We start from the raw sequence: 230,686 nt of genomic DNA, 5'->3' as shown, positions 1-230,686 counted from the left end.
CAAATCCGTGATGGCAATGGCAACGTGAGCGTGTTTGAAGACAATGATGGCGGTGAACAGACCTATGCTGGCCCGCTAGCAGTCCTGATTAACCTGGCCTCGGCTTCTGCCAGCGAGATTTATTCAGCCGCGATTCAGGATTATGAGCGCGGTATTGTGATTGGTAGCACAACCACCGGTAAAGGGACAGCACAGGTACAATTGGACACTCTGGCCTATGGTCAGGCCACGCTTACCCAGCGTAAGTTCTACCGGATTACCGGCGGCAGTACCCAGAACAAAGGGGTGATTCCGGACATTAAACTGGTAGATATCTACAATGAAGAATTTGGTGAGCGTAAGGCCAAGAATGCGCTGAAGTGGGACACCATTGCCACCGCACCATTTAAACGTGAGGGTGTGGTGCAGTCTTATGTGCCGCAACTGGCCAAATCTTCGCAGACCCGGGTCAGTATTGATCCGCAGTTCAAGTATCTGACTGAGCGTAAAAATATTGCCAAACAGGCCGAAGAGCGCAAAACGGCGGTACTGGATTTAGATCAGCGCCGTGCCGAGCTGATTGAGCTGGAGCGTAAAACCTTAGCCGCTGAAAACGTACGTCGTCAGGCGACCGGTTTGGCGCCGTATCCAAACTGGGAAAGCTATCAGGCCTCACTGGAAGCGCAAGCCGAGTCACGGGCCAAAATGAAAGCCAACCAGCGTCCACCACTGCCGGAAGAAGAAGTCTTTGTGAGCGAAGCGGCCAATGTGTTACTGGATTATAGTCAGTTACAATCAGGCACAGCCAAATAAGACCTTGGATGTGAGAAAAAGGCCGGTAGATGTACTGGCCTTTTTTGATGCTTTTGAGTTGAATAACTCAAGATCCAGATGAGCCGGCAAATCAACATGAAAAATGACGGTTTTCAGGGCGGAAAAACCGCATTTAGGCTTGACCTCAATGCGATAGTATAAGATTCTAGTTTGAGTTTTAATTCCTTGTTTTATTGTTATCTTTTAAAGCGGCAAATTCATGAGTATTTAGCGTTGAGTATAGTAACAACAAAAAAATAACCTATACGGAAGCTTTTTATGGTTCATATTCACTATGACTTTAGCCTGGTGGTAGGTTCAATTGCGGTTGCAATTCTGGCCAGTTATCTGGCTATTTCAACCCAGCAGTTCCTGCTCGGGGGAATCCGCCAGAAATCTGAAAAAGCCATGCTCTTGCTCAGTGGCCTATGCCTTGGCGTTGCTATTTGGGGCATGCATTTTGTCGGGATGCTGGCTTGCCAGTTACCAGCCAATTACGCGTTTAATCTGCCGCTAACCATTTTTTCTGGTGTTATTGCCTTTATTGCTTCCACCTTTGCCATCTGGCTGACCACCAAACCCACCCTGCCTTTTGCCCGTCTGATGATTGGGGCGGTGTTAATGGGACTCGGCATTTCCGGCATGCACTATACCGGTATGCTGGGCATGGTCGTAGAGAATCATCGGACCTATTATGATCCGCTACTGGTGGTGTTTTCGGTGCTCATTGCCATTAGTGGTTCCGGCCTGACCTTCTGGCTGGCGTTTCGTTTTAAAAATACCTTGCTTTACCATCGTCACTATAAGGTGATGATTGCCATTATGATGTCGCTGGCCATTGTCGGGATGCATTATACCGGCATGGCCTCGGTGTCTTACTATCCGATTGATACAGAACGTCTGGATGCGATCTATAAAACCGGTAATGGCATCTTGCTGTTTACCGTGATTTTTGTGACCAGTCTGGTGATGGTTGCCGCCTTTAGTGTGGCTGTGCTGGAGCAGCGTCTGGAAGAACGTAACCGCCAGCTGTCGCTGGTTAACCGTGAGCTGGCCAATCAGGCGGTGCAGGACAATCTGACCAAATTACCCAATCGTTTATATCTGGCTGAATATGCGCATTTGCTGTTTAGTGCCCAGCGCATCAATCAGCAGAATGTCGCGTTTTTATATATTGATCTGGACCGTTTTAAGGCGGTGAATGATGTATTTGGCCATCATGTTGGTGATCAGTTGCTGATTCAGCTGACCACGCGACTGCATCAGCAGCTGAAAGCACAGGAAAAATTATTAAGAATCGGCGGTGATGAATTCTTGCTGGTGCTGGAGCAGGCCACGGTTGAGGATGCGATTCAGGCGGCAGAAAATGTGCTGCACAGTGTACAGGACAGTTTCCTGATTGCCGGCAAGAGTATTAATATTTCGGCCAGTATTGGTATTGCTATGTACCCGGAGCACGGCAACAACCTGCAAGATGTACTGATGAATGCCGATGCCGCCATGCTGACTTCAAAATATCAGGGCCGTAACACCTATTCGGTGTTTAATTACAGCATTGACCAGCAGGAAACCAAAAGCCAGACCAAGCTGTTAAATGATTTATATAAAGCTGTCGATGAACAGCAGTTTATTCTGTTTTACCAGCCCAAATTTACCACCAGCACCCAGCAGATTTGTGGCGTTGAAGCATTAATTCGCTGGATGCATCCGGTGCATGGTCTGCTGACCCCGAATATGTTTATTAAAGGTGCGGAGAAGTCCGGCCTGATTATCCAGATGGGCTATTGGGCCCTCGAGCAGGCCTGCAAACAGATTCAGCAATGGGAACAGCAGGGACTGAACCTGTTTCCATTGGCAGTCAATCTGTCGGCGGTGCAGTTCGAGCATAAACATTTGTTTAGTACCTTGGAAACCTTATTCTGCCGTTATGCGATTGACCCGAGTCATCTCATGATTGAAATTACCGAAACCACTGCCATGCATCATGTGGAATCGAGTATTCGCAGTTTTAGGCGCTTAAGAGAAATGGGCGTGAAACTGGCGATTGATGATTTTGGCACGGGCCATTCCAGTTTCCTGTATTTAAAAGACCTGCCGGTGGATGAGCTGAAAATTGACCGCGCATTTATTAAAGACCTGTATCGCGATTCCAAAGAAGAAATGATTCTGGAAAGTATTATCCAGCTGGCGACCAAACTGGGATTGACGGTTACCGCAGAAGGGGTAGAAACGCCATTACAGGCCGAAATTCTGGCGCGTTTAGGTTGTCAGCAATTACAAGGCTATTTGCTGTCGATGCCGGTTGAGGTTGAGCGTTTGGAAGACTTGCCGCAAGTACAAAATGAAATTATCGGGTCTGATTAAGGTACTGTTTTTAGATAGCCAGATGTTTCAAAAATCACGGTCGATGGTGCAAGAAAAAATGGTTTGAAAATGGATGCCAGATGACATCCATTTACCCCACATATTAAAAACGATAACGAAGCGCGAGCTGTGCATTCAGTGGGTCGCCCATCATATTGGAATCGTTCCCCTCACCATGTCCTGAGACAAAATAATCACGGTCAAACAGGTTGTTCAGATTTAGTGTTACATCATACTGCGCGGTCTGATAACCCAGCGCGGCATTGAAAACCGCATAGACTGGCAAGACATTTTTATTGTCCGGCGCACTAAAGCGGGAGGACTCTGCCCGACCACCCACGGCAGCAAACCAGTGTTCATCCAGTTGATACTTTAACCAGAGATTGGCGCTGTTTTTGGGCGTTAATGCGGCCTGTTTGCCGGCCAGACCGATGGTCGATTTTTCAATTTTTCCATCCATATAGGCATAACCCGCCAACAGGGATAATTGATCGCTGAGCTGACCGGTCAAGGACACTTCAACGCCTTGCGTGCTTTGTTCCCCAGCCAGCATCGCCAGCGGCGGATTACTGTCCGGAATTTTATTTTGGATATTGCTCTGCGTCATTTCAAATACGGCCAGGGTCATATTCAGCCGATCATTGATGTCCCATTTGGTCCCGACTTCCAGGTTTCTGGTTTTGGTTAGTTTCAGGTCGGCACTGTTGCTATAAAACACGAATGAATCTGCAAGTGGCTGAAACGACTGATTATAGGCGGCATATAAGGATAAATTTTTGGTCGGTTGATAGACCACGCCCAGGCGAGGGGAGAGGGTCTGGTCATCGCGCTGGATGCTGCTGTTATTTTTCTGATCATGCCTGTATTGGGAAAGATGATCATAACGTACCCCGGCCAAAACCTTGAGCTGTTCATTCAGGCTGATCAGGTCTTGTACATAGACGGCATAATTTTCAAATTCGCTGGCGGTATTGACTCTTGGAGTGGCGGAGGTATCGACCGGTGCCCAGTGCGGCAAGACCGGATCATACAAATCGGTCGTGGCTTTTGACCCTAACCAGAATATTTCATCTTTGTGCTGCTGGCTGTATTCCGTGCCGATTAAGGTGTCGTGTTTGATTTGACCAGTATGAAAGACGCCAGATAATTCATTCTGCAAGAAGATGCCATCTTCATCGCGCATGCGTTTAATCTGGCTAAGCGTGATCTGATCTGCTGCTGGACTGGCGTTGCTGTATTCCCGGTCCAAGGCATAATTATAATGCCGGGCGACACCGCGATATTTCAGCTGATCATTGAACTGATGTTCTAGCGTAACCGTCTGGCTGGACACTTCAGTATCGACATTGCCTACATCTTTTGCGTTGGATGCGCCATAGAATGTTTTTGGGTTGGTACGTACCGGTTTACCGGTCAGCGGGTCCATGGGAAAGCCCTGATCGGCCAAACGGTCATCGTGCAAATAATCGGCTTGCAAGAGCAGAGTGGTTCGATCTGAAATATCCCATTGCACAGACGGTGCTACAGTTTCCCGGTTCACGAAACTCTGATTGCGATAGCCATCTGAGTGTTCAAGCGCACCGGTCAGACGGACTTTGAGCTGGTCATTGAGAGCATCGGCAAAATCAAGTTCGGCACGTTTTTGCCCCAGGCTGCTGCCGATCAGGCTGATTTCATGCAGTGCTTCATCCAGGGGTTTCTTATTGATCCGGTTGATCAGCAGGCCGCCTGCTGAACCCTGGCCATATAACACCGACCCGGGCCCTTTTAGCACTTCCACCCGTTCTACATTCGACAGATCACGATAATACAGCGCATCATCGCGTACCCCATCGACATACTGATCGGAAATAGCCGAAAAGCCGCGAATCATGACCTGATCACGCTGGCCATCTCCGACACTAAAACTTAAACCGGTCACATTCTGCAATGCGCCTTGCAGGGAGGTCGCATTCTGTTCTTTTAAGACTTGTTGCGGAACCACATTCACAATTTGAGGAATATCTTTCAGTTGTGCCATACCTTTGCTGGCGGTGGAGGCTTGTTCAACCTGGGTTTTTAGGCTAAGGCTTGCGCTGTCATCAAGCTGAGTGAAGACAGCAAAAAAAGAGAAGATTTCATAACATGCTCTGGATGGACCCCGAAAAAAGTGCATGCAGTGTGGGGAATAAACAGTCTGCTGTAAATGATATTGAATATCACTCTCTATTGATAATAATTATTATTTAATTGGCTTTAATGAGATATTTAAATCAAAAATATCCGCAGAGAGGATGCTGATTTTCCCTGATTTTTCCAAATGATAAAGAAATATGGGGAGTTCTGTTCTGCGGTGAAAAGCCTAAGTCTTTTAAAACTAAATAGATGGTGATTTTGAAAACTTTTATCGCAAAGTCGCGATCTCCAGATACTTTTATTTTCCACTTAAAATTTAAACCGATTCCGGCCCAAGTGCTCTAATGATTGTTGGCTGAAATCTGCTACAATTGCGCCAATTTTAAGTTATCCCTTCACGGCTTGGATTCACATGAAAATGTGTGTCGCAAACTGTGTATATATTGAAGATTTCCCTTATGTTTAAAGATCAACTCGCGAAAGAAGTCGCGGCGCGCAGGACCTTTGCGATTATTTCCCACCCCGATGCCGGTAAAACCACCATGACAGAAAAACTGCTGTTATGGGGGCAGGCGATTCAGGTGGCGGGAATGGTGAAAAGTCGTAAATCGGATCGGGCGGCGACCTCGGACTGGATGGAAATGGAAAAAGAGCGTGGGATTTCGATTACCACCTCGGTCATGCAGTTCCCGTATAAAGACAAGATGATCAACCTGCTCGATACCCCGGGGCACGAAGACTTCTCGGAAGATACCTACCGGACCTTAACCGCAGTAGACTCGGCACTTATGGTGATTGACGGGGCCAAAGGTGTCGAAGACCGGACCATCAAACTGATGGAGGTGTGTCGTATGCGTGACACGCCAATTATCTCTTTTGTCAACAAAATGGACCGTGAAATCCGTGAGCCTTTAGAGCTGCTGGATGAAATTGAAAACGTCCTGAAAATTAAATGTGTACCGATTACCTGGCCGCTGGGTACCGGGCGTGATTTTGCTGGCGTGTTTAACCTGCTGGAAGAAAAATTTTACGTCTATAAAGCCGGTTTTGGTTCGACTATTCCTGAAATTGAAGTGCGTGATGGCTATGACCATGCTGACCTGCGTGAAAAAGTCGGTGAACTGGCCTGGGCGGCATTTGAAGAATCTTTAGAACTGGTGCAAATGGCCAATGAACCGTTAGATCGTGCAGAGTTCCTGGCGGGTCGTCAAACCCCGGTACTGTTCGGAACCGCACTGGGTAACTTCGGGGTTGACCATGTCCTGAATGCTTTTAGCGACTATGCACCACCACCAAAAGCGCATCCGACTCAGGACCGTGTGGTCGAAGCGACTGAAGAAGGTTTCACGGGCTTTGTCTTTAAAATCCAAGCCAATATGGACCCGAAACACCGTGACCGGATTGCCTTTATGCGGATCTGCTCAGGCAAATATGAAAAAGGCCTGAAGATGAAGCATGTGCGTATTGGTAAAGACGTGCGTATTTCAGATGCTTTAACCTTCCTGGCCGGTGACCGTCAGCATCTGGAAGAAGCATGGCCGGGCGATATTATTGGTCTGCACAACCACGGTACCATCCAGATTGGTGATACCTTCACCTCAGGTGAAAACCTGCAGTTTACCGGTATTCCGCACTTCGCACCGGAAATGTTCCGCCGTGTACGTTTAAAAGATCCGCTAAAATCGAAGCAGCTGCAAAAAGGCTTAAAAGAGCTGTCGGAAGAAGGTGCGACCCAGGTATTTATGCCGCAAAACAGCAATGACCTGATCGTGGGTGCGGTCGGTGTGCTGCAGTTTGAAGTGGTAGCCTATCGTCTGAAAGAAGAATACAAGGTCGATTGTATTTACGAGCCGGTCAGCATTAACACGGTACGTTGGGTCTCTTGTGAAGATGAGAAGAAATTCAACGAGTTCAAGAAAAAAGCCCATGACCAGTTATCGGTTGATGGTGGCGGTCATCTGACCTATCTGGCGCCAAGCCGCGTCAACTTGCAGTTGATGCAGGAGCGTTATCCGGACATCGAGTTCCGTAACACCCGCGAACACTAAAGGGTTATCGCCGTTAAAACAGCTTCTTCGTGAAGCTGTTTTTCTAGGATGAGGAAAATTTCAGGAAGAGAGATCAACAATGCAAACAAAAATCAGTTTTATTGCTTGTGCCGTGCTGGCACTGTCTTTGGGTGGCTGCGACTCATCTTCCCAGAAAAACGAATCGGCTGAAGATGCACGTCCTGAAAAAAATATCTTCCAGCAGGAAAAGGCTGAGGTGCTGCCATTCCTGCAGATTAAGCAGCAGCCGGCAGAGATTGCTTTGCCATTTTGTGAAAAGAAAAACTGTATTGATCTGGATATTCAAACCATTCAGACACAGGATCCATGGCTGAACCAGTGGATTGCCAAAAGTCAGGCCAAGGTGATTCAGGACCAGATCGGGCTGAAACAGGACATGAGCCTGCAGCAGGCGGTGAATGCCTATGTGAAAAAATCTGATGCCTGGCAGGCCGAGTTTGCCAAAAATCCGGCCTATGAACTGGCGCTGTATACCCGGCTAGCCTATCAGCGCAACCAGTATGTGTTATTGCAGATTGGGGTGGATAGCCATCAGGAAACAGTAAAAGTCAAAGAGCGTTATTATTTTTTCGTGGCTGATCGTCAACAGCAGCAGGCTTTAACCGCACTGGATATTATTCAGCCCGAGCAGCAAACTGCGATGCATGCAATCGTGCAGCAGGCCTATCAGCAATGGCTGAAAGAACAAAGTGCAGAGGTGCAAAACACGGCACCGAAAACCTTATATTGGGGACAGGCCGACTGGTTCTTTGATCATGAAGGCATGGGGCTGCATTATCGCACTCATGAAATTGTGAAAGATGGAACGCAGCTTGATATTTACTTAACGAAAGCACAAACTCAACAAGTTGTAAAAGCTGAAATTTATTCGCGCATGTTTTAATAATCAGAACATCCGCTTTGAATCTGGGATGCACAAAAGGCAATAAAGGTTATTCAATGTTAAAGCAAAAAACAGCATGGGTGATGAGTGTCTTGGCCGTGTCCATGGCATTGACCGCATGTCAGCCCAAAAATAATGAACCGAAACAGGAACAGCAGGCGCAGGCTGCAGAAGTTGAACAGCAGGCGCTAAAACTGATTGGCGAGCCGGAAAAGCTGCAGCTGAACTTGCCGGAATGTGAAGGCAAGAACTGCCCCGAGCTTTCTGTTGAGCGCTTGCAGAGTAACCAGCCTTTTGTCGATGAGCAGATTGATCAGTACATTCTTAAAGAACTGAACCAGACCCTAGAAATTGCTCCGGCAGATAAACCTCTGAATGTTGAAGCACCAGCCTCTGCGGCAGAGCCAGCTTCCTCGGCACAGGCACTAACGCAAATTCCAACGCCAAAACAGAAACTGGAACAGCAGGTGCAGCCCTTTATTGCGGCCTTCTTAAGTCTGGATCAGGAAATCAAGGCGTTGAGTGCCAATCATCAGATTAGCCTGATGATTAAACCAAAAATTTTAAACTCGGAAGGGCCGCTGGCCACCGTGGTGGTAAATAGCAGCAGCTATCTGGGCGGCGCACATGGCGCTACCGCACAAACCTATTTTAATTTTGACCTGGAGCAGAAAAAGCAGGTCAAACTGGCTGACATCTTGCAGCCGCAGCAACGAGCTGCATTGGAAGCTGCCGCCTATGATGCCTTTAAACAATGGGTGGTAGACAGCAAATTGGCCAATAATGTTGCCGAGTACGAGCAGGCCTGGAAATTCAAGCTGTCGGATAATTTCTATCTGGGGCAGCAGGGCCTGATTCTGCAATATGCCGAATATGAAATTGGTCCGTATGTGGTCGGTTTGCCACGGCTGATGATTCCTTATGCAGAGCTGCAGCAGGTGCTGAAAAAACCATATTTACCGGTACCTGAAGCGCCAGCCAGCGAAGCCACTACAGCAGCTGCGTCCAGCGCTGACGCGAAAACCATCTAATGACACTGGCACTGTTTGATACCCATACCCACTTTGATGTGGCGGATTTTGATGCCGATCGGGAGCAACTGGCCTATCAGGCGAAGCAGGCGGGTGTCGAACAGCTGATTTTAATTGGCTTTGTGCAGTCGCGTTTTCAGCAGTTACTGAATACCCATCAATGGCTGAACCGTTTAAGCCAGGCGCCGCGAAGCCATCTGGCACCGGGATTACATCCGTTTTATATCGAGCAGCATCAGCCGCAACATCTGCTGGATGTAGAACAGTTATTGCGTAAACAGGACTGTGTTGCGGTTGGTGAAATTGGCCTGGATACCTTTTTAAAGCAGCATAAACAGCCCGAGCTGTATCAGAAACAGCAAAAGTATTTTACCGCCCAGCTGGAGCTGGCACACCAGTTTCAGCGTCCGGTATTGCTACATATTCGTAAATCCCATGCCGATGTGCTGGCGCTGCTAAAACAGCAGAATTTTAGCTATGGCGGAATTGCCCATGCCTTTAGTGGCGGTGTTGAAGAAGCCAAAGCCTTTATCAAACTGGGTTTTAAAATTGGCGTGACCGGACAAATTACCAATCCGAATGCCAAGAAATTGCATCGGGTGGTGCAGGAATTAGGCCCAGAACATCTGGTGCTTGAAACCGATTGTCCGGATATGACACCGCTGTGCTGCCAGTCCTCGACCGAGCAGCGCACCCGCAATACGCCGGCCAATTTGCCTTATGTACTTGAAGGACTGGCGCAAAGCCTGCAGATGGAGCAGACAGCACTGGCTGAGATGATCTGGCAGAATTCGTTACAGGCTTTACATCTGGCCTAAAATTTAAATCTCTCGCTGATGTTGCGCCGTGCAAAAATCCTCCAATCTCACACGCCATGTGAAAAAACCGTTAAAATAAGCCCTCCTGTATAAGATTTGATTGTGCAATGACTGAACTGCTCCAAGATGATGAATATGACCGCCGTTTTGCCGGTGTTGCCAAAATTTATGGTGAGGACAGCTTTCAGTATTATGCCAACAGTCATGTCATGGTGATTGGTATCGGCGGGGTCGGTTCCTGGGCGGTTGAAGCCTTGGCACGAACTGGTATTGGTGAGCTGACCCTGGTGGATATGGATGTGGTGGCCGCTTCCAACATCAACCGGCAATTACCGGCCATGAGCAGCACTTTGGGCCATGAAAAAATTGAAATTATGGCCGAGCGTTGCCGTGCTATTAATCCACGCATCAAGATCAACCTGATTGATGATTACCTGACCCCGGACAATGTCAAAGACCTGCTGGCGCATACGCCCGATGTGGTGCTGGACTGTATTGATGATGTCAAAGCCAAGCTGGCGCTGATGCTGTATTGCCGCTTTAATAAAGTGCCGCTGATTGTGTCCGGCGGTGCCGGCGGTAAACTCGATCCGCTGAAAATTCGTGTGGCTGATTTATCTAAAACCGAACAGGACCCGATGCTGGCCAAACTGCGTGCCCAGTTGCGTAGCAAAGGCATCTGTAAAAAGCCGAAAGAGAAGTTCGGGATTACCTGCATCTATTCAATTGATAATCCGTTTTCCAGTGCTGATGTCTGTGCCAGTGCCGGGCTGCGCTGTGGTGGCTATGGTTCGGCGGTAGTGGTTACTTCCAGTTTTGCGATGGTGGCCGTGGCCGAAGTTCTGAAAAAACTCGATCAGCTAAAAGCCAAACAGGCATAATCCGGTTACGATCTGATTCTAAAAAAAGCCCTCAATTGAGTAATGCCAGTCAGTTAAGAGATTGACTGGCTTTTTCTTGGGTATTTTTGAGGTTTTCCTTTTACAACCCTTGGATAACTCCTCACTCTTCTCTCAGGTATAACATACCGATTAGATTTCTCCATTAAACTTTCCAGATGTTTGGGTAGATTACCTGCAGAAGCCAAAGAGTCGAATCTGAGTAAATTAAGAAGGGCAATAGATGCAATATGAAAACTGATCCTCAACGGGCTTACTTTGGCACGTTGAGCCATATATTTCATTTGTCTTCTTAGAACATTATAAGCAATCAAGACACCCCATAATTCTTGATAAATTAAGTCTGGCTGTTTGCTCCTTAAGTGCTTACCTTCCTGTAAATTGCTTTTAATTTCTCGGTAACACATTTCAATTTCCCAACGCTGAGCATATAACTTTGCCAAGGCTATAAGTGGGTATGTCTTTGAATCTAATAATGAAGTAATGTAACGTCTGATTTTTCCTGCCTGCTCAACTTCAATTAAACGTGCTTCCCAGTAATCTCCTAATGCTGGATTAAGTTTTTTGGCTCTTGCTGATATTGGCATCCTGATATGAAAATCATGTGGGGAATTCCGTTTAATTATGTCATAACGTAAATTATCTTTAGCTCGCATAAGCCAATGGCTTGATTCTCCACGTGTTTGCCAGCCTATTAAAAAATCAGCAGAGAAATAAGCTCGATCAAACAAAGTAATACTTTGTGCTGGAGGAGATAATTGATTTGCTAATGTGAGTTCACCTTGATCCATACTGCCTATTTGGGCATCTATGATTTCATGAGTATTGGTATTCACTAGACACGTGGCTCTAACTTGTGGGTAAGGTGCTACAGCAGTTTTACTTTTAGATGAGCCAAAATGATTAAAATTCTCCTTGGTCAGTGGCATAGACCAAACCACCCCGTCAACAGCACATACACTAAGACCTTGAAAGGTTGAATATTGTTGTTGTGATTCATCAAACCATGCTTGGCTGATTAAGGAGAATAAGGCAGCTAAGGGTTCTCGACCTAAACGTTGTCGAGCTTGGACAGCTGCACTAGGAACACAATAATCTGTTGTACCAAACACGAGTTTTAATTGTTCTACCACATAGCTGATGGGTTGATTGCGAAACAAGGCAAGCCCAAGAACAAGCCAAACCACGTGCTCAGCAGGTAATTTTCTCCTTCTGATCGATGCCTTACCTGTTTGATGCAGGCTTGTTTCAATCCAATTTAAATCAATAAGTTCACAAAAATGGTTGAGTGATGGGAGAGCATGTTCAAGAGTGGATTCTAAATGTTCAGATAAAGACATAAAAAAATGAGCGTATTTACATACACTCATTTTTACTACATTTTACTAAAATTTGCTTAACTGACTGGCATTACTCAATTGAGGGCTTTTTGTTGATCTTTTAAGGCTGAACAGCGTGTTCCTGCAGATAGTTTTCAGTACGCTGCATCGCGGCCTGAATATTCTGAATGGCCACTTCCACATCTTTTAAGGTTTTGGCATTACCACCACTTAGCGCCTGACGCCATTTGCGTGCGCCCGGTAAGTTCTGGAACAGGCCCAGAATATGACGGGTGATAATCGACAGCGGTGCACCTTCAGCCACGCGCTGTGCGATATATGGCATCATCTGCTGCATAATCTCGAAACGGTCCGGGAGGGGCAGATTCCAGAAATGTCCCAGTTCGGCCAGTAAATACGGATTGTGATAGGCTTCGCGGCCAATCATCACCCCATCGACATGCTGTAAATGTGCCTGTGTTTCTGCCAGGGTTTTAATGCCGCCGTTAATTTCAATGATCAGCTCCGGGCGATCCTGCTTTAAACGGTAAACATCTTCATAGCGTAAAGGCGGCACTTCACGGTTTTCTTTGGGTGATAGGCCTTGTAACAGTGCAATCCGGGCATGCACGATAAAATTATTGCAGCCGGTTTTGGCAACGGTATCGACAAAATGCAGCATTTCTTCATACGAATGCATGTCATCAATCCCGATCCGGTGTTTAACCGTCACTGGAATATCCACCGCATGGCGCATTGCTGCGATACATTCTGCCACCAGATCAGGCTCGGCCATCAGGCAGGCGCCAATTTTATTGTTCTGCACGCGGTCGCTTGGGCAGCCGACATTCAGGTTAACTTCATCATAGCCCCAGTCTTGCGCCATTTTGCTACAGGTGGCCAGATCTTGAGGATTGGAGCCGCCGAGTTGCAGCACAATTGGATGTTCTTCCTGATTAAACTCCAGATGGCGTTTGGCATCGCCATGAATAATGGCGCCGGTGGTGACCATTTCTGTGTATAAAATCACGTTTGGATTAAACAGGCGCGCAAAGAAACGATAATCCCGGGTGGTCCAGTCCATCATCGGTGCGACACTGATTCGTGGAGATTTAGTGTTTTCAATGTTTTTGGTAATAGTCATTAAAAATCATACCTTTAATCTATATTTCGCAACCTGCGCGAATCTGTGTAAACCTATTTTTAGGTGGGTGAATCCGTTTGAATTTACACCAAATTTTACACCATAATCAAAAAAAACAGTTTATGGTGTAAATTATGGGGTCAATTACAGCAAGGAAAGGTGCAGATGGGGAGCTTAGCTATCGTGCTGCAATTCGAGTTAATCGAAAGGGCTTTCCTACTTTTTCTGAGAGCAAAACATTTCATTCAAAAAAGATGGCTGAAAATTGGCTTAAGAAAAGAGAAGTCGAAATTCAAGAAAATCCTGATATTTTGCTTGGCAAAGAAAAGCTGATTGATCTGACCTTATCAGATGCCATAGATAAATATTTGGGTGAAGTCGGGAGCGAGTACGGAAGGACAAAGCGCTATTCTCTTCTCTTAATCAAGAAGCTGCCAATTGCGAGAAATATTATCACAAAAATAAAATCAGTACATTTGGCTGAGCATGTAGCTTTAAGAAAAGCGGGTATACCTAGTCTTGGGCTAGAGCCAATAGCTACCAGTACACAACAACATGAATTATTGCATATCCGAGGAGTCCTTGCTCATGCTGCGGTGATGTGGGAAATGGACATTGATTTAAATAGCTTTGATAAGGCTACTGCTCAGTTAAGAAAAACACGTCAAATATCCTCCAGTCAAAAAAGAGACCGACTGCCTTCAAGAGATGAATTGATTGCATTGACGAAGTATTTTGCAGAACGATGGAAGTTAAATCGTTATGGCTCTAAATACCCAATGCATTTGATTATGTGGTTTGCAATTTTCTCATGCAGACGTGAAGCTGAATTAACACGATTGTATCTTCGAGATTATGACCCACATCATTCAACGTGGAAAGTGCATGATCTAAAGAATCCGAATGGCTCTAAAGGCAATCACAAATCATTTGATGTTCTTGATTCTTCTAAGGAAATAATTAAGAGATTAAAGCATTCAGAAGTCCGTGACCGGATGCTGAAGCTTGGACATAATGAAAATTTGTTATTGCCTTTGAATCCCAAAAGTTTGGGTAAAGAGTTTAGAGAAGCTTGTAAAATTTTGGGGATTGAAGATTTACGATTTCATGACTTGAGACATGAAGGCTGTACTCGATTAGCTGAACAGAGTTTTACTATTCCTGAAATTCAGAAAGTAAGTTTGCACGATTCTTGGGGGAGTTTACAGCGTTATGTATCAGTGAAAGCGAGAAGAAATATATTACAGTTGGAGGAGGTGCTACGCCTCATCGATGAAACGTAGCAAAATCTTTGGATGCCTCTGAATATTGCTTATCAAAGACAGCGAGGGTGTAAATAATTCTGTGTAAATACAGTTTTAAAAATACTTGGTTACACGCTCTTCAAACATGATACTAAAGCGATTCATGGCAGCTTTCCAATTCTGAATAGGCATCGTCCATTTTTTGCTTGCTGCCATAATTGCTAAATATACCACCTTTTTCACGGAATCATCAGTTGGGAAGATTTTTCTTTTCTTGGTTGCATGGCGGATAACGCTGTTCAATGATTCAATCACCTCTGTTTTGTATAAGCCATTCACCGTTTCAGCCAGAGCATTATCGTATGAATCACCAGTTGTACCGACTGATGCTCGTAAATTTGCAGCTTCTAAACGATTGGTATAGCGAATAGAAAGATATTGAACACCTCTATCGGAATGATGAATCACATTCTTTGGCATACCTCGATCGTGCAATGCTTGCTCAAGTGCATCGAGTATCATATCTGTATTCATCCGTGTAGATACTTTCCATCCAACAATTGCTCGTGAGAACACATCAATAATAAAGGCGGTATAGACCCAGCCTGAATTTGTTTGAATATAGGTAAAGTCAGCAACCCACAAGTGATTAGGCTGATCAGCTCTAAAATTCCGTTTCACCAAGTCAGGTGCTCGTTTTTGGTCATCTCGGCTACGGGTGGTTTGTTTATTCTTACCTCGCCAGACACCTTGTATACCTAGCTTTTTCATTAATCGAGCAACAGTACAGCGTGCAATAATATAGCCTTCACGTTTCAGTTTTTGCCAGACTTTACGTACACCATACCGACCTGAACTTTCCTTCCAAATTCGTTTAATCTCCTCAGCATGATGCTCATCATGTAGATCTCGTTTCGCTCTCGATGTTCTGGATTTTCCTCGAGGTCTAAAGTCCGGTAATAGGTTGAAGGTGCGATCGGTAAAATTCTACAAATCGCCTCAACACCATATAACGCCTTATTGTTATGGATAAAATCCATCATTATTTGTGTGGGCGGTCGAGCTCCGCCTGGGCGAAAAAAGCGGCTGCTTTACGTAGAATTTCGTTAGCACGTTGCAGTTCTTTATTTTCGCGTTCGAGTTGTTTAATACGTTCTTGATCTGAAAGTTGCTGTACTTTAATTGGGTTTTGTTTATCTAAATATTTTTGATACCAAATACGTAGAGTTTCAGGCGTACAACCAATCTTAGGCGCAATAGCCGTGATCGCAGCCCAATTCGATGGATAATCTTTTTCGGATTCAATCAATAATTGAACCGCTCTATCTCTGATTTCAGGGGTATATTTTACTTTTTTCATCGGGACATTCTCTCAGAAAGTTTGGTCTCCGACAAACCCGGTACGGTTCAGTTCGTCAGGATGGAGCATCCATTAGGTTCCGATTATCTTTCGATTGGTTTACCCATTAAATTGTCTGAAATACCAGTCCAATATGTTAAAGCACCTCCTTTATTGGGGTGAGGATAAAGATAAAATTTTAAACCGTTTTGTTTCTGAAGATGAGTTGAAAGCTTTAAAGTGTAAAAATATCCTCCCGCAAGGCTAAAATAAAAGGCACCTTATGTGCCTTTTAACTTTTGGTTTTAATCATAGAAAACAGCAAACTCTTCGGCAGGAACACGTGGTGTATGCAATTGATTCACAACGTGAGTTTGGTCTGCGTAACCCAGGGCAACGGCGCAAACGAGTTCTTCATTTTCAGGAATGCCAAGCACCTTGACAACAATTTGATGAAATGGATTCCATGCAGCTTGTGGACAGCTATCAATTCCACGTGCTTTGGCTGCGATCATGACATTTTGAATCATCATCGCAATGTCCATTTTTGAGCCAGTTTCTAAAGTCGTGCTTAAAGTAAAAAATAGGCCTACGGGAGCATCAAATAGCTGATAATTACGTAAATGTTGCTGCTGCATTTTCTGCTGTTCACCTTTTTTAATATCTAGCAAACCGTAAAGTCCCCATCCGTTTTCACGGCGGCGCTCAATAAATGGCGACGTCCATTGCTCAGGATAATACTTAAACGTTTCTTGATAAAGGCTCGCAATTTCAGGCTGTTCAAAAATCTGGCTTTGTGCTGCACAGACCTGCTGAATCAGCTCATTGCGTTTTTGGCCAGTCACGACATACACTTTCCAAGGTTGAATATTGTTGCCTGAGGGTGCACGGCAGGCGATATTTAAAATATCTTTGATGGTCTGTGTATCAAGTGGGGTATTTTTAAAAGCACGTACAGAATGCCTTGAGGTAATGGCTTGATCCACCAAGGTATGTTGCTGCATTTGAAACTCCTTTTAATCTTCATATTTTGATTTTATGCGACTTTATAACTTTTATCAGTCCAAAACCTTGTGCATTGCTAGAAATAAAAATTGTACTAATTCGTGTTAGCATCAGGTTGTGTAAGGTGGATCTGTTTGAGGCCCGTATTCAACTTGTTGAGTAAGTGGATTGAACTGGCTAAATCATCTAATGAAAAGCCAGACATTGCTTGACGGTAGAACTGAAAAAATTGTTCCTGTAAGTCGAGCCAGCTTTGTTGTCCAGATTGCGTGAGCGCTACATTTTTAGCCCGTTTGTCTTGATGAGAGATGACACGCTGTACACTGCCTTCACGCTCTAATCGTTTTAAAACATTGTCTAAACTTTGCCGGCTAATCCCTAAATATTCGGTTAAATCAGAAAATGACATGCCTGCATCATTGAGGTGCGGGCGCGAAAGTGCACCCATCACTGCCCAATGCACGGGTGAAATACCGAGTTCATTTAAACATTGGCGATCGAGACTATTACCTACCTGAAATAATCGAAAAAACAGCCGATTATGAATCGTATATAAAGATGGATCGTAAATTCCAAGTTTTGAATCAGACATGGTGATTAAGCACATTTTCTATTGATATTTGCAGCTAGTATATCGGCTCAGAACATAAGTACAGCTATTTTTGAGCAAAATTCGCTGCCCGTTTTTCTAAAAACGCCTGTATGCCTTCAGCAGCATCAGCGCTTTGGCTGCATTCTACAAAGAGTTCAGCTTCCAATTCGAGCCCCTGATGGATATTTAAATCGGATGCGGATTGAACCGCTTGCATAATTTGCTGAATCGCTGCTGGAAATTGCATTGCCAATGAATCTAAATACGTTTTTCCGCTTTCAATCGGATCTTGCATGTCCACAATCTGATTTACTAAGCCGATGTTATAGGCTTCTTCTGCAGACACAATTTTGCCGCTGGCAACCATTTCAAGCGCTTTTGATACGCCAATTAAACGCGGTAAGCGCTGTGTTCCGCCATAGCCAGGAATTAAACCGAGTTTTATTTCAGGAAGCCCAAGACCGGCAGCAGGGCTGCAAATCCTAAATGTACAGGCCAAAGCCAGTTCAAGTCCGCCGCCCAAAGCCATGCCATGAATACTGGCCAGTGTTGGAAATTTTAATTCGTGTATTTGCTGGAATAAGGCCTGACCCGTTTGTATTTTATGCAGATGTTCTGCGGGACTTTTATTCAGTAATTCTGTGATGTCTGCACCTGCGCAAAAGGCTTTGCCTTCACCCGTGAAAATGGCTGCACGCAGATTCAGTGCTGAAATTTCGGATACGATTTCCTGTAATTTTTCAATCATATCTGCATTCAATGCATTTCTTGCTTCAGGGCGGTGCAATCGAATAACCGCAATATTGTTTTCATAGTGAAGTTCAGCAGGCATGTTCCATTTCCTTGGAAAATCAGATTTATAAAAAGCATAGGCTGAATCGCTTTTATGTCAATATCTAAATATAAATAAATTTAAAATAAGCCATTTATAAGGGTTTTATATTTATATATATGTAATAGCATTGACATAAAAAAAATCATTCACTAATCTAAGTTGGCTGTTTATTCAACAAGTTCGGGTTTTGATTTCTGTCAGAAATATCCAGAATGCAATTGGATGTGTATGGCTGACAGAGTGCTAAAAACAGTAATGAACTAAAACAACAATAACAATCAAGGAGTTGATTGATGAGTCAAGTCGATATGCAGAGTTTAGCGAGTGAAGCTAAATTCAACGGTTTTCATGCCAAAGTTTTAATGTGGTGTATGCTGATTATTATTATCGATGGATATGATATTTCTGTTGCAGGTGCAGCTTTACCTTCGATTATGGAACAAATGAATGTAAGTGCTTCAACGGCTGGATTTATGGCGAGTTCAGCGCTATTTGGAATGATGGTTGGCGCTATTTTTTTTGGTGGTCTTGCCGATAAAATTGGCCGCCGCCTCACCATTGCCATTTGTGTATTTTTATTCAGTGCTTTTACTGCGATTGCAGGTTTAACCAATGATCCCGTGACATTCAGTATTGTGCGTTTTATTGCGGGATTAGGCATTGGTGGCGTAATGCCGAATGTGGTTGCGCAAATGACGGAATATTCACCGAAAAAAGTGCGTAATGTCATGACCTCATTGATGTTTTCGGGTTATGCCGTAGGCGGAATTTTAGCGGCGGTTTTAGGCAAGCAGTTTATTGTGCAATATGGCTGGCAGGTGGTGTTCTATGCGGCAGGTCTACCAGTCGTTTTGCTGCCTTTTATCTTAAAATCTATGCCGGAATCTGTAGTTTATTTGGTGAAGCACAATAAACAGGCCGAACTGCGTAAGATTGCAGAGCAAATTGCACCGCAAGCACAATTCCCTGCGGATGCGGTTTTTGTCAATGGTTCATCAAATAGTAATTTAAAACCAACGGTGGGGCTGTTATTTAGTGACGGACGTGCTTTCAGTACTCTGATGTTTTGGGTGGCATTTTTTACCTGCCTGTTTATGGTTTATGCGTTAAGCACTTGGCTCACAAAGTTAATGGCAATGTCTGGCTATTCATTAGGTTCAGCACTTACTTTTGTAATCGCTCTGAATATTGGCGCAATTGTTGGTGCAGTCGGTGGTGGCTGGTTAGCAGATCGCTTTCACATTAAATGGGTGCTTGTCATTATGTATGCTTTGGGCAGTGTCTTTCTGTATTTAATGACCTTACCTATGCCGATTACCATGCTGTATTTCATTATTGCTGTTGTAGGCGCTTGTTCAACAGGTGCGCAAATCGTTGCATATTCATACTGCGGTCAATTTTATCCAAGCGTGATCCGTTCAACAGGAATTGGTATGGCATCAGGTGTTGGGCGTTTAGGAGCAATTGGCGCACCGCTATTAATTGGTTTTATTGTGACTTTAAATTTACCAATTCAGCAAAACTTTTTTGTGATTGCTTTAGCAGGTTTAATTGGCGCTGTTGCTTTATCTTTAATTAATCATAGACGTGCAGATATGGCGCAAGTACAGAGTAAAACCAATTTTAATTTAAAAGCTGAGGAAGCGTAAAATGAAAGCAGTGGTTGCTGTAAAACGTGTGGTTGATGCCAACGTTAAAGTTCGTGTTAAACCGGACAACAGTGGTGTTGACTTAACTAACGTTAAAATGTCAATTAATCCATTCTGTGAAATCGCAGTGGAAGAAGCGGTTCGTTTAAAAGAAAAAGGAACTGTTTCAGAAATCATTGTTGTTTCTATTGGTCCTAAAGAAGCCCAAGAACAGATCCGTTCTGCAATGGCGCTTGGTGCTGACCGCGGTATTCTGGTTGAAGCTGATGACAGCCAACTGGGTGCGCTGGAAATCGCTAAAATTCTGAAAGGCGTTGTTGACGCTGAACAACCACAATTGATCCTTCTGGGTAAGCAAGCAATTGATGATGACTCGAATCAGGTTGGTCAGATGCTTGGCGCTCTAATGGGTGCAGGTCAAGGTACATTCGCTTCTGAAGTGAAAGTTGAAGGCGATAAAGTACAAGTAACACGTGAAGTAGACGGCGGTTTACAAACTGTTGAATTGAACACTCCTGCAATTATCACAACAGATTTACGTTTGAATGAGCCACGTTATGCTGCTCTTCCAAACATTATGAAAGCGCGTAAAAAACCGCTGGACACTAAATCTCCTGCTGATTATGGCGTTTCTGCTTCAACTAAACTTAAAACAGTTAAAGTTGAGCCACCAGCAGAACGTAAAGCTGGTGTACAAGTGAAATCTGTAGATGAACTTGTTGAAAAACTTAAAAATGAAGCGAAAGTGATCTAATGCAGAAGGATAAAAAATCATGAGTATTTTAGTTATCGCTGAGCACGACAATAAAGCACTTAACGGTGCAACACTAAATGTTGTAGCTGCAGCACAAAAAATCGGTGGTGATATCACTGTATTGGTTGCTGGTTCTGGCGCTCAGGCAGTTGCTGACCAAGCGGCTAAAGTTGCAGGAGTAAGCAAAGTATTACTTGCTGACAATGCTGCATATGCAAACCAATTGGCTGAAAATGTAGCGAAGCTTGTTGCTTCAATTGGTACAGGTTATTCACACATTCTTGCGGCGTCTACAACGACGGGCAAAAACGTACTTCCACGTGCTGCAGCACTTCTTGATGTTAGTATGATCACTGACATTATCGCTGTTGAAGGTCCTAAAACTTTCAAACGTCCAATCTATGCAGGTAACGCAATTGCAACCGTAGAGTCTGGTGAGTCTGTTGTTGTTGCAACTGTTCGTGGTACAGCATTTGATGCTGTAGCAAGCGATGGTGGTGCGGCTAGCGTTGAAGCTGCTGCGTCTACTGGCGATGCGGGTCTTTCTAAATTCATTTCAGAAGAAATTGTGAAATCTGAACGTCCAGAATTAACCGCTGCACGCATCGTGGTTTCTGGTGGTCGTGGTGTGGGTTCAGGTGAAAACTATCACAAAATCCTGGATCCATTAGCGGACAAATTGGGCGCAGCACAAGGTGCTTCACGTGCTGCAGTTGATGCCGGCTTCGTTCCTAACGACATGCAAGTCGGTCAAACTGGTAAAATCGTTGCGCCTGAGCTATACATCGCTGTTGGTATTTCTGGTGCGATCCAGCATTTGGCAGGTATGAAAGAGTCTAAAGTGATCGTTGCGATCAACAAAGATGAAGAAGCGCCAATTAACGCAGTAGCTGACTACTGGTTAGTGGGTGACTTGAATACTGTAGTTCCGGAATTGGTGTCTCATATTTAAAGATATTTGATGACTTAAATTAAAAAGCCAGTCTGTATAAACAGGCTGGCTTTTTAATGGGTTACTATTAATTCAATTGAGCTAAATAAATGTATATAGACTGAGGTGAGTCAAATCTTAGTCTCGAGTGATCTCACTTACAGAATGACATCGCTAGATTAAAAAAAGCCTTTTTAAAGCGCATTTAACGCATCTTCAATATTTTGAACCATGTAAATTAGACGTGGCCCAATTTCATTTTCAAGCTTTTCTTGATTAACCAAATAGCTTGGTGCGCCGCAGTTAAAGACCAGTAAACCATGAATTGGATGTACCATAGGTACAGCAACAGAATTGACTTCTTTATGCCATTCACTCAAGGAAAGGCAATAACCATAGTTTTGATAGTCGTGAAATGCACGTTCTAGACCACGTTTCATCATTGGCCATTCATCTGGATGGCGTTTTGATAAGGCTTCCATAATGAAACTGCGTTCGTTTTCAGGCAGCGCAGCCAAACAGGCGCGACCCATTGCTGTATTGTGTAAAGGAATGGTCGAACCAATCGGGCGGCGCATGGTTAAATTTGACTCAGCCTGTACCACCTCTAAATACAGCATGTTTAAACGGTCACGCGTTGCCATCGCTACCGGCGCTTGCGCATATTTTGCCATTTCTTCCATATAGGGACGGGCATGGATGCGCGCAGAAATATTTGAAAGGGAAGCATACCCGAGTGCCAAAACACCAGTATCTAATGTGTATTTGGTTGAATTGGGTAATTGTTTTAAATAACCAAGGGAAACCAGTGTGTTGGTAATCCGTGCAATCGTAGGCTTGGGTAAGCCGGTTAATTGTGAGAGTTCTTGATTACCGAGAATTTGAGTGGTTGCGGTAAAACAGCGCAGAATTTCTAAGCCGCGTGCAAGAGAGGCAATAAATTGGGGATTATTTTCACGATGGATATGTGAAATTGGATCAAGGCGAATTTCATCTAAATTGATTTTTTTTTCTAATTGCTCAGGAGCAATCTCATCTTGATGATTCATAGTGTTGCATTCATTAGTCAAATAATATATTACGTATAATAACAATAAATTTCGCTATACAAAACTTTTTCAAGATTTGACTTGAAGATAGCTGTATAGCGAATTCTGTTATTTAGCCCAATGTCTATTTTAAAAATGCATTTAATTCAGCTGGGTATTTTCAATCACCATAGCCAAACCTTGTCCAACGCCAATACATAAGCTGATCACAGCATATTTTTTGTTGCGGCGTTTTAATTCACGCGCTGCGGTTAGGGCAAGACGCGCACCCGAGCAGCCCAATGGATGACCAATCGCAATAGCGCCACCATTCGGGTTGACCCGCGGATCATCAAACTCGACATTTAAACCTTTCAGACATGACAGAACTTGCGGAGCAAAGGCCTCATTAATTTCAATAATATCCATGTCATCTAAGCTGAGATTGGCACGTTTTAAAGCTTTATTGATGGCTTGAATAGGACCTGCACCCATGATGCGCGGCTCGATCCCTGACGATGCAGAGGCTAAAATTTTAGCCAGAGGGCGAATACCGTATTTTTCTTCGACACTTTCATTACCAATCAGCAGGGCTGCCGCACCGTCATTCACTCCGGAGGCATTTCCAGCAGTCACGACACCACCTTCAAATAAAGGCTTTAATTTTTGCAAAGCTTCAAAGTTGGATGCAGGACGCGGATGTTCATCTTCATTGACAATTTTCGGCGGCGCTTTACGGCCTTGCGGAACTTCAATCGCTAAAATTTCATCTTTAAAAAAGCCGTCCTGTTTGGCTTGTTCATATTTGGCCTGTGACGCTGCTGCAAAGCGATCGGACTCTTCACGGCTGATGCTATACGCTTCTGCAACATTGTCACCTGTTTCCGGCATGGAGTCATTGCCATATAGTTTGGTTAAGATCGGATTCGGAAAACGCGCGCCTATGGTGGTATCAAAAATTTTCGCCTCACGGCTATAGGCCGATTCAGCTTTGGCCAATACGAAAGGCGCACGGGACATGCTTTCGACACCGCCGGCAATATAAAGACTGCCTTCGCCGCAGTGTATGGCACGGGCTGCATCAACCACTGCGGCTAAACCGCTGGCGCACAAGCGATTGACCGTTTGCGCTGCAACACTGACCGGCAGCTCCGCCAGCAATAAAGCATGACGCGCTACATTTCTGCAATCTTCACCGGCTTGGTTGGTGTTGCCTAAAATCACTTCTTCGATATCTGCAGCATCTATGCCTGTTTTTTGCACTAAGGATTTAATCACCAAAGCAGCCAGATTGTCAGGACGGATGCTGGCAAGACTGCCTGCATGGCGGCCAATTGGGGTGCGTAAACCATCGTAAATATAAGCGTTCATCCTATTCTTTCCTTGAAGTTTTAATTTAAAAATTTATTGTTGATGCATCAGTGATACATTTAGTTTGCAGCGGCGCTGTAACCATGGGCTCGGGCGATAGCGCGGGTCGTGGCTAATGCTGGAGATGCGTTCCAGAATCCGTAATATTTTTTCTTTGCCAATCACATCACCCCATTCAATCGGGCCAAATGGATAACCCAGTCCAAGCTTCACCGCAGCATTAATATCTTCAACCGTGGCGATTTGCTGCTGTGCCATATCGCATGCCAAATTGACCACCATGGCAAGCACACGCTGCGAGACAAAACCAAGGCTTTCATCAATCACAAGGGTTTCGCAGTCTGGCTGGCTAAATAGATCCAGCGCAGCCTCAATCATTTGCGGTTTTGTGATGAGGCTAGGCATTAAAGTACGGCATTGTTCAAAATTGCCCAGCATATCAATGCAAACCACCTGTTCAGGATTGACCCCTAAACGCAGCGCACTGTGTGTTGCATCGTCACCATAATTGGCGATTAAAATTAAATCCTCGGCATCGGGTTGGATATTTGGATTAATCTGAATATTTTGTTGCGCTAAATATGCAGACAGCTTTTCAAAATCATCGTTAAATTCAGTGCTGAGCCAAACCGTTTTTAGGCCATGACGATTTGCTGCGTATTTTTGAATAACAGGAAGTTCTTGTTTGACTTGATCAATATATTTATAAAATCCTTCGTTTGTTTTACGCCCTAATTTTTTTCCGATCAGCATTTGCTGTGTTAATACATTTGGGCGGTAACGCGGCTCTTGATAATACTGGTTGTAAATCGATAGCATTACAGGGTGAGAAACGTCTAAGCCAGTGAGATCAAGCAGCTCAAATGGCCCCATTTTAAAACCCAGTGATTTTTTCAAAATAAGGTCAATTTCAGCAATTGAAGCGATATTTTCACTTAAAATCTTAAGCGCTTCAGTAGTATAAGCACGGCCCGCATGATTAATAATAAAGCCTGGAGTATCTTTAGTACGTACAGGGTGATGACCCATATTGCGGGAAAGTTCTGAGAGCTGTTCAATAATCTGTGTATCGGTATGTAAGCCTTGAATGATTTCAACCACTTTCATTAAAGGTACAGGGTTGAAGAAGTGATAGCCAACGACTCGTTCTGGATGCTGGCATTCTGCGGCGATTTCAGTAATGGACAGGGAGGAAGTATTTGACGCCAATATACATTGCGGACCAACAATGCTCTCAAGCTGTTTCATCAGCGTTTGCTTGATGTCTAATTTTTCAATAATTGCTTCAATAATCAAATCACACGAATGCAGATCTTGAATATTTGCAACAATATGTAAGTTGGATAAAGCTTGCTCACGTTCAGTTTGAGAAATTTTATTTTTTTCGACCAGTCGGCTGAAGGTCGCGGTTAATTTTTCATAAGCATTTTTCGCCGCATTGGGCTGTGCATCATATAAGTAAACCGGATGATTGGCTTGAATGGCAATTTGAACAATGCCAATTCCCATGATTCCTGCGCCAATTACGCCAATGTTGTTGATTCGTGCTTCCATGTTGACCTCAATCGCGTTTAATCAATGTTGCGCTGATGTTTGTTATTTACCTTGATAGTACGGTTTACGTTTTTCTAAAAAGGCTGCCATGCCTTCTTTTTGATCTTCAGTACTAAACAGCAATTGAAACGCTTTACGTTCAAGGGTCAGCCCAGCATGCAAAGGCACATCTTCACTGAGTAAAACCGTTTCTTTAATTTGCTCCAGGGCAATTGCAGGAAGCTTGGCAATTTGCTGCGCCATTTTATAAGCTGTATTTAAGGTCTCGGTATCCGCTGTGACTTGAGAAACCAGTCCCATGGCGAAGGCTTCATCTGCAGATACCAAGCAACCCGTCATAATCATGCGCATGGCTTGAAATTTGCCGACTGCACGGACTAGGCGCTGTGTGCCGCCCGCACCGGGCATAATGCCGACTTTGATTTCCGGCTGACCAAATTGTGCACTTTGACCTGCAATAATAATGTCGGCATGCATTGCCAGTTCACAACCACCGCCCAAAGCAAAACCGTTGACTGCGGCAATAATCGGTTTTGGGCAATTGGCAATGGTTTGCCAGTAGCGTTCATTCCGGCGTAAATACACGTCCATTGAACTGGCTTCAGCAAGTTCGGTTAAGTCGGCACCAGCAGCAAAAACATCATCGCCGCCCGTTAAAATAATCACGCGGATATCGTCATTTTCAACCTGCTCGGCAACAGCCTCGGCAAGCATTTTACGCACTTGTGTATTCAGTGCATTTCTTGCTTCAGGGCGGTTAATTTTTATTGTCGCTACTGCAGGAAGTGCATAATCAATCTGAACAACTTTATTTTGATTCACTTTTATAAATTCCGTATAGCAAAATTAAATTTACAAAACAATTTAAGTCAAATTTGTTCGTTGTTCAATCAAAATGGTAGTAAAAAATAAATTATCTTAAAAAAATCGAATTTTTGTAATTATTTTTATAAATATACACAAATTTAATTGTCAGAACAGGGTAATATTGATAATGTATTTCGCATAACGAAATTTAATACCTGTTTTGATAATTAAAGGAAGTCTCATCCTAAAAATGGACTAGGAGAAAAAATGATTCGTGACGAACAGATGTTAGAACAGTTGCTATCGACGCTTCGTGATTTTGTGCAAAATGTACTAAGACCGCTGGAGCATGAAGTTGATGAAACAGATGCGATCCCTGAACATATTGTGCTGCAAATGCGTGAAATGGGGCTTTTTGGTTTAACGATTCCAGAAGAGTTTGGTGGGCTTGGTATTACCATGGAAGAAGAAGTTCGTGTCGCTTTTGAGCTTGGTCATACTTCTGCTGCATTTCGCTCTTTAATCGGAACAAATAACGGTATCGGTTCAAGTGGTATTTTGATCGACGGTACGGAAGAACAGAAACGGAAATATCTGCCGCGCTATGCAAGCGGTGAAATTATCGGTTCATTCTGCTTAACGGAACCAGATTCAGGTTCAGATGCCGCAGCATTAAAAACGTCAGCTGTGAAAGACGGCGACTATTATGTATTAAATGGAACAAAACGTTTTATCACCAATGCTCCGCGTGCACAGACATTTACTGTAATGGCTCGCACCAATCCTGAAATCAAAGGCGCAGCGGGCATTTCAGCCTTTTTGGTAGAAGCTGGTACTGCAGGTTTGTCATTGGGTAAAATTGATAAAAAGATGGGTCAAAAAGGCTCTTATACCTGTGATGTAATTTTTGATAATTGCCGCGTGCATAAGGATCAGCTGATTGGTGGCGTTGAAGGCGTGGGCTTTAAAACGGCGATGAAAGTCCTTGATAAAGGACGTTTGCATATTGCTGCCTATAGCGCTGGTATGGCGGAGCGAATGCTTGATGATGCTTTGAATTATGCCATTGAACGTAAGCAATTCGGCCAGCCGATTGCAAATTTCCAGCTCATTCAAGGTATGTTGGCTGACTCTAAAACTGAAATTTATGCAGCCAAATGCATGGTATTAGATGCTGCGCGCCGCCGTGATTTAGGTGAAAACATCAGTACGGAAGCATCGTGCTCGAAAATGTTTGCAACAGAAATGTGTGGCCGTGTTGCAGACCGCTGCTTACAGATTCATGGTGGTGCAGGTTATATCAGTGAGTATTCAATCGAACGCTTTTACCGCGATGTACGTTTGTTCCGTTTATACGAAGGTACCACCCAGATTCAGCAGATTATTATTGCACGTGACATGATCAAAGCAGCGACTGCATAACATGATAAATTGAGGAAAAACAAAATGAAAAATACAAAGTTTAACTGGCAAGACCCGTTTTTAATCGAACAGCAATTGACCTCAGAAGAGCGCATGATCCGTGATGCAGCGGCGGCATACTGTCAGGACAAGCTGATGCCACGAGTACTGGAACAGTTCCGTCATGAGCAGACTGATCCTGCCATTTTCCGTGAGATGGGTGAGCTTGGTTTGCTTGGCCCGACCATACCTGAACAGTACGGCGGTGCAGGTTTGAACTATGTCAGTTATGGTCTGATTGCTCGTGAAGTTGAACGTGTCGATTCAGGTTATCGTTCAATGGCCAGTGTACAAAGTTCACTGGTGATGGTGCCGATTAATGAATTTGGTTCTGAAGAGCAAAAACAGAAGTATTTACCAAAATTAGCCACCGGTGAATACATTGGTTGTTTCGGCCTGACGGAGCCAGATCATGGTTCTGATCCAGGCAGCATGATTACCCGTGCTAAAAAAGTCGATGGTGGTTACCGCTTAACTGGCGCAAAAATGTGGATTACTAACAGTCCGATTGCTGATGTATTTGTGGTCTGGGCCAAAGAAGTCTCTGCTGAAGGCAATGTCGGTGACATTCGTGGCTTTATTTTGGAAAAAGGTTGGGAAGGGCTTTCTGCTCCAGCAATTCACGGTAAAGTGGGCTTGCGTGCCTCGATCACTGGTGAAATCGTGATGGATAACGTTTTTGTTCCTGAAGAAAATGCTTTCCCTGAAATACGTGGATTGCGTGGTCCATTTACCTGTCTAAACAGTGCCCGTTACGGTATTGCTTGGGGGGCGATGGGTGCTGCAGAATTCTGTTGGCATACGGCACATCAATACACTATGGATCGAAAGCAATTTGGTCGTCCCTTAGCTGCGAATCAGTTAATTCAAAAAAAACTGGCCGATATGCAAACTGAAATCGCTCTTGGCTTACAGGTGGCTTTACGTTTTGGTCGTATGAAAGATGAAGGCATTGCATCAGTTGAAGGTACGTCTTTAATTAAGCGTAATAACTGCGGTAAGGCACTGGATATTGCACGTTTGGCACGTGACATGATGGGTGGTAACGGGATTTCTGATGAGTTTGGTGTAGCCCGTCATCTGGTCAACCTGGAAGTCGTGAATACCTATGAAGGTACACATGATGTGCATGCATTGATTCTGGGTCGTGCGCAAACAGGTATTGCAGCATTTTGCAATTGATCCGTAACGATTACTTTTAAAAGAACACAGCAATCCATCGTTAAAAGAAACAATGGGCAGTTGAACGTTATTTTAAAAAATCTGTATTTTAAAAGGCATTACCTTCGTTGTAATGCCTTTTTTATGCCCATAGATCAGAATAAAGCCTTTTTATGATAAAAATATTAAATTCCACAATACGAAAATATCTTAATCTTTAAGTCTCATTTTAAAATTTATATGCAGAAACAAAGACGCTATTTTTTTAACTTTATGCTTTAAAAGTTAAATTACATCAAAATATGTAACAAATTATTTCAATAATAAGCCTGTATTTTGAATAATTAATATAAATAACAATAAGATATATTTTATTGAGTTAATTTAATAAAATTTCGCATAGCAAAATATTATAATAGATAATTGAAATTAATTTCCTTTTTGTCTATGTTAGATTTATCGATGAGAAGATCATAATTCCGAATAACACGAAGAAAGGATACTGGTATGAAAGGCCTAAAAGATAAAGTCATTATTGTAACAGGCGGTGCTGGCGGTATCGGCAGTGCAACATGTAAACGCTTGGCGCAGGAAGGCGCAAAAGTTGCGGTATTTGACATGAATATTGACGCTGCGCAAAAGGTGGTAACGGATATTCAAAATGCAGGCGGGAATGCACTCGCAGTGCAGTGCGACATTACCAATAAAGAAGTTGTTGATCAGGCGATTGTGCAAACAGAAGCCGAGCTTGGCCCAATCAATGGTCTTGTAAACAATGCAGGTTGGGATATCTTCAAACCATTTATTAAATCTGTTCCTGACGAGTGGGAAAAACTGATTCAAATTAATTTAGTCGGCATGCTGAACATGCACCACGCTGTACTCAAAGGCATGGTTGAGCGCAATCAAGGACGTATTGTGAATATTGCATCAGATGCAGCGCGTGTGGGCTCATCAGGCGAAGCGGTATATGCAGCGTGTAAGGGTGGATTGCTTTCTTTCTCTAAAACTTTAGCGCGTGAGCATTCGCGCAATAACATTACGGTCAATGTCATTTGTCCAGGCCCAACAGATACAGCACTTTTAGCTGGCGTAACTGAAGGTGCATCAAATCCTGAAAAACTTCGTGAAGCATTTACTCGTGCGATCCCGCTAGGCCGTTTGGGTCAGCCGGATGATCTTGCTTCATCTATCGCATTTTTCTTAAGTGATGACGCAAGCTTCATTACAGGACAAGTCCTGAGTGTTTCTGGTGGTTTAACCATGAATGGTTAAGTGGCTTGCAACGCGCCGAGTTAAGTACTGAGCGATGGACACTACTGAATGTGCAAGTCCTAAAAAAATATATGAAGTAAAAAGTTAAAAGCAGTTTTCAAGGAAAGGAAAAGATCATGAATTTTGAAGATATTTTATACGAAGTAAAAAATGGCGTGGCATGGATCACCATTAACCGCCCAGAAAAAATGAATGCTTTTCGCGGACAAACCTGTGATGAAATTATCCGTGCACTCAACAAAGCAGGCTATGACCGCGAAATTGGTGCAATTGTCCTGACTGGTGCGGGCGAAAAAGCCTTCTGTACTGGAGGAGATCAATCTGCACATGACGGCAACTATGATGGTCGAGGGACAATTGGTTTGCCGATGGAAGAGCTGCATACCGCTATTCGTGATGTACCGAAACCAGTAATTGCCCGTGTACAAGGTTATGCAATTGGCGGTGGTAATGTTTTAGCGACCATTTGTGATTTAACCATTTGTTCTGAAAATGCAATTTTCGGTCAAGTGGGTCCAAAAATGGGTTCAGTAGATCCGGGCTTTGGTACAGCGTATTTAGCCCGTGTTGTCGGTGAGAAGAAAGCACGTGAAATTTGGTATTTATGCCGCCGCTATAAAGGTCAAGAAGCTGTCGATATTGGTTTAGCCAATAAATGCGTACCTGCAGATCAATTAGATGCAGAAGTACAAGCTTGGGCAGAAGAAATTTGTGAACGTAGCCCGACGGCAATTGCCATTGCTAAACGTAGCTTCAATATGGATACAGCACATCAAGCTGGCATTGCAGGCATGGGCATGTACGCTTTGAAGCTTTATTACGATACAGAAGAGTCACGTGAAGGTGTCAATGCGCTCAAAGAAAAACGCACACCTGAATTCCGTAAATTCTTTAAGTAAGGAGAAACAAGCCATGAATAAAAATCCTTACATCTCTGAAGATTTAGAATTCTTAGCTGAAACCGTTGAAAAGTTTGCACAGAAATATATTGCTCCGGGTTTTTTGGAGCGTGATCAAAGCCGCGTCTTTGACCGTGAACTGGTCAAAAAAATGGGAGAGATGGGCTTTATTGCACCGGAACTTCCAGAACAATATGGCGGCCAAGGTATGGGGCGTCTGGCTGCGGGCGTTATTCATGAAGCGGTGGCCAAAGCAGATTTAAGTTTCTCCTATATTAATTTGTTGGCTTCTTTAAATGGTCAGATTCTGGCAGAACATGGTCAACCGGACGTGGTTGAACCGTGGCTCAGAAAACTAACGGCGGGTGAAGCCATCTTTTCAATCGCCCTGACCGAGCCACGTGGTGGTTCAGATGCAGCCAATTTACGTTTAAAAATCGAACGTGATGGCGATGAATATGTGATTAATGGCGAAAAGACTTCCATTTCTGCGGCTGATCAGGCTGATGCATCTGTGGTATTTGGTCGTACCGGTTCAATTGAAGATGGTGCACATGGTGTAACGGCTTTACTGGTACCGATGAATTTACCAGGCATTAGTACCACGCGTTTTGACTGTCATGGGCAGCGTGCGATTGGTCGCGGTTCAATTTTCTTTGATAACGTTCGGGTTCCAGTCAATCACCGTCTGGGTGATGAAAACAAGGGGTTTGTGCAAGTCATGCAAGGTTTTGACTTTTCACGTGCCCTGATTGGTTTGCAGGTTTTAGCCGTGGCACGTGTCAGTCTGGATGAAGCCTGGGAATATGCAGCACAGCGTGAAGCTTTTGGTCAGCCACTTAGCGCATTTCAGGGAGTATCTCATCCATTAGCCGAGTATGAAACCCAGGTTGAAGCAGCTCGTTTATTGTGTTTGCAAACCTTATGGCTCAAAGACAATAATTTGCCGCATACCTCTGAAGCTGGCATGTGTAAATGGTGGGGACCAAAACTGGCCTATGACGTGATTCATCAATGTTTACTGACCTTTGGTCATGCCGGTTATGACCGCGGTGTAATGGAACAGCGAATGCGCGACGTACTGGGCTTTCAGATTGGTGATGGAACAGCACAGATCATGAAAACCATTATTGCGCGTAAAAAGGCTGGACGTAAAGCTGTTCCAGCTTGATGTAAACCGATGACGTGGATGCGTGATCAATCCTGCAGATGACACAAATAGAAGTTTGAGTCATCTGCATAGCAGAGTTTGTATCTGCAATTTTCGGGCTGACGACGATTGTGCGGTCTGACCAAGAGAACAGGTAGATAATTATAAAATTGGAGTTATAGAATGGATTTCGATGCGGTTCTTTTACCCCCACGCCGGGAAAAAATGTTGCAACAAGGTTATTGGTTAAATAAGACCATTCTTCAATCATTGAATGAAGCGGTACATCAACATCCTGATAAAGTCGCCTTGGTCAGTTATAAAACTGAAGATCAGTCTGAAACAAGCTTTAGCTACCGGGAAATGCTGCATACAGCCAATCGTATTGCTTTGGGGCTAAAGCGCCTAGGTGTGCAAAAGCAAGATATCGTTTCTTGCCAATTACCAAACTGGTGGGAATTTACACTGCTGTATATTGCTTGCCGACGTATTGGTGCTGTACTTAATCCACTAATGCCGATTTTTAGAGAGCGCGAACTTTCTTTTATGTTGAAACATACAGAAAGCAAAGTTTTTATTGTGCCTAAAATCTTCCGTAAATTTGATTATGAAAAATTAGCCAATCAGCTACAAAGGAATATACCAAGCCTTGAGCACGTTGTTGTCATTGGTGGAGAAGGTGAAAACAGCTTTGAAAAACTACTGCTCAATCATGGTTTAGATAAAGATCCGCAAATTCTCAATACACTGAATGACGTCACGATTACTGCAGATGATATTGCTCAATTAGTCTTTACCTCAGGCACAACAGGTGAACCAAAAGGTGTAATGCATACGGCAAATACTTTATTTTCCAATATTGTGCCTTATGCGAAACGTCTGCATTTGGATAAAGATGATGTGATCTTAATGGGTTCGCCAATGGCTCATCAGACCGGCTTTATGTATGGCTTAATTATGCCTGTACTGCTGAAAGCAAAAGCCGTGCTCTTGGATGTTTGGGACGTCAATGTTGCGATTGACTTGATTCATAAGCACCAAGCGACATTTACTATGGCTTCTACGCCATTTCTAAATGATCTTTCTGAAGCGGTAATGGAGTCTCATCAATCACTTGATAGCTTGAAATTATTTTTATGTGCTGGAGCGCCAATTCCAAGTACTTTGGTACAAAAAGCGCGTCAAAACATGGGGGTTAAGGTTATATCTGCTTGGGGTATGACTGAGTGCGGTGCTGTGACCATGACCTGTCCAGAAGATGATGACGAACGCTCATTCAATACCGATGGTCTGCCATTGCCCGGAGTTGAAGTGAAAATTGTTGGTGATGACGGTGAAACACTTGCACCTATGCAATCTGGCACACTGATGATTCGTTGCTGTTCAAATTTTGGCGGATATTTAAAACGTCCACATCTGAATGAAACCAATGCAGAGGATTGGTTTGATACAGGTGATATTGCCTATCAAGATGAGCAAGGTTATATCCGCATTGCAGGTCGTAAAAAAGACGTCATTATCCGTGGTGGGGAGAATATCCCCGTTGCTGAAGTTGAATCTCTTATTTACCTGCATCCTGAGATTGCGACAGTCGCTTTAGTGCCATATCCAGATGAGCGTATGGGGGAAAAAGCCTGTGCAGTAGTCAAACTGAAAAATCCAGAACATGAGCTGACGCTGCCATCACTGGTGGAATTTTTGAAAACGCATCAACTAGCTAATCAATATTTACCAGAACGGCTAGAAATTTGGGATGAAATTCCAATGACCCCATCGGGGAAAATCCAAAAATTCAAAATCCGTGAATTATTAAAGAATTAACAAATACATAGACGTATTTCATTCAGCAAAATCCAAACAAGTCTATTCGATAAATATCATTTTTATATTTATCAATGGCTTTGTTTGACCTGAAAAAATTGTGTGTATCCAGAATTAAACATTTGGGGAATAAAGGGATTTCTACCATGAAAAAAAATGTACAGCTTTTTGCTAAAAGCACTTTGACTTTATCCATATTGGTTTTCACCTCATTGGCTCATGCTAACGTGAGTCTGGAGCAGCAAGTTGCACAATTGCAGCAGCAGGTTCAAGCTCTGCAGGAATTGGTGCAACAACAGCAAAAAGCCAATGATCAAAAATTCAATGAACAAAAAATGGCAGCTGCGCCTGCATTGGTTGAAAGTGCTGCACCAAAAAAATCTTCAGCACCCGTTTTACAGCATACGACAAAGGGCGGTGCTGAATTTGAGCTCTACGGCAATGTGCGCGCGGACATGAGCTATCAAATGAAAGGTCCGAATACGATGTATAACTTAATCAGTGCTGTACCGCTGGAAGGAACAGAGGCTGAACACAACAACTCGGATAAATTTCAAAGCACCTTAAATGCCACACGTTTCGGCTTTAATTTTAAAACCCCTCAACTTGGCGAGCATGCTATTGGAGGTAAAGTGGAAATGGACTTTTTTGGCGGAGCTGGGCGCGATACCTTCCGTATTCGTCATGCCTATATGACTTATGATCAATGGCTCTTGGGTCAAACATGGTCTAACTTTAACGCTGTGGAATATTTCCCTGAAACAGTAGATGCATCACTTTCTGTCGGTGGGTCATTAACCCGTGTACCGCAAATCAAATATTCAGTTCCTGTGAACCCTAATCTGAATTTGGCATTTAGTTTGGAAGATTCGAAAGCTGAAACGGTCACAGATCCCGATGCGAAATTAAAATTACCATCAGCAACTGGGCGTGTGAATTATAAATTTGATAATGGTTCAGCACTTTCTGGACGTGCTTTTGTGACCCAAAAAGCGACCAACCATGAGGGTAATGATGATTTCTTAGCATGGGGCGTGGCATTAGGCGGAAAATATCAGGTATCTGAAAATACCTTAGTTCGCTTCGACTATAACCACATTAAAGGGGATACCAAGAACTTACTTTGGTCCAATATGGCCTATGTTTTTGATGAAAATAATAAAATGCGTGCCAATCAGTTTGATGCGATTAGCGTCGGTTTAACGCAAAAAATCACGCCTAAAATCCGCTCAACATTAGGCTTTGGCTATATGAAAGCCGATGATAATAATAGCTTTGCACAGCTGGTACGTAATGATAATGATGAAACCCAAAATTCCGAGCTAAAAGAAGGCTGGATTAACTTATTCTACAATCCAGTGAAACCGGTGAATTTTGGTCTGGAGTATATGTATGGTGAACGTAAAACATTTAATGATAAAAAGGGTATAGATAATCGACTGAATTTCACGGCAATTTATGATTTTTAAAACAATTTTAAGTAGATGTTAATGTCTGCGGGTTCTATCTTTTTATATGACTATGTATAAAGTAATGGAAAATTCCCCTTTGTGGAGTGTTTTACATGCATATAAGTATTGTAATTAGCTGTTTTATTTACATAAATTAGATAGAGTCCCTTGGACTAACATAGTCTTCCTTATGTTGAAATATTATAAGCGAAAATGATATGAGTTTGGTAAGAAATCAAAAAATTATATTAAAAAAACAAAAAATTTTGCAGTCTGCAGAAAGGCTTTTAATTGATCAATGTAAGAATATTGTGATAGATGATTTAGCAAAAGAAGTAGATATGGCAAAGGGCACAATATATAAATATTTTAAGAGTAAAAATCAAATATATGTGGAAATTTTAATCCAAAACGAAAAACGGTTATTAGATATTTCAATAAACTACAATAAAGATATTAAGCAATTCTTATCAAATTTTATGTTGTATCATCTGACTAATTCAAATCGAACGATTACACTGCATACAATAGAGGAACAGGTCACCAGACAGGAACGAAAGCTGAATCCTTTATTTGATGAACTGTATGCTATACGTGAAAAGAGAATTGTCGAAATGAAAGACATTGCAGCGGAGCATTTAAAACGGGTGGGAAGTGTATTTTCTGTCCGTGATTATTTTTCTTATATTTGGAGTATTACCTATGGGGTTGCTTTGCTTATCAGTTCAAACAGCTGTAAACATGCAAGGGGGGATAAAGAGAAATTGATCAATTTTTACATCGATCAAGTAATTAATATTTAAGGTTGAAATGTAGAGATTATCTTTGAGTAAGTAGCTTGGAGTGGCTTTGTTGCACAAAGATTTCATAACTATATGATTTTAAAATTTTTGATTATTTTTTGATCCAAAATTAAATTTATTTAAATCAGAAGCTTACATATTTATGCAACAAAGCCGGTTTGTGCAACAAAGTCGTTTTAAAAAATAAATGAAATGTTACTTTTCAGAAAAAAGCACTGAAAAAGAGCTATGTTTAAATCGGAAGGAATAATTATATTCAGGATGGGTATAAATGAATAAATGCTGCCAGTTACTTGCCAAAAAGAAATTAAAAGTCACCTTTATTGAAAGTGCTTCGGCAGGGTATCTGGCCTATCGTTTTTCATTAAATAAAAATTCAGGCGATATTTTAAATGGCAGCTTGGTTTGTTATGACGCCAATTTAAAAGTCAGTATTTTAAAGATCTCAAAGAAATTCCTGGAAAAATACTCTCCAGAATCTGCTGAAGTAACGGAGCAACTGGTTTTAAAAGCCAAACAGATCATTGATTCTGATATTTTTGTTGGCTGTACCGGTTTATTAAAACGTGGTGGCTCTGAAACTAAGGAAAAACCGGTCGGAACATTTTTTTACTGTATTTCGTATCAGAATAAACTGCATCATTATCGCTGTGTATTTAATGGCACCAAAAAGAAAAAACTGGAACAGCTGTCGCGAGCAATTAGTCAGAGTATTATTGAAGTAGTCAAGCAAAAATAATAGGAATATATAAATCAAATAGAGAACACAAAATAGAAAATCTGCAGAGATAAAACCCACAGATATAAAAAAGTTATAGGTCATAATGACCTATAACTCTGAACCGTATCAGAACCAGACTGAGGGCAATCTAGTTTCTATCCCAGGCATCTTTAATCGCGTGCTTGGCCTGTTCCCATTTTAAACGAGAATCTGCTTTAAACTCTTCCCAGCGCTGTTTCAGGTCGCCTTCAGAACTTTCAAAGTCGCGATCTGTGCCATATTCACTGCGGGCACGTGTACCGAGGTCATAAGCAGAAGATAAGTCCCGATCATAATCAATATCTGGGATATTTCTTTTAAAATCATTGTAGTAAGGACGGTCTGCATGGTTGTCACGCCAGTACCCATGTGGATCATTTGCATTGTTGACCATGATCATCTCCTTCGATTATTTATAATAAAAATAAGTGAAAAACAAAAAATGGTTTTACATATCTTCATCATCTAAGAGATTGTTTTGCTGCTGCGCATTCTGGTTATGGCGTTGTTGACCATATTGCTGCGGTTGTTGCTGTTGCTGCTGGCGGTTTTGTTGCTGGCCAGGCTGTTGCTGGTTTTGTTGTTGCTGCTGGTTGCCCTGATGTTGAGGCTGTTGCTGCTGTTGATCTTGCTGGCGTTGCTGATTGCCTTGTTGCTGGTTATTTTGCTGTTGTTGAGGTTGCTGTTGCTGCAGGCGGTCTTGTTGCTGCTGCTGATTGCCTTGCTGTTGAGGCTGCTGTTGCTGTTGGTTTGAACCATTGTTTTGATTTTGCATTTGAACACCTCTTTTATAGATATCGACGCTATCGCTAGCGCGCTGAAATCATCTGAGAAAAACAGATAGCTTCTTTTTAACATGAAACATCTCATGAAAAACCCTGGCTCTGTTACATCTTATTTAGTTGTAAGCGGTGATTTTAAGCCGGTATTTTTAATTGGCTATCCTACATAGGATTTTTAAGAATGTAATCTTTTGTGTAATTACATTTTTCGTGATTTTATATATAACTTTACATTTCTTTATTTTAAGTAGCTGCTAGATAAAATGTGTTTTAAATATATTTTAAGCTTTCAGATTTTTTATTTATTTTCTCTGTACACGACAAATTTCACAGAACCCTTATCCTATCAGGATTCTGCTTTCTTAAAATTGCCAAAATTTCCTTAAACTCTTCTTTTTTCCCAAAACCAATTAAACGCTGAATCGCCATTTGAACATAGTCTAAACCATAGCGAAATAAACTCATTGAGAGTCGTCCATGCTTCTTTATTTTTATCGCTTTTTTTTGATTATGTTGCCATTCACCCGTTAAGTAACACCAACAGAAGCTTATAGCTAACACCGCAATCAATTTTTTCACTCGTCTAGGGTCTGTCAAGCGCGTATTTTCAAGATTAAACCCGCGTCCTTTGAGACAACTGAATAAGGTTTCAATTTCCCAGCGTAATGCATAATCCTGAATAACATTGGCATTAAACTGAGGAGAAACGACGAGTAAAAGCTCTCCATTTTCTAACTGTAGTGCACTTATATATAGTTTCACCCGACCAACCAAAATCCGTCGTTTACGACATTCAATTTGACCAACTTTAAGATGGCGAAATAAATCACTAATTTTATGATTCTTTCCTAAATGATTGGTGACAATGAAGTTTTTTTAACACGAATGCAGAAGTTGATGTCTTGTTCAATTAACCATGTAAACCACTGCTCACCGATAAACTCTCTGTCTGCGAACACATTCACAATACGGTCTTTACCAAAAATGGCTATAAAGCGTTGAATCAAAGCAATACGCTCTTTCGTATCTGAATTTCCACGTTTATTAAGCAATGTCCAAAGGATAGGTATCGCTATTCCACGATAAACGATTGCGAGCATCAGGATATTAATATTTCGTTTTCCCCATTTCCAATTGGTTCTATCTAAAGTCAGTTGCACTTGGTCGAATGAAAACATATTGAAAATCAACTGAGAAATTTGACGATAATCAAAATACTGACCTGCAAAGAAGCGCTGCATACGTCGATAAAATGATTGTGGTAAACACTTGATGGGCAAGGCTTTAGATGCAGAAGAAAGATTACATGTTTGCTTTAAAATAATCACAAGCATGATGAGCGCAAAGCACTTTAAATGTGACTTGTTCCATTTTAGAGATTTGTTTAAGATAAGATATAACTCATTGAGATGTGTCATAGTATTCGTCGTTAGAAAACAATTATTGTGACATTATTTCAATGAGTTATCTATTTTTGTCGTGTACAGAGATTTATTTTATTTAAATAAAAGGAAAATACTCGGATTTATTTATGCTGGAAAATAGACGGGTAATAAATAAATTGAAGGATCAAAAGGTTGAGACAAAATAAAAAAACCATTACATTGATGCAGTAAGACAAGAAAAAGGATAACAAAGATGCTGGTGGTTGAGGAAATTTACCGCAGTAAAAAGAATGAAAATTCGGTGCATTTTAATCTGAAAATACAGCGCAGCCTGAGCTGGTTTAAAAAAGCCCTGAGTCTGGATCAGGAGCTGGATTTCAAGTTTATGAGTTTATGGATTGCCTTTCAGGCCATTTACCGTGAAGATGCGGCTAGTCCATCCGCTGCGCAGTTACAGCAGTTTTTTCAGCTTCTGCACCAGCAGGATGAAACCCGAAAAATTGATTATGTGTTATGGGAAAAATACCAGCAGCAGATTCAGGCCCTGTTGGCGCACCCGTATACCCATCCGGAATTTTGGGCCTATCAGCATTTACAGCTCACGCGCGATGAATGGCAGCAGCGCGCTGCCCAAGAGCAGATTGATCTGCAACAGACCTTGCAAAATAAACAGTCGGTGGCCTTGCTAATGGCAGTGTTTAAACGTTTTGACAGTCTGCGTCACCAGTTTGCCAGCGGCGGTGCCAACTATAACAGCCTGTTAAACCGTGACATTCTGGCTGGGGCAACCAGTATATTTGCTGCCTTAATTCCATCCTTTATTCAGATTCTGCTGGAATATCCGGCCAGTATTGATTCGGCCCAGCCGCATTATCCGATGGTGCAGGTGTCTTAAACCTGCCTGCACGATTTATACAGTTTTAAGCCAGTTGCTGGCGGCGCAGATGTTGCTGATCTAACCAGGCAAAACAGGCCGAGCAGAGCACCAGGGTTAAACCAACCAGACAGCTCATGCTCCAGCCGCCATGATGCCAGGCGTAAATGCCCAGTGCAGAACCGCAGGCGCCGCCAATAAAATAGCTGGTCATATAGACTGCATTCAGGCGTGATTTGGCATCGGGGCGTAAATGGAAAATCACGTTCTGGTTACTGGTATGCACACTGGCCAGTCCCAGGTTAATTAGGCCAAAACCAATAATATAGCTCCATAAATACTGCGCGCCGAAATACAGGAAACTCCAGCTGACCGCCAATAACGAGAGTCCGGCCCAGGTGATCAGTTTGCCATGACCCCGGTCGGCAATTTTGCCAATTTTTTTGGTAGAGAGTGCGCCAAATACCCCAATTAAGGTGACTAAACCGACTGCGACATCTGGCAGGCCAAAAGAGGAGCCAAGTAACACCGCAATGGTGGAAAACAGCACGCTCATGGCGGCAAAGGCACTGGCACCAATCAGGGCGCGATAGACCAGCCGTTTTTCCTGGCGGATCAGTTGCAGCATCGAATGCAGGATTTTGCCATAGGCCATGCGCACCGTCGGAATATGTGGCAAGCGTTTTTTCAGAATAATCGCCAGTCCCATCATCAACACGCCACTGATGATATAAATCAGCTGCCAGCCATATAAATTGGACAACAGTCCGGCCAGACTGGTCGACAGTAAAATCCCGACCAGTAAACCACTCATCAGTAGTCCGACCACTTCGCCCATTTTATCCGGCTTGACCGACATGGTGGCAAACGGAATCAGAATCTGCGCGGCCACGGAAAATAGTCCGGTCATGATGGTGCCAATCCAGAGCATTGGCAGATTCACTGAAAAAGCACATAGAAACAGGCCAAACGCGGCCAGAAACATCAGCAGTGGAATGAATTTGGTTTTATTGACGGTATCGCCAACCGGCACAATAAATAACAGCCCCAGCGCATAGGACACCTGGGCAAACGTCACCGTGAGCGCGACTTGGGATTCCGGCACCTGAAAATAAGTATGAATCGAGTTAATCAGCGGCTGGCAATAATAGTTGGCCCCTGCACATAGACCACAAGCCAGCGCCATAAGCCAGAGCAGGGTTTTATCCTGACTAATATCGGGAGAGGTATTCATACAAGGTCCAGTTCAGGTTAAATGAACTACTCGGAGCTAAAGCAACCGAGTTTCCGTAGTGCAACCTAAGTTGCACACATCTCTTTTGACGCTTCATTGGTACTGCGAAAAAGGGCTTTAACACCCTTAGTCGTCTTACGAACACCTCTGCGCCCACTAGATGACAAATGATTGTCATCCAACAGCGTTCCACTGTCTAAAATTAAATTAATCGCCCTGTTCTTAATAACAACTGATGCATTGTGATCTGCATTGTCAATGTGTCCACAACTCACGCATTTAAACTTGTCTTGGCTTTTGCGATTGTCGGGGTGAGTGTGACCGCATAAAGCGCACTCTTGACTTGTATAAGAAGCATTGATGGTAAATACCGCTTTACCTAGCTTAACTGCTTTGTAAGCTAGGAATGATGCAATTCTATGCCAACCCACGTTCAGGATAGATTTGTTTAAGCCTGCTTTGGCTTTAGCCTTATTAGGAATAAATCGACCTGATTCATCGATCTTTGGTAAAGGCTTTTTAGTCATGCTCTTGGTATTTAATTTTTCAAAGATAAATACCTTAGCTAAACCATTAACTAGGCTATGACTTGTCTTATGAGCAAAGTCCTTGCGAATATTGGCTTTCTTAGAGTGATGCACCGCAATTCGATGTTTAGTCTTAGCTCTTCGGTTTGAGCCTTTTACTTGTCGAGCGAGTTTTCTTTGCAGTCGCTTAATGTAGCGATCTGCTTTTGTTAAATGATTCTTTTGTTCTTTAGAGAAATCAAATTCTTCATAGCCTGCATGAACAGGAATGGTGACACCACGATCTATACCAACCACTATTTTTTGTAGTTGTTCTTCGTCCATGCCCTGCAAATGATCTAACTGTCTTTTGGCGTATTTTTTAGCATCGAATTTCTTACCGTCAAACTCTTGAATCTCAACACCATCTTCATAGCAGAAAGAAACGAAATATTGACCACGCTCTTTGCGAATATAAAGGGATTTCGGTTCTTTAAAGTTAGCATGAGCCTTAAAACTTAATGAGCCTATATTAAATTTTTTACCACCGATATATAGCTTGCGCTTATTTCTTTCCGTGCGAAACTCGAATAAATCAGAGGTTAAATGAATCGAACCTTTATCTGTCTTCTTTTTACGTTTTGGTCGCCCACATAAACCTTTAATAGATTTTTTGAGTGTGTTGTACCAATTAACGGTTGAGTTCTTTTGTATTGTACTAGGGCAGTTTGCAAGCCATGAACTAATCTCATCTGATTTAAAGTGAGCGTATTTTTGATCTTGGGTTTCATAATAGTGATCAAAAGTTGCAAACTTACGGGCAAATCCTCGAAAGTATTTATCCTCATCGCATTTGGCATTCCAAACGAAACGAGCACAACCCATCCACTGACTTAAAATCAGCTTTTGATGTTGTGTTGGGTATGCTCTTAATTGGATGCCTGTTAGCAATTGAAAAACCTCTAGGTGTTGAGGTTATTTTAGCTTAAAATAAGGTTAAAGTAAATCTAGTATGAGGATAAGATGTACGAGTGGAGAACAGGTAGATCATGCATTTATAAAAACATTGTTCATTTAGTATTTGTTACGAAATACAGAAGAGATGTATTAACAAAAGACATGCTTTCCTCCCTAAAAGAGATTATGGAAGAAACCTGTTTGCAAATGGATTGTGAGCTTATTGAGTTTAATGGTGAAGATGATCACATCCACCTGCTTGTAAGTGTTCATCCAAAGCACTCAGTTTCCAACCTAGTTGGAAAACTGAAAGGGAAAAGTTCTTATGTTTTAAGGCGTTCATTTTGGGATGAAGTTAAGGAAAAACTATGGGGCAATCACTTTTGGTCGCCTAGTTACTGCGCTGTATCCTGTGGTGGCGCAAGTTTGGATGTAGTGAAAAAATACATTGAAGAACAAAGAACACCAACGTCAGAAAAAAATGCTAAAAAGTCCATGTCATTAAAAAAGAGCTAACTCGCCCTTAAAAGAGCGAGAATGCGCTCTTAGTTTTGTTCATTCAATCGCATCTTCGGCAATACTGAGCATGACGGCCAAAGACCACCATTTGCAACATCCTTTTTGCATGTGCAAGACACATGCACAGCAGTCCGGAACAGGCTGAGCTGACTGATCATGGATCAGGCCATCAGCTTTTTCTTGGACAGGCTAATCATCATCACCCCAATGATATTGAGGGCGCAACCCAGCCATTGCCAGGCATTTAAATATTCATCTAAAAACAGGGTGGCCAGCACAATGGTCAGAATCGGGCCGATAGAGGCGATCATGGCCGAATGAGCGGCTCCCAGGCGTTCGATACTTTGCATTAATAAAATGGTTGGCAACACCGTGACCAGAATACCCAGTCCAATGCCATAGGCATAGACGCTGCCCGGTAATTGACTCAGCCGTTGCAGTGGCTCCGGTACGGCCAGCAGATAATGCAGTAAGGTGCCGAAACAGGCCACACTTAGCGCCAGGCCGGTAAAATTCCAGCTGCCAAATTTCTGGATCAGCCGCGGCGTCACCAGTAAATAGGCGGCAAAAGCCACCGCACTGGCAAATACCAGACTGGCACCGAGCCAGAAGGAATGGCCATCTGGCATGTTTTGCTGTTCTTGTAACATCACCAGTACCGTTCCACCATAACTGAGCAGCAAGGCTAGTATCGTTTTCAGGCTTAAGCGCTGCTTGTAGATCAGGCTGCTGGCTAGAACGGTTAAGGTGGGATACAGAAACAGGATAATCCGTTCCAGTGAGGCGCTAATAAACATGAGCCCCAGAAAGTCGAGCCAGCTGGCAAAATAATAGCCGAGCAGCCCGGCAGCCACGAGCAGTATCCATTCGCGCAGCTGAATCTGGGTATTGCGATGCCGGTTAAACCAGCAGATCAGCAGGAAAAACGGCAGTGCGCTGGCCATCCGCAGGGTCATTAAGGTGGTGGCATCCACCAGAGGTGAAAGTGCGTAGGCTTGCTTGATAAAAATAGCTTTGGTGCTAAATAAAAAGGCCGCGCATAGTGCAAACAGTGAACCTAACTGCGTTCTGGTCAAGGAAATGGACATATTCAGAGCAATTTAATCAAGAGGGCAGGTGTCACCAGATTTTCATGCGTTGAGTATAAGCTGTCTGCTCGAAGAAATGAATGTGTAAAGATAGGCTTTATTCTCATTTTATGAAAATTTTAAGATGGTTTATTTCAGGCAAAGATCTATTGATGTCTTGCGGGCAATTGTTGCACAAAAATAGTGCAAAATACGCAAATTTAAGCAGTTGCGCTGCTTTATTCATCATCAGGCAAAATGATCAATAAAAAAACTTTTAATTTTTTATCGCGCTTTCACAGCCAGATGTATGGGTTAAGTCCAGATCAGCGGGCAGGAAATCATTTAGCCAATCGGTGCATTTGCCGCAGGATTTACTTTTCTGCCCGAACATTGGGCAGTTTTGACCAATTTATCCTCGATTCTTCTGTGATTAAGATGTCATTTCAGCCAATCATGAACTGGATGTTCATTTTTTGCTGCGAAAAAGCCGTTCATTATTGGTATTTATCAGCCTGTTGTAAGCCGGCACTACACGATAAGATTTGTCAAAACAATCAATTTTAAGGAAAGAAAAAACAGAACAGGACGCAATTCGCTGTAAAAAGTCAGGAGCTGTGCTGAAAATTTATACACATTATTTCCAGAGTAGTGCCATGAAGAATAGAGAGCCAAACTGATCAATTATATCTGCCACCCTTCTTTTTATGAATCATCAGTTCAAAATATGGGTATTTATTAAATAAATATTGGGTGGTAATTTAAAAAAGTTCAATTAGAATCCAAAAATTCAACAAGAACATAACCTGAGGGGAAGCATCGTTTTGGCGATGTTTACTTAAGAAAAATTAGCTTGAGGAACGCTCATGCAGATCGGAATCCCAACCGAAACTGTCGTCGGTGAAAATCGTATCGCTGCAACGCCAGAGACAGTAAAGAAGTTGATCAACGCGGGTCATAGCGTGGTTATTGAACGTGGTGCAGGCTTAAAAGCTGCCTATATCGATAGCGCCTATGAGCACGTGGGTGCCAAAATTACGGATGATGCCTATACCGGCAGTCAGATTATTTTGAAAGTTCGCGCACCGAAAGGTGAAGAAATTCAAAAACTTGCTCCTAACTCTACCGTAGTGGCAATGTTTGACCCATACCGCAATACTGAACTTGACCAATTTGCTGCACAGCAGGTGTCTGCATTTGCCCTGGAATTATTGCCACGGACCCTGTCCCGTGCGCAAAACATGGATGTGCTGTCCTCACAAGCCAACCTGGCCGGTTATAAATCGGTATTGCTGGCTGCAGCTGAATACCAGCGTATGTTCCCGATGCTGATGACCGCAGCAGGGACAGTCAAACCTGCCCGTGTCGTGATCATGGGGGTGGGTGTTGCCGGCTTGCAAGCGATTGCGACCGCAAAACGTCTGGGTGCGGTGGTAGAAGCCACTGACCTGCGTCCAACTGCCAAAGATCAGGTTGAATCTCTGGGCGGGAAATGGCTAGACGTGCCGATGTCTGAAGAAGAACAGCAAAAAGCTGCTGATGCCGCTAAAAACGGCTATGGCTGGATGCCGGGCGAACAGTACATCAAAGATCAGGCCATCATTGTCGATAAAGCTGTTTCCAATGCTGACATCGTGATTACCACAGCGCTGTTACCAGGTCGTGATGCACCGCGTTTAATCAAGGCGGAAACTGTGGCCAAGATGAAACCGGGTTCAGTCATTCTGGATATGGCGGTAGAAACGGGCGGTAACGTTGAAGGCTCTCAATGTGGTGAAACCGTTGTCACTGACAACGGCGTGAAAATTCTCGGTATTCCGAATATTCCATCAACGGTCTCTACTGAAGCATCGGCGCTGTATGCACGTAATGTGCTGAATTTTGTGGAAACCCTTTTTGATAGTGAAAAGAATTTTGCCATCAGTCAGGACGATGAAATTCAAAAAGCCCTACTGGTTACGCACGGCGGCCAAGTGCTGTTGAAACGAGGTTAAGGAGAACAGTCATGGTTGAAACAATTACAATTTTTGTCCTGGCCATTTTCGTAGGTTACTACGTGGTTTGGGGGGTTACACCTGCATTGCATACGCCACTGATGGCGGTAACCAATGCGCTGTCTTCGATCATTATCGTGGGGGCGATGATTCAAACGGTCGGCTTGCCTGTGTTAGGTGTGGATGCCAATGTGCAGTTCCAGAGCATTAACGTGGTGAGCGTACTTGGTGCGATTGCAGTATTCCTGGCCAGTATTAATATTTTCGGTGGCTTCGCAGTGACTGCGCGTATGCTGGAAATGTTTAAACCAAAACAAAAGAAAAAAGAGGGCTAATTGATGGAATTTATTCGAGACTATGCGGATTGGTTCTACCTGATTGGGGCTGTCCTCTTTATTTTAACTTTACGAGGCCTGTCTGGGCCAAAAACGGCGATTGCTGGTAACCGTTACGGCATGATCGCCATGGCGATTGCCGTATTGACTACCTTCTTTGTGGCGGATCATCCGGTTATCTGGATGATTGTGGGGGCGATGATTCTGGGTGCCATTGTCGGGATTGCCCGTGCGCGTACCGTACCGATGACGCAAATGCCAGAAACCGTAGCACTAATGCACTCACTGGTCGGTCTGGCAGCGGTGTTAATTGCAATTGCAGCGATTATTCATAACAACAAGCTGGTTGAACTGGGTCCAGAGCTGTTGGCAGCCAATGGCGTCAGCTTCCATGAAATGAGCAAAGTGCATTTGTTTGAATTGTTCGTGGGCTGTTTTGTTGGTGCGATTACCTTTACTGCATCGGTATTTGCTTACGGTAAACTGGCAGCGAAAAAATGGGCCAAGACCATTTCGGGTGGCTGGGTTAAACCGGTTCAGGCACTGATTTTCATTGCCATGCTGGGCTTTGGGATTCACTTCTTCTTAAGCGGTAGCATGACCTCGTTCTGGGCCATGACCGCACTGGCTTTAGCCTTTGGCTGGGTCTGGATTGCCCCAGTCGGTGGTGGCGACATGCCGGTGGTGGTATCACTGCTCAACTCCTTCTCGGGCTGGGCGGCAGCAGGGATTGGTTTTACCTTGGAAAACAACATGCTGATTGTGGCGGGTTCACTGGTTGGTTCATCAGGTGCAATTCTGTCGTACATCATGTGTAAAGCCATGAACCGTTCAATCATCAACGTTTTGTTTGGTGGTGCGATGGGTGGGGCGGCAGCGCCTACCGCAGGTGCGGGTGAGCAGGTACAGCGTAACTACCGTTCAGGTTCTGCAGATGATGCTGGCTTCTTAATGTCCAATGCGGACAGCGTGGTGATTGTGCCGGGTTATGGTATGGCACAAGGCCGTGCGCAAAATGCGGTGAAAGAACTGGCCAACTTGCTGAAAGAGCAGGGTGTAACGGTGCGTTTTGCGATTCACCCGGTGGCGGGTCGTATGCCAGGTCACATGAACGTCTTGCTTGCTGAAGCCGACGTGCCGTATGAAGACATTCTGGAAATGGACGAGATTAACTCGGACTTCCCGGCAACGGATGTGGTATTGGTGATAGGTGCCAACGACGTAGTCAACCCGGCAGCCAAAGACGATCCAAACTCGCCAATTTACGGTATGCCAATTCTGGAAGCACATAAAGCACGTACCATTATGGTGATCAAGCGCTCAATGGCGACTGGTTATGCAGGTCTGGACAATGACCTGTTCTATAACGACAAGACTATGATGGTCTTCGGTGATGCCAAGAAAGTGGTTGAAGACATGACCAAAGCGATTAACGGTACGGGTCACTAAGACGTCCGATACCCGCGTTCAAAATCCCCCTCGATTGAGGGGGATTTTTTAATATCTGTGACTAAATAGAATCTTTTATTACATACGATTCAATCTTTGGGTTGGGGGGAGATCGAGAAGCACTGCCGAGAGGTTTAAGTTCAGCTATTGGGAAGTGGAAAAATCAGTCGGTGTCTGGATTCAGCTGTGACCAGCTCTATTTTGACCCAATAAAAAAGCGACCTTCAGGTCGCTTTTTGGGAAATCTTAGTTTACAGATTCAGGTGCTGTACGCCATAAGCTTTCTAGGTCGTAGAACTTACGGGCAGTTGGAAGCATGACATGTACCACCACGATACCCAGATCAATCAAGATCCATTCAGCATCGCGTTCACCTTCCATACCAATCGGGCGGAAGCCTGCTTTACGTGCTTCTTCAGCAACGTTATCAGCAAGAGATTTAACATGACGGGTTGAGGTGCCGCTAGCAATCACAATAGCATCTGCAACATTGCTGATGCTGCTAACATCAAGCTCAACAATTTCTTTGGCTTTTACATCTTCAAGGGCATCGCGCACAACTTGCAGGCAAGCGTGTACGTCATTGTTTGGGGAAGTCATTGCGAGATCGTGAGAATTAGAAGCGCCGGGCGATGGTTCTAAATTCATAAAGGGTATAATTTCCTGACAATTATTCATTGTCTAATATAGCGGCTTTGAGCCTAAATTTCAAATCTATGACAGTGCCGAATTATTGATATTCGGCAAAGTATTTGTTTTTCCACGCAAAGGAATTTGCTGAATCTTTGCTCGGTCGATATTCCGCCGCCACATAGCCTGCATAGTTACTGTGTTTGAGCCAGTCAAACACTTCCGCAAAGGCAATATCGCCGGTATCCGGTTCATGACGACCCGGGCAGTCGGCAAACTGGATATGGCCAATCTGTTGGATATTCTCGATCAGTCCTTCCAGTACGTTTTCACCCATCATGGCCATGTGATAGCAGTCATACTGCATTTTTAGCGCCGGATGTTGCACCGCTTCAAGCATCTCTTGGGCCTGGGCAATGTTCTGTACTAAAAAGCGCGGCATGTCGGTGCCATTAATCATTTCCATTACCGGTTGGATCTGCTGGCTGCTAAGCATATGGCTGGCAATTTTCAGGTTCTCGGCCAGTGTTCTGAGGCAAGGCAGCAGATCGGCATCCTGGGGCTGTTTACCAGCCAGAATATTGACACTTGGCACTTTGAGTGCAACCGCGTATTCAATGGCCTGTTCAACGGCATGACGAAACTCGATTTCCTTGCCCGGCACACCGGCCAGCCCGTTGCCGCCTTGCATTAAATCTCCGGCCGGAACATTAATCAGGCACAGCGTCAGTTCATGCAAGGTTAGCTGGCTTTGAATCTGCGCAATGCTCAGTTCATACGGAAACTGGATTTCAACATGCTGGAAGCCGTGTTGTCTGGCCAGTGCAAAGCGCTCAAGTAGCGGCACTTCAGTAAAAATCATAGAAAGATTTACGGCAAGTTTCGTCATAAACAATGTCCTGCATTCCCTGTGCAAAGGGTGAAATTAAGTGGTCTGTTCCACCTGTTGAATGACCGTGGATAAATCTGCTTCCGCAAAGCCTTTGGCCTGATGCGCTTGCAGTTGTTGCAAAGCCTGCTGTGCCACCGGAATATTCAGCTGATAATGCGCGGCCAGGGTCAGGGCATTGTTCAGGTCTTTGGACAGGGTCTGGACTTTCCACTGCACCGGTTCAAAGCTATGACTGGCCATGCGCGGGGTTAGAATCTGAAACGGTTTGGAGTCAGCAAATCCACCGGCCAGTGCGGGTGCCAGTAAAGTGGTGTCTACCCCAGCTTGAGCTGCAAGCGCGACAGCTTCGGCAATCAGGGTACTGTTGGCCGCGACAATCAGCTGATTACAGATTTTGGTGGCCTGTCCGGTGCCACTGGCGCCCATACGGGTCACGCGCTGTGAGAGCACATTATAAATCAGGGTCAGTTTTTCAATGGTGGCGGCATCACCGCCGGCAAAGATAACCAGGGTGCCTTGTTCTGCGCCCGCTGTGCCGCCCGACACTGGTGAATCAATCCACTTCACCTGCTGACGGGCTGCCTGTTCAGCCAGTGTCAGGGTTTTATCCACAGACAGGCTGGAGAAATCCACAATCACTTGCTTGGCCTGTAAATGCGGCTGAATCTGCTCAAAAACGGCTTGGACTGCATTGTCATCGGCCAGGCAGCTTAAAATTACCGGATATTGACCAATCTTTTCTAGGGCCAGTGCTTCAGCACCCATGTCCAGCAGTTCCTCACAGGCAGCAGCAGTGCGGTTCCAGACCGCGACCCGAAAACCGGCATGAATCAGACGTGCTGCCATGCGTGTGCCCATTAAGCCCATACCCAGAAAGGCGATGGGCGTATTGCGATCAAAACTCATGCTTCTCTTCCCGATCTTGATGCTCTGTGCTTAGTTAAATTGACGCGGTAAAAAACTGGTGTCAGGTTGCTTGTCTTTTTTACGCGCCAGTTGACTGTTTTTGCCAAGCAGTAATTTCAGCTGCCAGATTTTTTCCAGACGTAAGGATTTTTGTGGATTATGTTCCATGGCATCTAGCACCTGTTTGGCCGCAGCCAGCGCATCCGGAGAACGCTGCGCCAGTTCCTGCGCCAGAATCTGGGCATGATCCAGTGGTGTGTCACTTAAGTGGGTGACTAAGCCAATTTCTTTGGCATATTGCGCTTCAAAAATACGGGCGGTGAGGGTCAGTTCTTTGGCCAGGTCCAGGCCAATCAGGCCTTTTAAAGAGCGGCTCAGACCCATATCCGGTACCAGCCCCCAGCGGCTTTCCATAATTGACATCTGGGTTTTAGGATGGGCAATACGAATATCTGCTGCCAGTGCCAGTTGCATCCCGGCTCCAAAACAGTAACCTTCAATCGCAGCAATCACAGGGACGGGCAATTCCTGCCAGATCAGAAAGGCTTTTTGAAACAGGCTCTGGCCGGGTTTGAGTAATTCCCAGGCGGCAAAGGCACGATTTTGCGGATTGTTTAAATCGGCCAGATCAATACCGGCACTAAACACTTCGGCTTCACCGGTCAGAATGACGCAGCGCAAGCTACGGTCTTTTTTTAGCTGCCGGGCAGTTTTGACCAGCTGTTTTAATAATGCAAAGCTCATGGCATTGCGTTTTTCCGGGCGATTCAGTCGCACAATGGCAATGCCGTTATTTTTTTCTACCTGTACTATGGTCATGGTCTAAACTCTTATTTTTCCTCTGTTGAGCATAGCATGCAGATACGCATGATACATGACAGGGCAGTCACATCCATCTTTCAAGACCCTGACTTTAGTCGAGTCAGACTACTGCGTGTGCTTGTTTAGAATCTGCTCGGCGGCATGTTCAACCTGAGCAATCACGGCTTGTAATTCATCAAAGCGTCTTAGCACTTCCTGAATAAAGGCATCATCGGCTTTACGGCGTTCTTTACGTAAGGTCGAAACAAACTGCTCAAAAGAACCGGTGGCTTCCTGCAGGCTTGGGGTGCCGACATAACGGGTGGCGCCATACAGGCGATGCAGCACATGCTCCAGTTGCGGGAAATCTTCCAGTTCAATCAGCTGCTGCATTTCATGCAGTTCGGTGGCAAAGCTGTCGAGCAGCATACGCAGCAGATCCAGTGCCAGATCTTCCTTGTTGGCGGCCAGCATCAGGCTTTGCTGCCAGTCAAGAACCAGCGGATCGAGTGCTTCAATTACCACGGCTTTTTCCACTGCCGGCACCTTGTTAAAGTTTTCAGTGGTCCAGTGGGTCAGAATCTGGATGATCTGTTCAATCTGGATTGGCTTGGTGACGTAATCATCCATGCCGACTTTCAGCAGGTTCTGTTTTTCATCGGCCAGCGCATGCGCGGTCAGGGCGATAATTGGCAGGCGTTTATGCTTGTCGAGGGTGGACTCCAGCGAGCGGATGGCGCGGGTGGTATCAATCCCGGACATCACCGGCATCTGAATATCCATAAACACCAGATCAAACGGTTTGGCATCCTGTTCAATCCGCTCTTGCAGGATATTCAGGGCTTCCTGACCGCTCAGCGCTTTGGTGGTGGTGACATTCAGTTCACCTAACAAGGCTTCTAAAACAATCAGGTTTGGCAAGTGGTCATCTACCGCCAGCACATGCAGCCCCTGTCCATCAAAGACTTCGGTGCCTGTATCTTCAAACGGATTTTCATTGTTTAGTAACTGGATTAGCGCGCCACGGCTTAAAGGCTGATACAGCGGGCGGGTGCGATATTCATTCAGCATGCTTGGATCAAGCGCCATCTGGTAGCCGTAAATGGCCAGATTGCCCTGATAGCGGCTGCGAATTTCTTTCAGTAAGGCTTCGGTGTCACCGCTATGATCGACAATTAACCAGGTGTCTTCTTCCGGTGTAGACAGGTGATTGAGTCGGCTGAATAAGTCCAGAATCGAAGTGGTTTCGGTATGCTGGACCTGATAATTTTCCAGATAGTGACGCAGCACATTGGCGGTTGCCGGATGCGCCAGATAGGACACCACATGCTTGTTGGCAAAGCGTGGGTGCACAATAATTTCATCCTCATCAATGCTGAATACGGCAGTAAACCAGAAGGTCGAGCCTTTTTCAGTCGGTGCGCGTTCCTGATTGTCTTCAAAGCCAATCTGGCCCTGCATTAAATGTACCAGCTGCTTGGAAATCGCCAGACCCAGACCGGTACCGCCAAACTGACGGGTCACAGAAGCATCGCCTTGCGAGAAGGATTCAAACAGTTTTTTCCGGTCGGTGCCGCTTAAACCAATACCGCTGTCCTGCACGCTAAAATGAATCATGCTCTGACCGATATCTTCATGTTCAATGCGCGCACGTACAATAATTTCACCATCCGGGGTGAATTTAATGGCATTGGAAATCAGGTTGGTCAGCACCTGCTTAAAGCGCAGGGCATCGCCAATCACATGCTTTGGCACGTTGTCAGCATAATAAAAGGCCATCGCAATCTGCTTCTGCGCGGCCAGCGGCGACAGCATGTCCATTACATCATAAATGGCTTCTTCCAGATCAAAAGGTGCGGTTTCCAGTTCCAGTTTGCCGGCATCAATTTTCGAGAAATCCAGTACATCGTTAATCAGCGCCAGCAGATGCGCCGAGGATTTGCGAATGGTTTGCAGATACAGGTTCTGCTCATTGCTGAGATTACCCTGGCGCAGTAATAAATGGATAAAGCCATCAATACTGTTCAGCGGAGTACGTAATTCATGGCTGATATTGGCCAGGAAGACCGATTTGGACTGGTTGGCTGAAATCGCCTGGTCACGTGCCTGACGGTAAGTAATGTTCTGGACTTCCAAGGTATCTAGGGTGCGGCGCAAGTCATCTTCGGTCTGTTCGGTATGTTCTTTTAGTTCCAGAAAGCTGAAATGTAGACGCTTGACCACATTGGCAATATCACGCTGCAATAAACGCAGCTCGCCGGTGCTGTTAATTACCATGTGTTGATCCAGCGTGTCGGCATTCAGGCGTTGCAGTTGCATACGGATTTCGTACATTGGCGCAATCCAGCGACGCGAATAGAAATTCAGGCACAGCAACAGCAGCATCAGGGTCAACAGGCCAGTGGCAATCAGCACGGTCATGACCCGATAACGGGCAATTTCCAGAGGCTGATTGTCCAGCTCGATTAGCAGCCAGGCATACTGGCTCTGGCTTTCATCAATACGTAAACCATAGACATGGCTGTCTTTATGCTGAATGGGGCCAAAGAAGGCGGCATCGCGCGGAAAACTGGGCCAGCCGGCCTGATCCTGATAGCCCATACTCAGGCGGCTACGACCTTGGGAATCAATAATGGCAGTCCGAAGTAAATGCTTTTCATTGAGCAGGTCCTGCATATAGCTGCGTGCCTGTTCATATTGCCAAGGAAAGGTGTTGAGCTGCTGTAAGGCCACTTCAGATGGCATTTCATAGCGGGTTAAAATCGCAATCGCCATCTGCTTTTGCTGGGCGCGCGCTGCATTCGAGGTTTCGGTCAGAACCAGCCCTGCACCGACCGCCGCCAGCACCATAATGGGCACAAATATCAGGGCAATCAGTTGCCCATAAGCATGATTTAAATGTAGGCGCTTAAATAACTTTTTATTGATATTTGACATGGTTAAAGCAGTTTATTCGTTCTGCCGAGCAGTTTAGCACGCTTTATTTTAAAACTGACTGTGCTTTAAGCACTTTCACGAAAAAGCTGGTGAAAAGAGTGCAGGCGGGTGGTTTTTTTCATACAATATGCGCACCTAGAGAAAGGTGCAAATAATGAGTAATACCACCCCTGATTTCCAAGCCGATGAATTTCTATTAGATCATTATGTGGGCAAAACACCATTGGTACGCTTGCAGCGTCTTGCAAGTCATACCCAAGCCACGGTGTTGGCCAAATTGGAAGGCAACAATCCGGCAGGTTCAGTCAAAGACCGCCCAGCGTATAACATGATTATGCAGGCGGAAAAGCGCGGTCAGATCAAACCGGGTGATACCTTGATTGAAGCCACCAGCGGAAATACGGGGATTGCACTGGCCATGGTGGCTGCCATGCGTGGTTATCAGATGAAGCTGATCATGCCGAATAACATGAGTCAGGAACGTAAAGATGCCATGCGTGCCTATGGCGCCGAACTGATTGAAGTGACCAAAGAACAGGGCATGGAAGGAGCACGTGACCTGGCCCTGCAAATGCAGGCCGAAGGTAAAGGTCTGGTACTGAACCAGTTTGGCAACCCGGACAATGTCGAAGCGCATTACCTGACCACCGGACCGGAAATCTGGCAGCAAACTGGCGGTAAAATTACCCACTTTGTCAGCTCGATGGGGACCACCGGCACCATTATGGGGGTATCCAAATACCTGAAAGAAATGAATCCGGATATTCAGATTGTCGGTTTACAGCCTTCAGATGGTTCCAGCATTGCCGGTATTCGCCGCTGGCCGGAAGAATACTTACCAACCATTTTTGACCGCAGTCGTGTCGACCGGATTATTGATATTCCGCAAATTGAAGCCGAGCGGACCATGCGTAAACTGGCACAAAAAGAAGGTATCAGTGCCGGGACGTCATCGGGTGGTGCGGTCTGGGCTTCGCTGAAACTGGCAGAAGAAAACCCGGGTGCGGTGATTGTCTGTATTATCTGCGACCGGGGTGACCGTTATTTATCGACCGGTTTATTTTCAGTTCAAGATCCTGAATAAACCACTGTCAAGCTGTAGAGAAAATTATGCGTCTACCGGTGTTGGTATTTGATATTGAAACATGGACTGACCTGAAGTCGGGGGCGCATCTGTATGGTCTGGATTTGCCGGAGGCAGATCTGGAGCAGGCACTGATGAAGCTGCGCCGTCAGGAATCAGGTATGGATTTTCAGCGTTTGCCGCTGCATGAAATTGTCTGTATTTCCGGCCTGTGGATTGATGAAACCGGCTTAATGACCCTGTTTTCTTTTAGCCGGGAACAGTATACCGAAGCCGAAATCCTGAAAAAATTTCTGTCGATTTTTGACAAGCGTCATCCGACTCTGGTGAGCTGGAACGGTTCGCAGTTTGATTTGCCGGTGATTTTATATCGTGCCATGTATCATGGCCTGTCTGCGCCAAGTCTGTTTGATCAGGGCGAAATTGACACGCAAAAGCGCTATAATAACTACCAGAACCGCTATCATCAGCGGCATATTGACTTGATGGATGTGATGGCCATGTTTAATGGCCGGAATTTCCAGAAACTGGATGATATGGCGCATCTGCTGGGTTTTCCGGGTAAACGCGGTGAAGCCGGTTATCATGTGCCGGAATATATCCGCGCCGGTGAATGGCTCAAACTCACCAGCTATTGTGAAGGTGATGTGCTGAATACCTGGCTGATCTATCTGCGCTGGCTCTTGCTGAAAGGGCAGTTGCAGCTGGATGATCATCGCCTGTGGGTTCAGACCACCATCCAGTATTTATCCAGCCTGCCACAGCATGGCGAGTTCCTTGCAGCCTGGCGTCAGAATGCACAAGCCACAGACTTTACTGTTGCAGATTTCCCATCTTCCACACTTTAGGTGCTCATGAAACATCGTCCATCCGCTCGTCCAGCTCAACCCCTGATCCATACCTTTCAGGTTGAGTCGCTGTCCCATGAAGGGCGCGGGATTGCACACTATGGTTCACAGCCTGAGCATCCGCAGGATAAACACGGCAAGAAGGTGTTTATTCAAGGCGCCTTGCCGGGTGAAACAGTCAAAGCACGGATTCATCATGTCACCAAACGGTTAGAAGAAGCCGACTGTATCGAACTGTTATCTGCACCTGCCGAGATGCGGGTCGAGCCGCCGTGTCCGTATTTTGGTGTCTGTGGCGGCTGCAATATGCAGCATATCCAGCTGGATGAGCAGATTCGTTTAAAACAGGATGTACTCAAGTCGCACCTGCAGCATTTTGCCGGCATTCAACCGGATGAATGGCTGACACCGTTACGTTCAACCCGGGAGGATTATCGCCGCCGTGCCCGGATCGGGGTGCGTTATTTCCCGAATAAAGACAAACTGGTGGTCGGTTTCCGGGAACGCCAGAGCAACCGGCTGACCTCAATTGACCGCTGTCTGATTCTGGACCGTGAACTCGGTTCAATCACCCGCCTGAAACAACTACTCCAAAGTCTAAAAGGCAAAGCCGACATTGGTCATGTAGAATTGGCAATGGGTGACACGGAAATTGCCCTGTTGGTCCGGCATACGGAAAAATTATCTGAGTCAGATGTCAACCAACTGCTCAAATTTGCGTTACAGAAACAATGGCAACTGTATCTGCAGCCTGCGGGACCAGACAGTGTGCAACGTGTAGATCAACCTGATCAGGCCATGCGTCTGCATTATGCACTGCCGGAATTTGAGCTGAAATTTGCTTTCCATCCGCTGGATTTTACCCAGGTAAATTCCACCGTGAATCCGCAAATGGTCAAGCTGGCATGTGATTTGCTTCAGTTGCAGGCAGGTGAGCGTGTGCTGGATCTGTTTTGTGGATTAGGCAATTTCTCTTTACCTTTGGCGCGCTGTGTCGGCGAAAACGGTACGGTGGTTGGCGTGGAAGGTTCAGATGAAATGGTGCATCGTGGTGCGGAAAATGCCCAGCTGAACGGGTTAACTCAGGTGAAATTCTTTTCACAAGATTTAACAAAAGATTTTTCGCATCATTCTTGGGCAAATCAAGGATTTGATGCATTATTGATTGACCCTCCGCGCTCCGGTGCCGAGGAAGTCATGCATTATGTGCCCAAATTTGGTGCGGCAAGAATCGTTTATGTGTCATGTAATCCGGCTACACTTGCAAGGGATGCGGGGATGCTGGTGCAACAGGGCTATCGTTTAAGCAAAGCCGGGGTGATGGATATGTTTAGCCATACCGGTCATGTAGAATCGATTGCCTTATTTGAGCAGGAAAAATCAATAAACGATTTATAGAAAATGAAGTATATAGAGGTAGGAGTAGGGTATGGTCACAGTACGTGAACAACTTCCTGGACGATTAAACGAATTGTCTGAGGAAACGACTGTAGAACATGCCGAGCAAGCACGACAGGATCTGGCAGAATGGCTGGACCGGGTTCGTGACATCTTAGATGGGGCAGCATTAGCAAAACTCGAAGAAGTTGCCACCTATACGTTACAAAAAGAGCTGGAAACGACAGTCAAGCACCGGTCCAATACCTTGTATACCGGAATTGAAATGGCCGATATTCTGGCGCATTTGCATGTCGATGAAGATACCTTGTCGGCTGCCATGCTGTACCGCAGTGTGCGTGAAGGGGTGATGACCCTGGAAGAAGTGCGTGAGCATTTCGGTGACAGCGTACATACCCTGGTCAAAGGTACCCTGTCGATGGGTAAGCTGTCCGAGCTGATTGAAAAGAATAAACGGCTGGAAGATCACTTCAATAACAACCAGCGCGAGCATCTGACCGGCATTTATAAAATGCTGATTTCAGTCACTGAAGATGTGCGTGTGGTGCTGATCAAGCTGGCCGAGCGTACCTATGCCTTACGTGAACTGACCACTGCGTCCAAAGAGCGTCAGGAACGGGTCGCGCGTGAAATTCTGACCATTTACTCGCCGCTGGCGCACCGTCTGGGCATCGCCCAGTTAAAATGGGAGCTGGAAGATCTGGCTTTCCGTTATCTGGCGCCGGACCGTTATAAAGAAATTGCGTCTTTACTGAATGAAAAACGGCTGGAACGTGAGCAATATATCCAGTTTGTAATTGATAAGCTCAAGAGTGAACTGGCGGCGCATGGCATTGAGTCGGAAATTACCGGCCGGGTTAAACACATTTATTCGATTTATCGAAAAATGAAGAGCAAAGACCTGAGCTTCGACCAGCTTTATGACATTCGTGCAGTGCGGGTACTGGTCAAAACCATTCCGGAATGTTATCACTCGCTCGGTATCGTACATCAGCTGTGGCGGCATATTCCGCATCAGTTTGATGACTACATTACCAATCCGAAAGCCAATGGTTATCGCTCGCTACATACTGCAGTGATTGCTGAAAACAAGTCGCTGGAAGTGCAAATCCGTACCATGGAAATGCATGAAGAAGCGGAACTTGGCGTGTGTTCGCACTTTAACTATAAAGAAGGCAGCAAAACCACCGATCATTCCTTCAACCATCGTTTGCATTCTTTGCGTGCGGTGCTGGAGCATTATCAGGAGCGTAATGATGCCAGTGCGCATAAGTCCGATGATGAAACTGAAAACTTCGAGCAGCTGCAAGAGTTTGAAGATTTTGAAAAGATTTATGTGTTTAGCCGCGATGGGGATATTAAAGAATTACCGCGTGGCTCGACCGTGCTGGACTTTGCCTACCATGTGCATACAGAGGTTGGTAACAAGTGTTATGCCGCGCGGGTCAATCAGCGTTATGTGCCGCTGACCTATACCTTAAAAACCGGTGAACAGGTCGAAATTCTGACCAAGAAAGACCGTGAACCAAACCGTGACTGGCTGGTGAACTCACTTGGTTATATCAAGACTGCGCGGGCGCGTGACAAGTTACGCCACTGGTTCAGACAGCAGGACCGCAGCAAGAATCTGGAAATTGGCCGTGATATTCTGAATAAGGAATTGTCGCGTCTGGCGATTCACCCGAAAAGTATCGACTTGAATGATTACTGCAATCACTTTAATGTCAAACTCGGTGAAGACATTCTGATTGGTCTGGTCAATGGTGAAATCAGCCTGCATGCGCTGATTAACCAGGTTAACCGGCATATGCATCTGGATCAGGATGAACCGGAACTGGTATTAAAACCGACCCTGAATCCGCGAGCCAGCCATACCTTGTCGGCGCATGGTATTCTGATTGATGGTCTGGATAACGTTGAGCTGCATATTGCTCAGTGCTGCCAGCCGGTACATGGTGAATCCATTGCTGGTTATATTACCCTGAATCGCGGCGTCAGCATTCATAAGGTGGCTTGTCCGGATTATGTACGCATGATCAGCCAGGAGCCAGAACGTGCGGTCGAAGCCGACTGGGAAATGCAGCCAACCCGTGGTCAAAGCGTGCAGATTGTAGTGGAAGCCTATGATCGCCGTGGTCTGCTGAAAGATCTGACTCAGGTGATTTTCTCCGATCAGATTAATATTCGTCAGGTGAATACCATTTCCGAAAATGATGGTATTGCCAATATGAAGCTGTTAATTGAAGTCAAAGGGCTGGCGCAACTGTCACGTCTGCTGGCACGTTTGGAGCAGCAGCCGGGGATTATCAGCGCACGTCGTTTGGTACAGGGCAATTAAACTTTCTTTCTTATCTTTGAAAAAACCAGTGATCTTGATCGCTGGTTTTTGTTTATGCATGGAATGCGTGCACATATGAGCGCACAGATCATTTTAGAATTGGCCCGTCTGGCACAGATTGCACCGCAGCAGCCGGCGCTGGAGCGTAAAGCGTACATCCAGCAGCAGAAGCAGGCCATTTATGCTTTTCGTAACCAGCGCCTATCGGCCTATTTAAACGCGCCAATCTGCTCGGAAGATTTTGACCGTACTGCGTATGGCAAGCCGTTTTTGCCTGCGTATCCGCAGCTGGCCCTGAATCATAGTCACAGCCGTCAGCACTATGCACTGGCCTATAGCGAGCAGCTTCAAGATGTTGGGGTTGATGTTGAAGATCTGGATCGCAAGGTGCGCTTTGAGAGTCTGGCCAGGCACATGTTTCATCCGGCTGAATGGGAATTGTGGCAGGCTTATGGCCAGGAGACAGATTACTGGTTTAAGGTCTGGACCACCAAGGAGGCTGTTCTGAAAGCGTCAGGGCTGGGTATTCGCATGAGCCTGAACCAGCTGAATAGCGGGGTTCATCCGCATCAGCAGGGTGGATTCTGCCATCATGAGGGCTTGGGTACGTTTGCCTATCAGCATCTGAAGATTGGTGGCTGTATGCTGACCGTAGCCTGGCGTTCTGAACGTTCCTGCAAGGGATTTCAGTTTCCCAAGCTGCAACTGATCCGCCATTAAAAAAGCCCATCCGGAGATGGGCTTTTGCTGGTATGGGAGGGATAAGAATTAAGGAATTTCTTCCTCTTCAAATTCCGGTTTTACCTGCACAATAAAGTCTTGACGGTTCAGACCACGCCACAGTGCAAAGGCGGTACCAATATAAATCGAAGAATAAGTCCCGACAAAGACACCGACAAACATGGCAATCGAGAACCATTTCAGGCCATCACCGCCCATCAGCATCATCGCCACCACCACCAGTAACAGTGTCATCGAAGTGTGGATGGTACGACGTAAGGTTTCGGTTAAGGCAATGTTGACCACTTCCAGCGGCGAAGCGCCCCGAATTTTACGGAAGTTTTCACGAATACGGTCCGAGACCACAATGTTATCGTTGAGCGAGAAGCCGATAATTGCCAGCAGGGCTGCCAATACGGTCAGGTCAAACGGCCATTGCATCATCGCAAAAATACCCACAGTCACGATAATATCGTGGAACAGGGACAGCACCGCACCCATCGCCAGTTTAAACTCGAAGCGGATGGTGACGTAAATCAGCATCAGGATCAGTGCCAGTGCCACGGCACCTGCAGAACGTACATACAGCTCGTTACCGACCTGACCGCCGACCACATCAACCTTGGTCACATCGGCGCTGTTGCCCGGCAATTGTGCCGCTGCGGTAATGGTCTGGGTCAGGTCTTCGACCTCAATCTCGTCCTGCACCGGCATACGCACCATCAGGTCACGTTCAGAACCCAGGGTTTGTACCACTGGATCACGGAAACCGGCCTGCGTCAGGGCAGAAGAGACATCGCTGGCTTTCACCGGATTGCTGTAGTTCAGCTCTGCGGCAATACCGCCGGTAAAGTCCAGACCCAGATTTAAGCCTTTGGTGGCAATAAAGAAGATGCTGGCCACGGTTAAAATGATCGAAAGCAATGCCGCCGGCAACGCAATCTTCATAAACGGAATGACGCGCTCATCATCCGGACGGCCGTATTTTTTCGGATTCAGTTGAGTATTCTCAGTCATCATCGATCTCCTTAAATGCTCAACTTTTTCAGGTTACGGCGTTTGCCATAAATGATCTGTACAATCGCACGGGTTACGGTAATGGCCGTAAACATCGAGCAGACAATACCAATCATTAAGGTCACGGCGAAGCCTTTAATCGGGCCGGTACCAATTGCGAACAGAATGAACGCCACCAGGAAGGTGGTTAAGTTCGAGTCGAAAATGGTGTTATAGGCCCGGTCATAACCGGCTACAATGGCCTGTTTTGGTGAGGCTCCCCATTTGATTTCTTCCCGTATTCGCTCACAGATCAGCACGTTGGCATCGACTGCCATACCAATGGTAATGACGATACCGGCAATACCTGGCAAGGTTAAAGAAGCACCAATCCATGACATCACTGTCAGGATCATCGCCAGGTTAAATACCAGCGCGAAGTTGGCAATCACACCAAACAGACGGAAGAACACCACCATCCAGATCGCAACCAGAATAAAACCGATCTGGGTCGAGGTTACGCCCTTGTCGATATTTTCCTGACCCAGACTAGGACCAATCACACGTTCTTCAACGAAGTACATTGGCGCAGCCAGGGCACCGGCACGTAGCATTAATGCCAGTTCAGCCGCTTCTTGCGGTGAATCCAGACCGGTAATCCGGAACTGTGAACCCAACACTGCCTGAATGGTCGCGGCGTTGATCACTACAGATTCTGTATATGGGGTACGCACTTCAGTCTGGACGCCGGTTTCCGGATCAGTTACATAGCTGATGCGCTGCTTGTTCTCAATGAACAGAACCGCCATACGTTTACCGACCGCATTACGGGTCGCGTCTGCCATCAGCTTACCGCCTGCAGAGTCGAGGGTAATATTTACCTCGGCACCGCCAGTATCCTGACTAAAGCCACTCGATGCATTCTGTACGCGCTCACCGGTTAAAATACGGCTACGGTTCAGCAGCAACTGACGGCCACTGTCGAGCGATTCAAAGGCAAAGGCTTCAGTGCCCGGTGGTAAGGTCTGGCTGCTGAGCTGACCGGTATACGGGTCAATATGCTGATCATTCAGATCAGAGACCAGACGGAATTCCAGGTTCGCAGTACGACCCAGAACACGCTTGGCTTCAGCGGTATCCTGTACACCCGGCAATTCCACCACAATACGGTTGCTGCCTTGGGTTTGGACCAGCGCTTCGGCCACACCTAACTCGTTAATACGGTTACGTAGCGTGGTCAAGTTCTGGTTCACGGCATAGGATTCAATTTCCTGCTTGCGCGTGTCGGTATAGGTCAGGCGCAACATGGCACCATCTGTGGTGGCCAGTGCCTGCTGGTTAAACTCGTTGCCGTTACGGCGCAAGAAGTCCATTACGGCTGAGCGGTCATCATTGTTGGCGAACTGCACGGTAATGGTGTTGTTATTCAAAGACAGGCTGTTGAATTTCAGCTTGTTGTCGCGCAGTTGGCGACGTAGGTCAGTCGCAGAGGTTTCCATGCGCTGGCTGATGGCCTTGTCCATATCCACTTCCAGCAGGAAGTGAACACCACCACGCAAGTCCAGACCCAGTTTCATTGGCTTGGCGCCAATTTTCTGTAGCCATTCAGGAGTGGTTGGCGCCAGGTTGAGGGCCACGACATAATCATCACCCAAGCCCTGACGTAATGCATCTTTGGCTTTAAGCTGTGCTTCGCTTGAGTCCAGACGCAACAGGGCTGCGTTATTGGTAAAGCTGTTGTCATGGCTGGCAATATTTTCTGATTTTAGAATTTGCTCTGCTTTTTGTACGATGCTTTGGTCAATTTGGGTACCGGCTTTGGCCCCAGAAATCTGAACCGCAGGTTCATCTGGATACAAACTTGGCAGGGCATATAATGTACTCACCACCAGAACCACAAGGATGAGTAGATATTTCCATGCTGGGTAACGCATTTAATTTTCTTCTTAAAATGAAAAAGTCGTGCGGGCGCACGACTAATTTTTGATTAAAGGTTGTTTAATGTGCCTTCAGGCAGAACTGAAATCACACTGGCACGCTGAATTTTTACTTCTACGCCGCGGTTCAGTTCAACCACTGCAAAATCACCTTCAAGTTTGGTGATTTTACCCATCAGGCCACCAGCAAACACCACTTCGCTGCCTACGCCCAGGCTGTCGATCAGGGCGCGGTGTTCTTTGGCACGTTTTGATTGCGGGCGCCAAATCAGGAAGTAGAAAATTGCAATAAATACTGCAATCATCAAAAGGTTAGCAACCATGCTTGGTTGTTGTGCAGCTTCACCTGCTGCGTGAGCAGTAGAAATAAAAAGGCTCATTTCATTTTCCTAAACTAAAAACTGGAATCAATAACATTGATAATAAATTGACTTGTTCTGCAATTTACCCTGTCTTTTTCTTCAGCGCAAATACTGAAAAGATTAATCTTGCGGACAAGGCGGCACATCCAGACCGCGACGGGCGTAAAAGTCCTGTACAAAGTCATCAAAAGTGCCATTGTCCAAGGCATTACGGATATCTTGGGTAAAGCGTTGGTAATAGCGCAGGTTATGGATGGTACCGAGCATTGAACCGAGCATCTCGCCGCATTTTTCCAGATGGAACAGGTAGGCGCGGGTAAAGTTCTTGCAGGTATAACAGTCACAGTGCGGATCGAGCGGGCTCTGGTCATGACGGTATTTGCTGTTACGAATCCGTACCAGACCATCGGTCACGAAATAATGACCATTACGGGCATTCCGGGTTGGCATTACGCAGTCAAACATATCCACCCCGCGGCGAATACCTTCCACGATATCTTCCGGTTTGCCGACACCCATCAGGTAACGTGGTTTATCTTCCGGCATTTTGTTCGGCAGATAATCCAGCACCTTGATCATTTCTTCTTTCGGTTCACCCACCGACAGACCGCCAATGGCATAGCCATCAAAACCGACTTCTAGCAGACCATTTAAAGATTCATCACGTAAATCTTCATACATCCCGCCCTGAATAATCCCGAACAGGGCATTTTTATTTTCAAGGACATTGTGATGATGTTCTTTACAGCGTTTGGCCCAGCGTAATGACAGCTGTAAGGACTTTTGTGCTTCTTCATGGGTCGCTGGATACGGCGTACATTCATCAAAAATCATGACGATGTCCGAGTTCAGGACCTTCTGGATTTCCATGGAAATTTCTGGAGAAAGGAATACTTTGGAGCCGTCAATCGGTGAACGGAAAGTCACGCCTTCTTCTTTAATCTTGCGCATGGCGCCCAGACTAAAGACCTGGAAACCGCCAGAATCGGTCAGAATCGGCTTGTCCCATTTCATGAATTCGTGCAGGCCACCATGTTCTTTAATGACATCCAGACCTGGACGCAAATACAGATGGAAGGTGTTGCCTAAAATAATTTGTGCTTGAATGTCTTCAATATCACGCGGGAGCATGCCTTTAACGGTGCCATAGGTGCCGACAGGCATAAACACAGGGGTTTCCACCACACCATGTTCAAGAGTTAAACGACCACGACGGGCGCGCCCCGACTGACCTAATTTCTCAAACTTCATATATGTTCCAAATCAAGGCGAAAAAACAGTTCGCTGATTGTTCATGCTAAAAGTGGACTATTTTCCTAGATTATGCACGGAATTACCAGTTGAGATACGTTTTCCTTGGTAAAAATTACGAGTGAATATTTTGCTCAAATTCATTGTGCTTATATGGCGTAAATTTCTGAATATGCGGGTAATTTCTTCTTTATTGGTTTACTTTATTTTGATTTTATATTGTGAGTAAGTTTTATTTATTTTTGCTCAACTACATGGTTGTGTCAAAGCTGAAGAAGAAAATGTCAATAAGACAGAACAAATTGTAGTCAAAGCTCACTTAAGTTGTTACATTGTAATTAAAATAAATTCATAGGGTGGGCTATGAGTGAAATAAACAGTGCATTAAAAGAAGACCAATTCTATAAAACGCTTTTGGAAACCACGAATGCAATTCCCTGGCAGATTAACTGGAAAACCAAAGCTTTTAGCTACATCGGTCCACAAATTGAGCCTTTACTGGGTTGGACGCAAGACAGTTGGAAAACTGCACAAGATTGGATTGATCGGATGCATCCTGAAGATCGAGATAAGACCGTAAATATGTGTGTGAGTTTGTCTGATCAAGGTACAGACCACGAAGCTGATTATCGTGCCTTAACCGCTACAGGAAATTATGTCTGGATTCGTGATGTGGTGCATGTGATTCGTGAAAATGATGAAACTGTAGCGATTATCGGGTTTATGTTTGATATTTCTGCACGTAAACAGATGGAGTTGGAACTCGAAGCATTGAGTCGTAAAAATCTGGCTTTGAGCTTACAAGACCCGCTGACCTTGGTTGCTAATCGAAAGGCGCTCAGCGAGTGTATAGAGAATGAATTTAAACGAGCTTCACGTCATCAACATGCCTTGTCTATGCTGTTTATCGACATCGACCATTTTAAGCCTTATAACGACAATTATGGGCATTTGCAGGGTGATCACTGTTTGATTAGCGTGGCGCAGTTGCTTAAACAACACTTTGCGCGTGCATCTGACTTTGTGGCTCGCTTTGGTGGTGAAGAATTCGTGGTGCTATTGCCTGAAACGCCGCTGGCAGATGCCGTGCAACTTGCTGAAAACTTTAGGCAGGCAGTATATGCACTGGAAATTCCACATACCAAGACGGGGGAAATCACCCAAGTCACTGTGAGTATTGGCGCAAATAGCTATCATCAAAATCAGCAGTATCACAATGTGGTCGATTTTCTGCATTCAGCCGATGAATTATTGTATTTGGCAAAAAATAAGGGGCGTAATCAGGTGCAGTATCTGACACAGTCAAGTGTTTAGTTGAAATCTGAAAAAAACAGCAAGCTTCGTGCTTGCTGTTTTATTGACCTATCAAAAATAACTTAAAAGTTTGGACGATAATCAAAACTTTGCGCTGCACTGTTATCACGAAAAGCGCGCACTGGTTTTTTGGCTGTGGTTGCCGTATTGATCATGTTGTTAGGAAAGACCTGAATATAATTATTAAATAGTTCGACATTGCGGTTATAAATAGTAATTGCAGCACCGACATTTTCATTTTGCTCATCAATTTCATGCATCATTTTTAAATACAGTTGATCGGCTTTTAACTCAGGATAATTTTCGACCACCACATTCAAGCTGCGCATCAATTCTTTGCTTAAGGCTTCAACACGTTGTAATTGATGAACATCAGCATTGGTGATGTTTAGGTTCATAATATTTTGACGCAGTTCAGTCACTTTTTCTAAAGTACCTTTTTCCATGCCTGCATATTGTTCGACCACTGGCGCAAGTTCTTCGAGTGTTTTTAATTTCTGTCGTTCAAAACTTGTCACATCTGCCCAAGCGCGGATAGTAGCGTTGTGGTGGCGTACGATATTGTTACGAATCATGATACCTAGAATCACCAATATGATAACAACCAAAAGAAAAATTGCGATACCCATGCTTTGCCCCAAGATGATTTTCTTAGTCTAGAAAATCGACCAGATCTGTCTGTAATTGTTCTAAATAAGGTAATTTAAAAGTGCGTAAGTGTCCACGCAATGCGGAAATATCTTGAATATTTTTTGCTCTACTGGAAATTTCAAACAGGTTGCGATTGCCTAAAAAACACAGCGTGTTACGCTCAGGGTGAAATAACAAATCACCTTGTTGATGCTGAAAAAAATCATCTAGTTTTAACACCATTGCAGGGCTGAGCGTACGCGCCAGTTGAATTGCATCACTACCAAAAAAATTGAGTTTTTGATTTAGACAAATATCACTGGTATGCCACGGCACATGATAAGGCGCACCAAAGGATTTATTGTTTGAGGTCACTGCTAAACCTTGTAGTTGCACATCAAAGACAAATACGCCCGATAAATAGCGCACGACTTCACGAACTTTGTAGTCATTGCCATTTTGATCTTTAATGCGGGTTTCGCTGACATAGCGATATTCAAACACCAAAACCTGATGCTGCTTGCCTTGTTCATCTTGCCAAACAGTACTGGCGTAACGGCGAATTTCATTAGACAGATTCCCTAAATTAAATAAGGGAAACAGACTTTTTAAATGAGCAATCAAATAAACGGGTTGTAAGGTGCGGGAAAGATGTTGCGGCGGTTGCTGCCATGCCAGTTGATAGCGTTGCGCAATGCTTTCCTGTTCTAAAAAAGTGATAACTTCTTCAATGGGGTCGTCTTGCTCATAGGTAATAAATGCCCAAAAAATACAGACTACACCAATCAGTAAACAAAATTGCAGCCAAATATTGCTCGGTTGAATCAAGAGCAATAAGCAGAACAACACCCCTATAATACCAAGCAAAATAGGCAAAACATTTTCAAACTTGAGGGTGATGTCATCTTGCCAAGGGTGCAAACCATCCAAAATTTCTTGATGGCTTTGCGCTTTTTTTCCTATATCCCATAACCGAGCGATATTGCGAAATACCCGCTGATTCTTCTTACGTCGAATATGAATGGAGTGTTTCACGGTATCGAGCGGCATGGCGATATCTTTTACAGTTTGAAAATTAAGACTGAGCTTGATCAATCAGCATGGCATCGCCATAACTAAAGAAACGATAGCGTTCAGCCACAGCATGTTGATACGCCCGCATGACATTTTCACGGCTCGAAAGCGCAGACACCAACATTAATAAGGTGGATTCAGGCAAGTGGAAATTGGTGATCAAACGATCCACCACTTTAAATTTATAGCCCGGATAAATGAAAATCTGGGTATCACCGGTCCAGGCGGCCAGTGTGCCGCCATGTGCCTGTGCTGCACTTTCGACCGCACGGGTGGCTGTGGTACCAACTGAAATGACTTTATTGCCACGTGCTTTGGCCTGCTGGATCATCTCCACAGCGGCGGCTGGTACATCACACCATTCGCTGTGCATGATATGGTTTTCAATATCAGTAGTACGTACCGGCAGGAAGGTTCCAGCACCGACGTGCAAGGTTACAAAGGTTTTTTGAATGCCTTTGGCTTCAAGCTTGGCCAGCAGTTCGGCATCAAAATGCAGGCTGGCAGTCGGGGCAGCGACACTGGCCAGTTTGGTCGGATCATTAAATACGGTTTGATAGCGTTCGGTATCAATCGCTTCTGCTTCACGGTTAAAGTACGGCGGAATGGGCAGGGCGCCGTAGCGATCCAGCACCTCTAGAATGGGCTGGGAAAACTCGACAATAAACAGGTTCTCATGCCGGCCTTGTACCGTGACTTTCACTTCATCTGGACCAATGAAGAGTTCAGCACCGGCTTTTGGTGAATTGCTGGCTTTAATATGGCAATGCGCAATAAACTGATCTTGCATGCGTTCAACCAGCACTTCCACAGCGCCGCCGGTAGCACGTTTACCTTTCAGGCGAGCTTTCATGACTTTGGTGTCATTTAAGACCAGCACATCGCCAGCTTCAAGTAAGTCGACAAGATCGGTAAATTGATGGTCTTGATACTGACCTTCGGCATTGACATGCAGCAGACGCGAGGCGCTGCGCTGTTCCAGCGGGTAACGGGCAATCAGTTCATCAGGGAGATCGAAATTAAAATCAGAAAGTTGCATGGTTAAATAAATGCGCAAAACAATAACAGGATTGGGCGTAGTATATGCGTTTTTCGGTTTTATCGCTGAAATTGCCTAATTATAAGACAAAAAAAATCGGGTTGATTTATTTTTAAACAAATATGGGAGGCGAGCGTTGACAAGCGGGTGAAACAGTTTATTATACGCATCAACACCTTCCCGAGGTGGTGAAATTGGTAGACGCGGCGGACTCAAAATCCGCTGTCAGAGATGACGTGTCGGTTCGAGTCCGACCCTCGGGACCACAGATTCTAAAGAGCCCCAAGCATATTCAGACTTGGGGTTTTTTATTGCCTGAAAAATAAGAAGAATCAGATTATTCTAAAAAATGTTCGGGTGTCGTAACGTGGAAAGGATGAATAATCAAGATACCTATCAAGATATAAGTAAATAGCTCCACCTTTTACGGCATCACTGAATGGTTAAATTCATCCCTGATCGCTTGTTAATCTAATGGTATTAAACATAAAAAACCGGCGCCTTAGCACCGGTTTTTTTATGAGCTGACTAACAAAGGTCAGTCAAATTCAATTTAAGCTTGTAATGAAGCCAGCGTTGCATTCAAGGTTTCGCTTGGACGCATCACGGCATTTACTTTCGTTTGATCTACCGCGTAGTAACCGCCGATATCTACTGATTTGCCTTGGACTTCTGCAAGTTCAGCCACGATTTTCTCTTCATTTGCAGCTAAAGCTTGTGCAAGTGGAGCAAATTTCGCTTTCAGTTCAGCATCTTCGTCTTGTGCAGCAAGTTCTTCTGCCCAGAATTTTGCCAGGTAGAAGTGGCTGCCACGGTTGTCCAGCTCGCCAGTACGACGTGATGGAGACTTGTCGTTGTCCAGCAGCTTGCCTGTTGCAGCATCTAAAGTCTTCGCTAGAAGTTTCGCTTTCGCGTTGTCTTCTTTAATGCCAAGCTCTTCTAGAGATACCGCCAGTGCCAGGAACTCTCCTAAAGAATCCCAACGTAAGTGGTTTTCTTCAACCAGCTGTTGTACGTGTTTCGGCGCAGAACCACCAGCACCTGTTTCGTACATACCGCCACCAGCCATTAACGGCACGATTGACAGCATCTTCGCAGATGTACCCAGTTCCATAATCGGGAACAGGTCAGTCAGGTAGTCACGTAAGATGTTACCGGTTACAGAAATCGTATCTAAACCACGAGCAACGCGCTCAAGCGTATAACGCATCGCACGAACTTGTGACATGATCTGAATATCTAAACCAGTCGTATCGTGATCTTTTAAGTATTTTTGAACTTTCTTGATCACTTCGTTTTCGTGTGGACGGTACGGGTCTAACCAGAAGATTGCTGGCATACCAGAGTTACGTGCACGTGTTACTGCAAGTTTAACCCAGTCGCGGATTGGGGCGTCTTTCACCTGACACATACGCCAGATATCGCCTTCTTCCACGTTTTGAGTCATCAACACTTCACCCGTGTCAATGTCGGTGATGTTTGCAACACCCGCAGCAGGAACTTCAAAAGTCTTGTCGTGTGAACCGTATTCTTCAGCTTTTTGCGCCATCAAACCTACGTTTGGCACAGTACCCATGGTACGTGGGTCGAAGTTGCCATTCCATTTGCAGAAATTGATCATTTCTTGGTAAATACGCGCGAAAGTAGACTCCGGCATTACTGCTTTACAATCATAAGGCTTACCGTCCGCACCCCACATTTTACCACCACCACGAATCATTGCAGGCATAGAAGCATCTACAATGACGTCGTTTGGAGAATGGAAGTTGGTGATGCCTTTTGCAGAATCCACCATTGCAAGTGCAGGGCGGTGTTCTTGGCATGCGTGTAAATCTTCGATGATTTCTTCACGTAAAGAAGTTGGTAAGGTTTCGATCTTTTCATAAAGACCTGCCATACCGTTGTTGACGTTAATGCCAAGTTCTTCAAACAATTTACCGTGTTTTTCAAACGCTTCTTTATAGTAAATTTTCACACAGTGACCGAATACAATCGGGTGTGAAACTTTCATCATGGTCGCTTTTACGTGTAAAGAGAACAAAATGCCTGCTTCTTTACAATCATCCAATTCTTTTTCATAGAAGTCGCAAAGCGCTTTCTTGCTCATGAACATAGAATCGATGATTTCGCCATCAAGTAACGCTACTTTTTCTTTCAATACAATGGTTTCACCAGAATGAGTGATGAGTTCCATTTTTACGTTACGTGCGCGGTCAAGCGTCATTGATTTTTCGCCATGGTAGAAGTCGCCTTCATTCATGTGTGAAACGTGAGTTTGTGACCATTGCTTCCATTCACCCATAGAGTGCGGGTGTTTTTTCGCGTAGTTCTTTACCGCAGTTGGTGCGCGACGGTCAGAGTTACCTTCACGTAATACCGGGTTTACGGCAGAGCCCAGGCATTTGCCATAACGGGTCTTGATTGCCTTTTCTTCCTCAGTGGTCGGATTTTCAGGGTAATCAGGAACCGCATAGCCTTTAGACTGAAGTTCTTTAATACATGCAGTCAACTGAGCAACAGAAGCACTGATGTTTGGAAGTTTGATGATGTTCGTATCTGGATCTTGTGTAAGACGACCTAGCTCTGCGAGGTTGTCAGTGACCTTTTGCTCGTCGGTAAGGTAGTCAGAAAATTCTGCGAGCACGCGTGCGGCCACGGAGATGTCACTTTTAACGATCTCTACGCCGGCCGGCTTAGTAAAGGTCTCAATAATCGGCAGCAGCGAATAAGTCGCCAGTAATGGCGCCTCGTCAGTCAGTGTGTAAATGATGGTTGACTTTCCACCAGCCATATATAGCCCCTTGCGTTGATTGAGTTTTGAGGGGGTGAAAGTGATGAATCAGCCCCTGCGAACCGGTTTGCTTAAGTAAAACCTTGAGAGTATCGACCCTCAAGCCTTTTCAGTCAACGTAATATCCGTGATAACGACATTTCGCTGAAAAATGATGCATTTTAATTCGTGATATTTGTGCCTGATTTAAATGCACACTTGCCTGTTTGGGGAAGAAAAACACTAAAAAAAGCCATCTTTCCCCTCAAATCCGATCATTCTATCCAGCATATCTGCGTATTAGATTTGAATGATCAACCTGTTTTTTTCAATACCAAGAAGACAGGTCGATAATGCGATGAAGATTCACTGATCAGGCGGATATATTATCGTCCAAAAACATGAACAGAATATGTAAAACTAAAGTAACGTGCTGATCCCATCATCCGGTGAAAATTAACCCGGAAATTCTCTTAAAAATCCGATGAGTTTAAAGAAATCATACCTATTACCACACTGAAAAAAAAGTGTATAAAAATGTGCCAATTTATTTTTAACCAAAATCAGTTAAAGTAGTTTGCTGTTTAAAAAGAGATAAACAAAAGTAGTGAATTTATTTAATAAATGTAATAAAAATATACCTTTTGTTAAAATTTTTTCAGGTTACAAATTAATGAGGGAGTTTAGTTTATTCTTTTGGGTTTGGTGTTATATTCTCTGTTAAAGTTTGTTAACCGGGCTGAGCAATCGGCTTTAAAAATGGCCTAAATATTCTATAAGAATGGATCTCGGATGAGGCAGATATGAAGTTGCAGTTGCTTGAAATAGGTTCAGAAACTGAACAGCTGAGTGCATGCAGGTTGTCTCTGTTATTGGGGGTATTTACTGCCACCAATCAGATTGAGCGTTTTTTATCCTCTGCCCGTAAAATTTTAGGGGTAGAGCGTTCCGCGCTGGCCTTCGAGGGCGAACCCTATTTATGGTATGCCCATCAGGACTGTTTTAAAGCCTTTATTGCACCCGATCATATCCAGATTGTCGAACTGTTTGATGGCCAAGACTGCATTCATACCGAGCATCCTCACTATATACAACTGGTTGAGCGTATTGGCTCTTTAGGCGTAGAAGCAAAACGCTTTATGGCCTTTGATCTGAAAATGTCCGATGGTCGCTCGATTGGACAGATTCTGTTTTTCGACCAGAACGAGCAGCCTTTTTCGCTACAGGCGATTGAAATTCTCAGTGATCTGGCAACTAACCTGGTGAATTATCTGGAGTTAAAAGCCGAGCATGCTGAACTAAAAGAAATGTATGAGCAGCAGGCCGCACTGAATTTCAGTAAAACCAAATTTTTCCAGATTATTGCGCATGACTTAAGAGCGCCGTTTCATGGCTTGCTCGGTTTTTCCGAAGTTCTGGCGCAAGAACGCGAAACGCTGGATGATTCCAGTGTGCAAAATATTGCCGACTATTTATATGATACTGCGCAATCGACCTATAACCTGCTGGAAAGCTTGTTGAACTGGGCCATGGCAGAAGGCGGCCGCTTTATCTATCATCCAATTAACTTCAAGCTGCAACAGTCGTCGCAAATTGTCTGCGATGTCCTGAACAGTCTGGCGGCGAAAAAGAATATTCAGCTGATTAACCAGATTGATGATGATATTAAAGTCTATGCCGACATTAATATGATTACTTCGGTTATCCAGAACCTGGTGTCGAATGCGCTAAAATTCACCCCGACAGATGGTACTGGCAAGGTGACTTTACGCGCCGAACAGGCAGACGATGGCGTGCACATCTATATTCAGGATACTGGTCTGGGCATGAGCCAGTCGCAAATGGAACAGCTGTTCCAGGCAGCGGTTACAGCCAGTAGCAAAGGTACAGCCGGTGAAAAAGGTACTGGTTTGGGCTTGGTACTGTGTAAGCGTTTTGTTGACCTGAACAAAGGTGAAATTGTAGTGGAATCTAATGAAGGCGAAGGAACCACCTTTATTGTGACCTTGCCGCAGGCCACCAGCGCGCATCAGGCTTTAATGCCGGAAGATATACAGTTCGAAAAAGTAAAAATGTAGAAAACGCAATTTTCTTTTCCCCTCTAGCCAGACTCCTGATATAACTAGAAAAAATAGTCAGCTTTGGGTGTGTGAATGAATACGGAACAATTGCGCAAAACCTTAGGTGCCAGTCAATATGCAGAACAGGTATTGGCCAAGCACCAACCCCTCTTAGAACAAGATTATGCAGTTGACCGGTTTTTAACCCCTTTAAGCACCCAGCAGATTCAGCACACCGTGCAAATAACCTTGCAGGATATTCAGGATGAAGCCGAGTGGATGCGTAGTCTGCGGATTTTACGTGCCCGGCTGATGTTTCGCTGGATCTGGCAAGATGCCAACCAGTTAACCGATGTGGTCACCCTGACCCGTGAACTGTCCGATTTTGCTGATGTCTGTGTAACAGCAGCAAAAGATTTTGCCCGGGCTCCCTTGGTGGCCAAGCATGGCGAGCCGGTAGGCTATAATGGCAAGGTGCAGGACTTGATCGTAATTGCCATGGGTAAACATGGTGCGCAGGAACTGAATTTATCCAGCGATATTGACCTGATTTTTGCCTTCGATGAGCAGGGCGAAACCAACGGCCGTAAATGTATTGATGTGCAGCAGTTCTGTATTTTATGGGGACAGAAACTGATTTATCTGCTCGACCATATCACCGCCGATGGCTTTGTGTTCCGGGTTGATATGCGTTTGCGTCCCTGGGGCGATGGTTCGGCCCTAGCGATTAGCCATGTGGCGCTGGAAAAATATTTAAGCCAGCACGGCCGTGAATGGGAACGCTATGCCTGGATCAAGGCACGCATTGTCACCGGAGGCAAAGAAGGGGATGAACTGCTGGAGATGACCCGGCCGTTCGTATTCCGCAAATATGTCGATTACACCGCCTTTGAAGCCATGCGTGAAATGAAGGCCATGATTGAGCGCGAAGTGCAGCGCCGTCATCTGGAAGATGATATTAAACTTGGTGCTGGCGGAATTCGTGAAGTCGAATTTATTGTGCAGGTGTTTCAGTTGATTTATGGCGGGTCCAAGCTGGAGCTACAAGACCGGCAATGTCTGGTCAGCCTGAATCATCTGGATGAAGCTGAATTGCTGGACAGCAAAGCTGTGGCCGAGCTGGAAGATGCCTATTTATTTCTGCGCCGGGTTGAACATGCGATTCAGGCGCTGAATGACCAGCAAACCCAGTCCTTACCGACCGATCCAGAATTGCGTCAGCGTTTGATTAGTACTTTAGGCTTTGCGAGCTGGCCGGATTTTATGGCTTTTCTGGATGAAAAGCGTGCCAAGGTTATCTACCAGTTTGAGCATTTAATTAAAGAAAAAGAACCAGACCCGCTGGTCGAAAGCTTTAGCCAGTTGGAACAGCGCCTGAATGAAGTGCTGGATGATCAGGCCAAAAATCTGGTGCATGAATTCTGGTATGGACATGCGCTGAAAAAATTACCGGCCAAAGCGGTACAGCGTCTGAAAACCTTCTGGCCGCATCTGGTCGAAGCAGTGTTGCAGTCAGATATGCCGCAAGTTGCGCTGGTACGGTTGATGCCGTTGGTGGAATCGGTAATGCGCCGTACCGTGTATCTGGTGATGCTGATTGAAAGCAAAGGCGCATTGCAACGTCTGGTAAAAATGGCCACCGTCAGTCCATGGATTTGTGAAGAGCTGACCCATTATCCGGTGCTGCTGGATGAATTTCTGTCGATGGATTTTGAATTGCCGAAACGTCAGGATCTGGAAGATTCCTTGCGTCAGCAATTGCTACGGATTGAGGTCGATCAGGTCGAAGACCAGATGCGGGTACTGCGCCTGTTTAAAAAATCCAATGTACTGGCAGTGGCAGCCAGTGATGTGCTGGCCGAAAGTCCGCTGATGAAAGTTTCCGATGCGCTCACCGATATTGCCGAAGTGTCAGTCAATGCTGCTTTGCATCTGGCTTATCAGATTACCGCGAAAAAACATGGTTTCCCGCTGGATGCTGAAGGCCAGCGCTGTACGCTGGATCATATGGCTTTTACCGTGATTGGTTATGGCAAGGTAGGCGGGATTGAGCTCGGTTATGGCTCGGATCTGGATCTGGTCTTTATTCATTATATGGATGAACAGGCCGATACCGACGGGCTTAAACCCATCAGCGGTTTTGAGTTTGCGATGCGGGTGGGGCAAAAGTTTGTGTCATTGATGACCACCCAAACTTTAGATGGCCGCGTTTATGAAGTCGATACCCGGTTACGTCCGTCTGGGGAAGCAGGATTACTGGTCACCAGCCTGAAAGCGTTTGAGCATTATCAGCTAAAAAGTGCCTGGCTGTGGGAGCATCAGGCGCTGGTGCGCGCGCGCAGTATTGCCGGTGAACGCTGCCTTCGGGACAAGTTCGAGCAACTACGCTGCCGGATTCTGACCCAGCCACGTGAACAGGCGCATGTGCGTGCTGAAGTGCTGAAAATGCGCCAGAAGATGAAAGACCATCTCGGTTCATCAAATGAGCAAAAAAAAGATGGAATTTTTCATTTAAAACAGGATGCAGGTGGTATCGTTGATATCGAATTTATGGCACAGTATGCGGTGTTAGCGTGGAGTGGGACGAATAAAGATCTCGCCCATTACTCCGACAATGTACGAATCCTTGAGGATGCCGCAAAGACAGGTTGCTTATCCAGCAACGATGCGACTGCTCTGATTCAAGCTTATCTCCGTGAACGCGCAGAGAGCCACCGCTTAGCCCTTGCAAATCAATCCATGCAAGTGTCTGCAAGCGACTGGCACGATACCCGAATGACCGTTTGCAAGTTATGGCAAAGACTGATTGATCCAGCTGCAGCATTTGCGCTGGAGAGTGAATAATTGTGAAAAATTGGAGTTTATGGCATGAATTTGGCTGATCGTGATGGTTTTATTTGGCAAGATGGACAACTGGTTGACTGGCGTGAGGCCAAAACTCACGTGTTGACCCATACCCTGCATTACAGCATGGGTGTGTTTGAAGGTGTCCGTGCCTATGAAACCCCGAATGGAACGGCTATTTTCCGTCTAAAAGAGCACACAAAGCGTTTGTTAAATTCTGCAAAAATTTATCAAATGAAAGTGCCGTTTGATCAGGCAACTTTAGAGCAAGCACAAATTGATGTGGTGCGTGAAAATAAACTGGCATCTTGCTATTTACGTCCAATCATCTTTATTGGTTCTGAAAAACTCGGTATTGCGGCAACAGACAACACTATTCATGCCGTGGTTGCAGCGTGGAGCTGGGGTGCTTACCTGGGTGAAGAGGCAATGGCGAAGGGTATTCGCGTAAAAACCTCATCATTTACCCACCATCATCCAAACGTGACCATGTGTAAAGCCAAAGCGTCTGGTAACTATACGCTGTCGATTCTGGCCCATCAGGAAGTGGCGCATTCAGGTTATGACGAAGCGATGCTGCTGGATCCACAAGGTTATGTGTGTCAAGGTTCGGGCGAAAACGTATTCCTGGTTAAAGATGGTGTGATTCATACCCCAGATATCGCTGGTGGTGCGCTGGATGGGATTACCCGTCAATCGATTATTACCATTGCTAAAGACTTGGGTTATGAGGTGGTTGAGCGCCGTATTACTCGTGATGAATTCTATATTGCCGATGAAGCCTTCTTTACGGGTACGGCTGCAGAAGTAACGCCTATCCGTGAATACGATGACCGTCAGATTGGTGAAGGTGTCCGTGGTCCAATCACCACGCAAATCCAGAAAGCCTACTTTGATGCAGTGCAGGGCAAAGATCCGAAATATGCACACTGGTTAACTTATGTAAAATAAGTGCAAACTGTAAAAAAGGACTCAGCTGAGTCCTTTTTTATTGGCTGGGAAAATGTTCTTAATCATCCATACCAAAAATATCGCGGCTATAGACTTTCTCCAGCACATCCGCCAGTTCATCGGATTGACGGTTGGCAACAATCACATCGCTATATTGTTTAAATTCATCCAGATCCTGCATAACTTTGGAGTGAAAGAATTCATCTTCCTGCAAGGTCGGCTCGTAAATCACCACTTCCACGCCGCGGCCTTTGATGCGTTTCATCACCCCCTGAATGGCCGATGCTCTGAAGTTGTCTGAACCACTTTTCATGACCAGACGGTAAATACCGACCACTTTCGGGTTGCGTTGCAGGACGGACTGGGCAATAAAATCTTTACGGGTGACATTGGCATCGACAATGGCCTGAATTAAATTGCTCGGTACATTGTGATAGTTGGCCAGCAACTGTTTGGTGTCTTTCGGCAGGCAGTAGCCGCCGTAGCCAAAGGACGGATTGTTATAATATTTGCCAATCCGCTGATCCAGACAGACGCCGTCAATAATCTGTCGGGTATCCAGCTGAAACAGCTGTGCATAGGTGTCCAGTTCATTGAAATAGGCCACGCGCATAGCCAGATAGGTGTTGGCAAACAGCTTGATGGCTTCGGCTTCGGTGGAACCGGTAAAAAGTACCGGGCAGTCTTTTTTGATGGCGCCTTCGAGTAGCATATCGGCAAACAGTCGGGCACGCTCCGACTGTTCTCCGACAATAATCCGTGATGGATACAGGTTGTCATGCAGGGCTTTGCCTTCACGCAAAAATTCCGGTGAAAAAATAATATTTCCACTACGATATTTCTGTTTGATTTTTTCGGTAAACCCGACCGGAACGGTGGATTTGATGATCATGGTGGCGCAGGGATTAATTGACAGTACATCCTGAATCACGCTTTCAACACTGTCGGTATTAAAATAATTGGTCTGCGGGTCGTAATCGGTAGGCGTGGCGATAATCACATAATCGGCATTCTGATAGGCGTCGGCCTGATGCAGGGTGGCTTTAAAATTCAGGTCTTTATTTTTCAGGAAGTCACTAATTTCAGGGTCTTGTAGGGGAGAAATGCCATAATTCAGCAGTTCGACTTTTTCAGGAATGATATCGAGCGCCACCACTTCATGCTGCTGCGCAAAAATCATGGCATTGGAAAGGCCAACATAGCCGGTACCGACAATACTAATTTTCATAATCTATTGTTGTTCTGCGATGAGTTCTAATCTGCATCTTGAATGTGCAAGTTCGATGACGCTTTTCTGACAGTTATTTTGCAGTGGCTTTTCTTTTCAGCCATTCTGCTAATTTGTAACTCTGTGATATGATGGCGCCATTGCTCAGGTGGATCATGCGGCATGGCTTTACATGAAACAGAGATGAACTCTCAATCTTCTTTAATGCAGGAACAGAATGTTGTTCTGTGCATGAAATGGGGAACCAAATACGGTTCGGAATACGTTAACCGTTTGTACAATATGGTCAAACGCCATACCACAGTCGACTTTAAAATGGTCTGCCTGACTGACCGTACTGAAGGCATTAATCCGGAAGTAGAATGTTTTCCGATCCCGCCGCTGGCTTTGCCAGAAGGGGCGCCTGAGCGTGGCTGGAACAAGCTGTCGACGTTTGAGCCAGATTTATATGGCTTGACAGGCAATGCGCTATTCCTGGATTTAGATGTGGTCATTGTCGACAATATCGACGCATTTTTTACCCATCCGGGTGATTTTCTGATTATTCATGACTGGAAACGTCCATGGCGAATTACAGGCAACAGTTCAGTCTATCGTTTTAAACTGGGTGCTTTTCCGGGATTATTGCCGTATTTCCGTGAGCATTTTGATGAGATCCGTCAGAAGTTCCGTAATGAACAGGCGTATTTGTCTTGGTATGTCGATCAGGAGAAAAAATTAAGCTACTGGCCAGAGAGCTGGTGTAAAAGCTATAAATATCATTGTCTGCAAAAGATTCCGATGGCCTATTTTAAGCCGCCGGTGAAACCGGAAGGTGCCAAAATTATTATTTTCCATGGGGAAATTAATCCACCAGATGCAATTCATGGCGGTGGAGGAAAATGGTATCGTTATGTGTTGCCATCGGATTGGATTAAAGAGGCTTGGCAGTAGTCAATTTCGGGTTGTAGATAAATGCCTGTAAGAAAGAAAAGTAAATTTGAACAATGGTTTTCATTCAGTCGCCATCAGCGCCGTTTTGGTGCAGATAAAGTATATGCACAATTCAATGATGTAGATCTGGATAAACTAAAGACGACAAGAATAGAAGGCACTGAGTTAACGTATACACATGGCTCAGCAAAAGATTTAAATGAGCATATTGAGCAATTGAAACAGGAATTTGTCGGACAGCCTCAACTGAATCACTATCATGCCAGTTTGATTGTGCTGATTCGCCGTGAAGTCGATAGCCAAAATAATTATGCAAAATTTAAGGCTTTATGGCTGGCTGAACGAGATTTCCTGTTGCGTTCCTTAAATATTCGCTGGCTGATTTCTGCCTGCGATACTTTTATTGATTTTGATGAAGATGCCTGTTTAAAGGCAACGTTAATGAATGCTGTGGTTTTAATTAACACACTCAAGTTGCAAGAAACAGAGCGCTTTTTGTGTGATCAATCCATAACGGAGAATCCAAAACATCAGCAGCATTTGCAGCATCAGCGTTATGCCTTGTTTGATGGGACCTCCGCATTTGCAGTAGGTACCGATGATACCTTGCGAAATATGCGTTGGCGTTTGGAAAAGGTCTGTGAAATTCATCCACTTGGGCAAATTGTGATTGAGATTTTTGACCGTTTACAACGTGATGAAAATAACAATGTGTATTCACGTTTTAAGCAACGACATACGCGTGAAAAAACACGCTGGTGGTAACAGATGCAAGTACTGATTATCAATTTGGCGCGTTCAACTGAACGCTTGGCCTTTCAGCAGAAACAATTTGCTCGGCTCGGACTTTCTTTTCAGCGTTTAGATGCAGTATCGGTTAATGAGATTAGTGAAGAGGTCTATCAACGATTAGGTTTTGGTTGGCAACGACCACTCCGTAAAGTTGAAGTGGCCTGTTTTTTGAGTCATCAGAAAGCATGGGAAATCGTAGTTCAAACCAATGCGCCAGCGCTGATTTTAGAAGATGATGCAGTCTTAGCTAGTCATGTACCTCAGCTACTTGAAGACATTGAACATCATAATTTTAAAGATATTGATCTGATTAATTTTGAAGTCAGAAGCCGGAAGAAAATTATTTCTAAAACGCCAGTCTATTCTTTTGCAAATAGTCAGACCAACCTGTTCGAGTTGTATCAGGATCGGACAGGTGCAGCAGGCTATATTTTGTATCCCTCCGGTGCTCAAAAATTATTAGATAAGCTTGAAACATCTGCACCCGCCATCGCAGATGGATTTATTTTTAGTCATTATGGTTTAAATAGTTTACAAGCTGAGCCAGCTGCAGTGATTCAAGAAGATCAGCTAGCGGCTTATGGTTTAGTGCCTGAGGAACAGTTTGAGTCGGTGATTGGGCGTTCTGAACATCATAAACCTGTGTATGCATCTGCTGCGGAAAAAAGAAAATTTAAGACTAGACGTCTTGCAGGGCAGTGGGCAATGGCTTGTCGTTATGTGCAAGTGATGTTTAAAGCGCAAAAGCGTTTTATTGCTTTAGATAAAAACAAATTCAAACAGGTTTAATTGCCAATGAAAAAGAAAGTAATTCTTGCAATTTTTACTCTGCAAGGGAATGGAGCTGAGCGCTTTGCATTAACCCTTGCCAAAGGCATTAATGATGCGGGGTATGAAGCTCATATTATTTATTTTAAAGATATTATTGATTTGCCGATTCCTGAAGGTGTAAAAACACACTTTTTTAATTACCAAAAATTCCGTGCTATTCCTAAATTTATGCGGGCAAATATTGCAGCTAAAGCATTTGATAAATTTATTCTAAACGAGATTGGTACTCCTGATCTGGTTCTCTCAAATTTATTCCCTGTAGATTTTGTTTTGTGCAAAAGTAAGCTGCCAAATGTACATCTAGTTATTCATAATACAACTAGTCAGGAATATGCTGGTCGTTTAGATAATAAAATGATGAAACAGCTCAAAAAGGTTTATTTAGCCAAGCCTTGTGTTGGGGTGAGTCAAGGTGTTACAGATGATTTTAAACAGCTTTTTGAAACTGAAAACATCTCAACTATTTATAATCCAATTGATGTAGCCCAGGTGCTTGCAACAGCAGATGAATATCATCCTGAGCTGCAAGGTGATTATATTGTGAACGTGGGCAAGTTTAAGCCACAAAAGCGTCAGGATATTTTGATTCGTGCTTATGCACAGGCAAATGTAAAAGAAAAATTAGTGCTTGTGGGGACAGGGGAGCTTTTGCCGAACTGTCAGCAATTAGTCAAAGAACTGCACATTGAAGATCGTGTGATATTTACCGGCTTTAAAAAGAACCCTTATCCTTATATGAAGCATGCCAAATTGATGGTGCTTTCATCCGATTTTGAAGGATTGGGGCTTGTTATTTTGGAAGCGTTGGCTTTGGGGACACCTGTGATCAGCACAGATTGTCCATCAGGGCCGAGTGAAATTTTAGCTGCAGAGGATTTAGTTGCAGTCGGTGATGTTGCTGCCTTAGCAGATAAAATGGTGACCACTTTACAACAAACAGAACAACGTCAAATCCAGCTTGATCAACGTTTTTTACCCGATACTGCCGTGCGTCAATATTTAGATTTGATTGTTTAAGCTCAATTATCGCTGATACGGTCGTCCTAAGCGTTTTTTAATGGAGCGTACCAGACGACTCATGAATTTGGATAGGTAAAAACCATACAGGCCGAAAGCTAAACAGTGATATAACATCCGGTTGTGTTCATTTTGAATCAAATCACTAGCTTGGGGTAATTGTTGGATAGCACCTGCAAATTTGCTCCAATTGTGTTTTGCGCACTGTTTATTTTTAAATTTAGTGCTTTGATATATATAAATATAAAAGAAATGCATTAATGGAATGATGAAAATTACCTGTGCTTTGGTCTTTTCAATCAAGGTTGGGATGAGTTGCTCAAGGCATTGCAGTGATCGATCAATATTGGACGCATTTTTGCAATTGGTGGCACTGCTGGCACGTATACGGTAGCCATATAAAGCGGCTTGGATTGTATAGAAAGAGCGGGCTTGCATGATGACATCTGGAATCGTGGCTGCATCTTCATAATGACTGAGTTTAGGAAATTCGATGCCTTGAAAAAGTGAGGCTTTATAGAGGTGAATGCCTGAAAACCAACGGTTTACATTAAAAATATCAATCAGTGTCTGCTGATGCTGCTGCGTTTGATCAAGGACCTGCTGAGGAATAAATGGATGTGAGATTGGCGTGAGATCTTCAGAGAGACTTTGATAGCCAAAACTGATGACATCGGCATCACTTGCAATCGCTCGCTGAATTTCTTGTGCATAAGCCGGCAACAGCACATCATCTGAATCCAAAAACGTGAGATACTTGCCTTGCGCATGTCTAATACCTAAATTTCTAGCAGCAGCCACCCCAGCATTTTGCTGCTGGAGAATTTTAATATTTTTGATGTGTGTTTGTGGCTGTTGCTTCAGGTATGTGCTGAGGACATCGATCGAATGATCCGTTGAACCATCATCAACACAAATCACTTCAATGTCATCGGTTAATTGAGCAATGACACTTTGAATACAATCAAGGATATACTGCTCAACATTATAAATAGGAATGATGATGGTTAAGTTAAACATGTGAACAGTGATCATCCTGAATCAGACTTAAAAATTTCCCGACCATATTTTCATTACTAAGCAATGTTTTATCAAAATTTAAAGCGGGGTATTGGGCGAGATTCTGATCTATTTTTTCAGCTAATGCATCTATATTTTGTGGCTGAACGAGATTATCTTTTAAATTTGCAATACTTAATTGATGATCAATTGCATCACTGACGTAATAAGCCACTACGGGTACATCCAAATACAGTGCTTCTGAAATAACAAGACCGTAGCCTTCACTTTGTGAACTGGAAATCAGCAAGCGGCTTTGTTGGATATATGCATATGGGTGATTGACCCAACCCAAAAACTCAACACGATCTTCAATCTCTAGTTGTTTGCATAACGCCTGTAAATCTGTTTTTAACTCTCCATCGCCAATAATCAGCATATTTTTTGCTGTCTTAGATTGGGCAAATGCCCGGATGGCATGATCTGGCTGTTTTTCATGACTTAAACGTCCGACAAATACACAGTCCCAATGTTTTTGTTAGCGGCAGTGTAAAAATGACCCCCTAATGGCATTTAAAAACTGACCCCCTTGGTTAATATAGCGGTCATTTTGGACTGCTCAACATGTTAACTTTGGAGCAAGCAGTGACAATCCAAATACTTCATCAACAAGGTAAATCTATTAAAGCCATTAGTCGTGAACTGGGGGTGTCCAGAAATACCGTACGTAAATATTTACGGCAAAACACCACACCTCAGTATCAACGTATACAGCCTAGAATAAGTATCCTTGACCCATATAAACCCTATTTACTCCAACGTGTAAACGCAGCTCATCCTGAATGGATTCCTGCTGTTGTGCTCTACCAGGAAATTTTAGGGTTGGGATATCCAGGAAAGATCAGGATCTTGAGGGAATATCTTGCAACATTAAAACCAGTTGCCAAACCGGAACCGATCATTCGTTTTGAAACCCAACCTGGCCAACAAATGCAGGTGGATTTCACCACAATTCGACGCAACAACACGACTTTGAAAGCCTTTGTCGCAACATTAGGGTATTCCAGAGCGACTTTCGTGAAATTTTATGATCATGAACGTACGGATGCATGGATCGATGGTCTAGAAAATGCATTTCAGTTCTTTGCAGGAGTACCTCAAGAAATCCTGTTTGATAACGCTAAAACGATCATGATTGAACGGGATGCCTATCAGGAGGGGCAGCATAAATGGAACCCCAAACTGCTCGACTGCGCCAAGAAGTACAGCTTTCGTCCTCGCGTATGTAAGCCCTACCGTGCACAGACCAAAGGCAAAGTTGAACGCTTTAATGGATACCTCAAATCAAGCTTTATTGTGCCATTGAAAGCAAGCCTGAAGACTTCGGGTTTACTGTTAGATGTTGATGTCGCCAATGCCCACATTGGCCGGTGGCTGCATGAAACCGCCAATCAGCGGATTCATGCCACCACGCAAGAAAAACCGGCTGTTCGACTACAACAGGAGCAGCAAAAATTTACGCCATTACCGCAATCAGATACAGGTTCCAGCACTGTACCTGTTGCAGCAGCACAGCATGTCATGCCCTACGAGAGTTTGCAGCATCCCTTATCTGTATATGACCAGTTGCTGGGAGTTTCCTGATGAATCTGCAATACGACCGTATAGAGCAGCTTTGCCAAAAGCTCAATCTGCCTACCATCGCATCACAATGGTCACATCATGCACAACAAACATTAGGTCAGGATGGAAGTTATGCCGACTTTGTTGAAGCTATCTTGACGCATGAATATGCTGTCAGGCAACAGCGCAGTCAGCAGGTACTGATGAAACTCTCAGGCCTGCCTCAAGTCAAAACCCTGGAAGACTATGATTTTAATTATGCCCTAGGGGCCCCTAAATCACAGGTGATTGAACTGTTCAATCTGAGCTTTATTGCTAGAGCAGAAAATGTGGTGTTTCTGGGGGCTAGCGGAGTAGGAAAAACGCATTTATCTATGGCATTAGGCTATAAGGCCATCATGAACAACATTAAGATCAAGTTCATTACTGCAGCGGATTTAATGCTGCAACTGAGTACAGCCTATCAGTAAGGTAAATTGAAAACCTATATGCAGCGTGCGGTACTGGGACCAAAGTTACTGATTATCGATGAAATTGGTTATTTACCGTTTGGACGTGAAGAAGCGAATCTGTTCTTTAACGTGATTGCCAAGCGTTATGAAAAAGGCAGTACGATATTGACGAGTAACTTACCCTTTAGCAAATGGTCTAAGTCATTTGCGGATGATGTCACGTTGACCGCTGCGATGTTAGATCGGCTATTACATCACTGTCATGTGGTACAAATATCGGGTGAGAGTTATCGTTTGAAGGATAAAAAAAGAATTGGGATTCAGCCCCAGGTTGAAACTTAATACGAGATCAAAGGGGTCAATTTTACTTTGCCATTTGTAAGGTAAAAGGGGTCAATTTTAGAATGCCGTTGACATTTTTGAGGGGCGGCTAATTTATGTTGATCAATCTGTGTGATATCAATGCCATTATAAATCGTTGTCAATTGTGCATTAGGTAACAGTCGTTGATAGTCTTTTTCCAAGTCTTGATTGACGGTGATGATCTTTTTGCCATCAAATAGCCGAATAAAATATTTTTTCTCCAAATAGTAGCGTCGATATTCTTTATACCATCGAAACAAATTTGCGGTGGGTTGTCTGTAAGGTTTAAAAATTTCACCATGTATCCATAGCCAAACATTGCCGTGAATGACATGGGAAAGACAAAATGCAAATGCATGAGAAAGAAGAATAAGATCAGGTTTTTGCGCAGCAATGATTGTTTTTATTTTTTCGACATCAGCATCCGGTAAGGTGCGCTTTCTTAATAATTTGCCTGTATAAAGGGATGCGTCAAAGTCTGGGCAAATCAGGGTCAAGGCATCAGGAATATCGATCTTTATATCGTTTGGATTTAATGGAACAATTGTGACTTGATGACCTTGTTTGGTTAAATGAATAGCTGTATCAAGAAGAATCTTTTCTGCACCACCACCTTTTAAGTGGTCAACGATACACAGAATTCGATAGGGGCGAGATGCATTTTTCATCATAATCGACCAAAGCAGAAGATGGGTGTTTTATGTTATTTGTAAAGATTAGAGGGTGTGCCTTCTAAATTGCGAAAGCGCTTATAACTCCATAAATACTGTTCTGGAGCGACATTAATCATGCGCTCCATTTCTTTATTAAGCGTATCGACTGAAAGCTGCAAATCTTTGGCATTAATCTCTGCAGACAAAGTCTGCACATGCAGCTCAAAGCCACTTAAATCTTCACGGCGTAAACAGCTTAAGCCAATCACTGAACACTGGGTCTTGGCTGCCAGTTTAGAGAGCAAGGTAGAGGAAAGTGCATTCTGACCAAAGAAAGGTGAATAAATGCCACCCGACTCTTTAGGCACATGATCTGGTAAAATTGCGGCAAATCCACCTTGTTTTAAATGCTTAAATAAGGCACGTACGCCTGTTTCATCGGTGGGTACCAGTGTGGCATTAAGACGCTGCCGTGCTTCCAGCATAAACCGGTCTACATCCGGATTTTTGCTCGGTTTATACATAATGACCGGTGCAGTATGTAAATTCACCCAGGCATTCATCAATTCCCAGGTACCAAAATGCGGCACCACTGCCAAGGTCCCATTCGGGTTTTGCAGGGCGTCTAAAAAAATATCTTCCCCATGCACGACCTTGATCTGTTCAAGGGCAAACTCCGGCGCAGAACCCCAAATCTTGACCGATTCTGCATAGGTCATACATTGGCTTTTCAGGCTGCGCCGCGTGAGTTGCTCCCGTTCTGATTCAGATAACTCCGGATAAGCAGACTTTAAATTAATTTCGGTCACGCGTCGAGCAGAGGAGTTGCTCACATACAGTAACCAGCCCACAGATCGGGCAGTGACCTGAATCAAACGCAGGGGGAGTTTGGAGAAATTTTTAAGAAGGGAATACATGAATCAAGCAAGAGTCCGCGCAATTATGGTCGATCTGCATTGCCTTTTAAGACCATATAAATCAGTCCGACAAAAATCAGCAAGGCGCCGATAATACTACTCAGGCTGAAATACACAATACGGTCATTGGTATCAAGCGCAAACAGGTTATTCGCCAAGATATAACGCATGAACAGCCATTGTACAATCGAAAAGACAATGAGCATGATGCCACGGTTACGTACTGCAGGACGCATTGCCATTGCTGAATCACCTAAGAATGAAAACTGCAGTTATTATGCCATTGCTCGGCAGTGATCTCAATGTAATAAAAAAGCCCCGCAAGTGCAGGGCTTCTTTAGAATGACAAGCTATTATTCTTGAGATTCCGCTTTTGGTTTTTCACGTAAGCGAATACCCAAATCACGCAGTTGAGTCACTTCAACTGGTGCTGGTGCTTGAGTCAATGGACATTCAGCAGTCTTGGTTTTCGGGAATGCAATCACATCACGAATAGACGCACCGCCGGTCATCAGCATCACTAAACGGTCCAGACCGAATGCTAGACCACCGTGTGGAGGCGCACCGTAACGTAAAGCATTTAGTAAGAAGCTGAATTTCTCTTCAGCTTCTTCTTCACCAATACCTAAAGCTTCAAAGATGGCTTTTTGCATTTCCAGGTTGTGAATACGCAGTGAACCACCACCGATTTCAGTGCCGTTCAATACCATATCGTAAGCGACAGACAGCGCAGCACCCGGGTTGTTCTTCACGTCTTCAACGCTTGATTTTGGCAGCGTGAATGGGTGATGCACAGAAGTCCATTTGCCATCATCAGTTTCTTCGAACATTGGGAAGTCAACTACCCAAAGCGGAGCCCATTCGCACGTCGAAAGATTCATGTCGTGACCAATCTTGACACGAAGCGCGCCCATCGCATCGTTTACAACTTTGGCTTTATCTGCACCGAAGAAGACGATGTCACCATTTTCAGCACCAACGCGTTTTAAGAGATCCAGCACGATTGGCTCGATGAATTTCACGATTGGCGATTGCAGGCCTTCGATACCTTTTTCAAGTTCGTTGACTTTGATGTAAGCCAGACCTTTGGCACCGTAGATACCCACGAATTTGGTGTATTCATCAATTGCACTACGTGGCAGTGAACCTGCACCCGGAACGCGAAGTGCCACAATACGGCCTTTCGGATCTTTGGCAGGGCCAGCGAATACCTTGAACTCAACGTCTTGCATTAAATCTGCAACATCAATCAGTTTCAACGGAATACGCAGGTCCGGTTTGTCGGATGCATAGTCACGTATCGCATCAGCATAGGTCATACGCGGGAATTTGTCGAATTCAACGTTCAGAAGTTCTTTGAACATCTTCACCGTCAAACGTTCCATCAGATCCATGATGTCATCATCGCTCATGAACGATGTTTCAACGTCGATCTGGGTAAATTCTGGCTGACGGTCCGCACGTAAGTCTTCGTCACGGAAACATTTGGCGATTTGGTAATAACGGTCAATACCACCTACCATCAATAACTGTTTGAACAGCTGTGGTGATTGTGGCAGTGCGTAGAAGCTACCGTTAGACACACGACTTGGAACCAGGTAGTCACGTGCACCTTCAGGCGTTGCACGAGTCAAAATTGGAGTTTCAACGTCTAGGAAACCGTTGTCTTCGAAGTAGTTACGAATCAAGTTGGTCAGTTTAGAACGGAAACGTAAGCGCTCTAACATTTCTGGACGACGGATGTCCAGGAAGCGGTATTTCAGACGGATTTCTTCAGAAATATTGGTGTTTTCATCATTCAGTGGGAATGGCGGCGTTTCAGATTGAGCCAGCACTTCAATTTCTTTGCCCAATACTTCAATCTGGCCACTGACCATATTGGCATTTTCAGTACCCGCATAACGGCGGCGTACACGGCCTGTAATTTTTAATACGAATTCAGAACGAGCTTTATCTGCTGTGGCAAATGCTTCTGGGGTATCCGGGTCGATAACCACTTGTACCAGACCGTCACGGTCACGCATATCCAGGAAGATCACCCCACCGTGGTCACGGCGACGATGTACCCAACCACACAAGGTTACGGTTTGGTCGATTTGAGCTTCGGTTAAAGAACCGCAGTAATGAGTTCGCATCATAGCGTAAAAAATCCAACTATATGGGTTAATGACAGCGCATACGTAAACAGCGTACCGCTTGAAGTAAATGTTGGATTATGCCTCTTTGCAGGTTTTGTCACAAGAACTAGCGTGAAAAACCCGGCAATTTCCTGTTATTTCGAGTTAACCGAACTCATGATTGCGGTCCAGAATCTGGAATAAAATACAGCCCGTGGTTAAAATGATTAAGGCACCCTGACTAAACTCATTAAAAGCCCGGCCCAGAAAATAATAACGATGGCTATACCAGAGTTCATCACTGAAATAGCGGGCATAATCCCAGACCGAATAAGCACCTAGCAAAATAGCCAGGCCAATCAGGATGGCTGCCGCTTGTTTGACCCGTCGGCTCACTGGCCAATGCTGACGATAGCGCTGATAATAACGCCAGCACATCCACAGCAAAAACGGCAGGGCCAGAAGCGAACTGCCAATCTGCAAGATAAAATGTAGTGGATAGGTCTGGGAGAACCAGGACACCGGCTGGCTTAAGACGTTATGAAAGGCAAAAGTGCGAAAGTCGAGGTGAGTTAAACCATCCCAAATTAAATGGGTGGCATTGCCCAGCAATAGCCCGAGGATTACCGCAAGTAAAAAACCAAGGGCCGACTTGAACGAATCCAGATTGAGCTCATGTTGTATGCCTAGCGCCCGATACAGCACCGGACGATAAATCAGATACCACGCCGCACAAAAAGCCAGACCCAGCCATAAATTTGGATGAACAATTGAACTCCATAAATGATTCAAGCCGCCCTGATCGGTGGTAAATAATCGGCTTAAATCGGGCAGCATACAGCCAATGGCAAGGGCTGCAACGGGAAGACGATGGCCTGTTAGCTGGGCAATGGGTGGTGCTAAAACCGCATGAGATAAGGTAAAGGGCATACAGGCGTAGACAATAAAAACAGAAAAATCCGTGAGGCCCTATAGCTTAACCAAGCAAAGATGAATTTTATGTTTTTTATTGCAAAACAGTTGAAATGTTATATTATAACATTATTCAAATTTGTTACTCTGAGCCTGAGTCATGTCCTTCCATAAGAATTTAATAACACTGTCTATTTTTGCTGTTGTGACCCCTGCAGTTTTTGCAGATGAGGCGAATCTATCCAATGCACAGCAACTTGAAACCATCCAGCTAAAGGCCCATCCTCTGGTTCAGACTGCAGCGGACTTTGCGGTAGCAGATCAGGTGGTGGAACAGAAAGTATTGGCTGAACGCCCAACAACCATTGGTGATGCACTGGCTGATGAACTGGGCGTGTATTCAAATCAGTACGGCACAGGTTCAAGCCGTCCCGTGATTCGTGGTCAAGATGGCCCGCGTGTCAAAGTCTTACAACACGCATCTGAAACTGCCGATGTATCGACTTTATCTCCAGACCATACAGTTACGGTAGATCCAATTCTGGCAAAACAGGTTGAAGTGATTCGTGGTCCATCAACTTTACTCTATGGTGCCGGTACCGTGGGTGGCTTGGTCAATGTAACCGATCAGAAAATTCCAACCCAAATCCCAGCAGATGGCTTAGAGGGCACCGTCGGCGTGCGCTATAACTCGGGTAGCGATGAGAAGCTGGCCAGTGCGGGGGTGACGGCGGCAATTGGTGACAACTTTGCCTTACGTGTAGAAGGCTCCAAACGTAAAGCGAATAACTATATTACGCCGGATTACTGGGTAGAACATCATAATGATGAAGCTGGCCATGAAGATCATGGACATGATGATGCACATGAGGGTGATGAAGAGCATGAAACACATTTTGATAAAGCCCGTCGTGTAGACAATACCTTTGCAGAAGGGCAAACCGTGAATATTGGCGGCTCATGGATTCATGACCGTGGTTTTGTCGGGGTGTCTTATAGCAACCGTCAGGACAAATACGGTTTACCAGGGCATAGTCATGAATATCATGGTTGTGGGCCAGATCATGACAATCCGAATATAATTGAATGTCCTCCTCACGATGATCATGGTGATGACCATGCGCATCATGGTGGTCCATGGGTCGATCTGGAATCACACCGTTATGACGTCCGTGCTGAGCTGGACCAGCCATTTTCCGGCTTTGACAAGTTACGTGCCCATGCCAGCTATACCGATTATGAACATGACGAGCTGGAAGAAAATGAAGTCATCAGTAACTTTAAAAATAAAGGTTATGATGCCCGTTTAGAATTGGTACATAAACCAGTCGCCGGTTGGGAAGGGGTCTTTGGTACCCAATATAGTCAACAAAATATTGATTTATCCGGTGAGATGGTTCCACATGATGATCATTTTCATGAATCAGTCTTAATGCCAGATACTAAAACGGAAAAATATAGCCTGTTTGGTTTAGAACATAAGCAGTTTGGTGATGTGCATGTGGAATTGGGTGCACGTGTAGAACATCAAAAAATTGATGTAGATTCAACTCAAAAAGACTATTCAGATACCGGTGTGTCAGGTTCAGCAGCAGCCAATTGGGAATTTGCTCCAAACTATAAGCTTTCTGTGGTTGGCTCACATCAGCAACGTTTACCACTGGCACAAGAGTTGTATGCGGACGGTATTCACTTTGCCACCAATACCTATGAGCGTGGAAATGAGGATCTGGATGTTGAGAAGTCAAATAACCTTGAGTTAGGTCTGCATTATGAAGGTGAAAAACTCGACTATCATGTGCATGTTTATCACAACTGGTTTGATAACTATATTTATGGCTCAACAACCGACAGCGAAGGAACATTCCGTCTAGTTGATTATAAACAAGACAAAGCCCGTTTCTACGGTACAGAAGCGCAGTTAGGCTATGCCATTAACGATGCTTATAAAGTCAGCCTGTTTGGTGACTATGTGCGTGGCAAAATTGATGGTGAAAACGCACCGCGTGTACCCGCAGGCCGTTTAGGTACCAAAGTAGAAGCCGATTTTGCTGATGGCTGGTCAGGTCTGGCAGAGTACTATCATGTCTTTAAACAGGACCAGATTGCCAGCTATGAACAGGAAACCCAAGGCTATAACATGGTCAATGTCGGTCTGGCGTATGCAGGTGCCATGGCGAATAACCAGGACTACCGCGTGTTCTTTAAAGCCAATAACCTGCTGGATGATCAGGTTTATTCACACACCTCATTCCTGTCCAATATTCCGCAAGTGGGCCGTAATTTTACCGTTGGTTTAGAATATAACTTCTAAGCAGAACTTAAATTTATTGCCAAAATCAAGAGGATGTCACGGAAATCCTCTTGAAAAAAGCCTGAAGAAAACCTAGCCTGAGTTGATTGGGTTAGGTTTTTTCTTATGCGTATCTTTCAACGAATTCACAATAAACTGAACTGGTCACCACGGCGTTATCTGGGCGTGATGATGGGACTGCTGGCGTTAAGCTATTTATCCTCGGCACTGTATCACACCTATAAGCCCTTACCGGATGGTTTGAATTATGCGGGAACGCTACGTCATGCCGAAGTCAAATTTCTGGCCGATCAGACCTATCTGGATGCACAGGGCCAGCAGCATTATGATCATCAGATTTTTAATGAAATGCTGCGCCTGATTGATGAAGCACAAAGCTTAATTGTGCTGGATATGTTCCTGTTTAATCCGCAAACCGGGGCATCACAGGCCCAGCATCAACCGCTCAGCCAGCAATTGACTGATGCACTGATTCAAAAACGCCGTACCCAGCCGGATATTGAAATCAGGCTGATTACCGATCCGATTAACTCGGTTTATGGCGGGCTTGCGCCAGAGCATTATCGGCAACTGCGCCAGGCCGGAATTGATGTGATCGAAACCAATTTAACCCCGCTACGCGCTTCCAATCCGATGTGGTCCGGGTTCTGGTACATCTGCTGTCAGGGCATCCGCAATAATCCGGATGCCGGCTGGCTGGCCAATCCGTTTGGCGAGGGCAAAATCACCCTGCGCAGTTATTCCGAGCTGCTGAATTTTAAGGCCAATCACCGTAAAACCATTGTGGTTGATACCCCGGACGGCTGGGAAGCTCTGGTGACCTCAATGAATCCGCATGATGCCAGTTCCCATCACTCCAATGTGGCGCTGGTGGTCAAAGGCAATACCGCGGTAGATATTCTGAAAACCGAGCAGTCGGTGGCGCTCATGTCCGGCAGCAATATTCCCGGGGTGATTGTCGGTGAGTTTCAGGCCGCTGCTACTGAACCGCAGGTGCAGGTGCTGACTGAAAAAGCCATTTATGATGTAACTTTAAACCTGATTAATAGCGCCAAAGCCAATGAACAGGTCGATCTGGTGATGTTCTATCTGTCCGAGCGCCAGATTATCAAAAGCCTGCTTGCAGCCCATGAGCGTGGGGTGAAATTGCGGGTGCTGCTGGATGCCAATAAAGATGCGTTTGGTCTGGAAAAGAATGGCGTACCGAACCGGCCAGTGGCAGCAGAATTACATCAGGCCGGCATTCCACTGCGCTGGTGTAATACCCAAGGCGAGCAATGTCATAGCAAAATGCTGATCAAGCGCAATGCCCAGCAACAGGAGATGATTTTAGGTTCGGCCAATTTCACCGCGCGGAATTTAAAAAACTATAATCTGGAAACCAATTTACGCGTGTTAGGCCTGGCTCAAGCACCGGTATTTCAAGATGCCCAGCAGTATTTTGATACCGCCTGGTCAAATTTGAATGGCCGTCAGATGAGTGTGGATTATGCCCAGTATGCCGATGAATCGACGCTGAAATATGGGTTGTATCGTTTGATGGAGTGGAGTGGCTGGTCGACGTTCTAATCTCCCTTATTCCACGCTTCTGTTTGGGAGCCGTGGCTTCTGCTTATAAGAGAGCTGGAAGAATGAGTTTTCTTCCACCTTGTAAGAAAGGGTTAAAAAGAAGCGATTTTCCCCTTCCTTGCAAGAGAGCTAGGAACAATAGCTTTTCCTTCTCCTCGTAAGAGAAGGTTAGGGAGACACGCTTTTCCTTAACCTTCTAGGAGAGAGTCAGGGAGAGGTCAGTACTAAGGTTTAACGCTTAGTTTTGCCCCGGATTCGGTGGTACCAGTTCATCCAGATCTTTATCAGACAGCTCATCCAGCTCGCTCAGGTCGGTTTTAATTTTCCACTGGCTTTCATCTTCAACCGGATTCGGCAAACGCGCTTCCAGCCAGTCGCAGACCACATCGGGCGGGAAATCGGCATGATTACACTGGATCACCCAAGACAGGAAATCTTTGGCTTCACCATTCATATAAGGTGGTGGCGATACCGGTAAAAACTGCGTTGGCAAACGTTCATTCTTGGAAATATAGTTCAGCACATGACCCAGTTCCTGTACGGTTTGCCAGGCCAGTGGGTGTGCTACATTAATCTGAAATTTAAACCACCATGCCTGAGCACCATCTGTGCCATAGGCATCGATCAAGTTTTTTTGAACACTGGGTACTTTGCAGAAATATTCATAAAGACGATCAAAACTTAAATCAGACACAAGCATGAACCTAGTATGAAAAAAAGCGAGTGTAGCATAAAAGTAGGCCATTATTTTCACTGAGAAATACGGCCGATCTACCGCCATTCATCTAAAAAACTTGTATAAAGCATGCATGTTCATTTTTTATCCTTAATCCTGTTTTATAGTAAAATCAATAGGCTGATGTTTGGGAGTCGGGTAGTGAAAAGAATACAAGCAGGTTTATGGTTAGGCATTGGATTGTCTGCCATCTCGACATTATCGCTGGCCGATACCAATCGCTGGGCCAGTTATCAGGGTGTGGAGCGAAAATCGCATGCGCAGCATTATCCACAGCATCGCCCGTCTTATCCGCAGCACAGGCCACCACAATATTATCCGCCCCGTCCGCAATGGGGCCATCAACCGGTACGTCCGGGCATCAGTATTCAATATCAGGCGCCCACCACCATTTACCAGAATTCGCAAAGTTATAGCTGGGTCAATGGTGACCCGAATGTGGCCCGGATTGAAAGCAGCACGCAGACCATCATTACTGACTGGCGCCGTTTAGGTTTGCCGGCTCCGCCAAATGGCAGCTACTGGATTTATGAAAATGGTCGTTATATTTTGGTGCCAAACCGTTAGATCATCCGGAGCGCTCCAGCGCTAAGGAAAACTATTTGAACCAAACTGATGATCCGGTGAATCTTCACTCAAAAATCAGCGCGCCGTAGTGGTATCCAGGCGCGCTTTTTGTTCTTCAGATTTGAATGATGGATGTGATTTTGGTGTTTAGGCCAGTTCATCATCTTCCGGGCGTGGGGTCTTGCCTTGTGGCAACGGTTTTTCACTGTGTTTATCCCGAATTACCGATGGATAATTCCAGGAGGCAAAACGTACCACCAGAATCGCAAAGGCTAGAATCAGAATCGAACCGGTAATAATTACTAGGTCAATATCCGCTTTATGGTCGTGCTGGATATCGGAAATCAGCAGCCGGGTCAGGGCGGTAATGGCAATATAAATCAGGAAGCGTACTGGCATGTGGTTGGTTTTAAAGTAAATACCCACCATGGCACCGAGCTCCAAATAAATGAACAGCAGTAAAATATCATCAATCGTGGCATATTGTTTGACGGTCAGAATATCGACCACAGTATGGCCGGCCGACCAGATCACCATACAGCCAATCACGAACAGGGCAATATAGTGAAAACTTTCAACGGCCAGATTACCCAGCCGGTCGAGGAGGGTTTCTATTTTTTCTACTTTGGGATGCCGTGCTGTCATATGCTCCTCCTGATTCTGCTGAATGAATAAGAAAAACTTATGCAAAAACTGTGCACAACTACAGGAAAAGTGGTGTAAAAACAGCAGGAAAACATGGATGCTATAAAAAAACGCCTGACAGTGCAGGCGTTTTTGAGAGATAAAAAGCTTAAGCCTGATGAGTGAAATAATCTTCCGAGAATTTCATGATCACATCAGAACCGGCTTTGATACGGGTAATTCGCATTTCCAGCTCTGGCAGAATGCGTTGTACAAAGTACAGACCCAGCGCCAGTTTGTTCTGATAGAACTCACCCTGTTTGGCCTGCGCTGCTTGGGCAATACGGGCAAACATATAGGCAAAGCTGAGCAGACCAACCGCGTGTAAATAATCGACCGCTGCTGCATTCGGGAATTCTGCATTTTCAGACGCCGCATTCAGAATGTATTGCGTTACCGATTCGACTTCTGTGGCTGCATCTAAGGTCGCATCTTTAATGAAGTTCAGATCGGCATCTAACTGGTTGGCAAAGTCACGGATTTCAGCAATATATTCTGTAATATAGGCGCCCTGACATTTAATGGTTTTACGGCCAATTAAATCTTGTGACTGGACGCCATTGGTACCTTCATAAATTTGCGCAATACGTAAATCACGTACACATTGCTCCATGCCCCATTCACGGATATAGCCATGACCACCGAAGCACATTTGCGCATCCAGTGTTGCCTGGAAAGCGGTATCGGTTAAATAGGCTTTGGCAATAGGCGTTAGCAGCGCCACACGGTCATTGGCTTTTTTCACCGCGTCTGCATCAGTCGAGAATTTGGTGATGTCCAGCTGTTGGCCGACATAGACTGCAAAGGCACGTGATGCTTCGTTGTTGGCGCGCACATTTAAGAGCATACGACGTACATCACCATGCACTAAAATGCTGTCAGCCGGTTTGTTTGGGGATTGTACACCGGAAGCGCTGCGGCCCTGTAAACGGTCAGTCGCATATTGCGCTGCATTTTGATAAGCAAATTCAGACGCACCTAAACCCTGAATACCCATTGACAGACGTTCATAGTTCATCATCACGAACATGGCTGCCAGGCCTTCATTTTCTTTACCGACCAGATAGCCTTTGGCACCATCAAAGTTCATGACACACGTGGCAGAGGCTTTAATCCCCATTTTGTGTTCGATAGAGCCTGGGCCAACGGGGTTACGTTCACCGAGTGAACCATCGGCATTGACCAGGAATTTCGGTACGATAAACAGCGAAATACCGCGTGAACCGGCAGGTGCATCTGGGGTTTTGGCCAGTACCAAGTGAATGATGTTTTCAGCCAGGTCATGATCACCACCGGTAATAAAGATTTTGGTCCCGGTAATGTTATAGCTGCCATCTTCGTTGCGTTCCGCTTTGGTTTTAATAATCCCCAAATCGGTACCGGCATGTGGTTCAGTCAGACACATGGTGCCAGACCATTCACCTGAATAAATTTTTGGTAAATAGGTTTCTTTCTGTTCCTGAGAAGCATAGCTGCTCAGTGCCATGCCCGCACCGACTGACAGCAGTGGATACAGCATGAATGACGGGTTGGTGGCAAAAATCATTTCATCTGACAGAACGGTCAGCATTTTTGGCATGCCTTGACCGCCCCATTCTTCATCGGCACCCAGGCCAATCCAGCCGCCTTCGGCATATTGCTTGAATGCTTCTTTAAAACCGGCCGGTGTAGTTACGCTGCCATTGTTATATTGGGCACCTTCTTCATCACCAGTGCGGTTTAAGGGCAGGGTAACGTTCTGGGTAAATTTGGCCATTTCTTCAAGAATGGCTTCTGCGGTTGCAGCATCGAGGTGGGCGAGATTTTCGTTATTTTGCCAGAATTGTTCTGCTTGGAAGACATCATTCAGGATGAATTTCATATCGGCAAGCGGTGCGTTATAAATTGGCATAGTTCATTTCACCTGTTTCTTGTTTATTCATAGTGATCAGGTCAGTCTAAACGATGAGATTTCAATTGATTAGACGACGAAAGGTTAATATAGCGTGATAAATAGAGAAAAAGGACCGCCAACAGCTGGCCGTCCTTTTTACATCCATTACAAGTTACTACACATCACGTGCATTAGAAGGCGAAGTGTTCAGCATCAAGCGCCATCAATGGATCCAGGCCAGTCGCAATCACGTCAACATGCGAGCGTACACGTGGCAGGATCTTCTTGAAGTAGAAGCGTGCAGTGGTCACTTTGGCATTATAGAAGTCGACATCGGTAGTACCCGCAGCCAAGGCTTCTTGTGCAACCAGTGCCATACGTGCCCATAGGTAAGCCAGTGTCACATAGCCAGAGAAGTAGAGGTAATCGACTGCTGCAGCACCGACTTCTTCAGGGTTTTGCATCGCACGCATACCAATTTGCATGGTCAGGTCGCCCCATTCTTTGTTCAGCGCGGCCAGCGGTTCAACAAACTCTTTCATGCCGGCATTGTCTTTGTTGGCTTCTGCGAATTTGTGAATGATCTTGGTGAAATCTTTCAGCATCGCGCCTTGTGTACCCAGAACCTTACGGCCAAGCAGGTCAAGTGCCTGAATTTCAGTGGTACCTTCGTACAGGCAAGAAATACGCGTATCACGTACAATCTGCTCCATACCGTGCTCGGAAATAAAGCCGTGACCACCGAACACCTGTACACCGTGTTTTGCAGCTTCTGAACCGGTTTCGGTCAGGAAGGCTTTGGCAATTGGTGTCAATAAAGACAGGATGTTGTCGGCAAATTTACGGTCTTCTTCCTCAGCAGCCTGCTCAACCACATCTGCATATTGAGCCAATAAGTAAACCAGCGCACGGCCACCTTCAGCAAATGCTTTTTGGGTCAACAGCATATTACGTACTGCTGGATGCACAATAATCGGATCGGCTTCTTTTTCTGGCGCTTTCGGACCAGACAGTGAACGCATGGCCAGACGGTCTTTTGCATACGCCAAAGCGCCCTGGAATGAAGATTCAGATGCAGACAGACCTTGTACTGCAGTACCGATACGCGCCGTGTTCATGAAAGTGAACATACAGTTCAGACCACGGTTTTCAGGTCCAATCAAGTAACCTTTGGCGTTGTCAAAGTTAATCACGCAAGTCGCGTTACCGTGAATCCCCATTTTGTGTTCGATCGAGCCACAACGCACAGCATTACGCTCACCGATTGAACCATCAGCATTCAGGTTGAATTTCGGTACGATGAACAGTGAAATACCTTTGGTGCCTTTCGGTGCACCTGGTAAACGTGCCAGAACGATATGGATGATGTTCTCGGCCATGTCGTGCTCACCAGCAGAGATAAAGATTTTCTCGCCAGAGATCGCATAGCTGCCATCCGCATTTGGTTCCGCTTTGGTACGGATAATGCCGAGGTCAGAACCGGCATGAGATTCGGTCAGACACATGGTTCCGGTCCAGACACCTGATACCAGATTTGGCAGATAGGTATCTTTTTGTTCTTGCGAACCGTGGTGCTCAAGGGTACGTACTGCACCATGAGACAGACCCGGATACATGCCCCAAGCCCAGTTTGCGGTACCGACCATTTCAGAAATGGTAATGCCCAGAGAGTTTGGTAAACCCTGACCGCCGTACTGTTCTTCAGCAGATAAAGACGGGAAACCCAGTTCGATATATTTTTGATACGCTTCTTTAAAGCCAGTCGGCGTGGTGACTACACCATCGTTCCAGGTACAGCCTTCGCGGTCGCCCACCTGGTTTAAAGGAGATAATTCATTTTCACAGAAGTCTGCAGCAGCTTCTAAATATTGGTCAACCAACTCACGGCTTACGTTTCCAGAGAATGCAGGGAGTTTTGCATAATGTTCTTCAGCATTTAATAATTCATGCAAAACAAATTGCATATCACGTAGTGGCGCTTTGTATTGTGGCATATCGGGTTCCTCAATACTGGTTTAACCAGCGGTTATAATCCTAAATCAGTGAGTTCACGCGCCTTCACAGGCGCATCTTGAATGTTTTAATCGTGCAACATCTTCTAATTGGGTACAAGCATTTCAATGGCTTTTCTTGGTGACTGTAAAGTCAAAGATTTTTAACTTGAAATAGCTAAGTGTATTGAGTGTAAACAGATTTATCGGTATAGGAAGTGGACAAATAGTCAAAAACGTAAACAGATATGTCCAATAAAAAAGGCGCACCATGCGCCTTTTTTATTTGCTGACTTCGCTTAAGCCACTTTGGCCGGAATGGTCACAGCGGTATTCGGTTTAAAACGCAGGCTGCATTGACCATTGACCGATTTATCCCCCAGTTTAATCTGGACAGTCTGACCGGCTGTTTTGCCGTTACAGGCATTGGCCATAGCCTGTTGACGGGCCTGACGCTGTGCCAGGCGCTGATCATACTGTTTCACCAGTTCGGCACGTTTGGCATCGGTTAAGGCACCTGTCTGAGGACTATGCTGTTTAAACTGGCGTACATCGCCACGCATTGGACGATGTTCACGGCTGTGTTTAAGCTGCTGGCGTTCCGGCGTAAATATTAGGGTACAGGTCCCATTCACGGTTTTTTCACCGGCTTTGACCTGAACCACCTGTCCGGCAGCTTTGCCTTCACAGGCCGTTTTGATCTGCTGCATCATCTGGCGGCGTTCAGTACGCAGCTGCTGCCATTGTTCACGCTGTTCCGGGCTTAGGCGTGCATGTTTGCCGTGCATGGAATGAGCCATACGGCCTTCACGTTCCGGCGTTGCTGTACTATTGGTTGACTGACAGGCTGTCAGTGTCCCGACACTGAGTAAACCCACTGAAACAAGCGCAATTTTTGTCATCGTTTTCATGATTATTGTCTCCACACAGAACCGCGATACAGTTATTTTTACCTGCGACAAGAATAAATAATAAAGATGAAGAAACAATGGAGAGTTTTTTCAAACACTGTTCGCTACAATAGTGAAATAAAAGAAAAATTGAGATGAGTGTTTTGAAAATACGCCGGATTCCAATCGCCCTGCGCCTGTTTTTGACTGTGCTATTGACCGCGCTGGTCATTTCCACGGTCAGCCTGTGGGTGCTGCACTGGAATATGCAACGCAATTTCACCAAATACGTGGCCGATGTCGAAATGCAGAAGCTGGATCATGTGATTCATAATCTGGCCGGTGTGTATGGCGTCTATCATGATTGGGGCAATGCCATTCAGGCACAAATCCTGCAAATTGAAGGGCAGGCCGGCCCGGAAGATTATGACCGCCTGTCGCGCTGGTGGTTGCGCCGTCAGTACGATATTGCCTTGCAGCAGCGTTATTTTGAAGAACATACCTTAATGAATGTGGCGCCAACGCTGGCTGAACCAGATCCGCAGAAACGCCAGGCCTCGCAGGAGGAACTAAAATGGCTGGAAATGAATCTGCCTTCCGAGTACCGTCCCTTTGAAGGCCTGAAATTTCCTTTAAGCGCGCAGCAGAATACCACCCGGGTTAATCAGGGCAGTGCCCAGAATCCGCGTCCGAATCAGCCACAATCGGATGGCAAAAAACAGTTTATTTCCATGCCGGACCGTTTGGGTCTTAGCTCGCGTCTGGCTTTATATGATGCCAAACGCCAGTTTGTGGTCGGTGAGCCGGCAGAAGGACAAATGTCGTATCGCCCGATTTTAATGAACAATCAGGTGGTCGGTTATCTGGGGTTAAAACCGGTGCTGGATCAGGATGATGCACTCAGCATCAATTTCTTCAGTGAACAAAAGCGTTATCTGCTGCTGATTTATGGTCTGTCCTTTATTGCCAGTTTACTGGTGGCCTGGTTATTGGCGACCTATTTTAAAAAGCCGATTCAGCGTCTGCTCCATGGGACCCGTGAACTGACCAAAGGCAATTATCAGTATCAGGTGAAAGTAAACCGTAATGATGAACTCGGTGATTTATCTACAGAGCTGAATCAGCTGGCAGTCATTTTAGATCAGCATGAAACCTCACGCCGGCAGTGGGTGGCTGATACCTCGCACGAATTAAAAACCCCGCTGGCAGTGTTACAGGCCCAAATTGAGGCCATGCAGGATGGTATCCGTAAAGCCACACCGGAACACTTAGATGCGATGATGCGTCAGGTCAGCAGCCTGAAAAAACTGACTCAGGACCTGGCTGATCTGGCGCAGGCCGAAGCCATGCAGCTGAAATTCTATCTGGCCTCAATCAACCCTTGGCAGGTGATTGAACAGGAAGTCGAGAATTTCCGGCCGAAGTTTGAACAGGCCGAGTTAAGCGTGCGTCTAGAAGGTGAAGCTGTGCCTTTACAATTAGATATAGACCGCTTTAAACAAATTATGGTGAACTTGATTGCGAACAGTATTCGTTATACTGAGGCCGGTGGGCAGGTTCATATTCATAGTGAGCAGACGGCAACAGAATGGAGTGTCTATGTCGATGACAGTCCATTTGGCCTGACCGATGAACAGCTAGCCCGTTTAGGCGAGCGTTTTTACCGGGTGGATGATTCGCGTACGCGGAGCACTGGCGGTACCGGTTTAGGTCTGGCGCTGTCTGCTAAAATTGCGCAGGCCATGGGTGGCCAGCTGAGTTTTGCGCATTCGCCATTGGGTGGCTTGCGCTGCAAACTGACTTTCCCGATTCCGACCAAACAATAAAAGGAAAAGATATTCATGAAACATGTCATGCTGGTTGAAGATGAAGTTGAACTCGCTCAATTGGTCCGCGACTATCTTGAAGCTGCTGGGTTTGAGGTCAGTATGTTTCATGATGGACAAGAAGCCTATAACAGCTTTTTGCAGCGTAAACCGAGCCTGATGATTCTGGATTTGATGGTGCCACGTATGGATGGGCTGACCATTTGCCGTAAAGTACGTGAGCAGTCTGATTTACCCATTATTATGGTTACGGCGCGTACCGAAGAAATTGACCGGGTATTAGGCCTGAATATGGGTGCAGATGACTATATTTGTAAGCCATTTAGTCCGAAAGAACTGGTGGCACGTGTGCAGGCAGTGCTGCGTCGCTTAGACCGCAAGGCTGAACCGGAAACCAATGATTTATTCCGGATGGATAAAGCCCAGCAACGGATCTGGTATCAGCAAAAAGCACTGAACCTGACCCCGACCGAATTTCGTTTACTGGAACTGTTTTTAGAGCATGTTGGGCAGGTTTATTCCCGTGCCCAGTTGCTGGACCATATTAACCCGGACAGTTTTGATGTTGCAGATCGAGTGATTGACAGTCATATCAAAAACCTGCGCCGCAAGATTTCCGAAGCGGCAGAAACCGGTAATCGTCATGAGTGGATTCAGGCAGTCTATGGGGTTGGCTACCGTTTTGAATATCCGGAAGATTAATTTCATGCGGAGTGAAAAAGCGAATAGATATGTGCCTATTCGCTTTTTTTATGAGAGTAGGTTGTGCAGTATTTAGGGGCAGGATGGTGATAAATCAACAGACTGATCAAGCATAAGACCAAGATAAAAGGGGGGGGGATTTCTAATATTATAATTTTTAAATGAATTTAATTTTTAACAAGAATATTTTGTAAATTTTAATAAGCCTGAAAATTGAAGTAAATAAAATTCCGGTATAATCCGCAGCCCGCTTTTGGGAATTTTTCTATGCACGTCAATACTGAGCTTGTCGCACGCTTAATTCAGCGCAATATCACCCCCGCGATACACTATTTTGAACAAACCCAGGATAGTTCCCGCCTGGAACATCAGATCAACTTCTGTGTACAGCAGATTATTGTCTGTTTAAATTCCGATACAGTGGCCACCATCAAAGCACTATTGCAGTATTTAATTGCAAAAAGCCAGCACAGCAGTGAACATTCAGGGTGGCGCAAAGCCTTTGAGTTGTTCAATGATAAATATAAAGTTTAATCGCTGATTTTACATACGAGAGACAGGATTAAACTGTGGGCACGATTTATCTCTGTGTTTTTGCCCGAGCTAAACACGCGAGCTTACAGTTTTGAGTAACGCTATACGTTGTCGATCCAGTTTCTTGAGTTTGGACACCACCAACGCATAAGAATTCAGCACTAAATCTTCGATTAAAGCTTCATCCAGCTCTTCATCTTCATACACTGAAATCCAGTGCTGTTTATTCATATGCCAGCCGCTACGAATATACGGATAAATATCACGCAGCATGGCACCATGATCTGGCGCTACTTTTAAATTAATGGCCGCTTGTCCGTGCAGATGAAACTGTAACATAAAGACTTTATCCTGCACTTTAAACACATCACAACCCTCACCAAAAGGCTGGGTCACTGTGACTTCAGGCAGGGTAGTAGCGACTTTTGCCGCAAGTGGATGCAAAGCCATACGCAATTTAGGTTGAAGGGCACTTTGTGGATAATGCTGAAATTATCCACAATTTACCAGGCTAATGTGGATACTTTAAGACGAGCAGCTGACCATCACTTCAGGCACATCGCTTGGCAGCGGCGCTAAATCTTCCGGTTTTTCCAGCGCGGTCTGCCGGGTATAGGGTTGGCTGAGCAGGCGAAATAAACGCTCGACTTCAGAAAAATCATCCCGCTCGGCCAGTTCAATCGCTTTTTGCGCCATATGGTTGCGCAGGATGTAATGCGGATTGACGGCGGTCATGGCGGCATCCAGTTCATCGGTATCCTGATGTTCACGAATACGCTCATATTGCGTCAGGAAGGCTTCAAACTGACGGCGGTCCAGGCAGTCATCTTTAATCGTTTCATAGTCTTTATGTTGCAGGCGAATAAAGCTCTGGGTGTAATCCAGCTGCTCGCTTTGCAAGATTCTTAAAAAAGCCATCGCACAGTCAAAGCTGTCTTTATGGAAGCTGGGTAAGCCCATTTTCTGGTTTAAACCATGCTTGTAGTGTTCCAGGAAGGTCGGTTCAAAATGGGCCAGACATTGAGCCAGATCCGTTTTCCATTGCTCCTGGTCATCGTCTGCGGGACAAAGCGGAATCAGGTTGTTCAGCCAGGTCCACAAGTTCCAGTGCCCAATACTCGGCTGCTGCTGATAGGTATAACGTCCCTGATAATCGGAATGGTTGTTGATCCAGTTCGGACGGAAGCGCTCCATAAAACCGTAAGGGCCAAAATCCAGGGTAGAACCGGTGATATTTAAATTATCGGTATTCATCACCCCATGGGCAAAGCCGACCAGCTGCCATTGGGCAATCATCACTGCGGTACGCTGCACCACCTGTGTGGCAAAAGCTAAAACAGGCTGCTCGGCCTTCAGACATTCCGGATAATGCCATTCGATACATTTCTGGGTAAATTCAGGCAGTAAATCTGGCTGATATTGATTGATCCATTCAAAATGCCCCAGCCGAATATGACAGTCCGAGGTACGTAACATCATTGCACCCGGTTCCAGTTTTTCACGCTGTACCCCTTGGGTGGATGAAGTAAATCCCACGGCATTACTGGAAGGTACGCCCAAGGCATTTAAGGCATGACCGGCCAGATATTCACGAATCACCGAGCGTAACACCGCGCGACCATCGCCCATCCGTGAATAGGGAGTGGCACCGGCACCTTTTAAATGCAGATCAATGGTCTGCTGATGCTGGTCAACAATCTGGGCAATCAGTAAACCACGTCCATCACCGAGCTGGCCGGCCCATTGCCCGAATTGATGCCCGGCATAAACCATGGCCAACGGCGGAAATTCAGCAAATGTTTTCTGGCCGCTACAGATTTCGACCCACTGTACTTTGTCTTCATCTGACCATTGCAGTTCATCGGCCAGTGCTGCATTGAAATGCCCGGCTTTGGCGCCTTTTAAAGGCAGCGGTTGTTGCTGGTGATACAGACGGGAAGGCAGGGTAGGATAGCGCGAGTTAAATTGCATTGCAGAACAGCCATTCAGAACAGGCCTTCACTATAACAAACTTGGCTGGAGAAAAGTGTCGTGTTTCCGAATAGAAAAAGCCTCCATCAGGATAATGCCAGTCAGTTAAGCAAATTTTAGTAAAATGTAGTAAAAATGAGTGTATGTAAATACGCTCATTTTTTTATGTCTTTATCTGAACATTTAGAATCCACTCTTGAACATGCTCTCCCATCACTCAACCATTTTTGTGAACTTATTGATTTAAATTGGATTGAAACAAGCCTGCATCAAACAGGTAAGGCATCGATCAGAAGGAGAAAATTACCTGCTGAGCACGTGGTTTGGCTTGTTCTTGGGCTTGCCTTGTTTCGCAATCAACCCATCAGCTATGTGGTAGAACAATTAAAACTCGTGTTTGGTACAACAGATTATTGTGTTCCTAGTGCAGCTGTCCAAGCTCGACAACGTTTAGGTCGAGAACCCTTAGCTGCCTTATTCTCCTTAATCAGCCAAGCATGGTTTGATGAATCACAACAACAATATTCAACCTTTCAAGGTCTTAGTGTATGTGCTGTTGACGGGGTGGTTTGGTCTATGCCACTGACCAAGGAGAATTTTAATCATTTTGGCTCATCTAAAAGTAAAACTGCTGTAGCACCTTACCCACAAGTTAGAGCCACGTGTCTAGTGAATACCAATACTCATGAAATCATAGATGCCCAAATAGGCAGTATGGATCAAGGTGAACTCACATTAGCAAATCAATTATCTCCTCCAGCACAAAGTATTACTTTGTTTGATCGAGCTTATTTCTCTGCTGATTTTTTAATAGGCTGGCAAACACGTGGAGAATCAAGCCATTGGCTTATGCGAGCTAAAGATAATTTACGTTATGACATAATTAAACGGAATTCCCCACATGATTTTCATATCAGGATGCCAATATCAGCAAGAGCCAAAAAACTTAATCCAGCATTAGGAGATTACTGGGAAGCACGTTTAATTGAAGTTGAGCAGGCAGGAAAAATCAGACGTTACATTACTTCATTATTAGATTCAAAGACATACCCACTTATAGCCTTGGCAAAGTTATATGCTCAGCGTTGGGAAATTGAAATGTGTTACCGAGAAATTAAAAGCAATTTACAGGAAGGTAAGCACTTAAGGAGCAAACAGCCAGACTTAATTTATCAAGAATTATGGGGTGTCTTGATTGCTTATAATGTTCTAAGAAGACAAATGAAATATATGGCTCAACGTGCCAAAGTAAGCCCGTTGAGGATCAGTTTTCATATTGCATCTATTGCCCTTCTTAATTTACTCAGATTCGACTCTTTGGCTTCTGCAGGTAATCTACCCAAACATCTGGAAAGTTTAATGGAGAAATCTAATCGGTATGTTATACCTGAGAGAAGAGTGAGGAGTTATCCAAGGGTTGTAAAAGGAAAACCTCAAAAATACCCAAGAAAAAGCCAGTCAATCTCTTAACTGACTGGCATTACTCCATCAGGAGGCTTTTTGCAGGGCTTTGGTATTATTGTGAAACCGGATTCTTTTTCAGGTTACGCATTAGAATGTTCAGGGTTTCCCGATGATGGGTTAGACGCTGTTCTACCAGCTGGAATTCAACTTTCAGCTTGTCATCCATTTGATGGATTTTTTCTGCCACCGCCGATTTCTTGGCCTGAATTTCCTGCTCTTTTAACTTGGCCCAGTCATTTAGGGTATGGGTAAAGGCTTCATATTCTTGTGCCAGACGCTGTTTGACGCTGCTGATGTCGTCATTGACATTGTGGCCATATACCGCCAGGTCCTGCTCGGCATATTTGAACTTCATCGCCAGTTCCGCTTTTTTAATATTAAAGCTTGGAATACGGCGCAGGTTTTTTGCCAGACCCAGTTTCGAACAGCTCCAGATTAACCATTTGGTTGGGTCATATTGCCACCATTTCACGCCATTACGGTAATCGTACTGGAAGATATGATGATAGTTATGATAACCCTCGCCCCAGGTGGCAATAGCCAGCCAGAAGTTGTCACGCGCCGTATTTTCGTCGGTATATGGACGTTTGCCCCACATATGACACAGCGAGTTAATAAAGAAGGTCACATGGTGGCTCAGAATCAGACGCATTAAGCCGCCTAAAAGTAAAACACCCCAGATGTCGCCCACAGCCCAGCCAATTGGTAGCAAGATGCCAACATGTACCAGAATCACTAACGGTACATAGTATTTATGCTGGAACATCACCAGTTTGTCATTCAGCAAATCTGGCGCATTTTTATAGTTTGGTTCGGCTGCCGGATAGTCACGCAGCATCCAGCCTAAATGGGCGTACCAGAAACCGTTATTGATCGAATACGGATCTTTATCGACATCATCGACATGACGGTGATGGGTACGGTGACCTGAGGCCCAGAACAGGATACTGTTCTGTACGGCAAAGGTGCCCATAATCATTAAAATGATTTTCAAAGGTAAAGTGGCTTCATAGGCACGGTGCGCCCATAAACGGTGATAACCTGCTGTAATACCCAAGCTGCTAACGCCAAGTAAAACAAACATGCTGATCCAAGCTGCGAGGCTAAAATCATGGTGGTAAGCATATAACGGGATGGCAATGATTGCGACAATTGGCAAGAACACCAGAGCAAAAACGGCAACCCAGTTAATTGGGGCTTTGGGTAGGGGAGCATTCATCTCCAACAGTACTCCTGAAAGCTGGGGAGGTGTAAAGAAGTGCTTAATCCATTACTTTTTGTATGGAATAAGATTTGAGCATATTAGCATGCGCGTTTCGGCGTCACTAGCATTATTGTACAGATGTATTGTACCAAACAGTAACAGAATAAGATTGAAGCTTCATTGATTTTATCGAAGGCTGCGGCATGATAAAGATAAATCCTTGATCAATGCGAAATCAATCACATGAGATACCGTAAAATTAGTTTAATTTTGCCGTATTTGATCGCGGTGGTTTTCATTACGGCCTGTCAAAGCACACCGCCGTCTTCTACAGCCTCCAAAGTCCAGTCACAGCCACGTGCGGTAAAAGCACCGGCAGCGGTTAAACGCAGTAGCGATGGTCTGCAGGATATTCGCTGGGAAATTCAAACCATTCAGGGGAAAAAGGCACGTTATTTTCATGCCAGCCCGTATTTAATGCTCAATTCCCGTTTTCAGAATCTGCAGGGCAATACCGGCTGTAATTCTCTTTTCGGCCGCTATCAGCTGCAGTTCAGTCAGGGCCGTTTAAGCCTGAACAGCCGTGCCACGCATAATAGTTGTGATCATGCGCTGGCGCAGGAAGCCGACTTGATGGATGCCTTGCAACGGGTCAAACGCTTCCAGTTACAGGGTAAAACCTTATATTTGCTGGATGAGCGCGGGCTAATGCTGATTCAGGCCAATCAACGCTAAATAGAAGTTCAATCAATATAAAATCAGCCTGTAACATGCAGGCTGATTGAGCATCTATTGTTTTAAATATGTTGCATCATCAGTTTTGGGAAATCGGTAATTAAACCGTTAATGCCTAAATCTTTCAGCTGTTTGGCACGTTCCACTTCATTGACCGTCCAGACACTCACCCCCAGTTGTGCTTGCTGGGTGGCCTGAATCATGCGCGGGGTCGCCAGTTCATTCATCCAGCCAATCTGGCAGCAGCCAAAGTGCAATGCCTGTTCAATGGCCTGTTCCTGAATATCTTCTTCAATCAGTAAACCGCGCTTAAAGGTCGATTGCTGCGCCTGTAAGGCCTGATGAATTTTCAGGTCAAAACTGGTAATCACAGCAGAATGTTCAAAGCCTTTGAGCTGCTGATGCAAGGCCAAGGTCAGCTGTTCAGCCTGCGCCTGGGTTTCCACCGCTTTAATTTCAACTTCGATATGTTCAAAGTTCTGGATTAGGGCCAGGGTCTGGTTTAAATACGGGGTGATTTCAAAATTCGACCAGTTTTTCCAGCCATAGGCCTGATTATAATGATGTAAATCTTGCGTGCTGCATTCATACAGCGGACGGTCCTGACCGGTGGTCCGGATCAAATGATCATCATGCATAATGACCAGTTGCTGGTCTTTGAGCTGACGTACGTCAAATTCGACAGCGCGTACGCCTAAATCCTGAATATACTGAAAACCGCCCAGGGTATTTTCCGGGGCTTCGCCGCGGGCACCACGATGTCCAATTATACGCATAACAGGCTCAGCGTTTGGAGAGGAAGTTTCATTGTGAGCCTTTAAGATGACCGGGATGTGACAGCGCTATTGTGCGCTGATCTTAAATTTATACAATTCAGATCAGCGCATATTTTCATCAATTTTTTCTATGAAAATGACGGCTTTATTCAATCGTTTCGTTAATATTTTTTTGCCACAGCACTTCAGCGCCGCCTTCACTGCGTTGCAGGGTGCGTGAAGCCACAAATAACCAGTCAGATAAACGGTTTAAGAGCTGCAAAGACGTGGCCTGAATATTCTGGTCACGGCTATGCACTGACATCACGCTGCGTTCTGCGCGACGGCAGACAGCACGCGCCTGATGGGCAAAGCTGCACACCAGCGTTCCGGCAGGCAGAATAAAGTCTTTTAACATCGGCAACGCTTCATTCATGCGGTCAATATCATTTTCTAAAAACTCAATTGATACCGGTTGTACCAGAGTAAAGCCCGGAATGCAGACTTCACCGCCCAGATCAAATAGCCAGTGCTGGATCAGGCTTAAAGATTTATCCCAAGCGGCTTGATCTTCAATGTTACTTGCTGAAATTTGTGCACGTAATACGCCAATCACGGCATTCAGTTCATCGACATCACCCAAAGCGGTAATACGTAAGTCATCTTTGGCAACGCGTGAACCATCACCAAGCCCTGTAGTACCCGAATCGCCTGTGCGCGTGTAGATTTTGCTTAAACGGTGGCCCATAATAGATCCTTAAATAATTAAATGCTGTAAATAAAAAGAATCATGCCATAGGCATGACATGATTCTCAAAAGTATTTATTTAAACTGTAGTGAACTTAATATTTGAAAGTAACACCAGCAGAGGCGAGTCGGCCACCGTTGATGTAATAAGTACCATTCCCGCCAAAATATTCTGTCTCATACTGAACATCACCAACATTTTCAATATTGGTAAAGACTTTGACAGATGGAGTGATATTCCAGTAAGCATTTAAATCAATAGTAGCATAACCTGGATTCTTATATCGGTTGTCCCAACTTTTGGATTTTGAACTTCCAACAACTGACGCACTCAAACCATAGATTTCATTTTGAATACCTGTTGAAAGTGTAACTTTTTGGCGTGGTCTTTTTTGCAGGTCTTCTTTGAGATCAACATCTTTTGCCTGTACATAAGCATAAGAGGTATTCAGGAATAGATCATTTGCTTTCCATTTATAAGAAAGTTCGCCACCCGTAAATTCTGATTTATTTACATTGACCAATTTCCCTGCTTTGGAGGTAATCAAATTATCTACTTCATTGCGGTATATCGATAAACTCAGGACTGAATGATCTGTAAGTTTTTGATCTAAACCTATTTCGTAAGCAAAACCTTCTTCTGGTTTTAAATCTGGATTTCCACCCCAACTCAGTGCGTACAAGTCATTCATGCTTGGTGCCCTAAATGAGCTGCCAATATTGCTATATACACTTGTAGAAGGGTTAAAATGATAGCGAACTGCAGCTTGACCCACAGTATGTGAGCCAAATCGTTCGTTATCTTCTACACGAATTCCTGCTTGAGTTTGAATTTTGTCAGTCTGATATTGGTGTTGAGCAAAGTAGCCCGTAGATTTGATTTCTTTATCGTAAAAAACATCTTCTCCAGGATAGAAAATGCCATCCCACTCATATCCCTCACCTTGATAAAAGATATCCGCCTTCATATTTTTGTGTGTAATACCAGCAAGAATATTCTGTATAGGTGAGAATTGCCATTTGCCATATAATTCTGCTTCTTGTGCAGTGTTATGGATAAAATCTGGTTTATCCAGCTGATCTAAATCATCTTTAAATTGAGAAAGACGAGCATTTAATTCAAAGTTTGATGCAAGCTGGGCTCTACCTTTAAGGTTAATAATTTCATTTTCAAAATCTTGAGAAACAAGATTTCCATTTAATTTGTACGCACCATTTCCTTCATTCTGACTGAAATCTAAAGAAGTTGAAAAACGTTCTTTTTCTAAGCCGACTTTGGCACTATAGCCTTTTTGATCATAGCTATATTTACGCTCATCATTATCTAAAATGACATCGCCATCTGATTCAAGACGTTGACCACGGATTTGTGCATAAAAGCCATCTTCCGCAAGATCAGCTCCGATAATGGACTTGTAGGTGCTGTTTTCACCCACTTCTCCAGTAAGAAATGCACCTGTCGTTTCAGGCGTTTTTGAAACCAGCTGGATAACACCGCCAATGGCATCGGTACCATACAGAACAGAAGCGGGGCCTTTTAAAATTTCAATCTGTTTTAGGTCGGTCGTATCTATAAACTGAATAGATGCTGACCCTTGAGAAGGTGTATTTAAGCGAATCCCATCACGCATGATCAGGGTATGATCAGATTCAGTACCACGTAAAAAAATTGAGGCTTGCTGTCCGTAACCACCTGTTTGCACCATATTAATCGAGGCATCATCTAATAACAGATGAGGTAATGATGCGATGGGAGATTGTTGCAATTTTACTGGTTCAATGACATTAATTCGCGCGGGTACATTTTCAATTTTTTCTTCAGATCGGGTAGCGGTCACCACAATGGTATCTAAAGCTGCTTGTGCAACTTTTTGCTCGGCAGCATAAACTGATGAGGAAAAACCCAAAGCAAACGCGATAGAACCTGCTAAGGCAGCAGGCTGAAATGGAATAGACATAAGATGTGCTCCATACATTCACCCCACGTGAATGATTGAGTTAAAGGGCACAACAAGCAGGTATCCGGACTTCAATGTGGCGCCAGGCATCTTGATGATGACCTGGACCTATATATCCACCTTCCCATATCTGAATACAGTGGTGTAAATCGCATGATTTAAACTGATATATGTTTCATTGTTACCGTTGCGGGGGCAGTGTTGGATTTTCACCAATTTCCCTAAAGCCAAGGCTTAAACTTGCTGTGAAACGGGCGCAGTATAAGTGCCGTATGCATTTTAAACAACTTGTGCAAGAATTATCAGGCTGAACTTTACTCAAGTGAAAAAATTTGCATTACAATGAGCCGGCCCCATATTTATAGATAGGCTATAAAGCGGGCATTACGAGAGCCAAACAAGTTATGCGAACCCGTGCCAAAATTTGCGGCATCACCCGGGTTGAAGATGTACATGCCGTCGTCAACAGTGGTGCAGATGCAATTGGTTTTGTATTTTATCCTCCAAGTCCGCGCAGTGTGAGCGCAGAACAGGCCAGCGTTCTGGTACAGGCCATTGCGCCTTATGTGCAGGTGGTGGGTTTATTTGTAAATAGCTCAGCCCGTGAGATTCAGGCCACTCTCAATACAGTCGCGCTGGACATCCTGCAATTTCATGGCGATGAAAGCCCGGAACAGTGCCAGTCGATTGCGCAGCAGGTTGGACGTCGCTGGTACAAGGCGATTCAGGTTAAACCGGGCCTAGATGTGGTGGCTGAAATTCAAAAATATCAGCAGGCCGGTGCCAGCGCTGTACTTTTAGATGCCTGGCATCCTGAATTAAAGGGCGGAACCGGGCACAGCTTTGACTGGAGCAGCTTTCCCCAACTGGATATTCCACTGATTTTGGCCGGTGGATTAAACCCTGACAATATTGAAGACGCCATTCACACCACAGCCGCGTTTGCTGTAGATGTGAGCGGAGGCGTAGAATCCGCAAAAGGTATTAAAGACCAACAACTCATAGAACGCTTTATGCAAGGAGTCCATCGTGGATCAGCAAACTGTTAATACAGAAAAACAGGCAATTGACTATACCCAGTTCCCTGATGCAAAAGGGCACTTCGGTATCCATGGCGGACGTTTTGTGTCAGAAACCCTGATGGCGGCTTTAGAAGACTTGGAAAAGCTCTATTTCCGCATGAAGAATGATGAACAGTTTCTGGCAGAATTCGACCGTGATCTCGCTTATTATGTCGGTCGTCCAAGTCCACTGTATTATGCTGAGCGATGGTCGAAAGAGTTGGGTGGTGCACAGATTTACTTAAAACGCGAAGACCTGAACCATACCGGCTCGCATAAAGTGAACAACACCATTGGTCAGGCGTTATTGGCCAAACTTTCAGGTAAAAAACGTATTATTGCCGAAACTGGTGCCGGTCAGCATGGTGTGGCGACAGCAACCATCGCGGCGCGTTTAGGTCTTGAATGTGTAGTGTTCATGGGTGCGGAAGATGTGAAGCGCCAGGCCATGAACGTGTATCGTATGCGTTTGCTGGGTGCCAAAGTCGTCGCGGTAGAAAGTGGCTCTAAAACTTTAAAAGATGCCATGAATGAAGCGATGCGTGACTGGGTCACCAATGTCGATTCAACCTATTATGTGATCGGAACTGTGGCGGGTCCACATCCCTATCCGCAGCTGGTGCGTGATTTCCAGTCCATTATTGGCCGTGAAGCACGCCGTCAGATTCAGGAACAAGCCGGCCGTCTGCCAGATGCACTTGTGGCTTGTGTGGGGGGGGGCTCCAATGCCATGGGCCTGTTCTATCCATTCCTGAATGATCAGGATGTGAAAATGTATGGTGTTGAAGCTGCGGGCTTAGGCATTGAAACGGGTAAACACTCTGCACCATTAAATGCCGGTCATGTCGGTGTTCTTCACGGCAACCGTACTTACCTGATGTCAGATGAACAAGGCCAGATTATTGAAACCCATTCGATTTCTGCTGGTCTGGATTATCCGGGCGTGGGTCCTGAGCATAGCTTCCTGAAAGATATGCATCGTGTGGATTATGTGCCAATTAATGACCAGGAAGCTTTGCAAGGTTTCCGTGACCTGACCAAGATTGAAGGCATCATTCCGGCATTAGAAAGTTCACATGCGATGGCGTACGTGACCAAGCTGGCGCCGACCATGTCGAAAGATCAAATTATTATTGCAACGGTTTCAGGCCGTGGTGATAAAGACTTGATGACGGTAGCGCGTATTGATGGCGTGGAAATGGTGGATATGTAAAAAATCTCCCTAACCCTCTTTAAGAAAGAGGGAATAGCCCTCCTTAGTAAAAGAGGGTTGGGAGGATTTAAATCGCATTCAAGCAATTGGGTGCGATTTTTTTATTGTTGTAATGAAAGTTCCCCACTTTTTTAAAGGAGGGACGAGGGGAGGATTATTATTCAGATCCGATTTTTGACACAAATTCAGGCAATTATAATTCATCCAGATTTTCCCTTACTTTGGAAAAGCCCAAAGTAAGCAAAGACTTTTGTTGAGCAGATCTGACGTCCCTGTCATGCTGCTCAACAGGCGACATCCCGATCGCCAACGCGTATCATATTGCTGATTTATCTTCTACCTGGTTAAAACCATCTTCTGGAGTCTCCCATGCCAAGTCTGTTTATCGTCATGTTAGGCGGTCGTCATGCCCGCGCCAATACCGAAGTGCACGATGTGGTTCTTACCGTGGGTAACACGCTGGAAGAGACTTTCCCTCAGCTAAGACAGGCCTGGTTTGGTGAGCAGCAAGGCTTACATATTGATGCCTGGGCGCAAATCAATGGGGTGGAATTTGAAGGCAAACAATATCAGCTGCAATTTAGTAATGCGGCCCCGAATCAGGCGCATGAAAAACTCTGGCTAATCAATTTAGGCGGCTACGATGCGCGTGAATTTGGCGAATTGCATCGCTATGTTCTGGTGGTTGCACAAAATACCATGGTGGCCAAACAGCGTGGCAAGGCATATTTTGCTGCACACTGGCAAACGCAGCATACCGACCGGGTACTGGATGTCGATGACTGCATCGCCATTGATCAGGTGCATGGCCGTTATGTACAACTGGTGGCCGGGGAATTTGCCGGAAACCGCTGGGAAAATACCTATTTGCCTATTGCCGAGTCCTGACTGTAGCAGACTTAAGCAATCAGCTTGACTCCAATATTGTGAAAGAAAGCAATCTATGTTTTTGTTATTGTTTAGATAAAATAATCTTATTTTTATTTTTCTGGCCAGATTTTATAGGCATAATAAAGCGGTAGCTACAGTGTCTCAAACCACATGGAATGTCGTACATGGATTTAATACAACAGAATGGACAGCCACGTTACGGACGTTTTAAGCAATTACCGACCAGTATCCAATACCATCATTATCAATATAAAAGCCCTTATGGTGATGTGCTGTCTGGGTGGCGTAAACGATTAAAATATAAAAAGTTTAAATTTTGTTGTATTCAGCATGAGCACTATACCATTGGCTTGGCTATTGTTGATATTGCCTGGGCCGGACATGGTTTTGTTTATATCTACAATCATTTGACCGGTGAAGTGCTGGAATGGGATGCGATCAGTTTTCTGGCCCGGCATACGGTGCTGGACGAGCAGCCGCTGTTTAACCATAGCCATTTTCATAAAGCCGGCTATCAGCTGGATATTCAGCATGCCAATGGGGTGCGTTATATCCGGGTGACTAAATATGGCGAACTGCGCCTGAGTGCGCGAATTTTCTGTGCCGGCACCGATCCATTAAGCATGTGTAGTCCGAATGGGATTAATGGCTGGACCTATACCCAAAAGCTGACCACGCTCGGCTGTGAAGGTTTTTTTATCAACAAGCAGGGACAAACCATCCAGTTTCATGACAAAACTTTTGTTTCTCTGGATGATACCTGTGGTTTTTTACGCCCGGAAACGGCCTGGTTCTGGCTGTCCTGTAATTTCTGGGATGCCCAGAACAAGCGGGTCGGCATTAATCTGGCTTCTGGCGTGAATGAAAGCTTTGGCAATGAAAACTGTCTGTGGGTCAATGGCCGCCTGTATCCGCTGGCAGATGTGTTATTTGAGCAGCAGTCAGATAACCAGTGGAATATTGTCTCGCTGGATCAAAGCCTGAATTTAACTGTGACCACCGGCTGGCGCCGTTATGAAAATCTGAACCTGCGCCTGGTGGGCAGCCAGTTTAGCCAGTGGCAGGCCAAAGTCAGCGGCACCATTGTGCAGGATGATCAGGAAATTGTGTTCCTGAATGAATATGCCTTGCTGGAACAGCATTATGCCAAATGGTAGATCTTCGTCGCTGCTCCTTCTCACCAAAAAGCTACAACTCATCCACTCAATAAAAAAGCTGAACCTGACATTCAGCTTTTTTAATCCATCATAACTTTTCTTTAATCTTTAGCCGCCTGCCAGAAGGCTTCACCGGCCTGAATCGGATCATTGGTCTGTTCCAAGGTGTTAATCCAGACTTCATACTGGGCAATAATCGGATGCTGGCTGGGATGAAAATCTTTTTTAAACCAGTCCTTATATAGCCGGCCCATCCGGGTCAAGGTGCCTTTTTTGCCAAAGAACCACGGCAAACCTTTGGCATTCAGTTGCAGACGCTGCCACAGACTAAAGCCATCCTGTTTTAACATGATATTGGCCCGATAAATGGTAAAACCAAACATCAGGAACGTGGTCCAGACCAGGGCAAAATGCCGCATCGCTTCAGAAACTTGGGCCACATCACGCATTACATCAAAGGCCACATCCCGATGTTCCATTTCTTCAATCGCATGCCAGGCAAACAAGGCGCGTACATACGGATGTGCTTCAGCTAACGTCGAGCGATGGGCATAAAAAGTTTCGGCCATGAGGGCGGTCAGGTGCTCGGCTGCTGCCGTGGTGGCAATATTGTATTCCGGTGAGCGTTTTTCCAGTTCAAATTTAAAAATCCGGTTGAGCTGGCGGATAAACTGATCCACCGGCATACCCTGATTTTTCATTAGCTGGTTCATTTTGTCATGCGCGATGCCATGCTGGGCTTCCTGGCGGATAAAGTCGGCCACGCGTTGCTGCAGTTCTGGCTGCTGAATCTGCTCGCGGTACAAGCGTACCGACTGAATAAAATAGCGTTCCCCATCGGGAAAGGTCAGGCTTAAGGCATCAAACATGCGGGTCAGAAAAGGATCTCCACCAAACCAGAAGCGTGGAATCTGTTCCAGCTTAAAGTCGAGATTGCTGCGCACCACTGGTTGCGCCTGATATTGGACTATGGCATTCATCTTGTTTTACTTCATCTAGTCGTTCATATCTGCAGTATGTCGGGCTTTAGCGGCTTTGTTTTGACAAGTCTTGCCAGTTTTTATACATTTTACGCCATAGTGAAAATAAGAAATGTCAGGATGACAACTTACCCGAGTGATATTCAGATTCCAAACGGCTATGTACACTTGTGGCAGTCCTACCTGCAGGCACAAGGTGTGCAGCCGCAACAGCTCGAGCTGTCAGACAGCTTGCAGCAATATGTGCAGCATGTACTGAGTTTGCCGATTGATGGCCAATCTTCCTGTCAGGCTTTTATTACGCTGCTGGAACAGACCCGGCAGCAGCTGAACACAGCCTATCTGGTGTTTGAACTGGCGCGTTTTATCCGTCCGGAACATTTTGGTGTGCTCGGCTATATGGCCTCGCGCAGTAATAGCGTGGCCGAGGCCTTGCAGTATATTGCCCAGTTTAGCCGGCTGGTGATTGATGCTAACGAAGCGGTTCCCATGCAGATTCAGCAGCAGGATGATCTGCTGATTGTCTCCTGGCCGAATCCGCAGGATCAGAGCACGCTGATTCACGAAATCACCTTTGCCTGTATGCTGCAGCTGGCCCGGCAGATGTTTGCGGCCGAACACTTTCCCTTGCGCCGGGTTCATTTTGCCCATGCTCCGCAAACGGCGCTGTATCAATATCAAAAGTTTTATGGCTGCGAAGTGTTGTTTGATCAGCCGGATTATCAGCTGGTGCTGAGCATCGACAGCCTGCAGCTGCAACCACAGCAGCCTGATCCAACTTTAATCGGGATTTTAAAAAAACAGGCTGAAGAAGCGATGGCGGCCAAACCTTTGCTGGAAGGGCTGGACCAGAAGCTGCGTCATTTGATTGCCGATTATTTAAGGCTGCAGCAACAAGCACCCAAGCTGGATGAGCTGGCTGTCGAGCTGTGTATGTCCAGTCGCACTTTGCAGCGTCAACTGAGTGAACTGGGGACCTCATTTAAACAGCTGCTGGACATGGAAAGGATCAAACGCTGTGAGTTGCTATTACCGCAAAAGCTGAGTCTGACCGAGATTGCCAGCCAGCTCGGTTATTCCGATCAGTCGGCTTTGGCGCGTGCCTATAAAGCGCATTGCGGCCAGACCTTAACCGAGCGGCGCCGGGTACTGCGTCAGCAACAGACCACCAATAAAAAGCGGCTGAATAGCCGCTTGGAAAATTAAAAAGTACAGTCTTAAGCCGTGCGCAGTTTAGGGAAACGCAAGGCAATAGCGGCAATCGCAAAAATCGCCAGCACCCAGCAATAATAGACACTGCCAATGGCGCCACTGGTGCTGGCAAAGGCACCGGCCAGCATAAACACCATAAACATCAGGATCAGGTTGGGATGGCTGGCGCCCTGCAAAAATTCTTCAATGGCCCGGTTCAGCTGACCACGATAGAGCAATAATGCCAGGATAATGGCTGGAATGGCTGCCACCGGCGCCTTGACCTGATAGAAGGCAAACTCGGTCCCAATCAGGGAATGGTAAATGCCACTGCCTAAAAAAATGGCTAAAAATACAATAAGTGGCAACAGCGCAAGCCCGCGAGCGTGCACTTTTGCCTGGGAGTCGGAAATCATAGAAATAAGAAAAAGTCTGAAAACGGCGCTAGTATAAAGCAGCTTTTGCTATTTCTGAAAACTTTAAATGTAAATGCTAACTGTCCTATTTTTATCATCTTTTTTGCTCAGCCATTGGGTTTTTCTAACTGCTTGAGATTGCTGGGAATAGCGAAATTAGGCATCTTTGATCATTGAGAAAAAAACCGAAATATCGGTAAATGTAGCTTTCGGGTTGTTCTGAAATTCGCGCTTTGCTGATGAAATCGGGCATCGACCAGCTGTGCTCTGTTCAATGAGCAAAAAATAGCGTTACAATGCGATGTCCTGTATTTCGACAATAGCAACTTATCAGTTTTGAATTATTCAAGGAAAGCACAGCCCTATGTCACGTTTAGCCACCCGATTTGCACAGTTGAAATCTCAACAACGTAAGGCCCTCGTATCTTATGTCATGGCAGGTGACCCACAGCCACAGGTAACGGTACCGCTGTTACATCAAATGGTTGAGGCGGGTGTAGATGTGATTGAGCTTGGACTGCCATTCTCTGACCCGATGGCCGATGGTCCAGTCATTGCCTTGGCTGCAGAACGTGCATTGGCAGGGGGAACCAATACCCTCGATGCACTGAATATGGTCAAGGAATTCCGCCAAAAAGACACGGAAACACCAGTGGTGCTCATGGGTTATTTAAACCCGGTTGAGGTCATTGGCTACCAGAAGTTTGTCGCCTATGCGCATGAATGTGGGGTAGATGGTGTCTTGCTGGTGGATCTGCCGCCAGAAGAAGCTGCCGATTTAGACCAGATCTTACAGCAGTATGATATGGACCAGATTTTCCTGCTGGCACCAACCTCTACCGATGAGCGTATCCAGCATGTAGTGAAACAGGCCAGCGGCTTTATTTACTACGTGTCGCTTAAAGGCGTGACCGGTGCAGCCACTTTAGATGTTTCTGAAGCGGCGCAGCGGATTGAGAAAATCAAGGCAGTCACCGATGTACCGGTTGGTGTCGGTTTCGGTATCAGTGATGCGGCATCTGCCAAAGTCATGGGTGCCGTGGCAGATGCCGTCATCGTCGGCAGTGCTTTCGTAAAACAGTTTGCCAACCTCGAACCAGAACAAGCCGTGGTTGAAACGGTTAATAAAGTCAAGGAGCTTCGAGCCGCGCTCGATGAGTTAGTATGAGTCAAGAAGTCAAGCCAGGGAAAATCTTAAGCCCAACTACGCCGTGGACAGAACGCGGCGTACCGGGAATTCATGTACCGGATGAGCAGCAAGCCTTAAAGGCGACATTCACCGAACCAACTATCGAATGTCCGGAATGTCATGCACTGGTGACTCGTACAGCCATGTCTTTCAATGCCTATGTCTGCCCGCAATGTGACGAGCATTTACGCATGAAAGCGCGTGACCGTTTAACCTGGTTCCTCGATCAGGTCGATGCCGAATTGGGTCAGGAATTCTCTGCCAAAGATCCACTGAAATTTGTGGACAGCAAGCCGTATCCGGACCGTATGGCCGAAGCGCAAAAGAAAACCGGTGAAACTGAAGCTTTACTGGTCATGCAAGGTTTATTAAAAGGCGTGCCGGTAACCACCTGTGCCTTTGAATTTGACTTTATGGGTGGTTCTATGGGCACGGTGGTCGGTGACCGTTTTGTGCTGGCAGCGGAACGTGCCATTCAGCAACGTCAGCCGTTAATTTGCTTTGCAGCATCGGGCGGTGCGCGTATGCAGGAAGGCATGCTGTCTTTAATGCAGATGGCGCGTACTTCAGCAGCCATCCAGCGTTTAAAAGAAGCGGGCTTGCCGTATATCGTGGTCTTAACTCATCCGGTATATGGTGGCGTAACGGCATCGTTGGCAATGTTGGGTGATGTTCATCTGGCAGAACCAAAAGCCATGATTGGCTTTGCCGGTAAGCGTGTAATTGAGCAAACCGTACGTGAAAAACTGGATGAACCGTTCCAGCGCGCGGAATACCTGCTTGATCATGGTGTGGTCGATCAGATTGTTCATCGTCATGCATTACGTGATACTGTATATCGCATTGTCACGAAACTGATGAATTTGTCTTGAATACAGCACCACTTGCAACCGACTCTTTAGAAACATGGCTCAATTATTGGAGCCATGTTCACGTTACAGGGATTGATTTAGGTCTGGAACGGGTGATTCCTGTGGCTGAAAAGCTGGGCGTCACTCACCCGGACGCAAAAGTGTTTACCGTCGCGGGCACCAATGGCAAAGGTTCCACCACCACCACCTTGGCCGCGATTTTAAATGCTCAGGGTTATCAGGTGGGGCTGTATCAGTCGCCGCATATTTACCGTTTTAATGAACGGGTCAAACTGGGCGGCGTCGAGGTCGATGACCAGCAACTGATTGAGGCCTTTGTACAGGTTGATCAGGCGCGTCGTGACTGTAATTTAAGTTTATCATTTTTTGAAGCCACCACGCTGGCGGCTTTTGTCATTTTTAAACAGCAGGCCTGTGATGTCTGGGTGCTGGAAGTTGGCCTAGGTGGCCGTCTGGATGTGGTTAATGTGGTACATCCCGATATGGCCGTGATTACCAATATCGGGCTGGATCATACCGACTGGCTGGGCGATACCATTGAAAAAATTGCCTTTGAAAAAGCCGGCATCATCCGCCCGAATATTCCGGTGATCTTTGGCGGCGTGCAGGAATTACCGCAAGCCATTCAGGACAAGGCAGCACAGTGTCAGGCCCCGCTGTATGTCGCCAATCGTGATTATTTTTATCGCACCGCTGCAGATGGCCAGTCCTGGTTATTTGCCAGCAGTGGCAGCACCTTGAAATTACCGCTTGGCACGCTGGCGCTGGAAAATATATCGACCGCAGTTGCCGCCGTGTTACTTAGCGGTCTGAACATCCAGCAGCAGGCGATTGCCGAAGGCATCCAACAGGCCCAGCTCCCGGGCCGTTTTGAAATTCGCCAGATTGCCGGCAAGACCGTAATCTTTGACGCCGGGCACAATCCGCACGGTGTAGAGTTTTTGTTAAAGCAATTGCGAAATTATTTAAATTACAATAAACAGTACACCGAAGTGATCAGTGTGTTTTCCATGCTGGCCGATAAAGATGTGAATTCTGTCGTTGCCTTATTGAAAGAACATGTTTTAATGTGGAAAATTGCACAATTAAATGTTCCTCGTGCGGCAGACATCACACAACTGGATGCGGCTCTCGAGGGCGAAACAGTACAGCACTTTGATAGTGTTCAATTAGCTTTTAAATCAGCGCTGGATGAAACGAACAATAATCAGCTGATTTTGGTATGTGGATCATTTCATACCTTAGAAGCGGTATGGGAGTATTTGGAAGAATGTCAATGAATAACAAACAGCGCTGGATGGGCGGCGTTGTTTTATTGGGTGGTGGTGTGTTATTGGCAGCATTACTCCTGAAAGGCCAAGAAGAAATACATCAAAATAATGTCAAAACGCCAGAACGGGTCGAACAGTTACAGCAAAATACTGTGCCTGAAGCCGAAATGATTCAGCTACAACCTTTAACGGTAGATGTAGAAACTGAAAAACGTCTGCTGGAAGAGCAGCGCCGTGCCCGTGAAAAAGCCGTGGCTGAACAGGAAGCGCGTGCAGCTGAATTCCTGGCCATGCAGCAGCAGGCAGAAGCTGAAGCCGCCCGTAAGGCTGCAGAAGAATATGCGGCCTTAAATGCACTACGTAATGGCCAGCAGCAAAGTTCCGACAATATTCCGCCAGAGCTGGTTGAAGATGAGCAGGCCAAACAAAAACGTCTGGCTGAAGAAAAACTGGCTGCCCAGAAAAAGCTGGAACAGCAAAAAACAGCTGAAGCCAAAAAAGCTGCCGAGCAGAAAGCGGCCCAGGAACGTACTGCTGCCGAGAAAAAAGCAGCAGAACAAAAAGCTGCGGAAGAAAAACGTTTAGCCGAAGAGAAGCGTCAGGCAGAAGCCAAACGCAAGGCCGAACAGGAACGCAAGGCTGCTGAACAGAAAGCTGCAGAAGAGAAGCGCAAAGCTGAAGAAAAACGTCAGGCAGAAGCCAAACGTAAAGCCGAAGAAGAAGCCAAAAAGAAAGCTGAAGCCGAGAAAGCACGTAAACTGCTGGAAGGCGAAGATGATGGCAAACAGTGGATGGTGCAGGTGGCACTGGCCGCCAATGAAGCCAATGCCGATGCACTGGCCGCGCGCTTAAAAGCCAAAGGCTATAAAGTCACCAAGAGTCCAACCTCTAAAGGGATCCGGATTATGGTGGGGCCATCTAAAGACCGTGAAAGTGCCGATGCAGCACGCAAGAAAATTGCAGCAGATGCCAGCCTGAACATGAAATCAGCCTGGGTCATTGACTGGGTGCCGTTAGATAAGCGGAACTAGTTGTCAGTATCCTTCGGTATTTTGCCCTTAGTTTTCATTCGATGGATTCGACAGTTGCTGTCGAATCCATTTTATATTTTCAGGACGAAATAAGGCATCAATATTGACCCAGATCGGATGGAAGCCAAAGCCGCCATATTTCATTTCTGCCAGCGCCTGTTCCACCGGCCAGTGTTCAAACATAATCCGGTACATGGCCACACTGGCCCCGGTCCGGTCTGCACCATGATAACAATGAATCAGCACTTTCTGCTGTTGGGCTTGGGCGCTTTGAATCTGCTGCATTACCTGCAATAAATCTTCCCGATCAATGGCCCAGGTATGAATCGGTAGATGCACCGATTGCAGTCCATGCTGCTGTAGCGGTTCAGCATCTGTCGCTTTGGGGCGTAGATTAATCACTACATCAATCTCATGCTGTTGTAACAATGCTGCCAGCTGCTGATCGGGCTGTTCGCTGCGAAACAGCATCGGGCTGACCTGATAAAAATTATGCTGTGCATCCAGCGGTTGAGCCCAGGCACTCGGGCGCTGCTGTTCAGGCAAGGCCGGTGTAGTCATACAGCCCGTGCAACAAATGCAGGTCAGGACCAGGGCAAGCAGATTTTTGGGCATAGTGTTCTAATCGGTTGTGCTGGACCATCCCAGTGTAGCACGGCTGAGGTGCTGACCTTGTACCATGAAAAATGCCCGTCCGAAGACAGGCATACAGGAAGATGAACGGACCTTGATTATTTAGTCACGATTCGGCTGCGGGGTTAAACGCAGGTATGGTTTCACTGCGGTATAGCCTTTCGGGAAACGCTGTTTTAATTCGGCTTCATCTTGCAGTGAAGGCACAATCACCACATCTTCACCCTCTTGCCAGTTGGCCGGGGTGGCCACTTTATAGTTGTCGGTCAGTTGCAGGGAATCGACCACGCGTAAAATTTCATGGAAGTTACGCCCGGTAGAGGCCGGATAGGTAATAATTAAACGCACTTTTTTATTCGGATCGATAATCACCAGGGAGCGTACCGTCAGGGTTTCGCTGGCATTGGGATGGATAAAATCATATAGCGTCGATACTTTACGGTCCTGATCGGCAATAATCGGAAAATTCACGCTGGTGTTCTGGGTTTCGTTAATGTCATTAATCCAGCCTTTGTGTGACTCGACATCATCGACCGACAGGGCAATGGCCTTGACGCCACGTTTTTCAAATTCCTGTTTGAGTTTTGCGGTATAGCCCAGTTCGGTGGTGCAGACCGGGGTGTAGTCGGCAGGATGTGAAAACAGGATGCCCCAGCTGTTGCCCAGAAATTCATAAAAGTTCAGGGTGCCTTCGCTTGATTCCTGAGTAAAGTCGGGTGCGGTATCGCCTAATCGTAAACTCATTTTAACTGCCTCATATCGTTGTTGTATTGGGGGATGGGATTGACTATGGCGCAATTCTTTTAGCATTGAAAATACTTTTTTTGTAATTCTTTATGAATATATTGAATAAGTGATTGAATGAAATGCTGAAAAAACATGCAGTCATATTGTCATGCTTTGACTATATCATCCGATTAAAATTTGCTACATTATCTTGCCTTAGCTTCGCTGTACGGATAGAAATCATCAGAATTTTTTGATGGGTTGTGTGCAAAACCCTTGTACTTCAAATTTCTAGCACCATAATAACGACTGAGAACAAATTATTCTTTTGACAAGCAAGATTTAGAGAGTCTATTCATGTTGGCAAGTCTGATCGGAGGAATCTTCGGTACCAAAAATGAGCGCGAACTCAAACGCATGCGTAAAATCGTAGACAAGATTAATGCGCTCGAGCCGACGATATCAGCCTTAAGCGATGCAGACTTATCTGCAAAAACCGAAGAATTCAAACAACGATATAACAAGGGCGAAAGTCTAGATAAGTTATTGCCAGAAGCGTTTGCAGTCTGCCGTGAAGCCGGGAAACGGGTCATGGGCATGCGCCATTATGATGTACAGCTGATTGGTGGTATTACCCTGCACGAAGGTAAAATTGCAGAAATGCGTACCGGTGAAGGTAAAACCTTAATGGGGACTTTGGCCTGTTACCTGAATGCCTTAAGTGGTGAAAGCGTACACGTGATTACCGTGAACGACTACCTAGCGCAGCGTGATGCCGAACTCAACCGTCCACTCTTTGAATTTCTGGGTTTAAGCATCGGCATTATTTATTCGATGCAGGACCCGACCGAAAAAGCGCAAGCCTATCGTGCCGATATTACTTACGGGACCAACAACGAATTTGGTTTCGACTATTTGCGTGACAACATGGTGTTCTCGCTGGCAGAGAAAAAGCAGCGTGGCCTGACCTATGCCATTATCGATGAAGTCGACTCGATCCTGATTGATGAAGCACGTACCCCGCTGATTATCTCGGGTCAGAGCGAAGACTCATCACAGCTGTATGCGGCGATTAATACCATTCCGCCTAAACTGCATCCGCAAAAAGAAGAGAAAGTGCCAGATGGCGGTCACTTCTGGATTGATGAAAAACAGCGTTCGGTTGAAATGACCGAAGTCGGTTATGAAACCGTAGAAAATGAGCTGATTCAGATGGGGCTGCTGGCAGAAGGGGAAAGCCTGTATTCTGCTTCCAACCTGAATCTGGTACATCACGTGTCTGCGGCCATTCGTGCCCATTTCCTGTATCAGCGCAATGTGCATTACATCATCCATGATGGTGAAGTGATTATTGTCGATGAAAACACCGGCCGTACCATGCCGGGTCGTCGCTGGTCTGAAGGTCTGCATCAGGCAGTTGAAGCCAAAGAAGGTCTGGAAATCCAGCCTGAAAACCAGACTCTGGCCACCACCACCTTCCAGAACTACTTCCGTCTGTACAAAAAACTGTCCGGTATGACCGGTACTGCCGATACTGAAGCGGCAGAAATGAAAGAAATTTATGGTCTGGATGTGGTAATTATTCCAACCCACCGTCCAATGATCCGTCAGGACCATAACGATTTAATCTATTTAAATCGTGAAGGCAAATACAATGCGATTATTCAGGAAATCCTGCGCGTGCAGGAATCCGGTGTCGCGCCGATCCTGATTGGTACTGCCACCATTGAAGCCTCAGAAATCCTCTCGGACAAACTGAAAGAGGCCGGTATTCATCACGAAGTTCTGAACGCCAAACAGCACGAACGTGAAGCCGATATTATTGCCCAAGCCGGTGCACCACGTGCGGTGACCATTGCCACCAACATGGCGGGTCGTGGTACCGATATTCTGCTCGGTGGTAACTGGAAAGCTCTGCTGGCCAAAATTGAAAACCCGACACCTGAAGATGAACAACGTCTGAAAGAAGAATGGGACCAGAACCACGAAGCGGTACTGGCCTCAGGCGGTTTGCATATTATTGGTTCTGAACGCCATGAATCACGCCGTATTGATAACCAGCTGCGTGGTCGTGCCGGTCGTCAGGGTGACCCGGGTGTGTCGCGTTTCTATCTGTCACTTGAAGATGACCTGATGCGTATTTTCGCCGGTGATCGTGTGGTGGCCATGATGCGTGCCATGGGCCTGAAAGAAGATGAAGCCATTGAACACAAAATGGTGTCGCGTTCGATTGAAAATGCCCAGCGCAAAGTTGAAGCACGTAACTTCGATATCCGTAAGAACCTGTTGAAATACGATGACGTCAACAATGAACAGCGTAAGATTATTTACTCACAGCGTGATGAAATTCTTGCCGCAAACTCATTGCAAGATTACATCGAAGAAATGCACCGTGAAGTGATTCAGGGCGTGATTGCCAACTATGTACCACCAGAGTCGATTCATGATCAGTGGGATATTGACGGTCTGGAGCAGGCGTTACGTGAAGATCTGGCTTTAGATCTGCCAATTAACCAATGGTTAGAAGAAGATCGCCGTCTGGATGAAGAAGGTCTGGTCGAACGTATTTCTGATGAGCTGGTGGCTCGTTATAACAGCCGCCGTCAGCAAATGGGTGATGAATCTGCAGCCATGCTGGAGCGTCACTTTATGCTCAACTCGCTGGATCGTCACTGGAAAGACCATCTGGCGGCAATGGACTACTTGCGTCAAGGCATTCATTTACGTGGTTATGCGCAAAAGAATCCGGAGCAGGAATACAAGAAAGAAGCCTTTAACCTGTTTGTGAACATGCTCGCTGTGATCAAGTCTGATGTCGTGACTGACTTGTCTCGCGTACACGTACCAACAGCTGAAGAACTGGCTGAACTTGAAGCACAGAAACAGGCACAAGCCGAGGCGATGCAGCTGAATCTGTCTCATGCCGATGTGGACAGTCTGACCGGTGAAACTTTCGAAGCCGATGCGCAGCAGACAACCCCAACCGAAACGGTGTTTACGCCACCGGCAAGCCGTAATTCACCATGTCCATGTGGTTCAGGTCTGAAATACAAACAGTGCCACGGCAAAATCTAAGCCATTCAAAACATCTCGCAAAAAGCAGAATTTCGATTCTGCTTTTTTTTATTCCGCTAAGTGTTTGAATAGTTTTGCAAGATGTGAATACAGATTGCAGTGCAGGAAATTAAATGGTATTTAGTTGCACATTGCACACCGAAAAGTGGAAAACACAATGAAAAAAGTATTACAACCTTTACTGATTGTTGCTTTAGCAACGCCTGCTTTGGCTTTTGCCAATACCCAAACCACCACGCCGGCAAAAGTTCAGGCCGCAGTCGGTGTAAGCACCACCCAAGCAGTGGTCAATAATGACCAGGTGACGGTTGCAAGCCCACGTACCGGTATCCGTTATACCTTTGCCAACCCGAATAAACGTCCGATTGTGCTCCAGACTGCAGCCATTGCTCCGGCCAATGCTGCCAATGCCGACCGCATTGTTGCTTCTAACCCGGCCCTGTCTGCAGAAAGCCAGCAAAAAGCCAAACAGGCTTTATTAAACGAAGCTGCGCAACTGGCCAAAAACTAAGGATCAAGCACACAACACTAACCAGCCTGCGGGCTGGTTTTTTATTGCACGGCAGTTGAGTCTGGCCACAATTTTGTGGATGATGGGTTCTGCTCGATTTTTTCCTGATTTTGTTCTAAGCTGTGCACACTGAATTATTAACTAGTTGGACGTTTAAAAATGGCAGTAGGTGACGTTTCTATGCCACAGATGCATGTGGTCAAAGGGGTGAGAATTGGGACAGCAGAAGCCTATGTTCGTTATAAGAACCGACGTGACCTTGTTATTTTTGAACTGGCCGAAGGCGCCAATGTCGCCGGTGTGTTTACCCAAAACGCCTTTTGTGCAGCACCTGTGCATATCTGTAAAGCGCATCTGCAGGCGGGTAATCCACGCTATTTAGTGATTAACACCGGCAATGCTAATGCCGGAACCGGTAAAACCGGTATGCAAAATGCAGCAGCAACCTGTGCCAAGCTGGCTGAACTGGCAGGTGTACAGACCGCCGAAGTATTGCCATTTTCTACCGGTGTGATTGGCGAGCAGTTACCAATTGAGCGTTTAACTGCGGGTTTACAACCGGCCCTAGACAGCTTGCGTGCTGATGCCTGGGACGACGCTGCCCGCGGTATTATGACCACAGATACCACACCGAAAGGTGCATCTGAGCAGTTTGAACTGGATGGCATCACTTATACCATGACCGGTATTTCTAAAGGTGCCGGCATGATTCGCCCGAATATGGCGACCATGCTTGGTTATGTGGCCACTGATGCTCCAATCAGCCGTGAACTGGTACAGCAACTGTTGAGTAGTACGGTTAATGTCTCGTTTAACCGCATCACTGTCGATGGCGATACCTCAACCAATGACTCCTGTATCTTCATTGCAACTGGCCAAGCCGGTGGTACAGAAATCAGCTCGACCGAAGATCCGCGTTATGCCGTAGTATTAGAGGTTTTAACCCGGGTGATGACACGTCTGGCGCAGCTGATTGTGCGTGATGGTGAAGGCGCGACCAAATTTATTACCGTTGCAGTCGAAGGTGGACAAAATACCCAGGAATGTTGCGATATTGCTTACAGTATTGCTCATTCACCGCTAGTAAAAACCGCTATTTTTGCCTCAGATCCAAACTGGGGCCGTATTCTGGCGGCCATTGGTTATGCGGGCGTGCCAAATTTAGACGTTGAAAAAATTCAGGTTTGGTTAGATGATGTACAAATCTGTAAAGATGGCGGCGCCGCAGCGGACTATACCGAAGAAGCCGGCGCACGTGTCATGGCGCAGCAGGAAATGACCATTCGTGTAGATTTAGGTCGTGGCCAGGCTCAAGATACCGTCTATACCTGCGATTTATCTTATGATTATGTCAAGATTAATGCAGACTACCGTTCTTAAGTCCCTGATGTATTTCTGAAAAAGCCTCCGTTGTGAGGCTTTTTTACAACGCTGTATTTTTAATGATTGGTCAAGCACTGACACTGACCAATTGCTGATGTAACTGCTTGTGCAAACAAGCATTTCGATAGAGAAGACGCTGTTATGAATGATGCGACCAATTTAATTGCCAATGAAGCAAAGTCGATTGTGCAGGCGCATTTAGACCGTTTGGGTGAACCGAAAGAAAATCATTTAACTGAAGAAGCCAAGCAGGCCAAATTTGCCTTAATTCAGGCCGAACTTAAAAAACGTGATGCAGTACTGGTGGCACACTATTATTGCGATCCTGAAGTGCAAGAGCTGGCAGAGCTGACGGGTGGTTGTGTATCGGATTCACTGGAAATGGCACGTTTTGGTCGTGATCATGCAGCGTCAACCTTGGTGGTGGCCGGGGTGAAATTTATGGGCGAAACCGCCAAAATCCTGTCACCTGAGAAAACAGTGCTGATGCCGACGCTGGAAGCCACCTGTTCACTCGACCTGGGCTGCCCGGTAGATGAATTTACCCAATTCTGCGATGCCCATCCTGATCATACCGTAGTGGTGTATGCCAACACCTCGGCTGCTGTGAAAGCCCGTGCCGACTGGGTGGTAACCTCAAGCTGTGCGGTTGAAATTGTCGAGCATCTCGATAGCCTGGGTGAAAAAATTATCTGGGCACCGGATCAGCATTTGGGGCGTTATATCCAGAAAAAAACGGGCGCAGATATGCTACTCTGGGATGGTGCCTGTATCGTGCATGAAGAATTCCGTGCCCGCGGGATTGCACAAATGAAAGCGCTTTATCCGGATGCAGCGGTGCTGGTGCATCCAGAATCACCAGAATCGGTGGTGGATATTGCTGATGCAGTCGGCAGTACCTCACAACTAATCAAGGCTGCCCAGACTTTGCCACATGAGCGTTTAATTGTGGCGACCGACCGCGGGATTTTCTACAAAATGCAGCAGGCGGTACCGAACAAGATTCTGGTAGAAGCGCCGACCGCCGGTGAAGGCGCGACCTGTCGCTCATGCGCGCATTGCCCGTGGATGGCCATGAACGAACTGGATGGCATTTTGCAGGTTTTACAGCAGGGGGATCAGGAAATTTTTGTTGATCCGGCGCTGGCAGAACGCGCTAAATTACCGCTTGATCGCATGTTAAACTTCAGTGCGCAGCTAAAACGCTAAAAATTGATTGAAAAATGTCTAAAATGCTTGATAAATAAGCGGTTGAAGAGATTTTTCATATTTTTTTAAAGATAGGTGTTGACGTCCACGGGCGTCGCGCCTAGAATGCACACCGTACCGCACGATGTGCGATACACGAAAAGCTGAGATGAAACGGAGCATAGCACAGCCTGGTAGTGCACCTGGTTTGGGACCAGGGGGTCGTAGGTTCGAATCCTACTGCTCCGACCAATTTCTCAAGGCAACGATGTGTTTTTGGTATCATCGGTTAAGCGCTTGTAGCTCAGTTGGATAGAGCATCCGCCTTCTAAGCGGATGGTCACAGGTTCGAATCCTGTCAGGCGCGCCATTTTGGTGGCTTGGTATTGTAGAACTAATTGATGGTGGATGTAGCTCAGTTGGTAGAGCCCTGGATTGTGATTCCAGTTGTCGCGGGTTCGAATCCCGTCATTCACCCCAACTTTTAAAGTTGAAAATCGGAGCATAGCACAGCCTGGTAGTGCACCTGGTTTGGGACCAGGGGGTCGTAGGTTCGAATCCTACTGCTCCGACCAATTTCCCTAAAGTTGAAAGATAAAAGATGCCGCGTTAAGCGGTTTTTTTATGCCTGAAATTTAAGTCTGCTGATAAAATCTCCCCATAAAAAAAGCCTCTGCAAGAGGCTAGTTCTACAAAGTGGCAAAATACTTAAGGCACAATCACCACATTTACACGACGGTTCATCGCCCGGTTTTCAGGAGAGGTGTTTGGTACCAGCGGCTGTTCTGCACCGCGAGGAATTACCTGTAAATTCACTGGTCGAAAACCTTGTTGCATAAAAATTTGTGCGACATTTTCGGCACGTTCTCCGGACAGCTTAAGGTTATAGGCCAGGTCACCGACATTGTCGCTATGTCCAATAATTTTGACTTTATCCAGTTTATATTTCAGCAACTTGCTTGAGAGTTGCTGTAAAGCTTGCTGGTTGTGTGCCTGGATCTCGGCCTGATCAAAACCGAACAGCAGTTTTTCTGGTAGGCTTAAGCTCCAGCCCTCGCTGGTCAGGCTAAAACCTTCCTGCTTGAGCATGCGGGCCTGTTTGTAATTGAGCTGCCCCAGACTCATGCAGGCACTGAGGGTAGTCAGTGCAAGCAGCAGACAAGCAGTTTTAAAAATATGTTTTAACATGAATAAACTAACCTTTGGCCATGCGCCCGTGCTCTGCAAAAATGTACCAGTGTTGTGCGAGCTGCTTGGCCTTATACATGGCCATATCTGCATTATTGATCAGCATTTCAGGAGATGATGCTGACTGCGCGAGTGCGATGCCAATACTAAAACTGAAATAAATAGGATGATGATTAAAAATTAAAGGCTGGCGACAGCAGTGGAGTAAATTTTAACTTATTCTAATTAAATCATGATGATATTCAATATTTTTTACAATAATTGCGAACTCATCACCACCGAGGCGGGACATAAAATCATGCTGGTTTAACGCTTGGCGCAAGCGTTTGACCATTTCCAGCAGCACGGCATCACCGGCGGCATGGCCGTGGCGATTATTAATTTCTTTAAAGTTATCGTTATCAATAAACAGCAGGGCAATGCTGTCTTGCGTACCTTGGGCAAAACTCTGTGCCAGCATTTGATGGAAATATTCACGATTAGGAAGTTGGGTCAGTCCATCATGACGGGCCTGATGCGACAATTGATGATTTTCATGTTGCAGGGCCCAGGTTGAGGCTTCAATTTTGTCCAGCAGTTCATTTACCACGCGATTAATTTCCTGAAACTCAGAAATTTCAGACGAGGGCAGGCGTAGCTGATAATTTTTATTGGTGCTGATGGTCTGGGTGGTCTGTACCAGTGGATTGACCGCTTTCATCAAATGTCGGTAAACCGCATTTGCCGACCAGAACAGTAAGGCCAGCAGTAAAATAAAGCTAATGGTCAGCGCCAGTAGAATGGTATAGAAAAAACTGACATGGGTGGAGGCATTGCCATAGACCACCAGTTGTCCAAAATTTTGCTGCTGATGCTGAATCTCGACTGTCACTGGCTCACGAAAATACAGCCAGTCCAGTAAATACTGAATAAACGGTAACGCATTTTGATGATGATGAATGGTCGACAGGACTTCACCATTGGTTGCGATGACTTGAATTGAGTGAATTGGATATTGCTCGGCATATTCAGCCAGAATCTTCTGAATTGTATAAGTATCATGAAAGACCACAGCGGGCTGAATCCGCTCTGCCAGAGAACCGGATAAAATACTCAAACTCTGTTTGGCATAACTTTCCAGGGTGTAATTAGACACCACACAAAAAATACCTAGGCATAAACCAAAAGTCAGAATAAAAATCACCAGCTGGTAGGAACGGAAAATACGACGCAGCGATACCGCTTTGGGCTTATTCATGCTTTAGGCCCCCGTTTTTACCCAGTAATAATACCCGAGGGTCAATATGTATCTGCGATTGCGTCAGACTTTGCATATTCACCCTAAATGAATACTGCTGATTTTTCTTCTGGTAAAGGCAAAAGACGCTGCCCAGCTCACAGGCTGAATTGGTGGTGCTAATGCTTAAGGCGGGATAACGCACTGTACTGTTCAGAATATTCTGTTCTTCACGTGGGCTTAGGTTGGAAAAGACAATGGCCTGACAACTGGTCTGTTTTAAATCGTCTAATTGTAGTGGGCTGATTTTATAAACATGCTGTGTGCTACGCTGGCTTTTAAATTGTTGTGCTAGCGCTGGATTATTCACAATACAAATATTCGGCGTGTTTTGCTCCCATTTGGCATAACTTAAAATGGCATACACCATTTGCGGTGCACCAGTGGTTGGGCTATTGGCATGGGCAGGGTGCAAAAATAAACACAGCAAAAAACACAGTGTTTTGTGTAAGGGGGGAGAAGGCATTTTTATAAAAAATTAAAAATAAAATTATGGCCGCAGTCTAACTAAAATAAAAATGAAAGAAAAGGATAGAAAATAAACTGAAAAACCTGAAATTGGTCATAAAAAATACAGTTAAGATATATTTCCCAAAATAATTAAAAATAGGGGTTGCGTCAGGTTTTATTTGCTCTATAATGCACATCCATCGGCGGTGATGTTGATAAGAACTTGTTAATAAACAAGGATTTAGCTAAAATGGTTGAGTTCTGGTTTAGGTGGTAAGTTTAGAAATAAAATCAACATTGCATGTTGACTTTCTAAAAATAGAGAGTAATATAGCCGACCTAGCTTGATGCTGACGAAGCATCGAGAAGATCATTAAGAGATTATGAAGAACAACTTGTGTGGATTTTTACTGGTTGATTGATCGAAATTATTTTCATTGATTGATTGGTTTAAATTACTCGAAGTTTATTTGAGCGAAATTTAAGTCAGAAAATTGATGAGCCAAGTTTAAGAACTTTACTTATAAAGTTCGAAATGATTTTAACTGAAGAGTTTGATCATGGCTCAGATTGAACGCTGGCGGCAGGCTTAACACATGCAAGTCGAGCGGAGCGAGGGTGCTTGCACCTTAGCTTAGCGGCGGACGGGTGAGTAATGCTTAGGAATCTGCCTATTAGTGGGGGACAACATTCCGAAAGGGATGCTAATACCGCATACGCCCTACGGGGGAAAGCAGGGGATCTTCGGACCTTGCGCTAATAGATGAGCCTAAGTCGGATTAGCTAGTTGGTGGGGTAAAGGCCTACCAAGGCGACGATCTGTAGCGGGTCTGAGAGGATGATCCGCCACACTGGGACTGAGACACGGCCCAGACTCCTACGGGAGGCAGCAGTGGGGAATATTGGACAATGGGGGGAACCCTGATCCAGCCATGCCGCGTGTGTGAAGAAGGCCTTTTGGTTGTAAAGCACTTTAAGCGAGGAGGAGGCGCTCTAGGCTAATACCCTAGATGCGTGGACGTTACTCGCAGAATAAGCACCGGCTAACTCTGTGCCAGCAGCCGCGGTAATACAGAGGGTGCGAGCGTTAATCGGATTTACTGGGCGTAAAGCGCGCGTAGGTGGCTAATTAAGTCAAATGTGAAATCCCCGAGCTTAACTTGGGAATTGCATTCGATACTGGTTAGCTAGAGTATGGGAGAGGATGGTAGAATTCCAGGTGTAGCGGTGAAATGCGTAGAGATCTGGAGGAATACCGATGGCGAAGGCAGCCATCTGGCCTAATACTGACACTGAGGTGCGAAAGCATGGGGAGCAAACAGGATTAGATACCCTGGTAGTCCATGCCGTAAACGATGTCTACTAGCCGTTGGGGCCTTTGAGGCTTTAGTGGCGCAGCTAACGCGATAAGTAGACCGCCTGGGGAGTACGGTCGCAAGACTAAAACTCAAATGAATTGACGGGGGCCCGCACAAGCGGTGGAGCATGTGGTTTAATTCGATGCAACGCGAAGAACCTTACCTGGCCTTGACATACAGAGAACTTTCCAGAGATGGATTGGTGCCTTCGGGAACTCTGATACAGGTGCTGCATGGCTGTCGTCAGCTCGTGTCGTGAGATGTTGGGTTAAGTCCCGCAACGAGCGCAACCCTTTTCCTTACTTGCCAGCATTTCGGATGGGAACTTTAAGGATACTGCCAGTGACAAACTGGAGGAAGGCGGGGACGACGTCAAGTCATCATGGCCCTTACGGCCAGGGCTACACACGTGCTACAATGGTCGGTACAAAGGGTTGCTACACAGCGATGTGATGCTAATCTCAAAAAGCCGATCGTAGTCCGGATTGGAGTCTGCAACTCGACTCCATGAAGTCGGAATCGCTAGTAATCGCGGATCAGAATGCCGCGGTGAATACGTTCCCGGGCCTTGTACACACCGCCCGTCACACCATGGGAGTTTGTTGCACCAGAAGTAGGTAGTCTAACCTTAGGGAGGACGCTTACCACGGTGTGGCCGATGACTGGGGTGAAGTCGTAACAAGGTAGCCGTAGGGGAACCTGCGGCTGGATCACCTCCTTAACGAAAGATTGACGATTAGTAAGAATCCACAACAAGTTGTTCTTCATGATGATGTATCTGAGGGTCTGTAGCTCAGTTGGTTAGAGCACACGCTTGATAAGCGTGGGGTCACAAGTTCAAGTCTTGTCAGACCCACCACTAACGACAAGCAAGCAATTGCAGAGCGAATAGAAATCAGAACATTGACTTATTGATAAGCTGGGGACTTAGCTTAGTTGGTAGAGCGCCTGCTTTGCACGCAGGAGGTCAGGAGTTCGACTCTCCTAGTCTCCACCAAATTTCAAGATCAGAAAAACAACGTTTTTCCTTGGAATTTAAGCAAAAAGCTATGCTTTGCGCAGGCTTTAATCGAACGAAGTCTTAGATTATAGAAATTAATAAGAAGTTAGCGTAATATGCGCGTCTTGTTAACTTCTGTGATTTATCACAGTTGACTGCAGTCCGACGAGGATGTAGTGAATCATTAACAGATTGGCAAAATTGAGTCTGAAATAAATTGTTCACTCAATCAATATACGTTAACGCGTTGTTATGACGGGTTGATGAACGTAGATTGAATTGAGAACTAGCAAATTAACTGAATCAAGCGTTTTGGTATATGAATTTAGATTGAAGCTGTACGGTGCTTAAGTGCACGTGACTTCGAACTGTAGATTAAATAGATAATTGATTATTTATTTAATTGTCTTAATCCTACTTGTAGGGATTAACGACTGTTTGGGGTTGTATAGTCAAGTAATTAAGTGCATGTGGTGGATGCCTTGGCAGTCAGAGGCGAAGAAAGACGTGATAGCCTGCGAAAAGCTCCGGGGAGGCGGCAAATATCCTTTGATCCGGAGATGTCTGAATGGGGAAACCCACTTACCATAAGGTAGGTATCAATACATGAATACATAGTGTATTGAGGCGAACGAGGGGAAGTGAAACATCTCAGTACCCTTAGGAAAAGAAATCAATTGAGATTCCCTCAGTAGCGGCGAGCGAAAGGGGAACAGCCCATTAAGTTATGTGTGTTTTAGTGGAATGCTCTGGGAAGTGCAACCATAGTGGGTGATAGTCCTGTACACGAAAGGGCACACATAATGATGACGAGTAGGGCGAGGCACGTGAAACCTTGTCTGAATATGGGGGGACCATCCTCCAAGGCTAAATACTCCTGACTGACCGATAGTGAACCAGTACCGTGAGGGAAAGGCGAAAAGAACCCCTGTGAGGGGAGTGAAATAGATCCTGAAACCGCATGCATACAAGCAGTGGGAGCCGACTTGTTCGGTGACTGCGTACCTTTTGTATAATGGGTCAGCGACTTACATTCAGTAGCAAGGTTAACCGCATAGGGGAGCCGTAGGGAAACCGAGTCTTAATAGGGCGTATAGTTGCTGGGTGTAGACCCGAAACCAGGCGATCTATCCATGAGCAGGTTGAAGGTTGGGTAACACTAACTGGAGGACCGAACCCACTGTCGTTGAAAAGCCAGGGGATGACTTGTGGATAGGGGTGAAAGGCTAATCAAGCCTGGTGATAGCTGGTTCTCCCCGAAAGCTATTTAGGTAGCGCCTCGGACGAATACCATTGGGGGTAGAGCACTGTTTCGGCTAGGGGGTCATCCCGACTTACCAAACCGATGCAAACTCCGAATACCGATGAGTACTATCCGGGAGACAGACTGCGGGTGCTAACGTCCGTAGTCAAGAGGAAAACAATCCAGACCGCCAGCTAAGGCCCCAAAATCATAGTTAAGTGGGAAACGATGTGGGAAGGCATAGACAGCTAGGAGGTTGGCTTAGAAGCAGCCACCCTTTAAAGAAAGCGTAATAGCTCACTAGTCGAGTCGGCCTGCGCGGAAGATGTAACGGGGCTAAAACTATGTGCCGAAGCTGCGGATGTATACATTGTATACGTGGTAGGGGAGCGTTCTGTAAGCCGATGAAGGTGGATTGAGAAGTCTGCTGGAGGTATCAGAAGTGCGAATGCTGACGTGAGTAACGACAAAACGGGTGAAAAACCCGTTCGCTGAAAGACCAAGGGTTCCAGTCCAACGTTAATCGGGGCTGGGTGAGTCGACCCCTAAGGCGAGGCCGAGAGGCGTAGTCGATGGGAAATTGGTTAATATTCCAATACTTCAGTGTAATGCGATGAGAGGACGGAGAAGGTTAAGTCAGCCTGGCGTTGGTTGTCCAGGTGGAAGGCTGTAGGCATGCATCTTAGGCAAATCCGGGGTGCTCTATGCTGAGAGCTGATAGCAAGCTAGTTTACTAGCGAAGTGGCTGATACCATGCTTCCAGGAAAAGTCTCTAAGCTTCAGTTACACTGGAATCGTACCCGAAACCGACACAGGTGGTCAGGTCGAGTAGACCAAAGCGCTTGAGAGAACTCTGCTGAAGGAACTAGGCAAAATGGTACCGTAACTTCGGGAGAAGGTACGCTGTTGACGGTGATGGGACTTGCTCCCTGAGCGGTTGACAGCCGCAGAAACCAGGCCGCTGCAACTGTTTATTAAAAACATAGCACTCTGCAAACACGAAAGTGGACGTATAGGGTGTGATGCCTGCCCGGTGCTGGAAGGTTAATTGATGGGGTTAGCGTAAGCGAAGCTCTTGATCGAAGCCCCAGTAAACGGCGGCCGTAACTATAACGGTCCTAAGGTAGCGAAATTCCTTGTCGGGTAAGTTCCGACCTGCACGAATGGCATAATGATGGCGGCGCTGTCTCCAGCAGAGGCTCAGTGAAATCGAAATCGCTGTGAAGATGCAGTGTACCCGCGGCTAGACGGAAAGACCCCGTGAACCTTTACTGCAGCTTGACATTGAACTTTGACCTTACTTGTGTAGGATAGGTGGGAGGCTTTGAAGTTGGAACGCCAGTTCCAATGGAGCCGTCCTTGAAATACCACCCTGGTAATGTTGAGGTTCTAACTCTGTCCCGTGATCCGGGACGAGGACCATGTCTGGTGGGTAGTTTGACTGGGGCGGTCTCCTCCTAAAGAGTAACGGAGGAGTACGAAGGTGCGCTCAGCGTGGTCGGAAATCACGCGTAGAGTATAAAGGCAAAAGCGCGCTTAACTGCGAGACCCACAAGTCGAGCAGGTACGAAAGTAGGTCTTAGTGATCCGGTGGTTCTGTATGGAAGGGCCATCGCTCAACGGATAAAAGGTACTCTGGGGATAACAGGCTGATACCGCCCAAGAGTTCATATCGACGGCGGTGTTTGGCACCTCGATGTCGGCTCATCTCATCCTGGGGCTGAAGCAGGTCCCAAGGGTATGGCTGTTCGCCATTTAAAGAGGTACGCGAGCTGGGTTTAGAACGTCGTGAGACAGTTCGGTCCCTATCTACCGTGGGCGCTGGAAATTTGAGAGGATCTGCTCCTAGTACGAGAGGACCAGAGTGGACGAACCTCTGGTGTACCGGTTGTGACGCCAGTCGCATCGCCGGGTAGCTATGTTCGGAAGGGATAACCGCTGAAAGCATCTAAGCGGGAAGCCTACCTCAAGATAAGATTTCCCTAGGAATTTATTCCTCTAAAGAGCCGTTCGAGACTAGGACGTTGATAGGTTGGGTGTGGAAGCATAGCGATATGTGAAGCTGACCAATACTAATTGCTCGTGAGGCTTGACTATACAACACCCAAACAGTTGTTGTATCAAGCTGGATTCTAAACTAATCCTTGATTTAGTTAATGCGACACAATAAAATTCAGACCCAATAGCCAATCCGTTAATAACTCATTTGGAACAAAGTAAGGCATTACATGCAAAAGCATCAAGCTTAAGCAAAGTAACTAAGACCCGAACAAGTCCATAACAGTTGTGCTGGCGACAATAGCAAGAGTGAACCACCTGATCCCTTCCCGAACTCAGAAGTGAAACCTCTTAGCGCTGATGGTAGTGTGGGGTTACCCATGTGAGAGTAAGTCATCGCCAGCTCATTAATTCAAAATCCCCCTAGCTTAAACAGCAGGGGGATTTTTTTATGCTTTTAATAAAGCTAAAGAATTATAAGTCCCAGAAAAGTATCTAAGCATCATGATCAAATAAATAGAAAGACAAGTATTCGGTCGCAAAAACCGGTCTTTAAATTGTCACTGAATCATCCCAACACTGTCATTTTTTCTTGTTTGAATGGTTTCCCCAATTGCTATTTTTAAACTTTATGAAAAAAAGATCTATTGGCCTTTTTATGGCCGTTGTGTTGGGCTTGAACGGATGTAATGATTCTGATGAAAAGACGCAGGTGACGCCTACACCCTTGATCAATGAGCCAACTTTGGTGGCTTTTGCAAAACTGGATGTGGCCACCTATGCAGAAGGACCAGATTCCGGTGCATATGTGACCGGTGCAAACGGAATTTTGCCGCCATTTTCTGGGCAGCCTGTGCAAGGTTTTTCGGCTGCTTTAAAAAATAATGATGGGACTTATCTGGTGATGTCTGACAATGGTTTTGGCACGCAAGATAACTCGGCTGACTATCTGCTGCGTTTGCATGTGATTCAACCGACCTTTAGAACAAAAATAGCAACTAACACTGAAGTAAAGCATTTAAGTTATGTGCAGCTGCGTGATCCGAATAAACTCATTCCCTTTTCTATTGTCCATCAAGATACTGCCGAACGTTTGTTAACCGGGGCGGATTTTGACCCGGAATCGATGCAGCGTGCACCGAATGGCGAGATCTGGATTGGGGATGAGTTTGGACCCTATTTACTGCATTTTTCTGCCGACGGTATATTGCTGAGTCCACCAATTCCATTACCGAATCCACTGAATCCGGCGCAAGAGCTGCGTTCACCTCAGAATCAGTTCAATAAAGAACAGCTGAATTTTGTTGAACCACTGGTACAGCGTAGCGGTGGTTTTGAAGGCATGGCGATCTCTCAAGATGGAAAATATCTGTATCCGCTGTTGGAAAAGCCATTACTGAACGATAGTTCTAATCGTTTAATCGTGTCTGAATTTGATTTGGCAAAAAAAGCCTATACAGGCAAATATTATTATTTTCCATTGCATACTAGCGCCACCGCGATTGGTGATTTTCAGCTGTATAGCCCGACTGAAGGAATTATTATTGAACGGGATGATAGTGAAAACGATCTGCTGGGCTATAAAAAGCTGATTAAAGTCACGCTCAGCACCGCTGGTCAGAATATGCAGAGAGAAGATCTGGTCAATTTGATGGATATTGCCAATCCGGATTTACTTTATGGCACTGCGCGAGCGGGCGATATTGCGACCGGTGAGCGTTTTGGTTTTCCGTTTCAGACCATTGAAGATATTGTCATTGAAGGTCCAGACCTGATTACTGTGCTGAATGATAATAACTTTCCAGGTTCAAGCGGGCGAAATGCCAATCTGGCCGATGATAATGAAATTATTCAGATTCGTTTGCCAAAAGCATTGTTCTAAATTTATCCGCAATTACAGAAGGTCACCTCGGGTGGCCTTTCTTTATGAAAATTTTTTTGTATATTTTTTAATAAAAGCATGCTATAAAAATTAAAACAGGCATAAAAATTGCTTATAAAACGCGGTATTAAAAAAGGTGGGTAGTATGAAGTTATCAGTGGGATTAAAAGTTGCCAACTCCCTGTCATTGACACCCCAGTTGCAACAGGCCATTCGTTTACTTCAATTATCAAGTTTAGAACTTGAGCAAGAAATTCAATTACAGCTCGATAGTAATCCATTATTAGAGAAAGTTGAAGAACAGGCCGATGTTGAGAGTCTGTCAGCGGCAGATACAGATCGTGATCAAAAAGATTTAACCAATGAATTAAATGCCGATCATCTGCCAGATGATTTACCGGTCGATACCGACTGGGATGATGTCTATACCCATCAGCCGACCAGTTTGGGTACGCCAGAATATGAAGAGCGTGAAGATAACCGTCAGGGTGTACTGGGTTTAAAAGAGCATATGCTGGAGCAGATTAACCTGCTGCATTTTTCTAAAATTGACCAGCTGATTGCTTACTGCATTATTGATTCTCTGGATGATAAGGGTTTTCTGGAAAGCGATATCAGCGAGATTACTGCTTCAGTCCAGCATCTGCTCGATTCGATGGAGTATGAAGACAGCATCGAAGACGATGAAGTGCTGGTGGTATTGAAACATATTCAACGGCTGGAGCCGGTGGGGGTTGGTTCGCGTCATCTGGCGGAATGTCTGTTGATTCAGCTGGAAAGTCTGCCGACAAATACCCCATGTCGTCAGGATGCTATGCAGCTAATGACGCATTATGAGTTATTAATCAGCAATGAAATTCCAAAACTACTCAAGCAGACTGGTTTAAATACCGATCAGCTGAGATGTGCGGTCGAGTTGCTGAAAACTTTGAAACCGCATCCGGGTATGGAGTTTGAAGATAAAGAGTCGGATTATCAGATTCCAGATGTGGTGGTGATGAAAAAAAATGACAGCTGGCAGGTACAGCTGAATCCGGATGTCATGCCAAAGCTCCGGGTTAACTCGTTTTATGCCAATATGATTCGTCGTGCCGATCAGAGTGATGACAATCAGTATTTACGCAATCAGATGCTGGAAGCCAAAAACTTTATCAAGAGTATTGATGAGCGGCATAAAACCTTACTGAAAGTGGCAACCTGTATTGTTGAGCATCAGCGTACTTTTCTGGAAATTGGCGCAGAAGGCATGAAACCTTTGGTGCTACGCGATATTGCCGAAGAGGTCGAGCTGCATGAATCTACGGTATCCCGTGTGACCACCAATAAATATATGCTGACCCCGCGTGGCCTGTTTGAGTTGAAATATTTCTTTTCAAGTCATGTTGGCACTACATCGGGCGGTGAAGCATCGTCAACTGCGATTCGTGCCAAGATAAAAAAACTGATTGCTGAAGAGAACCTGCGTAAGCCTTTGTCTGATAACGCAATTGCCAATATTTTAAAAGAAGAGGGAATTGATGTGGCGCGACGTACGGTTGCAAAATATCGCGAATCTTTACATATTCCATCTTCTTCTGAAAGAAAAGTCTTGATCTAGTTTTGAAAATCTGCCTATTCTAGAGATTCATTATGACAACATAATGAATCTTTTTTCTATGAGGATGAGTCAAAATGATTGCATGAAGGTATCACTGAGCAGCAGTTCTGGTCCTGTACGTGAATCATTTTGATGATGACTCGTCTAATCCTAACGAAGGTGAGGGATAGAATTATGCAAATAACAATTCGTGGCCATCATTTATCAATTACACCTGCAATTGAAGAAAATATAAAAGCAAAGTTCGCGCAAATGACCAAACATCTGGATCAGGTCAATAGTATGCAGGTGAAGCTCAGTAAAGATCATCAGATCGATAAGCATTCTAAAAAAGGCAGTGCCAACCACATCGCAGAAGCGATTATCCGTTTACCTGGAACGGAGCTGTTTGCCCAGGCCTGTGCTGATGATATGTATACATCGATTAAGAAAATGTCAGAAAAACTAAAACGCCAATTAGACAAGCATCGCAAAATGCAGCTGGTTTATCAGCCTGTCGCGATTTAGCTGAAACAATCGGCAAAAAGAGGTTTTTAAAAAACCTCTTTTTTTATATATATAATGTATGTGACTAATGAATTATTTTTTTCATTTATAGTAAAATGACCGGTTTTACACCGTTGGTCCTATAAGAGGTCTTGTGATGAATAATGAACAGCTCGCTGAAATTTTAAAAGCTGCTTTTCCAGAGGCAGATGTAGTCGTTAGTGGGCAGGGTGGTAAATTTGATCTTCGTATTGTCGATGATCAGTTTGAAGGCAAACGTCTTGTTGCACGCCAACAGGCAGTGTATGCGCCGATTAATGCCTTGATCGCCAGCGGTGAAGTTCATGCGGTAACAATTAAAGCAATGACCAAAGAAGAATGGCGTAAAGCAAGCTTATTCGGAGCTTAATAAATTAATGGATAAATTTTTAATTCAGGGCGGTATTAAGCTCGAAGGTGAAGTGCGCATTTCTGGTGCAAAGAATGCAGCATTGCCATTACTGGCTGCCATGATTCTGGCCGACTCACCTATTACCCTGACCAATGTGCCTAATCTGAAAGATGTAAACACACTGGTTAAACTCATTGCGGGCCTCGGTATCACCATGTCTTATGAAGGCGATACTGTGGTGGCCGATACCTCGACCCTGAACAACCAGTTTGCACCGTATGAGCTCGTTAAAACCATGCGTGCGTCTATTTTGGTGCTTGGACCGCTATTGGCGCGCTATGGCAGTGCACAAGTATCACTCCCGGGCGGCTGTGCGATTGGTTCGCGTCCGGTCGATCAGCATTTAAAAGCTTTAGAAGCTTTAGGTGCAGAAATCCAGGTCGAAAATGGCTATGTACATGCCAAAGTCGATGGCCGCTTAAAAGGCGGCGAAGTGGTTTTTGATATGGTAACCGTAGGCGGCACTGAAAATATCTTGATGGCTGCCGTGCTGGCGGATGGTGTCACCACCATCCGGAATGCTGCGCGTGAACCGGAAATCACCGATCTGGCACAAATGCTGATTAAGATGGGTGCCAAAATCGAAGGCTTGGATACCGATACTTTAGTGGTGACCGGTGTTGAAAGCCTGCACGGCTGTGAATATGCGGTAGTGGCAGACCGGATTGAAACCGGTTCCTATCTGGCGGCGGCAGCCATTACTGGTGGCAAGATTAAAACCACGCATACCGATCCGGCCCTGCTGGAATCAGTATTAGACAAATTTGAAGAGATGGGCGCAGAAGTCACCCGTGGGGATGACTGGATTGAACTGGATATGATGGGTAAACGTCCGAAAGCAGTCAGCTTCCGTACCTCGCCACATCCCGACTTCCCGACCGATATGCAGGCCCAGTTGATGGCGGTGAATGCCGTTGGTCGTGGTTTTGCCACCATCTCTGAAACGATTTTTGAAAACCGTTTTATGCATGTTCCTGAATTGGCACGTATGGGCGCCAATATTCAGGTTGAAGGCAATGATGCTGTGGTAACCGGTGTAGAAAAATTATCTGCAGCACCTGTCATGGCTACAGATTTACGTGCTTCGTTCTCTTTAGTGTTAGCAGCTCTGGCGGCTGAAGGGGAAACACTGATTGACCGTATTTATCATATTGATCGCGGTTATGAAAATGTCGAAGCGAAGTTACAAGGTTTAGGTGCCCAAATTAAGCGAGTAAGTTAATGAGCGATATGAGAAACGATGATCCAAACTTTGACGTAATGGGCAATTTTGATCATGGTTTAACTTTAGCATTAAGTAAGGGACGTATTTTAAAAGAGACACTGCCGCTGCTGGAAACAGCGGGCATTAACTTGCTGGAAGATCCTGAAAAATCCCGTAAGTTAATTTTTCCAACCACCCATAAACAGGTGCGTATTCTGATTTTACGTGCTTCTGATGTGCCGACCTATGTGGAAAATGGCGCAGCAGATTTAGGTGTGGCAGGTAAAGATGTCTTGATGGAACATGGCGCACAAAATGTCTATGAACCATTAGATTTAAAAATTGCCAACTGTAAACTGATGACAGCGGGTAAAGTCGGTATGGTTCGTCCAAAAGGCCGCTTAAAAATTGCGACCAAATATGTGAACCTGACCCGTCAATACTATGCCAGCCTGGGTGAACAGGTTGATGTGATCAAGCTTTACGGTTCGATGGAACTGGCACCGCTGGTCGGCCTGGGTGATTACATTGTCGATGTGGTCGATACCGGAAATACGTTACGTGCCAATGGTTTAGAACCACTGGAAGAAATCTGTAAAGTATCTTCCCGTTTAATCGTCAACAAAGCCAGTTTTAAACGTAAACAGGCGTTGTTAAATCCGATTATTGCCCAGCTAGAACAGGCTGTGGCTGATCGTGAACAGGCCAAACAGGCGTAAGTTGTTCAAATAAAAGACCGCTCTTGAGAGCGGTTTTTTATGGCGGTCTATGAGAACAGTCCTGTTAATACTTTTCTTCAATTTGAGCAAAAGTAATTTTCCATAAAAGTCCGTGGCCCAATACGCGATTGATACCCACAAAAGCCTTGAAAACAGGTAAACTAATCTTTTCCATATCAACCTTGTGGGTAAATTGATGCGACGTTTATCGACTCAAGATCAGAACTTCAAGCAGGTGTTTGCTGACTTGTTGGCTTTTGAAACAGTGAGTGATCCAGAACTGTTAAAAACCGTAGACCAAATCATTGCTGATGTCCGTCAGCATGGTGATGCTCATGTTCTTAAATTAACTCAGCAGTTCGATCGACATCCCGCGCATCAATTTTCAGATCTAGAACTGACCCAGGAACAGCTTAAAGCCGCTTTTGATGGATTGAATCGTGAGGTGCGTGAGGCACTGGAGCTGGCTGCAGCACGTATCCGTGAATTCCACCAGGCGCAAAAGCAGGATGGCTGGACCTATGTTGATGCCTTGGGCAATACCTTGGGTCAGAAAGTCACGCCACTGGACCGCGTGGGCATTTACGTGCCGGGTGGTCTGGCGTCTTATCCATCTTCAGTACTCATGAATGCTGTTCCTGCGCATGTCGCGGGTGTGCCTGAAATTATCATGGTGGTTCCGGCGCCGAATGGTGAGTTGAATCCACTGGTTCTGGCGGCGGCCTATTTAGCGGGCGTGACACGTCTGTTTACCATTGGTGGTGCACAAGCGGTCGCGGCGCTGGCCTATGGTACAGAAACCATTCCATCGGTCGACAAAATTACCGGTCCAGGTAACCGTTTTGTCGCAGCAGCAAAACGTGCGGTATTTGGTCAAGTCGGTATTGATATGATCGCCGGCCCATCAGAAATTCTGGTCTATGCCGAAGGTGAGAATAATGCAGAGTGGCTGGCGATGGATTTATTGTCACAAGCCGAGCACGATACCGTCGCACAAGCAGTATTCATTACACCAGATGAAGAATTATTGAATGCTGTTGGTGGCTGGATTGAAAAGCACCTAGAAGCATTGCCAAAAGCTGAGATCGCCCGTACCTCGATTGAAAACCGTGGTGCATTGGTATTGGTGAAGGATCGTCAGGAAGCGATTGAGTTGATTAATCAGGTGGCACCTGAACACCTGGAATTATGCATGGATGATCCGCAAGTGATGGCAGAAGATATTCGTCATGCCGGGGCAATCTTTATGGGGCGTTATACCCCTGAAGCGATTGGGGATTACTGCGCTGGTCCAAACCACGTGCTGCCAACCTCAGGTACTGCGCGTTTCTCCTCACCGCTGGGTGTGTATGATTTCCAGAAACGTTCTAGCCTGATCATGTGTTCGCAAGAAGGGGTGAAAACTCTGGCCAAAACTGCGGATGTATTGGCGCAGCAAGAGAACCTGGATGCACATGCGAGATCAGCACGTTATCGTTATCAGTAATTAAAGAAATAGAAAACCTCTCCCTAGCCCTCACTTGCGCTTCATTTTAAAGCTGTGCTTTAAAACTTGCTCAGGAGAGGGAACTTTGAGAATTTAAAAATGAATATCACCACCGAACAAATGCGCTTCTGGAGTCCGGCAGTACGTGAATTAGAACCGTACGTACCGGGCGAACAACCGAAAATCCAGAATTTACTCAAATTGAATACCAATGAAAACCCGTATCCGCCATCGCCAAAAGTGGTGGAAGCGGTGCAGAAGGTACTGGCAAACTCGGCGGATGCGTTACGTTTGTATCCAGATCCGGATGCCTCCGAGTTAAAACAGGCCATTGCCAAACAGCAGCAGGTACCGGTTGAGCAGGTTTTTGTCGGCAATGGTTCTGATGAAGTGCTGGCACATATCTTTAAAGCCTTCTTTGTTCAGGATCTGCCGCTGTTGTATCCGGATATTACCTATAGTTTCTACCCGGTCTATAGCCAGTTTTTTGGGGTTAATACCCAGGTCATCCCTCTAAATGACAATTTTGAAATTGTGGTGGATGATTATAAGCAGCCAAATGGCGGCATTATTATTACCAATCCGAATGCACCAACCAGTATTGATATGGGCCTGGCTGCCATTGAGGAAGTGCTTCAAGCCAATCCAAACTCAGTTGTGGTGATTGATGAGGCCTATGTAGACTTTGGTGCCGAATCTGCGGTCAGCCTGGTGGAAAAATACGAGAATTTAGTGGTATGTCAAACCACATCTAAATCGCGTTCTTTGGCTGGTTTACGGGTCGGTTTTGCGATTGCCCAGCCACATTTAATTGCTGCGCTGGAAGCGGTGAAAAACAGCTTTAACTCTTATCCAATGGATCGTTTCGCGATTGCAGCAGCTGTCGCATCGTTTGAAGATCAGGAATACTTTGAAGCGCAGAACCAGAAAGTGATTGCGAGTCGCGAAACACTGGTAGCTCAGCTGGCTGAGCTGGGTTTTAAGGTATTGCCATCGAGTGCCAACTTTATTTTTGCTTCACTGCCAAGTAAAGACGCGGGTGAATTGGCAGCTGAATTGCGTGAACGTGGCATCATTGTGCGTTATTTTAACAAGCCACGGATTAACCAATTCCTTCGGATCACCATCGGTACCGATGAACAAAACCAGCGTTTAGTGGATACTTTGAAAAACGAGATTTTGGCTTAAGTGAATCCACCCTAACCCTCCTTTGATAAAGGAGGGAACTCTTCCCTCTAGAAAAGGTGAGAAACAATGGTTCTCAAGGGGAGGGATTCATAAAAAAGCGACTCAATTGAGTCGCTTTTTTATTTATTCAGGTGTGTACCAGGTATTGAGTAAATCCAGCATCGCCGAAACCTTATCAAAACATTCCTGATATTCTGCATCACAATCAGAGGCAATGGTAATACCACCACCGGCCCATAACGAAACTTCGTGTTGATATTTTTGAATTGAGCGAATCAGAATATTCCAGGAACCGGTACCATCAAAATTAAAATAACCCATTGATCCGCAATAGGCCCCGCGTGGTGTGCCTTCCAGCTCTTCAATAATCTGCATGGCGCGAATTTTAGGGGCGCCAGTAATCGAGCCGCCCGGAAGTGCAGACAGCAATACATCCAGTGGATTGATTTCTGCTTTTAACGTCGCGGTGATTTCACTCACCATATGATGTACTTGTTTAAATGATTCAATATTGAATAACTTCGGCGTTTTTACTGAACCGGTTTCGGCATAGACACTCAGATCATTACGCAGTAAATCGACGATCATCACATTTTCAGCTTGATCTTTTTCAGAATTTTTTAAGGTCTGTTTAGATTGTTCATCTAATCGTGGATCTGTATAGCGTGGCATGGTGCCTTTAATCGGTTTGGTGAGGAGTTGCCGATGAGGCAGAAAATCAATAAATAATTCAGGTGAACAGCTAAGTAATTCAAAGTCATTTATTTTTAAATAACCAGCATAAGGAGCATGGGTTAGCGCCCAAAAATCTGCAGCGGTATTTAATAATAATCCTTCCGCAGAACCTTTAAATTCCTGGGTTAAATTAATCTGATAACAATCACCTGCAACAATATAATCCTGGACTTGATTAAAGGCCTGTTGATATTCAGTTTTATTCCAGCGTGCGGTACAGGCCTGAGTTAATTTAAATGAATTCTCCTGTTTTTGAGCCAACAAATTTTGAATATAAGTTAATAAAAATTCGGCTTGCTGCTCATCGCTGGTGAAATACCATTGCCCATTTTCCAGGGTTAGAAAACTGTGAAATTGTCCTAGAAATAAACACGGTTGAGCTTTGCTTTGAGTATGAATGTGCTGTTGGGCGGCATAATCGTAGCTGATAAAACCGATCAGTCCACCTTTAAAATAACTGTCGCCAATACAAACAGTTGCCTGCAAAAATTCATCTAAAGAAGGTGCTGCTGTTTCTTCAAGATAATCATTAAAACTGTGCTGCTTAAAATACTGCCATTTATTTTGTTGAATAAGGTAGTAATGTTTTGCCGATAAGCCAATAATCGGTTGGCCATTATTTTCTAAATAAACAAGATGTGAGAGTGAACCCAGCGCCTTTAAAATTTCTGCTGGGGTATAGGAGGATTCACAAAGTACTTGTTTGTAGAAAGATGAGGTGGCCATAAATTTGGAGAAAATCAATAATAAATATCTATTTTACCTGATTCTGCGCCAAGAAAATGCTTATGACCGTTTATCGGCAAGCTGAAAAATATGATCAATAGCAGTTGAACAAAAATTGACAGGGGGATAACTTTGTTAGTGCTATCCAGCCGCTCAAGGAAATACGTAGCAGGTTGCTAAAAACAAATAATCAACCCGCTGCACAAGAGTGGTAACAATCAAAAAAATAATACTCTTGGGAGAGTAAATATGAAAACATTTACTAAACTAGCTTTAGTATCTTCAATGGCATTAAGTGCAAATGCATTTGCAATGCAGGCAATGGATGATTCAGCACTTAGCGCAACCACAGGTCAAGATGGTTTATCGATTGGTATCGGTATTTCAAAAATTGAAATTGAAAAGCTCTTTATCCATGATAATGATGGTTTAGATGTTAATGGTACTGCAGGTGCTGCTGGTGCGATTGTTATTCAAGGGAATGGCATTGCTGGTGATGCGAATGAAAACTTTGGTATCGTCGTTGGTGCTAACTATGATGATGGAGGTGATTATCTACTTGACTCTCGTAACTTGGCAGATTTAAAAATTGACTCTGATGCCGGTGCAGGTAGTGGTAACACAGCCTTTATTAACATCGCAGCTGATGTGTCTGGTCTGGATATTAAAATTGGTGAAATTGGTGTAACTGCTTCGGGTGTACAAGGTAGCAGCACAACCTCGACACTTCGCCGTGGTGGTGTAGATTCGAATTATAATGCCATTATTTCAGGCTTATCGCTTAAGACAGGCCCAATGTCAGCCAATATCCAGTTAGGTGCTGCACCACAAGGGGCGATGATTAAACTGAATACTACGATGATTGGTGGTCTTGAAATTAATAATTTGGGTATTCTTGATAACTCAACGGCAAGTGCTGAGCGTGCAGCAGGTGAGATCTTTATTGAAAGTATTAAAATTGCCGATGCAGATGCTAATAACTTAACCATTACACAAGATGTGCGTGTTATGGGGGCAAGTGTCAGCAACCCGAATGACAAAGGTTATATCCAGATGATTAGCCATGGTGGTGCTAAAGATCACTATGTACAAGGTGTTCATTTAGGTAGCCGAGATGCTGCATCTATCGGTGATGTTGAAATTCAAGGTATGCAAACCTATTTCAGCCCAGAGGCTGGTAAATATAGTCCGGGGGCGGTTATCACTATTCGTGGTCACTAAGTCTTCTATTGAAAAAGCGCGTGTTTTCACGCGCTTTTTTTTACACAAAAACTGTAAAAGTTGGCAAAAAGATAAAAAAATACTGTTTTTTTTCTAAAAAAAAGGTATCTTGCTAAATACATGGAAGTAGAGTTCTTACTCTAAAAATAAAAAATGAACTGGCAGAGCTGCCTGGAACTTGAAAAGTAAAAAATTATGTTAGAGATCGCATTAGGCTCGGCATTGATGTATTACGCTGCCACACAAGCCTTCGACTTAAAGGAACAACATCCGGAAACCGTACGCTATACGGAAACACTGGATTCCCGCAATTCTTCTTTTACCCGTATGCATCGTGAGCCTGTACGTATTCAACCTGCTTTACAAGATCAATTCCGGGGCATTGTACGTCAGGCTTATGACTATAGCTGTGGATCGGCCGCTTTAACCACGCTGTTAAATGGTTATGTCGGAACCCGATTGACAGAGCAGCAGACCATGAGTGGTTTGCTACGTTATGGGGAGTACGAGCGCATTATTGAACGGCGTAGTTTCTCTTTGCTGGATATGAAACGTTTTGTTGCTGCATTGGGCATGGAAAGTGGCGGCTATCGTGGGGAATTTTCAGATCTGGTCAAGCAGGGCCAGCCCGCAATTGTGCCGATTTCCTATGCCGGTTTTAAGCATTTTGTGGTGTATAAGGCCTATAAGGATGGCCGGGTCTATGTGGCCGACCCGGCACTGGGGAATATCAGTTTTGATGAGCAGCGTTTTAAAGAGGTGTGGGAAAACAATACCTTGTTCCTGATTAATGTGGCGCCTGAATATCGTAAAGACTTCCTGGCTTTACAGGATAGTGATATGCGCCATGTTGAAGATGCCACTGTTAACCATCATGCCTTTGTCAATATTCAATATCCGCAATTCTATATGGACAAAATTGCCGATAAAGCCTCGACCATTCGTTTAGAACGAAACATGAATCCTGAGTCAGAGAATTTCGGCGAACATCAGTACAACTTTTTAAGACTCTATTATAAAAGTAAGTAAATATTTACTTTAAAAACGAAAAAAAATTAAAAATTGGAAGGGAAGAAGATGAAATCTAAATGGATGAATAAAACCGTATTGGCTATCAGTATCCAAATGGTCTGGGGAGCAGCTGCTTATGCTGCAGAAGAGCCACAGTTAGGACAATATGAAGCAGTAGAAGAGCAGCAGCTTGCGTCAGAAGCCACAGCTCCAGCAGAAAACTCAAGCCCTGAAGAAGTTAGCGCTGAAGCAGTTGCTGAGGCCAATATTGAAACAGCAACAGCGACTGCACCGAGTGCTGAGCAGGCTGCATCAACTGCGTTACAGCAGCAGGAAGGGGATGCCACCAAAGAAGCCAATCTGGAAGAAGTCTTTACCTCCAATGAACGCCAATATTCCTTAATCAAAAAAGGCAATATCTCATCTTATTACGATATTGATTATACCTATTATCGTGATACGCAAATTGATATGGAAATGGCGCAAGGCCAAATCTATCAGTTACGTGTTCAGGAAAATGCATCGCATGCATTGACCAATACTTTCACCGTTCAATATGGATTATTGGATAACCTGACCTTAACCGCCTCTTTACCTTTGGTGGCCAAGACCGATCAATTAAAAGATGCGAATACCGCGGGTCTGGGAGATATTTCTTTAGGCGCACGCTGGGAACCTTTCCCTTTAAAAGCCGGCCGTTTGCCACTAATTTTATTCGGAAATCTTTCGACCAAAACCGGTGATAGCCCGTATGAAATTAATAGCACTACCGAACTTGCGACCGGTAAGGGCTATTATTCTGCAGGGATTGGAGCCAGTACGCGTAAATATATCGACCCAGTGGTGTTATTCGCTTCGGTCTCCGCCAATTATGGTTTTAAAGAGTCGGGCTTAAACCAAGTTCGTGGCCCACGTATTATTGAGGAATTTGAGCCGGGCATTAGTGGTGGTTTCGCCTTTGGTTTTGCCTATTCCTTTAACTACGATGTTTCAATGACCATGTCGTATCAGCAGAGTTTTAATACTGGCGCTGAATTCCTCTATCACACCGGCGAAAGCTATTCTCCGGCCGATCAGACCAGTTCTACCCTGGCCATTTCTTTAGGGGTGCGCGTTTCTCCTGAAACGATTGTCAATGGTACTGTTGGTATTGGTTTGACAGAAGATGCACCGGATGTGTCTTTAGGTCTGTCTTTCCCACTCGATATTCTGGGCTTTGGTAAGAAACTTCGCTAAGAGGCTGGTCGTATGAAAATAATTCGACTTCGCCCGTTAGTGTCTGCGCTGATCTTATCGGGCTGTTCGAGTGCTGCTTTTGCACAATTGGGACAAAACCTGTCTGTCGATATCCGTTCCCTGACCATGGGCAACGCGGTCACGGCAGATCCACCGGGCATTAGTGCCATCCATTTTAACCCGGCAGCCTTAACTAAAATTGAAGGCTTGCAAACCGATGTACAGGGGGTGCTGGCGCACTTTGATGTACAGCGCGAGTTTTCTGCGCCAGCCGACTATAACGTATTTGGTTATTCCGATGATCCACTGGTCTGTCATGATGGACCGGAAATTCTGGCTGACTTTTGTACCGACTTTAAAGGTGAAGTATCGGGTGATGTGGAATATGCATCGCTGTATGTGCCGGTACTGAAAAAGTTTGTTGATCTGGGTGAAGGCATGCCACTGGCCGCACCAACAGCAGGGATTGCCTACAATCCGCCGGGGTCTAAAACCACCTTTGCTACTGCGATGTATGCGCCTTTAATTGCCGGTTTTGGTGCTGAAGATGGCAACCCAGGTAACTTCATGGGGCAGCAGGTGGCACTGGAACGGATTACCTATCTGTCACCGTCAATTGCCTATCAGGTCAATGATGAGCTATCAGTCGGGGCATCGGTGGGAATGTCCTACCAGGCCATTGCCATGAATACCGACTTGCGTTTCCCGAATGACCTGATCGGGATGCTGCGGATGATTGATGAAGTCGTCTGTACCCCGTTTAAAGAAAACTCCGATATTATTACCGATATTCTTTTGCTGGGGATTTGTAACGCACAGGAAGGCATGAATCCGTTTGGTCGTTTTGGACAAATGGATCTGGCCGTCGAGCAAAGTCTGAGCCCAAGCTATAACCTCGGGGTGTTATGGGAGCCACGTGAAGATTTCAGCTTTGGTATGGTCTATCAAAGCTCCGCCAAAATGCGGCTCAAAGGTAAATATCATATTGATAATGCCAAGGCGCCGAGTGAGCTGATTAAAGGCTTGATGTCTTCCCCAACCGGGCAAATTTTGGCGGCAATTTTAGGCTTCCCGAACTATATTCCGGCCAGTGAGTCAGGGCTGGTGGCGATGGATTTTGAATATCCAGCGCATTTCCAGGCCGGGATTAAATACAAGGTAATGCCAGATTTACAGGTGAACTTTGATGTCGGCTGGACCGATTATGCTGCTTGGGACAAGTTCAAGTTTGAATTTGACCGCCAGATTTCTGCCCTGAAAATTGCCAAATTATTGTCTGAACATGTCTCTGACAGCTCACTGGCCTTGCCGATGGGCTTCCAGTCACCATGGAGTTGGGGCATCGGGATTGAATATTCTGCTACCGACCGTTTAAAGCTGCGTGCCGGTTATGAACCACGAACCAGTGCGATTCCAGATGACAAGCGTAATACCATGGTACCCATTAATAATGCACGTCTGTTTGGTTTAGGTGTGGGCTATCGTTTTGATGCCGATACTGACCTGGATTTATCGATCGGCTTTCTGCAAAGCCGGGACAAAATTCCAGCCAATACCAGTAGCCTAGCCAACAAAGAAGGGGTGAATAACTTATTACTCAACCCGTATGCTGGACTGAATGTCAAAACCGCTAGCAACATTACAATTTTAGGTCTGAGCTATAGAACACGATGGTAAAAGTGACAAAGCGTTTATCTGGCTTGATTTGCCTGTCTTCACTCTGGGCGCTGTCTTTGGGCTCGGCCAGTGTAAGTTATGCCAATGAGTTTTATACCATTATTGGCCCGGATGGCCGGCCGATGGTGGTACAGCGTAAAGCCGAAACCCGGCCGGCCGCGAAAAAAGAAGCTGTGCCGGTAAACAAAACGCAGGCACAAAGTAGAGCATCCTCTGCTTTGAATCCGGCGCAGCCGCAAGCGCAAATTCCCGTTTCTGAACCTGTCAGAGCTCCTGCTGTTGCAGTCGTACCCACAGTTAGTACTGTACCGACTCAACCAGTCACTACGGTAAAACTCACAGAAAGTATCCCACAAAAAACACCAGATACAGCAGTTGTGGAACAGCCTGTCGTCACACCAGTTGTATCGGCAACCACAAAACCGGTATCAGCTTCATCATCTCCAACGATTACATCTGTCATCCCGCAAACTGAATCTCAGAAAGTATTGAAGACTGTGCAAGCTGATCAACCAGACCGTACTTCATCTTCCGGTTTTACCGAAATGGAAGGGGAGCAGTACGTCAATAATGAATACCTGGAACACAGTGAATTTAACCTGGAGGGGAAAAAGCGTTTTTATATGATGCCGGAAGGCGTAGTTGACAGTAAATTGGGCGGTGGTGCGACCCGGGTGCAGGTGGTAGAACGTGAAAAAGGAGTCGGACAATCGGTGCTGGATCGCCTGTTCAAGAAACGCCAGCCAGAAAGTGTCAAGCCAATGGTGCTGTCATCGACTTATTATCGTATTGCACAGGCCGATGCCATCAGCAGTTTAGGCCAGTCCTGTTTTAACAATAAAAAAATTAAACATGCCAAGACCCTGGCCGTACAGAAAGACGTCAATCTCTGGCCACGTGCACCATTAACAGATGAATTTGATTATGAGGTGGTGAAGCTGGAGGGAGATTTACGCCATCTTCAGGTGAATTCATACGCTTCTAAAACCCGGCAACCTACATTTTACTGGCCTTTTGCCGTTTTTCTGGATGCGCAAGGCTGTGTGATTGAAGGTGCAGGCGGCTACAAGAGCCAGGATACTCAATCCACCTTATTGCAACATGAGCAGGTGGAAGGGGTGATTCAATTGCCGGCTCAAACCCGTTATCTTCTTTTAACCCCGCTGGCATCGGCAATCGATATGGAAAACCGCCAGTTAAGTAATCAGGGCCAATTGAAAATTATTGCCTTAGATCAATAAAAAACATGAGACATCAGGATGAAGAAATCAAATATTTTAGCCTTGAGCAGTACCGCCTTGATGATGGCACTCAGTGGCTGTGGTGGCGAAAGTGCCAATGTCATTCCAGAGCCGAATATTGTGTCGGAAATTAATGGCAGTTGTGTTAGCGGGCAAAACTGTGTGGAGTTTGCCCTGGATTATCCGGTGGATGGCCTGAATTTCACCTGTAGCAGTGATCCAAGCAAAACCTATATTACCCTGATTGCGCCAACCACCAATGCCGCCACAGGTAAATGTAGTGCCGGTGATAAAGTCCATTTCTTTATTCAGGAAAAAACAGAAAAATCAATTAATCTGGGGACAGTAAGCCTAGCTGATATTGGTCTGGCCAATTCGGTCAGTGCCAGCTTGCCGCGTTTAACCCTGCTGGATATTGCCCGTGGCTTAACCGGACAGGCCGCAACCGAACTGACCCCATCGGATTCAACTGTTCAAGTGGCACAGGCAATTACACGTATTTTACAGGCTTTATCAATTGAAAGTTCCAAGAACCAAGAACGGCCGACCATTGCCGGTGATGTGCAGCCACTTTATATTTCTGCGCTAAAAAAAGAACAGCTGGATGATATTTTGGGTTCGGTGACGCTGGAGGATTACCGTTCCGGTGCCTATGTCAGCAAGTTAAGTCCTTGGGTTGACTTGAGCACCGTCAGTGATGCGCAGGCCTTTGACGCGCTGAAAACCCTGGTTTATATGACCAACTCTGCCTCTTATCAGGCCAACTATCCGGTACTGGCTGTGGAGGGTTCGACCTTACCACAAGGTTTATATGGCTGTAATCAGGATGATTGTAAACAGAACTCGAATACCTTAAGACACCTGATTGGCCAGTTCCAGTTGATGACCGATCGCTCGGGTTATACTTTCGGTTATGGCATGCAGTGGCGTGGAACCATGTCGACCAGTAATGAAAACCCGTTATTGACCATTACGGCCGATTTCTTGAAACGTGTCCGTCCGGAACTGATGACCGCAGCGGCACAAAATAACTGGATTAATCCACTGAATGAAACGATCCAGGGGCCTTATCGTTTTAGCATCAACAGTAACCGGACTGAAGATTTTACCGTGACCCAGGGGAAACTGTATAACGATTATATGATTGCCGGCACCGAAGGCATTTATAAAACCCTGACCAAGTTCCCGACAGGAAAGCCGGAAGAATATGGCCGCTGGACCCAGACTATTGGCACGGATCAGTTTAAGGGCTCACTGGATATCTATAAATATTTTCAGGTGAATTTCCTGGATAACCGGATTTTTACTTCGGCGAAAAATGTGGCCTTGGGTGAGCGTTATATTTTCCCGTTATATGCCACTCTGAATTTCAATTTTGCTAATAATGCCGCGCCAGCAATGAAACTCGGGATTGTGCTGGATGAGCAGGGCAATATCCGTACCGATATTGGCCCAAATCCGACCGCAACCGATCTGTCGGGGACCTGCGCAGTCGCTACAGATAGCAGCACACCAGAGATTGTGGATAGTAATAATGTCACGCAATATCGTATTGGTGTGCTGGGAGCAACCGATCTGAGCAATCAGGCGATTACCCTGCGGATGATTCTGGCCAATCCGGTCTTTAACCAGCTGAATGGTGCCGTAATTGGTCTGAATACCCGGGTTGACAATACCCAGGGCGAGCAGGCCATGGTGGTGGGTGGTGCGCGGCTGAATATGGGTAATCTGGTCAATCATACCTCGACCCGGATTAGCCTGAGTGACTTCTCCGGCAACAATACCGTGTCATGGAGTAACCTGTATACCTTGCAGCTCAAGACTTTTACCAATCAGGATAGCAACAATGCTACGGATGCCGATAAAGAACTGGCTAAACTCACCGGTGGAACCGTGAGCATCGAAGTGGCGGACTGTTATAACCCGGAACAGGTGCGTATCCAGTAACAGCAATATATTCATTAAAATACAAAAGCCCATCTACGGATGGGCTTTTTCTTGGCGAGGATATTTATTGTTAACCAGTATGATCCAAACGCGTACCCAAGGTTTCCAGATGAGTCGGGAAATGCTGGTTTTTGCGGTCTTCAAAATAATGTCTTAAGGTATGTTCCACGCTTGGGAAGGCTAGTTCTGCCCATGGAATTTCATCTTCGCTAAACAGACGCGATTCAATAGTTTCTTCACCCGCCCCAAATTGACCTTCAATCAGCTGCGCTTTAAACAGCACATAAATCTGGCCAATCCGTGGAATGTTGTACATGCAGTACAGCTGCTCAATCTCGATTTCCGCTTCTGCTTCTTCACGGGTTTCACGTGCCGCGCCTTGTTCCATGGTTTCAAACAGTTCCATATAACCGGCAGGTAGGGTCCAGAGTCCATAACGCGGTTCAATGGCACGGCGGCATAATAACACCTGATCTTCCCACAGCACCAAAGCACCGCAAATCACTTTCGGATTCACATAATGAATACTGCCACAATGGCTGCAAACACGGCGTAACTGATGATCGCCTAAAGGAATTTTTTCCGTTGTTTTATGTCCACACGTTCCGCAAAAGTTCATATTCAGCATCAACGATAAAGTTGCTGATCAGCATAACTGAAAAAATGAACTTTGGCATCATTTCTATCCTTTTGCCCAGAATTTCAGCTATGATGAAAGTCAGGCAATCAGGATAATAAAAGATGGTAGAGCATTCATTGACACAGGAATTGCAACAGCGCTTACGCTTCTCGCGAAGTATGCGTGAGGCGCATGCGGCCGTGTTGATTGCGATTACCGATGAAGCTCAGCCGAAAGTCCTGCTGACCCGCCGCTCGGCCTATTTAAACAGCCATGCCGGTGAGGTGTCTTTCCCGGGCGGCAAGCGCGATCCACAGGATACCAGTAATATTGTGGTGGCACTGCGCGAAGCACAGGAAGAAACCGCGCTGAATCCTTTTGATGTGGAACTGATTGGCGATTTGCCAATGCAAAAATCGCGTAATGGCATGCTGGTCAAACCCATTGTCGGCCTGATTCCACCCGAGGTGCAGCTGTCAGCGCAACCGACCGAAATTGACCGTATTTTTTTCGCCTCTTTAAAAAATCTGATTGAAGCGCCGCCGGTGCCATATGAGGTGCGCTATGCCCATCAGTCCTTATATTTTCCCAGCATGCGCGTTGAAAATGAGATTGTCTGGGGATTAACTGCACGGATGCTGGTGGCTTTATTTCAGTATGGGCTGGATTATCAAAAAGAATGGCCATTTTTACTGAATTCACCGACGTTTCGATTTAAATCATCTAAATAGGGAATTTTAATGTTGTATAAATTTCAGGGCATTGCCCCAAAAGCATTACATCAACCATGGGATGGTTGGGTCGCCGAAACCGCAACGGTCATTGGTCAGGTCGAGCTGGGCCGGCAGGTGAGTATCTGGTTTGGCGCGGTGGTGCGTGGCGATAACAGCCTGATTCGTCTTGGAGATTTTAGTAATGTCCAGGAAAATGCGGTGCTGCATACCGATGCGGGTATTGAGATGCAGATTGGTAACTATGTCACTATCGGTCATCAGGCCATGTTGCATGGCTGTACCATCGGCGATAACAGCCTGATTGGTATTAACGCGGTGGTGCTGAATCATGCTGTGATTGGGAAAAACTGTATTATTGGTGCCAATGCGCTGATTCCGGAAGGCAAAGTCATCCCGGATAATTCGGTGGTGATGGGTTCTCCCGGCAAGATTGTAAAAACCCTGGATGAAGCAGGAGCGGCCCGTCTGAAACTGAGCGCCTTACATTATGCCGAGCACTTTCAGCATTTCCAGCAGCTGGAAAAAGTCGAACTTTAAGATACCTAAAAGCCAGTTTGAAACTGGCTTTTTTCTGTGTGAAAGCCGGTGAAGTTCTCGCCTAGTGTCTAGGAGTGGAGTATGATAGCGGCCAGTTTTTAAAATTTAATTTTAAGGTTGTGCATGAAGTTACTGGCATTGGAAACTGCCAATGAGCAGTGTTCCGTTTCGATTGTAAATGACACGCAGGAACTGTTTTTTCAGTTGGATGAGCGCGCCAAGGCACAAACCCAAACCATTCTCCCGATGATTGAGCAAGGTTTTGCTCAGACCGAAACGGCCACTGCCGATTTAACCGCAGTGGCCTTTAGCCGTGGCCCGGGCTCGTTCAGTGGCGTGCGGATTAATGCCGCGGTGGCACAGGCACTGGCCTGGTCACATGATCTGCCGGTCATTCCGGTATCGACCTTGCAGGCACTGGCACAAGCGGCTTATCGGCTAGCAGGTTTAAGCGCGGTAACAGCAGTGCTGGATGCGCGGATGAATGAAGTCTATATCGCCAGTTTCCAGTTAGATGCAGAAGGCATTATGCAGCCGGTGAGCGAAGAACAGTTATTGGGCTATAGTGATGCGGCGGCCGTAGCGCAGTCCCCATTAGTAGGCTCAGGTTCAACCTTATTGCAACAAGAACAAACACAATACAAAGACTTAAGTGCAACGGCGCAAGATATTGCTACCATTGCACGCGTATTGGCCCAACGTGAAGCATGGGTCAGTGCGGAATACGCATTACCGGTGTATTTGCGGGATAATGCTTGGAAAAAAATTCCAGAACAAGGCAAATCATAACTAGGATTTTCTATGGATTTTTTACTGCTGCTGAAAGCGGCAATTATGGGAATTGTTGAAGGAATCACAGAATTCTTACCAATTTCCAGTACCGGCCATTTAATTTTGGCTTCAGAACTGATGAACTTCTGGACCAAAGAAAAAAGTGATGTTTTTGTAATTGCCATTCAAATGGGGGCAATTGCAGCAGTGATTTATGAATACTGGACCCGGCTTTGGGGCGCAGCCACCGGCATGTTCACCGGCGAAGAAACCGGACGCCGTCTGGGCTTTGGCCTGATTCTGGCCTCGCTGCCGATTATTCTGATTGGTTTGACTTTCGGGCAAACCGTGAAAGCGATGTTGTTTAATGATATCGCCGTGGCCATTGGCCTGATTATTGGTGGTCTGATCATTATCTGGATTGAGAAGCATCCACCTCAAGTACGGGCACAGGAAGTTGAAGACCTGACCTATAAAGATGCAATCTGGATTGGTCTGATTCAGGTACTGTCTTTAATTCCGGGCACTTCACGTTCGGGTGCGACCATTATTGGGGCGATGTTCCTGGGCGTATCACGTAAAGCGGCGACAGAATTCTCGTTCTTTCTGGGAATTCCGGTGATTATTGGCGCAGGCTTGCTGGATTTATATCAAAGTTATGATGTCTTCCAGACCACGCAGGACTGGACCGTACTGAGCGTCGGGATTATTGTTTCCTTTATCTCCGCATTAATCTTAATTCGCGCGCTGGTGGCGTATGTGGCCAAACGCGACTTTATGATTTTTGCCTGGTATCGTATTGTGTCAGGCCTTCTGATTTTACTCTTTGCATATACAGGCTGGACCTTATGGTAAGCGAACTTCGCTGCTATACCGAACCCGCATTTTTTGAGAAAGCACAGCACTATCAGGCTGTGCTTTCTTCACGTGGGGTTACCCTTCAAATTGATGTCATCGACAAACTGAATGCACGTTTTTTAAGACTGCATCCAGACATGGCGCTGTGCGTTGATGCCGATGGCCTGTGGCTGTGTGCGCTGGGCATGAAAATGCAGCCAGACTGGCAGGCTGAAATTCCGCGTTTAAAACGCGCGTCATTAAAGTCAGAAATGCTGGCCCGTGCCTGTAACCTGGCGGAAAAACCGCAGCTGATTGATGCAACTGCAGGTCTGGGCCATGACAGTTTGCTGATGGCGCATTTGGGGGCTGAAGTAACGCTGGTAGAACGGCATCCGATTCTGTTTAGTTTATTGGAAGACAGCTACCAGCGCGCCCTACAGGACCCGTTTTTAAGCAAGGTTGCCGCACGCATCCACTTGGTCTTTTCTGATTCGGCTGATTACTTAAAAGCGCAGGCAGAAGCAGGGCAGGCTGTTGATGTGGTGTATCTGGATCCGATGTTTCCACAGCGTGACCAGAACCAGCAGGCGGTAAAAAAACAGGCACAAGTCAAAAAGCAGATGCAGCTGCTGCATTTGTTATTGCCGGAACATGGTGAAATGGATTTGGGCGATGCCTTGTTGCCGCTGGCGCAAAAAATCGCCAAACGTGTGGTGGTTAAGCGACCACGTCTGGCGGTATATCTGGCCGGGCAAACACCGGATCATCAATGGACCGGAGATGCCTGCCGCTTCGATGCCTACTTCCAGCAGGACGCGACCAAAGTAAACGGGTAATCGCTTCAAAACTGGGCAAAGATTTGTTATATAGTTAAAAAAGAGCATTGATAATTATGACATCAGGCATAAACTAAGTCTGCACAAAGCGAGCCACTGCTAACGACAATCTTATGATCGACTTTAAACCCTCCATCAATTTTTGGCATGATTTTAAAAGCAACCAAACAGCGGGGATGTGGTTATTTTTTGGTTCGCGCCGATCTTTACAGATTGTCCGTCCTTCCATTCTGCAACTGATTTTCTGGGGCATTTTAGGCGGTCTGGCCAACACTTTATTTAGCTGGCTCAGCGCCGGTGAAACCGGTGATTTTAACCCGCAAGGTCTGGTCAGTTATGCCTTGTGGCCGTTTATTGCCTTAATTGTCGGGATTTTCCTGTCCCAGCGCGTTAATAATCCACGCCTCATGCTGGTGCCGGCTTTACTGTGGCTGGTGTTAGATACTCACATCGCCTTATTGCAAAGCCTGATTCAATATCTGGGCATGATTGATGTGCTGCCTTATGTTTTCTATGACTATCTGCCGCTGATTTTCATGGTGCTGTTTGTCTGGCAGAGTCTGGCCGTGGTCTGGGTATTTTCCCGTGAACTGAAATGGCCGTGGTGGGAACGTGCGCTGATTGTTCTGGCCACGCTGTTTACCCTGGTGGTGTGGCAGATGTCGGTCAAGAGCCAGCCAATCTGGAAGGTGGAAGAGGTCCCGCCGACCTTTAGCGAAGAAGCCTTTTATGCACAAAGCAAGATACTGAATCAGGCGCTGGAGAAGATTCAGTATGGTGAATTTGCACAATCACACTGGTATTTTCTGGGCGTGGCCGGGGCCAGTTATCAGGATGTGTTTATGTCCGAAGTCGAGCGGATTCGGGAACAGTTCGATACCCGCTTTGGCACTTTTGGCCGCTCGATGATTCTGGTCAATAACCCGATGACACGCAATGTCACCCCGATTGCCTCACGCACCAGTATGGAACTGGCACTGCGCCGTATAGGCCAGCAGATGAATCCGGAAAGCGATGTGCTGTTTTTATACATGACTTCACATGGCTTGCCGAACCAGTTTGAAATGGAAAATGCGCCGCTGGAACTGCAACAGGTTGATCCAAAATGGCTGCGCGATGCGCTGGATAAATCCGGTATCCGCTGGCGCGTAATTGTGATCTCGGCCTGTTATTCGGGCAGTTTTGTTTCGGCCCTGCAAAATGACAATACTTTGGTAATTACCGCATCGGCCGCAGATCGCGCTTCATTCGGCTGTTCTAACGAAGCCGATTATACCTATTTTGGCCGGGCTTTCTTTGATCAGGCCATGCGTGAAAATAACAGCTTTGCCGAGGCTTTTGCACAGGCCAAGCTGACCGTGGCAAAATGGGAGCAGGCACAAGGTTTTGAACCATCTGAACCGCAATGGTCGATGGGCAAGAACATGCAGCTGATGTTGCCGCAACTGGAGCAGCGTTTATTCCCGCAAGCCATGGTGGCGCAGCCAAATGAAATGCCTTTAACTTTAGACAGCCCTTAAAACAGGATAAGACGATGGAATTAATACAGAACAATCGATGCTTTGATGGCGAACAGCGAATTTACCGTTTTAATTCCAGCAGCTTAAACGGGGAAAGCCGTTTTGGTATTTTTCTGCCGGCACAAGCCTTGGCCGGTCAGGACTGTCCGGCGCTTTTTTACCTGGCGGGTTTAACCTGTACCGAAGAAACTTTTGCAATTAAAGCGCATGCCCAGCGTCTGGCGGCACAGTTGGGCTTTATTCTGATTAGCCCGGACACTTCACCTCGCGGTGAGCAGGTGGCGCAGGGCGATCACTGGGATATCGGGCAGGGGGCAGGTTTTTATATTAATGCAACCCAGGCACCCTGGGCAGCGCATTACCAGATGGAACAGTTTGTTGCAGAAGAGCTGTATAAGCTGGTGTGTGAACAGTTTGCGGTGCAAACCGACAGTATTGGTATTTTCGGCCACAGTATGGGCGGCCATGGTGCGTTAACGCTAGCTTTTAAATATCCGGAAAAATTTAAATCAGTTTCTGCCTTTGCACCAATTTGTGCACCAAGCCAGTGCCCGTGGGGCGAGAAAGCTTTTAGTGCCTATTTAGGTGAGGATCGTCAAGGCTGGCAAGCGCATGATGCCACTGCACTGGTCCAGCAAAAAGGCAAGCAATTTGCCGATATTTTAATTGATCAGGGCCTACAGGATCAGTTCTATAGCCAGTTGAATCCGGCGCTGTTCCAGGCCGCCTGTGCCCAGGCCGGACAGCCGCTGAGCTTACGTGAACATGCCGGCTATGATCATGGTTATTACTTTATTCAAAGTTTTATCGATGATCATCTGCAATTTCATGCAGTCCAATTACAATCCTAATATAATCCATCGCTCAGAACACCGCTTTTGACCTGTTGCAGGGTGAAGGCGGTCTGTGATTTTTTGTTTTTTAATTTTTAACCGTGTCTTTATTTTAAAAAATAATTATAAGGCCTGATATGCAAAACCAAGATATACATCCGACTTTTACCGCAGAGGAACAGACCCAGCTGCCGCCAGCGCTTGTCGTTGATTCACCTGAACCGCAGCTGCTTGGACAGCGCCACCCTTTTCATTTTTATGGCACTGCCATGGAATATTTCGGCATCTGGATTGTCAATATTCTGTTGATTATTGTCACGCTGGGACTGTATGCGCCGTGGGCCAAAGTACGCCGCTTGCGCTATTTTTATGGCAATACCGAATTTATCCAGCGCCGTTTTGACTTTACCGGTGTGCCGAGCAAGATTTTAATCGGGCGGCTGATTGCAATTGGTCTGTATCTGGCCATTTCGCTGTTATCCAACTACTCGGTACGCGCCACCCTGATTGGGGTACTAATCCTGTATCTGGCGGTACCCTGGCTGATTCGGGCCACCATCCGCTTTAATGCACGTAACAGTAAATTTGGTAACAGCCGCTTTTTCTTTTCCGGCACTAGCAAGAAAGCCTATATCGAATTTCTAAAAGGGATTCTGGTGTATATCTTGACCCTGGGCGTATTTTTCCCGGTGCTGATCTGGCTGTATAAGCGTTATTGCCTCGATCATCTCTATGCAGGGCAATTGCAGTTTAAATTGCAGGCCGACTGGCCGGCCTATATGCGCGCCATGTATGTGCCGCTGTTTCTGTTTATCGGCTTGCTGGGGGCGGCAGCACTAGTACTGGCCTTGCTGGCCGATTTTTCCAGTCTGAGTGCGGTGCAGTATGTCTGGATTTTTATGGGCATCTATTTGCTGGCGGCTTTATTCATCTGGCCATTAATGCTGGCGCGGATTTTTATGACCAGCTGGAACAATACCACCCTCAGTCGTAGCCAGTTTCAGACCAGTTGCAACCAGTGGCGCTATGCCTGGATTGTGCTCAGCAACTGGATGGTGAAAATTTTAACCCTCGGCCTTATGACGCCGTGGGCGGCAATCCGTTTATATCGCTATCAGGTGGAGTCTTTAAGCCTGCATTTAAACAATGATCCGGACCTGCTGATGAACCAGTTACAGGGTGATCCAAGCGCGATTGCGGAAGAAATTAGCGATATCTTTGATATTGATGTGTCTTTATAAGGAAAGCCCTGATGCAACAGATGACGGTTGAAGCCGTGTTTTATGATGGTCAGAGTGCCAAGCCTTATACTGCTCAGGTGTTGGCAGCCGATGCAGACAGTATCTGGGTTCAGTATGGTGAAAACTTTGCCTTGCAGCGCCGTTATCGTTATCAGGACATGCTGCTGATAGGCGCATTGGGCCGTATCCAGCCGGTAATTGAACTCCAGGATGATGCACGTCTGGAGTTTCAGCAGCCTTTACCGGACTGGTTTCAGCTGCAGCAAAAGAATATTTATCAGTCGATCTGGAAGCTGGAGCGTACCCCCAGCCTGATTCTGTTTAGCACCATTTTTATTGTGGCGTTGGCCTTTGCCACGGTGAAGTGGGGCATTCCGTGGGCCTCGCATGTGGTGGCCAATCAGTTACCGGAAACCACCCTGAACAGTGTCGGCAATGAAGCAGAACACTATGTGCTGGAGATGACGGGTCCAAGCCGTTTAAGTGCGGCGCGCCAGCAGGCAATTTTACAGCAGTATCAGGCATTGGTGGCAGAAGACCGGCCGGCGAAACTGCTGTTTCGAGAAGGGAATCGGTTGGGTGCCAATGCGGTGGCGATTCCCAACAATACTATTATTCTGACCGATGAACTGGTTGAGCTGGCACAGGATGACCGGGAAATTCTGGGGGTGCTGGCACATGAGCAGGGTCATCTGGTCGAGCGGCATAGTCTGCAACAGGCGCTGGCCAGTTTAGGTTTTGGGGTAATTCTGATTGCGATTACCGGTGATGGCTCCGATTTAATGACCAGCCTGCCTCTGGCTTTGGTGGGTGCCAGTTATTCGCGTAATTTTGAAGCCGAAGCCGATCATTATGCCTTAACCACCATGCAGCACAAGCAGGTGCCAACCATCCATTATGCCAACCTGTTACAACGGCTGGCAGATGAAAGCGGCGAAAGCGAGCAGGGTAAGTCGGTCTGGGATTTTCTGCAAAGCCATCCGGCCACGCAGGAGCGTATTGAAGCAGTCAAGGCCTTTGAAGCCAAGCAATCTGCCGAAGTAAAATGAGCAGATCTAAGTAGGTTTAATCGGCCTGCTGCCAGTCAGCACTTAACTGTTCCTGTCCCATGCGTTGCAGATGATCCAGCACCACCTGTTCCAGCCGGTTCAGGTCGGTGTGTTCATCTAAAGCAATAATTTCGGTATAGAGCGCATCAGATTGTGGCTGTAACACAATGGTCGCGCTTGGCATCAAAATACGCAGTTCCTGTGCTGTTTCCTGTACTTCAAATTTGTGTTTCCAGTGGTTACCCAGGCGTTTGGCCAGACGGGCCGCTTGTGTGGTGGCAATATGACTATAACGTTTCATGAAAAATCCTGTTCAGTAAGCCTTAAGCCTAAGAGAAAAGAGCGCCCAGACAAAGCCGCGTGTTGCAACACAGCGTTGTAGATTTGCAATCTTGCCGCAGGTGGCCATCTGCCGCCCCAGAGCCGGGGACAATTTGTTATAATGGCGCAGTCACTCAAATACTTAGCCAGGGTCTCCCATGTCCAAGCCATATTTAATTGCGCCTTCTATTCTTTCTGCAGACTTTGCCCGTTTAGGGGAAGAGGTAGAAAAAGTGCTTGAAGCCGGTGCTGATGTTGTCCACTTTGATGTCATGGACAATCACTATGTACCCAACCTCACCTTTGGTGCAGGCGTATGTAAGGCCCTGAAAAATTATGGGATTCAGGCGCCAATTGATGTGCATTTAATGGTCTCTCCGGTGGATCGCATGATTGGCGACTTCTTGGAAGCCGGTGCCGATATTATTACCTTCCACCCGGAAGCTTCGGACCATATTGACCGTTCGCTGCAACTGATCAAGTCGGGCGGTGCCAAGGCGGGTCTGGTTTTTAACCCGGCAACGCCGCTGCATTATCTGGATTATGTGCTGGATAAAGTCGACCAGATTTTATTGATGAGTGTGAACCCGGGCTTTGGTGGCCAGAAATTTATTCCTATGACCCTGGAAAAATTACGTCAGGCGCGTCAGATCATTGATGCCTCAGGCCGTGATATTCGCCTTGAGGTTGATGGTGGTGTTGGCCCGGCCAATATCCGTGAAATTGCCGAAGCCGGTGCCGATATGTTTGTGGCTGGTTCAGCGATTTTTGGCAAACCGGATTATAAAGCTGTGATTGATGAGATGCGTGCCGAACTGGCCAAAGTCGGTGCCGTGAATACCTAATAAAACTGGATAAGTTATCGGCACCCTGTGGATAACTTTGTGATTAACTCTATGGATATCTATGTTGATAACAGTATGGATAACCGGATTAATTTATAAACAGTTGTGCATCAATCGTTTGCCAATTAGACGTAAAATGTATAAAAAGGACTCAAATGAGTCCTTTTTATTTGAGCAAAAGCCCTAAAATTCCTGCTTTTTTATTCAGCTCTGCTTAAGAGTTATACTGCACAATAAATAACTTTATTATTTTATTGATATGCAAAACAATCTTCCCGGCAGCAGCGATTTAAAATTTAAAGCATTGTGTATAACTGTGAATTTCTCTATGCTGGTTTGCACAGGCGTTTAGCTGTTTTAAGCAGCTTCAACGCTGGGGTTTGGTCTTATGGGGTGAGGAAATCCTGTTGTATACACAGCGCAGACAACCGGTGTGGTTCAGCTATCTGATGGCATTTGTCATGGGATGGAGCAGTCTTGTGCTGGCGGTTGTACAACCAGCGCATGCGGCCATGCAACTGTCCAACTCTGCCGCGATCACCAGTGCGAAATCATCCCTTTCATCACCTACACCTTGTCATGCTGAAAAGGCAGATTCTCCTGTAGAACAACATCACCCAAGCCATCATAGCACCAGTCCATCTGCACAGTTACCCGACTGCGAGCAGGTACATCATCCAGAGCAGCATTTAAACTGTCAGGATTGTCCACCCCTACATTGCCAGCCGGGTCTGAGCTATCTCAAGATTGCGCTCCCTGTGCTGGAACAGGCAAGCCCGACCTTTGAGTCTGAGCCGCACTTTCATCTCTATCATGCCCAGCATTTACCCGGCTACTGGCAGGAAATCCTGCGTCCACCGAAAACCTTATCCTGACTTTAAAAACTTTTCTTTTTTTATTGTTTTAAGGATAAATCATGTCAATTCAATTGCGTCAGGCCATCGTGCTTGGCTTATGTCTGTGCGCATCGTCCTGGGCGATGGCCGCAGTCCGGGAATATCATCTGTATATTGATGAGCAGCCGGTCAAGCTGACCGGAAAAACTGTCAAAAAAATAAGTGTGAATGGCCAATTCACGGCCCCCTTACTTGAATTTGAGGAAGGTGATGAAGCGGTGATTCATGTGCATAACCAGCTTCAAAATCGCGATTCTTCCATTCACTGGCATGGCTTGTTATTGCCGGGTGTAATGGATGGCGTGCCGGGCTTTAACGGCTTTCAGGGCATTGCGCCGAAGGGACATTTTACTTATCGCTTTCAGCTACGGCAGCAGGGCACCTACTGGTATCACGCCCATTCCAAAGGCCAGGAACAGGATGGGCTGTATGGCCCGTTAGTCATTTACCCCAAAGGCAAACAGCCTGTGGCTGCGCATGAGCAGGCCGAGCGGGATTATGTGGTGATGCTGTCCGATTTTCACGCATCTTCCAGCGACACGATTTTAAATAATCTGAAAAAGTCGGCCGAGTATTATCAGAACCAGCGTGAAACCCTGGCCGATGTGTTGCAGCAGGTGAAACAGCAGGGCCTGAAACAGACCTGGCAGCAACGTTCCATGTGGAACCAGATGCGTATGCTTAGAACCGATTTGTCGGATGTCACCGGTTATCAGTTTTTAATCAATGGCAAAACACCGGAACAGGCCTGGACCGGGCTGTTCCGACCGAATGAAAAAGTGCGTTTACGTTTTATTAATGCCTCGGCCATGTCGTTTTTTGATGTACGCATTCCGCAGCTCAAAATGACCGTCATCAGCGCTGATGGCCAGCCGGTCCAGCCGGTGCCTGTAGATGAGTTCCGGATTGGGACGGCTGAAACCTATGATGTACTGGTGGAACCAAAAGCCGGCCATTACCAGATTGAAGCAGAATCAATTGACCGTTCAGGCTTTGCCATTGGTAGTTTATTGCAACAGGGCATGCAACCACCGCCACTGCACATGCCAACCGCACGACCACGTGCGGTATTGACCATGGAAGATATGGGACATGCTGCTCATGGTGCAGAAAGTACTGCGCCACATGCGGTACATAGTGCGTCATCCACATCTTCGACCCTGCAGTATCCATCGATGACGCATGCTGCCATTAAAGAGACTGAATCTTTAACGGTAGCCGAAGATCATCCTGCAGTGCATTCATCGCATGCAACGCAGGCGCAGTCAAAATCTTCGGCCAGTTCGGTCCCTCAAGGTTGGGCCAATGCCTCGACGCCCGCCGGACATAAAGCACTTCGCTATGCGGACTTAAAAGCCTTAAAGCCGCAGCCGGATACGCGCGCGCCGGTGCAAGAGCTGGTGATTCGTTTGGGCGGCACGATGGAACGTTATATCTGGACCATCAATGGCAAGAAATTTAGCGAGGCTGAACCGTTGCAGGTGGCCTATGGCGAACGGATTCGGCTGAAATTTATCAATGACAGCATGATGGCGCATCCGATGCATTTGCATGGCATGTTTATGCAGCTGGAAAATGGCCAGGCCGCTGCCGACCTGCCAAATAAACATACCCTGATTGTACCGCCTGGAAAAACCGTGAGCGCGTTATTGACCGCCGATGAGCTGGGGGAATGGGCAATCCATTGTCATCTGCTGTATCACATGAGTTCGGGCATGATGAATAAGTTAGTGGTGGCACAGGTGATGCCAGAGCAGACGGCTTCATTACCCGCAGCTCCATCTGCGCTGCCAGCTGCTGTTCAGTCTTCGGGAGATGCACATGCACATCACTAATTTTGCCCGTTTCAATCTGCTGGGAGCCATGCTGTTTGCGACACCGATGTTATCGGCGCAGACACAGCACCCATCTTCCCATGTTACAGAACATGAAGTTGTACCGCAGACGTCAGTAAAATCTGTCGATAAACATGCACAACACAAGCAGATGATGCAGGCTGAACATCAGCAACATCAGCAACATCAGCAACATCAGCAACATCAGCAACATCAGCAACATCAGCAACATCAGCAACATCAGCAACATCAGCTCATGAGCATGCCTCATCTGGTGGAGAAGGCTGCAACGGCAACAACGCATGATCACCGACAGGAGCATGGCGGGCAGTGGTATCAGTCCAGTATGCTGGAATCGAAATGGATGCAGCATGCGGGTGGACGCGGAGTGTGGCAGTCCGAGCTGGAAAGCCGGGTCGGAACGGATGAACACAAGCTGTTTTTCAAACTGCATACCCAGCAGGCCGAGTCGCAACAAGCTGAATATGAGGCACAGGTTTTATATAGCCGGATGATTTCTGATTTTTGGGATATCCAGGCTGGTGTGGCCTATCAGGAGGATCAGACTTCGGCACAGCAATGGCGTGGTGTGGTTGGCCTGCATGGGCTGGCGCCGTATTTCTTTGAATCTGAGGCCTATTTGTCGCTTGCCGAAGATCAGCAGGTGCTGCTGAGTCTGGACACTGAGCGAGATCTTTTGCTGACCCAGAAACTGATTCTGGCACCTTATTTGCAGGCCAAGCTGGTACTTTCAGATGAATCGGTGCAAGCGCAGAAAACTGGTTTAAACCAGCTGCAGACCGGGCTACAGATGCGTTATGAAATCAGCAAAAAAGTCATGCCGTTTGTAGATGTGGCCTATGGCTATCATAAAGGGCTGGCCCAGACAGCTGAGCGGGATGCGACGGAGTCGGAACAGGGCTGGCAATATGGCGCCGGGTTACGGTTGAAGTTTTAATCCGATCCAGCGTTTATCCATACACCGGATGGGCTTTGGTTCATCCTTTTGTTTGCTGGAGAAACGACCTATGCTCCAGCAAGCAATTTATTCACTTAAGTGAAAAAGTTTGAATCGCCTTATCTGGGTTGTGATTTTTAGTCCCTCTTGAGCTGAAGGTCATTCCCCTCCAACGGTGTTTTACTGGCAGGCGGCGGATTTTTGCTATACTGATACCGTAATTCTGGAGGAACGACCTCCCTTAAAGGTGCTGTCTTTAAGAAAAATCGTCAGGACGGCCTGACTCTATCTGAATAATGGAGGAGGGCGTGATGGCCTGGATCGTATTAATTTTTGCCGGTATTTTTGAAATTGTCTGGGCTTATTTTATGAAGCTTTCAGACGGTTTTACCAAGCTTACCCCAAGCATTCTGACCATTTTCTTTATGGTGCTCAGTTTTGGCCTGCTGGCCTATGCCATGCGTAGTTTGCCGCTGGGCACGGCCTATACCATCTGGACCGGAATTGGTGCGGTCGGTTCTTTTCTGGTGGGTATTTTTGTACTGGGCGAGCCGGCATCGGCCATGCGTATGCTGGCGGCAGTGTTAATTATTTCTGGTCTTGTGCTGATGAAACTTTCATCGGCATAATCAAGCTAGACTAAAACTGAACAGGAGAAGGAGATGAAACTTGCATTTATGTATATGCCTTCTCCGGTCGGGCGTTTAAAACTAGTGGCCACAGACAGCGCGCTGGTCGCCGTGATCTGGGACAATGAAAATCCCAAACGGGTCCAGCAGGCCGAGCTGGTAGAGCAGCTGGATCATCCGATTTTGCTCGATGCGCAACAACAGCTGAATGAATATTTTCAGGGCCAGCGTCAGACTTTTGAACTGCCTTTAGATTTTGAAGGCACAGAATTTCAGAAAAAAGTTTGGCAGGCACTGCTGAATATTCCTTTTGGCGAAACCCGCAGTTATCGGCAAATTGCTGAGCAGGTCGGCAGTCCCAAAGCGGTACGGGCTGTCGGTGCGGCCAATGGCCAAAATCCAATTTCAATTATTGCACCCTGTCATCGGGTGATTGGCAGCGGCGGTAAACTGGTTGGCTTTGCCGGCGGATTAGACAATAAAGAGATTCTGTTAAAACTGGAACAACAACAAAAATAAATATAGATATTTTATGGTGTTGCATCGCTTAGTGCAGGCCAATAAACAGCTTAAATCAGTAAGCATCCGTTGATTAAAAAAATAGATCACTATCCAGATTGAACATCTTCAGGTAGATGGGATCTTTCTGTATCCACCTGATAATGAAGATTAAACCAGCATTATCATTCCTGAATGGAACGCCGTTTTATGTTAGATTTGGGCCAAGATCATCACTATTAAAATAAAACCGAAATGCATGATGTAAATATTTTGAGTATGTTGATTTCACAGCTGTGGTGGCTGTTGCTGATTCTGCTGGGCTTGAGCCTGCTGCGGGTGTTTCTGCCGGATTTAAAAGGCAAAATTGGGGAGTGGGCTGTTCTGCGACAGGCCAAGCAACATCTGGATGAGCGTTATATTTTACTTAATGATTTGACCTTGCCCGATCAGGATGGTGGCACCACACAAATTGATCATGTGCTATTAAGTCCTTTTGGCGTCTTTGTGATAGAAAGCAAAAACTATAAGGGCTGGATTTTTGGCAGTGCGCGGCAAAAAATGTGGACCCAGAAAATTTATAAAAAGAGTTATAAATTCCAGAATCCCTTGCATCAGAATTACAAACATACTCAGGTGTTGAGTCATTTGCTGGCTGATCTGCTGGAGCCGGAACATTTACATTCAATAGTGGTATTTATGCCGGGCTGCGAATTTAAAACAGAGATGCCAAAGCAGGTATTTCAAGGGACAGGCTGGGTAAATTACGTACAGGAGAAGTCATCTCCGCCATGCGCTTAAAACGTTTGCAATTACGACTGGAAAAAGAAGTACTGGACCCGTCCTGGCAAACCCGGCGAGCGCATGTGGCGCAGCTTAAATCCAGACATCATCAAGACTGAACCCAAGTATCGTGTTGAGCTGAGTCGTCTACGCTTACCAAACTCTCCTGAACTGTTGAATAAGCACTATATTTTTCTGGCTCTCAGCTTGCTAGATTGGTGGATATTAGCCAATTTTTGCCAGATGTTCAGGCCGGAACAGGAGCGTTCACGATGTCAGAGCCGTATCTACTGTATACCCCGCAGGTTGAACAGGAACAGCCGAATGAAAGCCGCTTGATTGAAGATATTATCGAGCATATGGCCCAAGCCCGACAACAGGTGTTTGACAAGCATCGCCATGCAGTCCGCGATGCGCATGCCAAATCACATGCATTTCTGAAAGGTATTTTGACCGTGCCGGTGTTGCCGCCGCATTTGGCGCAGGGAATTTTTGCCGAGCCAGGACATTATGATGTGATGGTGCGTTTATCGGCTGCACCGGGAGATTTACGCAGTGACCAGGTGCCAGTACCGCATGGCTTTGCCTTAAAAATCCTGAATGTGCCGGGCGCACGCTTACTGGCCGATGATCCGAGTGATGGTAAAAACCAGGATATTCTGATGGTGAATATTCCGGTGCTGGCCTTTGGCACGCTGCGTAAATACCAGCAGATGCTGCCCCTGGTGACACGCGCGGAACAGGCGCCCGATCCGATGTTAAAAGGCATGCGCAGTATGGCGCGCAGTTTAAATACACTGGTGGATAAAGCCGGTTTAGAAGTACCGGTAACTTTAAAAGGCTGGGCGCGCAGTCAGAACCATATTCTCGGTGAAACCTATCACACCATGGCTGCACTGCGTTATGGCGACTATATGGCAAAACTCAGTGTGGCGCCGGAATCGACCTCGGTACGTCAGCTGACCAATATCCCGATGCAGATTAGTCATGACTCCAGCATCCGGGATCTGGTCCGCGATTTCTTTAAGCACCATAGCGCCGATTATGTATTGCGTGCGCAATTGTGTACCAGCCTGGAGCGTATGTCCATTGAAGATGCCTCGGTATTATGGCCGGAAGAAGAATCTGCGCATCAGACCATTGGCACTTTGCATTTTCCCAAACAGGACAGCTATAGTCCGGAGCGGCGGGTTTATGCCGATGATGTGTTGTCGTTTAACCCGTGGCATGGCGTGCAGGCGCATCAACCTTTGGGTTCAATTATGCGGGTACGTAAACAGGCTTATGAACGTTCCGCCTCGTTCCGGCACCGGATGAATACCCAGCCGCGAGCCGAACCGCAGCAGCTGGATGATATGCCGGATTAAAGGGCTTCAGATTCAGGTCGAAAAAATACCTGCCATGGGGCAGGTATTTTTTATAGCAGGTATTTTTTATATTAAGGATTAAAAGCGTTTTGGAATCTTCTGACCATTCGGTACCGGACTTTCTGCCTGTTTTAGTACCCCAAACAGCCAGGTTTCAGCATAATTCACAGCGGCTTGCAGTTCATCACCTAGTGCTAAACGGCCGGCAATAAAGCTGGCCAGCGAGCAGCCCGAACCGTGGTATTCGCCTTCTAAACGCGGGCAACGGGTTTCTGAAATCAGTTCACCATCTATATATAAAGCATTGCGGATGTGATCCGGGGTATCTTCATGGCCGCCTTTAACCAAAACCGCCTTGGCACCCATCGCAAACAGTTTCTGGGTGGCCAGTTCCAGATCATCTTCACCGGTCAGGGCACGCAGTTCTACCGTATTCGGGGTCAGTAAGGTTGCCAGTGGAATCAGCTCGACAAAGGCCTTGACCAAAGTCGCCTGATCACCCAGAGAGCCACCGCTGTTGGCGACCAGAACCGGGTCCAGCACATAGTAATAGTCCGGATGTTCTCTCAAGAAATCTGCCAGCGCTGCAATATTGTCGGTGGTGCCGAGCATTCCCGATTTAACACAGCGAATTGGCAGATCGTTCACCACGGCATTGGCCTGGGCCAGTAGCAATGCTTTGGAAGTGGCTTCAAAGCCAAACACCTGCTGCGAGTTTTGCACCGTGAGGGCGGTACAGGCAATGGCCGCATGTGCGCCACTTTGACCAATCGCTTCAATATCAGCCTGTAAGCCCGCGCCCCCAGAGGGATCTAAACCAGAAAAGCAAAGTACCGTTGGACGCACATCCATATCCTTCAATCATGAATTTACGTTAGTATAGGCAACTTTGAATCAAGTCTCGAGTGTATTTCACGGTCGAAGGGGGAGAAAAATTCATGATTAAACATCTGCTGATTGATTTGGATGGCACCCTGACCGATCCAAAAGTGGGTATTACCACCTCGGCGCGTTATGGACTGGCAAAAATTGGTCATCCACTACCAGAATCTGAAAATATTGACTGGATTATTGGTCCGCCACTGAAAGCTTCACTGGCAAAAATTTTACAGGTTGAACCGAATGATGTGCTGGCGGAACAGGCACTGATGGGTTATCGCGAGCGTTTTGCCGTGACCGGTTTATATGAAAATAAGGTTTATCCGACTGTGGCAGAAACCTTGCAAACCTTGAAACTCCAGGGCTATCAGCTGTTTTTAGCCACGGCCAAGCCGACCATTTATGCACGGCAGATTCTGGAGCATTTTGAGCTGGAACAGTATTTTACCGGCATTTATGGCAGCGAGCTGAATGGTGATCGGACCCATAAAGATGAATTAATTGCCTATATTCTGGAGCAGGAACAGCTGCAGGCCAGCCAATGTCTTATGGTCGGCGACCGGGAATATGATGTGCTGGGGGCGCGACATAACGGGATTGAAGCGGTCGCGGTCGAATATGGTTATGGCACGCTGCAAGAGCTGGATCATGCTGCACCAAAAGCCCGTATTCAGCAGTTTTCCCAGTTGCCGAATGTGGTGGCTGACTTAAATAGTGCATTGGCATCCTGTCAGGCTTAATATAAAAAATTCATTCGGCTGATGCTGTATTCATCAGCCGGTGGCTGGATTTTCCATGCGCCTAATCACATCGACGGATCTATCGACTCTCTGAAACATCAGCCTTCAATATTTAAATACAGACTTTCTTTAACTTCTTCCATTACCACATAACTGTGTGAAGAGGCTGAGGCCGGCAATTTTTTCAGTAAATCGCCAAGTAAACGCCGGTAGGCGCTCATTTCTTTGAGCCGTGCTTTAACCAGATAATCAAACTCGCCGGAAATCAGATGACACTCGAGCACTTCCGGAATATCCACCAGATCTCGCGCCACCTGATCAAACACATCGCCCGATTTGGCCGACAGTTTAATCTCCAGAAATACCAGCAGTTTCTTGTCCACCAGTTCAGGATTCAGGCGGGCATAATAGCCCGTAATAATGCCATCGCGTTCCAGCCGTTTAACCCGTTCCGAGCAGGGCGTGGTGGATAAATTGACCTTGGCCGCCAGCTCACTAATCGCAATCCGGCCATTGTTTTGCAGGATGTCCAAAATCATGCGATCAATCCGGTCTAATTTACGCATCTAAAAATTCCTTTATTCCAAAAAATATCCTGAAAAAATGGGCGGATTATCTGAAAATACCCACTAAAAATAGCAAAATTCACTATTGATCCGAAAATATACTAGTTAAATAAACTGGAATGTATTTGAGGTCAAGTCTATGCGTGTAATTGTGTTGGGAAGCGGTGTCATTGGGGTGACCAGCGCATATTATCTGGCGCAGCAGGGTGCAAGTGTGACGGTGCTGGATCGTCAAACCGGGCCGGCGGAAGAAACCAGCTTCGGGAATGCCGGACAGGTTTCACCGGGCTATTCAACGCCGTGGGCAGCGCCGGGGATTCCATTTAAAGCCGTGAAGTGGATGTTCCAGCATCATGCACCTTTGGCCGTGAATTTGGATGGCAGTATGTGGCAGTTACAGTGGATGGCGCAAATGCTGAAAAACTGTAATGCGCAGCACTATGCTATTAATAAAGAGCGGATGGTGCGGGTAGCCGAATATAGCCGCGATTGCCTGAGACAGTTACGCCAAGACACCGGAATCAGCTATGAAAACCGCTCTAAAGGCACGCTGCAGCTGTTCCGTAAAGATGCCCAGCTCGATGCCGTACAGCGTGACATTGAAGTATTAAAAGAAAGCGGTGTGGAATATGAGCTGTTAGACCGTGATGGTCTGGCACGGGTTGAACCGGCTTTGGCTGCGGCCAAGGACAAACTGGTTGGTGGTTTGCACTTGCCTAATGATGAAACCGGCGACTGCTATCTGTTTACCAATGCGCTGGCCAAACTGGCACAGGAGATGGGTGTCGATTTCCAGTTTAACCAGAATGTAGAAAAACTGCTGGTTGAAGGCGACGAGATTAAAGGCGTGCTGGTCAATGGCAAAGTGCTGACCGCAGACCGTTATGTATTAGCCTTTGGCAGTTATTCACGTGAATTCCTGAAACCGCTGCATCTGGACCTGCCGGTCTATCCGGTGAAAGGTTACTCGCTGACTGTGCCAATTGTCGATCCAGCCATGGCGCCACAATCAACAGTTCTGGATGAAACTTACAAGATTGCGATTACCCGTTTTGACCAGCGGATTCGTGTCGGTGGTATGGCTGAATTAAGCGGCTTTAACCTCGGTCTGAATCAGGATCGTCGTGCCACGCTGGAAATGGTCACCAAAGATTTATTCCCGGGTGGTGATTTACCGCAGGCCAGCTTCTGGACCGGTTTACGTCCAATGACGCCAGACAGCACCCCGATTATTGGCGGCACCCGCTATAAAAACCTGTTCCTGAATACCGGCCACGGGACTTTAGGCTGGACCATGGCCTGTGGCTCGGGCAAGTTAATCAGTGATCTGGTGATGCAGCAGCAACCGGAAATTAGCACTGAAGGCTTGTCGTTACAGCGTTACGCCGCTTAAGGTATTGATTCAAGGAAGAACGATGTCTAGACCAATTCAGGCAGTGGTGCATCTCGATGCACTGCGCCATAACCTGCAGATTGCTCGGCAGTATGCCGGGGATAGCCAAGTTTATGCCGTGGTCAAGGCCAATGCCTATGGTCATGGCATCGAGCGGGTCTATCCGGCTTTTCAGTCCGCCGATGGTTTTGCTTTGCTAGATCTGGCCGAGGCATTGAGATTACGCCAGCTGGGCTGGCAGGGTGATATTCTGTTGCTGGAAGGCATTTTCTGTCTGGAAGATTTATCAGTCTGTCAGCAATATCACTTAAGTTTTAGCATTCACAGTGCCCATCAAATTGACTGGTTACAGCAGTTCCAGCGCCAGCATCCGGAAGCACGTTTTCATGTCTATCTGAAAATGAACAGTGGCATGAACCGTCTGGGTTTTGCACCCGCCGCTTACCGGGGCGCCTTTGCCCAGTTACAGGCACTGGAAATTGTAAGCTCTATTACCCACATGATGCATTTCTCCGATGCCGATGGCGAACGTTTTGGTGCGCCGGGCATCGACTATCAGCAGCAGTGTTTTGAACAGACCATTGCCGGCCTGCCTGGCCAGCGTTCACTCTGTAATAGCGCGGCATTGCTGCGTCATGCGCCGGCCCTGCACAGCGATGTGATGCGTAGCGGCATCATGTTGTATGGCAGTTCGCCCGATTTTCCACAGCATACGATTCAGGACTGGAACCTGAAACCGAGCATGAGCCTGCGCAGTGAAATTATTGCTGTCCAGCAGCTGAAGGCTGGAGAAAGTATTGGCTATGGCTCCAGCTTTGTTGCTGAACAAGCCATGCGGATTGGCGTAGTGGCCTGTGGCTATGCCGATGGCTATCAGCGAATTTCTCCAAGCGGTACACCGGTACTGGTCAATTCGCAGTGCAGCCAGACGCTGGGTCGGGTCAGTATGGATATGCTGGCGGTCGATCTCAGCCATCTTCCTGACGCCGATATTGGCGCTGAAGTGGTGCTGTGGGGCTATTCCAGCAGTGGTGCCATCTTGCCGGTCGATGAGGTCAGTCAGGCAGCCGGTACCGTTGGCTATGAGCTGATGTGCGCCATCACCGCCCGGGTGCCGTTTGTGGTGCAGGCATAAAATTTTATTCAACAGGATCACAACATGAGTTCTCAAGATATTCAACGTATTCACAGCACTGAAGTGATGAGTGCGGCAACGGTATTTAATCAGGTGGTCTATCTGTCGGGTCAGATTCCGAAAACCACTGCCGGGCAGGACATCACTGCGCAAACGCAAGAAGTGCTGCAGACCATTGATACGCTGCTGGCCGAAACCAATAGCGATAAAAGCCGGATTTTATCTGCGCAACTCTTTTTAAAGAATCTGTCCGATTTCCAGACCGTGAATGCGCTCTGGATTGAATGGTTGCAGGGCCATGCCACACCGGCACGCGCCACCATTCAGGCGGAACTGGTCAACCCGGACTGGCTGATTGAAATTGCAGTGACCGCTGCACAGAAATAAGCCGTCTGGTTTTTTTCTCTCCCAGCCACTGACGCTGCGTACAGCCCAAGATAGGATTTGTTGGGATGTACAGGACCATCATTGCAGGATGACGTATGCACAGCCTGCGCTGATGGCAGGGTCAGGGCACAATAAGGATATTGAACATGACTTCCTCTCGTCACGATGACGTTCATTCGTCACCACATGAATTACAACGCAAACTCTCCAACCGGCATCTGCAGTTAATTGCCATTGGCGGCGCTATTGGCACCGGACTGTTTATGGGCTCCGGCAAAACCATTGCCTTGGCTGGCCCGTCCATCCTGTTTATTTATATGATTATTGGCCTGATGTTTTTCTTCCTGATGCGCGCATTGGGTGAAATCCTGCTGTCCAATCTGCACTATAAATCCTTTATTGATATGGCGCATGAGCTGATCGGGCCGGGTGCGGGCTACTATATTGGCTGGTCCTACTGGCTGGGTTGGATTCTGGTCGGAATTGCCGATCTGGCAGCCATCATCAATTATCTCGGTTTCTGGCTGCCACCAGATACCACGTTTACTCCCATATTGGCCTGATGTTTTTCTTCCTGATGCGCGCATTGGGTGAAATCCTGCTGTCCAATCTGCACTATAAATCCTTTATTGATATGGCGCATGAGCTGATCGGGCCGGGTGCGGGCTACTATATTGGCTGGTCCTACTGGCTGGGTTGGATTCTGGTCGGAATTGCCGATCTGGCAGCCATCATCAATTATCTCGGTTTCTGGCTGCCACCAGATACCACGTTTACTCCCATGGGGCAGGCGCTGATCAGTGTTGGTTGTGTGCTGTTTGTACTGGGACTGAATTTACTGACGGTCAAGCTGTTTGGTGAAATCGAGTTCTGGTTTGCCCTGATCAAGATTCTGGCCATCTTAGGCCTGATTGGTATTGGTGGCTATATGGTCTTTAACCAGTTTGCCGCGCCAGATGGCACCACTGCCAGTTTTCAGCATGTCTGGTCACATGGTGGTATGTTTCCACAAGGCGGTAACGGTTTTCTGGCCGGTTTCCAGATTGCGCTGTTTGCCTTTGTCGGGGTGGAGCTGCTGGGCACCATGGCGGCTGAAACCAAAGATCCGGAAAAGAATTTACCCAAAGCAGTCAATGCAATTCCGACCCGGATTATCCTGTTTTATGTGCTGTCTTTATTTGTGGTGATGTCGGTGACGCCGTGGAACCAGATTCCGGCAGACCGTAGTCCGTTTGTGTCGTTGTTTTTACATGCCGGTATTCCCACCTCTGCGATTATTATGAATCTGGTGGTGTTATCTTCGGTGATGTCTTCCATGAACAGCGGTGTGTTTTCGACCAGCCGCATGCTGTTTGGCCTAGCGCGTGGCCGGCAGGCGCCACAGGCGTTGGCGACCTTGTCAAAACGGGCAGTACCGGCCAAAGGTCTGCTGTTCTCCTGTCTGTTTATTATGGCCGGTGCAGCCTTGCAGTATTTTGTGCCGAATACCGTTGAAGCCTTTACCTTGGCCAGCTCGCTGTGCGTGATTCTGTTTATTAGCATCTGGGGCATTATTATGGTGTGTTACCTGCGCTATCGTAAACTGCAGCCGCAGTTACACGCTGCTTCACGCTTTAAAATGCCGGGCGGGGTGCTGATGAGCTATGTGGTGTTGGCCTTCCTGCTGTTTGCACTGGTGATTCTCAGTCTGGAGCCGGATACGCTGAAAGCACTGCTGGTTAGTCCGTTGTGGCTGGTGATTTTAACCGTGACTTACTATGGTCTATATAAACCGCGGCTGCGTAAATACCAGCAATATGCCCAGACCGAGCAATATGCCAAGTCAGAAACCCTTCGCTAGCCCACAAAAAAGCCTCGTATCAAACGAGGCTTTTTTTATCTGTTCTTCGATGGAGCTAGAACACAGGTTTCACCACCACCAGAATCACAATTGCAAATAACAGCACTGTCGGCATTTCATTGAAAAAGCGCCAGAACTTGTGTGACTTGTAATGGGCATTGCCAATCAGTTTCAGACGGTAATAACCGCAAACCAGATGGTAAATCACCAATAATCCGACCAGTGCCACTTTCAGGTAAAACCACAAGGCATCGTGGTAGTTCCGGGTGGCATCACCCCAATCTACCAGAAAGTGGGCGGTAATTAGGGTGGCAATCATGGAAGGCCACATAATTCCGCGGTACAACTTGCGTTCCATGACTTCAAAACGCTGATGACTGACCGCATCTTCACTCATGGCATGGTAAACATATAACCGTGGCAGATAGAACAGTGCAGCGAACCAGCACACCACGGCAATAATATGTAATGCTTTTACCCATAAAAAAGCATCAGAAGGTGCATCCATCGAAAATCCTATTTAGGGATTATGCATCCCATTTCTTGAAAATCAGACAAGCGTTTACGCCGCCAAAACCAAAACTGTTACTCATCACAGTATTCAATTTTGCGTCACGTTTTTCAAGTACGATATCAAAGCCTTTCGCGCCTTCATCCAGCTCGGTCACGTTGATGTTTGGCGCAATAAAGTCGTTTTGCATCATCAGGACAGAGTAGATCGCTTCCTGTACACCGGCAGCACCCAGGCTGTGACCGGTCATAGATTTGGTCGAGCTCAGGGCTGGTACCTGGCCTTCACCAAAGGCACGTTCCATGGCTTTCAGTTCAGTCACGTCACCTGCAGGGGTAGATGTACCGTGTGTGTTCACATAGTCAATCGATTCAACACCATGCTGTTTGGCTTCATCCAGCGCCATCAGGATACAGCGTGTTGCACCTTCACCGCTTGGCGCAACCATGTCAGCACCATCTGAGTTGGCTGCATACGCGACCACTTCTGCCAGAATGTTGGCACCACGTGCTTGTGCATGTTCCAGCGATTCCAGTACCAGGAAGCCACCGCCGCCGGCAATCACGAAACCATCACGGTCTGCTGAATATGGACGAGAAGCAGTTTCTGGGGTGTCATTGTATTTGGCACACAGCGCACCCATCGCATCAAACAGCAGGCTTTGTGACCAGTGATCTTCTTCACCACCGCCAGCCAGCATAAGATCCTGTTTACCCAGTTGAATCAGGTTGTAGGCATAACCAATCGCATCGGCAGAAGTTGCACATGCGCTGGTAATCGAGTGCGCAACGCCTTGCAGTTTAAAGGCAACGCCCAGGTTGGCCGTAATGGTGTTTGACATGTTACGTGGTACAAAGAATGGGCCAATTTTACGCGCGCCTTTTTCTTCCAGTAATTCCACCATTTCAACCACAGATGCAGTCGAGTTGCCGCCTGAACCACCGGCAATACCGTAACGCGGGTTACCAGCTAAATCTTCAACTTTCAGGCCGGCATGTTCAATGGCTGCTGCCGCTGCGTTATAGGCATACATTGCACACACGCCCATGAAGCGTTTTAAACGACGGTCGATATTGTCAAAATTCTGTTCTGCAGCTGCACTGACATGGCTCTTAAAATTCAGTTCAGCATAAGTCTGGTTAAAACGTGTGCCTGAAATACCATTTTGCAAAGAGTGGGTTACATCTTCTAATGTATTACCAATGCACGAATTAATGCCCATGCCAGTGATTACAACACGTTTCATCTACAGTTCCCTTATGGTGATATTATCGGGTCCAACCCTGGAGACTGTCGGCGCAAATGCCGGTGTCCAGTGCATTTCCCAAGTTTTTCAATTGGATTCATAATAACAGAAAGAATTTTGAATTCTTATGGCAAATCCTATGCCTCTTTGGGAATGACCAGATTTGGGGAGCAGACTACGTGAACATAACCAAAAGAAACACAATAAGGTTGAGATAAACGCAGACTATACCTAGTATTTAGCAATAAATCTTAAGAAAGAAAATGAGGAGCAAGAATGACAGATTCTAATAATAAGCAATCAGGCGGATTCCTCTCGAGTGCGTTTGGAGTGGCTAAAAAGCTCAGTCATACCGGCATTGACCTGGTTCAGCATGTGGCGCCCGGTTCGACCAGTAAAGAAGAGGCGGGTAGCAGTCAGGGGCGGGTGGTGGAAGGCAGTGCCAGCCCGGTATTCGGCCGCCATTCATCGCGTTATGACAATCCGCAGCAGGTACTGAAGGCACATTTGCCGCAGGTCTCACGTCAATTGCTAGGTCGTCATTATAATAAGGTCAATAATCTTGCCCATTTTGTGGCGCCTCAGTTTTCTGACAAGGTGTCGGATTACTTCTTTCACCAGCTAAATACCTTTACCTCCAATATCAGTTCGGTCGATGCAGTTCTAGATGAAGCCGGGGTACGTGATCTAGAAGAACTGACCCAGGATGTGAACCGTTCCAAACGCATCAGCCAGGCGCTGGCAGAGCAGAATAAATGGCTGGCCTCAATTCAGGGCGCAATTACCGGGGCTACCGGCGTGATTGGAACCGCGGTAGATGTGCCGGTTTCGATGATCATGTCGTTACGTACCATCTATCAGGTTGGACGTTCGTATGGCTTTGAGCTGAATAAAGAAGAAGGCCAGGCCATTGTGCAATATATTTTCAAACAGGTCGATCTGGGCCTGATTGCCGAAAAGCAGGCGGTCTTGCTGGGCATTAAAAGCGTGCTGAACATGCTGCAAACCCATGATGTGCATCAGCTGCAGCAGCTGGTTGGTTCCAGCAATGACATGGAAGCGCTACGCAAATATCTGGTCAATGAGCAGGGCGAAATGAAATGGCAATGGATGAACTCAATGCCGAAGTTCTCGCTGTTAAGCAAATTAACCCCGGTAGCGACAGCCTCGGTCAGTGCCGCCTACAGCTGGAAGCTGGTCGAGCATGTGCACCAGAAAGCGCAGGAAGTGTTCTCGCATGCCCGTGAATATCTCATCCAGCATAAGGGCAGTCAGCTGTCCCCGGTCGATGCCTATGAAAAAGCCGCAGCCTTACTGGCACAGGCCGCACCAAAATTACTGGAACAGCCAGCTGCGGCTACACCAGCCGTCGAGGAGCTAAAGCTGGATCAGGATATTGAGCTGCAGCAAAACAGCACCATCTCCAAGGTGAAAATCCAGAAAAAATCGGCAGAGGAAAAACCGGAGCCGGAACAGATCGATCAGGATATCCAGCAGGGCCTAGAGCAGCTGGCCGATAAAATGGTTGAGCCGAATGCTGCGGTAGAGCCGCAAAAACCGGCGATTCCACCGGAATCGATTGAGCCGGAACCTGAAGAGAATGAAGACTTTGACGACACACCACCGGTAGTGGAAGAGCCGCCAGAAACAGATGCAGAACCGCAAAAAGCAGACGCTGAGAAGCCGGTAGTGAAGAAGGTTACAAAAAAGCAAAAAGCGCAATAAGGTGCTAATACCTTAAAAAGCAGTAAAATCAGCCTTTAATGCGGGAATGGTCAATATTTGCCGGTCTGTCGAATATTGACCATTTTAGTATCTTGACTTACAATTGCATGCCCTCAAAAAGTAGTATGTTTTTGGGGCTTTTTATTAACGGGAGAATTGCCACATGGCAACAACAAATCAGTTGATCCGTAAGGGTCGTACGACTTTAGTTGAAAAATCTAAAGTTCCTGCGTTGAAGGCTTGTCCACAACGTCGTGGTGTTTGTACACGTGTTTACACAACTACACCTAAAAAACCTAACTCAGCAATGCGTAAAGTTTGCCGTGTTCGCTTAACTTCAGGTTTCGAAGTTTCTAGCTATATCGGTGGTGAAGGCCATAACCTGCAAGAGCACAGTGTTGTTCTGATCCGTGGTGGTCGTGTTAAAGACTTACCAGGTGTACGTTACCATACCGTTCGTGGTTCTTTAGACTGTGCTGGCGTGAAAGATCGTAACCAGTCACGTTCTAAATACGGTACTAAACGTCCTAAGAAATAATCTTTCGAGATTAAGCTCTTAGTTCGTTAGAACTGCAATCCTTTATCGTCTCGCTTGTCTGATTTCTGCATTTATTTTGTGAATATTCAAGCGACGTATAGTAAGGCCAGCGAATGCATACGACACTTTATGCTACTGCTGGATTAACCTGAAGTGTCATATTTATAGGTAGTTTTAAAATGCCAAGACGTCGCGTAGTCGCTGCTCGTGAAATCCTTCCGGATCCTAAGTTCAGCAGCCAAACAATCGCTAAATTCATGAACCACGTAATGCAAGATGGTAAAAAATCTATTGCTGAAAGTATCGTTTACGGTGCTTTAGACCGCGTTCAAGAAAAAAACAAAGTAGACCCAGTTGAATTTTTTGAAGCTACGCTTGAAAAAGTTCGTCCTATGGTTGAAGTAAAAGCACGCCGTGTTGGTGGTGCTACTTATCAAGTTCCTATGGAAGTACGCCCATCCCGTCGTACTGCTCTAGCGATGCGTTGGTTAGTAGATGCTGCTGCTAAGCGTTCTGAAAAAACTATGGCTTTACGTCTTGCTGGTGAGTTGCTTGATGCAGCTGAAGGTAAAGGCGCAGCGGTTAAAAAACGTGAAGATGTGCACCGTATGGCTGAAGCCAACAAAGCCTTCTCTCACTACCGTTTCTAAGCGGATAAAACAGGACCTAATCAGGAGGGTGATGAATTTAGTTGTCACTAGTTTGTCATCAAAGCGCTTTAAGTTGCTATGCAGCTTAAAGCGTCCTGTTTTAAACAACAAAATTTAGGAATGCTAGAAATCATGGCACGTCAAACCCCAATTTCTCGTTACCGTAACATTGGTATCTCTGCGCACATTGACGCAGGTAAAACAACCACTTCTGAACGTATTTTGTTCTACACAGGTGAGAGCCACAAACTAGGTGAAACTCACGAAGGTTCAGCAACAACTGACTGGATGGAACAAGAGCAGGAACGTGGTATTACCATTACTTCAGCAGCTGTAACATGCTTCTGGAAAGGTATGGCTAACCAGTTCGACCAACACCGTATTAACGTAATTGACACCCCGGGACACGTTGACTTCACAATCGAAGTTGAGCGTTCTATGCGTGTTCTTGACGGTGCGTGTATGGTTTACTGTGCTGTAGGTGGTGTACAGCCTCAGTCTGAAACTGTATGGCGTCAGGCGAACAAATATAAAGTGCCTCGTATTGCGTTCGTAAACAAAATGGACCGTACTGGTGCGAACTTCTTCCGCGTTGTTGAGCAAATGAAAACACGCCTTGGTGCGAACCCAGTGCCAATCGTTGTTCCAGTGGGCGCAGAAGACACATTCACAGGTGTTGTTGACTTAATCGAAATGAAGTCAATCATCTGGGACGAAGCTTCTCAAGGTATGAAGTTTGAATACGGCGACATTCCTGCTGATCTGCAAGATACAGCTGAAGAATGGCGTACAAACATGGTTGAAGCTGCTGCTGAAGCATCAGAAGAACTCATGGACAAATACCTGGAAGAAGGCGACCTTTCTAAAGAAGAAATCGTAGCTGGTCTTCGTCAACGTACTTTGGCTAGTGAAATCCAACCAATGATGTGTGGTTCGGCGTTCAAAAACAAAGGTGTTCAACGTATGTTGGACGCAGTGATTGAATTCCTTCCAGCGCCTACAGACGTAGAAGCGATCAAAGGTATCCTAGACGACAAAGACGAAACTGAAGGTTCTCGTGAAGCGTCTGACGATGCTCCGTTCTCTGCGCTTGCGTTCAAAATCATGAACGACAAATTCGTAGGTAACTTAACGTTCGTACGTGTTTACTCAGGTGTTCTGAAAGCAGGTAGCCCTGTTTACAACCCAGTGAAAATGAAACGTGAACGTATCGGCCGTATCGTACAGATGCACGCAAACGACCGTCAAGACATCGAAGAAATTCGTGCGGGCGACATCGCAGCGTGTGTAGGTCTTAAAGACACAACTACGGGTGATACACTGTGTGACGAAAACAACGTAATCACACTTGAGCGTATGGAATTCCCAGAGCCAGTAATTCAATTGGCTGTTGAACCTAAGACCAAAGCTGACCAAGAAAAAATGTCAGTTGCGCTTGGCCGTTTAGCGAAAGAAGATCCATCGTTCCGCGTATTCACAGACGAAGAATCTGGTCAGACTATCATCGCTGGTATGGGTGAGCTTCACCTTGACATCATCGTTGACCGTATGAAGCGTGAATTCAACGTTGAAGCGAACATTGGTAAACCAATGGTTGCTTACCGTGAAACGATCAAGAAATCAATCGAACAAGAAGGTAAATTCGTTCGTCAAACTGGTGGTAAAGGTAAATTCGGTCACGTATACGTACGTTTAGAACCGCTTGATCCTGAAACTGGTAAAGACTACGAGTTCGCTGAAGAAGTTGTTGGTGGTGTAGTACCTAAAGAATTCTTCGGTGCGGTTGACAAAGGTATCCAAGAACGTATGAAGAATGGTGTCCTTGCTGGTTATCCAGTCGTTGGCATCAAAGCGACATTGTTCGACGGTTCTTACCACGATGTCGACTCTGACGAATTATCGTTCAAAATGGCGGGTTCTTACGCATTCCGTGACGGTTTCATGAAAGCAGATCCTGTTCTTCTTGAACCAATCATGAAAGTTGAAGTAGAAACTCCAGAAGACTACATGGGCGATATCATGGGTGACTTAAACCGTCGTCGTGGTATGGTTCAAGGTATGGACGATTTACCTGGCGGTACTAAAGCAATCCGTGCTGAAGTTCCACTGGCTGAGATGTTCGGTTACGCGACTCAAATGCGTTCTATGTCTCAAGGTCGTGCGACTTACTCTATGGAATTTGCTAAATACGCTGAAACTCCACGTAACGTGGCGGAAGGCATCATCGCTAAGTTCCAAGCTGGCGGTAAAAAAGGTGACGACGAGTAATCTTTCGATTACTATATTGCCTAACTAATTTTATAGTTAAAATCTAATGCTCATGCAGTGATCCTGCATGAGTAATCTACAAAGGAAGATGAACATGGCTAAGGCTAAGTTTGAACGTAATAAGCCACACGTTAACGTGGGCACAATCGGTCACGTTGACCATGGTAAAACAACTTTAACAGCTGCAATTGCAACTGTATGTGCGAAGAAATTCGGTGGTGAAGCGAAAGATTACGCTGCAATCGACTCTGCTCCAGAAGAAAAAGCACGTGGTATTACAATTAACACTTCTCACGTAGAATACGATTCTCCAACTCGTCACTACGCTCACGTTGACTGCCCAGGTCACGCCGACTATGTTAAAAACATGATCACTGGTGCTGCTCAGATGGACGGTGCGATCCTTGTTTGTTCAGCGACTGATGGTCCAATGCCACAAACTCGTGAACACATCCTTCTTTCTCGTCAGGTAGGTGTACCTTACATCATCGTATTCTTAAACAAATGCGATATCGTAGACGACGAAGAGTTAATCGAATTAGTTGAAATGGAAGTTCGTGAACTTCTTTCTACTTACGACTTCCCAGGCGACGACACTCCAGTAATCCGTGGTTCTGCTCTTGCAGCACTTAACGGTGAATCAGGTCAATATGGCGAAGACGCTGTTGTAGCTCTTGTTGAAGCACTTGACACTTACATTCCAGAGCCAGTACGTGCAATCGACCAAGCATTCTTGATGCCAATCGAAGACGTATTCTCAATTTCTGGTCGTGGTACAGTTGTAACTGGCCGTGTTGAAACTGGTATCGTTAGAGTTGGTGAAGAAGTTGAAATCGTGGGTATCAAAGATACAGCGAAAACAACTGTTACTGGCGTTGAAATGTTCCGTAAGCTTCTTGACGAAGGTCGTGCTGGCGAGAACTGTGGTGTTCTTCTACGTGGTACTAAGCGTGAAGAAGTTCAACGTGGTCAAGTACTTGCTAAACCAGGTTCAATCAAGCCGCACACTAAATTCGACGCAGAAGTATACGTACTTTCTAAAGACGAAGGTGGCCGTCACACTCCATTCTTAAATGGTTACCGTCCACAGTTCTACTTCCGTACTACGGACGTAACTGGTGCGATCCAGCTGAAAGAAGGCGTTGAAATGGTTATGCCAGGTGACAACGTTGAAATGTCAGTAGAATTAATCCACCCAATCGCAATGGACGCTGGCTTACGCTTCGCGATCCGTGAAGGTGGTCGTACTGTAGGTGCTGGTGTAGTTTCTAAAGTAACTGCATAATCACTTCTATAGTGTGAAAAAAGCGTCCCAAAGGGACGCTTTTTTTATCTCTGCAGATTAAATTGTCTGACAATTTAACTGCAAGCTGTCCTAAACTGATATTCGCCTGACCTTAACTGCACTTATCTCCATATCAGAACCACGTAAGATAAAGCTGAAGAAAGTAAATAAAAGTTTCAGGTGAGACGCTTCACTTGAAAGGAGTTGAGGTCATGAATGCTAAAGTAAATATTACCAACCGCGCAGGTGCCAGTTTCCCGGTACGTCGTATGGCGTTTGAGTTTGATCAGGTTCCAGAATACTGGATGCAAGGTTCGGCTGGCCTGACGCATTTTATGACCGCTTTATCTGCCTTGTTTCCAGCCGGTGAAAAATTCTTTATTGATAGTGTACGTGCAGTGCGTTACCACCCGGCAATTAAAGATAATCAGGAGCTGCAAAAAGAAATTTCAGCCTTTATTGGCCAGGAAGCCATGCATACCCAGGAGCATGTTGGCTTTAATGCCTCGGCACAAAAATATGGCCATGATGTAGAACGTTTAGATCGTTATACCGATAAAGTGATTCAAGGCGCGCGTAAGGTATTTGCCGGTGTTGGTAAACCCTTTGGCATTACCCAGGAAATGGTTGATTTGACTGCAACCACCGCACTGGAACATTTTACCGCGACCATTGCCACCCAGTTGCTACGTAATTCGCATATTCAGGAACTGATGAGCGATGACACCATGAAAACCATGTGGTTGTGGCATGCGATTGAAGAAAACGAGCATGAAGCCGTGGCCTATGATGTGTTTGAGGGTGTATTCGGTCAGGGCACCAAAGCCTATTTACTGCGCACCAGCTCACTGGTTGCCGCGATGCTGACCTTATTTGTAGTGCAAAACTATTTCCTGTTCCGTCTGTTAAAAGAAGACAAACAGCTGAATCTGGAAGCATTCAAGGCCATTTATACCTATGCCTATAGTCCGTCTAAGGGCATTATTACCGGTATGGGCCGTGAGATGCTGGCATATTTCCGCCCGGGCTTTCATCCGAACGATTTAGATACCGTCAGTCTGCTGGACACATGGAAAGCCAAATTGGGCTTCTAACGGTGTTGACTCTTGGGGCAATGAAAATTGCCCTTTTTTTTGCTCGATTTTTTATCCAGAGCTCTTATAATGCGAACTTTGTTTTGACCGATGATGAACGAAGATGATTCGTTTAATGCAACACGCTGATATTCATAGTGTATTTAACATTGAGCAACAGGTACAAAGCCATCCCTGGAGCTTGAAACAGTTTGCTGAAGCGGTAGACAGTTATCAATGTACTGTAATCGAGCAGCAAGGCCAGCTGGTCGGGTTCTGTATTTTGCAACCGGTGCTGGATGAAGCTAACCTGTTGCTGATGGCGGTTGTGCCTGACCAGCAGGGGAAGGGGCTGGGTTATCAGCTGCTGGAGCATTCGATTGCGCAGTTGCCGAATCAGCCGGTACAAATTTTTCTGGAAGTGCGTGAAAGCAATACCGCGGCTATCCGTCTGTATGAAAAAGCTGGCTTTCATCAGATTGATGTGCGCAAAAATTATTATCCAAATCCGGATGGCACACGTGAACATGCGGTTATTATGGTTAAAGCCTGTAGTGATGATTTTGCCGCGCTCTTCTCATCACCTTAATTTTTAAAATTATTGGGTTTTATTTGATAATCGAATTATTCCAACCACTGGGCAGGGTGGTCATGAGAGAGTTTCCCAATTGCCGGATTTCTTCGCTGCTTAAGCTGCGGTTGAGCCGGCGCCATTGGCCATCAATCAGCAATTCCAGCGGTACATACTGCGATTTATAATTCATTTTATTGGAATGCGGCACCCAATAGCCTAAATAAACATAAGGCAGTCCGAGTTTCTGGGTGTGTTCAATCTGCTTTAAGATCGCAAATACGCCCAAGGAGCGGCGGTTTTCATCCGGATCAAAGAAGGTATACACCGCAGACAGGCCATCATCGAGCAGGTCGCAGGTCGAGACTGCAATCAGCCGGTCTTGGTGCCAGAGCTCTAAAAAGAAACTGTCGGTGCAGCTGTGTACCAGAAATTTTTCAAACTGATCCTGACTTGGCGGATACATATCGCCATCGGCATGGCGTTCATTAATATAACGCTCATACAGCGCATAATGCTGTTCATTGGCTTCTTGGGTAGAGCGGATGGTGACGTGCAGGTCCTGATTGCGTTTCCAGGCTTTTTTCTGGGTGCTGTTCATTTGAAATTCGTGTACCGGCACGCGCGAAGACAGACATTGACGGCATAAATGGCATTCCGGCCGATAGACAAAGTCACCGCTACGACGAAAGCCCATGCGTGACAGTTCAGACAGGGTCACCACATCAATCCGGTGCGCCGGATCTAAAAACACCATGCGAGCAGATTTATCATCCAGATAACTGCAGTTATGCGGCGGCGTAATATAATATTGTAATTCGTTGAGCAGGGATTTCGGTTGATATGAATTCATGGCAATCCCTCTTTATTTATTCATCCAGTGAGTCGTTTTGCGCTATTGTTTTACTTGAAAATACACCCTCCTGGTATTTTTTCCAATCTATCGCCGGCTGTTTTACAATATCTTGTAACGATTTTAAGTATGCTTGGCGAGTTATTGTACAGGCGCCCAGACTTAATAGATGGTCATTGACCAGCTGGCAGTCAATCCAGGGCAGGGCGTTGTCGCGGCCAATCAGCATTAAGGTATAAAACGCCATTTTAGAGACATCTGTGCGCTGGCTAAACATTGACTCGCCAAAGCAGCCGCGGCCAATGGTGACGCCATACAAACCACCGACCAGCGCATCCTGCTCCCAGACTTCGACACTATAGCCATAACCGGCCTCAAACAGGTCAATATAGCCCTGAATGATGTCTTCGGAAATCCAGGTGTCATTGGCATAGGCCCGTGGCAGCGAACAACAGCGAATCACCCGTTCAAAGGCCTGATTGATGCTAATCCGGTAATCACCTTTTTTCATGTTACGCAGCAGTGACTTGCTTGGATGATAATCCTGAGGGCGGATAATGCAGCGCGGCTCGGGACTCCACCAGCAAATCGGATCACCGTCGGAAAACCACGGAAACAGGCCGTGGGTATAAGCTTCAAACAGGGTCGAGGGGGACAGGTCTGCACCAATACAAATCAGTCCTTCACCCTGTGGATCAGCTTCATCAGGATGGGGGAAAATAAATTGTGAGGGTGCAAGTGCGGTCATACAGCTACTCTGAATCGAAACAGATCTCTATCATACATAAAAAAGCCGCCCGGATTGGGCGGCTCGTGCTTTAGGCAAAATTATTCACCTAGGGCATCCAGATATTTTTCAGCATCTAGGGCTGCCATACAGCCTGAACCAGCTGATGTAATCGCTTGACGATAGACGCTGTCTGCCACGTCACCGGCTGCGAATACGCCCGGTACAGAGGTTTGGGTTGCGTTACCGGCAGTACCACTTTGAACCTGAATATAACCATCACGCAGGTTTAACTGGCCTTCGAACATGCCCGTATTTGGCTTGTGACCAATCGCCACGAACATACCAGATACATCTACATTCTGGGTTGAACCATCGACAGTAGATTTCAAACGTACGGCAGTCACACCAGATTGTGCATCACCCAGGACTTCATCGACCTGGTTGTTCCAGAGAATGCTGATTTTGCCTTCTTTTTCTTTGGCAAAAATATGATCTTGCAGAATTTTCTCTGAACGCAGGCTGTCACGGCGGTGTACCAGGGTCACGTGAGAGGCGATATTGGAAAGATACAGCGCTTCTTCAACTGCGGTATTACCACCACCAACAACCATCACGTTCTGGTTTTTGTAGAAGAAACCATCACAGGTAGCACAGGCACTAACGCCTTGGCCCATGAATTTGGCTTCAGATTCCAGACCGAGGTATTGAGCCGTAGCACCGGTGGCAATAATTAAGGCATCACAGGTGAACTCTTCCATATCGCCTTTAAGGACGAATGGACGCACACTTAAATCGACTTCATTGATATGGTCATAGACAATTTCGGTCCCGAAACGTTCTGCATGGGCCTGCATACGTTCCATGAGCACTGGTCCTGTCAGACCTTCCGGATCACCCGGCCAGTTATCTACTTCTGTTGTCGTCGTAAGTTGACCACCGAGTTGTAAACCTGCAATTAAGGTCGGTTTTAAATTGGCACGTGCAGCATAAACGGCAGCACTATAACCTGCAGGTCCTGAACCTAAAATAATCAAACGTGAATGACGAGCACCCATCTGTAGCATCCTTTTATTATTGAGCAATTTATGGAATTATACGTGAAACTGTATAACAGTTGTGTGAGATTCAGTGGATATTATTGATCATAGAAATCGATTTAAGCTATATAGAAAAAGTTAACAACTGACTTCAATAATCTTGCATCTTTTTTGCTGCAACAGGTGCATAATATCTATTTTATGGCCATGCCAAACTGGCGGGTTGCACAAGAACATTTATGAAAAATTGGTTACAGGACAGTATATGACTGCGGTGTCGGGTGCCTATGCACAGCGCTTAATAATGACATTATTTTTGGTCTCATTCGGGATTTATCTGTTCCTTGCGACAGTCACCTATACCCCTTTTGATCCGGGCTGGATGCATTTGTCTAGTGATACCCAGCAGGTGTCCAATGCCAGCGGGGTCGCCGGCGCATGGATTGCCGACCTGTTGTTCGGCTTTTTAGGCTGGGCCAGTCTGCTGATTCCGCTGTACCTGTTTATTGAAGCCATTCAGGTGTGGTGGCCGCGCAGTTTCCTGAACCGTCCTTTCCGTTATGCAGCGCAGTTCTTTATTTTGCTGGCCACTGCCAGTCTATTGTATTTGTTCTGGCAAGTGCCGGCCGATACGCTAGAAAATGCTTCTGGCGGGATTATTGGTTATGAACTGGGGCAGAGCCTGTCGCAGCTGCTCACTATTTATGGCGCGGCCTTTTTCCTGCTGGTGTTCTGGGGTGTCCTGTTTACACTGGCCTTTGGGATTAAATGGAACCGGACCTGGGTGACTTTAAAAGCCACGCCAGCTTATTTACAAGACCTGTTTTACCGTGATGTGCCTAAAGCTGATCAACCGGCACCGGTCGTTAAAAAAACAGTGGTGGCCACTGCGCCAGCCGCAGCTGAAGTGGTTACACCGGCACCAGAACATCGTGAAGTCGAAGAAGCTCCGGTGGCACCAGCGGTGTCCCGTCATGAACAGGTGGCTGAGCGTCTGTTTGATGATATGGTCGAGCGTGAACAGCAGCGTTCTGCAGAGCAGGATCTGCTAGATGAAGAAGAGCAGGCCTTTGAGCAGACGGTCGAAAAAGCCCATCGCCTGACCCAGGACAGTCAGCGTGTGGTGGCAACCGGTGAAGTCTGGCGCGCCCTGAATGATGATGCTGACCAGAAGCACAGTCAGGATATTCATGAATTGTTGCGCGCCTCTCAGGACCAGATTCCGCACGCACCGAAAGATCATTTTAATGCAGTGGTCCAACCCGTGCATGATGCACCGCCTGCATCGAATACGCCGCAGTCTAATATTGACTGGGATGATGATGAAATCTTTGATGAATTGCTGGCTGCTGTACCGAATGGGAAAGCTGCTCAGGATCTGCACAGTCCGTTTAATAGTCAGTCGCAGCCTGAACCCGCGCCGCACATTCAGCCGGTGCCAGACGCACAAGCAGTTGAAATGCCATCGGCTGCCACAGCGCAGTATGCAAGCCCGAAAAACCGTCTGAGTGATGAAGAATTTGAAGGGCTGGATGATCTGCTGGTTGATGATCTGAAGCCAGAAGCACCTGCCCCAAGAACTACCAGCAGTTATGCGCAGTCTTCGGCTTTTGTACAGGCGCCTATTCAGCATCAGGCTGCGGTAAGTGCCACAGCGGCTGCACCAGTGGTCAATGACGCGGTGAAAGAAGCCCTATCGAAAGAAGAATTCATTGAGGCGTGGCATGAAACTGCCGGAAAACCGCAAGAAGAAGATGAATTTGACTTTGATGCGCCATTAACCGATGCCATGGGCCGTCCAATGTCGCGTGCCATGCAGGTCGCAGAGAAACGTCGTGATTTATCACCATTGCCGGGTCTGGAGCTACTGGATAAGGTCGATCCAAATAAAAAGGTCAACTTCACCGCAGAGCAGCTGGAGCGTTTATCTGAACTGCTGGAAATCAAGCTGCAGGAATTTAATGTCAAAGCCAAAGTGGTGGAAGCGCAGCCGGGACCGGTAGTTACACGTTTTGAGCTGGATCTGGCGCCGGGGGTAAAAGCCTCGAAAGTCACCAATATTTCCCGTGACCTGGCCCGTTCCATGTCGATGGCTTCGGTGCGTGTGGTCGAGGTGATTCCGGGCAAACCGTATATCGGTATTGAGGTGCCAAACAGTACCCGCGAAATGGTGCGTCTGATTGAGCTGGTGCAAACCCCGAAATTTGAAGATCAGGATGGCATCCTGTCGATGGCGATGGGTAAAGATATTTCTGGTAATCCGGTGATTACCGAACTGGGCAAAGCGCCGCATATGCTGGTTGCGGGGACCACCGGTTCGGGTAAATCGGTGGCGGTGAACTCGATGATTCTGTCGATGTTGCTTAAATACAAGCCGGATCAACTGCGTTTAATTCTGATTGACCCGAAACAGCTGGAACTGGCCAACTATAACGATATTCCACATTTGTTAACGCCGGTGGTAACTGACATGAAAGATGCGGTCAGCGCCCTGAACTGGTGTGTCAATGAAATGGAACGCCGTTATAAGCTGATGTCATTCCTGAAAATCCGTAAACTCAGCGACTATAATCGCAAGGTTGAAGAAGCACTGGCTAATGGCGAGGACCTGATTGATCCGACCTGGAAACCGGGCGATTCAGCAACCCAGGAACGTGCACCGCGCTTGACGCCGTTACCATCAATTGTGATTGTGGCGGATGAGTTTGCCGACATGATTATGCAGGTCGGTAAAAAAGCCGAAGAAATGATTACCCGTCTGGCGCAGAAATCACGTGCAGCTGGGATTCACTTATTGCTGGCTACCCAGCGTCCATCGGTGGATGTCATTACCGGTCTGATCAAGGCCAACATCCCGACTCGCGTGGCCTTGCGCGTGAACTCAAAAATTGACTCACGGACTATTCTGGATGCTGGCGGGGCAGAAGACCTGCTCGGTCATGGTGACATGCTGTTCCTTGGACCAGGTAAAATTGAACCGGAACGTGTGCATGGTGCCTTTATTTCCGATGATGAAGTCAACCGGATTTGTGATGCCTGGCGTGAACGGGGTTCACCGGATTATGTCGATGAAATTCTGACTCCATTTGATGAAGAACCAGCGTCACGTGGTTTTGAAGATGGTGGTGATGGCGGCTCAGACCGTGATGCGCTGTATGACCAGTGTGTGGCCTTTGTGCTGGAAACCCGTAAAGTATCGGTATCGTCTTTACAGCGTAAGTTTAGCCTCGGTTATAACCGTGCGGCGCGTATTGTCGATCAGATGCAGGAGCAGGGTATTGTCAGTGAACAGGGTCCGAACGGCAAGCGTGAAATTCTGGTTTAAGCTGTTCTCGATCTTTATAAACAAAGCCCACCAATAGGTGTAATGCCAGTCAGTTAAGAGATTGACTGGCTTTTTCTTGGGTATTTTTGAGGTTTTCCTTTTACAACCCTTGGATAACTCCTCACTCTTCTCTCAGGTATAACATACCGATTAGATTTCTCCATTAAACTTTCCAGATGTTTGGGTAGATTACCTGCAGAAGCCAAAGAGTCGAATCTGAGTAAATTAAGAAGGGCAATAGATGCAATATGAAAACTGATCCTCAACGGGCTTACTTTGGCACGTTGAGCCATATATTTCATTTGTCTTCTTAGAACATTATAAGCAATCAAGACACCCCATAATTCTTGATAAATTAAGTCTGGCTGTTTGCTCCTTAAGTGCTTACCTTCCTGTAAATTGCTTTTAATTTCTCGGTAACACATTTCAATTTCCCAACGCTGAGCATATAACTTTGCCAAGGCTATAAGTGGGTATGTCTTTGAATCTAATAATGAAGTAATGTAACGTCTGATTTTTCCTGCCTGCTCAACTTCAATTAAACGTGCTTCCCAGTAATCTCCTAATGCTGGATTAAGTTTTTTGGCTCTTGCTGATATTGGCATCCTGATATGAAAATCATGTGGGGAATTCCGTTTAATTATGTCATAACGTAAATTATCTTTAGCTCGCATAAGCCAATGGCTTGATTCTCCACGTGTTTGCCAGCCTATTAAAAAATCAGCAGAGAAATAAGCTCGATCAAACAAAGTAATACTTTGTGCTGGAGGAGATAATTGATTTGCTAATGTGAGTTCACCTTGATCCATACTGCCTATTTGGGCATCTATGATTTCATGAGTATTGGTATTCACTAGACACGTGGCTCTAACTTGTGGGTAAGGTGCTACAGCAGTTTTACTTTTAGATGAGCCAAAATGATTAAAATTCTCCTTGGTCAGTGGCATAGACCAAACCACCCCGTCAACAGCACATACACTAAGACCTTGAAAGGTTGAATATTGTTGTTGTGATTCATCAAACCATGCTTGGCTGATTAAGGAGAATAAGGCAGCTAAGGGTTCTCGACCTAAACGTTGTCGAGCTTGGACAGCTGCACTAGGAACACAATAATCTGTTGTACCAAACACGAGTTTTAATTGTTCTACCACATAGCTGATGGGTTGATTGCGAAACAAGGCAAGCCCAAGAACAAGCCAAACCACGTGCTCAGCAGGTAATTTTCTCCTTCTGATCGATGCCTTACCTGTTTGATGCAGGCTTGTTTCAATCCAATTTAAATCAATAAGTTCACAAAAATGGTTGAGTGATGGGAGAGCATGTTCAAGAGTGGATTCTAAATGTTCAGATAAAGACATAAAAAAATGAGCGTATTTACATACACTCATTTTTACTACATTTTACTAAAATTTGCTTAACTGACTGGCATTACACCAATAGGTGGGCTTTTTATCGGCAGTGCGACTTAAGCAAATTTTGCCAGTACTGCCAAGAATTCTGCGCTTTGGCGCGGGAATTCTGCAATCACGTCATGAATGCGCTGTCCTTCAGGATTGGTGGCATTTACATCACGGCCATCGGCAACAAACTGGGTCAGTAAGCGCTCATAGTCTGTTGGGCGCATATGTTTAAATGCATGGTAAAGCACATGGAAATCAGCATTCACACCATGAGGAGGAAGCTGATTCAGGTAGGCAAATACACGCTCATCTGACCATTCTTCATTGAATGTTGCTGGTTGAGACAATGCCATCGCAATCTCCTGGAATAGTTTTTCGAAATGAAAAAAAGGCAAAATATGAGTTCGCAAGAGGCAAAGTGTCTTTGTGCACTTTATCTTGAAGCACAGCTTCTCGTCTTGCGGCTGGGCAAATCCTTAAAGCAATGCTTTAAGTTTGCTATTTCCGCCTCATATTCTGCCTTGATTCAATTTGCTTGACTAATCAAAAATCAGATTATCGCTCTTCAGGCAAATTGATATTCATTTCAAGCATTTCAATGTTGGCTTCAGAACGTACCGACATTTGAATGTGCTGTTCATCGACACCGCGGACATAGCGGTTCACGACCTGCATGATTTCTTTTTTCATCTGGTCAATTTTGTCCTGGCTCAGGCGGCGGCCTAAACCATTTTCAGAAGCAACAATGACTTTTAAACGATCCTTGGCGGTTTGAGCACTTGATGCTTTTTCTTCGCTGCTAAATAATTTACTCCAGAATCCTGCCATAATTATGCTCCAAATAATCGTGCTAACCAGCCTTTAGGTTTAGCAGTAATGTGACGGTATGGACGCTCTTCACCCAAGAAACGTGCCACCAGGTCATCATACGCCTGACCCGCTTCAGTTTCGCTATACAGAATGACTGGCTTACCTTCGTTAGATGCTTGCAGAACGCTTTTACATTCTGGAATTACACCTAAAGTTGGTACACGTAAAATATCTTTTGAAATATCGTCAATGGTGAGCATTTCCTGTTTATCGGCACGTTCCGGATTGAAACGTGTGATACATAAATGCTTACGGATACGTCCTTCGTTTTGTTCTACTTTTTTGGTTTTGCTGTCGAGCATGCCAATAATACGATCCGAGTCACGTACTGAAGAAATTTCAGGGTTGGTCACAATAATCGCTTCATCGGCATGGTACATGGCTAAAATGGCGCCACGCTCAATCCCTGCTGGTGAGTCACAGATAATGTAATCAAACTCTTGAGCAAGCTCATCCATGACACGTGCCACACCTTCATCGGTCAGGGCATCTTTATCACGAGTTTGAGAAGCAGGTAAAATATAAAGGTTTTCAATATCTTTATCGCGAATTAATGCTTGTTGTAAACGCGCTTCATTATTTAAAACATTCACAAAATCATAAACAACGCGACGTTCACAACCCATGATCAAGTCCAGGTTACGCAAACCCACGTCAAAATCGATAACAACAGTTTTGTGGCCACGTAGGGCTAAACCTGTTGCAAAAGATGCACTCGTTGTAGTTTTACCTACGCCACCTTTGCCTGATGTTACGACAACAATTTTCGCCACCGAATCCACTCCTGTTATGGTTTAAATCCCCCTTTTGTGTATGGGGTTTTTTGGTGTTTATTTATACATTAAAATTCCAGAGCTTCAAATACAAGCTCTTGGTTGTCATTTAGGTAAATATGTACCGGTTTTTTCGTTACGTGCGGGGGAATATCGTCTGCCACACAGTAAGTGCCTGCAATAGATACCAATTCTGCTTCTAGGGAATGACAGAAAATTCGTGCTGAACTGTTCCCACCTGCGCCGGCAATGACTCTACCACGAACGCTACCATAAATATGTATATTTCCTGAAGCAATCACTTCCGAACCGCTGTTAATACCAGCTTTCAAGATAATATCGCCCTGGTTCTGGACCAGACATTGACCGGTACGCAGAATTTCATCGTGATAAGAGGTCACATGCGAAATTCGTGCCGCTGCAGCTTCTACCACCGCGGCTTCTGCGGCAGGCGCTTCAGGTTCTGCCGGAGTTTCAATGACCTGTTCTTGGGTGGCTTTGATCTGTTGTAACTGACGATCTTGCGGAATTACCGGGAACTGGATGGCACGCGCCTGTTCCGACAGAATGCCTTCTACCACGGCCAGTGGCTGTACATTCAGATCAATCAGCAGTTGAATCAGGGCAATTAATTCCTGATCTACCGAACTTTCAATCACCGCCGGAATTTGGGGTGGAAACCCTTTTTGTAACATTGGGCTCAATTGCTGGCGGATCGCATCATGATCATCTGTATCTAAGCTAATGCGAATCGCATTGACCATTCTGCCTTTTATCCGTATGTCAGCCATAATGATTCCTTAAGACTTCTGACCTGTTCATTGTTGTCGAAGTAAATGTTGTAAATAGAGCAAATCCTAGAACAATTCGGCCGAATACTCTAGCCGAAGGTTTAAATATTTTTATTGCTGGCTATTCTTTGTCAGTTTCCTGCTCATTCAGGATCTGTTGCCACTTTTTCACTTTCACCTGTTTGCGAATGGCTTCCAGGGTTTCAAATACCGCAGATTCTACCAACGCATCAATATGCGGATTATGTTCAATCTCGATCTGGCTGACTTTGTCAGCAATATGCGCATAGGCCACATTATCTGGCAGGGTGTCATGATGGGCAAAAGGCTGAATCAGCCCTTGGGTAATATTTTCGCCCAAACGTTGGCCAATGCTTTGAATCTGCCGTTCCATACGTCCGCCGACAATTGGCAGCAGGCGCAGTAACTGGGTCAGCTCCGGGGTATCTTCAATGGCCTGACTCACCACCTGACCGACATTTTCGGCAATGCTCTGACGCTGGCTCTGCAATTCTTTACCCAAAGATTGCTGCAAGATGTCGGCCAGTGCTGCGGCCAGCAGTTTGCGGTGCTGCTCGACCAGATCATCAATAAACTGGCGATGACCAGTGCTGCTGCTCAGTTCACGTTGCAGGTTATTGACAATGGTCAGCACAATCCGGCTCGACAGTTCTTCCATCACCAGGTTGTAATAAAAGTTGGCACGTCGGAAGATGCTGTCCGGGATGACCTTGTAGCCATGACTATATAGGTTGTAGCCAATTGCCACGGCACGTAATAAACGCAGAAAACGCAGCTGTGGCAGAATCGACAGCACTTCATACCAGTGTACGAAGGGGAAGAACCACCAGCGGGCATGATGCCGGAAAATAATCGCCAGGCCCCAACGTACCAGTAATTCGATAATCAGGAAGGTGGTAAACCAGCCTTCGGTAATAATGACCCAGGGACGCAGTTCTGTGCGATAAAATTGCAGTACCTCCGGCAACTGAATAAAGTTGAAAAGCCAGTCACCAAAATCACTCATCAAAATGGCATTGGCACTCAGGCAGAACAGGTTGATGAGGATCAACGCCATCATAAAGATGTCGTATACCAGCACTACTTTCCAGCTCCATGAGTCCTTTCTGACAAAGTGAAAGGAAGATTTGATCACCGGCTCTTCGCGTTTCTTCATAATGCTTTTGGTACTCGCTTACTGCTCAGCAAATTTCTGTTTCATTTCATGAATGAGCTGATCTTTCTCTGTCCAGAGTTGATGCACCCAGTCCTGAAAACGTTCCCGATATGCGGCATCTTCTTCATAGTCACCACCCAAGACCCAGTCTGGAATGTCAATTTTTCGCAGATTGACCGCAATACGTGGCACTTCACCCAGCCAGAATTCACCATAACCCGGTGCGCCGTCCGGATACACAATGGTCATATCTAGCAGCGCATCAATTTCATTGCCCAGAATATTCAGCGCCAGCGCCAGACCGCCAGCTTTGGGTTTCAGCAGATGCTGATACGGTGATTGTTGCTGATCATGCTTTTCCTGGGTAAAGCGCGTGCCTTCCAGATAGTTGAGCAGGGTAAATGGCTGGCTGAGCAGTTGCTCGCAAGATTTACGCGCTTCCAGCATATCGCGGTCTTTTAGCGCCGGATTTTTGGCAATCTGTTCTTTGGTGTGCCGTTTCATCATTGGAAAACCCAGAATTTTAAAGGCCTGTCCGACAAAAGGAATGAAGATCAGTTCCCATTTGGTAAAGAAACGGGTCAGCGGCATGCGGGTTAAACCGAAATACTGGTTGACGGTGGTATCGACCCAGCTCTGGTGGTTACAGGTCATTAAATAACGGCCCTGCATGCTCAGTTCCAGACCATCTTCAATACTGATGTCCCAGTGGGTATTGGGTAATACATGGTCAATCAGCCAGTTGTTGACACTCAGCCAGCTGTTGGTAATCTGGATATTGGTCTGGTCGACCTTGGCCGATTTCTTGAACAATTTGGTCAGGCCCAAAGCCAGTACCGGCGGTCCATGTAAAAAAGTGCTGCCGGTGATCACTGAGCTGACCGTAAGCCCTTTTGTGATTTTTTTTAAGAGCGGTTGCTTATTGGTTTTAGATGACATAAACAGTCCTGAATATAAAAACAACTTATACGAAGTTCTGCCCAATATAATTGTTGTTTTTAAAATAAAAAAGTGTTGAAGTGAAACTGTGTAGGAATTATGGTGAACTTATGCGTAGAACAACATGAGATTATTGCAAATTGTAAATAAAAGTTTATTTATTAACAAAAAATCAATGGTCTAAGCACTTTATTTCATCCAAACTTTCCCATATACGAAAAACACAAGTAAGGAGGCATGCGATGCGTGCACTAGCAATTTCAGCAGTAGTCGGGGCAATGGTATTAACAGGTTGTCAAACCACTGGTAATAACCTGGGCGGCGTAGAATATGACAAAACCGCATTAGGAACCATTATTGGTGCGGCAGCAGGTTATGGTGTTTCTAAAGGGAATGCCAATACCAGCGCACAAAACAACCGTGCAGCAGCAATTGGTGCGGTACTCGGTGGGGCTGCAGGTATCTACTTGGACAATAAAGAGAAAAAATTACGTCAACAAATGGCTGGTACCGGTGTAGATGTTAACCGTAACCCAGATGGTTCTGTTGGCCTGATCATGCCAGGTAACATTACTTTTGATACCAACAAGTCAAACATCAAGCCAAACTTCTATGCAACTCTAGATAAAGTGGCGCAAGTCCTGACAGAAGATAACAAGAGCGGTATCTTGGTGACAGGTTATACTGACAGCACCGGTAATGACTCTATCAACATCCCGTTATCTCAGGCGCGTGCGCAATCTGTAGCGAGCTACCTGGCATCTCGTGGTGTATCAACTGCACGTATTAATGCCCAAGGTCACGGTTCATCAAACCCGATCGCGTCTAACGCAACTGCAGAAGGCCGTGAACAAAACCGTCGTGTTGAGATCAGCATTTACGCGATCCAGTAATTCGGTCCAGAATTCAAAAAACCACCTTCGGGTGGTTTTTTTTATGACCAGAAAAGCAGCATTTTAGATTAGGCAACTGTGGTGGAGATGACTATAATCGAGCTCGAACCGAAATAGAGGAAACACTATGTCACTGGCAAGTCAACTCAATGACAAGCAACTTGAAGCCATGAAATATACTCAAGGACCCTTGTTAGTGCTTGCAGGTGCAGGTTCAGGTAAAACCTCGGTGATTACCCGGAAAATTGCCTATCTGGTGCAGCAATGCCGTATTCCGGCGCACCGGATTACCGCCATGACCTTTACCAACAAGGCTGCGCGTGAAATGAAAGAGCGGGTTGGTAAGTTGCTGTCGCGTGAAGAAGCCAAAGGTCTTTCGGTCTCGACCTTCCATACGTTCGGTTTAAATTTACTGCGTTTAGAGCTGAAACATACCCCGCTTAAAGCCAACTTTTCGATTCTGGATGCCGACGACTGCAAACGCATTCTGATGGATCTGATGCATCGCGACAATTTATCGGGTGCAGAAAGCAAAGAGCTGATTGCGCGGGCCATGAAAATGATTTCGGACTGGAAAAATGACCTGATTCCACCGGAGCAGGCACATACCACCTGTGAAACGCCAGAAGATATCCAGATGGCGCATTTATATCAGCTGTATGAGCGTAATTTACGTGCCTATAACGCAGTCGATTTTGATGACCTGATTGTGATGCCAACCCGGTTATTGCAGGAAAATGCTGAAGTCCGCGATAAATGGCAAAACCGGGTGCGTTATTTGCTCGTCGATGAGTATCAGGACACCAACACCGCGCAGTATATTCTGGTCAAACTTCTGGTCGGGGTAATGGGACAGTTCACCGCCGTAGGGGATGATGACCAGTCCATTTACGCCTGGCGCGGCGCCAAACCGGAAAATATGGCGCTCTTAAAAGAAGATTTCCCAAATTTAAAAGTGATCAAGCTGGAGCAGAACTACCGCTCCACCAGCCGGATTCTAAAAGCGGCCAATACTGTAATTGGCAATAACCCGCATATTTTTGACAAAAAACTCTGGTCGGACAAAGGCCATGGTGAAGTCATCCGGGTGATTACCTGCCGCAATGATGATGATGAAGCAGAGCGCGTGGTCAAAGACCTGATCACGCATAAACTGATGAACGGTAAAAACTGGAAAGATTATGCGATTTTGTATCGCGGTAACTTCCAGGCGCGTATTCTGGAAACTCAGCTGCGCCAGATGCAGATTCCGTACAAGCTGTCAGGAGGTCAGTCTTTCTTCGCCCGGGCAGAAATTAAAGATGTGATGAGCTATTTACGGCTGATTATTAACCCGGAAGATGACAGTGCTTTCCTGCGCATTATCAACACGCCAAAACGTGCCATCGGCCCGGTGACCTTGGAAAAACTGGGCTTATTTGCACAGGAAAACCATCTGTCCTTGCTGGCGGCAGCAGGTGATCAGCGTTTGACCATGGCCATTCCGAAAAAAGCCACGACTCAGCTGGCCGAGTTTGCCGACTTTATCCAGAACTTTACCCGTGAATTGCTGGAAGATGATGAACCGGTGCCAATCATCCGCCAGATGATGAACGAAGCTGGTTATATCGACTACGTCAAAGAAAGCGCCGCCACGCCTGCGCAGGAAAAAACCAAGCTGGACAATATTGAAGTGCTGTACAGCAGTATTCAAAGCCTGATTAACCGCGCTGAAGATGTGGACGAAAAAAATATTGAAAGCGTGATCCGTAAAATGGTGCTGCTGGATATGCTGGAGCAGCAACAGGAGGAAGAAGACACTGACAAGGTCAACTTATTAACCTTGCATGCCTCCAAAGGTCTGGAATTTCCGTATGTCTATTTAATTGGACTGGAAGAGGAAATTCTGCCGCATAAAAACTCGATTGTGGCTGAGACGGTCGAAGAAGAACGCCGTTTGATGTACGTGGGCATTACCCGTGCGCGTCAAGGCCTCACCATTACCCTGGCCGAGCAGCGTAAGGCTGGCGGGCAGATGAAACAGATGACCCCAAGCCGCTTCCTAGATGAAATGCCACAAGATGAGCTGGAATGGCTGGGTCGCAAGAAAAAGCTGGCTGGCGATATCGATCCGAAACTGCAGGCCCAGCATTATCTGGAAAATTTACGTGCGTTAATTAAACGCTAAACCATTCATTGATATAAACAGGAATTACTGATGAAAGTTCAGGTAAAAGTGCTTGATGCACGTTTGGGCCAAGAATGGCCAATGCCAACCTATGCCACCTCTGGTTCGGCAGGTTTGGATTTGCGTGCCTGCGTGCATGAGACCACTGTCATTGAGCCGGGTCAAACCGTATTGGTGAAAACCGGTCTGGCGATTTATATTGAAGATCCGCATTTTGCCGGTTTAATTCTGCCGCGTTCGGGTCTGGGCCATAAACACGGTATTGTGCTCGGCAACCTGGTTGGCCTGATTGATTCTGACTATCAGGGTGAGCTGATGGTGTCGGTATGGAACCGTGGTCAGACTGCATTTAGCCTGGAACCAGGTGAGCGTCTGGCGCAATATGTGCTGGTGCCGGTGGTACAAGCCCAGTTTGATCTGGTTGAGGAATTTGAAGCCACTGAACGTGGTGCTGGCGGTTTTGGCCATACCGGTAAAGCTTAAAATCTGCTTGAATGATAAAGCCTAAACATTAGGCTTTATCACAACACGCTAGAAAGTAACGCAACAAACACTTAAAATTACATTTTGTAGCGTGAATTCTGTTTTCGGCCGCATAGAATCAGTTCTTATATTAAAAAGCCTAAAACAATCATTCTCCCTATTCATATATAAAGTAGTTCTGCCATGGATATTCAACAGTCCAGTTTCCCTTTTCAGGTTTTCCGTGCTTACGACATTCGTGGCAAGGTGACTTTGCTGACGCCTGAACTGGTGCAAGCGGTGGCGTTGGGTTTGGCCGTACAAATTAAAAACACGGGCAGCACACGTGTGGTGATTGGTTATGATGCCCGTCTCAGCAGTCCGGCCTATGCCGATCTGATCATGCAGGTGCTCCAGCAGCAGGGCTTAAGCCCGACCTTAATGGGCTGCTGTTCCAGTCCGATGCTGTATTACATCGCCCGCCAGTTTGATGGCAATGGCATTATGGTCACGGCCAGTCACAATGCCAAATCTGACAATGGTATTAAATGGATTCTGGGTGGAGAACCCCCGACGCCAGACAAAATCCAGCAGGTGGCGGCCCATGCCAGCAACTATTTTCTGGCGCATCGCCAGCAGCCTGTGGCTGAACAGCCGCATCAGATTTATTCGGAATTTTGCCTGCAATATCAGCAGGCGCTACTCGATGATATTCAATTACAGCGCCGTTTTAAGGTGGTGCTCGATGGTCTGCATGGTTCAGCGGGTCGCTGCGCTGCGCTGGTCTTGCAAAAACTGGGCTGCGAGCTGATCACAATCCGCTGTGAGGCCAATGGGCATTTCCCCGATCATGCCCCAGATCCCTCTCAGGAAAAGCATTTAAGCAAGCTGAAACAGGCGGTACAGCAGCATCAGGCAGATTTAGGCATTGCGCTGGATGGCGATGGCGACCGTCTGGTTCTGGTCGATGAACAGGCCAAGGTGATTGGTGCAGACCGTTTGCTGGCATTGTTTGCCGAAATGTGTTTACAGCAACATCCACAGCATGAAGTGGTGTTTGATGTGAAGTGTTCGACCATGGTGCGTAACACGGTACGCGCGCTGGGTGGCCATCCGGTAATGATTCGTACCGGCAGCACCTTCCTGCGTCAGTATCTGGCGCAATCAAAGGGACACGCAGTGTTTGGTGGTGAATATGCCGGGCATTATGTCTTTAATGACGGGCGCGGCTTTGGCTATGATGATGGCCTGTATGCTGCGCTGCGGGTAATGGAATATTTAAGCCAGCGCCCGGAGCGAAGCCTGTCTGAACTGCTGGCCAAATATCCTGAACGCTGCTGTACTGAAGATACTTATATCAGCACCCACAACATTGCTTCAGCGCATGTTTTACATGAGCTTGAAACCTTAAGTCAGCCATTGGCCGCACAATTAAGTAAAATTGATGGCGTTCGACTTGATTTTGAAGATGGTTTTGGCATTATTCGAGCATCGAATACGGGCGAATATTTTACAGTACGTTTTGATGCCGATAATCCGGCACGATTAGCGGATATTCGTCATACCTTTGTTTCCATGCTGAGCAACCGTTATCCGCAGATTGCTCAAGACATTTTAGATGCTCAATAAGGAGAGGCGCATGCCACAGCAACAGACTGGCATCGACAAAGCACAGATTCTGACAGAAGCTTTGCCGTATATTCAACGTTTTATGGGTAAAACGCTGGTCGTGAAATATGGTGGCAATGCCATGACCGATCCTGAGCTGGAAAGTTCATTTGCACGTGACATTGTGCTGCTTAAAACGGTCGGTTTAAACCCGATTGTGGTGCATGGCGGTGGTCCACAGGTCGATTCCTTCCTGAAACAGCTGGGCCGCGAATCTGACCGTATTGATGGCATGCGCGTGACTGATCCGGCGACCATGGAAGTGGTAGAAATGGTGCTTGGCGGTAGCGTGAATAAATCTATCGTCAATTTAATTAACCAGCATGGCGGCCGTGCCATTGGTTTGACCGGTAAAGATGGCAACCTGATTCGGGCCAAAAAACTGCTGATGGAAAAAACCGCAGAAGATGGTTCAGTACAGAAAATTGACTTAGGCTTGGTCGGCGAAGTGGTCGGCGTGAAAACCGACGTACTGGAAATGTTTACCCAAAGCGATTTTATTCCGGTAATTGCACCGTTAGGCGTCGACGAAGACGGTAATACCTATAATATTAATGCCGATCTGGTCGCTGGTAAGGTGGCTGAAGCTTTGGGCGCAGAAAAACTGATTCTGTTGACCAACATTACGGGTGTACTGGATGCCAACAAGAATCTGCTGACCGGTTTAACCACTCAGGAAGTCGATCAGTTAATTGAAACCGGCGTAATTTATGGCGGTATGATTCCGAAAGTAGGCTGTGCGCTGGATGCCGTCAAAAATGGCGTGGTCAGTGCGCATATTGTCGATGGCCGTGTGCCACATGCTTCCTTGCTGGAAGTCTTTACTGACCATGGAGTGGGCACTTTAATTACCAACCGTGCCGCCAAACACTAAGAGTTAAAACAACTCAAGGTCTCTAAGGAGGCCTTTTTTTATGGCTGATTTTTGGTCATTGAATTGTCATCTGCATCGCCTAGTGTATAGGCAGAACATTAGGAGTGCTGATCGATGTTAGCCAAACTCAATCAATATCGACAAAATTTGAGTTTTCCTTTAAGCAAAAAAAATCATACCAAATATGATTTTAAAACCACAACAAAAACAGAATACAGCTTTGAATGGGTTGAAAATTTAAAACAGTTAAAAGAAGTACAGCAATTTCGTGCCGAGCAGTTTGCCAACCAGTTCGGTTTGCAGTTTGAGCATGGACTGGATCAGGATGTTTACGATTTTGGCTGCGAACATGCCGTATTAAGGGATAAGGCCAGTGGGGAAATTGTGGCCTATACCCGATTAAAACTGTTTCAGGGGTATGAACTGGCGCAAAGTTATAGTGCCAGCGAATTTGCCATTGAAGAGCAATTAAAGCATCTCAACAATATTGTGGAAATTGGCCGTACCTGCGTGCATCCACGGCATCGGGCCGGTAAAGCTCTATCCATTTTATGGCTGAATCTGGTGCCGAAAGTACTCTGGAGCATGAAAGCCCGTTATTTGATTGGCTGTGTCAGTGTGCGTTTAGAAGGCAATGAAGCGCGTGCCTATCATACCCATCAGTATATCCAGCAGTTAAGCGAACAGCAGCGCTGTAACATTGCCTCGAAACAGGTGTATATTCCACAGGCCTCTGAAATGACTTCGCTGAAACAGGGCCGGATTCCCAAGCTGTTTGATATTTACCTGAAAATGCAGGGCAAACTGTCCACCGAAGCCTATTATGATCAGGAGTTTAACTGTCTGGATTATTTTGTCTTTGTCGAAATGAACCAGGTGCTAAAAAAGATGGTACTCAAGAAAAATACCCGTCACATTGTGGAATAAATAAAACTTTGCAGTGATTGTGATTTGCATGGCCTGACAGAGTCATGCACAATAAATGCAGTTTTAATCAGATGTTGAAGTCCTGTATGTGCCAGTTACTCGGAATGAATTGTGCAACACCTACTGATATTACCTTTTCATTTCGTGGTTTTTCACAACGTGCTGGCATAACTTCCGACCATAGTGATGGTTTTGGCATCGCCTTTTTTGAAGACAAGGCCTGCCGCTTATTTGTCGATAACCAGTCGGCAGTGGAATCGCCCATTGCCGAGCTGGTACGCAACTATCCAATTAAATCACGCAATGTGATTGCGCATATTCGCAAAGCCACGCAAGGCAAAATTACCCTGGAAAATTCCCATCCCTTTATTCGGGAGCTGTGGGGACGCCACTGGATTTTTGCCCATAATGGCGATTTACACCATTTTGATCCAGCCTTAAGCGGTCATTTTACCCCGGTGGGCAATACCGATAGCGAGCGGGCATTCTGTTATTTGCTCGATCAGATGGTACTGAAATTCGGTTTTGTGGAACCGTCTTTAGAGCAGCTCTTTGAACTGCTGACCGAAATTTCCCCGAAAATTGCCGAGCATGGCACCTTTAACTTCTGTCTGTCTAATGGTCAGGCGCTGTTTAGCTATGCCACCACCAAACTGCACTGGCTGGTGCGTGAATACCCGTTTAAACCGGCACAATTAATTGATATTGATGTCGAGGTCGATTTTAGCCAGGTTACCACACCGGAAGATCGGGTGGCGGTGATTACCACTGAACCGTTGACTCAAAATGAAACCTGGCAGGCTTTTAGCCCCGGCGAAATGATTTTATTCCAGCAGGGACAGCCGATCAGAAAACAGCTGACTTATATTGAACGTTTGGAAAAAGAACGTCTGAATCCGGAATTAAAACGGATTACCCGCGCCGATCAATATTAATCTACTGTTGTATATTTTATTTTAAATAGTGCCGTATTTTATTTAAGTCTAAAAATACGGCAGAAAATAATAAAACGGTTAAATAATAACTGACTCTTTTGCTCAGGTTAAAATAATATAAACATTATAAAACAAGTATTTGTGTGAATTTGTTGGCAGAAACAGGAATCCCGAGTAAATCACTTCATTTTTATTTTAAATTAAATATGGCTACTATGCTCAAAGCTTATAAATCATTTGATTCAGGGGTGGTCGTATGAAAATGAAGTGGATTCCAGAATATAATACTGGCATCGATGTGATTGATGACCAACATAAACGTATTCTTGATTATATTAACGAAATTGTCGAGATTGGTGAAAATACCGATCGTGCCCGTATTAAACAGATTCTCGATAATATTATTGACTATACCCAGTCTCATTTTACCTTTGAAGAATCTTTACAAGAAGAAGCCGGTTATAAATACCGCGTACCACATAAACGCGTACATGACTTATTTATTAAAAAAATCGAGTCGTATCGTGAACGCTTTGAAATGGGGCATTCCATTGAAGGAGAACTGCACGAAGTGTTGTCAAAATGGTTAATTAACCATATTCAGCATGATGATGCAGATTATGTTGGCGCTGTAAAAGAAAATATGATGGGTATTATTCGGGAAAAAGAAAAGAAAAAAGGTAAAAACTGGTTTGCCCGTTTCTTCTCATAAACAGAATAAATTACTGCACAATGGCTTTGTTGCATAAAGATTTTAAAGATAGAGCTTTCCTAAGTTGTTTAAATTTAAGTGACAACTTGGGTATGAGCTCGGCCTAATTCTATAAATTTATTTAATACTGCCACACGTGCATGAATCTCATTCACCTGGCTTTGAAAACTCCGTGCACTGAGTTTATCTCCCAATAATTTGATGCAATGCATCTTGGTTTCTACCAAGCTTCGGCGATGATACCCAGACCACTTTTTCCAAATTGCTCTTCCTAGGCATTTAACCGTTTTCAACAATTCATTTCTTTCTAAAGATCTCAGCTTTTTGTCTTTCCAGGGCTTCGCATTTTTTCTTGGCGGAATCACCGCATGTGCCTGTCGATCTGAAATGACTTTTCTGCAGTGTTTCGTGTCATAAGCACCATCTGTATAGACAGAATCAATCTGCTCATCAAGTGGAATTTGATCAAGTAAATCTTCGAGTACTTGTGAATCACTGACATTGTTTGTCGTGAGCTGAACGGCCCGTATTTGCAGCGTTTCAGCATCTATACCAATGTGAAGTTTACGCCATTGGCGACGATATTCAGGCTGATGTTTCTTACGTTTCCATTCACCTTCACCTAAAAACTTCAAGCCAGTAGAGTCGACGAGTAGGTGGAGACCATCACGACTTTTCTGATAGCTTATCGCAATATCAATATGCTTTTGTCTTCTACAAATAGTCGAATAATCTGGCGCTGTCCAATCTAATCTACAAAGTTTAATGAGGCTCTGAACAAAGCCAGTGACCATGCGTAAAGTGAGTCTAAATAGAGATTTGATCATCAAACAGCATTGAATCGCTATGTCGGAGTAGGTTTGACTTCGACCTTGTTTGCCTTGAGGTTCTGCATACCATTGTGTTTTTGGATCGAACCAAATGGCAATATTCCCACGATTAATGAGAGCTCGGTTATATGCGGGCCAATTGGTTGTGCGGTAGATTTTGTGTGTAGGCTTCTTCATTTGGAAATTATATTGCTGAAGAAGCCGTCTATGCTAGGTTTGTGCAACAAAGTCCTGCACAATTAATAAAACCAGAGAACAACAATATTGGACTAAAAACTAGCGCAGCAAACCATTGATGGCAATGGTTTGCTTTTTCTTTTTTAGTTTTTGATTTTCCCGGGTGACAAGGGCAAAATAGCGATAGATTTTTATTAGGAAAGCATCATGCAGGACAATGCTATGTCACGATGGTTATCGCCGCTGATGGCATTTTGTTTATCATTTATTCTGATTGCCACACTGGCACCGGTCACTGGCATTCAGCTGGAACGTCAACTGGACTTCTGGCTGCTGTGGTTAGGTACCATGCTGGTGCTGGCCTTGCCATTGACCTATATGGAAATTGCGCTGGCCAAGCGCTCAAAAACTACAGCCTTGCAGGCTCTATCCAGTTTGACCCGTGATGCCGATGCCTCTGCACAGTGGCGTCTGGTGGGCTGGCTGGCCGCGGTGTTTATTCCATTTTTAGCAGGCGCGATGCTGTTTAATGTCAGCCAAATGCTGACCCAGCTGGCACTGCCAACGATTCTACCGTTGTGGATTTTTATTGGCTTGGCACTGGTTGCCCTGGCATTGTCTTTTATTTCGCGTCTGCTGCTGCTTGGCCTGACTGCGGTCGGTGTGATTGCTGCCTTTATTCTGGCGCAAGTGATGGGTGCTCCGGTTGCTGAATGGCAAATGACCGCGCTTGAGTTTGGCGAGTGGGGCAATGCCACAGTACTGGCGTTGGTGGCCAGTGGCCTAGGTCTGGGTCTGTACTGGCAAACCAGTTTGCCGGCGGTACAACAGCAACAGGTGGCGACCAAAACCGTGTTCCCGATCTGGCTGGCGCAATTACTGGCCGTGGTTGCCTTTGCTTTCTTTGCCGCGACTGCCCAGCTACCCGCTTTTGCGCTGGCTTTTGCCGTGGTGATGGCTGCTGCGCTCATCCTGCAACTGGCACGTGAACAGTTGGCACAGCGTCAGATTGCAGTGGCAATTCAATGGATCATTCTGCTGGCAGCCACGTTGATCTGGGCCATTCCAGGTCTGGCCAGTGTGTTAAATCCACTGCTGATGATCTGGGGCCTGGTGATTTGTCTGATTTATGCGATTTTCGCCGGTTGGATTATGAAAATCAGTCATTTGCGTAAATCCATGAACTTCAGCAGTGAAGCCTTTTATAACCTGTGGCGTATTGCCATCCGTATTGTCTTGCCACTGGCAATTATTGCTGCGCTGCTGGCCGTGATTGGACAAATGTTCTGATGACTGCGCAGTATGTCTGGGTGGCTTTTGCCTCAGCCGAACAGCAGTTTCATCTGGCAGTGCCGTATCAAAATGGCATGACTGCGCTGGATGCGATTCAGCAGAGCGGGATTAGCGAACAGGTCAGTTTGCCTGAACCGCTGCAACTGGGAATTTTTGGTAGCCGTTTAACCGATGCGCAGCAGCCACTGCAACCGGGTGACCGGGTCGAGATTTACCGGCCGCTGACCATTAATCCGAAAGATATCCGCCGCAAACGAGCAGCGAAAAACCCGGTGGGCCGCTATGCCAAAGGCAATCGCTTTAAGCAATTGAGTTCATAAGAAAAACCCCTCACTGAGGGGTTTCTTTTTATCTGAAAGGGGCTATAGTGGGGGCGCGGTTAAAATTGCTTCTTTTGAACCCGGTAAGCCTGGTTGCTGTTCAGGAATGGTTTCTAAACCTTCAATTTTCTGCACAATACCGGTTTGATCGAAGTAGATTTTTAAGTGTTGACCTTGTGCAGCGGGAATCTTGGCTTTTTTAGCATAGGTTCCTGGGATATAATGGTAAATATAGTCCCAACGTAAAGGATTCATTGGATCTGAAATGGTTGGGCTACCCAGCAAAAAGCGGACCTGTTGGTGGCTCATGCCGACCTGAATTTTTGCAGCTTGTGCTTGGGTTAAGGGGGTGCCTTGAGGAATATCTACTTTATAAACGCCCAAGGTCGAACAACCCATGAGCAATGAAGTGACGAATAACGTCAACATGACTTTTTGCATTTTGCTACACTATCCCAATTAATTATTGATGCATTCGATCCAAGCATAGATCATACTGCATCTTAACTTTGTTGCATATTCCAACTTTAATTTTGTTGAGAGACCTTTTTTCATGCCTATTTCAAATCAAGATCTACGCAAAGCTGGCCTTAAAGTTACACTTCCACGAATTAAAATATTGGAATTATTAGAAAATTCAAGACAACATCACTTAAGCGCGGAAGATATTTACAAGACTTTACTCGAACAGGGTGAAGATGTGGGTTTAGCAACTGTGTATCGCGTGTTAACACAGTTTGAAGCCGCGGGGATTATCGAGCGTCATAATTTTGAAAATAATCATTCGGTTTTTGAAATTATGCAGGAAGATCACCACGACCACCTGGTATGCCAGAACTGTAATAAAGTGGTGGAATTTACCAACGACGTGATTGAACACGAACAGCATGAAGTGGCGAAAAAGTTTGGTTTTGAACTGACCGGTCACTCACTGAATTTATATGGCTACTGCGATGCGCCGGAATGCCGCGAAGCGTTCCGTAAAAAATAAGCGCAAAACTGCCCATCAATAAATCAACCCATAAAAACAGGCTGAAGATCAGCCTGTTTTTTTTGCCTAAAATTATTGCCCGTCGAAGGTAATATTCGAAGTGGCATGCATTAAACGCTCGCCGCCTTCTTCCGACAGCTTGATTTGCAGACGCAAATCGTTTGGTGAGTCAGCATGTTTCAGGGCATCTTTGTAGCTGATCTGCTTGGCTTTATACAGGTCATACAGGGCCTGGTCAAAGGTTTGCATACCCAACTCACGTGAACGCTTCATCAGGTCTTTAATTTCGTGCACATCGCCTTTACGGATTAAATCGGACACCAGTGGCGAGTTAATCAGCAGTTCAATCGCGGCACGACGTGAGTTGCCATCAATAGTAGGAATCAGCTGCTGTGCCACAATGGCTTTCAGGTTCAGTGATAAATCCATAAACAGCTGGCCATGACGGTCAGCCTCAAAGAAGTGGATAATCCGGTCAATGGCTTGGTTGGCGTTGTTGGCGTGCAGGGTGGCAAATACCAGGTGACCGGTTTCGGCAAAGGCAATTGCATAATCCATGGTTTCACGTGAACGGATCTCACCAATCAGGATCACATCTGGGGCCTGACGCAAGGTGTTTTTCAGTGCCACTTCAAACGAATCGGTATCAATGCCTACTTCACGCTGGGTAATAATACAGCCGGCGTGTTCGTGCACAAATTCAATCGGGTCTTCAATGGTGATGATATGACCTTTGGAATTCTGGTTACGATAACCAATAATTGACGCCAAAGAGGTCGATTTACCGGTACCGGTTGCCCCGACAAAGATGATGATGCCACGTTTGGTCATGGCCAGATCTTTTAAAATCGGTGGCAGTTTCAGTTCTTCCATGGTCGGAATTTTGGTTTCAATCCGACGCAGCACCATGCCCGGTTCATCACGCTGCTGAAAAGCGCTGACACGGAAACGCGCGCTTTTATCACGGTTGGTGATGGCAAAGTTACATTCACGGGTGTCAGCAAATTCCTTGCGCTGCTTGTCGGTCATAATCGAGTTGAGCAGCTGGCCAACAATTTCCCCGGTCAGTTTGGATTTGGCCACCGGCACAATCTGGCCGTTAATTTTCATGGAAGGCTCAACATCGGCCGTAATAAACAGGTCCGATGCTTTTTGCTGAATCATTAAATTCAATAAATCATTAAAGTCCATAGCGCTGTCCTGGCTTCCTGCACACGATTAGAGGAACGATTCTGGCTGTTTCGCCACAGTACGCGCGGTCTGCGGACTGATCACGCCACGGCTGACCAGGGCTTTCAGACTCTGGTCCAGCGTACTCATGCCGTAGTTGGCACCGGTTTGAATGGCTGAGTACATCTGCGCAACCTTGTTTTCACGAATCAGGTTACGGATGGCCGGAATCCCGATCATGATTTCATGCGCCGCCACACGGCCACCGCCATTTTTCTTGAGCAGGGTTTGGGAAATGACCGCCTGTAACGATTCAGACAGCATGGCACGTACCATGTCTTTTTCTTCGGCCGGGAAGACGTCAATCACACGGTCAATGGTTTTTGCCGCCGAGGTGGTGTGCAGGGTACCAAAGACCAGGTGACCGGTTTCTGCCGCGGTAAGTGCCAAACGGATGGTTTCCAGGTCACGCATCTCACCGACCAGAATAATATCCGGGTCTTCACGCAGCGCCGAACGTAGTGCTTCATTAAAGCCGTGGGTATCACGATGCACTTCACGCTGGTTGACCAGACATTTTTTAGACTGATGCACAAATTCAATCGGGTCTTCCACGGTCAGGATGTGGTCATAGCGATTGTCATTGATATAGTCAATCATCGCCGCCAGGGTGGTGGATTTACCCGAACCCGTCGGCCCCGTGACCAGCACTAGACCACGTGGATAGTCACAGATATCTCTAAAGATTTGACCCATTCCCAAATCTTCAATGGTCAGCACTTTAGAGGGAATGGTACGAAACACCGCGCCTGCACCGCGGTTCTGGTTAAATGCGTTAACACGGAAACGCGCCACGCCCGGGACTTCAAACGAGAAGTCGGTTTCCAGGTTATCTTCATAATCACGGCGCTGTTTGTCGTTCATGATGTCATAGACCAGCTTGTGGACTTCTTTATGTTCCAAGGCGGGCAAATTGATGCGGCGTACTTCACCATCCACACGAATCAGTGGCGGCATGCCTGCCGACAGGTGTAAATCCGATGCCCCATTTTTTGCCGAAAAGGCCAATAGTTCTGTAATATCCATAAGTTCCCCGAGATCATATAAATCTTAATTATTTTGTTAGAATAATACGGCTTTCCCTCAGCTTAACCAACACCTAGCACGAGGGCAAAGTAAAAAAGATGAATGAAAATGAGAACCGCATCAATGAATAGCCTGCAAAAATCGCGTCAACATGTGTTAGAACAAATTCAGCATGCCTGTCAGCAGGCGCAGCGTGACCCGGCAGAGGTCCAGCTGCTGGCGGTTTCCAAAACCCATCCGAGTGCTGTGTTGCAGGAAATGTACCAGACCGGACAGCGAGCCTTTGGCGAAAACTATTTACAGGAAGCGCTGGAAAAAATTGAGGCGCTGCAGGATTTAGAGATTGAGTGGCATTTTATTGGCCATGTGCAGCGCAACAAAACCAAACATCTGGCTGAAAAATTTGCCTGGGTGCATGGGGTAGACCGGCTGATTATTGCTGAGCGCTTGTCCAATCAGCGCAGCGATCAGCAGGCGCCACTGAATATCTGCCTGCAGGTCAATATTGATGGACAGGATAGCAAAGATGGCTGTAGCCCTGGCGAAGTACCGGCGCTGGTCGAGCAGATCAGTCGGTTGCCGAATTTACGTTTACGTGGCCTGATGGTGATTCCGGCACCAAATAACACTGCCGCCTTTCAGGATGCCAAACAACTGTTTGATACGGTCAAGGCGCAACATGCACAGCCTGCAGATTGGGATACGTTAAGTATGGGCATGTCCGGTGATTTAAATGCAGCAATTGCCGCAGGTTCGACCATGGTGCGGATTGGTACGGCATTATTTGGTGCGCGCGATTATTCGAAATAATGCTGCATCACAATATTCAGCTTATTGTTTGACATCACAGTCCGCTTAGGACAAGTGTCGTTCAATCCGGCGTGGTGGCTCCAGTTTTTGCGCCACCAGCCAGGCAAAACCAATCAGCACCGCCATTGTGATAATCAGGCTGAGCAGAGCTACTCCTAAACCGTGCTGCAGCGTAAACGGAAAACAGCCCAGGATAAAAATCAGCAACGGGAAATGGGTGATATACAGGGTATAGGAAAACTGCGCGGAAGCCGGCCAGATCACCTGAATCTGCCGTTCACCACGCGCCAGTTGTAGCAGCCAGCAGGCCGCCGCAATCCCGATACACAGGTTAAACAGCCTGAAATTTTCGCCAGTATAGTACTGCGCCAGATAAATGGAGTGAAACTGGTAGGCATCAAACAGGGCAATCAGCAGCGCCAAGAGCAGAAAACCGGATTTAAAATAGTGCAGCTGAGTGGCTGGAATCTGTTTGCTCCATGCCGGACTGGCAAAAGTAAAAGCCAGCAGCCAGACCAGAAAATAAATCAGAAACTGGATATTGAGCAGGCTTAGGCCGAGCAGTAGGGTTAAAAACAGCAGGATGCTCCCAGGTCTGAATGTCACCAGACAGCCGGCCAGAACATAAAACCAGACCTCATAGCTCAGGCTCCAGAGGGCAGCATTGGCCGATACCGTCGGCGTTACAAAACCATTGACGAAAAACAGTGAACCGAGAAAATCGGCTGCACTAATGTCATAGCTTTGCCGGATCATAAAGCTTTGGCTCGCCTCAATGTTATGGGAGCCGGATGCAAAAAAGTAGGGCGCCAGTGCATACAATAACAAGGTCAGCAACATGGCAAATAAAAATGGTCCCAGAATACGCTGGCAGCGTTGCCGGCTATAGGCCAAGCCTGAAAACTGTCGATGGCGATGGATATTGTGACGGATGGAATGTCCAATCAGATAGCCGCTTAGAACAAAGAACATCATCACTGCGGCTTGTCCGAGCAGACGCACACCCGAATAGAGGGTTTGATCCAGCGGACCAATAAAGGCCTGAAAACAGTGGCTGAACAGCACCAGAATGGCACTCCATCCGCGCAAGCTTTCCAGCTGCAGGCTGAGCTGCGGCGAGAGCGGACGATAGTGCCAGAACATGGTCTAGCCTACGATCTGCAGGGTACTGGCCCCAGCACCAATTGGTTTGACCTGAATTTGGACTGGAATCCGTTCGTGAATTTCCTGAATATGGGAAATCAGCACCACTTTACGGCCCTGGCTTTGCAGCCGGTCGAGTGCGTTCATCACCATATGTAGCGAGGCCGGATCGAGCGTCCCAAAGCCTTCATCAATAAACAGCGATTCCAGTTTCATGGAGCCGGAGGCCATATTGGCAATGGCCAGTGCCAGCGCCAGTGATACCAGGAAGGTTTCACCCCCCGATAAAGACAGTACCGGCCGGATTTCGCCATTCATGTCATGATCCAGAATCGCGAGGCCCAGACTGTTGGGAATACGTTGTAGCTGATAACGCGGCGCCAGTGGCTGCAGTTGCTGGTTGGCATGTTCCACCAGAATATCCAGATGATGTTCCTGGGCAATTTTCTGGAATTTGGTGCCTTCCTTGCTGCCAATTAAATCGGCAATCCGGCCCCAGCGATATTCTTCAGCCTGAATTTTTTCAATCTGGCTCTGGAATTTGGACAGTTGTGCCTGCGCCTGTTGCTGCATGCGTAACTGGGTTTCCAGCTGGTTAAACTGCTCCTGCAAGCTGTTTTTTTCTTGTTCCAGCTGTTCCAGTTGGGTGGTCACCTCATCATAGCTGGCAGTTGGTTGCTGGGCCTGATGCTGCTGGAATTGCTCCTGCAATACATCCAGCGCACTTTGTGCACTGAGCATGGCTTGCTGCTGTTGCTGGATGGCCTGACGCATGGCCTGCCAGCTGGCCAGATCAATACCCAGACACTGCTCAATCTTCTCGGCAGTGAACTGTGGATGCTGGCTTTGCCACTGCTGAATGTTGTGCTGTAGCTGCTGTACACTTTCCAGAAGCTGCTGCTGGCGTGTATGCAGGTCTTGCTGTTTCAGCTGCGCCTGCTGGAATTGCTGTTCCAGCTGACGGCAGTGCAGGTGTTGCTGTTCTACCTGCTGCTGGAGTTGTTGCTGCTGCTCTCGTAACAGCTGCTGCCAGGCTTTGCCGGTATCCAGCACCTGTCCAGCATGTTGCTGGCTGAGATCACGTACCTGCTGGCGCAACTGGCTGCCTTGAGTTTGTGCATGGGTAAGGTCATTGCTCAGCTGTTGCTGTTGCTGCTGATAGAACTGTAGTTGCTGTTCGCCGTCTTTGATCTGGCGCTGTAATTCCTGCTGCTGTTGCAGGCATTGCTCGCGCTGTTGCAGGTATTGAGTCCGGCTGCTCAGCAGGGCAATAAGAGTCTGACACATCTCGGCCTGGTTCGCCCATTGCGCTTGCTGGGCCGGTTCCAGTGCCTGGGTAACCGGTTCAATCAGTTGTTCCAGCTGCTGGAATTGCTGACAGAGTAACTGCAGGGACTGAATCTGTTGCTGCAAATGTTGCAGCTGCTGGGTCTGGCTTTTCAGCTGTTGCTGGCGAGTTTTTAGCTGCTGTAACTGCTGTTGCTGCTGATTTAGCTTGTGTTGCAGTGTGGTCTGCAAGGCGGTCAGATCGTGTGCTGTATCATCCAGCTGTGTGCTTGGGCTGAGCTTTTGAACCTGCTGCAGTTTCTGTTGCACACTGTCTTGAAGCTGGCTAGAGCGTAGCTGTTTCTGTTCCAGCAGGGTTTGCTGTTTGGAATGTTGCAATTGTAATTGCTGGAGCTGCTGCTGGCACTGCTGTTCCTGCTGCTGGGCCTGTTGTAACTGGGTGTCCTGCACCGACTGCAGTGCAGATTCCAGCAAATCCTGATGACTGACAAATGGATGCTCAGTGCTACCGCAGACCATACACGGCTGTTCTGCTTGCAGCTGCTGACGCAACTCCTGCACACTTTGTGCCTGCAATAAACGCTGCTGGGCAAAAATCTGTTCCAGCTGTTCACGTGCCGTCTGGGCATTCTGGTAGTGCTGCTGTGCTTCAGTTTGCGCCTGTTGCAAGCTGCTTAGCTCGGCCTGAAGCTGGGTCATGTGCTGCTGTAATTGCTGCTGTTCCTGCTGCTCGTTCAGCATGTGTTGTAACAGGAACAGGGCTTGTTCCAGCTGCTGGCTGTGTTGCTGGTGCTGTACCTGCTGCTGTTCCAGTTCTGTTGCTTGCTGTTCCAGTTCAGCCATTGAGCCGGCCTGCTGGAGCGCATCGGCCTGTTGCTGTTTTACATCATCTAGCTGCTGTTGCAACTGGGCCAGTGAACTGTGCGCATGTGCCGGTGCCTGCTGCTGTTGCTGTTGCTGCAGTTTCTGAAATTGCTGCAAGCGTTGCAAAATACTGTGCGGCTCACGGTCAAATACTGCCAGAAAGGCATGCTGGACCGATTGCTGTTCCAGATGTTCTAAATGCGTATGCAATTGCTGTAAGTGCTGTTGCTGGCCGTGCTGCTGGGTGGTTAGTGGCGTAATTTTTTCATGTTGAATCTGTTTCAGCTGGGCATCGGCTTCTTTATAGCGCTGAATCAGATGCTCAATCTGGCCATCCAGCTGTAGTGCCTGTTCTAACACGGGTTGTAACTGTAGCTGTTCTTTCTGCTGTTGTTGCGCGCTGTGCTGCAATTGTTCCAGCTGCTGCTGTGCCTGCTGATGCTGCTGTTCACAGTGTTGAAATTCCGGCTGGAATTGCTCAAGTTGCTGCGCCAGCTGTTGCTGTTGCAACTGTTGCTGGCGCTGCTGCAGATACTGTTCACGGATTTCCTGAAACTGGTCCAGCTGCGCCAGCAGGTCACGCTGCGGCTGCATTTTCTGGTTGGCATCGACCTGCACCAGATAAAATTCTTTTTTGGCCTGAATTTCACTGTGCAGACGATGTTGCTGCTTGTACCAGCTTAAATCATTCAACAGCAGTTTTTCGCTTTGCAGTTTTTCATGCAGACTCAGTTTGCTCTGGGCATGCTGCTGTTGCAGGGCTTGTAGCTGCTCATCACTAAGCAACTCAATATGCCCCATCAGTTGTTGTAACTGTTCTTTTTCGCTGCGAATCTGGCGGATTTTTTCAAAGGCTTTCTGACTGACCAGACTGAAAATATGGGAATTGGTCAGATATTCCAGCAAGTCGGCGCGGTCCTGATCTTTAGCCTTTAAAAACGCACCCACTTCAGACTGGGCCAGCAAGACGGCGCGGGTAAACTGCTCAAAACTCAGCCCAATCAGCTTTTCAACAGTCGGGGTGCATTCCGAAATTTTCTGGGTCAGCACGCGCTGATCTTCCACAGCGGTAATCGCGCGTTCGACTTTTAAATTGCCATCGACCTTGTTACGGGCGCGGCGCACTTCCCAGCGTGCCAGATAACGCTTTTGATCCAGCGCAATAAATTCCAGTTCGGCAAAGCCTTGGGTACAGCCGCGGCGCAGAATATTTTTAGAATCTTTAATCGAGATGCCCTGACCGCTGGCATCTTTAAGCGCCCCGGCAGCGCCGTTTAAGCGCGGAATCTGGTCATACAGCGCCAGACACATGGCATCAAGCAGGGTCGATTTACCGGCCCCAGTTTTTCCGGTAATCGCAATCAGGCCGGCATGAGCCAGCGGTGCGCTTTCAAAGTTGATGTCTTGGGTGCCGGCAATAGAAGCCAGATTATTCAGACTTAAACGTAAAATTTTCATGTCTGATCCTTAGGGCTGTTCTTGTTCAAGGCTATGCTGCGCTTCAATCAGCAGCTGCATAAAATCTCGCTCGACCGAAGCATCCGGCTGATAGCCCATTTTGCTCCATAGCTGTTTGAATAAGCTGTCTGGTGTGGGCGGTGCCAGATCAATTTTGGACTGATCTGCGGTCTGATCTTCCTGCGGGCTATAGACCCGGCAAATGCGTAACAGGCGATAGCGCTGTTCCGGTAAGGTCTGTTCAATCTGCTGGCGTAAATCGACCGGTGGTGGTACATCGGTGCTGTATTCAATTTCCAGATAATCACGCTGGCAGATGCGTTCCACCGTACCTTGCGGGAGGGCTTTCAGTTGCTGAAACACTTCATCCAGACTGCCGCGAATACGGTGCAGCTGTACACTGCGCGGAATCAGCAGTGAGCCCAGTTGCAGGCGCTGTTCGGGCGCAGCCTGCGGGTCAATCTTGACCTCGAGCACCTGATGCTTGTACTGGATTTCACTAAAAGACAGCGGAATTGGAGAGCCGCTATAGCGGATATGTGGATGCTGGACTTTTTGCGGTTTATGCAGATGCCCCAGCGCGACATAGTCAATCACATCATCAAATAGGGCAGTGGAAAGTGCTTCTTCATGACCAATAATGATCGGCCGTTCTGAATCTGAGGTTTCGCCACCTTGCATATGCGCATGTGACATCAGGATTAGTGCCTGATCTTCCGTTTTACGGCGTTTGGCTTCGGCAATCAACTGCTGATGTAAATAGGCAATCGCATTCTGGGCGTTCTGGGTCTGCTCATTCAGTCCGGTAATTTCCGCAGTGCGCAAAAACGGCAGGGTCAGACACCAGGCAATAACTTTGTTTTCGGCATCATAAATTGGCACCAGTAAACGGTCGAGATCCAGCTGGTTGTCGGCATTGCGCTGAATCACCCCAACCGCCTTGGCCTTAAACTTGGCCAGCAACGGTTCCACCTGTTCAATGCGGTAGCCGGAGTCATGGTTGCCGGCAATCATCAGGGTCTGCATGTGCGGTGCAATGGCGTGGGCATCGGCCAGAAACTGGTACAGCTGGCGCTGCGCGCTGGAGGCCGGGTTAATCACATCAAAAATATCCCCGGCAATAAACAGGGCATTCGGCTGTTTTTCCTGGATTTGTTCTAATAACCAGTCTAAAAACTGTGCATGTTCATATTCACGATCGTGGTTATGGAAAAATTGCCCCAAATGCCAATCTGACGTATGAAAAAAATGCACTGCCATGTCATCAACCTGTTTTGCTTTAGGCAAGCATACTATAGCTGAGGGCGAAATTTAAAATTCTGTACCGGTATAAAACGCTAAGGTTTAATCTTTATTGTCCTGAAGATGAGTGCTGCTCACCAGCAAAGGCCAGACAAATAAAAGCCGACGATTCGAGTGATGATAAATCGTCGGCCAAATAAAAAGTGCGATGAACAAAGCATTTGGCTGCTATACAAAAACTTGATTCACATTCGCTTATTGCTTTAGCAAAGCTTCCCGAAAAATTTGTGGATGCCGTTACAAATTCGCCGGAGATGAAGCTTGTGCCCTATATAACGCCTGTTCGGGCACAACGGTTGACAGGATCATGCAAAAAAAATTAATTTTTTTTATACTAGTTGCTTATGGCTCAGGTAGACAGTTTAATGATTTCTCTAACACGTTATTTTCTCTGGTTTTTATTTTTCTGTCTGATCTTTACCTGTATCTGCGGGGTACTGGCTGCATTGTTACCAGCAGGTGTGGGCGGCATTTTAACCGCAGTGCCTTACTTGGTTGCCATGATCTGGGTGCTGTTTAAATTTTTAAAACAGCAGCAGCGCGCACCGTCTCAGGCCGAGCGTAAAAAGCTGACCTTGGGTTTTAGCCTGATTTTCTGGGGCTATAATCTGGCCTTTTTATTACTCGGCATCTGGATTTTTTCCCGTCAGAGCCCAACCATCTGGCAGGATTTTTTGCTGTATTTACAGCAGCCGCAATTTTTAAGCGTGGTGGTGATTATGTGGTTATTAATTGCCATTCCGCTGTATCTGCTGACGTACTGGTTTTATGGCAAACAGGCGCAGCGAATGGCGGCCAGAATGTTTGGCCCACAGCATCAGGGCTAAATTATCTGGCATATTTCCCTTCGCCTCATCTCGGGTAGGGGAATTGTTCCAATCTTAACTGGCCAGTGCAGCATGCTGTAAACGGGCCGGACTATAAGCCTCCGGAGATACATCTGGGGTCTGGCCCAATAGCAGTTGACGCAGCAAACGCGCAGAGGCTGGTGCCATACACAGACCATTACGGAAATGGCCAAAATTGGCCCACAGATTGTCAAACTCCGGCATCAAGCCAATATAGGGAATACCGCCGTCTGGTGAGCCCGGGCGTAAACCGGCCCATTGCTTGATGATGGGCAGGTCTTTTAAGGCTGGCACCATGGCATAGCTGGCCTCCAGAATATTGGCCGTGGTATCGGCATTCAAACGGGTATCAAAGCCCTGTTCTGCCATACTGGAACCACAGACAATATGGCCGTCCTGACGCGGAATCAGATACATGACTTGATTCATGCACATGGTGGGCAGCCAGTTTTCAGGAGTTTTAAACAGTACCATCTGTCCATGTACCGGACGTACCGGAATCTGTACATCAAGCTGCTCGGCCCAGCGCGCTGACCAGGCGCCGGTGGTCAAGACATAGTCATCGGCCTGATAACGCTGTCCGGCCTGATCGACAATAGCGCATACCTGCTGACCGTGCAGTTCTAGGCGTTCAATCGGGCAGTGTTCAAACAGCTGCACCCGTGGATGCTGCTTTAAATAGCACAGAATTGACTGTAATAAACGCGGATTACGCACATTGGCCAGCTGCGGGAAATAGATGGCCTGCTGGAACTGGGCGGAAATATGTGGATTCAGTTGATGCAGTTTGGTGCTGTGCAGATGCTCTGCCTGCTGCATCGGTTGCTGAAACTGCTCGGCAAAATTCAGGCCAATGTCAAAATCGCTTTCATCAAAAATCAGCATACCGGTTTCATGGATCTGAAAATCAATGCCGGTGTCAGGCTGAAGTTTGGCATTCCAGCGCAGATATTCAGTCTTGGCCGATTGCGCCAGCACATTCACCGCTGCCGGATAACGCCACGGATACATTGGAGAGAGAATACCACCACCGGCCCAGGAAGCGGCCTGACCGGATTGCTGCTGATCAAAAATACTGACCGAGCAGCCCTGTTCCAATAGCTCCAGCGCCGACATCAGTCCACTAATGCCGGCGCCAATCATGGCAATGTGCTTCATTGCAGTGGCAATATCCTTATTTCATGTCTTTGAGTTTGAGTGCGGCTTCTTCTGCAAAGTAGGTCCAGATCCCATCGGCACCGGCACGGCGGCAGCTCATCAGCGATTCAATGATCACGCTGTCGGATAACCAGCCATTTTGAATGGCAGCAGCCAGCATCGCGTATTCGCCACTGACCTGATAAACAAAGGTTGGCACAGCAAAGGTATCTTTGACTTCACGGACAATATCTAGATATGGCATACCTGGTTTGACAATGACCATGTCGGCGCCTTCCTGAATATCCAGCGCGATTTCATGCAGCGCTTCTGCACGGTTGCCAATATCCATCTGGTAATTGTATTTATTGCCGCCTTTTAAATTGCTGGCCGAGCCGACGGCGTCACGGAACGGGCCATAAAAGCTGGAAGCATATTTGGCCGAGTAAGCCATGATGTTGGTATAGATATGACCTTGTGCTTCCAGTGCCTGACGGATAGCACCAATACGGCCATCCATCATGTCACTTGGTGCCACCACATCGGCACCGGCTTCGGCATGGCTTAAGCATTGCTTGATTAAGGCTGCTACGGTTTCATCATTCAGCACATAACCGCTGTCATCAATAATGCCGTCCTGACCATGAGTGGTGTACGGATCGAGGGCGCCGTCGGTAATCAGCACCATCTCCGGGAGTTCTTTTTTCAGTAAACGGACCGTGCTTTGTACCAGGCCATCTTCGCGCCAGGCGGCTTCGGCGGTCAGGCTTTTATCTTCTTGTGGGGTGACCGGAAACAGCGCCAGTTTAGACACGCCCAGTTCCAGCAGGCGTTCGGCTTTTTTCAGCAGCAGATCGGCCGACAGGCGCTGAATGTTGGGCATGCTTGGAATATCTTGGGTCTGGTTTTGACCGGGTAAAACAAATACTGGATAAATGAGATGATCAACCGTGAGCTGGGTTTCTCGCACCATGGCACGTAGCTGGTCATTTTTACGGATACGACGCATACGAGTGGCAGGAAATGCGGGACGATTGAACGTATAAGTCATAACAATCTCACTGATCAGTATTAAACTAGGCAATATTGTAGACCCATAAACAGGATTGTGGGGCAAAATACATGCGTTTTTTCTCAATTTAAGGTAATTGGCCAATTTATGAGCGATATGGCAAAAAAGTGGACCGGAGGCATTCATTTGGGTTCGAAAGTAGATATTGATGTCGTCTTACAGCAATTGTGTCAGGCCTTTAACAGTTCACCATTTTTTAAGCATAACGGTATGCAGATGCGCGTGGTGGATCAGCAGATTGAAGCCTATATCAAGATGCAGCCGCAGCTGATTGGCAATGTGGCTTTCCAGATTTTACATGGCGGGGTTGCTGCGACAATTCTGGACAGTGTGGGCGGGATTGTGGCGATGGGCGAGCTGTATAAGCGCACCGAGCCGGAGCAGTTACCTGATACCATCAAGAAAGTGACCCGATTGGCCACGGTGGATATGCGGGTGGATTATCTGGCGCCGGGGCGAGGCAAATATTTTACGGCCCGTGCTGAAACCCTGCGTTTGGGCCGTAAAGGCTGTACCATGCGCATGACTCTGGTCAATGATGAACATAAAGCTATTGCCACCGCAATTGCGTCTTATGCTTATTAATCCAAATGGATTGATTGGCAGATAAAAAAACAGGCTCAATCGGGCCTGTTTTTTATTTGGATCAGTCGCGGTGAATAGCGTAAAAATCAAGCTTGAGCGATTTCGCGGGGCGTGTGCCGTTTAAAGATCGGAACGGGCACGTTTTAGCGCCTGTTGCCATTTTTGCAAATGTGCCTGACGCTGATCT

Annotated in this window: 196 protein-coding genes, 7 tRNA genes, 3 rRNA genes, 7 pseudogenes, 1 riboswitch and 1 other annotated feature (2 of these 215 only partly in view); of the genes and pseudogenes, 130 read left to right on the top strand and 83 right to left on the bottom strand. The window is 46.1% G+C overall.

The window, feature by feature from the left end; translation table 11 throughout:
• Together ACVLR6_RS12135 and ACVLR6_RS12130 are read left to right on the top strand one after the other, a co-directional pair.
• Positions 1 to 792, top strand: the 3' end of a protein-coding gene (locus tag ACVLR6_RS12135) for a carboxy terminal-processing peptidase (protein WP_016658575.1). Its footprint begins 1,401 nt before the window's first position; 792 of the gene's 2,193 nt are visible here — the last part of the coding sequence; its start codon lies beyond the left edge, outside the window; the stop codon is at positions 790 to 792.
• 279 nt (positions 793 to 1,071) lie between these two features.
• Complete coding sequence (locus ACVLR6_RS12130) at positions 1,072 to 3,156, top strand: putative bifunctional diguanylate cyclase/phosphodiesterase (RefSeq protein WP_163141193.1); 2,085 nt, start codon at positions 1,072 to 1,074, stop codon at positions 3,154 to 3,156.
• 103 nt (positions 3,157 to 3,259) lie between these two features.
• On the opposite strand, the pseudogene ACVLR6_RS12125 reads toward ACVLR6_RS12130, so the two are convergent.
• Positions 3,260 to 5,224 (bottom strand): annotated as a pseudogene (locus ACVLR6_RS12125) (TonB-dependent receptor); the annotation flags it as partial.
• Between the two features lie 505 nt (positions 5,225 to 5,729).
• Between ACVLR6_RS12125 and ACVLR6_RS12120 the strand changes: the two are divergent.
• The 5 genes from ACVLR6_RS12120 (at position 5,730) to ACVLR6_RS12100 (ending at position 10,953) form a co-directional block, all read left to right on the top strand.
• Positions 5,730 to 7,319 (top strand): peptide chain release factor 3, encoded by a 1,590-nt coding sequence (locus tag ACVLR6_RS12120; RefSeq protein ID WP_455995321.1) that lies wholly within the window; start codon positions 5,730 to 5,732, stop codon positions 7,317 to 7,319.
• A gap of 79 nt (positions 7,320 to 7,398) precedes the next feature.
• Positions 7,399 to 8,223 carry a hypothetical protein gene (locus ACVLR6_RS12115; RefSeq protein ID WP_045795892.1) on the top strand — a complete coding sequence of 275 codons (825 nt, stop codon included), beginning with the start codon at positions 7,399 to 7,401 and terminating at the stop codon, positions 8,221 to 8,223.
• A 56-nt stretch (positions 8,224 to 8,279) separates the two neighbouring features.
• Positions 8,280 to 9,254: an RsiV family protein gene (locus ACVLR6_RS12110; RefSeq protein ID WP_163170405.1), complete on the top strand. Its 975-nt coding sequence runs from the start codon at positions 8,280 to 8,282 to the stop codon at positions 9,252 to 9,254.
• Positions 9,254 to 10,072: a TatD family hydrolase gene (locus tag ACVLR6_RS12105; protein ID WP_455995319.1), complete on the top strand. Its 819-nt coding sequence runs from the start codon at positions 9,254 to 9,256 to the stop codon at positions 10,070 to 10,072. The genes ACVLR6_RS12110 and ACVLR6_RS12105 overlap by 1 nt, the downstream gene beginning before the upstream one ends.
• Before the next feature lie 107 nt (positions 10,073 to 10,179).
• A complete protein-coding gene (locus ACVLR6_RS12100; RefSeq protein WP_005180122.1) occupies positions 10,180 to 10,953 on the top strand; it encodes a tRNA threonylcarbamoyladenosine dehydratase in 774 nt (257 codons plus the stop codon).
• Between the two features lie 53 nt (positions 10,954 to 11,006).
• Here ACVLR6_RS12100 and ACVLR6_RS12095 read toward each other — a convergent pair whose 3' ends face one another.
• Positions 11,007 to 12,311, bottom strand: coding sequence for an IS4 family transposase (locus tag ACVLR6_RS12095; RefSeq protein ID WP_455995231.1), 1,305 nt, complete (start codon positions 12,309 to 12,311; stop codon positions 11,007 to 11,009).
• 100 nt (positions 12,312 to 12,411) lie between these two features.
• The gene (gene dusA / locus ACVLR6_RS12090; RefSeq protein WP_455995317.1) at positions 12,412 to 13,434 is read right to left on the bottom strand and encodes a tRNA dihydrouridine(20/20a) synthase DusA; all 1,023 of its coding nucleotides are present in this window, start codon (positions 13,432 to 13,434) and stop codon (positions 12,412 to 12,414) included.
• A gap of 134 nt (positions 13,435 to 13,568) precedes the next feature.
• On the opposite strand from dusA, the gene ACVLR6_RS12085 reads away from it, so the two are divergent.
• Entirely contained in the window at positions 13,569 to 14,717 is a 1,149-nt protein-coding gene (locus ACVLR6_RS12085; RefSeq protein WP_286422850.1) for a tyrosine-type recombinase/integrase, read from the top strand.
• Between the two features lie 75 nt (positions 14,718 to 14,792).
• Here ACVLR6_RS12085 and ACVLR6_RS12080 read toward each other — a convergent pair.
• From ACVLR6_RS12080 to ACVLR6_RS12065, 4 genes and pseudogenes are all read right to left on the bottom strand, one after another.
• A pseudogene (locus ACVLR6_RS12080) lies at positions 14,793 to 16,038 on the bottom strand (IS3 family transposase).
• Positions 15,647 to 15,763 (bottom strand) — a sequence feature (AL1L pseudoknot). (Overlaps the previous pseudogene by 117 nt.)
• Before the next feature lie 284 nt (positions 16,039 to 16,322).
• On the bottom strand, positions 16,323 to 17,021 hold the full coding sequence (locus ACVLR6_RS12075; RefSeq protein ID WP_455995315.1) for a nitroreductase: 699 nt from the start codon (positions 17,019 to 17,021) through the stop codon (positions 16,323 to 16,325).
• A 95-nt stretch (positions 17,022 to 17,116) separates the two neighbouring features.
• The gene (locus ACVLR6_RS12070) at positions 17,117 to 17,614 is read right to left on the bottom strand and encodes a MarR family winged helix-turn-helix transcriptional regulator (RefSeq protein ID WP_455995313.1); all 498 of its coding nucleotides are present in this window, start codon (positions 17,612 to 17,614) and stop codon (positions 17,117 to 17,119) included.
• Between the two features lie 64 nt (positions 17,615 to 17,678).
• Entirely contained in the window at positions 17,679 to 18,446 is a 768-nt protein-coding gene (locus tag ACVLR6_RS12065; RefSeq protein WP_455995311.1) for an enoyl-CoA hydratase/isomerase family protein, read from the bottom strand.
• A 296-nt stretch (positions 18,447 to 18,742) separates the two neighbouring features.
• Here ACVLR6_RS12065 and ACVLR6_RS12060 point away from each other — a divergent pair, with 296 nt between their 5' ends.
• Genes ACVLR6_RS12060 through ACVLR6_RS12050 form a run of 3 tightly spaced genes read left to right on the top strand, consistent with a single transcriptional unit; the run spans position 18,743 to position 21,804 of the window.
• Positions 18,743 to 20,098 carry an MFS transporter gene (locus tag ACVLR6_RS12060; RefSeq protein ID WP_286422853.1) on the top strand — a complete coding sequence of 452 codons (1,356 nt, stop codon included), beginning with the start codon at positions 18,743 to 18,745 and terminating at the stop codon, positions 20,096 to 20,098.
• Position 20,099: 1 nt separating this feature from the next.
• Complete coding sequence (locus ACVLR6_RS12055; RefSeq protein ID WP_455995309.1) at positions 20,100 to 20,852, top strand: electron transfer flavoprotein subunit beta/FixA family protein; 753 nt, start codon at positions 20,100 to 20,102, stop codon at positions 20,850 to 20,852.
• A 19-nt stretch (positions 20,853 to 20,871) separates the two neighbouring features.
• The gene (locus ACVLR6_RS12050; protein ID WP_411687905.1) at positions 20,872 to 21,804 is read left to right on the top strand and encodes an FAD-binding protein; all 933 of its coding nucleotides are present in this window, start codon (positions 20,872 to 20,874) and stop codon (positions 21,802 to 21,804) included.
• A 173-nt stretch (positions 21,805 to 21,977) separates the two neighbouring features.
• On the opposite strand, the gene ACVLR6_RS12045 is transcribed toward ACVLR6_RS12050, so the two are convergent.
• The 4 genes from ACVLR6_RS12045 to ACVLR6_RS12030 all read right to left on the bottom strand — a co-directional run bounded on the left by ACVLR6_RS12045 (position 21,978) and on the right by ACVLR6_RS12030 (position 26,558).
• Positions 21,978 to 22,832 (bottom strand): IclR family transcriptional regulator, encoded by an 855-nt coding sequence (locus ACVLR6_RS12045; RefSeq protein WP_411689176.1) that lies wholly within the window; start codon positions 22,830 to 22,832, stop codon positions 21,978 to 21,980.
• A 141-nt stretch (positions 22,833 to 22,973) separates the two neighbouring features.
• Positions 22,974 to 24,182: a 3-oxoadipyl-CoA thiolase gene (locus tag ACVLR6_RS12040; RefSeq protein WP_168399028.1), complete on the bottom strand. Its 1,209-nt coding sequence runs from the start codon at positions 24,180 to 24,182 to the stop codon at positions 22,974 to 22,976.
• Between the two features lie 33 nt (positions 24,183 to 24,215).
• A complete protein-coding gene (locus ACVLR6_RS12035) occupies positions 24,216 to 25,736 on the bottom strand; it encodes a 3-hydroxyacyl-CoA dehydrogenase (RefSeq protein ID WP_455995307.1) in 1,521 nt (506 codons plus the stop codon).
• 42 nt (positions 25,737 to 25,778) lie between these two features.
• On the bottom strand, positions 25,779 to 26,558 hold the full coding sequence (locus ACVLR6_RS12030) for an enoyl-CoA hydratase (RefSeq protein WP_411687901.1): 780 nt from the start codon (positions 26,556 to 26,558) through the stop codon (positions 25,779 to 25,781).
• Positions 26,559 to 26,810: 252 nt separating this feature from the next.
• Here ACVLR6_RS12030 and ACVLR6_RS12025 point away from each other — a divergent pair, with 252 nt between their 5' ends.
• The 9 genes from ACVLR6_RS12025 (at position 26,811) to ACVLR6_RS11985 (ending at position 37,303) form a co-directional block, all read left to right on the top strand.
• Complete coding sequence (locus tag ACVLR6_RS12025) at positions 26,811 to 27,965, top strand: acyl-CoA dehydrogenase family protein (protein WP_455995305.1); 1,155 nt, start codon at positions 26,811 to 26,813, stop codon at positions 27,963 to 27,965.
• Between the two features lie 24 nt (positions 27,966 to 27,989).
• Positions 27,990 to 29,186, top strand: coding sequence for an acyl-CoA dehydrogenase (locus ACVLR6_RS12020; RefSeq protein WP_168399032.1), 1,197 nt, complete (start codon positions 27,990 to 27,992; stop codon positions 29,184 to 29,186).
• A gap of 486 nt (positions 29,187 to 29,672) precedes the next feature.
• Positions 29,673 to 30,440 carry a 2-hydroxycyclohexanecarboxyl-CoA dehydrogenase gene (gene badH / locus ACVLR6_RS12015; protein ID WP_160240977.1) on the top strand — a complete coding sequence of 256 codons (768 nt, stop codon included), beginning with the start codon at positions 29,673 to 29,675 and terminating at the stop codon, positions 30,438 to 30,440.
• Positions 30,441 to 30,556: 116 nt separating this feature from the next.
• The gene (badI, locus tag ACVLR6_RS12010) at positions 30,557 to 31,339 is read left to right on the top strand and encodes a 2-ketocyclohexanecarboxyl-CoA hydrolase (protein WP_086176643.1); all 783 of its coding nucleotides are present in this window, start codon (positions 30,557 to 30,559) and stop codon (positions 31,337 to 31,339) included.
• Positions 31,340 to 31,352: 13 nt separating this feature from the next.
• Positions 31,353 to 32,510, top strand: coding sequence for a cyclohexanecarboxyl-CoA dehydrogenase (gene aliB, locus ACVLR6_RS12005; RefSeq protein ID WP_411686724.1), 1,158 nt, complete (start codon positions 31,353 to 31,355; stop codon positions 32,508 to 32,510).
• A gap of 162 nt (positions 32,511 to 32,672) precedes the next feature.
• Positions 32,673 to 34,310, top strand: a complete 1,638-nt coding sequence (aliA, locus tag ACVLR6_RS12000) for a cyclohexanecarboxylate-CoA ligase (protein WP_411689180.1) — start codon at positions 32,673 to 32,675, stop codon at positions 34,308 to 34,310.
• Positions 34,311 to 34,456: 146 nt separating this feature from the next.
• Positions 34,457 to 35,779 carry a DcaP family trimeric outer membrane transporter gene (locus ACVLR6_RS11995; protein ID WP_455995302.1) on the top strand — a complete coding sequence of 441 codons (1,323 nt, stop codon included), beginning with the start codon at positions 34,457 to 34,459 and terminating at the stop codon, positions 35,777 to 35,779.
• A gap of 200 nt (positions 35,780 to 35,979) precedes the next feature.
• On the top strand, positions 35,980 to 36,564 hold the full coding sequence (locus ACVLR6_RS11990; RefSeq protein WP_455995300.1) for a TetR/AcrR family transcriptional regulator: 585 nt from the start codon (positions 35,980 to 35,982) through the stop codon (positions 36,562 to 36,564).
• Between the two features lie 271 nt (positions 36,565 to 36,835).
• Entirely contained in the window at positions 36,836 to 37,303 is a 468-nt protein-coding gene (locus ACVLR6_RS11985) for a CinA family protein (RefSeq protein WP_160242814.1), read from the top strand.
• 130 nt (positions 37,304 to 37,433) lie between these two features.
• On the opposite strand, the gene ACVLR6_RS11980 is transcribed toward ACVLR6_RS11985, so the two are convergent.
• The 3 genes from ACVLR6_RS11980 to ACVLR6_RS11970 form a co-directional block, all read right to left on the bottom strand.
• Complete coding sequence (locus ACVLR6_RS11980) at positions 37,434 to 37,718, bottom strand: hypothetical protein (protein ID WP_455995298.1); 285 nt, start codon at positions 37,716 to 37,718, stop codon at positions 37,434 to 37,436.
• A gap of 54 nt (positions 37,719 to 37,772) precedes the next feature.
• Positions 37,773 to 38,099 (bottom strand): hypothetical protein, encoded by a 327-nt coding sequence (locus tag ACVLR6_RS11975; RefSeq protein ID WP_455995296.1) that lies wholly within the window; start codon positions 38,097 to 38,099, stop codon positions 37,773 to 37,775.
• Positions 38,100 to 38,433: 334 nt separating this feature from the next.
• A protein-coding gene (locus tag ACVLR6_RS11970; RefSeq protein WP_455995294.1) for an IS4-like element ISAba1 family transposase occupies positions 38,434 to 39,524 on the bottom strand; the annotation gives its coding sequence in 2 pieces (ribosomal slippage) (positions 38,434 to 38,984 and positions 38,984 to 39,524; 1,092 coding nt in all).
• Positions 39,525 to 39,744: 220 nt separating this feature from the next.
• Between ACVLR6_RS11970 and ACVLR6_RS11965 the strand changes: the two genes are divergently transcribed.
• Complete coding sequence (locus ACVLR6_RS11965; RefSeq protein WP_005180108.1) at positions 39,745 to 40,386, top strand: hypothetical protein; 642 nt, start codon at positions 39,745 to 39,747, stop codon at positions 40,384 to 40,386.
• A gap of 25 nt (positions 40,387 to 40,411) precedes the next feature.
• Here the strand turns inward: ACVLR6_RS11965 and ACVLR6_RS11960 are convergent, their stop codons facing one another.
• Together ACVLR6_RS11960 and ACVLR6_RS11955 are read right to left on the bottom strand one after the other, a co-directional pair.
• A complete protein-coding gene (locus tag ACVLR6_RS11960; protein ID WP_075167480.1) occupies positions 40,412 to 41,599 on the bottom strand; it encodes an MFS transporter in 1,188 nt (395 codons plus the stop codon).
• Positions 41,600 to 41,664: 65 nt separating this feature from the next.
• Positions 41,665 to 43,056, bottom strand: a complete 1,392-nt coding sequence (locus ACVLR6_RS11955) for an RNA-guided endonuclease InsQ/TnpB family protein (RefSeq protein ID WP_016658436.1) — start codon at positions 43,054 to 43,056, stop codon at positions 41,665 to 41,667.
• Positions 43,057 to 43,128: 72 nt separating this feature from the next.
• On the opposite strand from ACVLR6_RS11955, the gene tnpA reads away from it, so the two are divergent.
• A complete protein-coding gene (gene tnpA, locus ACVLR6_RS11950; protein ID WP_023274418.1) occupies positions 43,129 to 43,578 on the top strand; it encodes an IS200/IS605 family transposase in 450 nt (149 codons plus the stop codon).
• Between the two features lie 164 nt (positions 43,579 to 43,742).
• Here the strand turns inward: tnpA and ACVLR6_RS11945 are convergent, their stop codons facing one another.
• On the bottom strand, positions 43,743 to 44,669 hold the full coding sequence (locus tag ACVLR6_RS11945; RefSeq protein ID WP_005180104.1) for a DMT family transporter: 927 nt from the start codon (positions 44,667 to 44,669) through the stop codon (positions 43,743 to 43,745).
• 845 nt (positions 44,670 to 45,514) lie between these two features.
• Here ACVLR6_RS11945 and ACVLR6_RS11940 point away from each other — a divergent pair.
• Genes ACVLR6_RS11940 through ACVLR6_RS11930 form a run of 3 tightly spaced genes read left to right on the top strand, consistent with a single transcriptional unit; the run spans position 45,515 to position 48,426 of the window.
• Positions 45,515 to 46,642: a Re/Si-specific NAD(P)(+) transhydrogenase subunit alpha gene (locus ACVLR6_RS11940; protein ID WP_455995292.1), complete on the top strand. Its 1,128-nt coding sequence runs from the start codon at positions 45,515 to 45,517 to the stop codon at positions 46,640 to 46,642.
• A gap of 11 nt (positions 46,643 to 46,653) precedes the next feature.
• Complete coding sequence (locus tag ACVLR6_RS11935; protein WP_005180100.1) at positions 46,654 to 46,977, top strand: proton-translocating transhydrogenase family protein; 324 nt, start codon at positions 46,654 to 46,656, stop codon at positions 46,975 to 46,977.
• A 3-nt stretch (positions 46,978 to 46,980) separates the two neighbouring features.
• Positions 46,981 to 48,426, top strand: a complete 1,446-nt coding sequence (locus tag ACVLR6_RS11930; RefSeq protein ID WP_005180098.1) for an NAD(P)(+) transhydrogenase (Re/Si-specific) subunit beta — start codon at positions 46,981 to 46,983, stop codon at positions 48,424 to 48,426.
• Positions 48,427 to 48,672: 246 nt separating this feature from the next.
• On the opposite strand, the gene rsfS is transcribed toward ACVLR6_RS11930, so the two are convergent.
• The 5 genes from rsfS to ACVLR6_RS11905 all read right to left on the bottom strand — a co-directional run bounded on the left by rsfS (position 48,673) and on the right by ACVLR6_RS11905 (position 54,592).
• A complete protein-coding gene (rsfS, locus tag ACVLR6_RS11925) occupies positions 48,673 to 49,074 on the bottom strand; it encodes a ribosome silencing factor (protein WP_005180097.1) in 402 nt (133 codons plus the stop codon).
• An 82-nt stretch (positions 49,075 to 49,156) separates the two neighbouring features.
• Positions 49,157 to 49,945, bottom strand: a complete 789-nt coding sequence (locus ACVLR6_RS11920; RefSeq protein WP_455995290.1) for a hydroxypyruvate isomerase family protein — start codon at positions 49,943 to 49,945, stop codon at positions 49,157 to 49,159.
• 36 nt (positions 49,946 to 49,981) lie between these two features.
• Positions 49,982 to 50,854, bottom strand: coding sequence for an NAD(P)-dependent oxidoreductase (locus ACVLR6_RS11915; protein WP_005180090.1), 873 nt, complete (start codon positions 50,852 to 50,854; stop codon positions 49,982 to 49,984).
• 30 nt (positions 50,855 to 50,884) lie between these two features.
• Positions 50,885 to 51,673, bottom strand: coding sequence for a crotonase/enoyl-CoA hydratase family protein (locus tag ACVLR6_RS11910; protein ID WP_016658615.1), 789 nt, complete (start codon positions 51,671 to 51,673; stop codon positions 50,885 to 50,887).
• 108 nt (positions 51,674 to 51,781) lie between these two features.
• Complete coding sequence (locus ACVLR6_RS11905; RefSeq protein WP_168414262.1) at positions 51,782 to 54,592, bottom strand: GacS-like sensor histidine kinase; 2,811 nt, start codon at positions 54,590 to 54,592, stop codon at positions 51,782 to 51,784.
• A gap of 154 nt (positions 54,593 to 54,746) precedes the next feature.
• Between ACVLR6_RS11905 and cysM the strand changes: the two genes are divergently transcribed.
• The 5 genes from cysM (at position 54,747) to ACVLR6_RS11880 (ending at position 60,980) form a co-directional block, all read left to right on the top strand.
• Positions 54,747 to 55,676 (top strand): cysteine synthase CysM, encoded by a 930-nt coding sequence (cysM, locus tag ACVLR6_RS11900; protein WP_160240986.1) that lies wholly within the window; start codon positions 54,747 to 54,749, stop codon positions 55,674 to 55,676.
• Between the two features lie 26 nt (positions 55,677 to 55,702).
• Positions 55,703 to 56,524 (top strand): 3'-5' exonuclease, encoded by an 822-nt coding sequence (locus ACVLR6_RS11895; RefSeq protein ID WP_160240987.1) that lies wholly within the window; start codon positions 55,703 to 55,705, stop codon positions 56,522 to 56,524.
• A 6-nt stretch (positions 56,525 to 56,530) separates the two neighbouring features.
• Complete coding sequence (gene rlmD, locus ACVLR6_RS11890; protein ID WP_160240988.1) at positions 56,531 to 57,922, top strand: 23S rRNA (uracil(1939)-C(5))-methyltransferase RlmD; 1,392 nt, start codon at positions 56,531 to 56,533, stop codon at positions 57,920 to 57,922.
• A gap of 31 nt (positions 57,923 to 57,953) precedes the next feature.
• A complete protein-coding gene (locus ACVLR6_RS11885; RefSeq protein WP_045796610.1) occupies positions 57,954 to 60,260 on the top strand; it encodes a RelA/SpoT family protein in 2,307 nt (768 codons plus the stop codon).
• 75 nt (positions 60,261 to 60,335) lie between these two features.
• Complete coding sequence (locus ACVLR6_RS11880) at positions 60,336 to 60,980, top strand: 4'-phosphopantetheinyl transferase family protein (protein WP_034597905.1); 645 nt, start codon at positions 60,336 to 60,338, stop codon at positions 60,978 to 60,980.
• Positions 60,981 to 61,028: 48 nt separating this feature from the next.
• Here the strand turns inward: ACVLR6_RS11880 and secF are convergent, their stop codons facing one another.
• From secF to tgt, 4 genes are all read right to left on the bottom strand, one after another.
• Positions 61,029 to 62,000: a protein translocase subunit SecF gene (gene secF / locus ACVLR6_RS11875; protein WP_171065090.1), complete on the bottom strand. Its 972-nt coding sequence runs from the start codon at positions 61,998 to 62,000 to the stop codon at positions 61,029 to 61,031.
• Positions 62,001 to 62,008: 8 nt separating this feature from the next.
• Positions 62,009 to 63,910 carry a protein translocase subunit SecD gene (gene secD / locus ACVLR6_RS11870; protein WP_016658621.1) on the bottom strand — a complete coding sequence of 634 codons (1,902 nt, stop codon included), beginning with the start codon at positions 63,908 to 63,910 and terminating at the stop codon, positions 62,009 to 62,011.
• 53 nt (positions 63,911 to 63,963) lie between these two features.
• Positions 63,964 to 64,293 carry a preprotein translocase subunit YajC gene (gene yajC, locus ACVLR6_RS11865; RefSeq protein WP_005180065.1) on the bottom strand — a complete coding sequence of 110 codons (330 nt, stop codon included), beginning with the start codon at positions 64,291 to 64,293 and terminating at the stop codon, positions 63,964 to 63,966.
• 102 nt (positions 64,294 to 64,395) lie between these two features.
• Positions 64,396 to 65,526, bottom strand: coding sequence for a tRNA guanosine(34) transglycosylase Tgt (gene tgt / locus ACVLR6_RS11860; protein ID WP_045796613.1), 1,131 nt, complete (start codon positions 65,524 to 65,526; stop codon positions 64,396 to 64,398).
• A 363-nt stretch (positions 65,527 to 65,889) separates the two neighbouring features.
• On the opposite strand from tgt, the gene ACVLR6_RS11855 reads away from it, so the two are divergent.
• Positions 65,890 to 66,840 carry a sensor domain-containing diguanylate cyclase gene (locus ACVLR6_RS11855; protein WP_455995285.1) on the top strand — a complete coding sequence of 317 codons (951 nt, stop codon included), beginning with the start codon at positions 65,890 to 65,892 and terminating at the stop codon, positions 66,838 to 66,840.
• Positions 66,841 to 66,902: 62 nt separating this feature from the next.
• Here the strand turns inward: ACVLR6_RS11855 and ACVLR6_RS11850 are convergent, their stop codons facing one another.
• From ACVLR6_RS11850 to queA, 3 genes are read right to left on the bottom strand one after another with little or no spacing between them, the layout of a single operon-like run.
• On the bottom strand, positions 66,903 to 67,469 hold the full coding sequence (locus ACVLR6_RS11850; RefSeq protein WP_075174849.1) for a LemA family protein: 567 nt from the start codon (positions 67,467 to 67,469) through the stop codon (positions 66,903 to 66,905).
• A gap of 22 nt (positions 67,470 to 67,491) precedes the next feature.
• Positions 67,492 to 68,520, bottom strand: coding sequence for a hypothetical protein (locus ACVLR6_RS11845; protein WP_160240993.1), 1,029 nt, complete (start codon positions 68,518 to 68,520; stop codon positions 67,492 to 67,494).
• 25 nt (positions 68,521 to 68,545) lie between these two features.
• Positions 68,546 to 69,583, bottom strand: coding sequence for a tRNA preQ1(34) S-adenosylmethionine ribosyltransferase-isomerase QueA (gene queA / locus ACVLR6_RS11840; RefSeq protein WP_163141236.1), 1,038 nt, complete (start codon positions 69,581 to 69,583; stop codon positions 68,546 to 68,548).
• A 179-nt stretch (positions 69,584 to 69,762) separates the two neighbouring features.
• On the opposite strand from queA, the gene ACVLR6_RS11835 reads away from it, so the two are divergent.
• Positions 69,763 to 69,849, top strand: a tRNA-Leu gene (locus ACVLR6_RS11835).
• A gap of 287 nt (positions 69,850 to 70,136) precedes the next feature.
• On the opposite strand, the gene ACVLR6_RS11830 is transcribed toward ACVLR6_RS11835, so the two are convergent.
• Positions 70,137 to 72,374, bottom strand: coding sequence for an NADP-dependent isocitrate dehydrogenase (locus ACVLR6_RS11830; protein ID WP_168397773.1), 2,238 nt, complete (start codon positions 72,372 to 72,374; stop codon positions 70,137 to 70,139).
• Positions 72,375 to 73,156: 782 nt separating this feature from the next.
• Here ACVLR6_RS11830 and ACVLR6_RS11825 point away from each other — a divergent pair.
• From ACVLR6_RS11825 to ACVLR6_RS11815, 3 genes are all read left to right on the top strand, one after another.
• Positions 73,157 to 74,431 (top strand): GAF domain-containing sensor histidine kinase, encoded by a 1,275-nt coding sequence (locus tag ACVLR6_RS11825; RefSeq protein ID WP_168405310.1) that lies wholly within the window; start codon positions 73,157 to 73,159, stop codon positions 74,429 to 74,431.
• Positions 74,432 to 74,506: 75 nt separating this feature from the next.
• On the top strand, positions 74,507 to 77,257 hold the full coding sequence (gene glnE, locus ACVLR6_RS11820; RefSeq protein ID WP_455995283.1) for a bifunctional [glutamate--ammonia ligase]-adenylyl-L-tyrosine phosphorylase/[glutamate--ammonia-ligase] adenylyltransferase: 2,751 nt from the start codon (positions 74,507 to 74,509) through the stop codon (positions 77,255 to 77,257).
• Positions 77,258 to 77,281: 24 nt separating this feature from the next.
• Positions 77,282 to 78,208 carry a branched-chain amino acid transaminase gene (locus ACVLR6_RS11815; RefSeq protein ID WP_075174843.1) on the top strand — a complete coding sequence of 309 codons (927 nt, stop codon included), beginning with the start codon at positions 77,282 to 77,284 and terminating at the stop codon, positions 78,206 to 78,208.
• A gap of 58 nt (positions 78,209 to 78,266) precedes the next feature.
• Here ACVLR6_RS11815 and ACVLR6_RS11810 read toward each other — a convergent pair whose 3' ends face one another.
• A complete protein-coding gene (locus ACVLR6_RS11810) occupies positions 78,267 to 79,436 on the bottom strand; it encodes a nucleotide sugar dehydrogenase (protein WP_455995281.1) in 1,170 nt (389 codons plus the stop codon).
• 162 nt (positions 79,437 to 79,598) lie between these two features.
• Between ACVLR6_RS11810 and ACVLR6_RS11805 the strand changes: the two genes are divergently transcribed.
• From ACVLR6_RS11805 to ACVLR6_RS11790, 4 genes are read left to right on the top strand one after another with little or no spacing between them, the layout of a single operon-like run.
• Positions 79,599 to 80,369: a glycosyltransferase gene (locus ACVLR6_RS11805; RefSeq protein WP_075174841.1), complete on the top strand. Its 771-nt coding sequence runs from the start codon at positions 79,599 to 79,601 to the stop codon at positions 80,367 to 80,369.
• Between the two features lie 21 nt (positions 80,370 to 80,390).
• Positions 80,391 to 81,134 (top strand): hypothetical protein, encoded by a 744-nt coding sequence (locus ACVLR6_RS11800; RefSeq protein ID WP_104470822.1) that lies wholly within the window; start codon positions 80,391 to 80,393, stop codon positions 81,132 to 81,134.
• A 3-nt stretch (positions 81,135 to 81,137) separates the two neighbouring features.
• Positions 81,138 to 81,950, top strand: a complete 813-nt coding sequence (locus tag ACVLR6_RS11795) for a glycosyltransferase family 25 protein (RefSeq protein WP_455995279.1) — start codon at positions 81,138 to 81,140, stop codon at positions 81,948 to 81,950.
• 6 nt (positions 81,951 to 81,956) lie between these two features.
• Complete coding sequence (locus tag ACVLR6_RS11790; protein WP_168397768.1) at positions 81,957 to 83,009, top strand: glycosyltransferase; 1,053 nt, start codon at positions 81,957 to 81,959, stop codon at positions 83,007 to 83,009.
• Positions 83,010 to 83,015: 6 nt separating this feature from the next.
• Here the strand turns inward: ACVLR6_RS11790 and ACVLR6_RS11785 are convergent, their stop codons facing one another.
• Both ACVLR6_RS11785 and ACVLR6_RS11780 read right to left on the bottom strand, forming a co-directional pair.
• Positions 83,016 to 84,029, bottom strand: coding sequence for a glycosyltransferase family 2 protein (locus ACVLR6_RS11785; protein ID WP_158650884.1), 1,014 nt, complete (start codon positions 84,027 to 84,029; stop codon positions 83,016 to 83,018).
• Positions 84,022 to 84,483, bottom strand: coding sequence for a glycosyltransferase (locus tag ACVLR6_RS11780; RefSeq protein ID WP_455996184.1), 462 nt, complete (start codon positions 84,481 to 84,483; stop codon positions 84,022 to 84,024). Before ACVLR6_RS11780 ends, ACVLR6_RS11785 begins: the two co-directional genes overlap by 8 nt.
• A gap of 149 nt (positions 84,484 to 84,632) precedes the next feature.
• On the opposite strand from ACVLR6_RS11780, the gene istA reads away from it, so the two are divergent.
• The gene (istA, locus tag ACVLR6_RS11775) at positions 84,633 to 85,652 is read left to right on the top strand and encodes an IS21-like element ISAba8 family transposase (RefSeq protein WP_104492572.1); all 1,020 of its coding nucleotides are present in this window, start codon (positions 84,633 to 84,635) and stop codon (positions 85,650 to 85,652) included.
• Positions 85,652 to 86,425: pseudogene (gene istB / locus ACVLR6_RS11770) on the top strand (IS21-like element ISAba8 family helper ATPase IstB). The gene istA and the pseudogene istB overlap by 1 nt, the downstream one beginning before the upstream one ends.
• Here the strand turns inward: istB and ACVLR6_RS11765 are convergent.
• From ACVLR6_RS11765 to ACVLR6_RS11745, 5 genes are all read right to left on the bottom strand, one after another.
• Positions 86,422 to 87,117, bottom strand: a complete 696-nt coding sequence (locus ACVLR6_RS11765; protein ID WP_455995277.1) for a glycosyltransferase — start codon at positions 87,115 to 87,117, stop codon at positions 86,422 to 86,424. The pseudogene istB and the gene ACVLR6_RS11765 overlap by 4 nt on opposite strands.
• A 32-nt stretch (positions 87,118 to 87,149) precedes the next feature.
• The gene (locus ACVLR6_RS11760; RefSeq protein ID WP_163145449.1) at positions 87,150 to 88,016 is read right to left on the bottom strand and encodes a lysophospholipid acyltransferase family protein; all 867 of its coding nucleotides are present in this window, start codon (positions 88,014 to 88,016) and stop codon (positions 87,150 to 87,152) included.
• 23 nt (positions 88,017 to 88,039) lie between these two features.
• The gene (locus ACVLR6_RS11755) at positions 88,040 to 88,258 is read right to left on the bottom strand and encodes a hypothetical protein (RefSeq protein ID WP_005180031.1); all 219 of its coding nucleotides are present in this window, start codon (positions 88,256 to 88,258) and stop codon (positions 88,040 to 88,042) included.
• 111 nt (positions 88,259 to 88,369) lie between these two features.
• The gene (gene aspS, locus ACVLR6_RS11750) at positions 88,370 to 90,154 is read right to left on the bottom strand and encodes an aspartate--tRNA ligase (RefSeq protein ID WP_455995275.1); all 1,785 of its coding nucleotides are present in this window, start codon (positions 90,152 to 90,154) and stop codon (positions 88,370 to 88,372) included.
• 144 nt (positions 90,155 to 90,298) lie between these two features.
• Positions 90,299 to 91,063, bottom strand: a complete 765-nt coding sequence (locus tag ACVLR6_RS11745) for a DUF4184 family protein (protein ID WP_104499954.1) — start codon at positions 91,061 to 91,063, stop codon at positions 90,299 to 90,301.
• Positions 91,064 to 91,205: 142 nt separating this feature from the next.
• Between ACVLR6_RS11745 and znuD the strand changes: the two genes are divergently transcribed.
• Positions 91,206 to 93,359, top strand: coding sequence for a zinc piracy TonB-dependent receptor ZnuD (znuD, locus tag ACVLR6_RS11740; protein ID WP_455995273.1), 2,154 nt, complete (start codon positions 91,206 to 91,208; stop codon positions 93,357 to 93,359).
• 105 nt (positions 93,360 to 93,464) lie between these two features.
• Positions 93,465 to 94,928: a phospholipase D family protein gene (locus ACVLR6_RS11735; RefSeq protein WP_455995271.1), complete on the top strand. Its 1,464-nt coding sequence runs from the start codon at positions 93,465 to 93,467 to the stop codon at positions 94,926 to 94,928.
• A gap of 238 nt (positions 94,929 to 95,166) precedes the next feature.
• On the opposite strand, the gene ACVLR6_RS11730 is transcribed toward ACVLR6_RS11735, so the two are convergent.
• The gene (locus ACVLR6_RS11730) at positions 95,167 to 95,622 is read right to left on the bottom strand and encodes a hypothetical protein (protein ID WP_005180018.1); all 456 of its coding nucleotides are present in this window, start codon (positions 95,620 to 95,622) and stop codon (positions 95,167 to 95,169) included.
• Between the two features lie 183 nt (positions 95,623 to 95,805).
• On the opposite strand from ACVLR6_RS11730, the gene ACVLR6_RS11725 reads away from it, so the two are divergent.
• Positions 95,806 to 96,231 (top strand): RcnB family protein, encoded by a 426-nt coding sequence (locus ACVLR6_RS11725; RefSeq protein ID WP_005180017.1) that lies wholly within the window; start codon positions 95,806 to 95,808, stop codon positions 96,229 to 96,231.
• A 147-nt stretch (positions 96,232 to 96,378) separates the two neighbouring features.
• Here the strand turns inward: ACVLR6_RS11725 and ACVLR6_RS11720 are convergent, their stop codons facing one another.
• From ACVLR6_RS11720 to ACVLR6_RS11705, 4 genes are all read right to left on the bottom strand, one after another.
• Positions 96,379 to 96,876, bottom strand: coding sequence for a phosphate-starvation-inducible protein PsiE (locus tag ACVLR6_RS11720; RefSeq protein WP_005180016.1), 498 nt, complete (start codon positions 96,874 to 96,876; stop codon positions 96,379 to 96,381).
• Between the two features lie 148 nt (positions 96,877 to 97,024).
• On the bottom strand, positions 97,025 to 98,806 hold the full coding sequence (locus ACVLR6_RS11715) for an acyl-CoA dehydrogenase C-terminal domain-containing protein (RefSeq protein WP_104484488.1): 1,782 nt from the start codon (positions 98,804 to 98,806) through the stop codon (positions 97,025 to 97,027).
• Positions 98,807 to 98,979: 173 nt separating this feature from the next.
• Complete coding sequence (locus ACVLR6_RS11710) at positions 98,980 to 100,782, bottom strand: acyl-CoA dehydrogenase C-terminal domain-containing protein (RefSeq protein ID WP_075168330.1); 1,803 nt, start codon at positions 100,780 to 100,782, stop codon at positions 98,980 to 98,982.
• A gap of 296 nt (positions 100,783 to 101,078) precedes the next feature.
• Positions 101,079 to 101,690 (bottom strand): hypothetical protein, encoded by a 612-nt coding sequence (locus tag ACVLR6_RS11705; RefSeq protein WP_455995269.1) that lies wholly within the window; start codon positions 101,688 to 101,690, stop codon positions 101,079 to 101,081.
• 134 nt (positions 101,691 to 101,824) lie between these two features.
• Here ACVLR6_RS11705 and baeS point away from each other — a divergent pair, with 134 nt between their 5' ends.
• The 3 genes from baeS to ACVLR6_RS11690 all read left to right on the top strand — a co-directional run bounded on the left by baeS (position 101,825) and on the right by ACVLR6_RS11690 (position 104,731).
• Positions 101,825 to 103,495, top strand: coding sequence for a sensor histidine kinase efflux regulator BaeS (baeS, locus tag ACVLR6_RS11700; RefSeq protein WP_253172074.1), 1,671 nt, complete (start codon positions 101,825 to 101,827; stop codon positions 103,493 to 103,495).
• A 15-nt stretch (positions 103,496 to 103,510) separates the two neighbouring features.
• A complete protein-coding gene (locus ACVLR6_RS11695) occupies positions 103,511 to 104,197 on the top strand; it encodes a response regulator (protein ID WP_005180005.1) in 687 nt (228 codons plus the stop codon).
• Positions 104,198 to 104,464: 267 nt separating this feature from the next.
• Positions 104,465 to 104,731, top strand: a complete 267-nt coding sequence (locus ACVLR6_RS11690) for a hypothetical protein (protein WP_104505830.1) — start codon at positions 104,465 to 104,467, stop codon at positions 104,729 to 104,731.
• 69 nt (positions 104,732 to 104,800) lie between these two features.
• Here the strand turns inward: ACVLR6_RS11690 and ACVLR6_RS11685 are convergent, their stop codons facing one another.
• Together ACVLR6_RS11685 and ACVLR6_RS11680 are read right to left on the bottom strand one after the other, a co-directional pair.
• Complete coding sequence (locus ACVLR6_RS11685) at positions 104,801 to 105,181, bottom strand: MmcQ/YjbR family DNA-binding protein (protein WP_455995267.1); 381 nt, start codon at positions 105,179 to 105,181, stop codon at positions 104,801 to 104,803.
• Positions 105,182 to 105,256: 75 nt separating this feature from the next.
• Entirely contained in the window at positions 105,257 to 106,702 is a 1,446-nt protein-coding gene (locus ACVLR6_RS11680; protein WP_160242836.1) for a protein adenylyltransferase SelO, read from the bottom strand.
• A 165-nt stretch (positions 106,703 to 106,867) separates the two neighbouring features.
• Between ACVLR6_RS11680 and ACVLR6_RS11675 the strand changes: the two genes are divergently transcribed.
• The gene (locus tag ACVLR6_RS11675; RefSeq protein ID WP_455995231.1) at positions 106,868 to 108,172 is read left to right on the top strand and encodes an IS4 family transposase; all 1,305 of its coding nucleotides are present in this window, start codon (positions 106,868 to 106,870) and stop codon (positions 108,170 to 108,172) included.
• 46 nt (positions 108,173 to 108,218) lie between these two features.
• On the opposite strand, the gene ACVLR6_RS11670 is transcribed toward ACVLR6_RS11675, so the two are convergent.
• The gene (locus tag ACVLR6_RS11670; protein WP_005179996.1) at positions 108,219 to 109,385 is read right to left on the bottom strand and encodes an acyl-CoA desaturase; all 1,167 of its coding nucleotides are present in this window, start codon (positions 109,383 to 109,385) and stop codon (positions 108,219 to 108,221) included.
• A gap of 228 nt (positions 109,386 to 109,613) precedes the next feature.
• Here ACVLR6_RS11670 and ACVLR6_RS11665 point away from each other — a divergent pair, with 228 nt between their 5' ends.
• Entirely contained in the window at positions 109,614 to 110,105 is a 492-nt protein-coding gene (locus tag ACVLR6_RS11665; protein ID WP_005179993.1) for an META domain-containing protein, read from the top strand.
• Between the two features lie 62 nt (positions 110,106 to 110,167).
• On the opposite strand, the gene ACVLR6_RS11660 is transcribed toward ACVLR6_RS11665, so the two are convergent.
• The 3 genes from ACVLR6_RS11660 to ACVLR6_RS11650 form a co-directional block, all read right to left on the bottom strand.
• Complete coding sequence (locus ACVLR6_RS11660) at positions 110,168 to 110,881, bottom strand: glycerophosphodiester phosphodiesterase (protein WP_005179990.1); 714 nt, start codon at positions 110,879 to 110,881, stop codon at positions 110,168 to 110,170.
• A 145-nt stretch (positions 110,882 to 111,026) separates the two neighbouring features.
• Entirely contained in the window at positions 111,027 to 111,608 is a 582-nt protein-coding gene (locus ACVLR6_RS11655) for a cob(I)yrinic acid a,c-diamide adenosyltransferase (protein WP_455995265.1), read from the bottom strand.
• Between the two features lie 95 nt (positions 111,609 to 111,703).
• Entirely contained in the window at positions 111,704 to 113,566 is a 1,863-nt protein-coding gene (locus ACVLR6_RS11650; RefSeq protein ID WP_455995263.1) for a TonB-dependent receptor plug domain-containing protein, read from the bottom strand.
• Between the two features lie 38 nt (positions 113,567 to 113,604).
• A riboswitch (cobalamin riboswitch) is annotated at positions 113,605 to 113,825 on the bottom strand.
• Positions 113,826 to 113,970: 145 nt separating this feature from the next.
• On the opposite strand from ACVLR6_RS11650, the gene ACVLR6_RS11645 reads away from it, so the two are divergent.
• The 4 genes from ACVLR6_RS11645 (at position 113,971) to ACVLR6_RS11630 (ending at position 117,888) form a co-directional block, all read left to right on the top strand.
• Positions 113,971 to 114,615, top strand: a complete 645-nt coding sequence (locus ACVLR6_RS11645; protein ID WP_455995261.1) for a phosphoribosylanthranilate isomerase — start codon at positions 113,971 to 113,973, stop codon at positions 114,613 to 114,615.
• Positions 114,596 to 115,840, top strand: a complete 1,245-nt coding sequence (trpB, locus tag ACVLR6_RS11640; RefSeq protein WP_168405850.1) for a tryptophan synthase subunit beta — start codon at positions 114,596 to 114,598, stop codon at positions 115,838 to 115,840. Before ACVLR6_RS11645 ends, trpB begins: the two co-directional genes overlap by 20 nt.
• 369 nt (positions 115,841 to 116,209) lie before the next feature.
• The gene (locus ACVLR6_RS11635) at positions 116,210 to 116,728 is read left to right on the top strand and encodes a DUF1543 domain-containing protein (RefSeq protein ID WP_455995259.1); all 519 of its coding nucleotides are present in this window, start codon (positions 116,210 to 116,212) and stop codon (positions 116,726 to 116,728) included.
• A gap of 167 nt (positions 116,729 to 116,895) precedes the next feature.
• Positions 116,896 to 117,888 (top strand): DUF2804 domain-containing protein, encoded by a 993-nt coding sequence (locus tag ACVLR6_RS11630; protein ID WP_005179978.1) that lies wholly within the window; start codon positions 116,896 to 116,898, stop codon positions 117,886 to 117,888.
• Between the two features lie 101 nt (positions 117,889 to 117,989).
• On the opposite strand, the gene ACVLR6_RS11625 is transcribed toward ACVLR6_RS11630, so the two are convergent.
• Positions 117,990 to 118,868 carry a metal-dependent hydrolase gene (locus tag ACVLR6_RS11625; protein ID WP_016658655.1) on the bottom strand — a complete coding sequence of 293 codons (879 nt, stop codon included), beginning with the start codon at positions 118,866 to 118,868 and terminating at the stop codon, positions 117,990 to 117,992.
• Between the two features lie 120 nt (positions 118,869 to 118,988).
• Between ACVLR6_RS11625 and ACVLR6_RS11620 the strand changes: the two genes are divergently transcribed.
• Complete coding sequence (locus tag ACVLR6_RS11620) at positions 118,989 to 120,074, top strand: helix-turn-helix domain-containing protein (RefSeq protein ID WP_160241008.1); 1,086 nt, start codon at positions 118,989 to 118,991, stop codon at positions 120,072 to 120,074.
• Positions 120,075 to 120,160: 86 nt separating this feature from the next.
• On the opposite strand, the pseudogene ACVLR6_RS11615 reads toward ACVLR6_RS11620, so the two are convergent.
• Positions 120,161 to 120,475 (bottom strand): annotated as a pseudogene (locus ACVLR6_RS11615) (Na+/H+ antiporter NhaC family protein); the annotation flags it as partial.
• Between the two features lie 364 nt (positions 120,476 to 120,839).
• On the opposite strand from ACVLR6_RS11615, the gene trpA reads away from it, so the two are divergent.
• Genes trpA through ACVLR6_RS11595 form a run of 4 tightly spaced genes read left to right on the top strand, consistent with a single transcriptional unit; the run spans position 120,840 to position 124,838 of the window.
• Positions 120,840 to 121,643, top strand: a complete 804-nt coding sequence (gene trpA / locus ACVLR6_RS11610) for a tryptophan synthase subunit alpha (protein ID WP_005179970.1) — start codon at positions 120,840 to 120,842, stop codon at positions 121,641 to 121,643.
• The gene (accD, locus tag ACVLR6_RS11605; RefSeq protein WP_005179967.1) at positions 121,640 to 122,536 is read left to right on the top strand and encodes an acetyl-CoA carboxylase, carboxyltransferase subunit beta; all 897 of its coding nucleotides are present in this window, start codon (positions 121,640 to 121,642) and stop codon (positions 122,534 to 122,536) included. The genes trpA and accD overlap by 4 nt, the downstream gene beginning before the upstream one ends.
• Complete coding sequence (folC, locus tag ACVLR6_RS11600) at positions 122,533 to 123,816, top strand: bifunctional tetrahydrofolate synthase/dihydrofolate synthase (RefSeq protein ID WP_127799864.1); 1,284 nt, start codon at positions 122,533 to 122,535, stop codon at positions 123,814 to 123,816. Before accD ends, folC begins: the two co-directional genes overlap by 4 nt.
• Positions 123,813 to 124,838: an SPOR domain-containing protein gene (locus ACVLR6_RS11595; RefSeq protein WP_160241011.1), complete on the top strand. Its 1,026-nt coding sequence runs from the start codon at positions 123,813 to 123,815 to the stop codon at positions 124,836 to 124,838. Before folC ends, ACVLR6_RS11595 begins: the two co-directional genes overlap by 4 nt.
• Positions 124,839 to 124,865: 27 nt before the next feature.
• Here ACVLR6_RS11595 and ACVLR6_RS11590 read toward each other — a convergent pair whose 3' ends face one another.
• On the bottom strand, positions 124,866 to 125,453 hold the full coding sequence (locus ACVLR6_RS11590) for a dual specificity protein phosphatase family protein (protein ID WP_455995257.1): 588 nt from the start codon (positions 125,451 to 125,453) through the stop codon (positions 124,866 to 124,868).
• A gap of 120 nt (positions 125,454 to 125,573) precedes the next feature.
• The gene (locus ACVLR6_RS11585) at positions 125,574 to 126,215 is read right to left on the bottom strand and encodes a peroxiredoxin (protein ID WP_045796045.1); all 642 of its coding nucleotides are present in this window, start codon (positions 126,213 to 126,215) and stop codon (positions 125,574 to 125,576) included.
• A 339-nt stretch (positions 126,216 to 126,554) separates the two neighbouring features.
• Between ACVLR6_RS11585 and secA the strand changes: the two genes are divergently transcribed.
• The 8 genes from secA (at position 126,555) to ACVLR6_RS11545 (ending at position 132,929) form a co-directional block, all read left to right on the top strand.
• A complete protein-coding gene (secA, locus tag ACVLR6_RS11580) occupies positions 126,555 to 129,272 on the top strand; it encodes a preprotein translocase subunit SecA (protein ID WP_160241013.1) in 2,718 nt (905 codons plus the stop codon).
• A 157-nt stretch (positions 129,273 to 129,429) separates the two neighbouring features.
• Positions 129,430 to 129,783, top strand: a complete 354-nt coding sequence (locus ACVLR6_RS11575; protein ID WP_005179954.1) for a hypothetical protein — start codon at positions 129,430 to 129,432, stop codon at positions 129,781 to 129,783.
• A gap of 159 nt (positions 129,784 to 129,942) precedes the next feature.
• Positions 129,943 to 131,163: a bifunctional glutamate N-acetyltransferase/amino-acid acetyltransferase ArgJ gene (gene argJ, locus ACVLR6_RS11570; protein ID WP_016658664.1), complete on the top strand. Its 1,221-nt coding sequence runs from the start codon at positions 129,943 to 129,945 to the stop codon at positions 131,161 to 131,163.
• A gap of 144 nt (positions 131,164 to 131,307) precedes the next feature.
• Entirely contained in the window at positions 131,308 to 132,375 is a 1,068-nt protein-coding gene (nadA, locus tag ACVLR6_RS11565) for a quinolinate synthase NadA (RefSeq protein ID WP_005179948.1), read from the top strand.
• Between the two features lie 154 nt (positions 132,376 to 132,529).
• Positions 132,530 to 132,606 (top strand) — tRNA-Pro (locus ACVLR6_RS11560).
• A 41-nt stretch (positions 132,607 to 132,647) separates the two neighbouring features.
• A tRNA-Arg gene (locus ACVLR6_RS11555) sits at positions 132,648 to 132,724 on the top strand.
• 34 nt (positions 132,725 to 132,758) lie between these two features.
• A tRNA-His gene (locus tag ACVLR6_RS11550) sits at positions 132,759 to 132,834 on the top strand.
• A gap of 18 nt (positions 132,835 to 132,852) precedes the next feature.
• Positions 132,853 to 132,929 (top strand) — tRNA-Pro (locus tag ACVLR6_RS11545).
• 133 nt (positions 132,930 to 133,062) lie between these two features.
• Here ACVLR6_RS11545 and ACVLR6_RS11540 read toward each other — a convergent pair.
• The 3 genes and pseudogenes from ACVLR6_RS11540 to ACVLR6_RS11530 all read right to left on the bottom strand — a co-directional run bounded on the left by ACVLR6_RS11540 (position 133,063) and on the right by ACVLR6_RS11530 (position 135,233).
• Positions 133,063 to 133,542, bottom strand: a complete 480-nt coding sequence (locus ACVLR6_RS11540; RefSeq protein WP_005179945.1) for an OmpA family protein — start codon at positions 133,540 to 133,542, stop codon at positions 133,063 to 133,065.
• Positions 133,543 to 133,549: 7 nt separating this feature from the next.
• Positions 133,550 to 134,779 (bottom strand): annotated as a pseudogene (locus ACVLR6_RS11535) (diguanylate cyclase domain-containing protein).
• Complete coding sequence (locus tag ACVLR6_RS11530; RefSeq protein WP_455995255.1) at positions 134,772 to 135,233, bottom strand: YfiR family protein; 462 nt, start codon at positions 135,231 to 135,233, stop codon at positions 134,772 to 134,774. The pseudogene ACVLR6_RS11535 and the gene ACVLR6_RS11530 overlap by 8 nt, the downstream one beginning before the upstream one ends.
• Before the next feature lie 577 nt (positions 135,234 to 135,810).
• Here ACVLR6_RS11530 and ACVLR6_RS11525 point away from each other — a divergent pair.
• From ACVLR6_RS11525 to hisC, 13 genes are all read left to right on the top strand, one after another.
• Positions 135,811 to 137,347 (top strand): 16S ribosomal RNA (locus ACVLR6_RS11525).
• A 61-nt stretch (positions 137,348 to 137,408) separates the two neighbouring features.
• Positions 137,409 to 137,485: transfer RNA gene (locus ACVLR6_RS11520), tRNA-Ile, on the top strand.
• A 62-nt stretch (positions 137,486 to 137,547) separates the two neighbouring features.
• Positions 137,548 to 137,623, top strand: a tRNA-Ala gene (locus ACVLR6_RS11515).
• Positions 137,624 to 138,076: 453 nt separating this feature from the next.
• Positions 138,077 to 140,966, top strand: a 23S ribosomal RNA gene (locus tag ACVLR6_RS11510).
• A gap of 191 nt (positions 140,967 to 141,157) precedes the next feature.
• Positions 141,158 to 141,272 (top strand): 5S ribosomal RNA (rrf, locus tag ACVLR6_RS11505).
• The 16S, 23S and 5S rRNA genes sit together here with 2 tRNA genes alongside, the layout of an rRNA operon.
• A 226-nt stretch (positions 141,273 to 141,498) precedes the next feature.
• Positions 141,499 to 142,749, top strand: a complete 1,251-nt coding sequence (locus ACVLR6_RS11500) for an esterase-like activity of phytase family protein (protein WP_171501505.1) — start codon at positions 141,499 to 141,501, stop codon at positions 142,747 to 142,749.
• 145 nt (positions 142,750 to 142,894) lie between these two features.
• A complete protein-coding gene (locus ACVLR6_RS11495; protein WP_016659503.1) occupies positions 142,895 to 144,346 on the top strand; it encodes an RNA polymerase factor sigma-54 in 1,452 nt (483 codons plus the stop codon).
• A gap of 174 nt (positions 144,347 to 144,520) precedes the next feature.
• Positions 144,521 to 144,853, top strand: a complete 333-nt coding sequence (gene hpf / locus ACVLR6_RS11490) for a ribosome hibernation-promoting factor, HPF/YfiA family (RefSeq protein ID WP_005179935.1) — start codon at positions 144,521 to 144,523, stop codon at positions 144,851 to 144,853.
• Between the two features lie 136 nt (positions 144,854 to 144,989).
• A complete protein-coding gene (gene ibaG / locus ACVLR6_RS11485; RefSeq protein ID WP_005179933.1) occupies positions 144,990 to 145,241 on the top strand; it encodes a BolA family iron metabolism protein IbaG in 252 nt (83 codons plus the stop codon).
• 7 nt (positions 145,242 to 145,248) lie between these two features.
• Positions 145,249 to 146,505: a UDP-N-acetylglucosamine 1-carboxyvinyltransferase gene (gene murA / locus ACVLR6_RS11480; protein WP_455995253.1), complete on the top strand. Its 1,257-nt coding sequence runs from the start codon at positions 145,249 to 145,251 to the stop codon at positions 146,503 to 146,505.
• The gene (hisG, locus tag ACVLR6_RS11475; RefSeq protein WP_005179926.1) at positions 146,505 to 147,206 is read left to right on the top strand and encodes an ATP phosphoribosyltransferase; all 702 of its coding nucleotides are present in this window, start codon (positions 146,505 to 146,507) and stop codon (positions 147,204 to 147,206) included. Before murA ends, hisG begins: the two co-directional genes overlap by 1 nt.
• 184 nt (positions 147,207 to 147,390) lie before the next feature.
• Positions 147,391 to 148,692, top strand: coding sequence for a histidinol dehydrogenase (hisD, locus tag ACVLR6_RS11470; RefSeq protein ID WP_168398540.1), 1,302 nt, complete (start codon positions 147,391 to 147,393; stop codon positions 148,690 to 148,692).
• A gap of 99 nt (positions 148,693 to 148,791) precedes the next feature.
• Complete coding sequence (hisC, locus tag ACVLR6_RS11465) at positions 148,792 to 149,880, top strand: histidinol-phosphate transaminase (protein WP_005179917.1); 1,089 nt, start codon at positions 148,792 to 148,794, stop codon at positions 149,878 to 149,880.
• Between the two features lie 123 nt (positions 149,881 to 150,003).
• Here hisC and ACVLR6_RS11460 read toward each other — a convergent pair whose 3' ends face one another.
• Positions 150,004 to 151,341 (bottom strand): anthranilate synthase component I family protein, encoded by a 1,338-nt coding sequence (locus ACVLR6_RS11460; protein WP_455995251.1) that lies wholly within the window; start codon positions 151,339 to 151,341, stop codon positions 150,004 to 150,006.
• 249 nt (positions 151,342 to 151,590) lie between these two features.
• Here ACVLR6_RS11460 and filA point away from each other — a divergent pair, with 249 nt between their 5' ends.
• The 6 genes from filA (at position 151,591) to filF (ending at position 159,674) form a co-directional block, all read left to right on the top strand.
• A complete protein-coding gene (gene filA, locus ACVLR6_RS11455) occupies positions 151,591 to 152,562 on the top strand; it encodes a putative pilus system protein FilA (RefSeq protein ID WP_455995250.1) in 972 nt (323 codons plus the stop codon).
• A 195-nt stretch (positions 152,563 to 152,757) separates the two neighbouring features.
• On the top strand, positions 152,758 to 153,591 hold the full coding sequence (gene filB / locus ACVLR6_RS11450) for a putative pilus system C39 family peptidase FilB (RefSeq protein WP_045795549.1): 834 nt from the start codon (positions 152,758 to 152,760) through the stop codon (positions 153,589 to 153,591).
• 48 nt (positions 153,592 to 153,639) lie between these two features.
• On the top strand, positions 153,640 to 154,809 hold the full coding sequence (gene filC / locus ACVLR6_RS11445; RefSeq protein WP_104472535.1) for a putative pilus system protein FilC: 1,170 nt from the start codon (positions 153,640 to 153,642) through the stop codon (positions 154,807 to 154,809).
• A 12-nt stretch (positions 154,810 to 154,821) separates the two neighbouring features.
• Complete coding sequence (filD, locus tag ACVLR6_RS11440; RefSeq protein WP_016659496.1) at positions 154,822 to 156,486, top strand: putative pilus system OmpP1/FadL family transporter FilD; 1,665 nt, start codon at positions 154,822 to 154,824, stop codon at positions 156,484 to 156,486.
• Entirely contained in the window at positions 156,480 to 157,727 is a 1,248-nt protein-coding gene (filE, locus tag ACVLR6_RS11435) for a putative pilus assembly protein FilE (protein WP_005179905.1), read from the top strand. The genes filD and filE overlap by 7 nt, the downstream gene beginning before the upstream one ends.
• Positions 157,728 to 157,745: 18 nt before the next feature.
• Complete coding sequence (gene filF, locus ACVLR6_RS11430; RefSeq protein ID WP_168394200.1) at positions 157,746 to 159,674, top strand: putative pilus system protein FilF; 1,929 nt, start codon at positions 157,746 to 157,748, stop codon at positions 159,672 to 159,674.
• Positions 159,675 to 159,744: 70 nt separating this feature from the next.
• Here the strand turns inward: filF and ACVLR6_RS11425 are convergent, their stop codons facing one another.
• Positions 159,745 to 160,293: an NUDIX hydrolase gene (locus ACVLR6_RS11425; protein WP_104470910.1), complete on the bottom strand. Its 549-nt coding sequence runs from the start codon at positions 160,291 to 160,293 to the stop codon at positions 159,745 to 159,747.
• A 122-nt stretch (positions 160,294 to 160,415) separates the two neighbouring features.
• On the opposite strand from ACVLR6_RS11425, the gene ACVLR6_RS11420 reads away from it, so the two are divergent.
• From ACVLR6_RS11420 to ACVLR6_RS11380, 9 genes are all read left to right on the top strand, one after another.
• The gene (locus tag ACVLR6_RS11420) at positions 160,416 to 161,024 is read left to right on the top strand and encodes a CoA pyrophosphatase (protein WP_160241023.1); all 609 of its coding nucleotides are present in this window, start codon (positions 160,416 to 160,418) and stop codon (positions 161,022 to 161,024) included.
• A gap of 12 nt (positions 161,025 to 161,036) precedes the next feature.
• Positions 161,037 to 161,564 (top strand): gamma carbonic anhydrase family protein, encoded by a 528-nt coding sequence (locus tag ACVLR6_RS11415; protein ID WP_168370235.1) that lies wholly within the window; start codon positions 161,037 to 161,039, stop codon positions 161,562 to 161,564.
• A gap of 123 nt (positions 161,565 to 161,687) precedes the next feature.
• Complete coding sequence (gene tsaB, locus ACVLR6_RS11410) at positions 161,688 to 162,353, top strand: tRNA (adenosine(37)-N6)-threonylcarbamoyltransferase complex dimerization subunit type 1 TsaB (RefSeq protein WP_005179899.1); 666 nt, start codon at positions 161,688 to 161,690, stop codon at positions 162,351 to 162,353.
• A 12-nt stretch (positions 162,354 to 162,365) separates the two neighbouring features.
• Complete coding sequence (locus ACVLR6_RS11405; protein WP_016659491.1) at positions 162,366 to 163,190, top strand: undecaprenyl-diphosphate phosphatase; 825 nt, start codon at positions 162,366 to 162,368, stop codon at positions 163,188 to 163,190.
• Positions 163,184 to 164,011, top strand: coding sequence for a class I SAM-dependent methyltransferase (locus ACVLR6_RS11400; RefSeq protein WP_005179895.1), 828 nt, complete (start codon positions 163,184 to 163,186; stop codon positions 164,009 to 164,011). Before ACVLR6_RS11405 ends, ACVLR6_RS11400 begins: the two co-directional genes overlap by 7 nt.
• A 113-nt stretch (positions 164,012 to 164,124) precedes the next feature.
• The gene (locus ACVLR6_RS11395) at positions 164,125 to 165,531 is read left to right on the top strand and encodes a C13 family peptidase (RefSeq protein ID WP_035363274.1); all 1,407 of its coding nucleotides are present in this window, start codon (positions 164,125 to 164,127) and stop codon (positions 165,529 to 165,531) included.
• Positions 165,532 to 165,545: 14 nt separating this feature from the next.
• Positions 165,546 to 166,382 carry an S-formylglutathione hydrolase gene (gene fghA, locus ACVLR6_RS11390; protein WP_005179891.1) on the top strand — a complete coding sequence of 279 codons (837 nt, stop codon included), beginning with the start codon at positions 165,546 to 165,548 and terminating at the stop codon, positions 166,380 to 166,382.
• Between the two features lie 119 nt (positions 166,383 to 166,501).
• The gene (locus ACVLR6_RS11385; protein WP_168396036.1) at positions 166,502 to 167,605 is read left to right on the top strand and encodes a YjgN family protein; all 1,104 of its coding nucleotides are present in this window, start codon (positions 166,502 to 166,504) and stop codon (positions 167,603 to 167,605) included.
• Between the two features lie 11 nt (positions 167,606 to 167,616).
• Positions 167,617 to 168,654, top strand: a complete 1,038-nt coding sequence (locus ACVLR6_RS11380; RefSeq protein ID WP_104503993.1) for a M48 family metallopeptidase — start codon at positions 167,617 to 167,619, stop codon at positions 168,652 to 168,654.
• Positions 168,655 to 168,670: 16 nt separating this feature from the next.
• Here ACVLR6_RS11380 and ACVLR6_RS11375 read toward each other — a convergent pair whose 3' ends face one another.
• Positions 168,671 to 168,955, bottom strand: a complete 285-nt coding sequence (locus tag ACVLR6_RS11375) for a DUF2218 domain-containing protein (RefSeq protein WP_104472524.1) — start codon at positions 168,953 to 168,955, stop codon at positions 168,671 to 168,673.
• A 178-nt stretch (positions 168,956 to 169,133) separates the two neighbouring features.
• Here ACVLR6_RS11375 and rpe point away from each other — a divergent pair, with 178 nt between their 5' ends.
• The 8 genes and pseudogenes from rpe (at position 169,134) to ACVLR6_RS11335 (ending at position 176,786) form a co-directional block, all read left to right on the top strand.
• Positions 169,134 to 169,820, top strand: coding sequence for a ribulose-phosphate 3-epimerase (gene rpe, locus ACVLR6_RS11370; RefSeq protein WP_075175405.1), 687 nt, complete (start codon positions 169,134 to 169,136; stop codon positions 169,818 to 169,820).
• A 407-nt stretch (positions 169,821 to 170,227) separates the two neighbouring features.
• Positions 170,228 to 170,695 (top strand): hypothetical protein, encoded by a 468-nt coding sequence (locus tag ACVLR6_RS11365; RefSeq protein ID WP_180056333.1) that lies wholly within the window; start codon positions 170,228 to 170,230, stop codon positions 170,693 to 170,695.
• Between the two features lie 41 nt (positions 170,696 to 170,736).
• Positions 170,737 to 172,551 carry a copper resistance system multicopper oxidase gene (locus tag ACVLR6_RS11360; RefSeq protein WP_455995247.1) on the top strand — a complete coding sequence of 605 codons (1,815 nt, stop codon included), beginning with the start codon at positions 170,737 to 170,739 and terminating at the stop codon, positions 172,549 to 172,551.
• Between the two features lie 256 nt (positions 172,552 to 172,807).
• The gene (locus ACVLR6_RS11355; protein ID WP_455996182.1) at positions 172,808 to 173,509 is read left to right on the top strand and encodes a copper resistance protein B; all 702 of its coding nucleotides are present in this window, start codon (positions 172,808 to 172,810) and stop codon (positions 173,507 to 173,509) included.
• 311 nt (positions 173,510 to 173,820) lie between these two features.
• The gene (gene sugE / locus ACVLR6_RS11350; RefSeq protein ID WP_005179881.1) at positions 173,821 to 174,138 is read left to right on the top strand and encodes a quaternary ammonium compound efflux SMR transporter SugE; all 318 of its coding nucleotides are present in this window, start codon (positions 173,821 to 173,823) and stop codon (positions 174,136 to 174,138) included.
• 33 nt (positions 174,139 to 174,171) lie between these two features.
• Complete coding sequence (locus ACVLR6_RS11345) at positions 174,172 to 174,657, top strand: methylated-DNA--[protein]-cysteine S-methyltransferase (RefSeq protein WP_455995245.1); 486 nt, start codon at positions 174,172 to 174,174, stop codon at positions 174,655 to 174,657.
• Between the two features lie 234 nt (positions 174,658 to 174,891).
• A pseudogene (locus ACVLR6_RS11340) lies at positions 174,892 to 175,538 on the top strand (nuclease-related domain-containing protein).
• A 153-nt stretch (positions 175,539 to 175,691) separates the two neighbouring features.
• A complete protein-coding gene (locus ACVLR6_RS11335) occupies positions 175,692 to 176,786 on the top strand; it encodes a catalase family protein (protein WP_455995244.1) in 1,095 nt (364 codons plus the stop codon).
• Between the two features lie 78 nt (positions 176,787 to 176,864).
• On the opposite strand, the gene ACVLR6_RS11330 is transcribed toward ACVLR6_RS11335, so the two are convergent.
• Positions 176,865 to 177,632 (bottom strand): hydroxymethylpyrimidine/phosphomethylpyrimidine kinase, encoded by a 768-nt coding sequence (locus tag ACVLR6_RS11330; RefSeq protein WP_016659477.1) that lies wholly within the window; start codon positions 177,630 to 177,632, stop codon positions 176,865 to 176,867.
• 92 nt (positions 177,633 to 177,724) lie between these two features.
• On the opposite strand from ACVLR6_RS11330, the gene ACVLR6_RS11325 reads away from it, so the two are divergent.
• Positions 177,725 to 178,405 carry an HAD-IA family hydrolase gene (locus ACVLR6_RS11325; protein ID WP_104511542.1) on the top strand — a complete coding sequence of 227 codons (681 nt, stop codon included), beginning with the start codon at positions 177,725 to 177,727 and terminating at the stop codon, positions 178,403 to 178,405.
• Between the two features lie 98 nt (positions 178,406 to 178,503).
• Here ACVLR6_RS11325 and ACVLR6_RS11320 read toward each other — a convergent pair whose 3' ends face one another.
• Positions 178,504 to 178,971 (bottom strand): Lrp/AsnC ligand binding domain-containing protein, encoded by a 468-nt coding sequence (locus tag ACVLR6_RS11320; protein ID WP_455995242.1) that lies wholly within the window; start codon positions 178,969 to 178,971, stop codon positions 178,504 to 178,506.
• A gap of 139 nt (positions 178,972 to 179,110) precedes the next feature.
• On the opposite strand from ACVLR6_RS11320, the gene ACVLR6_RS11315 reads away from it, so the two are divergent.
• The 5 genes and pseudogenes from ACVLR6_RS11315 to ACVLR6_RS11295 form a co-directional block, all read left to right on the top strand.
• On the top strand, positions 179,111 to 180,364 hold the full coding sequence (locus tag ACVLR6_RS11315; RefSeq protein WP_075167990.1) for a D-amino acid dehydrogenase: 1,254 nt from the start codon (positions 179,111 to 179,113) through the stop codon (positions 180,362 to 180,364).
• 22 nt (positions 180,365 to 180,386) lie between these two features.
• Positions 180,387 to 181,499, top strand: a complete 1,113-nt coding sequence (gene alr / locus ACVLR6_RS11310; RefSeq protein WP_455995240.1) for an alanine racemase — start codon at positions 180,387 to 180,389, stop codon at positions 181,497 to 181,499.
• A gap of 24 nt (positions 181,500 to 181,523) precedes the next feature.
• Positions 181,524 to 181,886, top strand: a complete 363-nt coding sequence (locus ACVLR6_RS11305; protein WP_005179861.1) for a RidA family protein — start codon at positions 181,524 to 181,526, stop codon at positions 181,884 to 181,886.
• A gap of 146 nt (positions 181,887 to 182,032) precedes the next feature.
• The gene (locus tag ACVLR6_RS11300) at positions 182,033 to 182,449 is read left to right on the top strand and encodes a hypothetical protein (RefSeq protein ID WP_455995238.1); all 417 of its coding nucleotides are present in this window, start codon (positions 182,033 to 182,035) and stop codon (positions 182,447 to 182,449) included.
• Positions 182,428 to 183,726, top strand: a pseudogene (locus ACVLR6_RS11295) (amino acid permease); the annotation flags it as partial. The gene ACVLR6_RS11300 and the pseudogene ACVLR6_RS11295, both read left to right, overlap by 22 nt.
• Positions 183,727 to 183,781: 55 nt before the next feature.
• On the opposite strand, the gene ACVLR6_RS11290 reads toward ACVLR6_RS11295, so the two are convergent.
• Together ACVLR6_RS11290 and ACVLR6_RS11285 are read right to left on the bottom strand one after the other, a co-directional pair.
• Entirely contained in the window at positions 183,782 to 184,234 is a 453-nt protein-coding gene (locus ACVLR6_RS11290) for a CopD family protein (RefSeq protein WP_005179856.1), read from the bottom strand.
• Positions 184,235 to 184,253: 19 nt separating this feature from the next.
• The gene (locus tag ACVLR6_RS11285; RefSeq protein WP_005179853.1) at positions 184,254 to 185,483 is read right to left on the bottom strand and encodes a beta-ketoacyl synthase N-terminal-like domain-containing protein; all 1,230 of its coding nucleotides are present in this window, start codon (positions 185,481 to 185,483) and stop codon (positions 184,254 to 184,256) included.
• Positions 185,484 to 185,759: 276 nt separating this feature from the next.
• Here ACVLR6_RS11285 and ACVLR6_RS11280 point away from each other — a divergent pair, with 276 nt between their 5' ends.
• From ACVLR6_RS11280 to rimI, 7 genes are all read left to right on the top strand, one after another.
• Positions 185,760 to 187,208 carry an EcsC family protein gene (locus ACVLR6_RS11280; RefSeq protein ID WP_455995236.1) on the top strand — a complete coding sequence of 483 codons (1,449 nt, stop codon included), beginning with the start codon at positions 185,760 to 185,762 and terminating at the stop codon, positions 187,206 to 187,208.
• 163 nt (positions 187,209 to 187,371) lie between these two features.
• Positions 187,372 to 187,746 carry a 30S ribosomal protein S12 gene (rpsL, locus tag ACVLR6_RS11275; RefSeq protein WP_002050319.1) on the top strand — a complete coding sequence of 125 codons (375 nt, stop codon included), beginning with the start codon at positions 187,372 to 187,374 and terminating at the stop codon, positions 187,744 to 187,746.
• Between the two features lie 179 nt (positions 187,747 to 187,925).
• The gene (rpsG, locus tag ACVLR6_RS11270; protein WP_005179845.1) at positions 187,926 to 188,396 is read left to right on the top strand and encodes a 30S ribosomal protein S7; all 471 of its coding nucleotides are present in this window, start codon (positions 187,926 to 187,928) and stop codon (positions 188,394 to 188,396) included.
• 132 nt (positions 188,397 to 188,528) lie between these two features.
• The gene (gene fusA, locus ACVLR6_RS11265; RefSeq protein WP_160243682.1) at positions 188,529 to 190,664 is read left to right on the top strand and encodes an elongation factor G; all 2,136 of its coding nucleotides are present in this window, start codon (positions 188,529 to 188,531) and stop codon (positions 190,662 to 190,664) included.
• Between the two features lie 94 nt (positions 190,665 to 190,758).
• Positions 190,759 to 191,949: an elongation factor Tu gene (tuf, locus tag ACVLR6_RS11260; protein WP_455996181.1), complete on the top strand. Its 1,191-nt coding sequence runs from the start codon at positions 190,759 to 190,761 to the stop codon at positions 191,947 to 191,949.
• 212 nt (positions 191,950 to 192,161) lie between these two features.
• Positions 192,162 to 193,043 carry a metal-dependent hydrolase gene (locus ACVLR6_RS11255; protein ID WP_455995234.1) on the top strand — a complete coding sequence of 294 codons (882 nt, stop codon included), beginning with the start codon at positions 192,162 to 192,164 and terminating at the stop codon, positions 193,041 to 193,043.
• A gap of 103 nt (positions 193,044 to 193,146) precedes the next feature.
• Positions 193,147 to 193,611 (top strand): ribosomal protein S18-alanine N-acetyltransferase, encoded by a 465-nt coding sequence (gene rimI / locus ACVLR6_RS11250; RefSeq protein ID WP_286390415.1) that lies wholly within the window; start codon positions 193,147 to 193,149, stop codon positions 193,609 to 193,611.
• Positions 193,612 to 193,630: 19 nt separating this feature from the next.
• Here the strand turns inward: rimI and ACVLR6_RS11245 are convergent, their stop codons facing one another.
• From ACVLR6_RS11245 to trxB, 3 genes are all read right to left on the bottom strand, one after another.
• Entirely contained in the window at positions 193,631 to 194,446 is an 816-nt protein-coding gene (locus ACVLR6_RS11245) for an arginyltransferase (protein ID WP_005179833.1), read from the bottom strand.
• A gap of 16 nt (positions 194,447 to 194,462) precedes the next feature.
• Positions 194,463 to 195,194: a leucyl/phenylalanyl-tRNA--protein transferase gene (gene aat / locus ACVLR6_RS11240; RefSeq protein ID WP_455995232.1), complete on the bottom strand. Its 732-nt coding sequence runs from the start codon at positions 195,192 to 195,194 to the stop codon at positions 194,463 to 194,465.
• An 80-nt stretch (positions 195,195 to 195,274) separates the two neighbouring features.
• On the bottom strand, positions 195,275 to 196,231 hold the full coding sequence (trxB, locus tag ACVLR6_RS11235; RefSeq protein ID WP_104472558.1) for a thioredoxin-disulfide reductase: 957 nt from the start codon (positions 196,229 to 196,231) through the stop codon (positions 195,275 to 195,277).
• A gap of 247 nt (positions 196,232 to 196,478) precedes the next feature.
• Between trxB and ACVLR6_RS11230 the strand changes: the two genes are divergently transcribed.
• Positions 196,479 to 199,538 (top strand): DNA translocase FtsK, encoded by a 3,060-nt coding sequence (locus tag ACVLR6_RS11230; RefSeq protein WP_168414832.1) that lies wholly within the window; start codon positions 196,479 to 196,481, stop codon positions 199,536 to 199,538.
• 53 nt (positions 199,539 to 199,591) lie between these two features.
• On the opposite strand, the gene ACVLR6_RS11225 is transcribed toward ACVLR6_RS11230, so the two are convergent.
• From ACVLR6_RS11225 to ACVLR6_RS11195, 7 genes are all read right to left on the bottom strand, one after another.
• Entirely contained in the window at positions 199,592 to 200,896 is a 1,305-nt protein-coding gene (locus tag ACVLR6_RS11225) for an IS4 family transposase (protein WP_455995231.1), read from the bottom strand.
• Between the two features lie 107 nt (positions 200,897 to 201,003).
• Positions 201,004 to 201,291: a PA4642 family protein gene (locus ACVLR6_RS11220; RefSeq protein ID WP_005179823.1), complete on the bottom strand. Its 288-nt coding sequence runs from the start codon at positions 201,289 to 201,291 to the stop codon at positions 201,004 to 201,006.
• A gap of 202 nt (positions 201,292 to 201,493) precedes the next feature.
• Positions 201,494 to 201,766: a cell division topological specificity factor MinE gene (minE, locus tag ACVLR6_RS11215; protein WP_005179812.1), complete on the bottom strand. Its 273-nt coding sequence runs from the start codon at positions 201,764 to 201,766 to the stop codon at positions 201,494 to 201,496.
• Positions 201,767 to 201,768: 2 nt separating this feature from the next.
• Positions 201,769 to 202,581, bottom strand: a complete 813-nt coding sequence (gene minD / locus ACVLR6_RS11210) for a septum site-determining protein MinD (protein WP_005179808.1) — start codon at positions 202,579 to 202,581, stop codon at positions 201,769 to 201,771.
• A gap of 68 nt (positions 202,582 to 202,649) precedes the next feature.
• Positions 202,650 to 203,372 carry a septum site-determining protein MinC gene (gene minC / locus ACVLR6_RS11205; protein ID WP_005179806.1) on the bottom strand — a complete coding sequence of 241 codons (723 nt, stop codon included), beginning with the start codon at positions 203,370 to 203,372 and terminating at the stop codon, positions 202,650 to 202,652.
• A gap of 121 nt (positions 203,373 to 203,493) precedes the next feature.
• Positions 203,494 to 204,549 (bottom strand): hypothetical protein, encoded by a 1,056-nt coding sequence (locus tag ACVLR6_RS11200; protein WP_035363269.1) that lies wholly within the window; start codon positions 204,547 to 204,549, stop codon positions 203,494 to 203,496.
• Positions 204,550 to 204,567: 18 nt separating this feature from the next.
• The gene (locus ACVLR6_RS11195; protein WP_455995229.1) at positions 204,568 to 205,488 is read right to left on the bottom strand and encodes an acyltransferase; all 921 of its coding nucleotides are present in this window, start codon (positions 205,486 to 205,488) and stop codon (positions 204,568 to 204,570) included.
• Between the two features lie 242 nt (positions 205,489 to 205,730).
• Between ACVLR6_RS11195 and ACVLR6_RS11190 the strand changes: the two genes are divergently transcribed.
• The 8 genes from ACVLR6_RS11190 (at position 205,731) to ACVLR6_RS11155 (ending at position 214,126) form a co-directional block, all read left to right on the top strand.
• Positions 205,731 to 206,381, top strand: coding sequence for an OmpA family protein (locus ACVLR6_RS11190; protein WP_005179792.1), 651 nt, complete (start codon positions 205,731 to 205,733; stop codon positions 206,379 to 206,381).
• A 127-nt stretch (positions 206,382 to 206,508) separates the two neighbouring features.
• On the top strand, positions 206,509 to 208,548 hold the full coding sequence (locus ACVLR6_RS11185; protein WP_005179787.1) for a UvrD-helicase domain-containing protein: 2,040 nt from the start codon (positions 206,509 to 206,511) through the stop codon (positions 208,546 to 208,548).
• 30 nt (positions 208,549 to 208,578) lie between these two features.
• The gene (gene dut / locus ACVLR6_RS11180) at positions 208,579 to 209,031 is read left to right on the top strand and encodes a dUTP diphosphatase (RefSeq protein WP_005179786.1); all 453 of its coding nucleotides are present in this window, start codon (positions 208,579 to 208,581) and stop codon (positions 209,029 to 209,031) included.
• Positions 209,032 to 209,214: 183 nt separating this feature from the next.
• Positions 209,215 to 210,639 carry a phosphomannomutase/phosphoglucomutase gene (locus ACVLR6_RS11175; RefSeq protein WP_104488139.1) on the top strand — a complete coding sequence of 475 codons (1,425 nt, stop codon included), beginning with the start codon at positions 209,215 to 209,217 and terminating at the stop codon, positions 210,637 to 210,639.
• A 10-nt stretch (positions 210,640 to 210,649) separates the two neighbouring features.
• Positions 210,650 to 211,552, top strand: coding sequence for an acetylglutamate kinase (argB, locus tag ACVLR6_RS11170; RefSeq protein WP_016659457.1), 903 nt, complete (start codon positions 210,650 to 210,652; stop codon positions 211,550 to 211,552).
• A gap of 114 nt (positions 211,553 to 211,666) precedes the next feature.
• On the top strand, positions 211,667 to 212,479 hold the full coding sequence (locus ACVLR6_RS11165) for a GNAT family N-acetyltransferase (RefSeq protein ID WP_160242866.1): 813 nt from the start codon (positions 211,667 to 211,669) through the stop codon (positions 212,477 to 212,479).
• Positions 212,480 to 212,565: 86 nt separating this feature from the next.
• Positions 212,566 to 213,414 carry a class II glutamine amidotransferase gene (locus ACVLR6_RS11160; protein WP_075168090.1) on the top strand — a complete coding sequence of 283 codons (849 nt, stop codon included), beginning with the start codon at positions 212,566 to 212,568 and terminating at the stop codon, positions 213,412 to 213,414.
• A 256-nt stretch (positions 213,415 to 213,670) separates the two neighbouring features.
• A complete protein-coding gene (locus tag ACVLR6_RS11155) occupies positions 213,671 to 214,126 on the top strand; it encodes a bacteriohemerythrin (protein ID WP_168399274.1) in 456 nt (151 codons plus the stop codon).
• Positions 214,127 to 214,200: 74 nt separating this feature from the next.
• On the opposite strand, the gene ACVLR6_RS11150 is transcribed toward ACVLR6_RS11155, so the two are convergent.
• Entirely contained in the window at positions 214,201 to 215,133 is a 933-nt protein-coding gene (locus ACVLR6_RS11150) for an IS5 family transposase (protein WP_194087063.1), read from the bottom strand.
• Between the two features lie 207 nt (positions 215,134 to 215,340).
• On the opposite strand from ACVLR6_RS11150, the gene ACVLR6_RS11145 reads away from it, so the two are divergent.
• Positions 215,341 to 216,423 carry a hypothetical protein gene (locus tag ACVLR6_RS11145; RefSeq protein ID WP_168407550.1) on the top strand — a complete coding sequence of 361 codons (1,083 nt, stop codon included), beginning with the start codon at positions 215,341 to 215,343 and terminating at the stop codon, positions 216,421 to 216,423.
• Positions 216,423 to 216,746 carry an RnfH family protein gene (locus ACVLR6_RS11140; RefSeq protein WP_005179774.1) on the top strand — a complete coding sequence of 108 codons (324 nt, stop codon included), beginning with the start codon at positions 216,423 to 216,425 and terminating at the stop codon, positions 216,744 to 216,746. The genes ACVLR6_RS11145 and ACVLR6_RS11140 overlap by 1 nt, the downstream gene beginning before the upstream one ends.
• A 42-nt stretch (positions 216,747 to 216,788) precedes the next feature.
• Here the strand turns inward: ACVLR6_RS11140 and ACVLR6_RS11135 are convergent, their stop codons facing one another.
• The gene (locus ACVLR6_RS11135; RefSeq protein ID WP_005179773.1) at positions 216,789 to 217,187 is read right to left on the bottom strand and encodes an outer membrane protein assembly factor BamE; all 399 of its coding nucleotides are present in this window, start codon (positions 217,185 to 217,187) and stop codon (positions 216,789 to 216,791) included.
• A gap of 112 nt (positions 217,188 to 217,299) precedes the next feature.
• On the opposite strand from ACVLR6_RS11135, the gene fur reads away from it, so the two are divergent.
• Complete coding sequence (gene fur / locus ACVLR6_RS11130; RefSeq protein WP_005179771.1) at positions 217,300 to 217,737, top strand: ferric iron uptake transcriptional regulator; 438 nt, start codon at positions 217,300 to 217,302, stop codon at positions 217,735 to 217,737.
• A gap of 72 nt (positions 217,738 to 217,809) precedes the next feature.
• Here fur and ACVLR6_RS11125 read toward each other — a convergent pair whose 3' ends face one another.
• Positions 217,810 to 218,928 carry a PilT/PilU family type 4a pilus ATPase gene (locus ACVLR6_RS11125; RefSeq protein ID WP_005179770.1) on the bottom strand — a complete coding sequence of 373 codons (1,119 nt, stop codon included), beginning with the start codon at positions 218,926 to 218,928 and terminating at the stop codon, positions 217,810 to 217,812.
• Between the two features lie 27 nt (positions 218,929 to 218,955).
• Entirely contained in the window at positions 218,956 to 219,993 is a 1,038-nt protein-coding gene (locus ACVLR6_RS11120; protein WP_005179768.1) for a type IV pilus twitching motility protein PilT, read from the bottom strand.
• Between the two features lie 123 nt (positions 219,994 to 220,116).
• Between ACVLR6_RS11120 and ACVLR6_RS11115 the strand changes: the two genes are divergently transcribed.
• On the top strand, positions 220,117 to 220,803 hold the full coding sequence (locus ACVLR6_RS11115) for a YggS family pyridoxal phosphate-dependent enzyme (RefSeq protein ID WP_005179764.1): 687 nt from the start codon (positions 220,117 to 220,119) through the stop codon (positions 220,801 to 220,803).
• A gap of 45 nt (positions 220,804 to 220,848) precedes the next feature.
• Here the strand turns inward: ACVLR6_RS11115 and ACVLR6_RS11110 are convergent, their stop codons facing one another.
• Genes ACVLR6_RS11110 through ACVLR6_RS11100 form a run of 3 tightly spaced genes read right to left on the bottom strand, consistent with a single transcriptional unit; the run spans position 220,849 to position 226,815 of the window.
• Positions 220,849 to 221,946: an acyltransferase family protein gene (locus ACVLR6_RS11110; protein WP_455995225.1), complete on the bottom strand. Its 1,098-nt coding sequence runs from the start codon at positions 221,944 to 221,946 to the stop codon at positions 220,849 to 220,851.
• Between the two features lie 3 nt (positions 221,947 to 221,949).
• Entirely contained in the window at positions 221,950 to 225,555 is a 3,606-nt protein-coding gene (locus ACVLR6_RS11105) for an AAA family ATPase (RefSeq protein ID WP_455995223.1), read from the bottom strand.
• A gap of 9 nt (positions 225,556 to 225,564) precedes the next feature.
• Positions 225,565 to 226,815 (bottom strand): exonuclease SbcCD subunit D C-terminal domain-containing protein, encoded by a 1,251-nt coding sequence (locus ACVLR6_RS11100; protein ID WP_168396876.1) that lies wholly within the window; start codon positions 226,813 to 226,815, stop codon positions 225,565 to 225,567.
• Between the two features lie 407 nt (positions 226,816 to 227,222).
• Between ACVLR6_RS11100 and ACVLR6_RS11095 the strand changes: the two genes are divergently transcribed.
• Positions 227,223 to 227,684, top strand: a complete 462-nt coding sequence (locus ACVLR6_RS11095; RefSeq protein ID WP_075168101.1) for an ABZJ_00895 family protein — start codon at positions 227,223 to 227,225, stop codon at positions 227,682 to 227,684.
• A 54-nt stretch (positions 227,685 to 227,738) separates the two neighbouring features.
• Here the strand turns inward: ACVLR6_RS11095 and thiO are convergent, their stop codons facing one another.
• Together thiO and hemB are read right to left on the bottom strand one after the other, a co-directional pair.
• Positions 227,739 to 228,863, bottom strand: coding sequence for a glycine oxidase ThiO (gene thiO / locus ACVLR6_RS11090; protein WP_455995221.1), 1,125 nt, complete (start codon positions 228,861 to 228,863; stop codon positions 227,739 to 227,741).
• Between the two features lie 16 nt (positions 228,864 to 228,879).
• On the bottom strand, positions 228,880 to 229,893 hold the full coding sequence (hemB, locus tag ACVLR6_RS11085; RefSeq protein ID WP_005179750.1) for a porphobilinogen synthase: 1,014 nt from the start codon (positions 229,891 to 229,893) through the stop codon (positions 228,880 to 228,882).
• Between the two features lie 108 nt (positions 229,894 to 230,001).
• On the opposite strand from hemB, the gene ACVLR6_RS11080 reads away from it, so the two are divergent.
• Positions 230,002 to 230,499, top strand: a complete 498-nt coding sequence (locus tag ACVLR6_RS11080) for a thioesterase family protein (protein ID WP_035363265.1) — start codon at positions 230,002 to 230,004, stop codon at positions 230,497 to 230,499.
• Between the two features lie 120 nt (positions 230,500 to 230,619).
• Here the strand turns inward: ACVLR6_RS11080 and glpK are convergent, their stop codons facing one another.
• Positions 230,620 to 230,686: the final stretch of a glycerol kinase GlpK gene (gene glpK, locus ACVLR6_RS11075; protein ID WP_016659445.1), read on the bottom strand. 1,418 nt of this gene lie beyond the right edge of the window; 67 of the gene's 1,485 nt are visible here — the last part of the coding sequence; its start codon lies off the right edge, out of view — the gene reads right to left on this strand; its stop codon occupies positions 230,620 to 230,622.

Source organism: Acinetobacter sp. T63 (assembly GCF_053852345.1).
This window is presented reverse-complemented; position numbering and strand designations above follow the sequence as displayed.

What these genes read in the sequence shown, in the direction of transcription:
- ACVLR6_RS11980 (WP_455995298.1), bottom strand. Translation starts at nt 37,718, where the DNA reads ATGGTCAACAATGCAAATGATCCACATGGGTACTGGCGTGACAACCAT.
- znuD (WP_455995273.1), top strand. Translation starts at nt 91,206, where the DNA reads ATGTCCTTCCATAAGAATTTAATAACACTGTCTATTTTTGCTGTTGTG.
- ACVLR6_RS11575 (WP_005179954.1), top strand. Translation starts at nt 129,430, where the DNA reads ATGAAAAAAGTATTACAACCTTTACTGATTGTTGCTTTAGCAACGCCT.
- ACVLR6_RS11150 (WP_194087063.1), bottom strand. Translation starts at nt 215,133, where the DNA reads ATGAAGAAGCCTACACACAAAATCTACCGCACAACCAATTGGCCCGCA.
- murA (WP_455995253.1), top strand. Translation starts at nt 145,249, where the DNA reads ATGGATAAATTTTTAATTCAGGGCGGTATTAAGCTCGAAGGTGAAGTG.
- filD (WP_016659496.1), top strand. Translation starts at nt 154,822, where the DNA reads ATGAAAATAATTCGACTTCGCCCGTTAGTGTCTGCGCTGATCTTATCG.
- aat (WP_455995232.1), bottom strand. Translation starts at nt 195,194, where the DNA reads ATGACCGCACTTGCACCCTCACAATTTATTTTCCCCCATCCTGATGAA.
- ACVLR6_RS11375 (WP_104472524.1), bottom strand. Translation starts at nt 168,955, where the DNA reads ATGAAACGTTATAGTCATATTGCCACCACACAAGCGGCCCGTCTGGCC.
- yajC (WP_005180065.1), bottom strand. Translation starts at nt 64,293, where the DNA reads ATGAGCCTTTTTATTTCTACTGCTCACGCAGCAGGTGAAGCTGCACAA.
- ACVLR6_RS11660 (WP_005179990.1), bottom strand. Translation starts at nt 110,881, where the DNA reads ATGCGTATAATTGGACATCGTGGTGCCCGCGGCGAAGCCCCGGAAAAT.
- argJ (WP_016658664.1), top strand. Translation starts at nt 129,943, where the DNA reads ATGGCAGTAGGTGACGTTTCTATGCCACAGATGCATGTGGTCAAAGGG.
- ACVLR6_RS11715 (WP_104484488.1), bottom strand. Translation starts at nt 98,806, where the DNA reads ATGCCAATTTATAACGCACCGCTTGCCGATATGAAATTCATCCTGAAT.
- ACVLR6_RS11695 (WP_005180005.1), top strand. Translation starts at nt 103,511, where the DNA reads ATGAAACATGTCATGCTGGTTGAAGATGAAGTTGAACTCGCTCAATTG.
- ACVLR6_RS11755 (WP_005180031.1), bottom strand. Translation starts at nt 88,258, where the DNA reads ATGGCAATGCGTCCTGCAGTACGTAACCGTGGCATCATGCTCATTGTC.
- badH (WP_160240977.1), top strand. Translation starts at nt 29,673, where the DNA reads ATGAAAGGCCTAAAAGATAAAGTCATTATTGTAACAGGCGGTGCTGGC.
- ACVLR6_RS11155 (WP_168399274.1), top strand. Translation starts at nt 213,671, where the DNA reads ATGAAAATGAAGTGGATTCCAGAATATAATACTGGCATCGATGTGATT.
- ACVLR6_RS12105 (WP_455995319.1), top strand. Translation starts at nt 9,254, where the DNA reads ATGACACTGGCACTGTTTGATACCCATACCCACTTTGATGTGGCGGAT.
- rpe (WP_075175405.1), top strand. Translation starts at nt 169,134, where the DNA reads ATGTCCAAGCCATATTTAATTGCGCCTTCTATTCTTTCTGCAGACTTT.
- ACVLR6_RS11845 (WP_160240993.1), bottom strand. Translation starts at nt 68,520, where the DNA reads ATGCCGCTCGATACCGTGAAACACTCCATTCATATTCGACGTAAGAAG.
- secF (WP_171065090.1), bottom strand. Translation starts at nt 62,000, where the DNA reads ATGATGACTGAGAATACTCAACTGAATCCGAAAAAATACGGCCGTCCG.
- fur (WP_005179771.1), top strand. Translation starts at nt 217,300, where the DNA reads ATGCCTATTTCAAATCAAGATCTACGCAAAGCTGGCCTTAAAGTTACA.
- ACVLR6_RS12020 (WP_168399032.1), top strand. Translation starts at nt 27,990, where the DNA reads ATGAAAAATACAAAGTTTAACTGGCAAGACCCGTTTTTAATCGAACAG.
- badI (WP_086176643.1), top strand. Translation starts at nt 30,557, where the DNA reads ATGAATTTTGAAGATATTTTATACGAAGTAAAAAATGGCGTGGCATGG.
- rimI (WP_286390415.1), top strand. Translation starts at nt 193,147, where the DNA reads ATGATTCGTTTAATGCAACACGCTGATATTCATAGTGTATTTAACATT.
- ACVLR6_RS11460 (WP_455995251.1), bottom strand. Translation starts at nt 151,341, where the DNA reads ATGGCCACCTCATCTTTCTACAAACAAGTACTTTGTGAATCCTCCTAT.
- rpsG (WP_005179845.1), top strand. Translation starts at nt 187,926, where the DNA reads ATGCCAAGACGTCGCGTAGTCGCTGCTCGTGAAATCCTTCCGGATCCT.
- ACVLR6_RS11325 (WP_104511542.1), top strand. Translation starts at nt 177,725, where the DNA reads ATGATTAAACATCTGCTGATTGATTTGGATGGCACCCTGACCGATCCA.
- ACVLR6_RS12040 (WP_168399028.1), bottom strand. Translation starts at nt 24,182, where the DNA reads ATGAACGCTTATATTTACGATGGTTTACGCACCCCAATTGGCCGCCAT.
- ACVLR6_RS11255 (WP_455995234.1), top strand. Translation starts at nt 192,162, where the DNA reads ATGAATGCTAAAGTAAATATTACCAACCGCGCAGGTGCCAGTTTCCCG.
- ACVLR6_RS11965 (WP_005180108.1), top strand. Translation starts at nt 39,745, where the DNA reads ATGCTGGTGGTTGAGGAAATTTACCGCAGTAAAAAGAATGAAAATTCG.
- secA (WP_160241013.1), top strand. Translation starts at nt 126,555, where the DNA reads ATGTTGGCAAGTCTGATCGGAGGAATCTTCGGTACCAAAAATGAGCGC.
- ACVLR6_RS12025 (WP_455995305.1), top strand. Translation starts at nt 26,811, where the DNA reads ATGATTCGTGACGAACAGATGTTAGAACAGTTGCTATCGACGCTTCGT.
- ACVLR6_RS11135 (WP_005179773.1), bottom strand. Translation starts at nt 217,187, where the DNA reads ATGCAAAAAGTCATGTTGACGTTATTCGTCACTTCATTGCTCATGGGT.
- ACVLR6_RS11080 (WP_035363265.1), top strand. Translation starts at nt 230,002, where the DNA reads ATGAGCGATATGGCAAAAAAGTGGACCGGAGGCATTCATTTGGGTTCG.
- ACVLR6_RS11595 (WP_160241011.1), top strand. Translation starts at nt 123,813, where the DNA reads ATGAATAACAAACAGCGCTGGATGGGCGGCGTTGTTTTATTGGGTGGT.
- ACVLR6_RS11635 (WP_455995259.1), top strand. Translation starts at nt 116,210, where the DNA reads ATGCCAAGTCTGTTTATCGTCATGTTAGGCGGTCGTCATGCCCGCGCC.
- ACVLR6_RS12050 (WP_411687905.1), top strand. Translation starts at nt 20,872, where the DNA reads ATGAGTATTTTAGTTATCGCTGAGCACGACAATAAAGCACTTAACGGT.
- ACVLR6_RS12070 (WP_455995313.1), bottom strand. Translation starts at nt 17,614, where the DNA reads ATGTCTGATTCAAAACTTGGAATTTACGATCCATCTTTATATACGATT.
- rlmD (WP_160240988.1), top strand. Translation starts at nt 56,531, where the DNA reads ATGAAACATCGTCCATCCGCTCGTCCAGCTCAACCCCTGATCCATACC.
- ACVLR6_RS11995 (WP_455995302.1), top strand. Translation starts at nt 34,457, where the DNA reads ATGAAAAAAAATGTACAGCTTTTTGCTAAAAGCACTTTGACTTTATCC.
- ACVLR6_RS11140 (WP_005179774.1), top strand. Translation starts at nt 216,423, where the DNA reads ATGACTGCGCAGTATGTCTGGGTGGCTTTTGCCTCAGCCGAACAGCAG.
- alr (WP_455995240.1), top strand. Translation starts at nt 180,387, where the DNA reads ATGTCTAGACCAATTCAGGCAGTGGTGCATCTCGATGCACTGCGCCAT.
- ACVLR6_RS12100 (WP_005180122.1), top strand. Translation starts at nt 10,180, where the DNA reads ATGACTGAACTGCTCCAAGATGATGAATATGACCGCCGTTTTGCCGGT.
- ACVLR6_RS12060 (WP_286422853.1), top strand. Translation starts at nt 18,743, where the DNA reads ATGAGTCAAGTCGATATGCAGAGTTTAGCGAGTGAAGCTAAATTCAAC.
- ACVLR6_RS11585 (WP_045796045.1), bottom strand. Translation starts at nt 126,215, where the DNA reads ATGAGTTTACGATTAGGCGATACCGCACCCGACTTTACTCAGGAATCA.
- ACVLR6_RS11795 (WP_455995279.1), top strand. Translation starts at nt 81,138, where the DNA reads ATGCAAGTACTGATTATCAATTTGGCGCGTTCAACTGAACGCTTGGCC.
- ACVLR6_RS11745 (WP_104499954.1), bottom strand. Translation starts at nt 91,063, where the DNA reads ATGCCCTTTACCTTATCTCATGCGGTTTTAGCACCACCCATTGCCCAG.
- ACVLR6_RS11790 (WP_168397768.1), top strand. Translation starts at nt 81,957, where the DNA reads ATGAAAAAGAAAGTAATTCTTGCAATTTTTACTCTGCAAGGGAATGGA.
- tnpA (WP_023274418.1), top strand. Translation starts at nt 43,129, where the DNA reads ATGTACGAGTGGAGAACAGGTAGATCATGCATTTATAAAAACATTGTT.
- ACVLR6_RS12075 (WP_455995315.1), bottom strand. Translation starts at nt 17,021, where the DNA reads ATGCAGCAACATACCTTGGTGGATCAAGCCATTACCTCAAGGCATTCT.
- rsfS (WP_005180097.1), bottom strand. Translation starts at nt 49,074, where the DNA reads ATGAATTTAGAACCATCGCCCGGCGCTTCTAATTCTCACGATCTCGCA.
- ACVLR6_RS11670 (WP_005179996.1), bottom strand. Translation starts at nt 109,385, where the DNA reads ATGAATGCTCCCCTACCCAAAGCCCCAATTAACTGGGTTGCCGTTTTT.
- fusA (WP_160243682.1), top strand. Translation starts at nt 188,529, where the DNA reads ATGGCACGTCAAACCCCAATTTCTCGTTACCGTAACATTGGTATCTCT.
- trpA (WP_005179970.1), top strand. Translation starts at nt 120,840, where the DNA reads ATGTCACGTTTAGCCACCCGATTTGCACAGTTGAAATCTCAACAACGT.
- hemB (WP_005179750.1), bottom strand. Translation starts at nt 229,893, where the DNA reads ATGACTTATACGTTCAATCGTCCCGCATTTCCTGCCACTCGTATGCGT.
- ACVLR6_RS11675 (WP_455995231.1), top strand. Translation starts at nt 106,868, where the DNA reads ATGTCTTTATCTGAACATTTAGAATCCACTCTTGAACATGCTCTCCCA.
- ACVLR6_RS11910 (WP_016658615.1), bottom strand. Translation starts at nt 51,673, where the DNA reads ATGACCATAGTACAGGTAGAAAAAAATAACGGCATTGCCATTGTGCGA.
- ACVLR6_RS11280 (WP_455995236.1), top strand. Translation starts at nt 185,760, where the DNA reads ATGACAGATTCTAATAATAAGCAATCAGGCGGATTCCTCTCGAGTGCG.
- queA (WP_163141236.1), bottom strand. Translation starts at nt 69,583, where the DNA reads ATGCAACTTTCTGATTTTAATTTCGATCTCCCTGATGAACTGATTGCC.
- filA (WP_455995250.1), top strand. Translation starts at nt 151,591, where the DNA reads ATGAAAACATTTACTAAACTAGCTTTAGTATCTTCAATGGCATTAAGT.
- ACVLR6_RS11540 (WP_005179945.1), bottom strand. Translation starts at nt 133,542, where the DNA reads ATGTTAAAACATATTTTTAAAACTGCTTGTCTGCTGCTTGCACTGACT.
- ACVLR6_RS11230 (WP_168414832.1), top strand. Translation starts at nt 196,479, where the DNA reads ATGACTGCGGTGTCGGGTGCCTATGCACAGCGCTTAATAATGACATTA.
- ACVLR6_RS11590 (WP_455995257.1), bottom strand. Translation starts at nt 125,453, where the DNA reads ATGCCCAAAAATCTGCTTGCCCTGGTCCTGACCTGCATTTGTTGCACG.
- ACVLR6_RS11810 (WP_455995281.1), bottom strand. Translation starts at nt 79,436, where the DNA reads ATGAAAATTAGTATTGTCGGTACCGGCTATGTTGGCCTTTCCAATGCC.
- ACVLR6_RS11120 (WP_005179768.1), bottom strand. Translation starts at nt 219,993, where the DNA reads ATGGATATTACAGAACTATTGGCCTTTTCGGCAAAAAATGGGGCATCG.
- ACVLR6_RS11905 (WP_168414262.1), bottom strand. Translation starts at nt 54,592, where the DNA reads ATGTCAAATATCAATAAAAAGTTATTTAAGCGCCTACATTTAAATCAT.
- ACVLR6_RS11855 (WP_455995285.1), top strand. Translation starts at nt 65,890, where the DNA reads ATGAGTGAAATAAACAGTGCATTAAAAGAAGACCAATTCTATAAAACG.
- filC (WP_104472535.1), top strand. Translation starts at nt 153,640, where the DNA reads ATGAAATCTAAATGGATGAATAAAACCGTATTGGCTATCAGTATCCAA.
- argB (WP_016659457.1), top strand. Translation starts at nt 210,650, where the DNA reads ATGCCACAGCAACAGACTGGCATCGACAAAGCACAGATTCTGACAGAA.
- ACVLR6_RS11815 (WP_075174843.1), top strand. Translation starts at nt 77,282, where the DNA reads ATGAATTTGGCTGATCGTGATGGTTTTATTTGGCAAGATGGACAACTG.
- ACVLR6_RS11620 (WP_160241008.1), top strand. Translation starts at nt 118,989, where the DNA reads ATGACAACTTACCCGAGTGATATTCAGATTCCAAACGGCTATGTACAC.
- aliA (WP_411689180.1), top strand. Translation starts at nt 32,673, where the DNA reads ATGGATTTCGATGCGGTTCTTTTACCCCCACGCCGGGAAAAAATGTTG.
- ACVLR6_RS11705 (WP_455995269.1), bottom strand. Translation starts at nt 101,690, where the DNA reads ATGAAAACGATGACAAAAATTGCGCTTGTTTCAGTGGGTTTACTCAGT.
- ACVLR6_RS11735 (WP_455995271.1), top strand. Translation starts at nt 93,465, where the DNA reads ATGCGTATCTTTCAACGAATTCACAATAAACTGAACTGGTCACCACGG.
- tsaB (WP_005179899.1), top strand. Translation starts at nt 161,688, where the DNA reads ATGAAGTTACTGGCATTGGAAACTGCCAATGAGCAGTGTTCCGTTTCG.
- ACVLR6_RS11420 (WP_160241023.1), top strand. Translation starts at nt 160,416, where the DNA reads ATGGTAGAGCATTCATTGACACAGGAATTGCAACAGCGCTTACGCTTC.
- ACVLR6_RS11380 (WP_104503993.1), top strand. Translation starts at nt 167,617, where the DNA reads ATGCAACAGATGACGGTTGAAGCCGTGTTTTATGATGGTCAGAGTGCC.
- nadA (WP_005179948.1), top strand. Translation starts at nt 131,308, where the DNA reads ATGAATGATGCGACCAATTTAATTGCCAATGAAGCAAAGTCGATTGTG.
- ACVLR6_RS11385 (WP_168396036.1), top strand. Translation starts at nt 166,502, where the DNA reads ATGCAAAACCAAGATATACATCCGACTTTTACCGCAGAGGAACAGACC.
- filB (WP_045795549.1), top strand. Translation starts at nt 152,758, where the DNA reads ATGTTAGAGATCGCATTAGGCTCGGCATTGATGTATTACGCTGCCACA.
- ACVLR6_RS12045 (WP_411689176.1), bottom strand. Translation starts at nt 22,832, where the DNA reads ATGAATCATCAAGATGAGATTGCTCCTGAGCAATTAGAAAAAAAAATC.
- ACVLR6_RS11760 (WP_163145449.1), bottom strand. Translation starts at nt 88,016, where the DNA reads ATGTATTCCCTTCTTAAAAATTTCTCCAAACTCCCCCTGCGTTTGATT.
- ACVLR6_RS12110 (WP_163170405.1), top strand. Translation starts at nt 8,280, where the DNA reads ATGTTAAAGCAAAAAACAGCATGGGTGATGAGTGTCTTGGCCGTGTCC.
- ACVLR6_RS11315 (WP_075167990.1), top strand. Translation starts at nt 179,111, where the DNA reads ATGCGTGTAATTGTGTTGGGAAGCGGTGTCATTGGGGTGACCAGCGCA.
- ACVLR6_RS11785 (WP_158650884.1), bottom strand. Translation starts at nt 84,029, where the DNA reads ATGTTTAACTTAACCATCATCATTCCTATTTATAATGTTGAGCAGTAT.
- ACVLR6_RS11935 (WP_005180100.1), top strand. Translation starts at nt 46,654, where the DNA reads ATGGTTGAAACAATTACAATTTTTGTCCTGGCCATTTTCGTAGGTTAC.
- ACVLR6_RS11920 (WP_455995290.1), bottom strand. Translation starts at nt 49,945, where the DNA reads ATGACGAAACTTGCCGTAAATCTTTCTATGATTTTTACTGAAGTGCCG.
- ACVLR6_RS11190 (WP_005179792.1), top strand. Translation starts at nt 205,731, where the DNA reads ATGCGTGCACTAGCAATTTCAGCAGTAGTCGGGGCAATGGTATTAACA.
- ACVLR6_RS11395 (WP_035363274.1), top strand. Translation starts at nt 164,125, where the DNA reads ATGATCGACTTTAAACCCTCCATCAATTTTTGGCATGATTTTAAAAGC.
- ACVLR6_RS11765 (WP_455995277.1), bottom strand. Translation starts at nt 87,117, where the DNA reads ATGATGAAAAATGCATCTCGCCCCTATCGAATTCTGTGTATCGTTGAC.
- ACVLR6_RS11655 (WP_455995265.1), bottom strand. Translation starts at nt 111,608, where the DNA reads ATGGGCCACCGTTTAAGCAAAATCTACACGCGCACAGGCGATTCGGGT.
- ACVLR6_RS11165 (WP_160242866.1), top strand. Translation starts at nt 211,667, where the DNA reads ATGTTAGCCAAACTCAATCAATATCGACAAAATTTGAGTTTTCCTTTA.
- ACVLR6_RS11145 (WP_168407550.1), top strand. Translation starts at nt 215,341, where the DNA reads ATGCAGGACAATGCTATGTCACGATGGTTATCGCCGCTGATGGCATTT.
- ACVLR6_RS11630 (WP_005179978.1), top strand. Translation starts at nt 116,896, where the DNA reads ATGGATTTAATACAACAGAATGGACAGCCACGTTACGGACGTTTTAAG.
- ACVLR6_RS11710 (WP_075168330.1), bottom strand. Translation starts at nt 100,782, where the DNA reads ATGCCACAATACAAAGCGCCACTACGTGATATGCAATTTGTTTTGCAT.
- ACVLR6_RS11625 (WP_016658655.1), bottom strand. Translation starts at nt 118,868, where the DNA reads ATGAATGCCATAGTCCAATATCAGGCGCAACCAGTGGTGCGCAGCAAT.
- aspS (WP_455995275.1), bottom strand. Translation starts at nt 90,154, where the DNA reads ATGATGCGAACTCATTACTGCGGTTCTTTAACCGAAGCTCAAATCGAC.
- ACVLR6_RS11320 (WP_455995242.1), bottom strand. Translation starts at nt 178,971, where the DNA reads ATGCGTAAATTAGACCGGATTGATCGCATGATTTTGGACATCCTGCAA.
- hpf (WP_005179935.1), top strand. Translation starts at nt 144,521, where the DNA reads ATGCAAATAACAATTCGTGGCCATCATTTATCAATTACACCTGCAATT.
- thiO (WP_455995221.1), bottom strand. Translation starts at nt 228,863, where the DNA reads ATGAAGCACATTGCCATGATTGGCGCCGGCATTAGTGGACTGATGTCG.
- ACVLR6_RS11915 (WP_005180090.1), bottom strand. Translation starts at nt 50,854, where the DNA reads ATGAGTTTTGATCGCAATACGCCCATCGCCTTTCTGGGTATGGGCTTA.
- hisC (WP_005179917.1), top strand. Translation starts at nt 148,792, where the DNA reads ATGAATATCACCACCGAACAAATGCGCTTCTGGAGTCCGGCAGTACGT.
- ACVLR6_RS11805 (WP_075174841.1), top strand. Translation starts at nt 79,599, where the DNA reads ATGGCTTTACATGAAACAGAGATGAACTCTCAATCTTCTTTAATGCAG.
- tgt (WP_045796613.1), bottom strand. Translation starts at nt 65,526, where the DNA reads ATGAAGTTTGAGAAATTAGGTCAGTCGGGGCGCGCCCGTCGTGGTCGT.
- ACVLR6_RS11940 (WP_455995292.1), top strand. Translation starts at nt 45,515, where the DNA reads ATGCAGATCGGAATCCCAACCGAAACTGTCGTCGGTGAAAATCGTATC.
- rpsL (WP_002050319.1), top strand. Translation starts at nt 187,372, where the DNA reads ATGGCAACAACAAATCAGTTGATCCGTAAGGGTCGTACGACTTTAGTT.
- ACVLR6_RS11645 (WP_455995261.1), top strand. Translation starts at nt 113,971, where the DNA reads ATGCGAACCCGTGCCAAAATTTGCGGCATCACCCGGGTTGAAGATGTA.
- ACVLR6_RS12035 (WP_455995307.1), bottom strand. Translation starts at nt 25,736, where the DNA reads ATGGAAGCACGAATCAACAACATTGGCGTAATTGGCGCAGGAATCATG.
- ACVLR6_RS11685 (WP_455995267.1), bottom strand. Translation starts at nt 105,181, where the DNA reads ATGGCTTTGCATCCACTTGCGGCAAAAGTCGCTACTACCCTGCCTGAA.
- ACVLR6_RS11220 (WP_005179823.1), bottom strand. Translation starts at nt 201,291, where the DNA reads ATGGCATTGTCTCAACCAGCAACATTCAATGAAGAATGGTCAGATGAG.
- ACVLR6_RS11175 (WP_104488139.1), top strand. Translation starts at nt 209,215, where the DNA reads ATGGATATTCAACAGTCCAGTTTCCCTTTTCAGGTTTTCCGTGCTTAC.
- ACVLR6_RS11300 (WP_455995238.1), top strand. Translation starts at nt 182,033, where the DNA reads ATGACTTCCTCTCGTCACGATGACGTTCATTCGTCACCACATGAATTA.
- ACVLR6_RS11825 (WP_168405310.1), top strand. Translation starts at nt 73,157, where the DNA reads ATGAAGTTGCAGTTGCTTGAAATAGGTTCAGAAACTGAACAGCTGAGT.
- ACVLR6_RS11500 (WP_171501505.1), top strand. Translation starts at nt 141,499, where the DNA reads ATGAAAAAAAGATCTATTGGCCTTTTTATGGCCGTTGTGTTGGGCTTG.
- ACVLR6_RS11960 (WP_075167480.1), bottom strand. Translation starts at nt 41,599, where the DNA reads ATGAATACCTCTCCCGATATTAGTCAGGATAAAACCCTGCTCTGGCTT.
- ACVLR6_RS11095 (WP_075168101.1), top strand. Translation starts at nt 227,223, where the DNA reads ATGATTTCTCTAACACGTTATTTTCTCTGGTTTTTATTTTTCTGTCTG.
- ACVLR6_RS12115 (WP_045795892.1), top strand. Translation starts at nt 7,399, where the DNA reads ATGCAAACAAAAATCAGTTTTATTGCTTGTGCCGTGCTGGCACTGTCT.
- dusA (WP_455995317.1), bottom strand. Translation starts at nt 13,434, where the DNA reads ATGACTATTACCAAAAACATTGAAAACACTAAATCTCCACGAATCAGT.
- ACVLR6_RS12095 (WP_455995231.1), bottom strand. Translation starts at nt 12,311, where the DNA reads ATGTCTTTATCTGAACATTTAGAATCCACTCTTGAACATGCTCTCCCA.
- ACVLR6_RS12120 (WP_455995321.1), top strand. Translation starts at nt 5,730, where the DNA reads ATGTTTAAAGATCAACTCGCGAAAGAAGTCGCGGCGCGCAGGACCTTT.
- fghA (WP_005179891.1), top strand. Translation starts at nt 165,546, where the DNA reads ATGGAATTAATACAGAACAATCGATGCTTTGATGGCGAACAGCGAATT.
- secD (WP_016658621.1), bottom strand. Translation starts at nt 63,910, where the DNA reads ATGCGTTACCCAGCATGGAAATATCTACTCATCCTTGTGGTTCTGGTG.
- ACVLR6_RS11985 (WP_160242814.1), top strand. Translation starts at nt 36,836, where the DNA reads ATGAATAAATGCTGCCAGTTACTTGCCAAAAAGAAATTAAAAGTCACC.
- filF (WP_168394200.1), top strand. Translation starts at nt 157,746, where the DNA reads ATGAAGAAATCAAATATTTTAGCCTTGAGCAGTACCGCCTTGATGATG.
- ACVLR6_RS11885 (WP_045796610.1), top strand. Translation starts at nt 57,954, where the DNA reads ATGGTCACAGTACGTGAACAACTTCCTGGACGATTAAACGAATTGTCT.
- ACVLR6_RS11850 (WP_075174849.1), bottom strand. Translation starts at nt 67,469, where the DNA reads ATGGGTATCGCAATTTTTCTTTTGGTTGTTATCATATTGGTGATTCTA.
- trxB (WP_104472558.1), bottom strand. Translation starts at nt 196,231, where the DNA reads ATGGGTGCTCGTCATTCACGTTTGATTATTTTAGGTTCAGGACCTGCA.
- ACVLR6_RS11345 (WP_455995245.1), top strand. Translation starts at nt 174,172, where the DNA reads ATGAAACTTGCATTTATGTATATGCCTTCTCCGGTCGGGCGTTTAAAA.
- ACVLR6_RS11125 (WP_005179770.1), bottom strand. Translation starts at nt 218,928, where the DNA reads ATGGACTTTAATGATTTATTGAATTTAATGATTCAGCAAAAAGCATCG.
- sugE (WP_005179881.1), top strand. Translation starts at nt 173,821, where the DNA reads ATGGCCTGGATCGTATTAATTTTTGCCGGTATTTTTGAAATTGTCTGG.
- filE (WP_005179905.1), top strand. Translation starts at nt 156,480, where the DNA reads ATGGTAAAAGTGACAAAGCGTTTATCTGGCTTGATTTGCCTGTCTTCA.
- cysM (WP_160240986.1), top strand. Translation starts at nt 54,747, where the DNA reads ATGAGTAATACCACCCCTGATTTCCAAGCCGATGAATTTCTATTAGAT.
- ACVLR6_RS12130 (WP_163141193.1), top strand. Translation starts at nt 1,072, where the DNA reads ATGGTTCATATTCACTATGACTTTAGCCTGGTGGTAGGTTCAATTGCG.
- ACVLR6_RS11285 (WP_005179853.1), bottom strand. Translation starts at nt 185,483, where the DNA reads ATGAAACGTGTTGTAATCACTGGCATGGGCATTAATTCGTGCATTGGT.
- ACVLR6_RS11975 (WP_455995296.1), bottom strand. Translation starts at nt 38,099, where the DNA reads ATGCAAAATCAAAACAATGGTTCAAACCAACAGCAACAGCAGCCTCAA.
- hisG (WP_005179926.1), top strand. Translation starts at nt 146,505, where the DNA reads ATGAGCGATATGAGAAACGATGATCCAAACTTTGACGTAATGGGCAAT.
- ACVLR6_RS11355 (WP_455996182.1), top strand. Translation starts at nt 172,808, where the DNA reads ATGAGCATGCCTCATCTGGTGGAGAAGGCTGCAACGGCAACAACGCAT.
- ACVLR6_RS11160 (WP_075168090.1), top strand. Translation starts at nt 212,566, where the DNA reads ATGTGCCAGTTACTCGGAATGAATTGTGCAACACCTACTGATATTACC.
- ACVLR6_RS11195 (WP_455995229.1), bottom strand. Translation starts at nt 205,488, where the DNA reads ATGTCATCTAAAACCAATAAGCAACCGCTCTTAAAAAAAATCACAAAA.
- ACVLR6_RS11360 (WP_455995247.1), top strand. Translation starts at nt 170,737, where the DNA reads ATGTCAATTCAATTGCGTCAGGCCATCGTGCTTGGCTTATGTCTGTGC.
- ACVLR6_RS11305 (WP_005179861.1), top strand. Translation starts at nt 181,524, where the DNA reads ATGAGTTCTCAAGATATTCAACGTATTCACAGCACTGAAGTGATGAGT.
- ACVLR6_RS11495 (WP_016659503.1), top strand. Translation starts at nt 142,895, where the DNA reads ATGAAGTTATCAGTGGGATTAAAAGTTGCCAACTCCCTGTCATTGACA.
- ACVLR6_RS11680 (WP_160242836.1), bottom strand. Translation starts at nt 106,702, where the DNA reads ATGCAATTTAACTCGCGCTATCCTACCCTGCCTTCCCGTCTGTATCAC.
- glnE (WP_455995283.1), top strand. Translation starts at nt 74,507, where the DNA reads ATGAATACGGAACAATTGCGCAAAACCTTAGGTGCCAGTCAATATGCA.
- ACVLR6_RS11290 (WP_005179856.1), bottom strand. Translation starts at nt 184,234, where the DNA reads ATGGATGCACCTTCTGATGCTTTTTTATGGGTAAAAGCATTACATATT.
- accD (WP_005179967.1), top strand. Translation starts at nt 121,640, where the DNA reads ATGAGTCAAGAAGTCAAGCCAGGGAAAATCTTAAGCCCAACTACGCCG.
- ACVLR6_RS11650 (WP_455995263.1), bottom strand. Translation starts at nt 113,566, where the DNA reads ATGTCTATTCCATTTCAGCCTGCTGCCTTAGCAGGTTCTATCGCGTTT.
- ACVLR6_RS11425 (WP_104470910.1), bottom strand. Translation starts at nt 160,293, where the DNA reads ATGAACTTTTGCGGAACGTGTGGACATAAAACAACGGAAAAAATTCCT.
- ACVLR6_RS11930 (WP_005180098.1), top strand. Translation starts at nt 46,981, where the DNA reads ATGGAATTTATTCGAGACTATGCGGATTGGTTCTACCTGATTGGGGCT.
- ACVLR6_RS11690 (WP_104505830.1), top strand. Translation starts at nt 104,465, where the DNA reads ATGCACGTCAATACTGAGCTTGTCGCACGCTTAATTCAGCGCAATATC.
- ACVLR6_RS11245 (WP_005179833.1), bottom strand. Translation starts at nt 194,446, where the DNA reads ATGAATTCATATCAACCGAAATCCCTGCTCAACGAATTACAATATTAT.
- aliB (WP_411686724.1), top strand. Translation starts at nt 31,353, where the DNA reads ATGAATAAAAATCCTTACATCTCTGAAGATTTAGAATTCTTAGCTGAA.
- istA (WP_104492572.1), top strand. Translation starts at nt 84,633, where the DNA reads ATGTTAACTTTGGAGCAAGCAGTGACAATCCAAATACTTCATCAACAA.
- ibaG (WP_005179933.1), top strand. Translation starts at nt 144,990, where the DNA reads ATGAATAATGAACAGCTCGCTGAAATTTTAAAAGCTGCTTTTCCAGAG.
- minC (WP_005179806.1), bottom strand. Translation starts at nt 203,372, where the DNA reads ATGGCTGACATACGGATAAAAGGCAGAATGGTCAATGCGATTCGCATT.
- ACVLR6_RS11335 (WP_455995244.1), top strand. Translation starts at nt 175,692, where the DNA reads ATGTCAGAGCCGTATCTACTGTATACCCCGCAGGTTGAACAGGAACAG.
- ACVLR6_RS11185 (WP_005179787.1), top strand. Translation starts at nt 206,509, where the DNA reads ATGTCACTGGCAAGTCAACTCAATGACAAGCAACTTGAAGCCATGAAA.
- ACVLR6_RS11830 (WP_168397773.1), bottom strand. Translation starts at nt 72,374, where the DNA reads ATGGCTGGTGGAAAGTCAACCATCATTTACACACTGACTGACGAGGCG.
- ACVLR6_RS11945 (WP_005180104.1), bottom strand. Translation starts at nt 44,669, where the DNA reads ATGTCCATTTCCTTGACCAGAACGCAGTTAGGTTCACTGTTTGCACTA.
- tuf (WP_455996181.1), top strand. Translation starts at nt 190,759, where the DNA reads ATGGCTAAGGCTAAGTTTGAACGTAATAAGCCACACGTTAACGTGGGC.
- ACVLR6_RS11720 (WP_005180016.1), bottom strand. Translation starts at nt 96,876, where the DNA reads ATGACAGCACGGCATCCCAAAGTAGAAAAAATAGAAACCCTCCTCGAC.
- ACVLR6_RS12085 (WP_286422850.1), top strand. Translation starts at nt 13,569, where the DNA reads ATGGGGTCAATTACAGCAAGGAAAGGTGCAGATGGGGAGCTTAGCTAT.
- ACVLR6_RS11105 (WP_455995223.1), bottom strand. Translation starts at nt 225,555, where the DNA reads ATGAAAATTTTACGTTTAAGTCTGAATAATCTGGCTTCTATTGCCGGC.
- ACVLR6_RS11400 (WP_005179895.1), top strand. Translation starts at nt 163,184, where the DNA reads ATGGTAAGCGAACTTCGCTGCTATACCGAACCCGCATTTTTTGAGAAA.
- ACVLR6_RS12055 (WP_455995309.1), top strand. Translation starts at nt 20,100, where the DNA reads ATGAAAGCAGTGGTTGCTGTAAAACGTGTGGTTGATGCCAACGTTAAA.
- ACVLR6_RS11895 (WP_160240987.1), top strand. Translation starts at nt 55,703, where the DNA reads ATGCGTCTACCGGTGTTGGTATTTGATATTGAAACATGGACTGACCTG.
- baeS (WP_253172074.1), top strand. Translation starts at nt 101,825, where the DNA reads ATGAGTGTTTTGAAAATACGCCGGATTCCAATCGCCCTGCGCCTGTTT.
- dut (WP_005179786.1), top strand. Translation starts at nt 208,579, where the DNA reads ATGAAAGTTCAGGTAAAAGTGCTTGATGCACGTTTGGGCCAAGAATGG.
- ACVLR6_RS11880 (WP_034597905.1), top strand. Translation starts at nt 60,336, where the DNA reads ATGAGCGCACAGATCATTTTAGAATTGGCCCGTCTGGCACAGATTGCA.
- ACVLR6_RS11115 (WP_005179764.1), top strand. Translation starts at nt 220,117, where the DNA reads ATGAATAGCCTGCAAAAATCGCGTCAACATGTGTTAGAACAAATTCAG.
- ACVLR6_RS11800 (WP_104470822.1), top strand. Translation starts at nt 80,391, where the DNA reads ATGCCTGTAAGAAAGAAAAGTAAATTTGAACAATGGTTTTCATTCAGT.
- ACVLR6_RS11405 (WP_016659491.1), top strand. Translation starts at nt 162,366, where the DNA reads ATGGATTTTTTACTGCTGCTGAAAGCGGCAATTATGGGAATTGTTGAA.
- ACVLR6_RS11665 (WP_005179993.1), top strand. Translation starts at nt 109,614, where the DNA reads ATGAGATACCGTAAAATTAGTTTAATTTTGCCGTATTTGATCGCGGTG.
- ACVLR6_RS12065 (WP_455995311.1), bottom strand. Translation starts at nt 18,446, where the DNA reads ATGCCTGCTGAACTTCACTATGAAAACAATATTGCGGTTATTCGATTG.
- minE (WP_005179812.1), bottom strand. Translation starts at nt 201,766, where the DNA reads ATGGCAGGATTCTGGAGTAAATTATTTAGCAGCGAAGAAAAAGCATCA.
- ACVLR6_RS11200 (WP_035363269.1), bottom strand. Translation starts at nt 204,549, where the DNA reads ATGAAGAAACGCGAAGAGCCGGTGATCAAATCTTCCTTTCACTTTGTC.
- ACVLR6_RS11110 (WP_455995225.1), bottom strand. Translation starts at nt 221,946, where the DNA reads ATGTTCTGGCACTATCGTCCGCTCTCGCCGCAGCTCAGCCTGCAGCTG.
- ACVLR6_RS11100 (WP_168396876.1), bottom strand. Translation starts at nt 226,815, where the DNA reads ATGGCAGTGCATTTTTTTCATACGTCAGATTGGCATTTGGGGCAATTT.
- ACVLR6_RS11225 (WP_455995231.1), bottom strand. Translation starts at nt 200,896, where the DNA reads ATGTCTTTATCTGAACATTTAGAATCCACTCTTGAACATGCTCTCCCA.
- ACVLR6_RS11990 (WP_455995300.1), top strand. Translation starts at nt 35,980, where the DNA reads ATGAGTTTGGTAAGAAATCAAAAAATTATATTAAAAAAACAAAAAATT.